A 230,686-nucleotide genomic window follows, 5' to 3' on the forward strand; every position below is an offset into this window, starting at 1 on the left:
GCAAACGAAGTTAACCCCAACTCAAAAGACTTTCCAGTCGGAGTAGTGATCTGGTAACTTTCCGTTAGAACCCCATCAGCTAATTTAAGACTCATTTGGGTTCGTTCGACTTGCCATTCCTCAACCGAAGAATCCTCCTCGCCGATTTTCAAAATAACTCCACGCAAGTTGGGCAGTTTGCAAATCGTTTGATGTTCTTTTGCATACCCATAAGCCCATTCGCCATACTGAATCGGCTCGCTGTCAAAAAAGCCGTTGACAAACGCCCCAGGATTTCCTGGATACAGTTGATTGACCTTCAAAGGATGCCCTGCACGGACGCCGATTTGCCCATTTCCTAAAGCGAACAATGTTTCTAGATACTCCATTTTCTGATGGGACAGCTCATCAGCTGTCAATAGAAAGTCGTTTTTCTTCATCCTTTATCCTCCAAGTCTTTTGGTTTATTCCTCGTTATCTTCACTTAGTTTCTATCCTACACTTCTAGCCAATGATTGCAAGGCTCAGCACTTCGTCCTTTTGCCACAAGCATCTCTTTAGAGCCGAGCAGCGAATGTATGATACCATGAAGCAAACACGAAAGAAGGCGATTTCTTGGATTTATGGCTTACAAATGTACAACTTGAGACGAGTTATTTAAAAGAAGGCGATTGGTCTTATGGAACCAAAACAGAAAATACAGCAATCGGGATCAATGATGGAAAAATAGCGGAAATCGTGCCGATGACCGAATGGCAGGCATCAAGCGAAGCGACGATCATTGATGGGGAAAATCAGTTATTGTTGCCAGGATTGATCGAAAAACATTGTCATTTGGACAAAAGTAAATTAGGTACTCCTTGGCGTCCAGTAACGCCGGCAGCTAGCTTGGTGGAACGATTTGAAACTGAGATTCCCCAATTAGATGCCTTGCCGTTATCGATCAAAGAACGCGGACAAGCGCTGATTGATTTAGAACTACCTCACGGTGCGGTGATGTTCCGCTCACATATCGATATTGAACCAATGACTCAGCTGCGTTATTTTGATGCGATCACTGAATTCGTTGCCGAACAGCCTTTTGGCTCGGAGTTGGTCTTATTTCCCCAACATGGCTTGCTGCGCTCAGATGCTGCTTCCTTAATTGAAGAAGCCTTAGCAACGGGCAAAGCATCTTTTATTGGCGGTGTTGATCCTTATACACTCGATCAAGATTACCAGGCTTCCTTACGGACAACTTTTGAACTTGCTCAAAAAGGACATGTCGGGATTGACCTCCATCTTCATGATCGGCAAGAAGCTGGCAGAGCGACCGTCAAAGAAATGATTCGTTTGACGAAGGAATTCAATATGCAAGGAAAAGTGGCGATCAGTCACGCCTTTGGTCTAAATGACTTTGAAGGCGCAGAACGCAAAGAAGTCTTTCAAGCGTTAGCAGATTTAGAGATCCATATCATTTCAAGTATTCCCATCAGCCCTGGCACGATTCCACCGCTTAAAGAATTGCAAAGCTATGGCGTTGCTATTCATATTGGTTGCGACAACGTCTATGATTCCTGGTCTTCTCTAGGAGATGGTTCTTTACAAGAAAAACTGGCGCGCTATTTAGAGATTTTTTCCGTCAAAAGTCAGGAAGACTTGACGCAAGCATTAGGTTTAGTCACGGATGGCAAAGTGCCATTGGATAAAAACGGTGCGCAGCAATGGCCTAAGGTTGGTGATTCGGCTGATTTCTTACTGACACCAGCTGCTTGTACGGCAGAATTTGTTGCCCGCAAAGGCTTCGTCAGCAAAAGTTTTTATCAAGGAACGGTTGTCTTTTCAGCTGAATAAACTATCTGATAACAACGAAAAGAAAAGCCATTGTCTGAACTCAGCAGACAATGGCTTATTTCTTTCGATCATTAAACGTTTCTCAAAAATTCCATTTTACCCAATCAGCAAATAATTCTGGCCAACGGACAACCGACGCTTCGATCCCGTGTTGATCGCTGTTGGCGGTTTCTGGCGTTCCTAAACTTAACCCGTGACCGCCCCGAGGGAAAATGTGTAGCTCATAAGGTATATTAAATTTGCGCAGCTGTTCGGCAAAAAGGAGGCTGTTTTCCGCCAAGACTAATCCATCTTCTAACGTATGCCAAAGAAACGTTGGTGGTGTCTGTTCATTGACTAAAGTCTCTAAAGACAAGGCGGCTTTTTCTGTTTCGTAAAGATCTGCTAATAATGAACGGAAGGAATCTTGGTGCCCAAGTTCTCCACTAGATAATACTGGGTAGCTCAACAGTAACCCGTTAGGCCGCCATTCTTCATTGGCTCCTTGTAAAGCCTCTGCTAGAAAAGGTTGCTGCCAAGACACACCCAGATTAGCAGCTAAGTGACCACCAGCTGAAAAACCGGCAACAATGATTTTTTCAGGATCGACGTGCCAGACCTCATGATTGGTGCGGACAAGACGAACGGCAGCAGCCAATTCCTTTAAGGCTAACGGATAGACAGCCGGTTTGATACTATAATGCAACACAAAGGCTTGGAAACCAAAGCTCATCATTTTGATGGCAATGGGTTCCGCTTCACGATCCGATAACATTTCATAGCCGCCGCCAGGACAGATGATGACCGCCGGTCGGACACGATCTGGTTCCATTTCAGGAGAATTTTCCATGACATACGTGGTTAAACTGGCTTGGCTTTCTGGTAAAAGTGCGGTTCTTTTTTCATGTATCACGGGTTGCGCCTCATTTCATTGTAATTTTATAGACAATTGGTTGGTCGGTTTCAATTGGTTCAAAAGTTAGTTGCAAGCCTTCATCGGTCACTTGCCAATCAATAGGCTGTTCTTCGTGTCCTAGAATCGTCACGTTTTGGATGATGCCGTGAAATTCTGGTAGATTTTGATCTTTAGACTGGGCCAGTGCTTGGATCCTTGCGTGTCCATTCTCAGGACTTGCCATGCCAATAGCATACAACGAATCCCCCTGAACCGTAAAGCGGAAATCCTGGCTTGTGTATGTCGTCGCCTGTGCCTCTTGAAATTGGCCTGAGACAACGGTCGTGGGTCCTTCCCCAGCTTTGCGCCATGGTTTCGCTTCATAAATGGCTTCACCGTTTACATCCAGCCACGCACCGATTTCTTTTAAGATCGCTTGATCTTTTTCTGGGATCGAACCATCCCCTTTCGGCCCGATATTCAAAAGGAGATTGCCGTTTTTACTGACGACTTCGATCAAATCCTGTAAAATCTCACGCGTTGTTTTGTAATCCAACGTTGTGGTATAGCACCATGAATTACGAGCGATTGCTGTATCTGTTTGCCAGTAAAAAGGTTGTGGTTCGGCAAATTTTCCCCGTTCGATCTCCACAATACCACTACCAAACATCATGGCATCATGTTTGTAACAGATACCAACTTTTTTGCCCCATTCAGCCCCACGATTGTAATAGTAAGCAGCGAAAAGTTGCAAGTGCTCCTTGAAGGCTTCGTGTTGGATCCACCAATCAAAATACAGCAGCTCTGGTTGATAGTTGTCGACGAGTTCACAGGTTCGCAACAGCCAATCATCTAAAAACTCTTTTGAGGGATATGGCTCGCTATACAAATCTTGATTATCAGGTTCTGGCATAGCAGGCCAATAAAAGTCGCCTTTTTCTAACGGTTCCTTGATGTCGCTGTCGAATTCCTTACCGTGTCCCATAAAAAACCAATGTTCGGCGCGATGAGATGAGGTACAAAAATGCAGGTCTTGTTCCTCAGCTGCTTCTTTTAATTCCCCAAGAATATCTTTTTTCGGTCCCATAACTGTTGCATTCCATTCAGACAGCTCGCTTTTATACATCTGAAACCCATCGTGATGTTCTGCAACGGGAAAAAGATAATTGGCACCGGCTTGTTTGATCAAGCGAATCCATTCATTTACATCAAATTTTTCTGCGGTAAACATGGGAATAAAGTCTTTGTAGCCAAAGTTTTTTTGTGGGCCATAGGTTTCAATATGATGATCGTATTCCGGATGGCCTTTGATGTACATATTTCTGGAGTACCACTCGTTGTTAAATGCAGGAACACTGTACAATCCCCAATGAATGAAGACCCCAAATTTTGCTTTGGGGAACCATTCCGGTAGAACAAAAGCGCCCAATGACTGCCAATTTGGGAAAAAGGGGCCTTGATGCGCGACTTGTTTGATTTTTTCGATCGTGATCATGGATCATCCTCCTTGTGAAAAGCAGCGGATCACTGCTATTTTTTTTTCATACAGCTAGTATCGTTATCTAGTTTTACCTAAAAAGAAAGAGAGGCAAAAAACGTCAACTCGTTTTCTGCCAGACTTTCTTCTTATGCAATTTAAACAACAGGTTCGTACAGATTCGCTGTCATTTATTTCATAATCTCTTCTCTTGCTTTATTTTGATTCTCAGCATTTTCATTATCAACAGCCAAGACATCTTCATAACCTAAACCAATTGCGGTTTTCTGCATTTCATCTTTTAACTGTTCAAATTCTTCTTCGTTAGAAGCAAAGACCATTTTCCATGAGAATTCTTTGATCGTTGATCCGATCTGACTTCGTAGCGTAGAAATTTCAGAGCTATCTTCTGGGGTAACAAATGTAGCACCTGGTGCTACCATGATTTGATCATTTTCTTGTAAAAATTCGATAGCACTTGAAGCACCACCCATTTGAGACGACCAGTCTTCTTTCAATGCATTAGAAGTGGCTTCTGCATACGAATCCCATTGATTGAAATTATAAGGATAGCCCGTATTTGGGTTTTCATCGATCAGCAAGACAGAGTTGAAATTCAATGCTGAACCGCCGTCTTTATAACTGCCACCACCAAATTCTTCTGGTACATCTGCATCGCCATCGATCAATGCTTCTTTCCCGAAATCTGTTAATACGGGCGCACCATCTTCGCCGACTTCCCAAGTCAATCCTTCTGGACCGGAACCACCGACGGTTTGAGACGAATTCGCCATAATTCCTTCTGGGGAGTATAGCCAATCGATAAATTCAGAAATCCTTTGGGGATCATCTGCATTTGAACCGATGCCAATGAAAAGATTTCCACCGTTGACTTTAGCACCATCAGAATAATTTTTTTGATCCTTGATCGGTGCTAGCATGAACCCAACACCTTCATCCATATTTTTGGTCGTGTTGTAAGCAGATTGACCTAACCATGGGAACCACGAATACAAAACTTGGCCGCCTTGGAATTTTGAATAAAGAGTGTCATAATTTTGCGTCGTAGATTCAGGATCAACTAGCCCCATTTGATTTGCTTCATAATAAAACTTCAACGCACGCATATATTCTGAATCATCATCCAACAGCCCTTGTATATCACTACCATCAGCTCTCGCTAATGCATAACCTACTGTATTGTAGCCATACATTTGGGCTAATTGAACTGCATTTGACATGGAATCACCATCCCAATCGCTAAATAAAGAGAAGCTGTAGACGCGTTTACCATCTTCGGTTGTCCCTTTGGCTTCTTGCATTTGTTGAAGGATTGGAAGCAGATCTTCCAAGGTATTCATTTCTGGATAGCCGACTTCCTTATAAAGATCCCAGCGCAAGTAAGGCCCTACGTTCAAATCAAGTCCTTCAGAAGAAGTATCAGGAGCAGAAGTGGAAACTTCTGTTGGAAAACCATAAATTCCATCTTGTCCTTCATTCAAAAATTGGACAGCACCATCATACTGCTTTAAATTCTCCATCGATTCATACAATTCGGAGGATTCATACAGTAAGCCGCCTTGTACCAATTCATTGTACTCTTTTCCATTATTGATTATGATCAAATCACCTAAATCACCGGCTGCGGTACGAGTTTGATACAAGGTATCACCGTTACCTGCGACATTAGGCGCAATGATATTTAACTCAATATTGAACTTATCCTTAACTAATTCACCAAACCATCCGCCTTGGATGCCCATATAATTAGCAACGCTATTGTAGACATCGATCGTTAGTGTTTCACTGTTATCACTAGAACTCTCATTCGAAGATTCATTCGATGAACCGCAGGCAGCTAACCCGAGCAAGGCTCCCCCGCATACGAGACCCATTGCTGTTTTTTTCAACCATTTTTTGCTTTTCATTTGTTTTTCCCCTTCCTGTTTTGTTATTATCTACCCTTTGACCGCTCCTAGCATAATTCCTTTTACGAAGTATCGTTGGAAAAGCGGATAAATAAACATAATTGGTAACACTACGATCACTGAAACGGTCATCCGAATCGATGTCGGTGTTTGTGTCGTGGCTGCTGAGGCCACACTAGATAACGCACCGCCAGAATTTTTGACCATTTGGGCTAGTGAATTAGCTTGATTGATATAGGTATACAGCAAATATTGCAGTGAATAAAGGCTCTAATCGGTGATATAGATCAACGTATCTTGGAATGAATTCCACTGGGCGACTGCCGAAAAAATCGCAACAGTTGCTAAGATCGGCATACAGTTCGGCAAAATGACTTTGAAGAAAACTTGCAGAATGTTCGCTCCATCGATTTCAGCTGCTTCCTGTAACGATTTGGGAATCGATTCAATATAGGTTTTCACCAAAATGATATTAAACGGTTGAACGATCGCCGGCAAAATATAGACCCAAAAGTTATTTGTTAAGCCAAGGGTTTTCATGGTGATGAACATTGGGATCAGTCCTGCATTAAAGTACATGCTGATAATGATAAAGCGATACCAAAATTTTCTTTTCCACATTTTTTCTTGCGTGAACATGAAGCCGAGAAAAGCAGAAGCTAGTACTGTACAAGCCGTACCAATGACTGTTCGGGCAACCGATACGATGGCCGCAGCGGTCAATCCGCTTAATTGAAACACTTGCCGATAATTTTCAAAATGAATCCCTTTTGGTACAAACCGAACATCGCCTAATGCACTTAATTCGTTGTTGCTGATTGAATTAATGATTAGATAATAAAAGGGATAAGCGCAAATCAACGTGATCAAAACAAAAAATGTATAGTTTAAAATCGTAAATGCAGCATCGCCTTTGCTGCGCGCTTCTTTTGTTTTCTTTTTGGTTCGTTTTCGATTGAGATTTTCTGATAATTCCATGACTATCCCTCCTTAGATGATCGATGACCCTCTGATTTTCTTTGATGCAATATTAACGATTGCCAAAAGAGCGACGCTGACTAAGCTTTTCAACATACTGATGGCAGTTGCTAATGACAAGCTATTGCCGCCGAGACCGATATTATAGACATAGAGGTCCAGTACCTGGATCGTTTCTTTGTTAAAGGCATTTTGGAATACAAAGTACTGATCCATCCCGTTATTAAGCAAATTAGCAATCGACAACATCAACATGACTAAAAACGTAGGCATCAACGCTGGCAGCGTGATATGACGCATCAATTGGAAGCGGCTGGCGCCATCAATTCGCCCGGCTTCATACAATTCAGGATCGATCCCAGCAATCGCCGCTAAGTACATAATTGCTCCCCAGCCCAAACCTTTCCAGATGTTCCATAAACACATCATCAGCCACGTATGATTGCCGCTGTCTAAGAATTTGATTGGATCTGTGATCAGTCCCCACTCTTCAAGTAGTGTGTTCAATAGGCCCGTCGTAGAAAAGAGACTGAAAGCAATGGTATAAACCAACACCCAGCTAATAAAGTTGGGCAATGTAGTCAACGTCTGCACCAAACTTTTAAACCACTTCCATTTGACTTCATTTAAGAGAATTGCAAAAGCCACAGGGAAAATCGATGTAGCAATACCCAAAAAGCTCATCGCAAAAGTATTTTTCATGACTTGCACGATCTGTGCGACTTGCGTTTCACTTGAAATCAGCATGCGGAACCACTTTAATCCGACAAACTCACTTCCTGATAATCCTAACGCCGGCTTGTAATCAAACAATGAATAAATCCATCCGTGTAAAGGAAAATAAGCAAATAAAAATACTAAGCAAAGAAAAGGCAAGACGCAAAGGAACATGATCTTTCCTTCTCGATTTGCTCTCTTGCTGATAACCGGTTCTTTATTTCTTCCAATCTCCATTTTCATCCCCCTCGCATTGTAAACGCTTTACTTTAATTATCCTATCATCTCATCTTCTATTTGCCATCTGACAAAAATGGACTTTGATACGTACATTTTAGACATTCTAAACAACTGCTTGTCCAGAAACCTTATCAAACCAGCATTTAACATGAAAAAACAATTTTGATAAGGCTTTCAAAATAACTGATTTACATGTAAACTACAAATAACATCAACGAGGAGGAACACTTAATGAAGTTCAAACCAGACAGTACGTTTCATCAAGTAACGACGACACTCATCCATTTCATTTTTTTAAATATTGTTTATCTTTTATTATGTTTGCCCGTCATTACCATTGGCTGGGCCACATCCGCTCTATATGAAGTCTGTCTCAACTATGCTGATGGTGAAAGAGGCGAATTGATACCTGACTATTTCCGAGCCTTAAAAAGCAATTGGAAACCAGCAACTGTCGTATTTTTTGTCTTGCTTCTACCATTGGTAATCTTGATTTTTAGTATTAGCTTCTGGTTTTCCCTCAAGACACTCTTTGGCGGTATCGTTGGCGTAGTTGCTTTGATTTTAGGCAGTTATTTCTTGATCGTGCTCATTTATAGCTTGGCATTGGTCGGTCGATATGACACGTCGATCAAACAAACCATTAAAAATGCGATGCTGCTACCGCTGGTTGAACCACTGCGTTCACTGATGCTGCTATTAATACTAGTGATCACCCGTGCATTATGGTTATTCGTACCGTTTTTTAGAATACTCTTTCTGTTCTTCGGAATTGCTTTTGTTATCTACTGCAGTTGTTTTCTCTTATTAAAGATTTTCACCAGATATCAAGCGTGAGGATGATTGAATGAAACATTCCTTTGTAAAACACCTCAACCAGTTCTCTATTCGTCGGCAGTTGTTTATTATCTATCTGCCGATTATTATTCTTTCGACCGTCACTATCGGTTTGATGTTGGTTTGGGACTCTACCAAACAATTGACTGGCAATTATCAGCATCTTACAGAGCTGAATGCTCAGCGTGTCAAATCTATTTTGTTTGATACAACTAATACCTTGACTAACTCAGCCAGCACGCTTTCTAATGATACGCATTTACGCACGATTTTGACAACTTCTTTCTCAGAAGAACAAGAAGCAGCTGATACGATCAGTGAGTATGAACGTATCGATGAAATACGAAGTTTACAAACTTCGATTGCTGATTTGACCATCTATACTACAAATGAGACCATTCCAGATTACAAGTTCTTTCGCCAAGCGGATGATGCGATCAAAGAAAGCCTCTGGTACCAACGAGCAATGAAACAGCCGGATGCTTTTTTAATGACCTCTGAACAAGAGGGGGAAATGAATCGGCTCACCTTATATAAAAATCTTCCCCTGCCGCTTTCTGAGGAAAGAGCTGTTTTAGCCATTCAAGTGGATTACAATTATTTAAGTAACCGACTTCGTAATTCTTCCTATAAATTAGAATTGCAACTGAACGATGATGTCAACTTTTACAGTGATACGATCAATCAAGTCGGAGAACCAATTCGTTTTTCAAGTGATTCTGAACTAAGTACAGCAGATACCTTCCTCAAGAAAAATGATGATCGTTTTCTGATTGCAAAAAGCACCTTACCCATGAGTAACAAAGAAGACATCATCACGATTTATAGTGCGGATACAAATGCCTATCGCAATCTACGCACTAATCTGATCCGGTGGAGCACGATCGTTTTGGTGATTTTGATCACTACTTTCATCATCGTCTTTCTCTTTGCTCGATTCTTTACCAAACGAATCTCTCAACTGCAGCAGGCGGTCTACTTTGCCTCGATCGAGGATTATGATTTCTTTCAAAATATCAGCGGCGAAGACGAGATTTCACAGATCTCTCTTGATTTCCACAAGATCATTCAACGAATCAAGAAAAAAGAAGAAGAGATCTACCGTTCACGTTTGGCACAGCAAGAGCTGTTGACTCAGCAGCAGCAAATGGAATTTAATATCTTAGCGGGGCAGATCAACCCCCACTTCTTGTTCAATACATTAGAAACGATTCGTATGATGGCGCTGACTTCTGGCAATTCTGACGTCGTTTATGCCATCAAGTTACTGGCAAAATCGATGCGCTATACGCTAGAAGCCCACGGAACCAAGCGAACGAGTTTAGAAGAGTCCTTAGATGCGGTTCACGTGTATGTCAAGATCCAGCGGATGCGCTTTGGCGATCGAGTCAACTTTTCCTATTCAGTCTCCAATGAGATCGACCAAAAAGAAGTCCAAATATTGCCCCTCCTGATTCAACCATTGGTGGAAAATGCCATCTCCCATGGTTTGGAAGGCATCACCTATCCAGGGTTTGTCCGTTTGACGATCACCAAAGACGGCCATGATCTGGTGATCGTGGTACAAGACAACGGCAGCGGGATACCGCCAGAAAAAACTCGAACACTTGCAGCAAAAAATCAAGACGCCCTCCACCCATGCCAAAAAGAACATTGGGCTAGCCAACGTCAATCATCGGGTCAAAATGTTTTATGGACCTGAATACGGCTTGACGATCGAGAGTGTGCTGGGCAGCGGCACACAAGTCACCTTGCGGATCCACGATCTAAGCCAAGATTCATCTTCTCCTCACTAAAACAGCAAAGCCCCCCTTCGATTCCTGTTTCAGAAATCGAAGGGGGGCTTTTGATTGATTAGAAATCCCGCACACGAAGGGTTTGTTGGGATGAAGAGGCGCTGGCATAGCAGCCTACCATGATCCCAGTAAAGACACCACCAACTTCAGTAGTCAGATATTTTGTTTCTCCACTGCCTAAAGGCTGTGCTTGTCCTTGCTCATCAACAACAGAAAAACGATAAGTTTCTTTATCGGCGCTCAGCTGCAAGGTGACTGTATCTGCTGCATAAGGCAGTTTCTTTTCCACTTTCCATAGGGAGCCGATTTGTCGGCGGAAAACTAGCTGCTGACTGGACGCCGTTTTTTCCAGGTATCCCTCATAGTGATGGGTGGCATTTAAGAAAACCGTCAATCCCGCTTGTCCATCCGTTAGTTGCCGACAATCAAAGGTTGCTTGAAATTGTTGATCAAAGGCGGTTTGCCGTTGGAACACAGCCGCAAGTTTGCCTTGATCAGACAGACCCGTCTGATTAGGATGCAGCAAGAAGCCATGCGGCTCTTCTTCAATCAACGTCGGGTCCCATTCGAATAAAGTCACGTAATCAGGCTTGCTGCTCTTCTTTTGTGTTTCCTTTGGTGCCGCTGCTGTGTCTACCTGAATGGTTTCTGGTAGATGACCTTCCTCGCCAAACACCGGCCATGGGTTTGACCAGTCCACTGGCAGCAGGCATGTTTCCCGCCCTAACAAATGCCTCAAAGGATAGCTGATGGGGCGTACTGCTAGACAGACTGCCCACCAGTTGCCTTTAGTATCTTGCACGAGATCCGCATGCCCTGCGGCTTGCAGTGGCAGATTCGTACTGCGATTGGTCATCACTGGATTGTTGGGGCATGCTTCATAGGGTCCCGTCAAGGAACGGCTGCGGGCCATGGTCAGCATATGCCCATAGGACGTTCCGCCTTCGGAGATCAACAGGTAGTAATAGCCGTCTTTTTTATACAAGTGGGGGCCTTCTGGATCAGCCGCTCCGCTGCCCGTCCAAATATTTTGCCGCGGGCCTAGTTCTCCAGAAGCCAAATCGATCGTCCGCAGATAGATCTCCTTATGGGTGCCTAAGTAATAGGTCTGCCCATCGTCATCTACGAAAATCGTCGGGTCGATCCCAGGGGTGTCCAGCCAAATCGGGTCAGACCATTCACCAGCAATGTCATCCGTCCAAATCAGAAAGTTGCCTTCTCCTCCTTCGTTTGCGCCAACGTTAGTACAAACGAGGTAAAAGCGGTCCTTGATGAAACGCAAGGTTGGGGCATACAGACCAAAAGCATTGGGATTTTTCGTCGGTAGCTGCAACTGCTCAGGTCGCGAAAGTCCATGGCCAATCAGCTGCCAGTCTGCCAAGTTTTTACTGTGATAGATTGGTAATCCAGGAAAATATTCAAAGGTACTCATCACCAGATAAAAGTCTTCACCGACACGGCAAATACTGGGATCTGGATGAAATCCAGGTAAAATTGGATTCGTGATGGTTCGCATGGGCATCTAAAACTCCTTTATCGTGGTTTGGTCAGCCGTCAGCTCATGGCTCGTTTTTCCAGCAGTCGTGTGTATCTGCAAGGATGCTTGCTGGATGCCAGTCAGCTTGACGATCAGTTCTTGATCGACTCTTTCGACAATGACCTCGCCAAGCCACTCACCGTGGTGATCATAGATAGCGGCAGCGGTCTTGTCTTGCGGATCAAAAAGATGGATCGTTGGCTGTTGGGCATAGTCATAGACTGCTTTGGTTTGTTCATGGCCTTCGATAATGACTTGATTTGGTCGGACTAACAGTGGCAAGTGGAAATAGTCATAGGTTTCTTGGTACCAGCGTCCGCCCTCGTATGCTTTGCCAGATAAATAGTCGATCCAATGCCCCTTCGTTTTCGGTACGTAAAAGGAGACTGTTCCTTGATCATTAAAAATGGGCGCCACTAAAAGGTTTTCCCCCAGCATGTATTGGCGATCCAAATGATGGGTCATCTCGTCTTCAGGAAACTCTAAGACCATTGCCCGCATCATCGGAATCCCCGTTTGAGCGGTTAGCACCGATTGGGCTTGCAAGTAAGGCATCAAGGACAGTTTTAACTTGGTAAAGGCTTTAGCTACCGCCACGGCTTCGTCGTCATAGACCCATGGCACTTTGTATTCCCAGCTGCCATGGTAACGGCTATGGGAAGACAGCAGACCAAATTGTGTCCAGCGCTTGTAGAGGTCTGGAGTTGAGCCAGCTTCAAACCCTGAGATATCGTGGCTCCAATACCCAAAGCCGCCTAACCCAAAGGACAGACCTGCCCGCAGCGACTCTGCCATCGATGGATAATCTGAGGTACTGTCGCCGCCCCAGTGTACAGGCAAGCGTTGTGAACCAACCGAAGCTGCCCGCGCAAAAACGATGGCTTCTTCTGCTCCCTTGACTTCTTTCAGCAAGTCAAAGACGACCTTATTGTATAGATAGGCGTAATAATTGTGCATTTTTTCTGGATCAGAGCCATCATAGTACACCGCATCGGTGGGAATCCGTTCACCAAAATCCGTTTTGAAGCAATCCACACCCATGTCTAATAAGGCACGCAGCTTGCTGTTGTACCAAGCGATCGCTTCAGGGTTGGTGAAGTCGACGACCGCCAAACCAGCTTGCCATTTGTCCCATTGCCAGACATCTCCATTGGCGCGTTTCAAAAAGTAGCCATTGGCCATCCCTTCATCAAACAAGGGTGATTTTTGCCCAATGTAAGGATTGATCCAGACACAGATTTTCAATCCTTTGGCTTTCAAGCGCTGCAGCATTTTTTCAGGTTCTGGGAAAGTTCGTTCGTCCCACGTGAAGTTGCACCACTCATATTCTTTCATCCATAAGCAGTCAAAATGAAAGACCTCAAGAGGGATATCACGTTCTGCCATACCGTCTACAAAAGACGTCACGGTTTGTTCATCATAATCCGTCAAGAACGAGGTACTTAGCCACAAACCAAAGGACCACGCAGGCGGCAGCGACGGTTTCCCCGTCAAATCAGTGTAGCGCTGAATCACTTGTTTTAACTCATCGCCGGCAATCACAAAGTACTGCAGCGATTGTCCTGGATTGCTGAATTGAACACGCGAAACTTTTTCACTCCCCACTTCGAATTGCACACGATCTGGTGAATTGACAAAGACGCCATACCCTTTATTACTTACATAAAAAGGAATATTTTTATAAGCTTGCTCTGTACCAGTGCCCCCGTCGGCATTCCAGATATCAACACTCTGGCCGTTCTTCACGAAATTTGTAAAGCGTTCCCCTAAACCATAGATCGTTTCTCCCACATCCAGGGTCAACTGTTCGCTGATATGGGTATTTGCTTGCGGATCGATCACTAAGGCTTTGCTGCGAGGCTTGCTTTGGGTAATCAGCTGTTCTTTGTAATAAAACGAAGCTGTCACATTTTCCTCTTTGGTGATTACGACTTGCAAGTCTCCCGAGCGAAAAACATATGATTGCTCGTCTTCTGAAATATCAGGAGTGATCGCTTCTGTCATCAATTCAAAATCGGGGGCTTTGGCTTGGACCCCTTTATAGTTATAGAGGGTGATCCCAATGATATTGCTTCTAGGGGTAGTGACTTCCATCGTTAACAATCCGCCATCCAGCGTTGCCCCATTATGTCCGACATAGCTATAAGGCAGATATAAAACCAATTTGTTTTCTTCTTTACGGGCATCGTAGACATGCACCGCAAATTTCACATCAAATCCTTCACGAAATAACCAACCGCCATCTGAAAATTTCATTTTTTTCCTCCTTGTTGGATCAATGTCAACGCCCCTAACAGACCAGAATCATTATAGTAACGACAAGTCTCGATCGGCACTTGGAAATCTGGCCAATGGGGGTTCTCATTGATTGCTTGTTTGATTATAGCTAATAGATCAGGGTGTTGGCTGATGCCGCCGCCGATCAGTATTTTTTCGGGATTCATCGTGACAGCTAGGTTGTAAATCGCAAGTGCGACATAACGTGCCCACTGTTTCAGGATCTCCTGCGTTTCAGGATCACTCGACCGATGTTGCATGATGGTTTCGCCTAAAATCTCCTCTGATTCAGGAATCGCTTTTGCCCGCCGATAGGCAGCAATCAGTCCTCTCGTTGAAGCTAGATCATGGAGGGTCGCAAAAGAAGATGCTTGAAAATCAGTGATCATCATTCCGAATTCTCCTGCCCGAAACCCATGTCCGTGAATCAACTGGCGCTGATGAACGAGCGCGCCACCAATACCGGTGCCTAGTGTGATCATGACAAAATCTTGTACGTCAGCAGCATTGCCGGTAGAAAGTTCTGCTAAAGCAGCACATTTCGCATCATTTTCGATCCAGATCGGATAGGACTTGTTTAAACGCTGCTGCAGCTCTTGTACAACAGCACAGCCGTGTAAAGGAGCCAACGCCCCCGCCATGATCGCTCGGCCATTGACTGAATCAATGAAACCAGGAAAACTCAGCCCGATCCCTTCGATGACATGCACTTGCTCGACTTCTTTTATTTTGGCAGCTAAGGCAGCAAAAAATTCATCCCGCGTATTACTCGGGGTTTTGATTTTGCCTCGGTCCAGCCATTGATTCTTCTCGGTAAAAACCCCGAATTTGATATAGGTCCCCCCTACATCAAAGCACAGGCGTACATCTGTCATTTCTCCTCCTCCGTTCGAAAAGCGCTTACAGTTTCATTTAAATTATATAAAAGAAAAAAAAGAAAGCCTACCAAGCAATTTAGTCATCGTTACCCTAAAAAATAGATGTCCGTAGAAAATCACGGACATCTTTGTGGTTATTCATTTTTCCGAAACTCATTCGGTGAAACCTGATGGTATTGTTTGAACTTTTTGTAGAAATAATCAACATTGCTGTAGCCCACCAATTCAGCAACTTCGTAGACCATTAGATTGGAATGACGCAAGATTTCCACCGCTTTTTCCATTCGTACTTCATCCAAGAACGCCAAATAATTTTTCCCAGTTTCTTTGCGAAACTTCTTGCCTAGATAGGCACTATTGTAATTGAAACGTTCCCCGATTTTTTTCAAGGTCAAATCTTCTTGATAATGCTTTTTCGTGTATTGGATCAATTCTGCAATGATATCGATTTGGTTCAAACTGCTGGCGACTGTTGCTTGCAAGTCTGCTAGTTTTGCGGTGATCACCTCTTGCAGCATTGGAAACGTCTGGGCGAGAAAAATCTGCTGATGTACTTCGTCTGTCGACCATTCGATTGCTAAGGCTACTTTTTCACTGATTTGATGCTGCAGCCATTCGATGTCACCATTGATTTGCCATTTGATTTCTTCTTCCAATGCCAATGAATGATAAAAGGTTTGATAATAGCGGGATAACGGCTGTTCTAACGGATCGTTTGCCAAAATCGCCTTGACTAATTCTTCACGCAAATCGCTTCGCTCTTCTGCTTCTTGCGTCGTATCCAAAACATGGTGAGAAATGACTTGATTGGGAAATAAGAAAATCAATTTACTCAATGTCTGGATATCGATCATCAATGGCTTCAAGTTATCTTGCGCCGCAAACCAGCGGGAGATCAAGATTTCTTGGTGAGCCATTTTTTTACGGCACCACGCATCGATCGCCTCGTCGGGAAAGCGCTCCTCGTTTAACAAAACCAAATACCGATGATGCCGATGGATCAAGGTGACGACTTGCGCCACTTGCTCCTGCAATTTCTCAACCAGCTTTTGGGCATCTGCCTCCTCGGAAAGACGCAATAGCTTGATGGCTTGTGCGTCTTTGATCCCCGTTTGATCCCCGCCAAACAATTTCTCCATCAACTGACTCTTCTGATTTTTCTGCTGATCGGTCTTGGCTTTTTGATCGATTTTCGTCAAAATACCGATCAGCTCTTCTTCATCAACTGGTTTCAGCAAATAGGTCACAGCGCCCAGTTGCAAAGCTTGCTTGGCATAGTCAAAATCTGAGTAGCCGGATAAAATAATGGCAAAAAACAAAAGCCCTTCCTCCGATGCTGCTTGCACCATCTCAAGACCATTTTTTCCCGGCATACGGATATCAGCGATCACAACGTCTGGCTTCAATTCACGGATCATTGCCAAGCCAGCTTCGCCGTTTTCCGCCGACCCGACGATTTGATACCCCAGACGTTCCCAATCGATGATCAGAGGTAGCCCATTTCGGATCGATGCTTCATCGTCAACGATCAACACTTTACGCATTTTCCAACCTCCATTTTCAGCTACTCCTTCGTTACATCATGTTTCACTTGTCAAACTTGCCCCGTTGGTGCGAATCACCTCTTGATACCAATAAAAACTATCTTTCGGGATGCGCGCCAACTGACGTTCGCTTTGATTGTCGCGATCGACATAAACAAACCCATAGCGTTTTTTGTATCCATTCAACCAACTCAGTAGATCTGTAAAGGACCAAGCACAATAGCCGATCAGCTCAACCCCATCCGTGATGGCCTTTTGCAGTTCCACCAGATGTTCCTGCAAATAGGTGATGCGATATGGGTCATGGATCTGTTTGTCTTCTGTCAATTGATCGATAGCGCCTAACCCATTTTCAGTAATAAAAATCGGCAAGTCATAATTGGCTTGGATGCGGCGCAAGGCTACACGGAAACCAACGGGATCGATCTCCCAGCCCCAATCTGTTTTTTTCAAGTGAGGATTTTCTGCTGTCGCAAACATGGTTTCTTCGGGTGAGAACTCACCAGCTGCCGCTTGCATCAAATACGGATCGACTTTAGAAAATTCTTTCTTTTCAGCTGACTGCTTTTGCAAATTGTTTTGCTGGGCCGTCCCACCGTGATAGTAATTGATTCCTAAGAAATCAGGTTTTGCCTGTTTTAATAGTGCTTGATCTTCTGGAGTGACTTCAGGAGCCAAGCCAACTTTGGCTAATTGCTTGTAGACAAATTTCGGGTATTCGCCTTTGCAATAGACATCTAAAAACCACGCGTTGTTGAAGGCTTCGCCATTTTCTGCTGCTAGCACATCTTCTGGGTCACAGCTAAACGGATACATCGGTCCATAGCCAAAACTTGGGCCGATCTTGCCCTGAGGAACCAGCTCATGGAACAAATTGATCGCCTTAGCATTGGCAAGGTTGATGATATGATTGGCTGCATACATCCGTTTTAAGTCCTTCAAGCCCGGCGGATGTGCCGCCCAACGGTACCCAAGAGAAGTGAAGACATTTTGTTCATTCATGGTGACCCAATAGGTGACTTTCTTTCCTAGGCGTTCAAAAAGGATTCGGCAATAACGTTCAAATGCTTCTGCTGTTTCTCGGCCTTCCCATCCTTGGTATTTGTCTTGCAAAGCCTGGGGAAGGTCCCAATGATACAGCGTCAAAATCGGCTCTACTCCTTGCCGAAGCAATTCGTCCACCAGCTTTTCGTAAAACGCCACACCCGCTTCATTGACCGCGCCTTCGCCATCAGGCAAGATTCGCGACCACGCCACGCTGAAGCGATAGGCTTTCAAGCCCATTTGCTTCATCAAATCAACATCTTCTTTGTACCGATGGTAGTGATCGATCGCCACTTTGCCGTTGGTTTCCTCAAAAGTATTGCCAGGAATTTGGGCATAGGTGTCCCAAATCGACGGACCTTTGCCGTCTTCTGCCCATGCTCCTTCAATTTGATAGGCCGCCGAAGCTGCCCCCCATAAGAAGTTTTCTGGGAAAGGATCTAAGTTTGTGTGAAACATCAAGTTGCCTCCTTCATTTCCTAAACCGAAATAAATCGGTTACATTTTATCGTATCATAATTTGGTTGATTCGTAACAATTGCCAAAAGATATTTTTTAGGTGAAAAAACTGCCGCTCCTCAGAACGACAGTCGTTTCTTATTAAAACAGGTAATCATTCAAACGAGATTTCACATATTCAATGTGGCTGGATTCTAATTCGATTTGATCATGCGCCAATGCGTAATCTGTCAGTGTTTCTAAGTTTTCCTCATCAGCAACGATCTTCGCTCCGATGCCTTCTTGGAAAGAGGCGTATCGTTTTTCCTTCAATTCGTCTAAGAAGCGGTCTTCTTTTAGTTTCGCTGCTGCTTTCAACGCTCTGGCATACGTATCCATGCCAGCGATGTGGGCTAACAACAGATCTTCCATTTCAAATGACGAACGACGGACTTTAGAATCGAAATTGATTCCTCCCGGCGCAATGCCGCCGTTTTCTAAGACTTCGTATAAAGCAAGTGTCGAGTCAAAGACGTTGGTTGGGAATTCATCCGTATCCCATCCTAACAGCATATCTCCTTGGTTGGCATCCAGTGAGCCTAATGCGTTATAGCTACGGGCAACGGCGATTTCATGTTCAAAGGTATGGCCAGCTAATGTTGCATGATTGGCTTCTAGGTTTAATTTGAAATCTCCTTCTAAGCCGTAGTGCTGAATGAAGGCCATCGTTGTCGCTGCATCAAAATCATATTGATGTTTTGATGGTTCTTTTGGTTTCGGCTCTAATAAGAACTGAGGTTTATGACCGATTTTTTCGCCATAAGCGATCGCCATTTTGAATAGACGGGCGATGTTGTCTTGTTCAAATTTCATGTCTGTATTCAACAAGGTTTCATAGCCTTCACGGCCACCCCAGAAGACATAGTTTTCGCCGCCTAATTTTTTCGAGATGTCTAAGCCTTTTTTGACTTGGGCTGCCGCATACGCATAAACTTCCGCATTATTGGTGGAAGCAGCGCCGTTATTGAAACGAGGATGTGAGAACATATTTGCTGTATTCCATAATAGTTTGATTCCCGTTTGTTCCATTTTTTCTTTGATCAAATCGGTGATTTCGTCTAAGTTTTGGAAAAACTCTTCTAACGTTTCTCCTGCAGGCGCCACGTCTACATCATGGAAACAGAAGAACTCTGCCCCTAATTTTTCGCAAATCTCGAAGAAGGCTTCTACTCGATTTTTCGCCGTTTCCATTTCGGTGTCACCGATCCACGTCCGTTTGTTGACAGGTGCGCCAAAAGGATCAGAACCGTCTTGCGTCATCGTATGCCAATAGGCGATTGCAAAACGTAGATGATCTTTCATTTTCTTGCCTAATACAACTTCTTCGGCATCGTAGTGGCGAAATGCAAGCATATTGTCTGTTTTAGGACCTTCGTAGCGGATTTTTTCGATCTCTGGAAAATAAGTCATTGTTGTTGCCTCCATTTTATGTTTTTTAGTGTAATAAACTAACTTACTTGTTTCCAATCATTTAGAACCAAAAACGATTCCTCGCTTTGATCATGTAGATTGCCTGCTGCCATTACGCTACTCGATTTGCGCCAATGCATGGCAGATAGGGGCGGTTTGTTGGTAGACGGTGCGGTAGATCGTATAAATTTCTTGGTATTTGGCGACATTTTCAGGAATCGGTGCAATGGCTTTGCCGTATTTGACAAAGGCGTTAACACAGGCAGCTGCATCTGGATAAATGCCACTGCCGATTGCTGCCAGCATTGCTGCGCCCATACCTGGACCTTGCTCAGTAGACAAAGTCAGCATTTCTGCATTAAAAATATCGGCTTGCATTTGCAGCCATTCGGCATTTTTCGCACCGCCCCCCACAGAAACGATCTGGGTGAATTTCCGCTGTGCCCGTTCTTCCATGATCATTTGGGAATCTTTTAAAGAGAAGGTAATCCCTTCTAAGACCGCACGACTGAAATGCTTTTCGCGATGCCGTGTGTCGATGCCGATAAAACTACCCCTGATTTGGCTGTCGGTATGCGGTGTGCGTTCGCCCACGATATAAGGCGTAAACAGCAGGCCTTCTGCCCCTGGGTTTACCTCACTGATCGCTGAAAGCAATTCCTGAAACGATTGGTTGGGGGCAAACGTATCACGATACCAGCTTAAGGAATTTCCAGCGGCTAACGTGACCCCCATTGAATACAACTTGTCTTTGATCGCATGACGGAAAAGGTGTAGATCTCCTTGATAATCAACCTCTTGCGCTTCTTCAAAGGATAAGAACACACCGCTCGTGCCAATCGACACCATGCCGACACCTTCGGCGATGATCCCTGAACCTAATGCAGCACAGGCATTGTCTGCGCCACCTGCATAGATCGTCACCTCTTGTTCAAAGCCAAAGGCTTCTTGCAGCTCTTTTCGCATTTGCCCTACAGGCGCTGCTGATTCAAAAAGCGGCGGCAGTAAATCCGATGCGATTGCGAATTTTTCTAGAATGGCTTCAGACCAGCACTTCTTTTCGATATCCAGCAGTAACGTACCCGCTGCATCGGAATAATCCATCGAATAGTTACCAGTCAGCCAAAAAGCCAAGTAGTCTTTTGGCAGCATCATGTGACGAACTTGTTGCCAATGTTCAGGCTCGTGTTCTTGGACCCATAAAATTTTTGGTAAGGTGAACCCTTCCAAAGCAACATTCTTGGTGATTGCTTTTATTTCCTCTCCAAAGGATGCCATGATCGCTTGGCATTGTTTGGTGGTCCGAACGTCATTCCATAATATTGCCGGACGAATGACTCGGTTTTCTTCATCCAATAAAACAAGACTATGCATTTGCCCAGAAAAGCTGACGCCGATCAATTCCTTTTGCAGCGTTGGAAGCTGCTGGATCAAGGTTTTGATCACCTTATCTGCCGCCTCTTGCCAGTGCACCGGCTCTTGCTCACTGAACCCCGGTCTAGGGGATGACAATGGATAGTCAGCACTTGCTGTTCCTTGGAGTTCCCCGGTTTGATCAAAAACTAAGCCTTTTAACGCACTTGTTCCTAGATCCAACCCTAAAAAATAAGCCATCTCTTCTCTCCTTCCTCTGTTTGAAGCAGTTAACCATTGACCCTTAAGTGGTTAATTAGCATTCAAAACTAACTAATTGGATAGTAAACGATTCTCGCATTCCTGTCAAGCGCTTTCAACGAATCTTTCATGGTTTTTCCTTCTCAAACTGCTGCTCCTACATTCTGCGTCTTTTCTTTATTCTTCAGCTTGCACAATATTAATTTGCACGGTAAACTAACACTAATCACATCTACGAAGAGGAGAACACATGATTATCAATAAAATGGGCATACGCGAACAAAATGAAGCTGCTGTATTGAAGACGATCATTGACAATGAAAATGTGTCACGAGCGGAAGTGTCAAATTTGACCCATCTCAATAAAGCGTCTGTTTCTCAAATAACCAAAAAACTGATCGACACGGACTTCGTGCGCGAAGTCGGCATTGGTGATTCCACTTCGATCGGTGGTCGCAAACCGATTCAATTGCAATTCAATCACCGTAGCAGCTTAGCTGTTACCTTTGACATCGGCTATAACTATGTTCGAGGGATGCTCTCTTATATCAATGGCGAGATGATCGCCTCTGCCGACCATTCCCATGAATTGATCACCAAAGAAAATGTACTAGCGACGATCGATTCCATGATGAAAGAGTTTTGGCCGCAAATGCCGCAAACCACTCATGGATTAGTAGGAATCTGTTTGGCGATCCACGGCATCGTTCACAATCAGACGGTCACCTTTGCCCCCTACTACGACTTGGAACACTTTGATTTGATCGCCCCTTTGAGCCAAAAATACAATACGGCGGTCTATATAGAAAACGAAGCCAACCTAACGGCTTTAGGCGAGTACTGTTTTTCTTCTGATTCCACGAATTTACTGAGCGTCAGCGTCCATAGTGGGATCGGTGTCGGAATCATCGTTGATGGGCAGCTGCAAACCGGTACTCACGGCATGGCGGGGGAAGTTGGTCATTCTACGCTCTTCCCTCACGGCAACTTGTGCCCTTGCGGCAATCGAGGCTGCTTAGAGCAATATGCGTCGAACAAAGTCTTGTTTGACACCTACAGTCACTATACAAAAACTGCGTTCGTTAATTCGGATACCTTTGCACAAGCCTATCATGCCGGAGAAAAATCAGCAGTCGAATTGGCGCAACAAAATGTTGAGTTTCTTAGTATTGGGCTAAACAATGTCATCACTTTTTCTGATCCCGAAGAAGTCTATATCAACAGCTCGGTCTATCGCAAAATTCCTGATTTATTACTGGCGCTGCAACAAAAATTGACCAGCCAGTTCACCAAAAACACGAAGATCAAAAACAGTCGATTAGGCGATCAGGCCCCGCTGTTTGGCGGCAACGTTTTAGTGGCGAAACATTTCTTGAATATCAACGATTTGCGCTTTGCGGCACTTGATCTCTCCCGTGTGATCCGTTAAATGAATGCTGGACTGAAGACTCAGTCCAGCGTTTTCTTTTGGTAAAAAGGTCTCACTATCCTTTGATTCCGCCAGCCGTCACACCGCCCACGATGTATTTCGATAGAAACAGGTAAATCAGCAATAAAGGAATAATACTTAAGGAGATCCCTAGATACATACTGCCAAATTCAGTACGGTAAACATCCGTTTTCAGCAATTGGACCAGCATCGGCAACGTATACTTTTCCGTATCGTTGATCAAGATCAAGGGCATCAAGAAATTATTCCACGAGGTCACGAACGAGAAAATCGCCATGGTGGCTAAGCCCGGTTTCATCAAGGGCAACATGATGCGATGGAAAATTTTGATTTCGCCGGCTCCGTCCAAACGAGCAGAATCTGCCAAATCAGGATGATAGATCGTTTCTAAGTATTGCTTTAAGAAAAAAACGGTAGCAGGTGATGCGATCGCTGGTAAAATCAATGGCAGAAAATTATTTAAGAGCCCTAAGCGATTCATAAATTGATAAAAACCGATCATGCTGATTTGCTGAGGAATCATGATCAGCCCAAGAATGACAGCAAACAGGACTTTCTTGCCACGAAACTCATAGGCGATCACGCCATAAGCTGTCAATGCCGAAAAATATACATTGAGAACGGTAGCGCCAGCCGCAATCAAGAAACTATTTTTAAACCCATTGAAAACATTGAAGCCTCTGCCCATTAAGACGGACCAGTTGTATTGGAGATTACCGCCTGGCCACAAGGACAGCCCTTGCTGGATCTGTTCTGCTGAACGGGTCGCATTGACTAAGACGACCCAAAAGGGCAGAATACTTAAGATGGTCAGCAACACCAAAAAGACATAGATCAACAATCGTTTTGCCCGATAGCTATTTTCCATTTATTTTCGCCCCACTTTGCTATTTTCTTTGAAAAATTGAAACAATAACGTGCTTAATACGATTGAAAGTACCAGTAATAGCACCGACGCGGTTGCGGCAATGTTGAAATTCCGACTCCCGGTAAAGGCTTGGTTGTAGATAAACATCGTGATCGTTAAGACACTATTGTTGGGATTGCCGTTTGTCAGCAAAAAAGGAATGTCGAACATTTGCAAGCCGCCAATCAAAGACGTCACCAATGTATAAAGCAAGATTGGTTTTAACAAAGGCAGCGTGATCTTGCGGAAAATTTGACCATCATTGGCTCCATCGACCATTGCTGATTCAAAAAGAGCATCATCAATGCTCAAAATGCCCGAAACCAAAACGATCGTGGTCTGACCATACCACATCCAAAATTGGATAAAGGAAACGATCAGCCGAGTGCCCGTTTCACTACGGAAAAAGTCATAGGGCTGGTCCAAAACACCGAAATGCTGCAAGACTAGGTTGATCGGACCTAACGGAAAACTGAACAAAACGAAAAATAAGATTGCTACTGAAGCGGCAGTAATGATGTTGGGTAAGTAAAAAGCGACTTTGAAGAAGCCTTTCCCCCGCAAGCGCAACTTGATATTGGTAAACCATGCCGCCAGCAACAGAGCCAAGCCAATTTGAGGAACAAAGTTTACGCCCCACAAAATAAAGGTATTGCTGATGGATTTTAAAAATAACGGGTTGCGAAAAATCGCAAAATAGTTATCCAGTCCGACAAGATTGGCAGCTGGATTCCACCCTTTTAGATCCGTAAAGCTTAGGTAAATCGTATAGAGAATTGGATAAAGCTGAAAAACCAAGAATGCTAGAAAAAATGGTGCGATAAATAATAGCCCATAGCGATGATACTGTTCAAATCTTCTCTTATTCTGCATCGTAATCCCCCTGATATTTATTTCTTCTACTGCCAACTTCTGCCTGTAAAGACAAGCCATTTGAGCAGCGCATAATACCTAGAAAAGGTTGAAACCGACCCCGTCTTCGGTGCCGGTTTCAACAACACCTAATCTACTTGAACATCTGGATAAGCATTGACGACCGCATCTTTAAAGTTTTGGATTGCCGTTTCCTGATCCACTTCACCTTTTGAATATGGTGTCAAACAACTATCCGTAAAGAGGGTTTCAATCGTCTGGTCATACTCGGTCAGAATTTTCGCGTTGATGTCTTGAACCATATCGGCAAATTCTGCATAGTGGTTTTGACCGCCTAAAAATTCCTCTTCATATTCGCCTTTAATTTCTTCAACGACTCGCTCATTTGATACAAAATCACCGGTATCTTCGGCCCATTGTTTTAAAAATGCTTGATCTGTGGTCAAGTAAGCCACCAATTGCGCAGCTTCTTCTTGCATCTCAGAATTTGCCGTAGCACCGATCCATGTGCCGCCCCAGAACCACGACGACGGTCCTTGGATCATGCGCCAGTCGCCTTCTGTTGAGCTGGAGTTATCGGCAGCTGTCGCATTTGGTTTTAACCAATAGTGCAGTCCCCATGTCGGCAAACTATAACCAAATACATTGTCGCCATTCATTCCAGCAAACCAAGCTTCTGATTGTCCTTCTGTATCTTGTGTCAGGCCTTCTTCTACAAATTTTCGTGATACATCCAACAAGTCATACAAACTGTCGTCGATCACTAATTTGCCGTCTTCAACCCAGCCATGTTCGCGTTGACCATAAAAAGGCTTTGCCAAATCTTGGACACTAGAGATCATATAGGTGGTTCCACCACTTTTTTCTTTGACTGCTTTGGCTTGCTCATAGAACTTGTCGTAGTCTGACAATGCCGCTTGCGCAGCCGCTGGATCATCGATCCCTAGCAGCTCTTCTGCCATCGATGCCCGGTAATAAAAACCGCCAGGAGCAGCTTGCCAAGCCAAGGCATGAAGAACCCCGTCTTTTGAAGTCCCTACGTCTTTGACATATTGATACGTATCTGCCGCGGCTTCATCAAGCCCCAGTGAACCAAGGTCTGCCATCATACCTGATTCCACATATTTTTTGACAAAGGCAGATTCTAAAGCAATCACATCTGGTGCATCTTTGGAACCGAGAATCGGATCGAGCTTGGTCTCGAATTGGTCAGAAGGAATCTCCACGATCCGAATGTCATAGGCCAAGTCGTCATGCGCCGGCAAATAGTAATCATTGATCATCGTTGATAATTCTGAAGTAAAGGTCCAAACCACGAGCTCATCCTTGCCACTACTTCCCGTTGCGCTATTATCTGAGCTGCTGTTTCCAGAACCATTCCCGCAACCACTAAGCATAAAAGCTGCTAAGCCCGCTACTGACGCTGTTTGTAAGACCCGTTTCCAATTTTTCATCTTTCTTCCTCCTCGATTTTTTGATAGTCAAATGAATCAAAATCAGCCGCCAAACGATTGCCGGTCGTATCGATCGCAAACATCCCTACAAAAGCCCCTGTAAAGAATCCACCGTAATGTTCTGCTACATAGTCGTCAGACAATTGCAAGCTGTCAAATAGCTGATCGATGACCTGCCACTCTTTTTGATCAAACGAGTACGCGTATTGATAGTGGGCATAATGAACGATCGTTTTGAAGTAGACTGTTTGTACATCGGCTGGTATCACAACTTCTGGTGCTTTTTGACTCTTCAGTTGGCCCTTCTCGCTTGCCAATACAGTGATGATTCTGCCTTTCGTCTCATCATGAGTGATGTAGATCGCCGACCAGTTTTGTGTATTGTAGTAATTCGTCATGCCTGCCAACTGTAGAAACGAGGTCGGTGAAAATTCGACGGCAGTCGTTGCTTCGAAACGAAAATCGCTCCATCTTCTTGCCACCAGTGCTTGATGGAACAAGGAATTGAACGACTCTCGCCCATACAAGCGCAAGTACCCTGGTCGTGCGGTCAAACTACCGATTTCCTCAGAAAAAGGAATCCGCAAGGTTTGAAACACTGGTGCCAACGACGCCTCTTCAAAATCATCAAAGCCTGATTCTGTTTCCCACGGATGTTCGGGCAGCTGTGGCTGTGGGACTTCCTCTTTTGGAAAGTTTCCGCCTGTGATATACGGCCAATCATTTTCCCAATAAACAGACTGGATCGCTGTTTCTCGTCCGAGCGGGCAATAGCCGCGATTTTCTAAGAGGGGCGTTTCGGGATACTTCAGCGCTCGCCCTGTTAAGTGAACAAAATACCATTCATCGGTCTGCGTTTTCACAAATGAACCATGGCCAGCTTTTTGTAGCAGGATCTCTGGCTGTCCCCAGGAACTGATCAGAGGGTTTTGAGGATGAACTTCATAAGGCCCTTCGATGTGCGTCCCACGAGCGATGGTACTTGCATGTTCAAACTTGGTGCCGCCTTCTGCCGTCAATAAATAATAATAGCCGTTCACTTTATACATAACCGGTGCTTCCGTCAATTTGCGCTCTGTTCCTTTGAAGATAATTTTGGGCTGCCCCACCAATTTCTTGGCTTGCCAATCAAACTCTTGGAGAGCGATCCCGTAAAAGGAATGGTTTGTCGGGCGATAATCCCAAACCATGTTCAGAAAATATTTTTTGCCGTCGTCGTCATGAAATAACGAGGGATCGAAACCAGAAGAATTCATATAAATTGGTTCTGACCAATCCCCATCAATGGTTTCACAGGTGATCAAATAATTGTTCACATCTTTCCAACTATTAGATTGTGTTTTGACATCTGAATAAATCAACCAAAAACGACCATCACTGTAACTTAAGTTTGGCGCCCAAACGCCCCCAGAATCTGGGTTTCCTAGCATATTCAACTGACTGACACGATTGACTGGTGTACTGATCAAGCGCCAGTTCTTCAAATCCTTCGAATGGAAGATGCGCACACCTGGAAACCATTCAAAGGTCGACGTAGCAATGTAATAATCTTCACCTGCACGACAAATACTCGGGTCTGGATGAAAGCCTGTTAGTATCGGATTGGTAATCAAAAAAATTTCCTCCTCTTTCCCTTTTTGGCATTTTGTGATTCAACTGAGTGTCAGTAGGAATGAGCTTCATTCAGTTAGTAAGTTTTCTTTACTAATATACCTAACAAAAAAAAGAAACTTACTGCTGCAGCTCATTTTAAAAATATTCACTAATCATTGTTCTATTTACTTTCTTCAGCTGAACTGTCATAATTATAGAATGAAATCGCTGTCATTCACAGGACGATTTCCACACATCGATAGACAAAAAATGGAGGATAGATCGCGTGACCATTTTAGAAGAATACCATTTCGGCGAATACCTCGGCGTTTCCAGTTACCATCCCTACTCGCTTAATTACATGGAACATTTTCATCGTTCCTTTGAATTGCTTTTTTGTAGTGATGGCGAAGCGGTTGTCAAAATCGAAGAAAGTCCCTATGTCCTTACGACAGGCCAAGTGTTATTAGTCATGCCTTATCAGACTCATGCCATTGAAACCGCTAAGGAATCACAATTGCATATTCTTGTGTTTTCACCTGAGTATATTCCAGATTTTTACGCCAAAACGAAAGATTTCGCTTTGTCAGATCCGGTGATCACCATTGATTCATCTGTTGCCAAGCAGCTCTACTATCCTTTATTTGAAACGGATTCCCTCTATTTACGAAAATCGGCACTGTATCAAGTCCTTTACCTTTTTGAACACCAAACGACTTTATTACCAGCCAAAAATCAAGAGGATATCCTGATCCAGCTACTTGTTTACATCGAATCCCACTTCAAAGAAGAACTGACGCTCGAAAAACTAAGCAGCAGTATCGGCTATAGCAGCGTCTACGTTTCCAGAATGATCACCGATAAATTGAAAAGCACCTTTCCTCGGCTTTTGAATCAAGCAAGAATACGCCATGCCTCTTTTTTGCTGACCCATAGTCTCTTGCCGATTACGGAAGTAGCAGAACAAGCAGGCTTTCAAAATGTGCGAACCTTCAATCGAAATTTCAAAGCATTGACCTCACTGACGCCAAAAGAATACCGTTTAAAACACAATGCTCATTTTTCGTTGCTGAAGGAATAGCGTAAAAAAAGCAGCTTCACTTAGCTGTAAAGTGAGCTGCTACAATCTTACTCGTTTTTCTAGTCAGCCTTTTGCCTCATTCCTAGAAACTAGTGAAAAACGCTCTAACTTCCCCTTCTTCATAGAGAAATGAGCAGGAAAAAACCAATTGCCAAAATGAACCTTTGTTGTTTTACTGATTCCACAAAACTATGCCTGTTTTAAAACACCGTACTTTTTAGCTTCATACCCTTTTGCTTTGTTGATACTTCTTGGAATATCGATCAATCCCAAGAAAAATGATTCACGACGAGCCAGTCTTTGACTTTCATCAGATCAGAAAAAGTTTTCACCTGTGCAGCTACTTCTTGCTCAAGTTTTGGCTGTTTAAGCAAAGGATACTTCCCATTTTTCTTGACTGGCAAAGCACTCAAATCATCCGCAATCAGAAAAGCTGGGATCTCGGCTTGTTTTGCGGCTTTTATGCCAGCTAGAGAATCTTCTAATACCAAGGCTTCTTCAGGCTTTACGCCTAAATGTTGGCAAGCTGTTAGAAAGATTTCTGGATCAGGTTTGCCCTTTCGCACTTGATCCCCAGAAACCACCGTATCAAACCAATCTGGCATCTGTTCCATTTCAAAGTACGCCTTGATTTTTTCTTTCGATGAAGAGGATGCCACGGCTATCAAGCAATCTTGTTTTTTTAATGCTTCCAACAGGTCAAGAAGGCCGGGCTTTTTGAACACCCGTTTTTCTTCAGCTAAAATCACTTCTTTCTGACGATTCATCGCTTCTCGCCACCGATCCGTTGGTACTTGATTGCCATAAAGTTCCTGCATCCCTATACGAATATCTGCTTCCGTTCTGCCAGTCAGGTAATAATAAACTTCTTGGCAAACTTCAAAATCATATTCCTCCGCGGCTCTTAAATAAGCGCGGTAAGCTAGACGACCTGTTTCAAACATCAAACCGTCCATATCAAAAATCACCAGTTTTATCTTTTTCATCCTATAGCCTCCTTTACTTTTCTGCGAATAAAAAAGCAATGGTACCAAAATCCTTTGGCACCCATTGCTTCACCTTGTTTATTTACAGCTGACTGCTCAACTTAGCAATGATTTTACATGCGCCAAATGGCTGTCAGCCTTTTCCCGACCTTCTTTTATTAATGATTCTGAAAGAATGAAGGAGCCGCCAACTGCTAGCACCTGCGGATCAGATAAGTAGTCTTGCATATTTTCGAGGTTGATTCCGCCAGTTGGGACAAATCGAATATCATAAAACGGACCGCTGAGGGCTTTGATCGCCGGCAAGCCCCCGTAGATATCCGCGGGGAAAAATTTCACAACTGATAAGCCATAAGCCGCTGCTCGTTGAATGTCATTTGGGGTAGCTGTTCCTGGAAACACTGGAATGTTTTCGGCAAGACAAAATTCCACCACATCAGGTACAAGAGCAGGGGAAACAATAAAGCGCGCCCCTTTCTCAACTGCTGCTTTCGCTTGTTCTAAAGTGCGCACCGTGCCTGCGCCTACGATCAATTTGCCTGATTGAGAGAGTTTTTCAATCGCTGCTAAAGCAAGGTCACTGCGGAAGGTCACTTCAATAAAGGGTAGTTCATGTTCGATCAACAGTGATTCTACTACTGGCAAATAGGTAAGATCCGTTGCAGTGTAAAGAGGCAATACCCTTGTTTTTGCCAATTGTTCATAGAGTGTCATACACTCTTCCCTCCCTTCGTTTCCTTCGATTGCATTTGTTCTTTCAAGACGGCTTCATGAAGCCCTTGAAGATAACTGATCCCAATCGCGCGATCATACAGACCATAGCCTGGCATCGCCACTTCCCCCCAGATCGTCCGCCCGTGATCTGGACGGATGACGCCATCAAAACCGACCTCAACCAAGGCTTTCATGATGGCATACATATCTAATGATCCTTCGGTGGATAGATGGGCGGATTCTTTAAATTTACGTTCCCCCATAAACAACACATTGCGGAAATGAACAAAGTTGATGCGTCCCTTTAAGGCATGAACGATCTCCACCATGTCGTTTTCTGGATCGGCACCTAACGAACCGGTGCACAACGTCACCCCATTATAAGGCGAATCCACGATAGCCATGATTTTTTTTAAGTCCTCTAAATTTTTGGTGATTCGTGGCAAGCCAAAAATTTCCCAAGGTGGATCGTCGGGATGGATCGCCATTTTCACATCTACTTCTTCACACACAGGAATGATCCGCTTTAAGAAATAGCTTAAGTTATCAAAGAGGATCTCTTGAGTGACCCCCTCATAAGTTGCCATCAAACGCTGGAACTTTTTCAGTCGTTCTTCTTCCCAACCTGGCAATTGAAAGCCTTTTGATTGGCTATGGATCAGCGTATACATCTCACTAGGTTCCATATCATCCACAACGGCTTGATCATAGAGCAAGGAGAAGCTGCCATCCTCGTTTTGATAAAATAGATTTGTTTTGGCCCAGCCGAAGATCGGTTTGAAGCTATAGCAGATCATATGTACATCACAAGCTGCTAAATTCCGAATCGTTTGAATATATTGATCAATGTAGTGATCCCGTTCCTCTGTTCCAGCTTTGATCGCATCGTGGATCGCCACACTCTCAATCCCTAAAAGCGAAAGATGCTCTTTTTCAATTGATGCTTTTAGTGCGTTGATTTCGGAAATCTCCCAGATATCTCCGGGCATTTTATTCAGAAGTGTTCCTACAATGCCGTGCATTCCTGGAATTTGTCGAATATTCGTTAACGGGATCGTATCCCCTTCCCCGTACCATCGAAACCCCCATTGCATTTGCTGTCATCCTTTCGTTTTTAAAAATCATCGTCCTCATCAGTTTCTTCGCTACTATCACCTGCTGAAGAATTGTGCCAAAGCGCTACACTATTTTCTCCTTGCTGGATCACTGCTGCTACCGCCTGTTCAATCGGTGTCGCCAAAAATTGGTGATTGATCGCTTCTAATACCATCGGCAGATTCACTCCGCCGATCACATACGTCTTTTCCTGAAGAGGTTCTTCTAATTGATTGATCGTTACAACCGACTGATTGTAGGGACTCGCACTCAATAGATCAGCAAACACCACTACACCGTCCCCTTGATCTGTTTCGTGGATTGCTTCACGGATTTTGTTTCCCAGAAGTTGAATATCCTCTCCGTGGTTCAAATTAACGACCGCAATATTTTCGACACTGCCCATGATCACCTCTGCAGCATCTTTAAAACCAGTACTCAGCTGTCCGTGAGTTGCCAATACGATTCCTAACAAATGTTGTTCCTCCTTTTTTCGCTTCCTAACCAAATAACGCAAGGACTTTTTGCATATTCCTACTATTCAGCTCTTTTTGCTTTAATTGTTTTCTAGGCAACACATACGTCTGATCCTGCTGCTTTTCTGCACAAAACAGATAGTTGATGCTGCCCATCACTTCACTACTGTGTTCGATCGCCAGCTGCTGCAGTTGCCCTTCATTGAATTGCTTGCCGATAGCTCGAATCGGAGCATCGGCGCCGATAGAATCTAAATAATAAATCTTCGCATTCGGCCCTACTGAATCACGTAACACTTCCAACCCGCGTTCTCCAAAACTTCCTTCATCAAGAAACGCAAAAGCAGTCGCTGTTTGATTGTTTTGACTGATCAGTGACAGCAGCGCTAAGATAGAGGACGTATTGCGGGTCAGATTTTGCTCAAATCCTGCCCCGCGGCTTACGCGATTTAATAGCAGAAAATAAATACCGACTCCTAAAGCAAAAAGCGCTGTTTGCCATGACAACAAGGGAAATCTCCCTGAGGCAAAGTGGATATAAAGCCAGGTACCCAACAACCCAAAAAGAATCATCACTGCTGAAGCAGTCAGAATAAATTGATTTGTTCTGCGCCCTTGCTCCTGCCGATCAAAAAAATGGTAATCGCCGAAATGCTGTGGCGGTGTATCATAATATGTGCAGATGATCCGTTTTGCTTTGGTCAGATCGCCAACATACAAATTGCGTGAGGCGTTTTTTTTCGTGTGATCATACTCGATCACCTGAAGATCTTTGCGAAACGGAATGATATCTGCGATGAGTGCCTTCAAAAATCTTTGTTTGCTTTTATCCGTGGAACGCGATCGGTAGACATACCGATAACGAAAAAGCCAATCACGAAATGTTTCTGTTTGATTCATGGCGGATTCTCCTATTCACAAATTACTGACAAGGAAGGAGGAACTCTATTTTTTATAAGATCCTCCGCCTTCCTCTTCAACAGATGACGAACGCGCTCAATGATTACAAATTGAACTGCTTCAACACATCTTTAAGCGTTGATTTCGGTGCAGAAGGTGTTGCTTGAAAATAGATTGATTCCACACCGTACGCTTCGTTCATTTCTTTGAGTTTTTGCGCATCAGCTTGATTTAAATAAACAGATTTCGTTACCAAGAGATCTTTCTCGGGATCTTTTTGGGCGATACCGCCTATGTTCAATTCTTTCATTGGCACGCCGTGTTTGACTAAGTCGTACATCACACTGACGGTTTTAGCGATCAAAATACAGTTGTAATCTTTGAAGTTGTATTCATCCCAGTAAAATTTGGCTTTTTCTGGTGTAACGACGATCGTTTTTTGCCCTGTGCGGCTACCGGCATTTTTGTATAATTCCCGCATGAACTTATCCTTAGCTACTACCTCATCCACTACAAAAATCGAGTTGACTCCGCTTTTTTGTGACAAGGTCATCATGACCTGCCCATGGATCAATCGTTCATCTACTCGTGCTAAATTTACTACACCCATTTTTTCCACTTCCTTTTCTTATAAAATACCGACACCGGCTAAAATAATCAGAATCAAGGTCAGCCATAGTAATGCTTGCGTGACTTTTAATCCTTTCTTTGTATAGAACCAGTAGACGCCCATTACAACTGCTAACGGCAAGATCCCTGGTACAATCTGATCAAGGATATCTTGGATAATAAATTCTCGTCCAGAAATATCAAACTGCAGCGAAGAACTGACTTTGACATAGTTTCCAGCCAGAACCCCCATCATAAACAAACCGAGAACCGACAGTGTTTCAATTGCGGTTTGGACGCCTGTACTCTGCATCAAACCAGTTGCATTGCGCCCCATCGAAAATGCTTGACGGGCGAAAAACATTCCTAGTGAAACTTGATACAGTGCAAAGCAAATGAATGGGAACAACGCACCTAGTGGACTTCCTTGCTGTGCCCAAGGAACAGCAATCGCAATAAAGATATATTGAACGGTTCCTGAGTCGATGGCATCTCCGATTCCTGCTAAAGCACCCATCAAACCAGCTTTCGTGTTGTACATTAGATCATCTTGCATCAAAATCTCTTTTTTCTCATGCTCTTCCTCGGCCCGCTGTTGTTCCATTGATGACATCAGCCCAGTGATGACTCCGCCCCCCCAACTCAGCTGGGTATTGAAAAACAGCAGTTGGCGTTTGTAGGCAGCTTTCAGTGCCTCATCGTCTTTGTAAAGTTTGCGCAAAATCGGCATCATGGCGTATAAAAGCGAGGGTGATAAATACCGTTCAAATGAATGCGGGATCTCATTGGCGAAATGCCATCTTAGGTATGCTTTTGTGACATCTTTCTTCGTGATTTCTTCTGGTGCGCCTTGCGCTTTTTGAATTGTTTCGGTCATTACTACTCCTCCTTATCGATTAGAACCCGTCATCATAGTCATCGTCATCATCAAAGGATGGTGATGCTGTATTCGTTTCTGGGGCTGGGACCAATTTTCCTTTTTGTGACTGAACAAAAATCAACGCGATCAAAATGCCAAAAATCGCATAGGTGACCATGGTAATTTCCAGCGAACTGAAAACTACACTCATGAAATAGGCCAAGAAGAAAAAGACCATATAATCTTTTCGACCGATCACATAGACGGTAGTTGCAATCCCGATCGCTGCCAATCCGCCGCCGACTACTTCTAAAATATGAATAACGACTGTCCCCTCAAGAGCATTGATGACATCAGCAATCAGTGGAGCGCCTAAATAAAGTGCAATAAATACCAGCGGAACAAATAAAATAAATGAAGCCAGCGTTGGGTATAAAATAATTGAACGCGTCATTGCCTTGGCATTAAGATCTTCTACTGCTTTATCCGTATACTTTCCTAAGAAGGTATTGATAAAGAAACGGAACTGATACAAATAACTCCCTAGCAACCCAACAGGAACGGCAACAGCAATCGCTGCTTCTGGTTGCAGATTTCCTAGCAAAGCTACCGGTACAGCAATCGCCGCAGCAATCGAAGGTTCCGCCGGCATGGATCCGCCAGGAGAAAATACCCCCATGTAAATCATTTGTAAAGCGGCAGTAACGATCATGGCTTGAGCCACATTTCCCATCACCAGTCCGACAACTAATCCCGTCATCAATGGTGAAAAACGTAAAGTCAGTGTGGCGCCTCCGCCGAGCCAACGAGACATGACTGCTGCAACCCATAGCGCAATCAGTAAACTTTGTGTAACACTTAATGTATCCATTTTTCCTCCTCCTAAACTTCTTTCAAATAGTTTTCTAAATCAAGAACAGCTTCTTTCAAGCGTTCTTTGGTGATTAAGACTGGAATCAAGTGTACTTTTTCTTTCGAATCTATGAACTGCACCAACTGATCGATGACTTGTGCATCTTCAGGAAAAATACCCATTTGATGTAAACTCATTGGTAAGTGCAATTCTTGATAAAAGGGGATCAACTGATCGATGACCGTCCATTTTTCTTCAAGGGCTAATTGATAAAACATCCCATAGGCAACCTTTTCCCCGTGAAGAAAACGATGACTTTCAGGCAGATATTTACTGATGGCATCATGCATCGCATGCGCCGCTGCATTGCGGGCATATTTATCGCCTAGCCCGCCTACCATTCCAGCAACTGCAATAACGATCTCCGACAAGTGACAAAAGGCGTCTGTCACTTCCTGCCGCTTCATATCTTCAATCGCTTGTTTCGATTGTGTCAAAATAGCTGTTTCGCATAATTTTGCTGTATAGCCTGCCATTTGCAAGAAGGGCTCATTTTTCAAATGTGGTTGGGCTAAGATTGCTTCCGATTCAATCCACTTTGCCAACGTATCTGCTAAACCGGCGATGAAGTAGGAGACTGGTGCATCGATCACTAACGTCGGATCGGTAATCAAAAAAGCAGCCTGTCTTAAATAGTGTTCCGACTTTCCTTCAGATTCTCCCGACTCTTTATACATGACAGACAAGGGTGTCCATGGTGCACAATTACTGGCCAATGTTGGGATCAGTCCAAAGGGTCGATTGACTACATGTGCTGCATATCCCACTAAGTCGGCTAACTTCCCGCCGCCAACCCCCAGAATAAAATCGATCGCCAGTTCTTCAACAAGATCAGCAATCAGCCCAGCGCCATAATAGCTGCATTCTCCCGTGTAGCGATGATAAAAAATTTCCAAATGCGCATCTTCTAAAAAGAGTAATTTTGGTTTTGCTTTTTCCCATGAAACCGTTCCATGTACGAGCAGCAGTCGTTTTACTTTGTATTCTTTTAATACTTCCGGCACATAGTCGATCGCGCCTTCATGGTAACGATAAACTTGCGGTCCAACCTTTACTTTTAAATCCGTTAGCACGAGTTTCACTCTCCTTTATACAGCCAAAAACCGACTTTCCGCTTGAACAGCACGGTCTGGCAGCAGCCCCTTAACGATTCGTTCAATATCCGTTACACATTTGTTTCCCATCTCTTCTAAGCATTCCATAGTATAAGCCGATGTATGCGGTGTCATAACTACATTTTCAAAAGCTAAATACGGATGATCTTTATGACCAGGCTCTTCCTCTAAGACATCGGTGGCAAGACCAGCAATTTTCCCACTTTTTAATCCGCTTACAATTGCCTCTTCATTCAAAAGGGCGCCACGGGCACTATTGGAGAGATATACTTGATCTTTCATTTTTGAAATTTCTTCAAAGGAAATCATATGATAATTTTCCTCCGTCAAGTTAGCACATAGACAAATAATATCTGATTTTGCTAGCAGCTCGTCTAGCTCGACTTTTTTTCCGCCATAGCTTTGAATATGCAAAGCGGACTTATATGGATCGTATGCCAAAACCTCGCAGCGGAAACCATTTCTCAATATTTCTACTACACAACTTCCAGTATTGCCGACACCGATCACCCCTACCGTCTTGTTAAATAATGCGCGTCCGACAAAGTTCGCTCGTTTTTCCCATTGATCTTCGCGGACCTTTGTATTCGATTCAACTGTACAGCGCAGAAGCGCCAATAGATTGGTCACGTTATTTTCTGCTACTGCATCTCGCTCGACCAAAGCTGGAATGATCGAAACAATCGTTTGGTGGTCCTTCGCTGCTTCTAAATCAATATTGTTATAGCCGATCCCGTGGCGTGTGATCAGTAGCAATTCATCTTTGTACTCAAAAAACTCTTTGGTAAAAAATGGGGTAACACTTGCTATAATGATGTTGTATCCCTTAAGCTTTTCTGCTAATTCTTTCCCATTGATTTCGCTATCGAACGTGAAATGACTGACAGTTCCGATTGCTTTCAACCGCTCGATATGTTGCGGAAAGATTTTTCCAAAGCTGCTGGAATTCACTATAGCGATCTTAAACTGTTCCATATTCTTCCTCCTTACTCTTTTGCAACAATCTAGTGACCACCAAAACCATTCCTTAGCGCAGAGACGACTTTTGCTGAGAAACTGTCTTCTTCTTGGGACAAATTTCTCATAAACAAACTCATAGCGATCGTCGGTACAGCAACATTCATCTCCAAAGCCGTTTCCACAGTCCACCTAGCTTCACCAGAAGCTGCAACAACCCCGCGATATTCCTCCAACTTAGGGCTCTCATTAAATTGGGCCGCTGCGATTTCCATCAGCCAGCTGCGAATAACCGATCCATGATTCCATACCTCTGCGACGGAAGCCAAATCAAAGTCATAGGCACTTTGTTCAATCAATTGAAAGCCTTCACCGATGGCTTGCATCATTCCGTATTCGATACCGTTATGGACCATCTTTAGAAAATGACCGCTTCCTGATTCCCCTGCATAAAGGTAGCCTCCTAAAACAGCCACATCTGCAAACAAAGATTCCACCTCTGAAAAAGCGATTTCATTCCCGCCAATCATCAAACATGCATCTTTTCTAGCTCCGGAAACCCCACCAGAAGTCCCACAATCAAAGTAATGCACCTCTTTTTCTTTAAACCAGGCTGCTCGGCGAATCGAATCTTTGTAATTAGAATTTCCGCCTTCAATCACGATGTCTTTCGCTGATACAAGGGGACATAGTTCTTCAAGAATCCCCTCAGTCACAGTTCCCGCAGGAAGCATCAACCATAAAACCCGTCGGCCGCTAAAAGAATTCGTCAAATCAGCTAGCGTTTGATAGAGTGTAATTCCAGCTTCTTGCGCTGTTTTCTGCGCATGTATCGAAAGATCCAGCCCTTTTACTTGATAACCTTGATCTTTTAAATTGAGGGCCAAGTTCAATCCCATTTTTCCAAGTCCGATAATTCCTATCTCCATGATAGCGCCTCCATTTCATACTTTTATTATACGAAAAAATATTTTTTTGTAAACACAAAAAATAAAAATAATTTTTATTTGCTTTTTTTCTTTAAAAGAGGTAACGTAACAATACAAAGATAATAATGTTCATATAAAGGAGGTAACCGTCTTTGACTGTTTCGATTCGCCTGCAAATAAAAACGCTTTATAAAGACTTAAGTCTCAAAGAACAAGCGATTGCCGACTACATTTTGGAAAATCCTAGTAAAGTCAGCCACAGTTCAATCAGTGATTTATCCAATGAATTAGGCATCGCTGATTCGACCTTTTTTCAATTCACAAAAAAACTCGGTTACAACGGATTTAAAGACTTCAAAATGGCAATGCTGATGCAGGAAAATGATTTTTCTGCCATTTCGATCCATGAAAATATCCAGAAGTCTGATAATGAATTGACTATGGCTCAAAAAGTATTTGATTCCAATATGACCACATTGACTGATACCAAAAATCTTTTGAAAGAAGAAAATTTAAAGCTTGCTGCTGCAATGATCAATCAATCTAAACGACTTTTTTTCTTCGGCGTTGGTGGTTCAGAGATCGTGGCAACCGATGCCTATCACAAATTTTTGCGCTCGCCGATCACTGTTTTTCACAGCAGTGATTATCACATCCAACTGATGGAGGCTTCATTGTTGACGCCAGATGATTGCGGCATTTTTATCTCTCATACTGGAAAATCAAGAGAAACCATTGAACTAGCTCAAGTTGCCAAAAACAATGGTGCCAAAATTATCGTCATTACTAGCCATGCTGCTTCCCCTTTAGCCAAACTCGGCGACGTGGTTTTCATCTCTATTTCCGAAGAAACTGAGTTTCGCTCAGAGGCATTGGCATCCAGAATCGCTCAACTGAGCATCATGGATTCCCTCTATGTCATCTTAATGTTTATTAATCGAGACAAAGCACAACAATCGATTGCCAAAATTCGGCGCTCCATTTCAAAAATCAAAGAACCCTGAGAAGGGAAGAAAAAACTTACATTTTTCTGCGTTTCGCTAATTCTTTTGTGAATCACAGTTGATATGCAAAAAAACTTGTGCTTTTTTCTGTACTCTTCTTTGGTTTCTTATCAACTTTTTCAGTTCTGAATCTCAAATGCGCTGAGCCTGCCAAAAATCTTGTCCCTTACTCTTGCTAATGTTCGCAAAAAAACCACATCACAAAGCTATCCGCTCTGTAATGTGGTTTTTTAAGACTATCTTTTTTTAGGTAAATCAATAACGACTAGACACAATCTCTGCTCCAAAGGGCATCAACGCTAAGCGCGCCATTTTCAATGATTGCGCCGCAAATGGAATGCCGATGATCGTGATGGCTAGAATGACTGCGCTAGCTAAATGGCCTAAAGCCAGTGGTATACCAGAAAAAATCAACCATAAAATATTTAGAATCACGGACACGCCACCGCCACGGTAAACGATGTCTTTCCCAAATGGTGCGAGTGACAACGTCGCAAACTTAAAACATTGCAGACCAATGGGAATGCCGATGATGGTGATACACCATAAACACCCAGCCAAAAACCATGAGATCGCACCGATCAAGCCGCCAAAGACAAACCAAATCACGTTGCCTAAAAAATTCATCTGATTGCCCTCCTTCTTTTTTTAATAAAGACTGTTCCTGTTTTAGCAAAGAAAGCAGAGGACATCGAAAGCACTCAGACGTGCGCTATCGTCTGATGCTCCGCTTCTCTTTTTTCTTAATACAAGCGAAATGTGTTATTTTGTAAAATGCTTATTGCCCAGAATCAACGGTTGATTCGCTGCTATTGTTAGACTCATTTGAGTCATTGCCGAAGACACCGGTGATCGAAGACCAGATGCCGCTAAAGAAGCTCTTGATATTTTCCCAAAGTCCCTTAGAGGTTTCTTCGATTTGCTTGCGGGCTTCTGACAGATCCAATTCTTTGATGAAGTCATCGAAGATATTGTTGTCTCGCATGTCGCTCATCAAAGAGGTCAATTCAGAAATTTGATTTTCCGTAACGATTCCTTCCAGTCCGTTGTCTTTCAAGGCTTTTTCTACTGTCTCTTGAATATCGGCTTGGGTTAATTCCGTACCATCTGCGGTTTGAGCAGCCAAATCGGTTTTCGCTTGTTCTTGCGCTGCATTCAAAGCTTCATCGGAATAGCCTTCTTTGTCTTTATTCTCTTCGGTGATCGTAGACAGCACATCCATTTCATCTTGGGCTACAGCTACTCGATTCTGATTGATGACACCGCCTGATTCTTCAACGATTTTGTATACCCCAGCTAAAGCTCCGGAACCGTCGATCGGTACGGCAGAAGCGACCGTTAGCTTCGCATCAGTGATCCCTGCCGTCAGCGCTGCATTTTGGTACTGGGCTGCAGTGATGCGGGTAATGTTATCTGGTGTCGCGATATCGACAGTGATTCCTGCCCCGCTTTCTAAAGTCTGCATTCTGACCGAGCTATAGACCGCCCAATCTGCAGTAAAGCCGCCATCGGGAATGTATTTCATCAAGTCATTACCGTTTGTCGTATAAATCGGTGTTTCGCCTTGGATGCCTAAGCGCTCAAGTGTGTAGTCTTCTTGTGCTTTCGTCAAGGCATTTCCGATTGCCACGGCATTGACTTGCAAACGATCTGAACTGCTGTCAGAAGTACTTGTTTGACTGTCGGTAGTGGCTGTCGCTGCGGTAGAACTGCTTGTTGCAGTGGAACTGCTGGTCGTTGAATTGGTTTCGTCAGCAAAAACTTGTGGTGCTGCTAATAAAACTTGGCTAGATACCAAGAGAGTCGCTAAAATCATCGCTGGTTTTCGAGTCTGTTTTTTCATCACTATATCCTCCAAGTGTTGATCTCTTTTTCAGGGATTTTTCCCTCTTACTGCTGTTATTGTACTATAGGTTTTCTTGCAAAGCCTACGTCTAGGGTCTGAAATGAAGAAAAACTTAGAACTCTGGTGCTATTTAAAAAAGGCGCAATTTGGTACTATCCTTGGTACAGCAATACTTTAGACGCTTTTCTTTTCATCAACTGTTTTTTTAGCAAAACCAACAGCGTAGGATTTCAAACAGCTGCCAGAGTAAACAAAAACCACCGAATCGTTTTGATTTGGTGGTTTTTGCTGACTTTCTTATCCTAGCAAGATCATTGCGATCGCCGCCAAGGCGTTGTTAAGAAAATGCATGGCGATGGCTGTTTCTAGACGCTTAGTTTTAACATAAATCAACGCCATGATCAATCCCATAGCACCATAAATCAAAAACTCGACCAGATTGGTGACGGAATGGATGATACTAAAAACCGCTACACTTGAAATGATCCCGACTATTGGGTATTTCTCGAATAAAAGGCCAATAAACCCACCACGAAAAACGATCTCTTCCATAATTGGCGCAGCAACAGCGATCAATAAAAAGATCAAAAGCGGATTTTCGCCTGTAAACAGTTCCCCTAACAATGCATCATTGGCGGTCGCCTCTTGATCGGATATATGCTGCAGATAGAGCGTTCCGCCAACTGCAACGACTCGACCTAAAACAAACCCTCCGACGATCCATAGCCAATTTTTCTTCGTTGACCAGCCAAAGTCAAAGGTGGCAAGTCCTAACTTTTTAGCCAAAAACATCAGTAGACCAATGTTTGCCAAAAGCAAGGCAATCAACCCATAGCTGATCATCGCAGGAATCGTCGGTTCTCCTGCTTCCAAATAATAGATTTTTACCACGCTAAATGCGGTCATCCCTACTTGACTAAGTAAGAATAAGCCAATCAAAATAAAGACATTCTTTACTGCTTTCATGCTCTCCTCCATTGTTTGCTCATTGCATTTTTCAGGATCGGGTTACGACAAATCATGACACAGCCCATCATTTGGTTCCCCATGTTTCCAGAAAATGCTTAGCCACTATCGGCTGCTTATAATGATACTTAGTTTCCTCATTATTTACAACTAATAAAAAATAAAAATAGTTATTTTGCTCATTTTATCGAATAAACCACGCTTTTTCATTCCCATTCTTTTCAAAAAAAAATATAAGTAATGTTTGAAAAAAGCGCTCTCTTATGCTACACTGTTCCTACTTTTGTTTGGCTGACGAACCGCTGCCCCAACCATGTTCGTTTGGACCAACTCGTTGCGAGTATTCGATTTCGAATGCTCTTTTTGTCGCGTTTGTCAAAAGAAAGTGAGTGAATCCAAATGATCCAAGTAGAACACCTCAGCAAGACCTTCCAAGTATCCAAGCGAAAAAGCGGCTTTCGCCAAGCAGCCAAAGCCTTTCTTTCTCGTGAAACCACCACCGTCCATGCGTTGCAAAACATCAGCTTTACCATCAATGAAGGCGAAATGGTTGGCTACATCGGGCCTAATGGTGCTGGAAAAAGTACCACCATCAAAATCATGTGCGGGATTTTGACCCCTGATCAAGGCGTTTGTCACATCAATGGTCGTACGCCTTGGCAAGAACGTATCCAACATGTCAAAGACATCGGCGTCGTCTTCGGGCAACGCAGTCAACTCTGGTGGGATGTCCCCGTCAATGACAGCTTTGATTTGATTCGTGATATCTACAAAGTCGACGCTGCTAGTTATCAACGCAACCTAGAAGAATTAGTCACCTTACTAGATTTAGGTGAGATCTTAAAAACCCCTGCTCGTTCCTTAAGTCTCGGTCAGCGTATGCGCTGTGAGATCGCAGCCTCCTTACTCCATGACCCCAAAATCTTATTTCTTGATGAACCCACCATCGGTTTAGATGCTGTGTCAAAAATCGCCGTGCGTCAGTTCATCAAAAAAAGAAACCAAGAAAAAGGTACCACAGTCATCCTGACGACCCACGATATGCAAGATATCGAGGCGCTGACACAACGAATTCTGTTGATCGGCAAAGGGCAAATTTTGCTAGATGGTCGCCTCGATGAACTAAAGCACCGTTTTTCTGATGTCAAAACGCTGGAGGTCGACTATCAAGGGAATGAGCCCCATCTGCCAGAAAATGTCCAACTTCTTCAAAAAAACGTCGGTCGCCTTGTTCTGAAGCTTGATCCCAAAGAAGTGTCGGTCGCTCAGCTGCTCAGTCTGCTCAGCAGTCAAGTCGAGATCACCGATTTGGCCGTTGCCAGTATCACCGCCGAAGAAATGGTCGCCAAGCTGTATCAGGAGTATCAGATATGAGGAAGTATCAGGCATTTTTCCGCATCCGCTTTATCAATACCTTGCAATACCGCTCGGCGGCAATTGCCGGGATGGCTACGCAACTAGCTTGGGGCTTGATGGAAATTCTGGCATTCCACGCCTTTTACCAAGCAGATCCTAGTGCCTTTCCCATGACCTTTCAACAAACCGTCTCCTATGTTTGGCTCCAGCAAGCCTTCTTGTCTTTATTTATGTTGTGGTTCTTTGAGGCAGAAATTTTCAATACCATCACCACAGGGTCGATCGCCTATGAACTTGTGCGGCCGATGGATCTATACAATCGCTGGTTTTACCAATCGGCTGCCAATCGCTTAGCAAAAGCCGTCTTGCGTTGCGGACCGATTTTTGTGATTGCCTTTTTACTGCCAGCACCTTATCGTTTAATTCTGCCAGCAAACATCGTTGCCCTGTTCTTGTTTCTTTTGTCTATGGCGCTGAGTTTAGGTGTAGTGATCGCTATGTCGCAGCTGGTCTACATCTCGACTTTTTATACATTATCCTCCATCGGGGTGCGGATCGTCATCAGCTCCATCGGTGAATTTTTAGCTGGTGGGGTCATTCCTCTGCCTTTCTTTCCGCAGCCTTTTCGCCAATTCGTGGAACTACTGCCTTTTGCTTCCATGCAAAACGTCCCGCTGCGAATTTACAACGGGGATCTGACTGGCTTTGCGCTGGTTTCAGCATTGCTCTTACAAGCCTTTTGGCTCGTACTTTTGATCGTGATCGGAAAAATTTGGCTGCAGCAGGCGCTCAAACGCGTCGTTGTGCAAGGAGGTTAAGGAATATGGTTTATTGGCATTATTTTTGTATTCATCTCAAAAGTCAGATGCAGTATAAAGTTTCCTTTGTGTTAACCGCTTTAGGACAATTTCTAGGCTCCTTTACTGCTTTTTTAGGCATTTGGTTTATGTTTACCCGGTTTCATCAAGTGGATGGCTTCACCTTTGAGGAAGTCCTACTTTCCTTTGCGACGGTTTTGTTTGCCTTTTCGATTGCGGAATGCTTCTTTCGCGGGTTCGATCTTTTTCCGCAAATGATCAGTAATGGCGAGTTCGATCGGGCACTCGTGCGCCCTCGCTCCTTGATTTTTCAAGTCTTAGCTTCCAAAATGGAATTCTTGCGTCTTGGCCGTTTTATTCAAGCCTTGCTGTTGTTTGCTTATGCGATTCCTAATAGTGGAATTGCTTGGCATTTTGGAAATGTCCTGACTCTTTTTCTGATGATCGTCTGCGGCGCCCTCTTTTTCGCCCTATTGTTCTTAGTGTATGCCGCCATTTCCTTCTTTACGATCCAAGGACTTGAATTTATGAATATTTTTACCGATGGTGCCCGCGAGTTCGGCCGCTACCCCTTCAGTATCTACGGAAAACACGTCTTGCGTTTATTGACCTACGTCGTGCCGATGGCTTGGTTTCAGTATTATCCGTTTCTGTATGTCATTGGTCGCGTAACTAATCCTTGGTGGATCTTATCACCCTTGGTTTGTCTACTCTTTGCCTTTCCCGCCTTCTTCTTTTGGCGAGTAGGTTTGAAGAACTATATTTCTACGGGTTCGTAAATAAAAAGGAGCGCCTCTCTTTGAAACTAAGAGAATGCGCTCCTTTTTTTATTCGGTTATTTCAAGTGAAAAACAGCTTCTCCTTGCTGAATATCGCCGTCAGTTCGCAGGCACTTCCCGCCTTGTTCCTCCATGAAGACAACGATCACCATGGTCTCTTTGCCCATTTCCTCAACTGCTGCTACATCCATTTCTGCCAGCAGCTCACCTGTCGTGACTGACTGGTTTTCTTGGACCGCGATCGTGAAGGGCTCCCCTGCTAACGCCACTGTTTCAATTCCCATGTGGATCAAAAGGGAACGGCCATCCACCAACTCAACGGCTAAGGCATGCTGTGTTGGAAAAATCGTTCGAACCGTCCCGGCTGCTGGTGCATAGATTTTTCCGTGATGATGAGAAACGGCAAATCCATTTCCCATCATTTTAGACGAAAATACCTCATCTGGTACTTCTTCGATCGGTAGCAGTCGGCCTGTTGCCGGTGCACAAATTTCTATTTTTCTTTTAAAAAGCATCCGTAATTCCTCCTTAGATTGCCGACAGTGTTCTCTGACAGCTAGAATAGATAAGAAAAGCTACGAAGGGCAATAAACCAAAGATAAAGATGGCAGTATCGAGGGACAGCACCTGAGAAAGAAAGCCGCCAGCTAATGGCGAAAGAAACGATGCCGCACCAATGTACACACTGATTGATATCAGTTGTCCAGAAGAAAAAACAGCTGGCGGTGTAATAGCACTGATAATCATTCGACTGCCGATAGTAAATGCCGGTACAGTGAAAAACTGCAGAAAACTGGCTGCCAAAAGTAAGAATGGGCTACTAGCAAGCCAATAGACAAAAAATTGTAAGGTTAAAAATATACCTGCAATCAAAATCAAGCGCTCATTTTTCCATTTAGCAATCATGCGATTCAGCAAAAGGTACGCTGGAATTTCACAAAAGGATTGGATCGACCATTTCAGACCAACAAATTCACTGCCTCTTTCCATTGTAATCAGCTTGTCGATAACGACCGTATTGTTCGCAACGATCGTCAAGTACAAGAGAAAGAACAGTCCCGTATAAACCAAAAAGCGTCGGTCTTTGCATAACAGAAGAATGTCTGCCAGCGAGACACCGCTGTTTGTTGCTGTTCCTTGCTTTTGCGGTAAGACGTTTTTCTCTGGGATCGTTCGTGAAAATGTATAATTGATAAGCAAAAAGAGGAGCAGCGGCAAACTAAACCAGCGATAATTATTGGAAAATAAAAAGAATGGCACGCAGACACTCATCATACTCCACCCTAAAGAGCCGTTTGCTTTGATTGAAGCAATTCTTTTTGAAGTACTGGACTCCGATAATACCCAGTTATCGAGCACCGTTGCTGTTGTATTGGCTAATCCACCCGCAATAGCCAATACCAGAAGATGGATCAGCCAGTGGTCTTTTCCTAACCAATAAAAACTAATGGAGAAGAAAACCAGAAAGATCATCAGAAGCATCGAAATACGTTTTAATCGCTTGCTCTTGTCCGAATAATAGCCGATCACTAACTGAAAAAGAATTGTCGTGATGCTGTAGGAGGCTAAAAACCAGCCTCTTTCAAGCGCATCATAGCCTTGCTCAGTTAAAAAAGGAACGATTTGTGTCATCAAAATCGCCATCGTTGCATATTGAACAAAATAGATTACTTGAAATTTGTGTTTGATTTCCATACTTTGTTTATGATCAGCTGAAGGAAATTCCTTCAGCCGATCCCTTTCCTTTTTACCTGCTGAACCTATTTAAGTTCTGGCCAATATGGTTCGTTCGCCACAATCATTTCATCTAATATTTCTTTGGCGACTTTCGCACTTGGTACAGTTTTATTCATAGTAAAGGATTGCCACAATTTTTGGTAAGACTCTTGTTCCCAAGCATCAACTGCCAATTTTTCAGATGCGATCTGCTGCTCCATCAATCCCTTTTGGAATGTTGGAATATCACCGATCGACAAGACTTCGTAGCCATCTTTTCCAACTAGACAAGGCAGTTCCACCATTGCATCATGGGCAAAGTTGGCAATTGCGCCGTTGTTTTCAACAATCAGAATCATGCGTTCTTTCGTATTAAAGGTTAGTGCGCAAGCAAGGTCTGTAATAAAGGAAGCATGTTCGTTTGAGGCAAATGTTGTATCAACTGCTGTGTTGTTTGCAACGATTCGTCGGCATTCATCAAACACATACTTCTCTCGTCCGTCAATGATCTCATTGGCACGGGTATACTCTTTGTCCGCATGAGCCACCGTTTCATCAGCCATCAAATAATATTTCAGATAGGTATTCGATAAAAATTCTGGTTCAATTTCGTGCAGATCTTTAGCCGCCCACATCGTTTCCAGCCAACTGCTTTCTTTATGCTGGCCTTTTTGTGTTTGTTCGGTGTAGCCGTACTTTTGAACATGCGCACTGATTTGTGGCATTAAGTCATTGCCGTCATGGTCTTTGATGCTGGTCCACCAGCCAAAATGATTCAAGCCGAAATAGCTCGTCTCAAATTCTTTCCGATCCTTCAACCCAATCACTCGCGCCATGATATCTTCCAAACAAACTGGCATATCACAAATATTGATGATTCTTGAATTTGGTCGGAATCTTCTGGTCGCTTCGGCAACGACTGCTGCTGGGTTGGAATAGTTCAAAAGCCAGGCATCTGGCGAGTATTTTTCCATGTAGTCGACTAGTTCTAAGATCGGTCCAATCGAGCGCAGGCCATAAGCTAAACCACCAGGTCCGCATGTCTCTTGTCCGACAACATTATGCCTAAAAGGAATTTTCTCATCTTGTTCCCGCATAGCATATTTGCCGACACGAAGCTGTGCCATTACGATATCGACATCCGTAAAAGCTTCCTTTGGATCGGTTGAATATTCGAACTGTACTTCTGGCGCTCGCTCAGCAATAATGATCGCACAAGCTTTTGCTACGGTTTCTTGTCGCTTTTCATCGTTGTCATAAAATTTGATTTTTCTAACTGGAAAGCGCTCTTGACTTTCTAATAACATCATAACTAGCGATGGTGTATAGGTACTTCCGCCACCTGCAATTAAAATTGAACTTTTTTTCTTACTCATGGTACTTGTTCCTCCTTGTGATTCTGTTTTATTCGGCCATTAGTTCTTCGAATGATTCTCTAACCGTTGGTACCGTTAATCCTACAATGATTTGAATGCCGCCATTTCCAGGGTTGACCAATCCTGAGGCACCTGCTTCTTGAAACTGCGTACTATCTGCAACTTTGTCGGCATCCTTAACAGTCAAACGCAGCCGTGTCGCACAATTCGTTACATCAATGACATTGTCTTTCCCACCTACCAAGTGCATATAGGCCTGTGCTTGCCGCACATGTTTTGGTAATTTTTCATCTTGCTTTTTGTTGTCATAATCTGCTTTTGTATACAACTGCATTGCTGCAGTATCATCCTCACGTCCAGGCGTTTTTAAGTTGAACTTCTTGATCATAAAGGAGAACACAAAATACCAGATAGCGGTAAAAATCAGCCCGATAATGATTTGGGTAATATAAGTTGAACTGTGAAATTTCCACAAGGGCAGCCAATTTAGACCTAACCAGTTGATCAATCCGCCGCCAAAGTCCCCGACAACCCCGAAAGCATAGGAGATTGTGGCGATCGAAGCATCCAGTAAAGCATGAACAAACCATAATGCTGGTGCAACAAACAAGAAAGTAAACTCGATTGGTTCAGTGATTCCGGTCAAAATAGCCGTCAATGCTGCTGGTGCAATCAATGCGATCACTTTTTTCTTTTTATCAGGCCGAGCCGCTTGGATCATCGCTAAACTCAGACCTGCCGTTCCAAAGACTTTCGACATTCCTGATAGTGAGAAACCGCCAAACGGATAGAGTTCTTTCAGCGAAAATGCAGTAGTTTGGAACTCGCCAATGTGGGAGGCCCAATAAACGGCCATTCCCCCTTCGACAACCGCACTGTCATAGGCAAACGGTGCATAAACAAAGTGATGCAAGCCTGTTGGAATCAGTATTTTTTGCAAGAACTGATAAATAAAGACACCGAAGTTTCCTGATTCAATGAAAAAGCCCTGCATGCTTCTCATTCCCTCTTGGATAACTGGCCAGACAAAACACATGAGTACTGCCAAAGGAACCATGGCAAAAAAGGAAATCATGGTTACAAAGACTGATCCGCTGAAATTCGACAGCATTTCTGGCAATTCTTTTTCATAGAAGCGATTGTGGAGATAGACAACGATTCCCGAAATCAGCAAGCCGCCCATCATGCCGGTATCTAAGGTGATGATTCCTGCAATCGAGGTCAACCCAGAACCAGCAGTTGCCCCTTGAGCTAAATCTACCGCAAATGATTCTGGCCACAAAGTTAAAATTGCATTTACAAAATAATTAAAAGCGATATAAGTAACGAGTGCCTCCATCGTAGCGCGGGCGGCGTATTTTTTAGCTAGACTGATCGGCAGCCCTACTACAAATAAAAGCGGTAATTGGAAGAAGGGCGTCCAGCCTCCTGCTGCGATCACATTCCAAAATTTGAACCAGAGGGTATTTGGTGCTGCGATATCCCCCATAATCGTCTGATTCGAAAATAGCAGAGAAAAGCCGATAACGATCCCAAAAAAGGAAAACAGCATGACCGGTGCCAGCATCGCTCCGCCGAACCTTTGAATTTTTTTCATCATAGTTTTTCGTCCTTCACGTTTTTTAGTTAAGCGCTTTACTGATTCTCATTTTACTATTAAAATGATGCTATGAAACCCTTTTCCGTTGTTTAAAAGTTTCTCACATTTGAAAGGTTTTTTTCACATAAAATGTGAATTGTCACACATTATCAATGGAGAGATAAAATGAGGAGATAGCCTATGCTGCAAGACCGTATCACTACCTACCAATCAAGATTAACCGAGAATGACTTTTTGATCTGGTCCTACATCACCACTCACAAAAAGCACTGCTTGGCAATGTCCATCAATGATTTAGCCAAGGAGTGCATCGTTTCTAGGACGACGATTATGCGCTTTTGTCAAAAAATCGGCTTTGATGGCTTTTCAGAATTCAAATACCATTTAAAGAACGAGGTACAACAAGAAAATGCCCTACTCTCTGAGATTGAAGGCGAAATTCTCGACAATCATATTCAAACGATTGAAAATTTAAAAAAGAAAGATTTTACAGCATTGTGCAAAATGATGGCTCACGCTAAGCGAATCTTTGTCTATGGTTCAGGGGACATTCAAAACCTTGTTTCCAATTATATGAAACTCTTATTTTTGCCTAATGGACTACTTGTCTACGATTTTGGTGCGATCTCAGTCAATGAACAATTTTATCGCATCATCGAGCCAGATGATTTAGTGATTTTGATTACTTTAAATGGTGAGTCACCCACCGTTGTCAAACTAGCAAAGCAACTGAAACAGCGCAACATCAACACGATCGGGATCACGAAGCTGAGAAACTCAACGGTTTCTAAACTCTGTTCTGAAACGATTTTCTTTTTAAATCCAGAGATCCAGTCAACCGAAAATGCGATCGCTCCCTTTGAAACGACCGCCACACTTTTCTTTGTGATCGAGTACTTATTGTTAAAATATGATGCTTGGCAAAAACAAGCCGCAAGCGTCTCAGAGCCATAAAAGTTCTCTTGATTTTCCTTCATTCATTTAACTTACAGTATTTTGAAAGACGCTTGAATAAGCCATTTTCAGCCAATTTCTGCTAGGAAAAGCAGCCAATCTCTGGTAAGATAAATAAAAACGTAAAAGAGGACCAGTTATGGAATATTTAGCGATTTTACTTGTTTTCTTTCTATTGAATGTAGTGATACTTGTACTTGGATTGAAGAAGAAACGAATCATGCTGCTTTTTCTGTCACTCTCTGGTTTATTGTTGGTTTGCTTGATTGCCATATCTTACGTTTTCTTCTATTCAAATACACTTTAAGTCGTCAAAATAATACTCATTTTTTGATTTGCATCCACAAGCATTGACTCCTCGCCAGCGTCTGGCCTATAGAAATTGTCAAATATAAACAAAAAAACCAGAATTCCGGATAGGAGTTCTGGTTTTTTTAAATACAGTACTGATAAAAATCATTCAATAGCCTTGCATAACAAGCGTTGATAATCAGACATTAAAAGACGCATCTATGTGTAGATGAGGCTCACATTTCTTACCATTATTGATCAACAAAGATTTAAGAATGACCAACCCTTCTCTTAACTAGCCGAACTTAGGTCTCATCAAGGGAATTGTTCCTGAAAAAATTTTTACTGCCAAGAATCTTTAGACAAGTGTCTTTCTTCTTAGAATTTGTGGAATTTCGTTCAACTCGCTAATTTGTTCATCCGCCTCTGATTGATCAATATAAAATGACTGTTTTAAAGCTATGGTATATATTTCTGCTGCTTTTGCGGCTTTAATCCCCACCACTGAGTCTTCTATCGCAAAAAAATAAGAACACGCGAGCGCTTGCTTTTGTTTCAGATAAATTTCTGGATGAGGCTTGCTTTTTCTCAGGGATTCCCCACTACTAACGCAATCAAAATATTTTTCAAGATTACACTGAGAAAGCATGTTTTCTATCTCTCGCAATGGTGAGGACGAGGCCAATCCAATCTTTACTCGTTCTTTTTTTAATTCTCTGAGTAAAGGTTCTGCCTCTTTTCGCAAAACTTGCTGGAAATTGATGGGATAATCTTTTTGATACTTTTTGTACAATAAATACAACTTGCTTCGCAACGCTTGATCATTAGGAACTAAAGTTTCCCAGATTCCTTTTTCCGTCTTTCCGACATACTCTTCCATGTTTATGGATCCTGGTGCGATCTTGATCTTTTGAAAGAAATCCATTCTTCTTTTGAAATAAAACTCTTCACTATCAATCAAAACACCATCCATATCAAAAATAATTCCGGTAGTCATCCTATTGCACTCCTATCCCTGAATGATATCATTTAATATTCTTAGTTCTAAATCCGGTATTTGAATAGTATATTCTGCTTCAATATCATAAAAGGCCGCTCGAATTTTTTCTATATCTTCTCTATTTTCTTTTTTATACTGTTCAATGTCGCTTTGATCATCAACACTTTCTTTACGTAAAATCCTCTCGATCATACAGCTGCAGTGTAAATATAAAAGAAAAAGCTGATTATTAGAAAATTCGATTTCCATTAATTCAGCTGTTTCTCGAATTGCTTTTTGGACAGATGCCAATACTTTATCGGGATCTAATATCGTCAAATTTTCAACGATTTTACCAATGGAAAAACGGAAAATTAATGCCTCTTGCAGATTCTCAGATTCAATGGTAATTTCTTTTCCCAACAATCGAAGAAACTCACCAATGGCTTCCCCATTAATCAAACGATCTAATCCAATATACGGTATTCCCGAAATTTTTGGGTCCTCTGTTCCGACAATCATCATTACATCATATAAGTGAAACGGCATCTCATATTTTTTATTTTTACTTAATTTTTTATAATCGTATGGAATAATCATCAGTTCTTTCACAGAATCACCCAAACATTTCGTTAAAATTTCTTGAATCTGGGTTGCACTTCCTATACCGGTGTAACAACAGGTAATAATTGCTTTCTTTTTTCTCGTTGACGGAAACAGCAATTGCTTTTGCAAAACCAGCTGGGGATCAATTTTCTGTTCAATTTCAGCGATGCTTTTGTCTTCTAAAATAGATTGTCCTACTTCTAACAAAAGCGGCGTATTGACATGGTCAAAAACAAGCAAGGGTCCTTTCAAATGATCACTCAGACCTTTTCCAATTTGGTTTAAAGAACCCATATCGACCAAAAGAATCAATCCTGAATCTGTTCGATACTCTTCGAGAAAACGAATAAGCTGTGCCTCTATTTTCTCTAAAGTAATATCTAGTGGCATATCATATGCATGAAAGACATTTTTGTTTAATAAACGATTCGCAACATTTGCCATGCTGCTTGCTGTTGAATACCCATGTGCTAAGACAATACTCTTAATTCCTGTAGTCACATTCGTAATGTTTAAACTATACAAATAAATAGTAATAAAGAAAATATCTTCCGTATAAACCGGCTGATCTAATCGTTCTGACAGTATAGTTAAAATTTTTTTTGCAAACCAATAAGATGTTTCCATTACACTTGATAAAAAATCACTTAGCTGCTCTTGTAGACCATCTCTTTGCAGATCTTCTTCCGCAAGCACCTGATTATCTTTCATGAATAAATAATTTGCTAGTGCAACAACACGATTTCCATCTTGCTCAAATCCATAGCTGTCACGCAGAAAATCAATTGTTTGCCGAATATGATAAATTAAAATAGTATACAAAGACTGTTCTTTTTCATAGTCCTCTTGAAAGATCAAACTATCCATAATTTGAGTGACTTTTTCCACCATTTTGTTGATAAAGATCGACGCATCAGTTTTGTGTGTAATCATATCAAAAAATTCTTGAATCAATTGTTCAAAAAATTTCACTAGCAGATGGTTTTTTCTCTCTAAACGCAACTGTCGCGTTTCTTTAGGGTAATAAAGTCGATCTGTTTTTTTCTTTCTTGGCTTGTCTAATTTTTCCTTATATTTACAGCTATATTCTAATGGCATATCCAACAATCTGACTTGGATCAATGGTTGATTTTTTTGATGAATGTACGCATTTCCACAAGCATATTTAACAATATTTTTGATATTCCCCACATTGCCTTCAAAGTCACTATCTAGCAAAAAATGAATCAGAGCATTAGAAACCGATAATTTTCTATTTAATATTTTACTTTCTGAAATAAAAAATTCATCAATTATCGCTAATCGTTCTAATGAAGGTCGTTGATGAAATCTTGGCAAATTGACAACTACTGGAACTCGCCGGACAAAAGTCGGCAAAAATGTCTTGTAAATATTTTCAGTTGTAGCAAAAATGAGCCGAACTTTAGATTTTCTGCGTATGCTGTTATCACCCATCGGGGAAAATTCGCCAGAATCCATAAAGGTAAACAATTTCTCCTGCCCCTCTTCCGATAAGCGGTGCACTTCATCCAGGAACAAGATCCCTTCATTAGCTTTCTCAATAACGCCATGGTGTTCTTCCGTTGCACCAGTAAATGCGCCTTTTGTATAACCAAACAAAGCTGCCGATAATAATTCGGGATTATTTACATATTGTGCACAGTTATAAGCGATAAATGGCGCATTTTTATCGATTACTTTTTCCTCCACCGCATACTCGAAAATTTTATTTGCCATAAACGTTTTCCCTGAGCCGCTGGCACCAATCAGTAATAAAGGCAGTCCTTGTCCTGGATAAAGAACCGCTGTCTTGATTTGATCAATCACTTCTTTCAAGCTGCCTTTAGCACCGATCACCTGATCAAGCGCTGGGACTTTCTTATACCATAACAAGCTCTCCAATGAATCAATTTCCGTCTGTGAAGTAAAGATATCTAAGCATTCTAGCGCCTTTTTATGTAAGAATAAAACTGGATAATTTTTCACTTTTATATACTTCCCTTGCCGAACCCCTTCATTCAAATAGCTGCTGATCGTACTTCGCTCGAGCTGAAAAAATTGTGAAATATTACTTGCTGAATAATTGATCGCATTCGTTGTTTTCACTTCTAGAGTCAATTGATACAAATAATCATCTAACCGCTTCAAGTTTCCACCTGCTTTCACCATCTATCATATTACCTGTATTCTAGCATAGGTAAAAAACGTCTAATTAAGGGAATAGGTTGGCTTAAAAACTATAAGCCAACCTTGTTATCACTTCTTTATCTATTAATAAGACAATTTCCACATGTATCGTCTTTTCGTTAGTGGATGCTGTCTTGCTGCAGCCAACTCTTCTGCATATACTCTAAACACAGCCGTGATAACGAATGGATTAAAATAATCTACCACTTCTTTCTCAATGTGTGCAGATAATCCATAATCCAAAGCATCTACCACTTCAGTTTTTGTGTCAAAACGTTCAAGGAAAGCCAGCGCTCTTGCATCAATGCTTCTCGTTTTTCCATCATTCATCAATAGGATAAATGGAATATTTTTATCAACAATCTCAAAGGGACCATGGAAGAATTCACCGGAATGAAAAGTTCCTGAATGGATCCATTGCATTTCCATCAATAAACAAATCGATGTAGAATAGGCTGTTTCTAGTGTTGCTCCACTGCTCATCACATAAATAACTTCCTCATCTTTGAATCTTTGAGCAAATTTCTTTGCATCTTTACGAGCAGATTCAGCACTGGTTTGTACCAAGTCATAAATTTTCGCAAAACTTTTTTCCATCTTTTGATAATGGGCATACCCTTCAATTTGGTGTAAAATCTCTACTGCCAACTCTAAACAGTAACCTGTTTTTTCTAATTTTGCTGCATAGTTTTCGCCGAAGCGATGATAAATCACATAGTCGGCATCTTTTGTCAAAGGCGAATCCACACTTTGTGTTAGGCTGATCACCGTTGCCCCTTTTTCTTTAGCAACTGCATTTGCTTCAACAGTTTCTGGTGTGGTACCGCCTAAAGAAGCAGAGATAACGATAGTCGTATCATCAACAGATACTGGCGTTGCATGATTGAACTCATTGGCTGTATAATGACTAATACGTAATGTTTTGGCATTTTGCTCTAAAAAATATTTCGCAGGGTATAGATCTGCCTTGGATGCCCCGCATCCTACAAACACGATCGATTTCACTTCTTTCTTAGCAGCAATTTCTTTAATAATTTCTTTTGAATTCAGCATTTTGAATTCCTCCTTATTTATTTTTTAACCAAAGTTTCTGGTTCATTCCTATTGCAATATACCTAACAAGCTCAGCACAATGCCGCCAGCTAGACAAATTGTCAACATCCAGCCAGTTTTGACTTTCTTTTGCAACAACCAATACATGAGAAATGTCAGACCTAATGGAAGAAGCTGCGGCATGATATTGTCTAACACTTCTTGTAAAACAAACGCATCATTCATCTGAATAGGCGTCGTAATGCCGATCATACTGGCGATCATCGAGCCAATTACCATCAAACCGACGATCGAACATACATACATTACTTTATCCATCAACCCTTCTTGATAAAGTTTGGCTAGATACTTATTTCCCATGGTATAGCCGATTTTCCCACCATAATAAGTAACTAAGAAAGAAGGTACAAATGAAATAATCATTGCTAAAATGGGGCCCAAAATACTGCCTTGTTGAGCTAAATTGATTCCCAAACCAAAAGCTAACACTCGGATAGTTCCTTGAAAGAATGAATCCCCTATGCCTGACAGTGGTCCCATTAGAGATGTTTTCACAGCGGTAATTGATTCAGGATTAAAGTTTTCATGATCTTCGTGATACTGTTCTTCCATGGATGCAGCTAATCCCAATACAAAAGCACTCGTTTTGGGGGTGCAGTTGTAATATCTCATATGCCGTTCATACGCCTCTTTTTTCAAAGCATCGTCTTTCGACTCTTTGTATATCTCATCTAGTATGGGGGCGATTCCATACATGAAGCCCATATTCATTTGACGTTCATAATTCCAAGAGGATTGAATGGCCCAAGATCGCCATAAAAATTGCCGGTATTTCCAAGCGTTCTGATCTTTTTTCTTCATTAAGTTTCCCTCCTTATAATTCATCTAATGGATCAGGTTCTCCATGACTGTTGCCAGTCTCTTTACTATGAATTTGAATCATTACAAAAGCGGTAATACAAGCAAAAGCAGCTACACCAGTCACACTTAAATTAGAATAGGCAGTAATCAAAAAGCCCAGTAATAAAAAGGGAACAAGTTTTTTGGTTAACATTGTTTGCAACAGTAACGCAAAACCAAATGCTGGTAAAATTTTACTTGCGACAGTAAGCCCGTTCGTTAACCATTCCGGGATAGCTTCCACGATTTGTGATACCAAGTTCGTTCCAAAATAGATTGCTAGAAAAATCGGAAGAAAGTACATTAAGCTATAGAGGGCTGTCCCATACAATATGTGAATTCTCCTTGCTTTTTGATATTCACTTCTCTCGATAAATTTATCTGCAACGTGTGTCAAATTTGACAAAATCGTACGCATCAGAATGCCTAACATCTGTCCTAAAACAGAGATTGGAATCGCAATGGTTAAGGCTGTTTCAGCATTGGCATTGGACAAAATAGCAAAAGAAGTCGCAATGATCGATGCCATGTTCATATCCGGCGGTGCTGCTGCACCGATATTGACGATACCCAAGGACATTAACTCCAATGAAGCACCAACCATTAATCCTTTTTCTAAATCCCCCAAAACCAAACCAACCAGTGTACTTACAATAAGCGGCCGTTCAAAATTCATTCTTCCCAGCAGTCTTGAATCTAAAATACAAAAAACACCAATTAAACCTAAAGCAATTGATTGGATGATCATCTTCCTTCCCCCTTTATATCATTGTGTTTAAATCCTCTTTCTTAGAGGTTGGAACCTGTTGTATAAATTGAGCGATTCCCTGCTCTTTTAAACATTTCGCATCAGCAATTTCTTCTTCGTTTAAAAAGACTGCATTGCTGAATTGTTTGGAACCTGTTTTTTTTATAATCCCCCCATAGTTGATTTCTTTTATTTTTGGATATGCTTCACAAAATTTTCTTACCTCCTTTGTGTTCCCAAAAATCAGCATAATATTCTCATTCAAAGTCTCAATTTTGGGTATTTTTTCTAATAGCTCCGCCACAGAAAAAATATGTAATTTTACCCCTGTCGGCTTAGATAGATTTAAAGACATTTTCTTGAAATCATCTTTTGCAGCTTCAGTATTGGCTACAATGATTCGGTTAATATTCAGTGATTTACTCCAAGAAAAAACAACTTGTCCATGCAATAATCGGTGATCAATACGTACTAACTTAATCATAGTTCATCTCCTTCGGCGGTTAATCCTACCAATAATTTCTTACAATCCACGAGAGAGTTTTGGCTCTCTAGGATAATATTACTTAAATCATTTTCATTAATCGGTCCGCAATGCGTTGCTAAAGAAATAACCAGCGGTAAATTCATTCCTGTAATCAGTTGTATCTCTGGGTGTTCTTTTATAAGCGTCATCATGTCATTATTAACACTCCCCCCTAAAATGTCTGTTAATATATACGTATTGTTTGTATCTGTCTCCCTAAGCATTCTGTTTATTTGCTTTAAAACAGGTTCATCCTCGTCTCTAAATGCAGACAAAGCATAAATAGGAATACTATCTCCTATGATCATCGTGGCTGTTTGTTTTAATCCTTGAGATAATTCCCCATGGCTGACAAGAATTATTGTTACCATTTCCATTCCTCCTATCCTTTCACTTTTTATTAGCAAAGAGTATGCCAACTTAAAAAGTATTGGTATCACTTGATTTCTTTAATTTTTCTCAACACTTTTGTATGAATAGTGAAAGTGTTGGATAAAGTGTGGCCGAATCCTTTTAGACTTAACGAATAGGAACAACGATTGAAGATTATAGGATTTTTATTGCTTCTACGAGCGATTTGCTCCTCTGGTAAAATAAAAAAACCTTTTTCTACTAGCAGCTTTTGTGTTCAAAATAGCGCTTTTGCAGATATGTTTGGTTTTCTACAAGAATTATTAGTTCTTTAATGGATCGATCAATAAAACCTTTAATTTTTAAGGGTCTTACTCCTACCTAAATTGAAAAGCTGCTTAACAGCAAAAAAAGAGCCTTCCTTTGATAAGGAAGGCTCTTAATAATGTTGCAACAACATTTATTTTGTTTTTGTCTAAAATTATTCTGCAGCGTTTGTGTCTTTGAGACCGTATTTTTTGTTGAAACGGTCCACACGTCCGTCTGCTTGTGTGAATTTTTGACGTCCAGTGTAGAATGGATGTGAATCAGAAGTTACTTCGACACGGATCAATGGATACGTGTTGCCGTCTTCCCACTCAACAGTTTCTTGAGAATTCTTTGTAGAACCTGATAAGAATTTGAAACCAGTAGTTGAGTCCATGAATACAACTGGATGATAATCTGGATGGATATCTTGTTTCATTTCTTCTTCTCTCCTTTGCCCTGGCTCATTTGCTTCACCAGAGTTGATTTGTCGATTTTACAACATGACTATCTTACCATGTTTGGTTTTTAGATGCAATTATCTTTTTATATTTCTTTTTTGCCGTTTGTCTCCGAAATGGACATCATGAAAAGCCGCTAAAAACTCTTCATTGTTCTTCGTTTTACGCAAGAATTGAATGAATTGTTCTGTGAACTCCAAGGAATCCCCCAACATGTTGTTGCGTAAGCGCCAGGTTTCTTCCAATTGCTCGCTGCTCATCAGCAATTCCTCTTTACGGGTACCAGATTTCTTGATGTCGATCGCAGGGAAGATCCGACGTTCTGCTAAGCTGCGAGAAAGCTGCAGCTCCATATTGCCGGTTCCTTTAAACTCTTCATAGATGACATCATCCATGCGGCTGCCGGTATCCACCAGTGCGGTGGCAAGAATCGTCAAACTGCCGCCTTCTTCAATATTGCGGGCAGCACCAAAGAATTTCTTCGGTTTGTACAAAGCAGCTGGATCGATCCCGCCGCTTAGTGTGCGTCCGCTTGGCGGTACCACTAAGTTGTAGGCTCTTGCCAAACGAGTGATACTATCCATCAAAATCACGACATCACGCTTGTCTTCCACCAAACGCATCGCCCGTTCTAGTACCAATTCAGAAACACGGGTATGATTGCTAGGCTGCAGGTCAAAGGTTGAAGAAACAACATCGCCTTTGACACTGCGTTCCAGATCAGTCACTTCTTCTGGGCGCTCGTCGATCAAAAGAACGATCAACTCCACCTCAGGATAGTTATCAGTGATCCCATTGGCAATTTCTTTCAAGATACTGGTTTTCCCAGCTTTAGGCGGAGCAACGATCAGTCCCCGTTGTCCAAAACCCACTGGCGACAGCATGTCGATCATCCGCGTAGAAAGGCGTCCTGACGTTGTTTCTAATTTTAAATGACGATTCGGATAAAGCGGCGTCAGCGCTGGAAAATGCGGACGCTCTTTGGCATCTTCTGGATCTTTACCATTAACAGACTCAACGTGCATCAATCCATAATAGCGCTCAGATTCCTTGGGCGGGCGCGCCTTACCGGCGACTTTATCACCATTACGCAAACTAAACCGACGAATCTGTGACGAAGAAATATAGATATCTTCTGCACTCGGTCCGTAGTTGATTGGGCGTAAAAAACCGTAGCCTTCTTGACCTACGATATCCAAGATTCCTTCCATATAAAAGAAGCCTTGTTTTTCCGCCTGCGCCCGTATCACAGCCAATGACAATTCTTTTTTATTCATCTGGCTGTAATAAGGAATTCGAAACTCTTTGGCAAAGGTGTAGATCTCTTTTAAGGTTTTGTTTTCCAACTCTGCCATCGTAAGATAATCGCTCATAATTACTCCTCTATCATTTGAATATCAGCTCCAAGAGCCGTTAGTTTTTCGATGATATGATCATAGCCGCGCAAAATATACTCGACATTAAAGACGCTGGTCGTGCCAGTCGCCATCAATCCGGCAATGACAAGACAAGCTCCTGCTCGCAAATCAGAAGCGACAACTTCTGCTCCGTGCAATTGGCTCGGTCCGCTAACAAAAATCATGTTGCCTTCTGTCGTTGCTTGTGCGCCCATCCGTGCTAATTCAGGAATATGGTTGACCCGTTTGGCGTAAATCGTGTCCATGATCTCCGACGTTCCGTTTGCTTTTAGCAATAATGGTGTGATCGGCTGTTGCAGGTCTGTGGCAAATCCTGGATAAGGATAGGTTTTCACAGTCGCTGGTTTCAAGTCTTTTGAGGGATGCACATAGATTTCATCTTCGCTGATATCCATTCGTACGCCAATTTCTTCCAATTTCGCAATGTAGCTTTCTAAATGCTCATAAATCACATTTTTGACAGTAACACCTTCCCCCGCTGCTGCGGCTAAAGAAAGGTAGGTTCCTGCTTCGATCCGGTCTGGAATGATGGAATGACGACAACCGTGCAATTCTTCCACGCCTTCGATACGAATTTCATTGGTACCTGCACCTCTGATTTTCGCTCCCATATTATTTAAAAGGGTCGCAACATCAATGATCTCAGGTTCTCGTGCGGCATTTTCAATGATCGTTTTGCCTTTCGCTTTTACTGCTGCCAGCATCACATTGATGGTTGCTCCGATGGAGACCATATCTAGGAAGATTCGTTCACCAGTCAAGCCTTCTTCTTCGGTACGCAAGTACATGGCACCATGTTCGTTGGTGACTTTTGCGCCAAGTGCTTCGAAGCCTTTAATATGCAAATCGATTGGTCGCGGGCCTAAGAAGCAGCCGCCAGGCAATCCAACGACGCCTTCACCAAACTTCGCCAACAATGCCCCCATGAAATAGTAAGAAGCTCGTAGACTGTTGATTTTTCCGTTAGGCATCGGGATCGAAACGATGTTTGTCGGATCGATCTCTAGCGTATTGTTTTCAAAATGGGTCTTCACACCCATGATTTCGATAATCTCAATTAATGAGTGCACATCTTGGATGTCAGGCACTCCTTCTAAAATGACCGGTGAATCAGCTAAGATCGCTACCGGGATCAATGCGACTGCACTGTTTTTTGCGCCGCTAATGGTGACTTCACCTTTTAAGGGACGATTGCCGTTGATGACAATTTTTTTCATGGAATTCCACCTATACTCTTTTTTAATTTATGTGTATCATTCCAATTTTAGCACAGATCACTCAAAGAAAAAAGATGCAGGATATTTTTGATCCCCGCATCAAGAATATTTTCTTGGAAAACAAAAAAACTCTTAGAATCAGTGATTCTAAGAGTTTTGATCTTTGATTAAGATTAAGCTTTACCAGCTGAACCGAACCAGTCGATGTGTTCTTCTGCATCTTTAACGATTGCAGCAACACCTGGTGCTAATAATTTACGAGGGTCGAATCCTTTACCTTCTTTATCTTTGCCAGCTTCGATGTATTCACGAGTTGCTTTAGCAAATGATAATTGGAATTCAGTATTTACGTTTACTTTAGAAACACCCATTGAGATTGCTTTTTCGATTTGGTCTTGAGGAATACCAGAACCACCGTGTAATACTAATGGTACATCAGAACCTACTGCATCAGCGATTGCTTGTAAGTGGTCAAAAGCAAGGCCTTTCCAGTTTTCAGGGTATTGACCGTGAATGTTACCAATTCCGCAAGCTAGGTAATCAATACCAGTTGCAACCATTTGTTTACATTCTTCGATGTCAGCTAATTCGCCAGAACCGATGATTCCATCTTCTTCTCCGCCGATTGAACCAACTTCACACTCAACAGAAACGCCTTTTGCGTGTGCTTTTTCGACAACTTCTTTAGCCAATTTCAAGTTTTCTTCAAATGGTAAGTGAGAGCCATCAAACATAACAGAAGTGTAACCAACTTCGATACATTCCATTGCTGCATCATAATCACCGTGGTCTAAGTGGATTGCAACGGGAACAGTGATGTTCATTGAATCAACCAAGTTTGTAACGATGTCTTTAGCAACTTTGTATCCGCCCATATATTTGGCAGCACCCATTGAAGTTTGGATTAGAACTGGCGCTTTTTTCGCTTCAGCAGCTTTTAAAATCGCTTGTGTCCATTCTAAGTTGTTTGTGTTGAATCCGCCGACTGCATATCCGCCTTGACGAGCAGCTTTTAAGAATTCAGCTCCTGATACTACTGGCATAAAAAATTCCTCCTAAGTTTTGAAAAACTTTATTTGTTAAGCAATGCTTAACCGACAATGCTATTTTAGCAAAGATTTGCGGTATTTGCTACTAAAAAGAGGAATTTCTCTTTTCAAAAAAAGATTGCACAAATATAAAAATCCAGCATTTTCATCATCTTTTCTGAAAGTCTAGGATTCTGTAAGGTTTTGCTCTTCTGTCTGTGGTCGTTAGATAACAAATCGGCATGTGAAAATTCGAGAAAAATTTCACATATTTTTTCGTTATTTTATCATAATCTTCCAGCAAATCCTTTCTTCTTTCTCTTTTGAGCATAAGAATAGCCTTGTGAAAGCGGCTATATTATTATGTAAAAAAGGAGGGATAAAATGAAAAAAGCGCTTATTGGATTTTTGGCAGTCATCGGAGTTCTTTTCTTGGCAAGCTGTAGCTCGGGGGCTAAAGAAGAAACCAAAACATTCACAATGGATCAAAATGGGGTTTCGATGGAACTGGTCTTCACTTATGAAGGCGATAAAGTAAAAACTCAGACTGCGAACAATGTCATGCCTTATTCAGCGATCGGGGTAACGACTAAAGAAGAAGCACAAACCGTGCTTGATCCGATCGCAGAACAGTATCAGCAAGTCAAAGGGTTGGACTATTCCCTCGACTATACAGATAGTGAAGCGACTGAATCCTTGACCATCAATTATGATGAGTTGGATTATGATTCAGCGAAACAATTGCCTGGGGTTAGTTTCGAAGGAAACACCGAAAATGGGATCAGTATGGAACGTACAGAGGAAATGCTCTTAGATCAAGGGTATAAGCTAAAAGAATAATCCTCTCTAGTCACCAGCAAATCAACATGGGTTTCCCGCTGGCGGATTTCATTCGAACTGCTAGCGAAAAATAATGCATCAGCCAGAAACTTCCGGTCGTTTTGACGGAAGTTTTTTGTGTGCAGAAACAGATGATTTCCACCAGCGCTCACGCAAGTTTCAACCTTTTACGGATTATTGGGATGGCGCAACTCAAAAAAACTCCCCATCTTGAGATGAGGAGTTTCGCACATTCATTCCTTGGTTTGCCGCTAGCGATTATTATGCTTGGCGGTTGTCTAATGAAGCTCCAACAAATGCTTTGATCAAGCGTTGTGGGCGAGTTGGACGAGAAATCAATTCTGGGTGGAATTGGCAACCCACGAAGAATTTGTTTTCTGGGATCTCAACGATCTCAACCAAACGATTGTCTGGTGACACACCTGAGAAAACCATCCCGTTTGCTTCAAAGATTTCACGGTATTTGTTGTTGAATTCATAACGATGACGGTGACGTTCTTGAACAACTTCTTCTCCGTCATAAGCTGCAGCTGTTTTGGTGCCTTTCTTCACTTTACATGGGTACAAGCCTAAGCGCAATGTCCCACCTAAGTTTTCGATGTTTTCTTGGTCAGCCATCAAATCAATGATGTTGTTGGCTGTTTCAGGATCGGTTTCTGCGGAATTGGCATTTTCCAAGCCAACGACATTGCGGGCATATTCCACACAAGCCATTTGCATCCCTAGACAAATCCCTAAGAATGGCACATCATTTTCCCGAGCATATCGGATCGCTTCGATTTTTCCTTCAATCCCGCGATCACCGAATCCACCAGGAACAAGAATACCGTCTACTTCACCTAAGTAAGAATCCACGTTTTCTCGTGTGATTTCTTGGGCTTTGATCCAATCGATCTCGATGTCTGCATCAAAGGCAAAACCAGAATGTTTCAAGGCTTCGACAACTGATAGATAAGCATCTGGCAATTCCACGTATTTTCCGACTAATGCGATACGTACTTTTTTCTTCAAATTCAGTACCTTTTCTTCCAATGCTTGCCATTCAGTCATGTCAGCAGCTGGTGCAGTCAGTTTCAAATGATCACACACGATTTGATCCATGCCTTGCGCTTGCAGTGCCAATGGAATCGAATAAAGGGTCTCAACGTCACGAGATTCGATCACGGCTTCTGGTGCCACGTCACAGAATTGGGCCAATTTGTTTTTCGTTGATTGTCCTACGGGTTGTTCTGTACGAACGACCAAGATATTTGGTTGAATCCCTAAGCCGCGCAGTTCCTTCACACTGTGTTGGGTCGGTTTGGTTTTCATTTCGCCCGCTGCTTTCAAATAAGGAATCAGCGTGGTGTGGATGTACATCACATTGTCTGAACCTACGTCTGCTTTCATTTGACGCAAAGCTTCTAGAAATGGCAATGATTCAATATCCCCTACTGTACCGCCGACTTCTGTAATGATCACATCTGAATCAGTCATTTTGGCTGCCCGCATGATTTTTTCTTTGATCTCATTGGTGATATGCGGGATCACTTGAACAGTCGCGCCTAAGTATTCTCCTTTACGCTCTTTCCGCAAAACTTCTGAATAGATTTTTCCAGTTGTTACATTTGAGTATTTGTTCAAATTGATATCGATAAAGCGTTCATAGTGACCTAAGTCTAAGTCGGTCTCTGCTCCATCATCGGTTACGAATACTTCACCATGTTGGTATGGGCTCATCGTTCCTGGATCGACGTTGATGTACGGATCGAATTTTTGAATCGTTACTTTCAAGCCGCGATTTTTCAACAGACGTCCTAATGATGCTGCTACGATCCCTTTACCAATAGAAGAAACCACACCGCCGGTTACAAAAATATATTTTGTCATAAACTGAAAAACTCCTTTAATCTATTTTACAGGAAAAGCATTTAGAAAATAATAAAAGCTCCCTATCCATAAATGAATAGGGAGCGAAAATTCTAAATCACTTTCTGACTCTTGTAAAGAGTGCCCAAACAGAATGATACATTCTCACCTAGCAAATGTCAAGAAAACTTTATCTGTTTTTTTCAGAAAAAAACGAGGTTTCCAGACAAAGCGCTTTACTTATCGATACAGCTGGTTCCTTCTTTTTCACGACTAAGTTCTATGGTTATTCTTTCTTAAGCAACCTTCATGTTTTCTACACAACTTTTTGCAAATTTTTCATTGCTTCTTACGAAATCGTTGAACTCTCTTTGGCATAATACAAAGTGTAGATGAAGTCTGGCGCTTTACTCGTTTTGGTAAAAATGATCGGAACGTATTTCTGGTTATTTTTGGCAAAGACGAGGTGCAGGTTCGATTCCTGCCTTCTACGCTAGTGATGCGGTTGAAAGGGAGCTCTGAGGATCAATCGCAGCAATCCTTAGACTATTGTTTCACCAACGAAACAAAATCAACGTTCGTCCAAGCATTTGCTGAAGCCTTGCTATAAACCCCGATTTCACAAACACCTGTTGTAATTGGAATGTCTTTGATTGTAATTTTTGTCCATTCACTGGTTTTATCAACCGCAGTATTTAGTTCCGCTCCACCATAATTTTTGATATATAACTGATTGGTATCAAACTCTCCCCCAGACATTACGTAGGCACTCAATGTGTAAGTTCCATCGCTGATGCCACTAATATTTTGATAAGCTGATGCCTCGTAAGCTTGGTCCTTCCAAAAAGTTAATTTGTAGTCTCCAAAAAAAGTCCCTGCTTCCGTTTTGATCGTACCTTCAGCTGTTCCTTGTTGAAACCACGTTTGCCAATCAGAAGGACTGGTCGTTGGTCCATCGCTCTCGAAACTTGCATTTTTAACCAGATTTGTTTGCGTCCCTGCTTGTTTAAACGCACGCAAGCTTGGCAAGGCGTTTCCAGCAAAATCAAACATCGCCTGGTTGTCCCATTCGTTTCCCATAGTGGATTGAACACCGAGATAATTCATACCTGCTTGTGTTGCCCAACTCACGTTTCCGTTGTACCAAAGAGGTTCCCAGTAAAAGAAGCCCGCCCCGCGATCATTCGGCACCGCTTGAATACGATCGGCTAGATCCAGCAAATACTCTGCTTGTCCTGACGGCGTTGGTTCATATCCCCCCGCCGCTGCTTCGGCTTCGCCAAAGGCATTTGGCATAGTATCTGCATTCGCTGTTGTATGCCCATAAGCTGTTTCAACTACGATCACTTCTTTGCCATACCGTTGACTGATCGTATTCATATTGGTTTGAAGTTCATTCATTGAACCGTGCCAATACGGATAATACGATACTCCAATTAAATCAAATGACACACCCCGACTGGTGATTTCATCAAACCACCAAGTAAATGCTCCTGTATCGCCACCATCAGCTAAGTGGAGCATTACTGGAGTTGTTTTAGGTTGAGTGTCTCGAACAGCTTGGACACCAGACTTCAAAAAAGTAGCCAATCGATCAAACTCTCCCCCGTCTTCTCCCCAAGACTTGCCATAAGGCCAGAGCATGCCACTATTCAGTTCATTGCCGATCTGAACCATATCAGGATAAACGTCTAGCTGCTTCATTTCCGACAGAACGTTCTTTGTATAGTCATACAATGCCGTATTCATTTCTTCAAAGGTCAGATCTTGCCACGCTTTAGGAACATTCTGTTTCCCAGGATCAACCCAAAAATCACTGTAATGGAAATCTAGCAACACGTTGAGTCCAAGACTTTTTGCTCGTTTTGCAAGGGCAATCGTCGTTTCCAGATCATTTGTCCCTGCCCCATAACTTTCTCCGTTACTATTATAAGGATCCTGCCACAAACGCAGTCGAACATAGTTGACACCATTATTTTTTAGAATCTCTAAGGCATCTTTTGAAATACCATCTTCATAATATTTTGCACCAGATTTTTCCATATCTGACAAGATTGAAATATCTGCTCCGCGAATAAACTCGCTGGCAGATGCTTCAACTGTTTTTGAAACAGCCCCCAAAGTCCCTATCACAGCTGCAAATAAAGCGACTTTACGCAACCAAGCTCCCTTTTTCATTCATTTGCTCCTCCTTTATTGAAATTGGCTCAGAATAAATTGAACGGCTTTTTCAGGATCTCTCGTTAATCCGATATATTCTGCTCCTTTTGTCGCAACCAGCTTGATTCCTAAGCGATCGGTATCTTCTTTGATATCATCATAGTAAGAATTGACTTGCGGTGCTAAGACCACCATATCAAAATCCTTCAGCATTTCGTAATGAGAACCATAAGCACCCGCCATTGCACTGATCGGTGCTTTCGATTCAGATGCACCTTCTTTTAAAGCATTAGCTAACATCGCACTTGTCCCTGCTCCAGCACAAAGCACCAACACATTGATTTCTTTATTTGTATCGCTGATAATTTGTCTCGCTGCCACAGGTACTTCCTCACGTATAGCAGCAGAAGCACCTTCTTCGGTTGCGATCACTTCCGCTTTTTGTGCTTCTTGCTCTACTAAAACAGCATCGTATGCTTTACAAAATGGTAGATAGATCAGGAAGTCAACGACGATTAGAACCGCTGCTAAAACAAAGGCTAACACCCCCATGCCTGTTCCTAGAACCAAACCGATCGGTGCCGGAGTTGCCCAAGGTAAAACGTACATAAAACTGTTCATGCCTAGCACATCGACAAAAAACTTAAACAAGCAAACGTTTACAACTGGTGTTAACAAAAACGGAATGAAAAAATAAGGATTCAAAATCATGGGTGCTGCAAACAACAATGGTTCATTGACAGCAAAACTTACTGGAATAAAGGAAGCTTTCCCGACTGCCTTCAATTGTTTAGACTTAGCAAAGAGTAAGAAGATAAAAGGAACGACCAATGTGGCCCCAGTTCCTCCCATAGTTCCTACAAAATTTCCTAAACCGACTGTCAGTACTTTTGAAGCTTGCTCACCGGAATTGAACAATTGCAGATTGGTTTCCACATTGGCATAGATAATTGCTGCAATTGCTGGTTCCACGATCGACGGTCCATGAACACCGACAAACCAAAATAGCGCCATCGCTCCCCAGATAATAGCGATTCCTAAATAACCGTCGGCTGCTGTGAATAATGGCTGCAGCACAGTAATGATTGCTTCTGCAAATGAGATTTGGAAAATTTGCCGAATACCTAAATCAATTAAAACGGCCGCAAATACTGAAAAAGAGAAAGGAAAAATATCTCGGAAGGTTTGCGAAATCGTACCAGGAACTTCTTTAGGCATCTTAATGGTAATATCTTTCAGCACACAAAACTTATATAAATTAACTGTTAAAAATGCAGCGACAAAGGACGCCAAAAGCCCCTTTGTCCCCATGTATTCCGTTGAAAATCCGCCTTCGATTGGAGAGACGCTTAACAACAGGAAACTTACCACAGAAGCCAGCATCACAGAAGTCGTGTTGATTACTTTGTTTTTCGGTAAGCGGCGATTCATCGAATCAGCCAAGCAGCGAGCAGTGGTTGCTGAAACAAGTAACCCTACAACCCCCATCGAATAATTATAGACTTTCCACAACCAAGTGGAGACAGCTTCAGGCCATTGGTAACCAAAAATCTCAGGAACCGCAGCAATCAAAATGAATATGCTTGAGAATAAAATAGCCGGCATCGCTGTTAAAAATCCGTCACGAACGGCTCCCAGATAACTATTGCGTGAGATTTTTTCAAAAAACGGTTTCCCTTTTTCGATTTGTTTAATGATTCCATCCATAGCGTTCTTCTCCTATCCTTGATTCTGCTTGTACAGTGCAATAAAGTCTTGAATCAGATCTCTCAGCAACAAAGTGGTCATTAAATGATCCTGTCCATGGATAAAAATGAATCCCATCTCCATCTCTTTTCCCGATGCTTCTTCCGCTAAAATTTTCGTTTGCGAATTGTGTGCAAGGGTTAAATTTTCGTCGACTTCTTTCAGTGCTGAATCAACATGCTCAAAGTTCCCTTGTCTTACTTCTTTCAATAATTTCAATAATGTACTGCGAGCGTCCCCTGAATAAGCAACGATCTCAAAACCAAGCATTTGTAATTCCTCTTTATTCATCTTTTCTTCCTCCATTATTACTTATTAAATAATCGTTTTGGTTTCACTAACTAATTTGTACCAGTATGCTGACTCTTTCGGGTAACGCTTCTGGGTTTCAAAATCAACATAAAACAAGCCATACCTTTTGTTATACCCATTTGTCCATGAGAAAAGATCCATAAGCGACCACAAAAAATATCCCTTCACATTTACCCCAGCTGTTATCGCCTTGCTTAAGGATTCCAAATAGACTCTCAAATAGTCGATTCTCGGCTGATCCATAATGATGCCATCTTCAAACTGGTCTTTATACCCCATGCCGTTTTCAGTGATATAGATTTTGTTGTAATGCGGGTAATCGCTTTTAATTCGCAACAACAAGTCATAAAGCCCTTCTGGATAAATCAGCCAGTCCCAATCTGTTCGAGGAATTCCTTCTTTATAAATGCGTTCTCCGATCCCCTTCACTTTATAAACAGAGGTCCCTTTTTCACCCGTGCCATTATGATGGATCGCGTTTTCTCCATCGTAAGCTTTGACAAAATGGCATTGGTAGTGATTGATCCCTAAATAGTCATTACGCGTGGAGGCTTTTTTCAATTCGACAAAATCTTCTTCAGGAAAATGATAGCTGGCTTGATTTGCTTCACATATCTCATCAAGAGCAGTCAAGGTTTCAGTTGAATAATAGCCTAAATAAGTAGCATCTAATAAGAAGCGGATCGACAATGCATCGTCTAAAAAGGCTGCATGCTTATCTTCTGGAGCATCTGTTGCCGCATATTTCGTCTCCAATGAGTGAACGACACCGATTTCGCCTGGAAGTTCGTTTTCTTTGAAATAGTTCACTACACGTGCATGGGCAACCATCATATTATGAAGACAGGCGATGATTTTTGTAAAATCATATTTGATTCCTGGCGGGAAAACGCCTAACAAATATTGATTGGTCGCAACAGGATAGATTTCATTAAAGGTACTCCACACTTTCACTTCTTTGAATTCATGAAAACAAAAAATGGCATAGGAAACGAATGCTTCTATTGTTTCTCGATTCAAAAAATCTCCCTGGTCAAACAAACGTTTAGGGGTATCAAAATGATGCAATGTCACAAACGGCGTTACGTTTCTTTTCGCACATTCTTCGAACACACGATGATAAAAAGCGATTCCTTCTGGGTTCGGTTCCCCATCACCATCAGGAAAAATTCGACTCCATGCAATGGATAATCTTAGCCCATTCACACCAAATCGTTCACACAATTCAATATCCTTTGCATATTGATGATAAAAATCACTTGCCGGATCGGGACTGAATCTACCCTGTTCCTCTAAAAAATCATCCCAAGCAACAGCGCCTTTGCCGCCTTCCTTAGTGGCTCCTTCAACCTGATAGGCTGCTGTGGCTCCACCAAAAATAAAATCTTCTGGTAATTTAAGCATGTACATCTCTCCTCAAATCTATAATCAGTTTCCACACTTTCTAACTGATTGAATTGTAATCGCATCCAAAACATTTGTCAACAAAAACAAACATAAATAATCACAAAAATCGAAAAAAATGATAAAAACCATTGAAATAAACATGTATCACGCAAATAATTGTTTGTTTTTGTTTGAAACAGATTGACTGTTATCCGATTATATGGTAGATTATCCTTAAATTAGAGGTGAAGACGATGCTGAAAAAAGAAAGATTGTTTACTATCGTAGAAATGGTCAATAAAAAAGGAATCCTTACCGTTAATGAAATCATCAATCAATTAGATGTTTCTGATATGACCGTTCGCAGAGATTTAGATGAATTAGAAAAATCGGGCAAGCTGCTACGTGTCCATGGAGGGGCGCAAAGTCTTTCCTACACTTTAGATCAAGAACTTTCTCACACCGAAAAAGCCACTCTGCAGATTCAAGAAAAAAAAGAAATTGCTGCCGCAGCAGCCTCCTCAATTCAAGAAGGCGAAACAATTTTTTTAGGACCAGGTACAACAATCGAACTTTTGGCGACCCATTTACTGAACAAGAAAATTCGGATTATTACAAACAATTACCCGGTTTTTGATATTCTTGCGCAAGCAGATGGACCAGAAATTTTACTAATTGGTGGTGATTTCCGTAAAAATACCGGCGCATTTGTGGGACCAATCACCAACGACAATTTAAGAAGACTAAAGTTTACAAAAGCATTTATCAGTTCAAATGGCGTTCACAACGAAGCAATTTCTACTTACAGTACAGAAGAAGGAGAAGCGCAGCAGATCGCATTAAATAATTCTCGCAAGAAATATCTGCTCGTTGATAACAAAAAGTTCAATCGCGATGATTTTTATGTGTTTTATAATTTACATGATTTCGATTTACTCATTACGGATCGCCAGATCTCGCGAGAGGTTCAAGAGCACTATGCACAATATGTCGATCTGCAAATTGCTGATTCAACCGAAAATACCACTATAGGAGCGTAACTATGAAAGGGATTATTTTTGATTTCAACGGAACAATGTTTTTGGACTCTCATCTACATGAAGCTGCTTGGCTGCACATGATTCATGATCATACAAAAGATGGTTTATCAGATGAGGATATTTTAAAAAATATCCATGGTCGAACGAATACGGAGATTTTAAAACATTTCATTTCAGAACATTTGACCGCCTCTGAGATCGCCGTATTGTCAGAAGAAAAAGAAAGCTATTATCGTATGCTTTGCTTGCAAAATAAGAACGATCTCCAATTGACAAAGGGGCTTGAAGCGACTCTTGATCAGCTGACTGACCAGCAGATTCCATTAACGATCGCCACCGCTACTGTTAAAGAGAATGTTGCTTTTTATTTTGATACTTTCGATTTAGCTCGCTGGTTTGATTGGGATAAGATCGTCTATGACGATGGCTCTTTTCCTGGAAAACCGCAACCGGATATTTTTCTTAAAGCGGCTGGCAAATTGGGCTTAGCTCCTGCAGATTGTCTTGTTATCGAAGATGCTTATTCAGGTTTGCTTGCTGCCAAGCGTGCTGGGATTGGAACAATTATCGCAATTGATCCATTCGGTAAGAATAAATCAGTATTTGAACAGGCACAGCTAAATAAAGATGGAACCATCAAAGATTTTACTGATTTTTGGACAGAGCACCTGTCAAAAGTTTTCGTTAAATCATAATATTCCATACAAAAAGCGGCTCAACCAAGAAATCTTGATTGAGCCACTTTGTTATTATTTGTTTCCATTTTCTAATTCCGACGGTTGTTATTACCGAATAAAATAATCAAACGTAAGAGCTGCAATAAGGTTGCTACGGCAGCTGCGACATACGTCAACGCTGCGGCAAAGAGCACTCTTCTTGCTTGTGGTACTTCATCTTCTGTTAACAAGCCACCATCTGCCAAAATACGGATCGCCCGTTTTGAGGCATCGAACTCGACTGGCAAGGTCACTAATTGGAAAATAAACGCCAATGAGAAAGCCAACAAGCCTAAGTTGATCAGAAACGATCCTCGTAATAGGACCCCAATCAAAATCAATGGGATCGAGATGCTGGTTCCGATATTAGCGATCGGTGCGATCGGTACGATCGCATGACGCAAACGCAAAGGAAAATAACCTTTGGCATCTTGGACTGCGTGTCCACACTCATGGGCCGCAACACCGATTGCTGCTACCGAAGTTGATTGTGCAGTGGATTGCGATAAACTCAGCATTTTGTTGCCAGAATTGTAATTATCCGTCAAATCACCAGCGATCGCTTGCACACCCACATTATTGATTCCTTGGCTTTGCAAGATGTACTGCGCCGCTTTTGTGCCGGTAATATTATTTTTACTTCTGACTTTGTCATATTTGTTAAAGGTACTTTTGACGTACGCTGACGCTACTAGCGAAATCACCATACCGATAATTACAAGAATGAAAGTCGGGTCATAAAAAAAGCCGAACCCGTATCCGCCCATACCATACACGATAAAATTCCCCCTTTTAATCTTTGACCTTATTTTACCATTAAAGTGGTGAAAAAATTATGAAGATGACTGGAAGATTTTGTTTTTAACCTTTTTTTACAAATTCTGATTTTAGTTTCATTGCGCCGAAGCCATCGATCTTGCAATCAATGTTGTGGTCGCCTTCGACTAATTTGATGTTTTTCACTTTCGTTCCTTGTTTGATGGCGCCAGATGCGCCTTTGACTTTCAAGTCTTTGATGACCGTTACTGTATCGCCATCGACTAAAATATTGCCGTTGGCATCTTTATATACGGGTGCTTCTTCCATCGCTTGTTGCTCTTGCCATTCGTTTCCGCATTCAGGACAAACAAACAGCCCACGGTCTTCATAAGCGTATTCAGATTGGCAATTTGGACAGTTAGGAATTTGAGTCATAGTGTTGCTCCTTTAAAATATAATTTTCGCTGTAAAAAAACAACTCACCATCAGCATACCGAAAAACCATTAGAGGTGCAACCAAAAATCAGTGACCTGTAAGTAAAAAAAATCGCTTCTGTAGAGTAATAACAGAAGCGATAACTCAAGTGTATTCGAAAAGGAACTACAAAGCGTTGGATATTATTTTGAGAAATGATTCGCACAAGCATCGCCGACCCACTGGATGATTTGTACCAGAAGAATCACCACAATCAAAATCGCCGTTTCATAGCGATAATAACCATACTGAATTGCTAAATCGCCAATGCCGCCTGCGCCAATTGTTCCCACCATCGCTGAGTAGCCTAAAAGACTGATCAAAGTTAGCACAAATCCACGAATCAAAGCTGGCAGACTTTCTGGTAAAATCACTTCGCGAACGATCTGTCCCGTCGATGCTCCAGAAGCGACGCTGGCTTCAAGGACGCCATAGTCGATTTCGGCAAATGCGGATTCAGCGATTCGGGCGTAAAAAGGAATCGCGGCAATCGATAAAGCAATCGCACCACCCGCTGGGGTATAAGGATCACCGATCAGCATCGCTGATAACGGAATCAGCGTAATCAATAAGATCAAAAATGGCAGCGAACGGATTGCATTGACGACAAAATCGGCCAGATGATGCAAGAAAATATTTTTATGAAAAAGGTTACTGCCGACTAAAAACAGGACTAATCCAATTAATAAGCCGAAAACTACTCCTATAATTGCTGAGGTCCCCACCATAAAGAATGTTTCCCATAGTGCTTGAGGCAGGTTTGTTTTTAAAATCTCAATCGTTTCAGCCATTCTTCTCACCTATCTTTCTTAGAGAAAAGACGTTCGCAGCTAAGTGTTCTTGGGCTTTTGCTGCTTCTTCGGCAGGTCCCGTCAAATAGATATACAAAATACCGATCACATCTTTTTTGATATACTCAATTTTCCCATGGATGATATTGATCGACACATCGTAGGCTTTCGCTACAGTCGAAATCAGCGGTTCTAACGTATACTCACCTTGGTAGCGCAATTCCAGCAAGTCGCCTTGCGTGAAAGATGCTAGAATCTCTTCAGGAAGCGTCAGATCCAAGTAGCGGCCTACCAGTTTTTTCGTAATAGGCTGTTTAGGCTGACTGAACAAGCCATAGGTCGTTTGTTCTTCAACGATGCGCCCCTTTTCCATCACTGCCACCCGATCAAAAAACTTACGGGCAACATCCAATTCATGAGTGATAAAGACGATGGTGATGCCTGTCTGTTCCTTGATTCGGATCAATAATTTCAAAATTTCTTCAGTCGTTTCAACATCTAACGCACTGGTAGCTTCGTCACACAACAAAATCTCAGGTTCGTTGGCAATCGCTCGTGCAATGCCGATTCGTTGCTTTTCTCCCCCAGACAAATTATTCGGATACTCGTGAATTTTGTGAGGCAGATCCACCATTTCCAACAGTTCCTTGATCCTCGCTTCTTGCTGATCTTTCGGATAATCACCAGCGCGCAAAGCAAAGGCTAAATTTTCCTTGATGGTTCGATTATGGATCAGATTGAAATGCTGAAAGATCATCCCGATTTTTTGTCGTACTTCACGCAAGTGTTTGCCTTTGGCTTGCGTGATGTCTTGACCATCAATCAGAATTTGACCGCTAGAGGGCACCTGCAGTAGATTCAACGTACGAACCAAGGTACTTTTCCCAGCCCCGCTCAATCCGACGATCCCGTATACTTCTCCAGCTTGAACGGAAAAATCAACGGAATCCACTGCTTTTTTGATTTGTTTTTTATGAGTGAATGTCACTGATACTTGTTTTACTTCTATTTTTGCCATAAGATATGCCCTTCTTACTCAGTCCAAAATTTCGGTTGATCAAAGTTGCTGAACGGTGATTCGGCAATCGCTTCTTTAAATGCATCACTTTCTAATACTTCCGTAACTGCCTTAGCAAAATCACTGTCTTCTTCTTCGGTGGACACCACAAAGACATTTTTATATTCTTCTTTCAACGACTCCAACGCCAAAGCATCTGCAGGATCAAGAGAAGCTGCCCAAGCGAAGTTTCCTGGTACTAAAGCTAAATCGACTGTATCTAACGAACGAGCCAATTGGGCTGCGTCTAATTCTTTAAATGTCAGATTCTTCGGATTTTCTTCGATATCATTCACCGTTGCCTTCGTTTCGTCGATATTGTCTGCGATGGTGATCAACTCATTGGCAGCTAACAGTTGCAAGGTCCGAGCTAAATTTGAGGCATCATTGGCAATCGAAACAGTCGCCCCGTCTGCTAACTCATCCAAGCTGGACAGTTGCTTCGAATAGATGCCCATTCCCAATGTTGGCACTTTTTGTAATGCCGTAAGAGATAACTGGTTATCTGCCGAAAATTTTTCTAGATAGGCCGTATGCTGAAACAAATTGGCATCGATTTGGCCATTCGCCAAGGCATTGTTCGGCTGAATATAATCATTAAACACTTTGGTCGTTAGTTGATACCCTTTTTCTTCCAGTAATGGAGAGATCATCTCTGTCACCATATCGCCATATGGTCCTGGTGCCACTCCAACGACTTTTTCTTCCACTGCATCTACACTGTTTTCAGCAGACTGTGTATCCTCTGTGCTGCTAGTATTGCCACAAGCTGCCAATGTAATTAAGACAGCAGCAGCAACTAACCCAACGATTCCCTTTTTCAACTGTTTCATTTTTTAGTTCCCCCTTTTTATAATAAAAAAACGTCCTTTCTCCATCATAGAGAAAGGACGAAACAACCATGTTCGTGGTACCACCTTTAATTCATTGGCACAAGCTGCCAACCTTATCAGTTTATCAACTGCTTTGCTGTAACGGGCAATCCCGCTGCACGCTTGCTTTTGCTCACGTCCAAACGCTCCAAGGCCATCTTCAGTCAAACGGCTGTGCTCTTTCTCACCAATCCGAGCTCTCTGATCCAATCGAAACTGACTTACTCTTCTTATCATCGCGTGTTTTTAAGTTGTGTTTAACTATACGATAGCCTCAAATGAATGTCAATTCTTTTTTTCACGAAAATATCATCTTTTTGCAATAATTTTCACAGTGTTTACAGAGCCAAATTCTCATCTAAAATCAAGCCTTCAGATACCATAACCGCATCGCCGATCAATTCTAATGCGACCTGATCAACATCAACTTCTACCGTTAACTCGCCACCCAACACGTGCAGCAAGACATTCGCTGCCGATTGCTGGTGACGTTTGGTCACGACATACGCAGTGGCACCAGAACCTGTGCCGCACGCATAGGTAAAACCTTCCACCCCTCGTTCATACGTGCGAACGATCAGATCACCCTTGTCATCTTCTTCATAGAAATTGACATTCGCCCCTTTGGGAAAAACCTCCCAATAGCGTATCTCTTTGGCAAGTTCAGCCAGCTGTTCCAACTCAGTTTCTGCCAGACCAGGATAGTGAACCACCGCATGAGGGATTCCTGGATCACCCAATTCCACATAGTCCACGAATGAAACCATTGGATTCGGGTACGCTTGATCAAATGTAGTCACGGTGGGTGGATTCAAGGTTACTTTGTAGTGTTTTGCCGACAAGCGCCATGCGGGGACATCGCCAGCAACTGTTTCGATGGTCATCTGCTCGCCAGCAATTCCCTTCTCAAAGGCATAACGGGCAATACAGCGAGCGCCGTTGCCGCACATTTCTGCTTCGGTCCCATCAGCATTGTAAAACCGCATCCGAAAATCAGCGGTTCCTGTGGGAAAATCCACAGCCATGACTGCATCCGCGCCAACAGAAAATTTCCGATGGCAAACCTGAGCAGCAAATTGCGACAGTTGTTCATGGGAGAATTTCAATGTGCGGTTATCGATTACGATAAAATCATTTCCTGCACCTTGCATTTTTGTATAAGGAATCGTCATGTTGTCACCTGCTTTTCAAAATTTTACTTGCTGGAAGCTCCCTCTTTTAGAAACGAAGGAACCACTTCATTTTGCAGCATTTGCTCGTAGGACTGGCGTTTAACGGCTAATTCCGCTTGGCCGTTTTCCACAAAGACGACTGCAGGAATCTGTAAATTATTGTAGCTGCTGGCCATCGAATAGCCATAAGCTCCTGTTGCGAACGTAGCAAACAGATCCCCAGTTTCAACGGGCGGTAATGCAAGGTCTTTTACTAAGATGTCCGTGCTCTCACAAGCTTTGCCAGAAATGGTGATCTTTTGTGTCGCAGCTTCGGAAGCGCGGTTGGCTAAGATCCCAGTGTAAGTTGCCTGATAAAGACCCGGACGAATATTGTCTGTCATGCCACCGTCAATGCTGGCGTATGTTCTGATTCCCGGCAATGTCTTGATACTGCCGATGGTGTGCAAACTGATACCTGCTTCTGCGACGATACTGCGCCCAGGTTCAATAACGATGGTCGGACGTTCGCTCTGGTGCTGCGCATAAAAGGCGTCGATTTTTTCCATCACAGGATCTAAAAAGTAGCTGTAGGGTTGGCGAATATCTGCATCTGTGTATCGAACGCCAAAGCCGCCGCCAACATTTAGTTCTTTGATCCAATAATCAAAGCGTTCATGAATGGTTTGGACAAGGGCCAAAGCCGCATCAACTGCCGCTAGATGTGAGCGATTGTCCGACAATTGACTGCCGACATGAAAATGCAGGCCATAGAAATCCAATTCAGGTGCTTGAATCACTTCTTCCACTAACGGAAATAAGATTTCTTCATCTAAAGGAATCCCGAATTTCGAATCTTTTTGTCCGGTCGAGATAAATTGATGGGTGCTGACCGAAACCTCGGGTGTGATGCGCAACAAAATTTTAGCAACGACTTGCTTTTCTTGACATAGCGCGCGGATCAAGCCGACTTCTTGAATGCCATCAACGATGATCCGTCCTACGCCATAATCAAGGGCGGCTGCTAATTCTTCAATCGATTTATTATTGCCGTTAAACTCGATGTGTTCTGCTGGAAAATCAGCTTGGATCGCTGTATACAGTTCTCCACCGCTAACCACGTCTAATGAGAGTCCTTCTGACTTGATCACTTGCAGCATTGCTGTGGTGCAGAAAGCTTTAGCGGCATAGGCTGCCCGTGTCTTGCTGTAGCGCGTCAAAAACTGCGCCTGAATCTTTTGGCATTCTTCGCGAATTTCCGAAACGGAATACACGTAAAGGGGGGTTCCGAAGGTTTTTGCCAGCTCAACGGTATCACAACCGTCAATGTATAAGTGATTGTTCTTGATTTCTTTTGCCATCGCTTTACTCCTTGTCTGTTGGCTCGTTCAACGCCTCGATCAAACGAACGTAGCATTCGATGCCTTGCAATAGATTTTTTTCGTCAAAATTCATTTTGCTGCTGTGTAAAGGGTGGACATAGCCTTTTTCTTCATTTCGGGTACCCACAAAGAAAAAGACACCTGGGATCTCCTTTTGGTACATCGAAAAATCCTCTGCCAACATATATGGTGGTGTTTCTCGGTAGCTCTCCCCGACCACTTTTTCCAACACTTCCACCATCTCAGGATCATTGTCCACGACACGATAAAGATGTTCGAATTCGACATCCGCCGTGCAATCATATCCTTTGGCGATTTCTTGTGCGACGGTGGTGATTCTGCGCGTCATCGTTTCATAGACTTCATCTTCAAACGCCCGCATCGTTCCTTTTAAAACGACCTTACCGGGAATGATATTTTCCGCATCTCCCCCATGGATCTTCCCAAAAGTGATGACCCCAGCAGAAAGCGGGCTGATATTGCGTGAAATGATCGAATGCAATCCTTGAATAATCGCAGCCGCGGCTAAAATGGCATCATGTCCTTGATGAGGCTGGGCACCATGGGCACTCGTGCCGTTGATCGTTAGATTGATCTCGCCGTTACGGGCCATCATCGGACCTTTCCGGCTCGCAATGACTCCTTCGGGAAAGTCTGGGAAGACATGCAGCCCCACGATTTTTTCCACGCCAAAATCTCGTAAGATGCCTTCATCGATCATCAATTGAGCGCCACCGGGGCTTTCCTCGGCTGGTTGGAAAATCAAAACGATCGTTCCACGAATCACTTCAGGATGTGTTGCCAAATATTTAGCGAACCCTAGCATCGTTGCCATATGGCCGTCATGACCGCAGGCATGCATTTTCCCTTCATGTTTGGAAACAAAGGAAACACCTGTCTCTTCTTTGATCGGTAGTGCATCGATATCCGTTCGAAAGGCCAGCGTCTTTCCTGGGCGATCGCTGCGAAAGACCGCAATCAAGCCGGTTTCAATCACTGGATAGATTTCTTTGATCCCAAAGGATTGCAACTGACGCAGCAAGTATTCCTTTGTTTTGAACTCAGTTAACCCTAATTCAGGGATTGTATGTAATTCACGACGAAAACGAACCACGTCTTCGGTTAATTCTTTGACTGCTTGCGATACTTGCATGTTAAAACACCTTTCTATTCATTCCTTTTAAAAATATCCATAAAAACCAACGAATATTCAGTTTTTCATTGATATTGTTTAATATTATAGTATATAATTCGAATAATCTATAGTATAAATTGTCGAAATGTTTCGATTTTTATTGAAAAATTTACCCCTCGTTTTGGTACACTTATACGTAGAGTTACGAAAAATAAATTGGTTGAAAGGATGTGTCGTAGTTTGACAATATTCAAAGGTTCTGGCGTTGCGTTGATCACCCCTATGCTTCAAGATGGTTCGGTGGATTTCGATAAGCTGAAGGAGTTAGCGGAGTGGCATGTGCAGCAAGGAACGAATGCAATCATTGCATGCGGTACGACCGGTGAAGCATCCACGTTAGACGATGAAGAACATATCGCAGTGATCGAAGCGGTGGTAAAACAAGTTGCTGGTCGAATCCCCGTCATCGGCGGAACAGGCTCCAACAACACCCAACATGGGATCCATCTTTCAAAAGAAGCACAGCGCGTTGGTGCTGACGCATTATTGGTTGTAACACCCTATTACAACAAAGCGACCAAGAAAAGTTTAGTCGCTCACTATGAAGCAATCTGTCAAAGCGTTGAGCTGCCAGTGATCTTATACTCCGTCAGCTCAAGAACCGGCTTAAATTTAACACCTGAAGCTGTGGCAGAACTGAAAAAAATCCCTAATATCAAAGGCATCAAAGAAGCCAGCGGCGACATTTCGCAAATCGCAGAAATCGCTCGTCTTGCGGATGATGACTTTGCGATCTATTCAGGAAATGACGATCAAGTAACCCCAATTCTAGCTTTAGGTGGCTCTGGCGTGATTTCAACGATCGGCAATATCGCTCCGAAACAAACGGCACAACTCGTTGCTGATTTCTTAAATGGTGATGTAAAAGCCGCCATCAAAGAGCAATTGCGACAAAAACCGTTGATCGATGCGATTTTCAGTGAAGTAAATCCTGTGCCGATCAAAGCAGCGGTCTCCTTGCTAGGCAAATGCGAATTGCATTATCGTTTGCCTTTGGGTGTCCCAGAAGATGCGACCCTCGTTCATTTAGAAGAAGAAATGACCAATTACGGATTGCTGTAAGGAGGAGTTTTTGGTGAAACAGATTTTATTAAGCGGTGCAAACGGTCGTATGGGCAAAGTGTTGCAAAGCCTGATCGCAAAGCACCCTCAGTTAGAAGTGGCCGCCGGATTGGATCGTACCGAGCAATTAGATGGTCCCTTTCCAATCTATGATCGTCCAGAAAAAATCACGCAGCCGATCGATTTGGTGATTGATTTTTCTCATTATAGCAATGTCCCTGCCTTATTGAACTATTGTGTCGAACAGCAGCTGCCTATCGTGGTTGCTACAACTGGTTTGACGGAAGACACGCAGATGATGCTGCCGTTGGCTGCTAAAGTGATCCCAGTTTTCTATTCTGCCAATATGTCGTTGGGGATCAATGTACTGATCAAAGCACTACAAAGTATCACCCCCGCATTAGAAGCTGACTTTGACATTGAGATCATCGAAAAGCATCATAATCAAAAACTCGATGCACCAAGTGGTACAGCTTTGCTGTTGGCAGATAGTATCAATGACAGCTGCGAAACGAAAAAAGAGTATCTCTACGGGCGTGAAGGCAGTGATCTAGTAAATGACCGCAAGCAGATGGGCATCCATGCCGTTCGCGGCGGAACGATTCCTGGAGAACACATTGTCATCTACGCTGGGCAGGATGAAATCATTGAATTGAAACACACAGCGCTCTCCCGCGAAATCTTCGCCAATGGTGCGCTAAAAGCAGCGGAATTTTTAGCCAACCAACCAGCTGGTTTTTATTCCATGCAAAATCTAATCGACAAGTAAAGGTGGTCTCTCATGACAGAATTACAATTTTCCGATCCTTATCAATTAGCAAAATACATCAAAGAAGCAAATAAACAAACACCTGTAAAAGTCTATATCAATGGAGATCTTAGTAACGTCCAAGCAGATGGCATCCAATTGTTTGGTAACGGCACCTTCTATTTCGTGGTTGGTGACAGTCAAAAAGTGGCTGAGTTTTTAACCGCGCACCAAGACAAAATCACCGATCACTATCTGGAAAATGATCGCCGCAACTCAGCGATCCCTTTATTGGACTTGACGAAAGTCGATGCCCGTATCGAACCAGGTGCCTTTATCCGTGACCAAGCCATCATTGAAAAAAATGCCGTTATCATGATGGGGGCAGTGATCAACATTGGTGCCGTGGTTGGTGAAGAAACCATGATCGACATGGGTGCGATTTTAGGCGCCCGAGCAACCGTTGGAAAAAAAGCCCATATTGGCGCTGGTGCTGTCTTGGCTGGCGTTCTTGAGCCACCTTCAGCAAGCCCAGTCATCATTGAAGACAATGTTTTGATCGGTGCAAATGCCGTCGTCCTTGAAGGCGTCCGTGTCGGCGAAGGTGCAGTCGTCGCTGCAGGTTCTGTGGTGACGGAAGATGTCCCTGCTGGAGCAGTCGTTGCTGGCTCACCAGCCAAAGTCATCAAAATGAAAGACGAGAAAACGAAAAGCAAAACCGAATTTTTAGACGATCTACGGGGCTAAGCCGCGCTTTTCTCAAAAATAAACAAAAAAACGCAGTGCGGGTTCAGTGATGAGCCTGCGCTGCGTTTTGTCTAAAAAAGGGCGTGCCGAAAGCTTTTGGCACGCCCTTTTTCTATTGGTAAATGTTCTTGTAAAAGTGTTTATTCTGCTTGAAATTCTTTGATCGCTGCTTGGATCTCTTGATAGATCACGGCAACTTCTTCAAGGTCTTTTGCGTTTGCTCCACTGGCAAGGGGATGTCCGCCGCCATGATGGCGTTTGGCGATCTCATTGATCACTGGACCTTTCGAACGCATCCGCACCCGATAATAGCCTTCTGGTTGTTCGACAAAGATCGCCCAAGCCATCACTTCGTCGATTTTCCCTGGTAAGGAAACGACTGCTGAGGTTTCCGAATCCACTACGCCAAAACGCTGCTGCAATTCTTGTGATAGGATCACTTTGCCAGCACCAATCTCATCGATCTCGATGTTTTCGTAGACATACCCTGAAAGGCGAGCAACACTGCGAGAGACTTGATCCAATTGCCGATTGATCTTCGGTGCATCAAAACCGTAATCCAATAGTTCAGCCGCTAAGCGCAGCGTTGTCGCTGTCGTTGCCGGATATAAAAACCGTCCAGTATCACCAACAATGCCTGCATATAGCAGACGAGCCGCTTCTTGCGTCATCGTCAGCTCGTTTTGAAACATTTGCCAAAACGAAACGATCATCTCACTACAGCTGCTGGCATTCGTATTGACCCAGACCAGCTCTCCGTAAGGCTCATCATTAGGGTGATGATCGATTTTGATCAATTTCGCCCCTTGATCATAGCGTTGGTCACTGACCCGTGGTGCATTGGCCGTATCTGTAACGATCACCAACGCTCCTTTATACAAATCATCAGGGATCGTCTGCATCAGCGCCAAGTAATCCAATCCTTCAACAGGTCCGCCGACTTGATAGATTTCTTTTTTGGGAAAACTAGCTCGTAAAATTTCTGCCAAGCCCACTTGTGATCCTAATGCATCTGGATCAGGGCGCTGGTGCCGATGGATAATGATTCGGTCGAATGCTTTGATTGTTGCAAGTATTTCTTCTTGTACCTTCATGAATGGTCTCAACTTTCTCTCTAAAATTTTTCCATAAGTGCCGTTTTCGATGATTTATGGGCGTTCCATTACTTGGCATACCACGATCGCTTTTGCCACTAAGGAATTTTCGATCGATACTTCGATATCGATTTTCGCCGAACGTCGCCCCAGTTCTAGAATCTTCGGTTGAATGATGATCTCGCTTTCTAATTGGATCAAACGGAAGTAATGCAGATTGACTTGCTCGATCCAACTATTGCGCCGTTGATTCAACTGCATCGTTCGTTTCGCCGTATTAGCGATCACTTCACTCAAGACACCAAAAGAGATCGTTCCGACTTCATTGACCATTTGAGGCGTCACCGCAAAGCTGAAATGCGGCTGCAGCAATTTGTTCCCTTCAAAATCTTGTTCGATGACTTGCATCTGTCCCGAGATTTGGTCTGAAATCGTATCTGAAATTTGTGTTTGTCGTTGGACCATCTGCATCGCTTTCATGATGTCTTGGCGTGTAACGATCCCAATCAAAGAAAGGTCATCTGCTACGACGGGCATCACTTCTAAGCCATCCCAAATCATCTGATGGCTGGCAGAGGCCACACTCATCTCTTTTTTTACGACCCGTGGTTCCCGGGTCATGATTCGTTCGATGATCTGCGTGTCAGGCTTTTCTAGGACATCTTTGGCTGTGATGATCCCAACGACCCGCATATTCTTGTTGACAACTGGATAGCGGGAGTGATTGGTAGACTCCGAAAGCAGTTTGTAATCCTTGACCGTATCGAAGGTGTGCAGATACTTGGTTTTTTCCAATGGCATATAAATGTCACTCACCAGCATGATGTCCTTTTTGATCAGCTGGTCGCTCAAGGCACGGTTGATCATCGTTGCCACGGTAAAGGTGTCATAGGTCGTTTGTAAAATCGGCAGCTCCAATTCGTCTGCTAAGCGACAGATTTCCTCTGAGGTTTCAAAGCCCCCCGTGATCAAGACGGCTGCGCCATCTTCCAGTGCCAACTTGTGGACTTCATTACGGTTTCCGACGATCACTAAGGAACCAGGCGTGATGTAGCGTTCCATTGCCGATTCCTTCATGGCGCCGATAACAAATTTGTTCAAGTCTTTGTCTAAACCGGCTGCGCCGCCCAAAACATCGCCTTCAATGATTTGGACGACTTCGCCGAAAGTTAGTTTTTCAATGTGTTTCTTTAGTTTCCGTTCAATCCGAATGGTTCCCACACGTTGGATCGTTGAAACCAAGCCGATATTTTCCGCATCTTTGATCGCCCGATAGGCTGTTCCTTCACTGACATTCAAGTCTTTTGCGATTCCCCGCACCGAGATGCGATCGCCTACAGGCAGATTCTCGATATGCGCTAAAATCAAGTCGTGTTTTGTCGCCATAATTATCCCCTATTCCTACTACAAATCTTCCTGTTGCTTAAACTTCTAATGTCTCACCGACTGCAAGGATCTGGCCCACACCTGCCGGCAATAAATTCACGAAGGTTTGCGGATCTTGCTTGATCATTGGAAACGTATTGTAATGGATCGGTACTACTTTGCTCGCGTTTAAAAGCGCCGCTGCTGTTGCAGCATCTTGAACGCCCATCGTAAAATTATCCCCGATCGGTAAAAACGCCACATCGATGTCGAAACGTTCACCGATCATCGCCATATCGCTAAAGAGGGCAGTATCGCCAGCGTGGTAGATGGTTTTGCCTTCTGCTTCTAAAATGATCCCCACTGGATTGCCCATATAGATCATCGTTCCGTCTTCTTCAAGACCAGAGCTGTGTTTCGCTTCCACCATTGAGATTTTGCCAAACGGGAACTCAAAAGAGCCTCCCATATTCATGCCATGCGTCTCAGCAACGCCTTTGCGGGCTGCATAGCGGCAAATTTCAACGACACTGATCACTGGTGCTTCATTTCTTTTGGCGATCGGCACCATGTCCCCAATATGATCGCTATGACCATGCGTGATCAAAAGCCAATCGGTTTCCACTGTGTCTGCATCCAAATCAGTCAGAGCATTTCCAGTAATAAAAGGGTCAAACAACAATTTTTGGCCATCCGCTAATTGGATAGCAAGCACCGAGTGTCCGTGATACGTAAGTTTCATACAACATTCCCCTTTCCATCTAAGTAATACAGTCTAATATTTTTCATTATAACAGATAACGCCAGAAATCCAAAAGCACAAATTCTGGCAGCTTTATTACATCCGTCCTTTTTCTGGTTCTTGTCAAGAAAAATAAAAAAACTGTTCTACCCTTTCTGAATAAGGAATAGAACAGTTCGACCTGATGACTTCAAGCGATCATAGCGTTTTCTTACGTCCGCCTTGTTTATAGATGCGCCAGACTGTTAAGAATAACGCCGTGATACAAAGAAGGAACGCCCCAAAGAAGGTGATTTTCATGCCATAGGCAAAAATATCTGCCCGACCTGCGATATAGGTCGTCACATGCTTCCCATAGGCTTGACTCATTGCGGCATAAAGAATCGTCGTTGCTAAGGATATCCCTAAGACCATGCCCAAGTTACGGGCAAAGGAATTTAGACTACCTGCCACCCCAAGATTTTCTTTGGTGACGCTGCTCATCACCATCGTATTGTTGGGGGATTGGAACAACGAATTGCCTAACCCCATGATGGCAGTAGCGACGACATAGTACCAAATCGGCGTATGCTGATTCATAAACATATACATCAGCTGAGTGATGGACAGCAACGCTAAGCCAGCTAAGACCAAGATCTCCGGTCCTACACGGTCCGTCAAATAGCCGCTAAGTGGTGAACCGATGACCATCATCAAAGGAAAGACCATCATCAGCATTCCTGCCACACTCGGCGTTAAGCCTCGGGCACTTTGCAAGTAAAAGGGAATCACGACATTGACAAAAAAGTTTGCAGAAAAGATCAGCAACGCCGTGATCAGGCTCATGGTGAAAATTTTATTACGAAAGATCCCAAAGGTAATCAGCGGTTTGCTCACACGCGCTTCTACTCGCAAAAAGACGATGAATGCCACTAAGGCGATCCCCACCAACAGCAGCGGCAACCACGTTAGAAAGCCACGCTCTTGTCCAAGAAAAATGCCGCCGAAGAAGCTGATAATTGCAATTGAAAACAGCACAAACCCGGTTTTATCGATGGAATCATGACTCATGGTGATATCTTTTGGCAACACCTTTTCTCCAGCAATCATCGTCAGAATACCGACTGGAACATTGATCCAAAAAATAAACGGCCAAGAAAAATGCGCCAAAATCACTCCGCCTAATCCAGGACCGGCGATGGATCCTAACGAAACAAAGGCACCAATCATCCCTAAGGCACGTCCTCGTTCACTCATAGGAAAAACTTCAGTAATGATTCCGGTATTTGTCGCCATCGTCATGCTGGCACCGATCGCTTGCACGACTCGGGCAAATAGCAGAAATGCTAAGGAATGATTAAACCCGCATAACAGCGAACCGATAATAAAAATTAGCATCCCCAAGCGGAATACTTTGATCTTGCCCCAACTATCCCCTACCTTACCGAATAACAAAAGGCAGGCACAAACGATCATCAAGTAGACGGATACGACCCACTCCGCTTGATTCATAGGGACACCCATATCTGCCGAGATCGTGGGCAAAGCGATATTTACGATACTCCCATCCAGTGTTGACATAAAGGTAAACATCGAAACAGCAATGAGAATCCACCACTTTCTCTGTTGTACTACGGGATTTTCTTGATAACTATTCACAAATCGACCATCCTCTCTTTGCTTGTTTTGTTCCTCTAGTCTTAGGGGGACAACTTTGTATTATTGATCGAAATCCATTCGCCGTCAATCCTTATCTGCTCATCACGACCAAAATAAGGGTCATTTTGTAAAAAAAACGCCACCTGTTTTCTTACATAAAAAAAGACAAAAGCTTCGGTGAAAAGAAATCGGCCGTCAAACGGCTATTCTTTCACCTGCTTTTGTCAGTAGGTCAAAACGAATTATTTACGGTTGCGATTTCTTTGGCTTGATTCCATGATGACCGGCAAGATGACTGGACGGCGTTTGGTTTGTTCAAACAAGAAACGACTCAAACGATCACGGATATCTTGTTTCAATTTGCTCCATTCAAACTCTTCATCATGAAGGTGTTTTTCTACGATTTCTTCCACGATCTCGCCACTTTCACGAATCAGATCGCGGCTGGCTTTCACATAGACAAACCCGCGAGAAGTGATTTGTGGTGCAGAAATAATTTTCTTTTCGCGACGATTGATCGTCACTACCGCAACGAAGATTCCGTCTTCAGATAAGACTTTGCGGTCTCGCAGGACGATATTCCCAATGTCACCGACACCGATCCCATCGATCATGACGTTTTCAGCTGGAACCGCACCTGCGGCAAGCATTTCGCCTTTTTTGTACTCTAACACATCTCCACGAGCAGTAATGAAGATATTTTTCATCGGAATCCCGACTTCTTGCGCCAAGTCCACATGGGCGGCTAATTGGCGGTACTCGCCTTGAATAGGGATAAAGTACTTCGGTTTCATCATATTCAACATCAGCTGCAGATCATTCGGGTTGGCATGACCAGAAACACGGAAATTATCCGAGATCTGTTTCACGGTACCGCCAGCGCGATAGATGATATCTTCCGTTTTCGCAACCACAGTTTCCATTGCCGTTGTCGGCGTCGTTGTGATGTAAACAAGATCTCCTTCTTTGATGCGCAGCGTCCGGTGAGAGCCGTTGGCCATTTTTTGCAACGCTTTGATTGGTTCACCCATACGACCTGTTTCTAAAATCAGCAACTGTTCGTCTGAGTATTTTTTCATTTCTTTTTGGGTGATCAGTAAGTCTTCGGCAGGTAATTTTAATTTCCCTAACTTCATGGCCGTTTTGATGATCCGACCAAAATCTTGCCCGGTCAAAACGACTTTGCGATCAGAACGAAACGCCGCATCTAATACTTGTTGCACCCGTTGCAAATTGCTGGCAACACTAGCGACGATGATCCGACCTTCCCAGTAACGGATATTGTCATAAACTTCATCTTGGATCGTCAATTCAGAAGCGATCGGCGTTGGATTTTCGGCATTTGAAGACGTGCTTAGCAATGCTAAGACGCCTTCTTTTCCAATTTCCGCTAAGCGGCCAAAATCGGTTTGATACATAGGGATCGCTGTTTGGTCAAACTTGAAATCTCCTGTATAAACGATATTGCCAGCTTCTGTTTTGACGCTGATCCCAACAGAATCAGGGATGGAGTGGGTCGTACGGAAAAAGCTGATGGTCGCATGACCAAAGTCGATCTCCGAATGTTCATCGATCACATGAAAATCTTTGAAGCGCTTGGTAGCTTCATTTTTATTCACGGTCAATTTTGCTAGTTCGATCGTTAACTCGGTCCCAAAGACCGGTACTTGGATATTCTCCAAGAAATAAGGCAATGCACCAATCGCATCTGCATGCCCATGGGTCAAGAAGACACCCGCCACACGGTCGGCATTTTCTTCTAAATATGTGAAGTCTGGAATCACTGTATCGATCCCTAATAATTCATTTTCTGGATAACGGACACCGCAATCCAGCACAAATATATCCTCGCCAACTTCAGCAATGTACATGTTCTTTCCGTTTTCGCGTACACCGCCAAGAGGAATGATTTTTATCGTTTCCACTTTTATTCACCTCTTAATTTTTTTCTACTGTATTATTTCCCAAGCATAAGCCGTCCCTATTATTATACAACAAAAAAAAGAAAAGCGTGGCATTCACCACACTTTTCTGAAAAACTTATGGTTTACACATGAACTAATCCTTGCTGATGCAGGCTTTCGGCGATTTGAACGGAGTTCCATGCCGCCCCTTTCAGCAAATTATCAGAAACGACCCATAAATGCAAGCCGTTTTCGACATCCAAATCTTTGCGAATCCGACCAACAAAGGTTTCTGTTTTGTCCACACTGGTCAAAGCTTGCGGGTACACTTGTTGACTCGGATCATCTTGCAAGACAGCTCCTGGCGCTTCGCTGATCCACTGTCTGACTTCCTCAACACTAGCATGGTCTTTGGTCTCGATATAAATCGACTCTGAATGACCGCTAAACACAGGGATCCGCACACACGTAGCTGCTACTTTGATCTGCGTATCTTCCATGATCTTCTTCGTTTCATTGATCATTTTCCACTCTTCGTAAGTATAATCCTCTTCGGCGAAAACATCGATTTGCGGCAAGGCATTAAACGCGATCGGGTAGTGCTTCTTGTCGCTGCCTGCTGGTAAAATCTCAGGGTTTAGTTCATCAGCGGCTTTGCCAGCTAATAATTCTTGAGATTCACGAGTCAATTCAGCCAAGGCTTGGGCGCCAGCACCTGAAACTGCTTGATACGTCGAAACCAAGACCCTCGATAAACCGACTTTTTGACGAATCGGTTCTAACGCCACCATCATTTGAATCGTTGAACAATTCGGATTGGCAATGATTCCTTTATGTTGCGCTAATGCATGAGGATTCACCTCAGGAACGACTAGAGGAACATTCGGGTCCATCCGAAAATGACTGGTATTGTCGATCACGACTGCACCGTGTTTGACTGCTTCTGGAGCAAATTGTTTTGAAATGCCGCCACCGGCACTGAACAATGCAATATCGACGCCTGCAAAGGAATCTGTGGTCAGCTCTTGAATAACGAGCGGTTCATTTTTGAACACAAGGGTCTTCCCAGCAGAACGTTTGGATGCCAACAACGTTATTTTTTTGATCGGCAACGTGGTCTTCTCCAACATCTCAATCATTTTTGTTCCTACTGCGCCGGTAGCCCCGACAACTGCTACGTGATACCCTGTACTCATCAAATCACTCCTCGAATAAAAATACATTTTTACTAGTTTATCATATCTTGTAAAAAAGAAAAGACCTTTCGTGGAAAGAAGCACAAAAAGAAGGCAATACTGTCTAAATTTTCAATCTTTTCCCCCTTTACAGAAAAAATCTACCTATATTTAAGGGTTATCATTTGTCACATTCAGGTGTTATAGGATATAATACCGACAGAAGGAATTTTGGGGAAGATTCTTTCCAACGTGCATGGGGAAATTAAAAATACCCAAAACATTGAATGAGGCAAGAATTGCATATGCAATTCTTGCCTCATTTTTATGCTTCATTCGATTCTTCGTTGTTTACTTTCACGATAGCAAAGCCTTTGTTATCAATAATCATCGTTTCATCTTCCAATTGGACAAACTGTTCCATCAGGATCGAATCAGGACGAGAAAGGGTGATTTGGTCATCGCCCGTATTGAAAATACCGATGATCCGCTGTGCCCCTAACTCTCGTTCGAAAATGATCAGTCCATCCTCTTCCGAAACCCAGTTCCAACTCAAGGAACCTTCTGATAAGACTTTCTGGTTGTCTTTGCGAATGCTGATCAATGAGCGAGTGAAATGCAGGAGATCACGATCTTGCTTTTCTTCTTCCCAAATCATACATTTACGGCAATCCGGGTCCATATCGCCGGTCAAACCGATCTCATCACCGTAATACAGGCAAGGAACGCCTTGTTGCAGATACGTAAAGGCCATCACTTGGCGCATCAAGTCTTTGTCTCCTCGAGCCAAAGTTAACAAGCGCGGGGTATCATGAGAATCCAAGATATTGAACTGCACTTGATTGGTTTGCTCCCGATACAACATCAGCTGGTTATTTAATTCCGAGACCATTTTCGTCATAGAGATCTCGTCTTTGACAAAATATTCAATGATTGCATCCGTAAAGGCGTAATTCATTACTGCATGAAACTCGTCGCCTTGTAACCACCGTTGAGAAGAGTGCCAAATTTCCCCAAGGATATAAAAATCATCTTTGGCATCATCACACACTTGGCGGAATTTTTTCCAGAAGTGGTGACTGACTTCATTGGCAACGTCCAAGCGCCAAGCATCGATATCAAACTCTTCGATCCAATAACGAGCGATCTTCAACAAATAATCTTGCACATCGGGATTTTCTGTATTGAGTTTTGGCATATGCGGCGTAAAGGCAAACACATCATAGGTGATGTCATAAGCATCTTCAAAGTTTTCCCCTTCTTTGTAGTTGACAGGAAACTCATTGATGTGGAACCAATCAGCAAAGGGCGAATCTTTGCCGTTTTTGATGACATCTAGCCATTGATGCGAAGTATCCCCCATATGATTGAACACAGCATCTAGCATGACTTTGATACCGCGTTTGTGGCATTCCTCCACTAAGCGTTTAAAGGTGTCGTTATCCCCAAACGCTGGATCGATGGCTAAATAATCGATGGTATCATACTTGTGATTCGAATAGGCCTCAAAAATCGGACAGAAGTAGATTCCATTGATTCCTAGATCAACGAGGTAATCCAAATGATCGATGACCCCTTGCAGATCCCCGCCGAAAAAGTCTTGGCGATCGGGATTTTTTGAACCCCATGGCAATACACCTTCTGGATCATTTGATGGGTCCCCATTTGCAAAGCGTTCAGGGAAGATTTGATACCAAACGGTTTCTTTTGCCCACTCGGGAATTTTGAAACGATCGGCTTCTTGGAAGTAAGGCATCCGAAAATAATTGTTGTTCATTTCTAAATATTGCTGCTCAAAAGGATAGACCCCGTGGTCTCCATAAAAGACATGCAACCCATCGTAACTTTCGATGGAAAAGCCGTAAGACAAACGGCGGAATTCTGCTCCGACCGATACTTGCCAATAATCATGCAAGTCCGTGGAAAGAATTTTTTTCATTTCAATTCTTTGCTGGTACCAAGCTTCTTTATACAGTGTGTAAGGATCACCGCAAAGCAGCTGGACATGGCGGACGTCTTGACGGGCGGTACGCAAACGGATATGCATTTTATCCTTCTCGTACAAATACGCAAATTCACTTTCGGGACGATGATAAATGGCAGTAGTATTCATAGCAGACTCCTTTGACTTGTTTGATATACTCATTGTCGCACAAATCAGAAGTCAAAACAAGAGAAAAACGCAATCGGTTGCTTTATCTAAAAAATCGATAATATAAGTTAATATGAAATTAATCCAGTAATTAAAAAGCAAACGATTGCTTCGCCTTTTTTTAATCAAACGGCGTATTTTGCTCACATTGATTGCCAGTCCGTAAAATGTCATATTTCCGCAAGATCCCCACTGCTTCCGTCAACGACTGACTCAACTGCTGGATATCTTCTGCAGCCATTTGAGCGGTTTTGGCATTCAAGCGGTCTTCCACTTGTTTTTTCTTTTGGACAAACAACTGCTTCCCAGCTTCTTCCAAATAAACATTGACGTTGCGGCGATTGACGTCGTTGGTTTTGCGGACCACAAAGCCAGCCTTTTCTAACCCCGAGATCGAACGACTGATTTGGACTTTTGACGTACCGATTTGCTGGGCCAACTCGGACATCGTGATTCCTTCATTACTAGAGATCACCACGAGTTCCAAGATTTCCATTTTGGTCAATTTTAAATCTTCCAGACCGATTTCTTCAAACAATATGTTTCCCATCAGCGAAAAGATCTCCGCAAATACCGCCATATTGAATGTTCCTAACGCTTTTTCCATACTCTCCCTCTTTTCTGTCTTTAGTTTAGTATAAATTATTTGTTTAAACAATGATAATCGTTGATTTTTGTTAACCATTATGATAGCGTGGTTACATAATGAAAATAATCGTGAAAACGGCAAGAAAAGAGTGACAGCATGTTAGAATTAAAAGATATCAAGAAGTATTATACGGTTGGCGCCAGTACTACAAAAGCCCTCGATGGTGTCTCCGTCGCCTTTCGTAAACAAGAGTTTGTTGCCATTTTAGGGCCAAGCGGCTCTGGGAAAACAACCATGTTGAACGTGATCGGCGGCTTAGATAATTACGATTCTGGTGATATGATCATCAACGGTAAATCAACGAAATCCTTTAAAGATCGTGACTGGGATGCGTATCGGAACAATTCGATCGGCTTTGTCTTCCAAAGCTACAATTTGATCAGTCATTTAGGCATCATCGACAACGTCGAGCTTGGGATGACCTTGAGCGGTGTGTCAAAAGAAGAAAAACGCGCCAAAGCAACCGATGCTTTGACGCGTGTGGGCTTAGCTGAGCATATGCACAAAAAACCAAATCAGCTTTCTGGTGGTCAAATGCAGCGGGTAGCGATCGCTCGTGCCTTAGCAAATGATCCTGATATCCTTCTTTGTGATGAACCAACGGGTGCCTTGGATTCAGAGACCAGTGTCCAAATCATGGAACTGATCCAAGAACTATCAAAAGAAAAATTGGTCATCATGGTTACTCATAATCCTGATTTGGCGCACAAATACGCTGGACGGATCATTGAGTTCAAAGACGGACGAATCATAAAAGATTCAAACCCTCATGTCGAAGGACAAAAGAAAGACCAATTCGAATTAAAGCACACAAAAATGAGTTTCATGACTGCCTTACGTTTGTCGTTTAACAATATCCGCACCAAAAAAGGGCGCACCTTCTTGACAGCCTTTGCTTCTAGTATCGGGATCATCGGAATCGCCATTGTTTTGTCCCTGTCAACGGGATTCCAAAAACAAATCGACAATACCCAGTCAGAAACATTAGCTCGTTTTCCGATCACGATCTCGCAAGTAGCCACTGAACAAGATCCATCGGCCATGGGGACGCGGGATAAATCGGAAGATTTCCCTTCAGATAAAGAGGTCACTGCCAAATTAAGTGATGCGGATCGCGCAACCCATATCAACAAAATCGATCAAGAGTTTCTCGATTACATCAACGACATTGATCCTGAATTAAGCAACAATATCGGCTACACTCGTTCCACTTCCTTGAACCTTTTCCGTAAGATCGACGATACTGTGGAACAAGTCAGCTTCTCCAATGCATCGCCTGACAATGAACAGACCAATGCCATGATGTCTGCCATGAGTGCCTCCACCGGGATTGGGGTTTCGACTTTCCCCGAGCAGTTATCAGAGGATAACGGCAATTTCTTAAAAGACAACTACGACCTTTTAGAAGGCAGCTACCCAAGTGCCAGCACAGATGTCGTTTTGATCGTCGATGAAAACAACGTAACGAATGTCAATGCATTGATCAATCTCGGTTTTGACATTGAAGATGGCGACAAGGTGTCCTTCGACGATATCGTGGGAACAAAAATCACATTGGCGTCTAATGATGCCTTTTACACCGAATTACCAACTGGAAACTTCATTCCAAATCAAGATTTAAATGACGTTTTCGATAACAGTAACAACAAAGAATTAACGATCAGCGGAATCTTACGTATCAAGCAAAACTCTACGATGAACTTGCTGTCAACTGGCATTGCCTACAGTGATGCCCTCGCGCAAGAAGTCATCAAAGAAAACCAAGACTCAGCGATCGTCCAAGCCCAAAAAGACAGCGACACCAACGTGATGACGAATGAACCCGTTGACGAAAGTGCCAAAGATTCATTGATCGCTTATCTTGGCGGCAGTGATTCACCAAACAGCATTATGATCTATCCGAATGATTTCAGTGCCAAAGAAAAAATCCTTGATTACTTGGATGACTTCAACAAAGGCAAAGACAAAGAAGACCAAATCGTTTATTCCGATTTAGCGGGTACGATGACTCAATTGACTGGTGGCTTGATGGATGCCATCACCTACGTCTTGATCGCTTTTGCAGGAATCTCCTTGGTAACTAGCATGATCATGATCGGTATCATCACCTACACCTCTGTGCTAGAACGTACGAAAGAAATTGGGGTCTTAAAAGCATTAGGTGCTCGTAAAAAAGACATCACCCGCGTCTTTGATGCCGAAACCTGTATTTTAGGGATCGCTTCAGGAGCTTTAGGTGTCCTGATTGCTTGGTTAGCCACATTCCCGATCAACGCGATCTTATATAGTATGACTGATCTGGAAAATGTTGCTCAATTAAATCCGGTCCACGGCCTGATCTTGATTGCTGTCAGCACCGTCCTAACGATGATCGGCGGCCACATACCAGCTCGAATGGCAGCGAAAAAAGATGCAGCGATCGCTTTACGCGCCGACTAATTTTATAAGAAAACCCAACAGACAGCAGCCATTCCTTTGGCTGCTGTTTTTTTGTCCTTCCTTCTGACTTCCAAAAGGTTTCTCTTGAAAAATTCATAAATGAGGAATACAATAGATTTGTTTTTAGGTATACCTAAAAAGATAGGACGTGAAACGATGAATGATGAAAAAAAATTGATCCAAGCGGCCAACGGTCCTAGCTTGGAAGAAATAAATAATACAGTTGCCATTCCAAAAAACGGCAGCTTTTGGCGCAATCTCTTAGCGTTTTCTGGTCCTGGGGCATTGGTAGCCGTGGGCTATATGGACCCAGGAAACTGGATCACCTCGATCGGTGGCGGTGCTGAATATGGCTATCTCTTACTTTCTGTGATCTTGATTTCCAGTTTGATTGCTATGCTGCTGCAATACATGGCAGCCAAGCTAGGGATCGTGACCCAGATGGACCTTGCGCAAGCAACTCGTAAACACACCAGCAAAGGCTTAGGCTTTGTCTTGTGGATCGTCACCGAATTGGCTATCATGGCAACGGATATCGCGGAAGTGATCGGAGGAGCGATCGCTCTCAATCTACTATTCGGCTTACCTTTATTAGTTGGGGTCATCTTAACGATTTTCGATGTACTGCTTCTGCTCTTTTTAATGAAATTGGGTTTCCGAAAAATCGAAGCGATCGTCATGACACTGATTTTGGTCATTATGCTGGTCTTTTGTTACGAAGTCATTATTGCTCAACCAAATTTGCCTGCTGTCTTGCAAGGCTTTATTCCCCAAAAGCAAGTCTTGAACCATGGACAGCTGACAATGGCGTTGGGGATCGTTGGTGCGACTGTGATGCCGCATAATCTCTATCTGCATTCTTCGATCTCCCAATCACGAAAAATCGATCGCAGCGATACCCAAGAAGTGGCAACGGCCGTGCGGTTCGCTACTTGGGATTCCAACATCCAGTTATCCGCTGCGTTTTTGGTCAATTGCCTGCTTTTGATCTTAGGAAGTGCCTTGTTCTTTGGTCATAGTGAAGAAGTCGGCACCTTCTCCGCGCTGTTCGATGCATTGCAAGATTCCTCCATTGCTGGTGCTGTCGCCAGTCCAGTTTTGAGCGTTCTGTTTGCCGTGGCGCTCTTGGCATCTGGTCAAAATTCAACGATCACTGGGACACTGACAGGGCAAGTCGTGATGGAAGGATTTATCCATATGAAGATCCCTACTTGGGCGCGACGTCTGATCACCCGTGGCTTATCGGTGATCCCCGTCTTGCTTTGTACGATTTACTTTGGCGGCAACGAACAAGCCTTGGACGATCTGCTGATTTATTCGCAAGTCTTTTTAAGCATCGCCTTACCCGTTTCGATGATTCCGTTGGTTCTTTTTACCAGCTCAAAAAAAATCATGGGGGAACGCTTCAAGAATCCGCTATGGGTCTCTACCTTAGGCTGGATCTGTGCCATTGCACTGACGGTCTTGAATGTCCGCTTGATCATCGAAACACTCGGCAGCTTCTAATAGAAAAAAAGCTTACGAGGTAGCCTCGTAAGCTTTTTTTGGTTAATTCGTTTCTAAATCATGTAAAAACAGACCGCTCAACAGTTTTGGTTCAAACCAAGTTGATTTTGGCGGCATAATTTCTCCCGCATCAGCTACTGCCAAAAGATCGGCCATTTGCGTTGGATACATGGAAAAGGCCAATGTCCATTCTCCGCTATCCACCAAACGTTCCAATTCTTCTGGACCACGAATTCCGCCGACAAAATCAATGCGTTTGTCTGTCCGCACATCTTGGATCGCGAAAATATCAGCCAGCACGTATTGTTGTAAAAGCGACACATCCAGCTGTCCTACCGCATCTTGCGGCACAGCTTCCGGCTTGATGGTCAACTCCCACCACGCATGGTTTAGGTACAGATGAATCGAACCACGTTGCGCTGGTTTCTTCCTTGTAGTTTCTCGAATCGTAAAATGCTGGGCTGCCTGCTCAAAAAAGTTTTCTGGCACTGGTACCCGCAAAACCCGATTGTATTCCCAAATCGCTAATTCATTTTCTGGGAATAAAATCGCTAAAAAGCGGTCGCTTTCTTGACTGCTTTGGCCATCGGCTCGCTTTTGCAAGCCGACTTTGACTGCTGACTCTGTGCGGTGATGCCCATCCGCAATATAAAGGGCATCTACAGCTTGAAACTGCTGGGCAAAAGAGGCGACTAGCGCTGGATCATCGATCAGCCAAACACGATGTTGCACCTCATGATAGCTGACAAAATCATAGATTGGCGCATGCTCTGCTTGCCACGCATCGATCGCTTCTTTGACTGCTGCTGGTTGGCGATAGCTCAAGAAAATCGGACTTGTATTGGCATCACATGCCAGAATATGATTGATCCGATCGATTTCTTTTTCTGGACGGGTAAACTCGTGTTTCTTGATTTTCCCAGCGACATAATCATCGATCGAGGTACAGGCGACAAGCCCAGTTTGGCTTCTACCAGCCATCGTCAATTCATACAAATAATATGCGGGCGCCGTTTCTTGAATCAACCAGCCTTCTTCTTGAAAAGATGCAAGATTTTCCGCCGCTTTTTGATACACCTGTGGATCATAAGGATCGATTCCTGGCAAGTCGATCTCCGAACGGTCGATGTGGAAATAGCTGTAAGGATTGCCTTGCGCAAACGCTGCGGCTTCTTGTGAATTGACCACGTCATACGGTAGCTCGGCCACTTTTTCTGCCAATGAGGCTTCTGGACGAATGGCTTTAAACGGAAATACTTGAACCATTAATACCCAACCTCCTGATTCTTGATGACCCGTACACGAACGATGTTTTCGTTCTCCCGCAGTTTATCTGCTAATTGATTCAATAAGGCTTCATCTTCAGAAGCGACATCGGCTAGGGTGTAAGCAAAGTCTTCCCGTCCACGATTCAGCATATTGTCGATATTGATTCCAGATTCCGCAATGATCGATGAAATCTGACCTAACATATTCGGTACATTGCGATTGATGATCGTCAGACGATAAGGCGAATGAAAAGCCATCTCAACAGTTGGAAAATTCACTGAGCGCTTGATGGTTCCAAATTCCAAGAATTTTTTCAATGTTCGGGCTGCCATTTTGGCACAGTTGACTTCGGCTTCTTCTGTTGATGCACCTAAATGCGGCAAGACGAGGACTTTTTCATTGTGCAGCAATTGTTCATCCGCAAAATCAGTCGTATAGCCCGCTAAACGGTCGGCTTTTAACGCACGTAAAACGGCATCTGTATCGACGATTTCTTTACGAGAAAAGTTGAATAGCTTCGTTGTTGGTTTCATTTTCGCAAGTTCGGCTTCCCCGACGAGATGATGCGTGTTTTCCATTAGCGGCACATGAACCGTAATAAAATCACAGGTTGAAAAGACTTCCGCAATATCATTGGCACGCTTGACCCGACGAGAGATCGTCCAAGCAGTATCCACTGACACGTAAGGATCATAACCGACTACTTCCATCCCTAGACGATAAGCATCGTTGGCGACCATCGCTCCAATAGAACCAAGGCCGATGATTCCTAACTTTTTGCCTTCTAACTCTGTTCCAGCAAATTGACTTTTTTGCGCTTCTGCTTGTTCTTCCACATTATCACCGCTCAAGGTTTGGACCCATTGGGCACCTCGTAAAATCGGACGGACACTTAAGAGCAGACTAGCGATCACTAATTCTTTGACCGCATTGGCATTGGCGCCTGGCGTATTAAAGACGACGATCCCTTTTTCAGTACATGCTTTGACGGGAATGTTGTTGGTCCCAGCCCCTGCACGGGCAATACCTAAGACACTTTCAGGAAAAGCGTAATCGTGCAATTTCTGGCTGCGCAGCAAAATCCCTTGCGGTTGGTCGCTTTCGTTGATGGCATACTTTTCTTTTTCTAAACGCTGTAATCCTTCTGGTGCGATCGCATTGAATGTTTTAATTTGGAACATTTATTTGACCTCCGCTTCAAATGATTTCATAAAGTCGACTAACGCTTGAACGCCAGCTAATGGAAAGGCATTGTACAAGCTTGCTCGCATTCCTCCAACGGAACGATGCCCTTTCAAGTTCTCAAAGCCAGCTTTGACAGCTTCTTCATTGAAGCGCTGATCTAATGCTTTATCCCCTGTCACAAAAGGAATATTCGTTAGTGAGCGGCTGTCAACAGCCACAGGACTACTGTAAAGAGCAGAGGCTTCGATCGTTTCGTATAAAAGCGCCGCTTTTTGGCGGTCTTGTTCTAAAATGACAGGAATGCCGCCTAATTCTTCCAACCATTCAAACACCAATTTAGCAATATAGATAGCATACGTTGGTGGTGTATTGTACAATGAGTCATTTTTAGCCTGTAGACGATAATCCAGCATTGGAGCGAAGACAGCATCATCATTGAGTAAATCTTCTCGGATGATCACTACAGTCAACCCTGCAGGACCAATATTCTTTTGGGCCCCAGCATAAATCACACCGAAGTCTTCTACGCGATAGTCATTGGCTAAAATATTTGAGGACATATCCGCTACGATCGGCACGTTGCCAGCCTGCGGAATCGTTTGAAAGGCCGTCCCTTCAATGGTATTGTTCGTGGTGATATGCAAATAAGCCGCTTCTTGATCGATCGCATCTTCTGAAATTTCTGGAATATAGGTAAAGTTTTGATCCTCACTAGAGGCAACAACTTCCACCGTCACGTTTCCAAGCGCTTTTGCTGCTTCAATAGCTTTCTTCGACCAAGAACCGGTATTTACGTATAAGGCTTTTTTGTTTTGTGCAAGATTTAAAGGGATCATACTGAATTGGAGACTCGCGCCGCCTTGTAAAAACAGTACCTGATAGTTTTCAGGAATTCCCATCAATTTTCGTAAAAGTGCTTCTGCATCTTTAATGATCGCTTCAAACAAGGAGGACCGATGACTCAGCTCCATAACGGACATCCCACTTCCGCGGTAATTCAAAAGTTCGGATTGTGCTTTCTCCAATACGGGACGGGGCAATACGGCAGGACCAGCTGAAAAGTTATAAACTGTCATACAAAAAATCTCTCCTTTATGTTAGATGTGAAAATCATTATAACAGATAGCAGAAAATGAAAAAAGCCTTAAAAGAGAAAATAATTTTGAATTTTCAGAAAAGACTACCAATTTCTTAACGTTCGTCATTTCGGCATTTTTTCAAACAGCCAGCGAGAAATTTCATTGTAAACGATCTCGCGGTTGCGCTCATTCAAAATCTCATGACGTCCCTGCTCAAGCAAATACATCGTCACGTCAGCATTTTGCTTCAGCTGCTGAGCCAATTGGCGGACGCTTTTGCCATAGTGCCCCACAGGATCATCTGCACCTGAAATCAAGAGCAGCGGCAATTCTGGATCAATCCTGCGCAGTTGATCCGGATCACTGGCAGCTTGCGTCAATGTAAAGAGATCCTTGTAAGCCGCTAAGGAAAAATGAAATTGCGTGTAAGGGTCCTTCAAGTAGCGATCCACTTGTTGCGGATCACTGGTCAACCAATCCTTGGCGGTCCGATTGGGACGAAAACGCCGGTTGTGCTGGCCAAAAACCAGCTGTTCCATTACGTGATAAGGCCATTGCTGAGCGGCAAACGGGCGCAACAAGCTCGTAACGAGTTTGCCTCCTTGCATCAGCACGGCTTTTTCCATCGTGGTGCCCATGATGATCGCTCCTGACAATGGATGTGGCTGACTAAACAAATAATTCCGTAACACCAGCGACCCCATACTGTGCCCTAAGATAAAGTATGGTCGGTCTGGGTAGCAAGCAGCTGCGTACTGATGGACCACTCCCACATCTGCCACTAAATAGTTGGCGCCCTCTTTTTCACCAAAATGCCCATAGGCCTGTGTTTCTTTCACGGATTGCCCATGCCCTAAGTGATCATGACCGACCACCGCATAGCCTTGCGCAGTCAAACATTCCGCAAACTCGTGGTAACGTTCAATGTGTTCGATCATTCCGTGAACGATTTGCACGACTGCTTTCGGCTGTTCTTCTGGCAGCCACGTTTTGACAAAAAGCTGATCCTTCCCATTTGATGAAGTCAGCTTTTCTTGATTCATCCTCATAGTTCGCACCTCTTTTGCTTTTTCTTTTCCCTTCGCCAAATAAAACGGTCGTTTTCTTTATTATACATGGAATTTTAGGCTATGGCGGTAGGTGTTGGGAATTTTCAAGGATAAAAAAATCCTGCCACATTGTCTAAAGACAAAGTAGCAGGAGTCAAACGATCATCACCCATGGCTTGGATTTAAAAAACTTCCTCATTATTCTTTATTGGAATTTGACGATTTCTAAACGATCAATACTTAGCGTGTCAACCCCAATCTCAGACGAAAGGGTGATTTCCTGCGATCCTTTCGGTAACTTCATGCGGACTTGTAGCGGTTGATAATATTCGGAAGGATAGACATCCACCACGTGACTTGCTTGTTTCGTTTCAATCTTGACCTGAATTGGGTCATTTAAGGAGAGATAATCAGTGGTTTTGACATAGGCAATCACCAGAAATTCATCTGATTCTTCAATCTGCGGGGTAAAGATAATTTTGTCAGTCGTTGATTCAAAGCCTTGGACGACTTTCTTAGAGAGTGCTGCCTCATCTTCGACAAGCGCTAAATCGCCTTCCAACAAAGCACGGCTAGCAGTTAACCGCAGTCGATTCGGCTCAGCTTTTGGCAACGCTTGAACATGCCACTCATCCAAAGGAGCTTCCAGTAGGACTTTATCCTCTTGATCCCAAACAAACTTTTGCAAGCGGATCGAACGGTCCCAGCCCGAATGATCCCACCGAGCAGCGTGATAAATCAACCAGTCTTCAGAACCATCTTTTGATTTGGCAAATCCATTATGACCAGGTCCATAGACAGTGTTTGTCTGTTGGAAAATCGGCTCTGGTTCCTTTTGCCAATTCGCTCTTTCTAGCGGATCATCAGCTACATCTAGGGTCATAAGACCAAGAGCGTAATCATTGTCCCAGCTTCCACTGGCAGAGTATACCAAATTGACTGTTTCGTCTTTGATAATCACTTGAGGGGCTTCATTGATCAATGGTGTTTGCCGCATTTCCCATTCATATTCTGGTTCTGAGATAAGCCGTTTCTCCCTAATCACTTCCGTAGGGGAGACCATTTCCGCTAAATAAAGATTTTGCGCAACATTTTCATACCCTTCCCAGCCCGACCAAAGGAAATAGCGTTTGTCATTGATCTCTAAAACTGTTCCATCAATCGCAAATTTATCATCCATCCCTTTGATCTCTTCCAATTGCCACTCACCCATGTAAGGATCTTTTTGATGATTGACCAATGCGTACATACGGTGCGTTTCTGAAGGACGATTAGCCGCGAAATACATCACCCAGCGATCATCTAAGTAATGAAGCTCGGGTGCCCAGATACTTTCAAATTCTGCTGGCATTTCCCAGACGACCTTTTTTTCACCAGCAGCAACGTGAGAGAGGTTTTCAGCACGCCAGAGCGTTAAATTATTCCCAGTCGTTTTGGTATAATAAAAGAACGCTTCCGTTTGCAAGATCCAAGGATCTGCCCCATCATTATCGATAATTGAAGTAAAATCGGACACTTCTTCCCCTGGATCAGTTCCAGTGCTACAACCGGTTATCATAAGCGCAGCAATCAAGATACTTACTCCACTGAGCCAAGCTGCTGATTTCCCCATCGGACATCGCCCCTTTCCTTACCAATCATTTTATTCTATCTGTGGTGGATGAAACTGCTCATTGATCTCTTTAATCGCTGCCAAATCAACTTTTGCTTGGCGGTCATAGGTCAGTAATCCATTGATTTCTTGTTCAACATCTGTCAACTGAGTGTAGCAATAGCCCCAGAGTCCGACAGAATCATAAACAGCTGTCATGATTCGCTGATAATCCTTCAAGAAATCTTGTTGATTTTCCACTGAGGTATAGCCCCAACCGAGTTGCCCCGAAACATCGAAGCCAATACCGCCAAACTCGGTCAATAAAATAGGCTGATCCTGATAAGAAAATCCTCCAGCGAAAATCGGCCATGGGGTCGATACTCGATTCACCAATTTTTCTCTCGTGCTGAGACTGTCTTTGAAGTATAGATATTTTTGCCGCTCAGATTCTTGCCCATGCGCATAATTATGAATCGCACAAATATCTGTCTCCGTCATCGCCCAACCATCATTTGAAATAACCAACCGTTGCTGGTCTAGCGAATGGATAAAGTGATACATTGCTTGAGAAAAATGCTGTTGCTGACGATCAAATGATATTTTTGGCACACCCCAGCTCTCATTGATTGGTACCCAAGTAACGATCGAAGGGTGACTATAGTCCCGAGTGATGATCTCTGCCCACTCTTGCATCAAACGCATCACAGAACGATCGGTATAGATTGCCGGCGCCGCACACTCTCCCCAAACAAGAAATCCTAATTTATCTGCCCAGTATAAAAAGCGTGGGTCTTCTGTTTTTTGGTGTTTTCGGCAACCATTAAATCCCATTTCTTTGGCCAATAAGATGTCTTGTTTAAAGTCCTCATCTGTTGGTGCAGTTAACAAGCCGCTCGGCCAATAGCCTTGATCGAGAACCAACTTCTGGTAGTAAGGCTTGTTATTTAAGTAAATCATACCGTTTTCTGTATGTATTTTACGCATACCAAAATAACTTTTTAGCTGATCGATGGCATTCCCTGCTTCTCTAAGCGTCAATTCAACATCAAATAATTGCGGCTTTTCAGGTGTCCAAGACCAGCCTTCGTGGTGAAAATTCGTCCGAAAAATTTCTTGCTGGAAAATATCAACTGCAAAACTCAACTTAGAAGTGATAAAGTCTGCCTTTCCGCTGGTAACTAAAGCATCTTTAAAATAGATTTGATATTCTAAGACTACTTGCGGCTGTAACTGGTTCAGTTCTACATCAATCTTCACGGCACCAGCATCAAAATCACTCGTAAATTTCACCTGTTGCAGATGGGTTTCAGCAACTACTTCAAGCCAGACTGGCTGCCAGATCCCTGTTGAGTTTGTGTACCAGATTCCTGCTGATTCTTCTTCCCAAAATTGTTTCCCCCGTGGAATGCTTTCATCAAAATGCGGGTCAAATGCTCGCACACTTAGTATTTGCTCTTGTCCAGATACTAGAGCATCCGTGATGTCTATAGCAAACGAGGTATGCCCTCCGCAATGATTTTTCACATGATTTCCATTGACAAACACATCTGCTTCATAGTCCACCGCCCCAAAATGCAAAAGGACACGACTTTTTTCAGGGACTTGCACATCGAAGGTCCGATAATACCATACAACGTCGTGCACTTCTCGATGATCAATGCCGCTCAATGCACTTTGATAGACAAAGGGAACATTGATCTTGTACGGATAGTTTGCTTCGTTTGTGTACCACTTTTCTTTTAAACCAAGATTTTGGTCATCAAAGGCAAATTGCCATTCACCATTTAAACTTAACCAATTTTCTCTCTCAAATTGCGGTCTCGGGTATTCTTCTCTACTCATATTTCCTCCAAAAACAAATTATTTTATGCCACTTTGCAACGACATTGACGCCATAAAGCTTTTTTGCGCCACCAAATACAATAAAAAGGTAGGGATCAAAGCCAAGATTGCTCCGGCAGTTCCAATTCCCGGATAGGTCATGTATTGCCCTTGTAGCAATTGCAGCCCCGGTGTAATCGGCAATTTATCAATATCGTTTATCACGATCGATGGCCACAAGAAGTCATTCCATGAGCCAGTAAAACTAAATAACGCAACCACCGTCAATACAGGTTTGATCAACGGTAAAATGATATGATAAAAGATTTGAAACTCGTTGGCCCCATCGATCACAGCCGATTCATCCAATTCTTTAGGAATCCCTAAAATGAACTGCCGAACGAGAAAAATGTTATAAACACCTGCTGCTCCAGGAACGATGACTGCCAGAAATGTATTGGTCCAACCTAACGTATCAACGATTTTAAAATTCGGGATCAAATTGACCACCCCGGGAAACATCATCGTTCCTAACAATAAGGCAAAAATCAAATCTCTCCCCTTAAAGGTGAGTCGTGTATAGCCATAAGCCGCAAACGAGACGATCACCATAACTAACAGCGTATGTGAAGTTGAAATAATCATTGAATTCACAAACCAGCGGAACACAGGAGAAGAATCATTGCCTTGTAACAAGCCCAAAAAGTTAGCCAGCGTCCAATCTTGCGGAATCAAACTGAACCCAACCTTTTGAATCTCTGCCTCCAATTTAAACGAGGTAAAAATTGCCCATATCAAAGGAAAGATCCAAATCACACAGACGATCGCTAGTAAAATAAAGGCAATTCTTTTCCCTAGTTTGTTTTCTCGCATCTTCATCCCTCCTATCTTTCCATTTTTTTGATGACCATAAATTGCACAATCGAAACTGCCATGATTACAAAACCTAGTAGAATGGCCATCGCTGAAGAAATTCCTGCAACCGAGGTACTACTACCAAAGGCATTTTCTTGGATGTACATCATCAACACGCGAGTAGAATTGTTGGGTCCGCCTCCCGTCAGCATTAGTGGCTGACCATAAATATTAAACTGAGCGATGGTCGTCATGACCGTGGTAAAAACAAGCTGGTTGCGAATACTCGGCAAAGAAATACGGAAAAATTTCGTGATACTATTCGCACCATCTAATTCTGCTGCTTCTAACTGCTCTTTGGAGACGCCATTTAATGCAGCAACATAAATAATTAGATTCCCACCTAATGTCCACCAAATCGTCACGATCAAAATAGCGATCCATGCCCATGGTTGCGTGCCTACAAAATTGATGTCGATACCGAATACTTCTTTGATCGGTCCAAAAGATTTGCTCAAAAGGAACCCCCAAATAATCATGACGGCAGAGATTGCAAATAATGTTGGCAGGTAGAGAATCGATTGAAAAAAACGCATCATTTTTGGTTTAGCAGATAATGCAACCGCTAGCAACAAGGGAATTACAATACATAACGGAACGGAGATTGCCGCAAAAAACAGCGTATTTTTCATTCCATTAAAAAATTGCGTATGATACAACGAGTCTTGATCAAACAAAATCGTTTTAAAATTATCAAACCCGACAAAAATCGGCGTACTGAACAGATCCCATTCAGTAAAAGAAACATAGATCCCAATCACTGCAGGAACTAAAAAGAATAAAAGAAAAAGGAGCATATGCGGACCAATAAAAACGATTGGCCAGCCATTTAACCTTTTTTTCATCAATACCCATCCTTCCTTGTATTTCTAGTGCAGCTCTCAACAAGAAACGACTGTGACAGCCCTTTAAGCCTCCCCATCAGAATTCCTACCCTATCAAAAAATGGACTGAATTCTTTTATGGTCGCTCTTCCTTCTGCCACAGCCTCCACGTGAGAAGATTATTTCATCTTTTCTTCTACAACTTTTTGGATCTCACCAAAAGTCGTTTGAATATCTGCTTTTCCTGTGATCATGTCCCATGAACGATTATCATATTCACCAAAGATATACGATAAGCCATCAACTGCGTTAACAGAAATTGCCGCTTGTCCTTTTTCTGTCTTCAATAAGAAGGATTGTGGCATCTCAACATATTCTTCATTGTCTAGCATTGCTAAGGAAGTAGGATTTGCACCTGATTTGACCCACTCTAATTGGTTTGCTTGTAACCAAGTCAGAAAGTCGACCATGCCACTTTTCTTTTCATCGGAACGTTCCTCGTTCGTTTTGAACATCGCAAACTGATCGACGCCTGAACCCTGAATGATATGTTCCGCATTCCATTGAGGAGTAAATGTTTGACCCCAAGTGAAGTCACTGATTTCTTCCATATTACTTAGCATCCATGTTCCTTCTGGAAGAAAAATCAGCTGCTGGTTTGCAAAAAGTTTATTTGCATCTTCACCATCTGGGACCATGTAGCCGGCATCGTATAGATCCTTAAACTCTTGAACGGCATTGTAAGAAAACTCATTATCGATATTGATGTTTCCTTGTGCATCTTGCCATTCCCCACCCATTTGTTGGTAGAGATTCGAATAATTCTGCATGCCCCATGTATAGCCAAAACTATAGATACCATCTGCTTTTGCTTTTTCCCCAGCTTGTCTGATTTCTTCGTACGTCACTACGCCATCATCCAACGCTCCTGGAACATATTTATCCACCAAATCTTGGTTGTAATACATCACCCACGAACCCATGGTTGCCGGAATCCCATATTGACTATCATCCACTACACCAGTGTCCCAAGCAGCTTCTACGTAGTTTTCCCGTGCCAATTCTGTCCCATCGATCATGTCATCCCAAGTTTCAAGCATGTCTTGGTGTTTATACGTAGGCAAAGCTTCTGAGGCGATCAAAGCCAAATCAGGGACACCTTTCCCTGATTTCCCCGCAGTCGTCAACTTTGAAGTAAAGGTGTCACCTTGCATGCTTACTAACTTCACTTTAAAGTCTGGGTCTGTTTCATTGTATTGATCAATCGTTTTTTTGATTTTTTCACCGTCCGGTCCTGTTGTCGAAGACCAAAGCAAAATTTCTGAATTATTACTTGAGCTACCACTTCCGCCACAAGCAGCTAACAACACTGTGCATAATAAGCTTGTCCCTACTAAAACAATTGATTTACTTACTTTCATTTTTTACACTCCTTTTAATTTAACTAAAAAGTAAAATGACATCCAGTTATCAATAAACATAATCGTTAGACTATCGTCGAATAATGTTTACACCGTAAAGTTACTATAAATATAAAGCGCTGTCAACATTATTTTGACAAGGGATATCCAAAAAAATATCATTTTACTATTTTGTAAATTCACAAGGTTGTGTTATAATTAAACCATCTTTTCATTAAACATTTTAGTATAACGAGGTGATCGCTATGGAATTGGATCTAACGAACGCATCTTTACCGATCTACGAAGCACTGGCAAATGAAACTCGCTTAGCGATTTTAAGAGAATTAGGCGATAAGAAGAAAAGCATCAGTGAAATTGGACAAAAATTAGCAATCAGCAATGCTTTGATGACCAAACATATCCGTAAACTCGAAGAAGCTCAGTTGATCAAAACAGAAAAAGGATCGGGGCAAGACTGGAAGAAAAAATATTTATCTCTAAAAACTGATTTCATCAATATCAATTTCCCAGCAAAAGTGTTTCCAGAAATGAATCTAACCTCCCAATCCGTGAAAATTGGCCACTTCACCGATTTTAAAGCTGAGCCTTCTTGTGGAATGGCGACCAAAGACCGCTTGATTGGCGCCTTAGATGATCCAAAATCTTTTCTGGATCAAGAACGTGTTGATGCAAGTATCATCTGGCTAAATAACGGTTTTTTAGAATACAAAATCCCAAATCCTTTGAAAAATGGCGAAAAAATCGAATTACTAGAAATTAGTATGGAGATCGCTTCAGAGTTCCCAATTTCGAATAACTATTGGCCCAGCGATCTTTCCTTTTACTTAAACAATCACTGCATCGGTAGCTATACCGTACCAGGAAACTTTTCGGATGTCAGAGGTTCTCTGACTCCGCAATGGTGGATCGATGAGTTCAGTCAATATGGATTACTTAAGCATTTACGCATCAATCGCTATGATACTTCCCTCGATGGAGAAAAATTAACAGATCACAACCTGAATGAAATCGACTTAGACCACAGTGATTTTTTCACCTTTAAAATTGCTGCACCTGCAACTGCCGAAAATGCTGGTGGTTTGACCATCTTCGGCGATCGATGGGGAAATTATCCTCAAGATTTATTGTTCAATTTTTACGTATCGGAATAACTGTTATCGTTTCATTACACAAAAAAAGCACGTAGCGAAAAGAGATCACTCCCTCAGCTAGTGCTTTTTTCTATTCTCTTACGCTGTGGCAAAAATGCGTTCGATCAACTGCATCACTGCTCGGACTTCTTCGTTTTTAACGATAGGTTCGGCACCGTTGCGTACAACGTTGTAAAAATTCTTGTAGAAAGGTTCAAAATCCGCTTCGGCTTTCGGGAAAGGAATTTCTTTGGCTGCCAATTCCGATGGGGGTGCCATCGTTTTCGTCAAGCCGACGCCTGCTTGGACTGGTTTTGGTGCTGCCACATCTTCGCGACCTGTTGCTTGCACCATTTCCCCATTTAAATCCCAATCGGTGATGGTGGCTGTTCCTTCTGTTCCTTTGATGTACCAGCGAGGCAATTGCGTGTAATTGGAGGTTCCAACTTCCACGATTGCTTTGACCCCATTTTCAAAGGTAATCAAAGCGAAGAACCCATCATCGACTTCTTCCCCCAACACAAAGCTAAGATCCGCTTTAACATCTTTCACTGGACTGTCGATCAGCCATAGCATTTGATCCAGCAAGTGAACGCCCCAGTCTAAAAGCATTCCCCCACCTTGTTTTTTCACATGGCGCCAGTCTCCTGGGATGCCGTTTGCCCCTTGGACCCGTGACTCTAATTGGAACAAATCACCGATCTGTCCATTACGGTACAGTTCGCGTACAAGTAGAAAATCAGGATCCCAACGGCGGTTTTGGTGAACCATAAAGGTATTGCCAGTTTCTTGGGCAACCGCCACGATCTCATCTAGTTCCGCAGTATTCAGCGCAACAGGCTTCTCGCAAACAACATGTTTGCCGGCTTTCAACGCAGCGATCGATAACTCTTTGTGCAAGTCATTAGGTGTGGCGATCAATACTGCTTCGATCGTCTCATCGGCTAAGACTTCATCATAGCTTTTAAAGATCTTATGGCCTTTTTCTTGGGAGATCGCTTGACGTTCTTCATTGATATCGTAAGTTCCTACGATGTGGATTCGTTCGTTTTCATTTGGTAAGATATTGTGGACATGGTACGCACCCATGCCGCCATATCCGATTACTGCAAAATTGATTGCACTCATGTCTGACACTCCTCGGTTTTCTTCTTATGCCCACCACATGGATGAAGCTTCTTCACGGATCATAATCGTCTTCAAGTTACTGATGGCACGAGTCAGTCCTTCATCAATGGACATGATTGGATCTTCATGTTCAATACTCAAGACATAATCATACCCATAAATCCTAAGCGCAGAAATAATATCTGACCAGACTTGTAAGCTGTGGCCGCAACCGACTGAACGGAAGGTCCAAGCTCGGGTTTTGACATTGCTATATGGTTGCATGTCCGTCAAGCCATGCATGTTGATATTGTCTTGGTCCAAATACGTATCTTTGGCATGGAAGTGATGGATTGCATCGGCTTCCCCTAAGATTTTGACCGCTGCCACTGGGTCGATCCCTTGCCACCATAAATGGCTTGGATCCAAGTTACAGCCGATGGCTTTCCCCGCAGCATCCCGCAGTTTCAACATCGTATAAGGGGTATGTGCCAAAAAGCCACCATGAAGTTCGATTCCGATTTTAACACCAGCCGCTTCCGCTTCCGTGTTGATGCCTTTCCAATAAGGAATCAGTTTTTGTTCCCATTGATAATTATAATTGTCATCGTATTCCGTTGGCCATGGCAATACTGGCCAGTTGACTTGTGTATCTGTTGCATTTCCGCCTGAAACGCCTGAAAATCCATTCACAACAGGTACATTCATTAAGCTGGCTAATTTGATGGTTTTGCGCAAAAGTTCATCGGCTTCTTGCGCTTCTGCTTTTAATGGAGAGATTGGGTTGTTGTGACAGCTCAAAGCTGAGATTTCCAATCCTTTATCAGCTAATTTCGCTAAGTATTCTTTTCGCTCTGCTTCACTTGCTAGTAAACGGTCAATGTCTAAGTGGGCATTGCCTGGAGAACCACCGGTACCGATCTCGACGGTTTGCAGCCCTTTTTTCGCTACTTCATCGATCATTTCTTCAAAGCTAAGTTGATTGAATAACGGGGTAAAAACACCTAATTTCATTTTCTTTCCTCCTCAATTGCTTGAAAATGCCCATATGTTGGGTAACGATTTTCTGTTGGTGCACACCAGCGAGCCGCATTTTGGATCACTTTTTGCACTTTGGGATTGTAATAGCTTGGGAATGTCTCATGACCAGGCTGGAAATAGAAAATCTTGCCATTCCCACGGCGGAATGTACAGCCGCTACGGAAAACTTCACCACCAGGGAACCAGCTGACAAAGAGCAATTCATCCGGCGCTGGAATATCAAAGTGCTCGCCATACATTTCCTCTTGCTCTAGTTCGATCCATTCGCCGACTCCTTCAACGATTGGATGGCTTGGATTGACATTCCAGATCCGCGCATGCTGATCGTCTACTCGCCATTTTAAATCGCACGACGTTCCCATCAACGTTTTAAAGATTTTCGAAAAGTGGCCAGAATGCAAGACGATCAGTCCCATTCCTTCCCATACACGCTGCTGCACACGAGCAACGATAGCATCATCGACTTCTTCGTGCGCCATATGGCCCCACCAAACCAACACATCCGTGTCAGCCAATACTTGCTCCGTCAACCCGTGTTCTGGTTCATCAAGGGTCGCCGTTCGCACTTGGAAATCATCCTCTTCTAAAAACTTGGCAATTTGACCATGGATTCCTTCTGGATACATTTTTTGGACGGCCTCATTCGTTTTTTCATGACGAAACTCGTTCCATACCGTAACATGGATCATTGGTAGACCTCCTCTACGATGTTTTTTAATTGCAGATAATCAATCCCGCTGGCTTCTAAAGGAGCGAATTTTTGAAACGCTTCCTGCTCGACGATCAGCCATGGTAGTTCTAATGCTTTAGCTGCTTCTACATATGACTTGATTGGTAAAATCCCATTGCCGATCTCGGTGCTTTCCTGCGGCTGCTCTTGCATATCTTTGATATGAACCAAGCCGACCTTCGTTTCGCGTTCCTTTAGCCAAGGTAAAACAGCCACGTTTGCAAAGGCTAACCAGTAAAGGTCGGCTTCCAAACGCAGTTGCGGATTGTCTTTGATCAGTTCATCGATCATAGATTCTCCAGCAACTTCAGTAAATTCATGGGCATGGTTGTGGTAGTAGCAAGTCAGCCCTTCTGCTTGCAACTTTTGGGTGATCTGGGTCAGCTCCGCAGCAAAGGCTTGCCATTTTTCCAAAGAATCAAAGCTGGCATACGGAATCACGATCCGTTGATTGCCAATCGTTTTTTCAAAAGCGACGGTTTCTTCAAAACGATCTTGCAATGCTTCAAACGGGATATGGGAAGCCGCGACCGCCAAATCCAACTGCTCCAGCATTTCTTTGATCTGAGCAGCACTGTGTCCATGATAACCGGCAAATTCAACACCGTCATAGCCGTTTTGTTTTACTGTTTTCAACGCTTCAAAAAGGTCTGTCTTGCAGTCCTCTTGAATACTCCAAAGCTGTAAAGCGATTTTCGGTTTTGTCATTTACGCTCGCTCCTTTTCTTCCAGCAGTTCTTATAGGTAGACTGGCTCACCGGTTTGTGATGATTTGTAGATCGCTTCTAAAATCTCCGTCACGACCATTGCTTCTTCAGGTTTGACCACTGGTTCGGTATCGTTGATGATCGCATGGATCCACGATTGTGCTTCTAAAATTTCTGGCGTCTCGCCGTTTCCTTCATAAAAATCAACGCCGCCTGTTTCAAGTTCGATATTTTTTTCATACAGCAGGCTGTGGTCTTCTCCGTTGATGGTCAAACCGTTGTTCATATCCGCACCCGCTTTGCTGCCCATCAGTGTCGTTTTGGCTTCTTTCACATCCAAGCTGTTGAGCGCCCAGCTAGCTTCTAAGAAAATCGTTGCCCCATCTTCCATGACCACAAAACCAAAGGCCGAATCTTCTACTGAGAATTTCTCTGGATCCCAAGGGCCCCAAGCATTAGCGGCATTTTTGGTTTGCGACAACTCATGATACGCTTTTCCGACAACAAATTTTGGTTTGTAATTGTTCATCATCCATAAGGTCAGATCCAATGCGTGGGTACCGATATCGATCAACGGACCGCCGCCTTGCGCTTCTTCATCAAGGAAAACACCCCAAGTTGGCACAGCCCGACGACGGATCGCATGAGCTTTCCCAAAATAAATGTTTCCTAATTGTCCTTCGGCGCACACTTCATGAAGATAACGAGAATCTTTTCTAAAACGGTTTTGGTAGCCGATCGTGAGTTTTTTCCCTGTTCGGTTAGCTGCTTCGATCATTGCTTTGGCTTCTGCCGCTGTTTTTGCCATTGGTTTTTCACACATGACATGACAATCCGCTTCTAGTGCGGCAATCGTCAACTCAGCATGTGAGGCGTTTGGTGTACACACATGGATCACATCTAGATCAGCTTGTGCCAACATTTCTTGATAATCGCTGAATACTTGGGCATCTTCGGTCCCAAATGCTGATTTCGCTTCAACTGCACGTTCAACCAGCAGATCACAAAAGGCAACCATTTCTACTTCTTCTACTTGAGACAAGGCAGGCATGTGCTTGCCGTTTGCGATCCCACCGCACCCAATGATTCCAACTTTAACTGTCATATCTTTCCTCCTGAAAACGCTTATTATTTTCTACCCCCTCATTATAGCGAAACATCGAAAGCAGTTCTTCCCAGTTTCCATTGAAAAAATTCCCGAAAATTATCTTATGAAACTTTAACAAAAAGAACCACTCCACAATTTATGCAAAGCGCTTAAAAAACACTATCGAGAAAAAAATAGTGCCAAATTGACAAAAAAACAGTCGACAAGCAAAGGCTCATCGGCTGTTTCTATCAATTTTGATTCAGTTGTTTCTGGTACTGCAACGGTGATTGACCAACGGCTTCCTTAAAGACATGGTGAAATGTTTTGACACTGGCAAAACCTGCTTTTTCAGCGACTTCTGCCATGGGGATCTTTTCATTGGCCAAGATAAATTTGGCTTGATTGATGCGGTATTCCGTCAAAAACTGCATGAAGGTCTTGCCAGTATTGGTTTTAAAGAAACGCGTGAAATAATGGGGACTAAACCCTACATGTCTTGCGGTGTCCTCCATCGTCAAGACTTCTTGGTAATGAGATTCGATGTACTCAAAGACATCATTCAGACGCTGCAAGGTTTCTTTGTATTGTGCGGCCGTTCGTTTTAGCGGATTGACGGCTTGTTTGCGCTTTGGCAAACTTTGATAGCACTCCCCAATCAACTGGTAAAGCAGCCCGAGAGTCAAATAACGCTTCCCAACAACATTTTCCTCTTCCAACTGATACAACTCGATCAAGAGACCTGTTATTTTTTCCGTAAAACTCGTTGGCCAATTTTTGCTGTGGGGCTCCCCTTCTTCAAAGAGTGTCATCAAGGATACTTCATTTTCTCGAAGCAACGGCTCTTCAAAAAGCTTCATATCAAATTGATAGACATAGCGTTCACTCTCAGGCGATGCTAGAAAATAGTGGGGTTGCCCGCTGGAAAAAAGATACAGATCCCCTTCCTCCAACTCAATGATCGTATCGTCAACACCAATATTGACCGTGCCGCGCTTAGCGTAAATGATCTCGATTTCTTTATGGACATGGGGGTAAACGATGGTCAACCCATCATTTAGAAACGTTCGAAAACGAAATTCACTTTCAAATTCAGGAATTTCAAGGTACATACTCATGGCTGACCGACTCCTTCGCTCTATTCTTATTTATTATAAGCGAAAAATTGTCCAAGAGAAAACCTTTTCTCAGCCAATCATAGTTTCTTCTGCTTTTTTGTGGTATCGTATTCAAGAAAAGGAGTCTTGTTTATGAATTATTATGATCAACATCTGCATACATTTTTGTCTTTTGATTCAGATGAACAGTTTGAGAATTATCTTGCTTACCAGCCTGCCTACTTCGTTGCGACAGATCATTTCGATTTGAAGAACCCCTATTCGGGATTCCGTGATGATATTCCTGACTATGAATTACTAGTAAATACCCACCAGAAGCTGCAAGAGACCACAGCGACGAAACTCTTAAAAGGCATTGAGATTGGTGTCGTGCCTGGTCAAGAACAAGAAATCTTGCGCTATCTTGAAAGCCATCCCTATGACTTGAAATTGATCAGTATCCATCAAAACGGTACCTTTGATTATATGGACGATGCCGTGTTGAACAAGGACAAATTTGCAGTCGCCAAACAATACTTTGACCAAATGGCCCACGTGTTGGACTCGTTTTCTGACGGGCACATCGTGACCCACTTTGATTATGGCTTGCGTCGTTTCCAATTTACAGCTGAGGAATTGGCCGCCCATTTTGAAACAGAGTTAACGACGATCTTCAAAAAAATCGTTGCCCGTGACTTAGCGATGGAAATCAACGCGAAGAGCTTTGGCCCCTATCAAAATGCCCACCTTTATCAATATGCAATCCCGCTGTATCAAAGTGTCGGTGGTAAATTGTTCACCCTCGGCTCTGATGCCCATAAAGCCAGTGACTATCGGTTAGATTTTGCAGCGATGAGCGATCTATTGCGTTCCTTTGGTGTCAATCAATTAGCGGTCTTTCAAGGTAGCGAACGGTTTATGGCGGATCTGCCGACAGAATAAGCTTATTCTTTGACTATCATGCAAAAAAATTAAAAATGACCAGCCAAGGAAAGGAGGATTCCAGCTTCATTAGCAGTTATCCTTTCCTAGGTTGGTCATTTTAGTTGTGCGTATTATTTGATGGTTTTCAATTCTTGCACATTCAGGTCACGAAAATCAATAATCGTTTGATCCGCTGGCAGACCTTGCACAGGGAATGCTGGATTCGCAAAACCAATACAGTACATACCCGCAGCTTTGGCAGCTTTACAGCCATTGATCGTATCTTCAATGACGATACATTGCTGAGGGTTCGCGCTCAACAACGACGCTGCTTTCAAGAATACGTCAGGAAAAGGCTTCGAGCGTGCTACCTCTTCACTACTGACGATCTCAGTAAAATAGTTTCGCAACTGCAATTGATCCAGGTTCTCCTCAATCTCTTTTTTAGGAGAAGAGGAAGCAACACCAAGCTGAAAGTTCGCTTCTACTAACTGCCGAATCAATGTTTGCACATGAGGAATCGCTTTGACGCCATCACGTTTGATCAACGCTTTTCTTCTGCGATTCATTTCTTCAATGTACGCTGAAACAGATTTTTGTAACTGTAATTCTTCCTTCATTTTTTCCCACATAAATTCTGCAGTGGTCCCCATGAACTGATAGTGATATGACTCATCTACAAGGTGTCCTTCACTATGAAGCATCGCTGTTTTTGATTCTAAAAACGTATACTCAGAATCTACGATAACCCCATCCATATCAAAAATTACCGTTGTCGTCATTGGCATAACCCCTGAATCGATGGCGACTTAAACGTCTCGACCCAGTCATTGTGAAAGTCCGTTACTGCTTTTTGAATGGAAGGCATGGCTAATCCTTGTCGATAGATGTCTGGATCAGCAGTGAGCGCATGTGCCCCTGCACGAATCGCGCGATTCATTTGCGTAGTGTTCTTAAAGCTTGCGGCAAGGATCTTACTTTGTGCTTGAGTGGTACGAATCGCTTGTGCCAATGATTCAATGACTGTTGGTGCATCAACATTGATATTTTCCATACGGTTATAGTATGGCGCCAAATAATCGACTCCAGCACCAATCGCTAAGAACCCCTGCAATTCGGTATAAATGGCTGTAGCTGTTAAGTTGAATTCACGCTCTTTTAAGCGTTTGATGGCTTCTAACCCATTTTCATTGACAGGGATTTTGATATAGACTTCTTTTCCCAGCTTATTGATAATCGTTTCTGCATCTAGGATCATCTCATCGACGGTTTCCCCAACCACTTGAACATGTAAGGATGCTTCTCCGATTCGTTCTTTCACTGCTTGCAAATGAGTAAAAAAGTCGATGTTCCCCGCAGCTTTCAAAATCGTGGGGTTCGAGGTTACTCCTGCCAGCGGGAGTACCTTTTGATAGTGGGTGATTTCCTCAAGATTTACTGTATCCAAAAAGAATTCCATTGCTTACACTCCTTCAATCTTACGTTTTACTAGACAGTTTCCTTACTTAATGCTGATTTTCGTTCCTTTTTCAATCACAGGGATCGTTTTTGCTTCTACATAAAGTGTGCCTGGTAATTCAGAGGTCGAACTGCCGTCAAATTTAATCGTGATGTGTCCTAATTCTTGTAAATTTCTTGATACCACATCGCCTACCGAGGTAATTTGATAGCTTTGATCATCGATCCATAATTTTTGTTCAGATGTAATCGTGCCATTCATCGGCTGTACTTCAATATTGTAACAATAGTCAGCTAACGCTGCCGGTGCATCTTTGCCAAAAAGAATGATCATATTTTCTTCGCGAAATAATTCCGCCTCCACACCGATTGAAAGAACTGTCGTAGTAAAAACTGCCATTTCTGCTTCCTCCTATACTGATTTAACTATAAAGTCCAAAACTTGCAAGCCATGCTACGAAGACCCGTGGTACACCATTTAAGAAACGAGAATAAAGAACAGAAGGTACCCCAACCTCAACCGTTTCCGCTTCTGCCTCTTCTAATCCTAACCCAACTGGAATAAAATCACAGGCATTTTGAGTATTGATCGCAAATAATGCAGGTAGAGCAAGTTGTGGTGGAATCGTTCCTTTGCCGATCTCGACCCCAATCAGTGTCCCGATCACTTGACTGATCACTGCCCCTGGTCCAAGTAACGGGGAGAGAAATGGCAAGGAACAAATAAAGCCGATGATCATCAATCCCCAAATATTGCCAGCCAATGGCGCCATCACATTCGCAAAGAAATTTCCAACGCCTGACCCTTGAATGATCCCAATCAACAGGGAAACAAATGCCATGAAGGGAATGACGGTATTGATCATCGTCTGAACCCCGTCTCGTGCAGATTGGTTAAAGGTCGCAACGACTTTCCCGGCGCCCATCCCGATCTTGGCAATAAAATTTTGCTGCTCGGCTTTTTGCTCTGTGATTTTTTTCGAAGTATCGTAGGTGAATTCCCGCTTAGGAGCTGTTGCTTCATTGGCGACGGTGGTTGCTTCTTGCTCTTCACTTAATGAAATTTGGTCGACCCCAACCGCCGAAACATAGATCTGTTCATTGATATATTGTGCTAATGGCCCACTTTTCCCCGTTGCGACGACATTGATCGTCGGAATCCCTTTTTTGGGATAAATACCGCAACGTAGTGTACCACCACAGTCAATGATCGCCAATGCAATTTCATCATCGGGAATCGATGTTTTAAAGCCATTGACTGCTTCCATTCCCGTTAATTCAACAATTTTATCAACGATTGCAGGTCGCTCACCACCACCAGTAATGTAAATAAATTTATGTCTTTCTTCTGTCGGCGTGATCACTAAGGGACCGCCATAACCGCCGCTGCCTTTGACTACTCGTATACTTTTGTACGTCATCTTGATTCCTCCTTATTCTGCCGCTAGTTTGACTGTTTTACTCAAAGTGATGCCTTGCTGCTTACACACGTAAGCAGTCGTAAAGTCGGTGACCCAACCGCCAATAAAGTTCATGATCATACCGACCAATAGGTAACGAATCGCCAGCTCCATCGAGTTTAAGCCTAATGTTGTGATTCCTTGGGCAATACCCAACCATACAAAGAGTTCTCCCGGATTGATATGAGGAAATACCCCATTACTGGTGTGACAAAATTGCGCTTGTGAAGCATAATAGCTAGGCTTATAATATTCAGGTAAAAAGCGAGCCATAGTAAACGACATTGGGTTTCCTAACATAAAGGCAGATAGGAAAGGTAAAAGCAAATAGCGAGTGAAAGGATTTTTTGAAGATAAACGTGCCACTTTGGTCACGCGTTCTTCTCCTAAGAAAGCAATCAACGTATTCATGGCGACCATCAGCATTAGCACCACTGGAACGATACCTGTCATCCATGAGATAAAGGTCTCTGCTCCGGTTTGAAAAAGGCTCATAAAACCTTCAGCAAATTTTGTAATATACTCCATTATTTTGCACTCCTTTTTTCTTTCATATATATTTTTTCTTTCCATGTTTGTATTTGTATTTTCATCAGTGTTACAGGCGACACTCCCTGACTTTCGGTATAGTTCCCGGCTTCTGTGCGCAAATAGATTTCTCTGGCATTTTCCATCGCTTGAATCGTCAACTTGTTTTCTTTCTGCACTTTGGGATGGTACTTATCGATATAATGAATATCTTCTCCTAGATAGACCGGCAGCTCTTTAAACTTCGCCAACACGGTTACCCCTTGCATCTTTCTGGCATCAAGAATGATTCCTGCTGGATCGACCGCAAGTAAAACGATCGTTCCTGCTTTTATTTTTCCAGCTCTGCGTCCAATCGCTACCTTGCCTTTTTTGCGCAGTTGCTGATAGTTTTGATTAAAGTGTTTGATCTGTTTCAACCCAAAAAGAATTTGTAACAAATAGGCGCCTAAGGCAAAAATACCAAATAGATAAACAAAACTCATATAATCAACTCCTTCTGATAAAGCCATTCTTTCAATGCCAATAGATTTTCTTGGGCACTGATTTCTTCTCTGAAATCCGCATTGCCAGCAATCGCAAATAATTCATCATAAATGCGCAACAAGTCTTGTTCGTTTTTCCCTGTCAATTCACTTGGAATACCTAACAAAAAAATCAGTTTGATATTACCCTCAGGAGTAACCAATTTCCTTTTGAACACACCTATCGACAGAACGATTTTATCTGTTTGATCATTGATCGCATGGGGAAAGCCAATCTCAGAATCAAAAATCGTGGCATGTTTTTCCTCTCTTTGTCTGATTCGTTCCAAAAAGCACTCATCTACTATATGCTCCTTTGTTAATTCGGCGATCATTGACTCGACATTCTTTTGATAGGTCAAGTCAGGATCTAAGTGGTTAAAGTGTAAGAGGATCGACTGCTTCCCTACTGACTGCAAGCGTTCGGCTTTTTCCCACTCATTGCGCAACCAATGATCGTCAAATAAGTTGGTCAATTTAATGATTGGACTTTTCACTTGCTCTAAATGTTTTAATGGGATCGTCGTAAAAATGGCGAAGTAATCGGTCAGATTTTCCTGATGATAGGCTTCCTCTGATAAATGGGTGATGCGAATATCATTGCCTAAGACTCGTTCCAATTGACGACGTATGATCATCGCCGTACCTCTGCCACTGTGACAAACTACAGCAATTTGCTTTTTGGCTGGTTCGTTTTGTTGGCTTTTCAAAGCAAGTTCAAAATAAAGTGCTAGATAACTGATTTCGACTGTGGGTATGGTTCGACCAACCATTTCTTCAATCTCTTGTAGACCGACTTTGGCTAATTCATAGGCAAAGGGATATTGTCGCTCGATTTCGCCGTAAAACAAATCGCTTAATTTTGCTTGGACCACGATTCGGTTGATCATATACTTTAAGTGTTCTTTCATTTCTAAAAACAAAACTTTCTCATTGATATCCAAAACGAGCGTGCGATGGATTCGCTTTAGCATCGCTTTAAAGTACTGTTCGACTGCTGTCGGGACAACCGTACGCTCAATTAAGGAATTTGCAGATAAATTTAACGGGAACCAGAGAAAGTCCTGTTCTGTTTGACTTAAAGTCACTCGGTATTTGGTCTCTAGATGATAGATCAACTGCTCGATTTGTTCTTCTTCTTTGATGAAATTTGTATAACAATTCGGTATCGTCTCTAAATAATTCCCTTCAATGATCCTTTTCATGGAAATAGAAATCACTTTATACAGTAAACGACCATAATACTGCGGAATCCCTGAGAGAGAAATGATTTTTTGGATCATTGCTCGTGTATCGTTTTCTAAATAATTTTCATAAAAATAATCTTGTACATAATAGATGTAAAGCAAACGCAGATTAAATTCACTTCCTTTAATCTGAATCCCTCTATTTGGCGTTCCAACTACTTCTGTATCAAAAGGCTTGAGTAGCTTTTTTAGCATCCGAAAATCATTATAGACAGTACTCCTACTGATCCCTAGCGCTTCAGACAGATCGTCAATTAAAATAAATGACTTTTCCTCGATCAATTGTTTTAGGATAAATGCTACCCGCTTACTTGCTGAGTTAAAATCGGTTTCTTTTTTCAACTTTCCAGCCAAAATGAGTTCAAATTCTTCAGCATCTTCTACCTCAATCGAATAGCTCTTTTTCCTTTGCACGATTTTCGCAATACCAATTAGTTCTTCATTAAGCAGATCAATACTACTCTTTACTGTTTTTGAACTACTGCTCAACTTTTTCTGTAAATCAATGATTGAAATATCCTTATGGGTTATTAACAAGTCTAAGATTTGATACCATCGATTTACGAATGCCATTTTATCCCCCTATTTCTATCCCCTAGTTTTTCCTCCCGCTACATTTGTTGTCACTCCTGTAATATAACTGGATCGGTCAGACAGGTAATAGCAGACCAAGTCAGCTACTTCTGTCAATTTGCCACTCCGACCTAGAGGAATTGTACTCGTTTTTGTGTATCCTTCTCGCAGTTTTTCAACTGTCGTCCCTCTTGTGTAAGCCAGTGCCTCCTCATAGGCAGACGTTCTCAAGCCCGTTTCTTCCATGATGCCCGGTGCAATACCCACCACTCGAACATTTGATTTTCCTAATTCTTTTGCCCAGGATCTTGTATAGCTATTGAGTGCCGCTTTGGTAGCAGCATATGCACTTTGCCCTTCAGATCCTTCAAGCCCTGATTCTGATGACATATTGATGATGACTCCAGATTTTTTATTGACCAATTCTCGGGCTACTGTTTGCGTCATTAGGAAAACGCCCTTTTGATTGATTGCACTCATCTTGTCAAAAATAGGATCTGATAATTCATATTTCCCATGAGGGTCTTTCTTATCTACTAAAAGACGTGGAATATTGATCCCTGCATTGTTCACTAAACCATCGACAGTTCCAAACCGCTCAATGACTTTTTCTACACCTGACTCCACCTCTTCCCTTACTGAAATATCCGTTTCAACAAACAACAAATTGTCATGTTGTTGCGTAGCTTCTGTAAGGTCAAAATTTGCCACATTCACCCCTTGCTCTAATAAACTTTCAACGATCCTCTTTCCGATTCCTGAAGAACCCCCTGTTACGATCACGGTTTTTCCAGCTATATTTAACCAGTCTTTCATACGTTCCCTCCTACAATTTGATTACGCTTTCAGTATAAGCGTTGACCAATAATAATTAAGACAGGATTTTTTCAAAGATCTGGAAAAAAAGTGTACGAATTTCACTGAATAATCTTCAGATCGTTTGCCTTAAAAAACAATGCAATTTTATTTTGCAACCGAAAGAATCATGTTGAAGCGACTTCTATTCTATCCTATCTTCTCCTTAGATGGAGTCATCCGCTCTTTTTTTAAAGGACGGTTTGTGAATGCGACTTAATTAATTGCTCTCGATGTTTCCACAACAAAGCCACTCCAATAACATGCAGTCAAAGAAAGAAAAACTCCCACCTTTTTCTTCCACAAAAAAAGCTTAGGAAAGATTCCCTAAGCTTTTTGAAACGATTAAATTAGAGTGTATTAAAAAGGCGGCGATTGGTTGGTACGCTCCTTAAGAATGACCCAACTCGTTGACTTTTCCAAATAAAGACTTCGGCGAAAGTCAATCTCAGATATCCGTTTAACCGTCTGGAAGCCAGCACATGTTGACACCTTATTTCCCTAAGTTCAGATATTCCCATTGAAAGAAATCATTCAGTTGTTGCCTGACAAGAAGAAGCTGTTTCCATTAGCACCTCATTCAATGTTTCGATGTTTTTTCTACCGTCTGTTTGCATCCATTGTCTTGCAGCAGCTTCTCCTTTAGTGGCAAATACCTTAACACCATCTGCCCAAGTTGCTCGCCCGCATAATACACCATTGAAGGTTGAACCAGCTGCTTTGGCAAAGCAGAGGGTTTCTTGAAAAAGCTCCGCACTGACGCCCCCGCTAAGAAAAATAAATGGACAAGTAGCCATCTGGCTTTGTTCTTTAAAGAATGCTGCAGCCTCTTTTTGTGTATAGACAACCTCATTCCCGAACCCTTCAACAAACTTCATATTGACAGGAACTTCTACTTTCAAAACAGCTACGTTATAGCGCGACTCTGCAAAAATCTTAATCATTTGATTGACTTTATGTGGTTTGACCGTTGCGTATTCTTTCGATGTGTTATCCGGAATGGTCGCATCATAGGAGACTAGCTCTAAGAAAAAGGGCAGCCCTTCCGCCAGACATTCAGAACCGATTCTTTCTATATAAGCTTTCTTTTGATCGTTGATCGCATCGCTTTCGTCTACATCATAGTAGAGTAAAAACTTACAGGCATCTGCTCCTGCCTCTTTGAGCTTCTTGACTGACCAATAATTTAAGGAGTCTGGGAGTCTCCCTGGCGTCGTTGCGTCATACCCCGTTTTTTCATAAGCCATCAATAGACCGGTTTGCTGAGCACGTTGTTTTGCTGCCGGAAGGCCGTATTCTGGATCCAATAAAATAGCCGATGCATATGGTGTTAGTTCTTCAGAGACGATGGTTTTAAATTGCTCGATCGCTGCGTCCGACACTTCTTTTTTATATTGACTTAGCATTCGCTTTAATGCGCCTCTTTGATCGATCGCCAATGCACTGATGATTCCTTTTGAATTACAAAGTTTTGTTACTGTTATCGGTTGCTTCATTGTCGTAGTCATTTTTTCAATTCCCTTCTAGATACTGATTCATTGCTTGTAGTACAGCTGTTTTAGAAGTAGCTGCTTGGATCGCTTTTTTAAACTCTTCTTTCATCAGCATCCTTGCCACTTGAGACAAAATCGTAAGGTGGGTGGTCCCAGCTTCGTTCTCTGGTATAAACATAGCGATGATCGTATGGATTTTTTGTCCGTCTAAACTGTCCCAATCGATTGCTTCTCTAAGTTTGATTACACTAATAAATGGTCGTCTAATAACACTGCTCTTCGCATGAGGAATGGCAAAGCCATCCATCATGCCTGTAGAGCCTTGTTCTTCTCGAAGGATAAATGCTGCTTCCACTTCTGAAACATTCGTAGCATCGCCTTGCCTCTTACTTTCTTTTGCTAGAAAAGATAGCGCTTCCGCTTTATTCTTTAGGAGGGAATCGACAAAAATATATTCTTCCGTAATCATGCTTTCACGTCCATTCTCTGTTTGGCAACTTTTCTTTTTTGAACCAATCCTAGCAACAACCCACCTGCGATCGATCCTGCCAAAATCGCACTTACCCATAAAAGACCATGAGTAACAACGGGTAATACCAGAAAGCCACCATGGGGTGCAGGCACTTGCACTTTGAAGAGATAGGTCAGTACAGCAGCAATCGAAGAACCAAACATCATGATCGGTAACACTCTCAGCGGGTCTTTTGCCGCAAAAGGTATCGCGCCTTCTGTAATATGTGTTGAGCCTAAGATAAAGTTGACTAATCCAGCATTTTTTTCATTTGCATCAAAATACTTCCCAAAGAATAAAACGGCAAAACCTGTGATCAACGGTGGCGCAATGCACGCTGCGGATACTCCTGCCATGAAACTAGTATTTCCTTGTGCCAATAAAGCAGTACCTGTTACATAAGCTGCTTTATTGATTGGTCCTCCCATATCGAATGCACACATACAGCCAACAATAATGCCTAATACAAAAGGACTAGAGTTTTCGAAACCAGCTAAGAAGGACATCATTGCTTCGTTGATCGTTGCCATCGGTCCTGACACAAAGTCCATAATCAGTCCTGTAATCAAGACTCCTAAAACAGGATAAAGAAAAATTGCTTTCAAACCATCTAATGATTTAGGTAAAAGAACCAATGCCTTCATCAGCCCTAGCACAACATAACCGGCTAAGAAACCTGAAACGATCCCACCTAAGAAGCCAGTTCCGCCATCTGCCGCGATCAAGCCCCCAACAAACCCAACCACTAGTCCTGGTCGTTTCGCGATACTCTCAGCAATAAATGCTGATAGGATCGGGACCATCATACTCATAGCAAAACCACCGATTCCATTGAGTCGTGCAGCAAATTCGTTGTACTGAGCGTTAGTTGGATCCGCCGAATAAATCCCCCAAAGAAATGAAATAGCAATCAAGACTCCCCCACTGACCACAAACGGTAACATATGAGAGACACCATTCATTAAGTTTTTGTAAATCGTATGTCCAATCCCACTGACGGCTACTTCTTCTTTATCAGTCGGAACAGATTGCTTCGACTGTTTGATTTTCCCTGCACCATCTAAGGCATCAGCGATCAATTGATCCGCATTTCGAATTCCTGAGGCTACTGGAACATCAATGATTTTTTTGCCTACAAAACGTTCGGCTTGAACATCTTTATCAGCCGCGATAATGACTGCGTCGGCAGCTTCGATCTCTTCAGCAGTCAACGCATTTTCGATCCCAATCTGTCCATGAGTTTCTACTTTGATCGTAATGCCTCGCTTCTTAGCGGCTTGCTCTAATGCTTCTTGTGCCATATACGTATGCGCGATCCCCGTCGGACATCCCGTCGCAGCTACTATCTGAAATTTTGTCATTTATGGACTTCCTTTCTATGAACATGTATTTGCGCTTCCAATTCAAGGATATCTAAAAAGTCAGTCAATCCCTTTTTAAAAGCAGTTGAACTTCCCGCAGCAATACTTCTTTTCAATGTATGAGAAACCTCCTCCTCGCGAACCATCCCGGCAATAAAGGTCCCTAATAAGCTATCTCCCGCACAGGCTGTATTAACCACTTTGCCTTTTGGGGCATTAGCGATCAGACAAGTTGCTTCATTAAAAAAAATCCCCCCCTCACTTCCTAAAGACAGCAACACATTTTGCGCTCCTTCTGCAATTAACATTTGACCGTATTTCTGATAATCTTCGGGTGCGATCGTGGCGACATCAAACAGTGTCGCTAACTCATCTTCATTTGGTTTGATCAAGTAAGGACGATACTGCAAACACTCCCGAACTTCCTTATAACTACTATCAATAATCAGCTTGACTTCTCGTTCCTGACAGATTTTACTGATCTCAATCAAAACCGTCGGCTGAACACCTTTTGGTAAACTCCCAGAAACACAAAGAAAATCACCTGGAACAAGAGTCTTGATTTTTGCTAACAATCGCTCCACATTTTCTGGACTGATCGCTGGCCCTTGATTGACCAATTTATATTCTTTGTTTTCTTCGTTGACTTGTGTAAAGACATTTATTCTGGTCATTCCATTAACCGCTACAAAATCGGTCTTGATGTGCTTTTCGCTTAAAAAATCTTCAATATATTTTCCTGTAAAGCCACCGCTAAATCCTAAAGCAGTGCTGGGAATGCCTAGCATCTTCAAAATAAGAGAAACGTTCACCCCTTTGCCATTGGCTTGGATCTCATCATCTAGTGTACGATTGACAACTTGAGGCAAAAGCTGTTCTGTTTCGATAAATAAGTCAATCGCTAAATTCATCGTGCATGTGTAAATCGTTCCCATAATTGTTCCTCCTTGCTGTACCTTAAGTATGCACTGTTTCTGAATGTACATGTTTTCTAAAACGATCCATTCTGTTGAAAACATTTTCAATCTTGTTTGATTCCATTTGATTTTCAGATACAATCACACTAAAATAGCGATAAGAGGTGGCAAGATGGACAACAAATTAAGTGAAGCAGAACTATTTTTATGGAATTACATTACGCAAAACCTTTCAGAAATTCCGAGCCTTTCGATTATCAAACTAAGTGAACTGGCAAATGTTTCAACGACAACGATCGTCCGAACCATGAAGAAAAAGGGCTATGAGGGCTACACCTCTTTTAAACATCATTTAAAAGAGCAATCGAATATGACCTTGAATTTTTCAAACGTGGAAATGGTGGATGAAGAGATCCGTCGCTCCATTATTAAAAATGAACAAGAAGTCATTCGTACCTTAAATATGCTGGATACGGGCACTATTGAAGATGCGATCCAAAAAATATACAACGCGAAACGAATCGTTATTTTTGCACGGGGCTTTTCAGAATTGATTGGGGAAGAAATGAAAACAAAATTTCAGCTGGTGGATAAATATTGTGAGTTGTACACTGATCCCAATATTATCACTACGATCAGTAAGCGTTTACGCAAAGAAGATACCGTGATTTTTGTTTCGTTAAATGGGGAGACCGAAGAATTAGTCATTGCGGCTCAAAATTGTTACGATAAAGAAATCGGATCGCTTTTGATCACCGCCTCAAAAGAAAGCCGCTTGCTGGAATTAGTCGAGCTTTCTTTGATTGGCTTCAAATCAGAAATTTCCTTTTTCCCTGATTATGAAGTCCGCTCACGACTGCCCTTATCGGTCATTGCTCGAATCTTGCTGGATTCTTATGCGATACGCATCAAGAAAAAATAAGCAGACTCACTCGAAATCAATAAAAAAAGTCTTTTCGCCCTCATAGTGTTTCTTCTATGAGTGAGCGAAAAGACTTTTTTGCTGAATGATTTGGATGCAGTCTCTTGATATCGCTACTGACTGCTAGCGATTTTACGAGTTATTACCTTCGCAGAAGTGTTATTCTGCTGCTAAAATATCTTCCTTAGCATGGATCATTTGAGTCAAAAAGTCGCAATAAGGCGTTGGCACTTGGTACTTGCGGCCTTTTCGCGAGATTGCGCCATTGATATAATCGATCTCGGTTTTGCGATGATTATTGATCAAATCTTGATACATGGATGGATAGTGCATTCCGATGCCTTCTGGATCATAGGTTTCTTCAATATGGTGGACTACTTCGGATACATCCAGTTCAACAGATTCACGGGCAGCAACTGCCGCAAATTCTTCCACGATCGTTTGGACCATCGCACGCGCCGTTGAGGTTTGTCCGAATTGGGCAATATTCACATTTAAAATCGAACACAAGCCATTTAGGGTGCCGTTGACACAGGCTTTGCGATAGATGGAGTAACGGATGTTCTCAGAATAAGACGCATTCAACCCAGCATCAGCCAAGACTGCCGCCAATTGACGGGCATCTTCTTCTTTCCCCGGTTCGATGTTTTGCAGTTCTACAGAACCAGCCCCAAACAAGCGAACATTACCAGGACCAATCAAGTCCGCCGTCCAAATGGTATTTCCTAAAAAGATTTTATCCGTGCTGACATATTTTTCAATCGTGTCCTCATGACCGATCCCGTTTAATAAGCATAAGACTTTCGTTTGCTCTCCGATCATCGGTTTGATCGTTTGCATCATTTGATCCAGTTGCATCGCTTTAGTAAAGACCAGGATCAAGTCTGCTTGTACAGTCGTTGGGATCTCATTTTGCGAATAGATCGAAAAAGGGACTGCGATCTCTTCACCGTTTAAGTTCGCTCGTAATCCGTGTTCACGGATCGCTTCGATATGCGCAGGCCAGCCGTCGATTAACGTGACGTCATTTCCGCCTCTTTTTAGCATAATAGCAAAACGGCTGCCCATAGCACCTGCACCAGCAATAACAATTTTCATCTGAATTCCTCTTTCCTCTTCCACAATTAGGTATAGTTTACTCTAAAATCGTGAAATATGCGAGAGCCTTGCGTTTTTTCTCGATAGGAAAGAAAAAAGAACAATTGGAATAGTTAGATTTTTCAGATAATTAAAAAACAATCGTTTCCAATTCTGTCCATTCAAAAAAGCCGCACGGAAGGTGGAAAAACTGACCAAGCTAAGCCAGTTTTCGGACTCACGTGCGACTCTTTTAATCCTTCATTTCCTGTGAAACAGTTGTCAGTCTAGGCAGTGACTGTTTCATTTTTTGTTGCAAAGTTTTTTAACCGTTCAGCTTTTTCTGTTTCTGTGATCCCATGTTGCTCCACGTAACGGTTGTGTTCGTGGATGGCACAATCATAGCTGCAGGCACCTAAATGGGCAGCCTGATTTTCCTCAGAAGTTAAGAATTGGCGATTGCATTCTGGGTTGGCACAGTTTACATAGCGCTCGCAAGGTGTCCCATCAAACCAGTCGCGGCCGATGACTTTTTTATCTACATGATTGATTTCCACACTGATGCGTTCATCAAAGACGTACATTTTCCCATCCCAAAGCTCGCCTTGAACTTCTGGGTCATTCCCATAAGCAAAGATACCGCCATGGAGTTGGGCCACATCATCAAAGCCTTCGCGCAGCAACCAGCCTGAGAATTTTTCACAACGGATACCACCAGTACAATAAGTAACGACTTTTTTATCCATAAATTTTTCTTTATTATCGATGATCCATTGCGGCAACTCACGGAAGCTGCGGATATCGGGACGAACGGCTCCCCGGAAATGGCCTAAGTCATATTCATAATCGTTACGGGCATCGATCACCACGGTATCTTCATCTAACAACGCTTCTTTGAACGCTTTAGGATCTAAATATTTTCCAGTCATTTCTAATGGATCGATGTCGTCTTCAAGGTTCAATGAAACCAATTCTTTGCGCGGACGAACGAATAGCTTTTTAAACGCATGTTCTTCTACTTCGTCAATCTTATAAAAAATCCCTTTAAAACGGGGATCAGCTTCCATTTTTTCCATATAGCGATCCGTTGCTTCAACCGTTCCAGAAAGTGTGCCATTGATCCCTTCGTTGGCTACTAAAATACGGCCCTTGATGCCAATTTCTTTTCCAAATGCTAAATGCTCCTTGGCGAAGCTTTCCGGATCTTCAATTGTTGTGTATTTATAAAATAATAAAACGCGGTATGTCAAACCAATTCCTCCTTTTTTTGCACCCTACAGTATAGGTTATCACGTGACAAAAAACGAGTTTTATGCTTGTACCTTTTCACACAATCTTTTTCCTTGCGCAAACAGTGTCATGGATTGGTTTTATTGAGCTCTGCCACGAAAAAAGCTGTGACTTGATCCATCGTTTCTCCACGAACCAGATGGCGTTCTTCTCGCGAGATAAACTGCAAATTTGCTTCTGGATTTTCTGCCACAAAGGCTTCCACATCACCATAAGGAATTTTCTCGTCTTGGGTACCATGCCAAAACAAAAGAGGACGCTGTCCTAATTTCTCTGGTTGAGAAGACAGGTCGTAAGCATCCATCCAGCTTAAAAGCTGACCATAATCCTCGGGTACAAAGAACCCAGCAGCGCCAGCGTGCATTTGGATGCGGTCACGGTATTTCAACATGGAAGGAGAACCCATGATACAAGCTGCCGCTGTAATTTCTGGATGCTGGCACAATAAACCGCACGTGGTCATCCCTCCCATGGAGACTCCGCCAACTGCGATCTGACCGTTGACCAAACCAAGGTTTTCAAAAAAATCGACTAAGTAAGAAAACTCAAATAGATTGGTTTGGATACTTTGCCAAAAAGTTAAAGAAGGAATCTCCGATAGCTGGGTCTTGCGCTCCCCATGATTGGCTGCATCTGGCAAGACCACCCGAAAACCTTCTCTAGCTAACTTTCTGCCTTGTGTCAACACTAATTCTTTACTCGTCTGCCAGCCATGATAGTAAATAATCAATGGCAGCGGCTCATAAATCATTTCTTCTGGTACGACTTCTAAGACCGGAATATTCCCGATTTTTCTTTTTCGAACAGCTAATTTCATTCTTTTCCACCTCAGCTTAAGTATACAAAAAGTCGCCAAAAGCGCCACTGATACGCTGCAAAAAAAGATCATACCCGAAGAGTATGATCTTTTTTTTATTTATGAATGTAAGACCGCTTCTCGAGCCAATGCCAAACAACCGAGGGTTCCAGCGTTGTCTTCCAATGCTGGGGTCACGATATATTTGCTTAACTCAGGTGTTTCGACATAGCCATTGACCAATTTTGCAAATGCGTCGTGGACGTTTTGCAGCATATGGCGTTGTTTCATCACACCACCGCCAAAAATGATCACATCTGGAGAAAACATCAAGGTTGTATTGTAGGCACATTGAGCAATATAGGAGGCTTCAATTTCCCAATAAGGATCATCTTCTGCAACCTCTTGCCCTTTTTTCCCTAAGCGTTTTTCGATGGCGGGTCCAGCGGCCATCCCTTCTAAACAGTTGCCATGAAATGGACAGCTGCCAGCAAAGTCATCTTCTGGATGAGGGACGACCAGCATATGCCCCATTTCTGGATGACTAAACCCTTCGATAAAGCGCCCTTCTTGTAAGGCACCGCCACCAACACCTGTACCGATCGTGTAGTAAACGACACTGCTCAATCCTTTGCCACTGCCGAAGACATACTCACCATAGGCAGCCGCATTGACATCTGTTGTCCAAGAAATCGGGATCGGAAATTCTTTTTTCATGGTACCGATGAAATCAAAATTTTGCCATGCCAATTTCGGGGTCGAGGTAATGTACCCATAAGTGGCAGAATCGCGATGGATATCGATGGGCCCAAATGAGCCAATCCCAATCCCTGCTAAATCTGCTTGGTATTGTTTGAAGAAATCAATGACTAAAGGCATTGTTTCCTCAGGTGTCGTTGTCGGAAAGCTCACTCTTTCCTTGATCGTCATTTCTTCATCGCCAATGGCACACACAAATTTTGTGCCGCCTGCTTCAATCGAACCGTATAACATGCACATCGCTCCTTTTTTTCTAACTACTTGCTGAACTTGACGCTGCGGCATCATCTGCTTTGACGCGATCGATGGCTACCACTAATGCAATGATCAGGTCATCTAGATCTTCTTCATAGATCACAACTTCATAGGTATCCCCCCAAGAGATCCATTTTTTGTGGATCTCTGCGATCCGTTTGCCGTTGCGGTTGACCACAAAATCCATATCCCACCAATTGCCGTCCACATCGATGCCTTCTGCACTGATGGAATAGCGGGCTTAAAAAAATGTGAAATGTTTTTCTAAAACGATCGCTTCTTGGCCGTGGACTTCCACAAAAAATTTCGGTAATAAACTGAACACTTTTTTGGTGATCTCCGCAATCGGTCGCTGCTGCTCATTGAAGATCGTAAAACTTTTCGGGATCTTAAAAAAACTGCCTTCGACATAATAGCGAGGGTTTTGTAAATCATCAGTGACGGTAAATTTTTCACCGATGCTGAAAACCTTCTGTTTGATGTAAAGTTTCTTCAAATGCTACACTCCTTTCTCTTTGACATCGCCCGTATTGATCACCGGCTGCGTGCCTTTATCGGTAATGATCGACACCAATAAATTATTGATCAGTTGGACTTTGCGGTCATCTGTGAAATTGATGTCCTGTCCGTCTTCGATTTGTTCTAACGCCATTTGTGTCATGGAGACGGCCCCTTCAACAATGATTTGCCGTGCTGATAAAATTGCTTTAGCTTGTTGGCGCTGCAGCATCGCACTAGCGATCTCAGTCGCATACGCCAAATGGTTTAAGCGAGTCTCCAAGACTTCGACCCCAGCAACAGCCAATCGTTCTTGCAATTCTTTTGCCAGCTCCTCCGAGACTTCACTTGTATTGCCTCGCAACGTCAGATCATCGTCATTGAACGTGTCATAGGGGTATTGCGTCGCAATATGACGAATCGCTGTTTCACTTTGGATCTCAATGAAATCTTGGTAATAATCGACATCAAACAATGCTTTTGCCGTATCTACGACTTTAAAAACCACCACCGCCGAGATCTCGATCGGGTTTCCATCTGAATCATTGACCTTCAACAGCGAACTGTTAAAGTTGCGGACTTTCAATGAAACATTGATTTTTTGGGTTAATGGGGTTGTCACGAACAAGCCGTTGTCTTTAATGGTTCCTAAGTACTGCCCAAAAAAGAGGATCGCTTTGGCTTGGTTGGGCTGTACGATCGTTAACGAACTAAGGAAAAGAAACGAAACGATCCATAAAAGAATGCTGAGAACGATTTCGAGAACGCTCTCATTTACGAACCCATGATAAAACAAATAACCGCCGCCAACTAATAACCCGATCAGCACAACCAGTGCTAAATACCCATTCACATGAAATGTCTGTTTTTCTGTCATTTTTATTCCTTCCCTTCTTGCTCTTATCTTACCTTGGTTAAAGCCGCTGTGCAAATGTTCTTGCGCATATCAGGGACGATTCCCAATCAAGCTATTTTGTTTTCTGCAACTTTCCCGTTACAATTAAGGTAGGACAAAATTTTTCTCAAAAAAGGGGTAATTCTTATGGCACAAAAAATTGACTTAGAAACGAGTAAATGGTCGTTGGAATCGATCATTAAAACGGTCGGCACCGATCTATCCTCTGTTGTAGAGGTACAAAACAAAGATGGCATTGACGTTGTAGTGATCTCGAAAGACGAGTGGCAACATCTTTTGGAATTACTCGATGCACGTCATGCAGAAGGCTATCGGTTGGAACAAGAGCTTCCTGAAGAAATTTTAGTTGACGTTGCCGATACCGACAACCAATACACCGAAGAAGGCGAGTTAGAAATGGAGCTGCCTGAGCGTGTGCATCCAGCACCTGATTTTGAACTGGATTCAGAAGAAATCGTTGAAAGTGATGACGTACTAGATTAAACAAAAAAGCAAAACGGCCACAGGCACGTTTTGCTTTTTTTATAGCTCTTTTTCCTGCTTTTTGGTAATGACCGCTTGCAATCGTTCGATAGCAGGTTGCAATTCTTGCTGTGCTTCTTCTTCGGGTTCTAACTCTGCACACCGTTGCAGTCGCTCTAACCACATCTCTGGTTCTTTGACGCCCAACTGTCCAATGGCCCAATAAGCCGTTCCTCGAATCACTGGCCGCACGTCTTCTGTCGCACAGCGCCAAATCGCTGGCAAGGCACTGCGGTCTCCCACATTGGCTAAGGCGATGATGGCATTACGCTGCAGCGGTTTTTTCCCCCGCCAAGAGCCAGATAGATGGCCAAATTGTTCTTTGAAGGCTTTGTTTGATAAAGATAACATCGGTTGCAGTTTTGGATAAACGGTATCGACTTCAGGCTCCATCTCTTGATGAAAATGGAAGTCCTTCCCCCGATTATAAGGGCAGACCAACTGACAAATATCGCAACCGTAAATCACGTTATGCATCTTTTTGCGGTACTCTTCTGGCATCATGCCCTTCGTCTGGGTTTGATAGGACAAACAACGCTGGGCATTCATCCGACCATCGCCCAATAACGCTTTAGTGGGGCAAGCCGTCACACAACGCATGCAATCCCCACAACCAAACGGGACTTCTTCATCTGGTTCAAGAGAGATATTGGTGACGATCTCCCCGAGATAAACAAACGAACCAAATTCTTCTGTGATCAGCAAGCCATTACGACCGATAAAGCCAAGACCCGCCCGCTGCGCTGCCGCCACATCCACCAATTCCCCTGTATCGACTTGCGGTGCGAAACGCCATTCGACTTGTTCTTCCATCGTTTGCGCTTGTTCTTTGATAAAGGCGATCAAGCGATCCAACCGTTCTCGCAAAATATCATGGTAATCGATGCCCCACGAGGCACGGGCAAACATGCCACGTTTTTCATCCCGCGGGACTTTCTCTTTGATTTTTGTCGGATAAGCTAAAGCGATCGCAATGATCGTTTGCGGATTTTCAAATGTCCGTTCAGGATAGATACGCTCTTCGATCACGGGATGCTCAAAACCAGAGGTATGGCCTTTGGCTTTTTGTTCCCGCAAGGAAGGCTCCAATGCCAAAAACGGCTCCGCTGAAGCAAACCCGATCTTGTCGATGCCAAGCCGCTTGCTTTCTGCAATAATTTTTTCTTTTAAAGACATGCTCGCTACCCTCTTTTGTCCGCTAAGCATCTGCTTCTCGGCTTTTTCTCTTCCCCTATTATACGTAAGCACCAGAAAAAAGTCGATGGTGCGGTTTGTTCCCCCAGTTTTTTTCTTTCTTTAAAAGAACACGTGTTGATTGTTTAAGATTTTAATTAATTTTATCATTATTTTCCTCGCAACGATTGCATTGAATTTTTCGAATGCTAGACTAGATAAAGGAATCAGAAAGAAATGAACAAATGAAATGGAGATGCTTATGACTCAATTACCCACCGGCTTGACTGCAGCAGAAGTCGCCAAGAAAACCCAAGAGGGGCTGCACAATGATTATGAAACAAAAACCAGTAAATCAACTGCTGCGATCATCAAGGACAATTTACTGACGTTATTCAATTTTCTCAACCTATTGATTGGCGTTTTTTTATTTGCCGTAGGCGCCTATTCCAACATGTTCTACTTCGCGATTATTTTTGTGAATATCACCATTGGGATCAGCCAAGAATTGCACGCACGTAATTTAGTAAAAAAACTCTCACTTGTTTCACCGCAAACGGTACGAGTGATTCGAGATGGTCAAACCCATGAGATTTCAGCCAAAGAATTGGTCTTAGAAGACTCAGTCATTCTTGGTGCTGGGGACCAAATCCCCGCTGATATGACGGTGCTTTCTGGACTAGTCGAAGTCAATGAAGCGATGCTGACTGGTGAAGCCGATCTGGTTGTCAAAGAAGCAGGTGCTTCCTTACTCTCAGGAAGTTTCATCGTCAGCGGTGAAGTGACAGGAAAAGTCATTCATGTCGGTGCAGAAAACTACGCAGCGAAACTAAGCAATGAGGCGAAGGTCCACAAACCGATCCGCTCTGAGCTGCTTGCTTCGATCCGTAGTGTATCCAAATTCACTAGCTATGTGATCGTTCCTTTAGGGGTGATTTTGTTCTTCCAAGCCTTTATGATGCGAGATGCTGGGATCAAGGAATCCGTCGTCGTTTCTGCCGCTGCCTTATTAGGAATGTTACCAAAAGGACTTGTCCTGCTGATCAGTATCGCCTTGACGACAGGTGTCATTAAATTGGCCAAAAAACGGATTTTGGTCCAAGACATGTATGCCGTTGAAACCTTGGCGCATGTCGATACCCTTTGTCTGGATAAGACGGGGACGTTGACGGAAGGCCATATGGTTCTCGAATCGATCGTTCCTCTCCAAGCTGGCAGCGACCCTAACATGCTCTTAGGGAATTATTTGGCAGCCAGCACAGATAACAATTTGACGATGCAAGCATTGCGTCAAGGCTGCCCTGAGCTAACGGATCATCAGCCGATCGAAGTCGCTGCCTTTTCTTCACAGCGCAAATGGGGTGCTGTAGCTTTTGAACATCTAGGAAATGTCTATCTTGGCGCACCTGAAAAAGTCGCTGGCTCTGCTGCCTTGCCGCAAGTCAAAGAAGCGCAAGAAGCAGGTCTGCGGGTGTTGATTTTAGCCGTAGAGACCGATCCAAAAGCGCCAGCATCCTTTGACCCAACCAATGCACAAGCGGTGGCTATCTTGATTTTATCTGATATCATCCGCCAAAACGCTGAAGAAACCTTGGCTTACTTAGCCGATCAAGGCATCGATCTAAAGGTGATCTCTGGCGATAATCCAATAGCTGTCGCTGCGATCGCCCATCGTGCAGGTCTTGCGAATGCCGATCAAGCCATCGATCTTTCTACCTTAACGACCGAAGCAGAAGTCCGAGAAGCTGCGACACGCTATACGGTCTTTGGTCGTGTGACTCCTGAACAAAAGAAACTACTCGTTCAAGAATTAAAAGCCAATCAACGGACCGTTGCCATGACGGGTGATGGCGTCAACGATGTGTTGGCACTACGGGAAGCCGACGTCAGCATTGCAATGGCTGCTGGCGACAGTGCGGCTCGTCAAATCGCTAACTTTGTCTTATTGGATTCTGACTTTACTACGTTGCCAGATGTTTTATTTGAAGGACGCCGCGTCGTCAATAACGTGACCAAAGCGTCGGGAATCTTCTTTATCAAGACGATTTACAGCTTCTTGCTCTCTTTGGTTTGTATCCTGACATCCAGCGCCTTTCCGTTCTTGCCGATCCAAATCACATTGATCGACTTAGCAATTGAAGGTTATCCATCTTTCTTCCTTTCCTTTGAAGAAAACAAAGCACCGATCAAAGGTCGTTACTTGCCGACAGTCTTGCTCAATGCGTTGCCAAATGCCTTGTTGGTGTTAGTCAATTACTTTGCGATCCGCTTTTTACAAACCGACTACGGTTGGTCGCAATTTGATACGACGACCTTGTTGTACTATTTGTTGATCGGGATCAGCTGTATCGCTGTGATTCGCGCTTGCTTGCCATTAAATCCATTGCGATTGTTCTTAGCGATTACCACTACCGTGGGGATCTATGTCGCAGCAATGCTTTTCCACGGATTGCTGGAAGTCGGTTTCTTGACCGCCGTAACATTGCCTTACTTCCTTGGCATGATGGCATTGAACATCTGCCTGTACGTGGGGCTTTCTTTCCTAACGAAGCGCTTTTCAGCCAAAATGCTTGTTAAACAATCCTAACCAATTCTGCCGCATCGTCTTTCTTTATCCAGAAAGACGATGCTGTTTTTTTGTCCTCTCCATAGGTGCAACCATACAAGAAGAAAGAAATTTGGTATACTGAACCTGTAGGCGGTTTCAACAAGGACGGTGTTTCTTTGGAAAAGGCAACCCCCTTGTCAAACAGCCAAATTTAATCAGAAAGTGTTGGTGAAATTGGATGAAAAAAAGTATTTTACTCGTTTCTCACAGTCAGCAACTCACCGAAGGATTAAAACAGATGATCGAAGAAATGGCTGATGGCGAGTCAGTCACGATCTATTCTTTAGGCGGGACAGCAGAAGGAGAGCTGGGTTCTGACGCCACGAAAATCGTGGATGCCGTCAACGAATCCGCAGACGCTGAACTGATCTTAGTCTTTGCCGATCTAGGCAGTGCCGTTTTGAATGCCGAACTTGCATACGACATGCTGGAACCTCAGCAACAAGAACGCTATCACCTGATCGACGCGCCGCTGGTGGAAGGTGCATTTGCTGCAGCGATCACCGCTGGTTTCAGTGATGATTTGGCGCAAATCGTTGCAGAAGCAAAAAAAGCAGCCGAGAAAGGATGGCATGAAGCATGAAAAAAATCATTAATGATCCCTCAATGATCGTAGAAGAAATGTTGGCCGGTATCGTAGGCAGTTATCCTGAACTGGTCCATCAAGTCGCCGACTCACGGGTGATCGCTAAAAATAATCAAAAAGAACAAGTCGGTCTTGTTTCTGGCGGTGGGAGTGGACATGAGCCGGCCCATGCTGGCTTTGTCGGTGATGGGATGCTTAGCGCCGCCGTTTTAGGCGATGTCTTCACCTCCCCGACCCCCGACCAGATTTTGACGGCTATCCAAGATTCTGATCAAGGACAAGGCGTCTTGCTGATCGTCAAAAACTATACTGGCGATATCTTGAACTTTGAGATGGCCAAAGATATGGCAGAAATGGAAGAGATCACGACGGAGATCGTGGTCGTGGATGATGATATCGCTGTTGAAAATAGCACCTATACTGCTGGCAAACGAGGAGTTGCCGGTACGGTCTTAGTCCACAAGATTTTAGGCGCAGCTGCTCGTAATGGTGCCAGCTTAAGCGAATTAAAAACATTGGGCGATGCCTTGGTTGCATCGATCAAAACCATTGGGGTCGCATTAAAAGCGGCAACAGTTCCTGAAGTTGGGAAACCAGGTTTTGACTTAGCCGATGATGAGATCGAGTATGGCGTGGGCATCCACGGCGAACCTGGTTACCGTCGAGAAAAACTGAAACCCTCACGTGAACTAGCACAAGAGTTGGTGGAAAAAATCTTAGCGGATTATGAAAAGACCCCAGAAAAAGTCGGTGTCTTGATCAACGGTATGGGTGGTACGCCGCAAATGGAGTTGTTCGTTTTTGCCAATGATGTCGCGAAATTACTCGCAGAAAAAGACATCCCTGTCTCCTTCCATAAAGTCGGCAATTTCATGACTTCCATCGATATGCAGGGACTTTCACTGACCATGATCGATTTCAGCGAAACGGATCACACCGATGCGTTAAATGAAGACGTCACAACAATAGCCTGGTAAAGGAGCGAATAGAGATGCAATTGACAACAGAAACGGTGCAAGCATGGTTAGATACCTTCACGAAAGAAATCGAAGCAAACAAGGCCTATTTAAGCGATTTAGATACACCGATCGGCGACGGGGACCATGGCAACAATATGGCACGCGGCGTAGCTGCTTATCAAGAAGCCTATGCCAAACAACAGCCAACGACGATCAGTGATACCTTTAAAGTCTTCTCAATGGCAATGATCTCAAAAGTCGGCGGCGCTTCGGGTCCCCTTTATGGTTCGGCGTTTATGAATATGACCAAAGCAACGAAGGAACTAGAAACAATCGACTCCTTTGAACAATTAGGTACGATCGTTGAAGAAGGCTTGACCGGCATCAAAATGCGGGGAAAAGCTGAGTTTGAAGACAAAACGATGGTCGATGTCTGGCAACCTGTCGCAGAAGCCTTGAAAAAAGGGGATTTGACCAAGGACACGATCGAAGCAGCGAAAGAACATACCAAAGAACTTGTTGCTAAAAAAGGCCGTGCCTCTTATGTTGGTGAACGTGCCATCGGTCATATCGATCCCGGATCAGCTTCTAGTGCGATTTTGTTTGACTCACTGTTAACGGTGATAGAAAAAGATTAAAAAACGATGCTCTTTCAAAGCACCGTTTAAGACAAAAGACAAACCTTATGATTGCGTAAGGTTTGTCTTTTTCTTGCTTATTCCTCTTGTAAAATCGTTTGGGCAACTAGCTTCACGTATTGATCCATGCCATCTGGATTTGGATGGACCCGATCTTCATAGAACCATGACTCTTGGTCATTACTCAAATCATACCAATCGATCAAGGTCATATTGTCGTATTTTTCCGCCATGCGCTCCAACATCCGATTGACTTCATTTTGCCAACGCTGTGTCGGCACCCGCACATTGATCCAGTAGACTTTGCGATCACCGATCTCATTCATAAAGCTATCAAATTGGGCTTCTGTAAAGGAACCATTCGTTCCAAGCCCCACAAGGACGGTATCCCGCAAAAGATTTTTTTCTTTCAAGTCTTTGATCAATTCAGGGCTCGCATACAGCTGGCGCCCAACATCCCCATCAACTACCGCTTGGGTAAAGACTTCTTTCAAGTCAGCCGTTGCATCCAGCATCACAGAATCACCAAAAGCCGTGATTTCAAGAGATTCCGCTTTTTTCACTTGGGCTGCTGTTAGATCATATTTTTCCATGATATTTTTTTCATCTTCACTCGTGTTCGCCTCATCGTCTGCTTCATTGCCTTCAGCATTCGCATTCTTTTGCGATTGCTCAGCCGCTTTTTTATTGGCCGCAATGTTGTCTTTCAACTGCTGCTGTTGGGCATCGACATAATTCGTCGGTGCAGTCACGACGCCAAACAAAGCAACGAGGGTAATGAGTAAGCTGGGCACTAACCACGGTTTTTTCCAACTAAAAATTGGTTTACTGAACCAACCGCGGACCGTTCTGAATGTATCTTTGTACTGGAATTTACGCATTGGGTTTTCGATAAACCGATAGGACAATTCACTGATAAACAAGATCAAGAATAGTTCCACTAACGTGTGCATCAGCACGTTCTCACCGATATTTCCCACTTTTGCTTCGTAAAATATCATCACTGGAAATTGATACAAATAGATCCCATAACTGCGCTTGCCGATATAACTGAAAATCGGATTACTCAATACCCGATTCAAACTGGCTCCGGGATGAGCGGTGACTGCCACAAGAATCGTGCATAGGATACTGATCAAGAACATGCCGCCATAATAGACAAAGGTCAAATGATCATCTAAGAAAAAGAACGCTGCGATCAGACCAGCCAAGGAAGCAAAACCAGAGATATTTAAGACCCGTTTGGCTTTTTGCGGTATCTCTTTCTTCAAGTGGGTACTTGGCCAAATGAATGCTAAGGCACTCCCCATCCAGATCGAAAAGAGTCGCGTATCTGTTCCATAATAGACCCGTGTCGGATCGGCGCCTGGTGTGTAAAGGACCGCTAACAGAACTGCCGATAAAATCGTGACTGCGGCAGTAAATTTAAAGGCGCGATGCCTCTGCTTGCCGATTTTCATCAACAAAATAAACACTAAAGGCCAAATCAGATAGTTCTGTCCCTCCACAGCCAGTGACCACAGATGGGTAAAGGGGGATTCATTGCCGAACCGATCAAAATAGGATAACCCATGATTGATCTGCCACCAGTTGTTGTAATACAGCAGCGAGCTAACAAAAACCCCGCGCAAATTATTCAGCAGGTTTCGCTGGAACAAAGTGATATACGCTGCTGAGATAAGCAGCATCACCACCATTCCTGGATAGAGCCGTTTCATCCGCCGAACATAAAAATCTTTGACTTTGATTTTGCCGTTTTGATCCCACTCTTGCCTCAGCAAGTCAGTGATTAAATAACCTGATACGACAAAGAATACTGGAACTCCTAAATACCCGCCTCGCATATGAGTAGGTAGTAAATGATATAAAATAACGCCGATGACTGCCAAGGTTCGAATGCCGTCAAACCCGGTAATATAGCGGCTTGTGCTTAAACGTTTATTCATTTTTCAACCACTTTTCTCTAATTGATCCAATTGTTTCATAAAAAAACAATTTCAGCATGAACGCTATTGATTCCATACTCTCATAATTTACCAGAAATCCCCCATATAAAGCTAGCAACATCTGCTATATTTCAAAAAAATTAATTTTTGGCGAAAAAAAAGTACTTCTATAAAGAAATACTTTTTTCAACTCCTTTTTCACAGTTCTTCTTCATAAAAGCGACCCAAAATCTGGACATTTTCTGCAATACTGACAAAGGCTTTTGGATCAGCTTCTTTCATGGCACTGCGCAGCATCGGCAGTTCAAAGCGTGTCACTACCGTCAGCAAAACCGTTTGTTTGTCATGCTTGTACGCCCCTTCGGCTTCATTGATGATGGTAATCCCTCGCCGCATATGTTTTTGGATCGTTTGAATGACTTCTTCTGGGTTGCGGGTGATGATCGTCACCTGCATTTTCTTTTGCTTCGTAAAGACCGCATCCGTCACTTTTCCACTGACAAAAATCGCGATCGCACTATACAACGCATATTGCCAGCCAAACAAGATCCCTGCGGCGAACAAAATAACAATGTTAAAGAAAATCGATATTGAGCCGATCGTCTTCCCTGTCCGTTTGCGGATGGCAATGCTGACAAAATCCAGCCCTCCAGAAGAAAGACCATTCTTCAAGGCATAGCCGATCCCCACTCCATTGATGGCACCACCGAAAATCGCACAGATCATCGGGTCCGTCGTAACGGTTTCTTCGGGTAAAATTTGCACGAATAAGGAGGTGAGTAAAACAGTAATTCCAGTAAAAATCGTAAACTTGTGGCCGATCTTAAACCAACCCAGGAAAAATAATGGCACATTCAACAATAAAAGCGCAAGGGATAAGGGGATATAAAACCCGAGCCCTTCTCTTGAGATCGTGGTGATGATCTGAGCGACACCGGTAATGCCGCTGGAATAAATATTACCTGGTTGATAGAAGAAATTGACCGCAATCGATGCCAGCAGCGCATAGACGATCGAAAACGAAAGTTTGTTGGCGTATTCTGGATGAGGGAGCCATTTAAACAGAGGAGTCATTGCATTTCATAGCCTCACTTTTTTGATTTGCCTTTATTATACTTCAGCTCATAAAAAAAGAAACGAGCAATGAAAGAAATGGGTGAATTCTCATGAACTTTTTTCATTCATTCACCAATTTCTATTTCATCACTCATTTCATCATGGTTTAACGCTTATTCGTTTTCTTCAACCGTTGTTACATCGATGTTCAAGTCAAACAATTGCATTGGCGAAACGGTACTTGGCGCTTGAGACATTGGATCAGCTGCTTTCCCATTTTTAGGGAAAGCAATGACTTCGCGAATGTTTTCTTCACCAGCCAAGAGCATGACTAACCGGTCTAACCCAAGGGCGATGCCGCCATGTGGTGGGAACCCATAATCCAAAGCATCCAATAAGAAGCCAAATTGATTTTGCATCTCGCGACGTGAGAAGCCTAGCGCTTCAAACATATGCTCTTGCACTTCCCGTGTATGGATACGCAATGATCCGCCACCTAGCTCGTAACCGTTTAGCACGATATCGTAGGCTTGCGCATAGACTTTTGAAGGGTCTGTCGTTAACAACGGCAGATCGCTTTCTTTTGGCAATGTGAATGGATGGTGAGCAGAAACGTAGCGGCCTGCTTCTTCATCGTATTCAAATTGCGGCCAATCAGTGACCCATAGGAAGTTGAATTTGCTCTCGTCGATCAAGCCTAATTCTTTTCCTAATTTATTACGGATCGCCCCCAATGTTGCTGAAACGATCGCAAAAGAATCGGCACCAAACATCAGAATATCGCCAACTTCCGCATTAGCTGCTGCAATGATCGCGTCGGTCGCTTCCGTCAAGAATTTAGCGATCGGTCCTTTCAATCCATCTTCTTCAACTTTGACCCATGCCAATCCTTTGGCACCAAATTGGCCAGCGTAATGACCTAGATTGTCCATGTCTTTTCTGGAGTATTTGTCTGCAGCCCCTTTGGCGTTCAAGACTTTCACAACGCCGCCTTTTTCAAGAGCCATTTGGAAGACTTTAAAATCAACGTCTTTCACAACTTCTGATAAGTCGATAAGCTCCATGTCAAACCGTGTATCTGGTTTGTCACTGCCGTAGCGTCCCATTGCCTCATCATAGGTCATCCGTGGGAATGGCAAGGTAACTTCGATGCCTTTGACTTCTCGCATCACTTTTGCCAACAGCTCTTCCGTATAGGTTTGGATTTCTTCTGCCGTCAAGAAAGAGGTTTCGATATCGACTTGGGTAAATTCTGGTTGACGGTCGCCCCGCAAATCTTCGTCACGGAAGCAACGTACGATTTGATAGTAGCGATCGAAGCCAGCACCCATCAATAACTGTTTAAAAATTTGTGGTGATTGCGGCAACGCATAGAAATGACCTGGATAGATCCGTGAAGGAACCAAATAATCCCGCGCACCCTCTGGTGTTGATTTTCCTAGATAAGGTGTTTCGATATCCAAGAAGTCGTTCGTATCTAAGAAATTGCGGATCGCTTGCGTCGTTTTCGCCCGCATCACGATGTTGTTCGTCATTTTTGGACGACGCAAGTCTAAATAACGGTATTTCATGCGAATCTCATCGCCAACGGTTTGATCATCTTCAATCAAGAAGGCTGGTGTTTTTGCAGTGTTTAAAATCGTGATTTCGCTGATCATCACTTCATAGGCACCTGTCACCATTTTCGGATTGATGGCTTCTGGTGCACGATTGATGACTTGACCTGTTACTTCTAACACATATTCACTGCGGCATTTGTCCGCGATTTCCCAGGCTTCTTTCGAAACCTCAGGATTGAAGACGATTTGCACGATCCCTTCTCGGTCGCGCAAGTCAATAAAGATCACGCCCCCTAAGTCACGGCGCTTTTGCACCCAGCCTTTTAGAGTCACTGTCTGGTTTAAATGGGTCTCATTTACTAACCCGCAATATACTGTACGTTTTGTCATTCTTTTTCTCCTCACTCAAACATTTTGGTTGTCATTTCATCGTAGATCTCATCGAAGCGGGCATAAAGATCCGCTAACGGAAATTGTTTTTCTTCACGGCTTGCCATGGATTTGATATTGATCACTTGTTCTGCTAATTCTGTTTCGCCTAGAGTCAGAACCAACCGTGCCCCTTGCTTATCAGCAGATTTGAACTGGGCTTTGGCTTTACGATCCATGAAATCACGATCGGCAGAAAAACCGAAATTACGAATCGCTTGCACGACTTTCAGCGCTTCTAAATTGGTTTCTTGTCCCAAACCAACCACATACGCATCTAACTCATTCAAAGCAGGAATCACAACTTCTTCAGCTTCCATAGTGATCAATAAACGTTCGATCCCCAAAGCAAAACCAAAACCAGGTGTTTCTGGTCCGCCTAGCTCTTCCACTAAATGATTGTAACGACCGCCGGCACAGATGGTGGCTTGCGCCCCCATTTTTGGTGCCTCACTCATGATCTCAAAAATCGTGTGAGTATAATAATCCAGACCGCGCACCATATTTGAATCGATCTCATAAGGGATCTCCAACGCATCCAGCATACTCGTTACGGTTTCAAAATGTGCCTTGGCATCTGGTGTTAAGTAGTCTAGGATCGATGGTGCATCCGCCACGAATTTTTGGTCACGCTTATCTTTACTGTCAAGGACCCGCAAAGGATTTTCATGCAAGCGGCGTTTTGAATCCTCACTAAGCTCCGCTTCATGGGGCGCTAGATAATCGATCAACGCTTGCCGATAGTTTTGGCGTGTTTCTTTGTCGCCTAATGAATTGATGACCAAGCGCAATTGACTCAGTCCTAATTGACGATAAAAATCCATTGCCATCGCCATTGTCTCAACATCGGTCGCTGGATTTGCTGAACCGAAAACTTCGACACCGATTTGGTGGAATTGACGCAAACGGCCTTTTTGCGGACGTTCATAACGGAACATTGGTCCCATGTAAAACACTTTATAAGGCTTCGTATGTTCTGGTCCGAATAGTTTGTTTTCGACATAAGAACGAGCGATCGGTGCGGTGCCTTCTGGACGCAACGTCACATGACGCTCTCCTTTATCGTAGAAATCATACATTTCTTTTGAAACGATATCCGTTGTGTCCCCGACACTGCGGGCGATCACTTCAAAGTGCTCAAAAATCGGTGTCCGAATTTCGTTGAATTGATAATCGCGAAACACTAAGCGTGCTGTTTCTTCCACAAATTGCCATTTTTCGGATTCTCCTGGCAAAATATCGTTGGTTCCTTTTGGACGTTGGTAACTCATCGTATGCATCCTCCTATTTGTTTCATGGTTGCCCATGTTCTTTGCTTTCATTGCTTGTTTGCTTATTCACCTATTGCTTGTTGCTCATTGATGTGGGTGGGTTGTTCTCGTGTTTGACTTTTGGGTTATTGCGCTCTTTGCCGTTAGTTGCTGGTCATCATTTCGTTGGCTTCGACTGCAATTGAACGAAGCAAAAAATGCCAAGTACAGCTTTCATGTCTCACTTCTTACGCCAGTCATAGTGATTCCTAGTTCGGTTACTACGCTCCCTACGTCGCCTAGTACTGTTCATCATCTATTCTGTCTTGCTCCGCAAGCCAATCCCAGTGATTCCTAGTTTGGTTATTACGCTCCCTACGGTCGCCTAGTACTCTTCATCATCTATTCTGTCTTGCTCCGCAAGCCAATCATAGTGATTCCTAGTTCGGTTACTACGCTCCCTACACTCGCCTAGTACTGTTCATCATCTGCTCTGTTCCGCTTTGCGGACCAGTCGCAGTGATTCACAGCAAAAAACTCGCCCTTGTTTTTTTATACAAGGGCGAGTTTTGATTACACGCGGTACCACCTAAATTCGAGAAATGTTCTTCTCCTTCGCTCGATTAACGCTCGGTCACGGAACAGCTTTTCTTCTGTTCATCTCCAGATTGTCTTTCCTTTACACGTCCTAAACTGCTTTCAGCCGGGGCAGTTTTCTCTTTTAAGGAGTAGAATAAAGTACTCGATCCTTCACTGATTTTTGATATTATCTATAAACTACAAGAAAGCTATGAAAAAGTCAAGGTGTTTCACTGTCTTTTTCACTCCGCTGATCTCTAGTAGCATTTTCTCTAGTGGCCAACGCAAAGAAGCTCTCCTTCTGTTTGCTTTTCTTCCTTTTTGCGTTATGCTGAATAACGAAGGTTTTGTTTCTATGAAAGGAGCTGTTTTTATGTCTTTATATTCAGGCTATATCCGTCAACCACACTACTATGAGACCGATCAAATGGCGATCATCCATCACGCCAATTATATCCGCTGGTTTGAAGAAGCCCGCGTGGAATTACTCGCGTTTTTGGATTTACCATATCATACCATCGAAGAAGCGGGCTTGATCGTTCCCGTGCTGGAAGTCAGTGCGCAATACAAAACGATGATTCGCTACGAAGATGAGGTGCGAATCGATGTTTTGGTCGACAAATATACTGGCACGCGTTTGGATTTTCGCTATGAGATCTACAAAACTAGTGATGGTCAGTTGGCAACGACGGGGACTTCAAAGCATTGTTTTTTAGCAAAAGAGACCAATCGCATCGTGCATCTGAAGCGTAGTTTTCCTGAAATCCATCAACGATTTGCTGATTATGCTGCCCTGTCAGGGGAATAATCAATTCTGATCACTCATTTAAGTCAAAATCCTTGCTTTTTGAAACGGCTTTCGTATAATCAAAAGTAATTTCAGGGAAGGATGATGGCGATGTACGTGATTAAAGTTTTGCATGGTTACATTGGCAAAGATGGTCGTCGCACTCGTGAAAAAATTCCAGACAAGTTATGGGTCTTTGAAGATCGGAAGCAGTCCGAAGCATTTGCAGATAAAATTGGTGGTCGCGTCAAACCGTTAACTGAAGTCAAACAGCATACGTAAAGAAATAAGCCGTTATCGTCTTTTGCGCATAGACGATAGCGGCTTATCTTTTTTACTGCAAAACAGGATTAGTCATCCAATTCGGTTTCTAGTACTTCACCTGTTTGGGCATTGATTTTCACATCTGTTTGTTTGTTGCCATCTTCTACCTTGACTTCCCAATAGGTTACATTCATTTCTTTGTCTAATGACCAATCTGTTGCTTGACCACCGCCAGCTTCTTTCACGGCGATATCAGAAATTTCTTCCAATGAAAGCAAGTTGGTTAGGTCCAATTGATCGGCATCTTTTTTGACACCGTTTTGTTCATCGGCATCCAATTTTTCCGTTCTTTCTTCAGAAGTTTCTTTGGTTTCTGCATCGATCTTTAATTCAAACTCATTCGTGTCATCCACGCCTTCTACTTGGTAGAAGTAATTGCCAAAAGAAGTATCCAAATCAATCGAAGTGATCGCTGCATCTGGGTATTTGTCTTGGAATATTTGGATCGCTTCTTCTACGGTCACCGTAGGTAAGCCGCCATTGGCGATCGCTGCACTGCTTGAAGAGCTGTCTGTTGCTTGTGACGACGTTGTTTCACTCGATGAGGCAACTGTTGTGCTTGAGCTGCTGTTTTGCACAGGTTCTGAATTTCCCGTGTTGTTTTGTGTACATCCTGCCAATAATCCTAATGCGGCAATTCCGAATAAAATAGTTGTTTTTTTCATGTTTCATTCCTCCAATTGTTTGTGTATTCCTTTTTTCTATATATTTAGAATAACAAGTTCCTCATGAAAAAGAATCAAAAATGCTTGAAGAAAATCTAAAAAAATCTTCATCTTTCTCTTTCATTTGGAAAGGCAAGTTTAAAGATACTGCCTTGCGGTTGATTGTCTGTCACGGTAATTTTGGCATGATACTTGTCTGCCAGCTGTTTTACCAATGAAAGCCCGATGCCTGAACCAGCAATCTGACTGGAACGAGAATCTTCTACTCGATAGAACCGTTCGAAAATCAAGGTTTTCTTATCATCGGGAATCCCAATGCCAAAATCGGCGACGGTCAAAGACATCTGTGTCTGCTCTTGCGTCAAGGTCACATGAATCGGCTGATCGGCAGGTGAATACTTCGCGGCATTTTCTAACAGGTTTTGGATGATTTGCTGGAAGTCACGTTTATGCCCACGTTTCATACATTGGTTCTCCACAAAATATTCAATCGATTGCGGAACGATCGTCGCTTGTTTTTCACACTCTTCTCGGACGATCTGGGAAATATCAACGAGGGTCATTTCATCTTGGGATTGATTTTTTTCTAGGTCCAACAATTGATTGCTCAATGTTTCCAAACGCTTCGACTCTTTGTCGATAAACGCCATTGAGGAAGGAATGACTTCGGGATGTTTGGTTCCACGCCGCTGGATCAATTGGACATGTCCGCGAATCGCAGCTAAAGGTGTTCGCAGCTCATGGGAAGCATCGGCAACGAACCGTTTTTCCCGTTCGATCGTCTCTCGCTGTTCTTTCAATAATTTATTAAAGGCCAATGCCACTGAACGAATCTCGATGGGCTCTTCAGAAACCGTCAGTTCTCCTGTTCGACTTTGTTCAATCGCAGCAATTTCTTGCGCCATACCCGTAAGCTTCTGACTCCATTTCCCGACACTCCAATAAATCAGCAGACTGCCCACGACAACAGCGATCAGATTCAAGAAACTGCTGATCATAAAGAGTCCATAGGCTAATTCCACACTATCCTCCCCATTGATAGCGATCGTCACCTGATCCCCATCGACTTCTTGGGTTTTCGTGTAATAGATGCCCTCCTCTGTAAAAACGATGTCTTCGAGAAAAGGAATCACTCGCCCTTGATTGATATCGGCAAAAATCTCTTCCGCATCTTCTGATGAAACGACACTGCCATCGGCTAAGATCACTTGCAGGGCGTCTTCTTCATCTGCCGAGACATAGGCATTGACGAGAAAGTCCCAGGCATCCCCTGATGCCTCACCTTTTTCGATGGCTTCAAGGATGTTGCTGGCACGATTTTCGATATGTTCAAACAAATAACCTACGGATAATAAAATAAACAGCAGATTGAAGAGAATCAGCAGACCAAAGAGAATCAAGGAAAAGCGGCTCGTCAATTGAAATTGGGCTGTTTTTCTACGTTGGTTGGCTGGCTTATTCTTCATGATCGGTCCTCAAGACATAGCCTAATCCACGAACGGTTGCGATCATTTTGCCTTTGCCGCAAACATCCAGCTTGTTCCGCAGTGTGCGGATATAGACATCTACAACATTCGTTTGGCCGTCGTATTCATAGCCCCAAATCTCATTCAATAGGTCATCTCTCGTTTTGACGACCTCGGGTTCTTTCATCAATTCATATAAAATCCCAAACTCTTTGGGCGTCAACTCAATGGTTTCACCGGCAACCTGAACCAAGTGCTTGGCGATGTCCATCATCAGCTCCCCCGCCACTAATTGGTTTTGCTGGTTCTTTTGTTGTTTGGCTTCTCGTTGCAACCGCCGCTCGATCACCCGAATTCTGGCAAACAGTTCTTCGATTTCAAAAGGTTTCGTTAAATAATCATCTAATCCGACATCCAGCCCCGTCACCACATCGGCGGTTTGATTTCTGGCGGTCATCATCAAAATCGGGATGTCGCTTTCTTTGCGTATCCGCCGCGCCACTGTGATGCCGTCATAGATTGGCAGCATCCAATCCAATAAAATCAGATCAAAGGCATTTGCTTGCTGATTGAACAAGGTCAATGCCTCTTGCCCATCTTTGGCCCAGACCGTGTCATATCCCTCAAAAGTCAATTCGGTCTGAATAAAACTGGCTAAACTTTCTTCGTCTTCTACTAGCAAGATCTTCAAGGCCATATGCGCTCCTCCTCCTGTTTTGCTTCTATCATAACGGATTTTTTCAAAACTTCCTAACTGATTGAAAGAAAAAAATCATGAAGATTTTTTCATGTTCAACCAAAAAAGACGGCATGAACCCAGGTCCACTCCGTCTTTCATTTATTCCATATTTTTTGCTAGCTGATACGTGCCAACGAGTTCCCCTTGTTGGAGTTGAAGCACGTAAGGACATGTTTCAGCTAAAAACTCACGATCATGACTGATCACCGCTAACAGATCAACTTCTTTAGCGACTGTTCGCAACAGTTTTACGACTTCTTCCATTTGCTGCAAATCTAACCCACTCGTTGGTTCATCGAAAAACAACAAGCGTTTACCAGAAAGCAGGGCACTGCCGATGGCAACTCGTTGTTTTTCCCCACCTGACAAGGTTTGCGGATGTCGGGCAAGGAGTGGTGTTAAGTGCAACAATGAAACAATTTCTTCAAAACGCGCTGGGTTTTGGGCTTTGATCAGCAGCTCTTTTTCCACTGTTTCAAAAAACAGCTGCAAGTTAACATCCTGCATCACAAGAAAGCTTTCCTGCAGCAGCTGCTTTTGGGTCCGCTTTTGTCCATTGATGGTAAATACTGCTTCTGGGCATTTTTTTAATCCTGACAGGACTTGCACCAACGTACTTTTGCCAGCACCATTTGGTCCAACGATCCCCACCGCTTGCTTCGTCGGCAATTGTAGTTCAGGCAAGTTGAGCGCCCAATTTCTGCTGTTTGCTGAGCGTTTCGATTGCTTGATCTGCAGATGCGTTGCCCTTAATCCAGTCTTTTCTGGCAAAGATTCTCGGCAGTGCTGAGTTTCCAATGCCGCCTCGCCTACTTTTCGCAATCCCAACTCGTGAATTGCCTCCTCGGGCAGTGACAAAAGCTGAGCTGCTGGATAAGACGCCCGCAATCGTCCTGCTTCTAATAGACAGAAGCGATCTGCCAGTGGCGCCAAATACGCCAAGCGGTGTTCGGCGATCACAATGGTTTTCCCTTGTTGTTTTAAAGAAGCCAATCCTTGAGTCAACTTTTGGATCGCTTCTTGATCCAAATTACTGGAAGGCTCATCCAATAAGAACACATCATGGGGCAACATCGTGGCTGCAGCGAGAGCAATCAGCTGCTTCTCCCCACCAGATAGGTCAAAGACACTAGCATCAAGCAACGGGGTCAGGGAAAACTGCTGTGCTACTTCGGTGATTCGCTGCCGAATATTTTCTGGTGCGACGCCCGCATTTTCCATCGAAAAAGCTAACTCCGAATAGACATCCGTGGTGAAAAATTGCGTCTTGGGGTTTTGAAAGACGACGCCAATCGTCTGGGCATAATGGGAGAAATCGGCAACTGGCAAGTCTGTTTCTCCGACACGGATCTTTCCTTGCACTTCGGCGGGATACAGCTCAGGGATCAAGCCATTCAAAACATTGAGCAAGGTCGATTTTCCGCTGCCGCTAGCGCCGCACAAAACGATGACTTCCCCAGCTGCGACCGTCAAAGAGAGCTCAGATAATACGGTTCGATTTTCTCGTTTCACTGACACTTGTTCTAATGTGATCATCCAAGCCACATCCTTTTCACGATAAAGCCGCATAATGCTAAAAAGACCAAGCCATCCCACCAGCGCAGCTTCAGTTCGTGGACGGTGGTATGGGGAGTTTCTGATGCTAGCCCGCGAACCAGCGCCGTAGCCGACAGTTCGGTTGCGGTCTTTTCAGCCGACATCAGTAATGGGATCAAAAAATACTCCGCACTTTGCAGCGGATGAAGCAAGATAGAACCTGCCGACAGCGAGATGCCGCGAAAGCGCATCGCTTGGCGAATACTTTTGAAATCTTGTACCAATGTGGGAAAAAAACGAAATAAGACTGCCAAAGGAACTAACAATACGTTGGGCACGTGCATTTTTTGCAGCGCAGCCATCCACTCACTGTTTTTCGTCCCGCTAATGGCAAAAGCCGCCGCCATGATCGTTGGTAATAAGCGGCGATAACCGACGGAAAAGAAATCCAGCAACACGATCAATGCGTGGTTGCCTTGGCGAAACAAGAAACTATCTGCCATTGTCAGCAAAACAAACACGCCATAGAGCAGCAAGCCTTTTTTCCAAAAGCCGCTGACTATAAATAGTAGCAGTAAGAAAGTGACAAAGGCAAACTCATCGATCCAGCTGATGGTCACCATCATAGTAAAACTAGCAAAGAGAATCACCGCTAATTTGCTGCGGGGATCAAACCTTGTTTTCGACACATTCCTCACCCTTTATGCGATTGGATCGTTGGTTGAAAATGTTTTTCCATCAAGCGACTGCCGATACCTAAACCAGCCACCGCACCAATCAAAACCGCCAGTGCACAAAGTCCTAACATCAAATTGGAGGTATGAGCAAACACGCCGGCAATGTAGGTTTCATCTTTTCCACGAGCCACTAATGAATCGATGTAGGCATTTTTCATAAACCACAGGGGTAAGATCGGACCCATCAAGCCAAAACTAAAGACGATATAACTCGCCAGTACGCGAACGTTCTCTTTGAGCTTTGTTTTGTATTGGATCAAATCAGCTGCTAAGGCACAAATCATATTGGGCAAAAAGGCCAATGGAAAATGTCCTGAAATCAAAAAAAAGAGCCCTACCACGGTACCCATAATGGTGATTGCGCCAAATTTCGGTACTTTATTCAATAAAATCAGATAGATAATGCCAGAAAACAAAGCGGTGACTGCTGGAATAAATAAATTATGAAAACCTGGGATCACAAAACGCAAAATCAATAGACAGACGCTCATTAAAAGAAAATAGATCGCTGTATAGATCCCTACTGCAATTAAATCTTGAACCTTTAGTTTTTTCACTGCGTATTCGCTCCTTCTTGCAAGCAATCAATGAAAAAATCGTTGCTGCTTGCTTGTACAAACTTATTTTTACAAAGCCTCAGTATAGCACAAAGCAGACGTTTTTATGGGGAGATATGCTTACCAACAGTCGATTTTCTTCTAAAACAGAACCAACAAATAGAGGTGTCTTCTGAATGGCTCCATTTCAACACACAGGTACCTTTAAAGAATCACTAATGGAAAAATGAATCTTTCACACGCTTAGTTGTTTTCTCCTCTTCCCATCTTTGCGAAATTAATGAATAATAGACAAGGACAAACACTTAAAATCAGCAAAGACTCGCCATCTTTTTTCTTTTTTTTAGAAACCAGCAGGTATGTCTAAAAAAAAACAATAACCAAGTTGACCGTCGCTTGTTAACGGAAGAAAATCAACGCTGTACCGCTATGTAAACACCCCAAACCCAACTGTAAAAACATTTTGACACTTGATTTCAAGGTATTGTCAAAGACATTTGATCGTTAGAATGCAGACATTGGCCTAAACTAATGGTAGAAGGAGCGGATAAAATGAACTTAAGCAAACAAATAAAAAAACATCGGGAACGATTAAGTCTCTCTCAGGAAGGGCTGGCAGAAAAACTCTATGTCTCCCGACAAACGATCTCCAATTGGGAGAATGAAAAAAGCTATCCTGATGTTCACAATTTATTATTGCTCAGTGTTCTATTTGATGTTTCTTTAGATGAATTAGTCAAAGGGGATGTTGAACAAATGAAAGAAACGATTGAGAAAACAGAAATGGATCGTTACACAAAAATGATGCTGCTTTTTATACTATTGACCGCACTCTCTGTTGGGCCTGCTCTTTATTTACCCGGATACTGGTGGATTGTCCCGCCTCTATGTTTTTGGCTCGTCTCCATGTATGCCGCATTAAAGATCGAAAAAATCAAGAAAACCCAAAATATCAAAACGTATAAAGAGATCGTTGCCTTCATGGAAAATCAAGACCTCGATGCCATTAGGATAAAGCGCGACGTCAAAAAAGATTTCCTTTCAACAGCAGTCATCGTCGTGGTCTTTACCTTGATCGTCGGTATCATCGCATGCCTTAGTACACTGCCGCATTTACTGATGCGCTGATCAAAACACAGGTTGAAGCTGCTTTTATGATGAAGCCGCTTCAACCTGTGTTTTTTTCAATTCAATGATCTCATCCGCATAAATCAAATTTTGCGGGCGATGGGTGATCATAATGACTAGTTTATTTTTCAATTGGTCTTTGATCGCTGCAAAAAGCTTTTCTTCTGTTGTTTCGTCTAAAGCAGATGTGGCTTCATCAAGGACAATGACTTCTGCGTTTGTGAAAAACAATCGGGCAAAAGCGATCCGCTGTTTTTCCCCACCAGAAAGGTTGGCTCCTTTTTCTCCAATTTCAGCAGACAGTCCTCCCTTGAGTGCCTGATAGAATGCGCCTAATTGACATTTTTCTAATACCGCTATGATTTCCTCGTCTGCGATTTCCTTATCAAAAATAATATTCTCTTTCAGCGTTCCTTGGAAGATTGGGGCATCTTGCGATAGATAAAAGATATGCTCATAGAAATCATTTAAGTTGTAAGCAGCTAAATTTTTGTGATTGATCAGGATCGCACCGGTCGTCGGCTGATACAAGCCTAAAATCGTTTTGACCAGCGTTGATTTTCCTGCGCCGCTTTCTCCTACTAACCCATAAATCGCTCCCCGCTTCAGCTCCAGTGTGCTATTGGTTAAGATTTGCTTTTCTTGAAGTGTGACGGATAGATCCTTAACTGTGATGCAGTTGATGGTCTCAGACAATGCATCGCCTTGTGTTAATGCTTTGTCCTCTGGCAGATAGAAAAATTCGTTTAACCGTGCAAAGGCAACTTTATCTAAGTTGTATTGAACAAAAATCACGTTAAATATTGCAACAGGCGTGTAGATTCGATCCACATAAATAATCAGTGCTGCTAAACCGCCCAAACTGACCGTAATCTGATTTGTAAATGCCAGTACCACAATTGCGACTTTGATCAATGCGACTAAAACTGCAAAAAAACCAAAGAAAAACTCATGGATCATCGTCATTTTTGTCAAACGTTCTGTTGTGTCAGCAGACATGTTTTTATATTGTGCGATCTCTTTTTCAAACCGTTTATTGATCCGAAACGTGACCATTTCCGTTAGTCCGCGAATAAAGGTGCTATTCATGGTTTCTTCTGAAACTAGCGCACGTTCTTTAAGAGAGCGTAAAACTTTCAAAAGCAGATTGGTCACGATAAACACCACTAGATAGCCTATAAGGATCGCTGGAATCAATCTTTTATCGATCATAGCAATAAAAGCTAAGTTAAACAGTGTTTCGGGAAGCAATTCTTTAAACAAGCGTCCGTAAAAATTCAAATGGATATTTCTGCCTGCCGTTGCTCCCGCTTCGGTTTTCTGTAAGAGTGCTCCAGAGCCGATCTGTAAGTATTCGGAATAGGCAATCTTGCTGATTTTTACTAAAGCTTGTTCTTTGAGATAGAAATACATGCTGTTGTACAATGTTGTTTTTGGTTTCTGCTCGAGATAGGACAAAAGTGGTACCAGTACTAGCGTTAACCCATAGATAAAAACAACTGGCCAATCAAGTGTCTTGCCAAATGAATCGAGTAGTTTTTGAAAATAAAAAACATTCGCGGCACTCAAAAATGAGACCGCAATTCCAATCCCAACATATACCGTCAATCCTTTTTTAAAATGCCGCCATAAATCAATTGCCATCGTATGCTCCTTTTGCTGCAGTGTTCGTGGAAAAATCGTAAGGTAAATAAAACAAACGCTTTCAAAAGTATAATCTATTTTTCGCTTAATGGAAAGAAACATATGAAAGATAGTGAGAAACCATTCTTCGGTCATCGAGAAAAAACAAAAAAACCCCGCTCAAAGAGCGGGGCTAACGTTGTTGCCAACGATTGATTATTTGTTTAAAGCGTCTTTTGCTTGGTCAGCTAGAAAATAGCTTGAATATGATTTAATACACTTGAATCATGCTGATAAACCAAGCTTTTAGGATGCAATCATTCAGAATAATTTAACTGAATTTAAAATTATTCTGGGTCAAATCTGGGTCAAAAAACATATAGCGTGGGGCGCTTTAAGGGGATGTATTACTAAATAATTTGAGTAATTAATAAGATTTGATAGGCTCTTTCGAGAGCTTTTTTATTTTAAAAAATACCTCGATTAGGGTATTTAACTATTGATATTACCCTAATAAGGGTATATAATAAGATCATAAATAAGAGAGAGGAATGAATCAACATGAGAGCAATCATTAAATTCAACAAAAATACAGATGTGAAAGAAATCGAAAATGTTATCGAGGCTGCTGTTAAGAAATATGTTGTGAAAAACGATCGCTATTCTACTACTGCGAACAGTGCTTTTGAAATCGAAAAAAACGGTAACGAATATAAAGTCGTAGGCAAAAGAATCAATAGTCATTACATCGATTTGCAATTATGTTATGACGAGTTAGCAGATGACGATATTTACGAGCTAACAATCGATACTTACAATATTTTTGAATTCGAAGGTTATGTTGAACGCACTGAATTTTCTGATTTAGTAACTGTTGAAGAAGATAAAGCTCTTGTTGTCGATGACAAAGAATTCACTGAAACAAAACAAAGTATCAAATATGCAGAGCGTTTATATCTTGAAGATGATGCTGCGTCATGGGAAACAGCGCATACAATCATCGATAAAGAACAAAACAAATTAAATGAATTGAAAGAAGCGAATAAGAAAATGATTATCAATACTGAACATGTAGAAGAAATGTTAAAAACTATGACAGCGAGAGAAATTTCGAAAAAAACTGGTGTTTCTGAACGTACAATACAAAAATATAAGTCTGGCGAATTGAGTTGGCTTGGGAAAAATTCTCTTGCACTTGCTGAAGTTGCTGAACAAACAGCACAAATGCAATACTATGTAAATGTCAATGACAATAGAGTTATTGAAGCAACAGAATATATTGATGTGATTATTAGAGAAGCGGTAGAAGTTTGGGAAGAACTTGACGAAGAAGAAAAACAAGACTACGATTTTAAATTCACTAAATTTTATGAAGAATATAGCGAAATTGATAAAGACTTTGTCATGTCAGACAAAAAAGGAAATGTGCTTGATGATGAAAATCAAGCATGGAATGACTACACTATTTCATATCAAGCGGAAAAACTTGCAAAATACGCGAACTAAGAAGGAGAAAATAAATGAATTATCGCTTTCTACAGCTCTATCAAAGAGCTATAGAAAGCGATAATGTGAATGATTTTGTCAAACAAGCCGGTCTAAATTTGATAGATGTTGACAACGTTGAATTGTTATTAACACATATTTACAATCTTGCTAAAAATGAATGAATAGAACTGATAATACACAAAAATACCCACTCCGAAGAGTGGGACCCTTAAAGGGACTTTATGAAAAAATTAAATTGGATAAACAGATTATAAAACATGAAATAAACTTTTTCAATATCGATCTTATCAAAAATCAGCGCTTTCAGTAAAATCAACAAGTAGTCTTTAGGCGATGAAAAATTATTGATTATTTTTTTTACCGATGATATTCTTAATACAATAGAAAGGGGAGAAATAATATGGCCAATACATCTATCAAATGTACAGAAATGGTTTTTACTGACTCTAAAAGCTATAACCGATTTATGGATAGTATTTTTGGCAAAGATAAACAATTTACAAATGAAAATGCAAAAAAAACAGCAAAAAGAGTGAATGCTATTAAAACACTCAATATCGATGGAAAATCTTACAAAATCTAAGAGGTTACTAAAATCATATGTTTATTGATAATGAAGTACAAATTAAGAAGATTTCAAACATTGATGACGAAGAAAAAGCCTTAGTACAGGCTTTTTCTTGTGGAAAACCTCATATTGATGATTACTTGAAAAATGATGCTCTAGAAGATTTACTATTTGGCATTACAAAAACTTTTCTATTTTTTATGGAAATTAAAGGTAACAAACAATTAGTGGGGTATTTCACCTTAACAACTGATAGAGTTCTGGTTACTAATAAGTCAAACATACATAAAAATTTAAAAAAATGGGATAATCCTGTAAAACGACAGTCTATACCAGGGATTCAAATTCATCATTTTGCTGTAAAAAAAGAACTACAAAAACAGAATTATGGTATCAATTTAATGTTTTATATTTTTTCGTTTATAAAATATACAATTTTGCCTCATGTTGGCTCATGCTTAATCACAGTTCAAAGTGAAAAAGATGTCCAGAATTTCTATAAAAAAATAGGATTTGAAAAAACTGGTGAAACTAGAGATTGTAACATTAGTATGGCCTACACAACTAATCAGCTTTTTATCGAAGATTAAAAGATATTCCCTTGAATATCTTTTTTTATTATGTACAAGCCCGCCGAAGCGGGCTTTTTGTTTTACCAAGATAGTTTATTATAGTTAAGCGCTCGTTGCAATGCCTTGACCATATTAGATACAATCTAATTATCAACAGTAAAATATTTTTATACTACCGCTGCATATCTCCGATTACCTGACGCACCAATCCAACTTAGCCAAACATAGCCACCAGCAACCACCTTTGAATCATAATTAACTGTCTCACCTTTAGAATACGATCCTACAATAGCTGATGATGTCGATGCTGCAGCTCGAATATTTGTATTTTCTGTAAACTTGTAAGCACCTCTATTGGGCAGATTAGAACCTTTCAAATTACTCTTACTAGCATTAGAAGATGAAATAGATTCTAAATCTTGTCCCAAAACCCAGCTATTAATTTTATCTAATAAAAATGCATACTGTGAACGTGATTTATTGACAGTTTTTACCTGTTTTACTTTGTACGATGACCCTTTCACAAAATCTGCAATTTTTTCTCCGGTAAAATAGTGTGTCGCACTTTTCTTTACTTTCACAGTAGATCCAACCGCATATTTAGTTTTAACTGTAATCCCAGTATTATTTGCTGATACAGATAGTTTTGAATTAGAAATATTTGTCTGATATCCAAATACTTGTAATGCTGCATTTACTCCTTGTTCCATTTTCGCCATCAATGCTTGCATGTCTTTTTTGTTATCGATAAAGCCCCATTCAATCAAAAGAACTTTCTTTCCCGATCCCGAATTACGTGCAATTCCTAACCATGTACCATCTTTCGCCCCTCGGTCAACCAAACCTAAAGCTTTAGCAATTGCAGCTGATAATTTTGCTGCAGTAGGTTTACTATCTAGCGACCCGTACAATACTTCTACTCCTGTTGCTGATCCATTAAAGGCATTCAAATGATTAGAGATATGCCAACCATCCGCACACTTATTAATATTATTCGCAACATTATTTACGATCGCATTTGCAGTTGTTCCTGTATTGTCAGTGACATCTTTAACGCCTGTTTTCTTTACCATCATAGCTGTGATCGTGCGAGCGACATCTGCTTCTTTATAACCACATCCAATCGCTCCCGGATCTGTCCAAGAGCTTCCATTTTTTCGGCCACCATGTCCAGCATGTACTGATTGAATACTCATTTTTCATTCTCCTTTACATTGTTAATTACAACTGAAAATTCTATTGCCGCTAATTCATTTGCTAATGCTTCAGCTTCTTTCAATAGTTTTAAGTACTTCTCTACTTTTTCTGTTGCTTCTTCAATCCCAATCACATTAGCAGTTACATTAATTGTATTTTTCATGTTTCATCATCCTTTCTTATAAAAAAGAGCAGCCGATTGGCTACTCCTTCTTCTCAGTGAACTCTTGCCCGTCACCATAATCAGACGTTTGTTCCTTTTCGTATTGACCACTTGCAATATTCAGAAAGACACCTGCTAGCGTCGCAACAGCCGTGATCGTTCCAACAATGATTTCTGTTGAGAATCCATATAAACCGCCTAAAGTTACGATAAATGCCGTGATTCCTGGCACCCCAACAGTCAACACTTTTTTGGCTAAATTGTATTGCTTGTTTGTTAACTTCATGTTATTCACCTCTTCCTTTAAACAAAGTCTTCAATTTTTCTTCATGTCGTGCTAGTTCTAGTTCGTGTTCGTCTAATCGTTTGTCATGTTTTTTGATTTCGTCGTACATCAATTTCCGATCTTGTTCAAAGCTGTTTAGTTTTTCACCAAAGCCTTCTAATTGATATAAAATATCCGTTAAAGTTTTATTGATACCGTGAATACCTTTGACAAAAGATACGACGCCACTGCCAATCAATGCGATTAAAAACCACCACTCTTTAACAAATGTAAAAAAATCTACAATCCACATGTTGCTCACCTGCTTTTTGACCAAATAACGTAGAATTACATTTCATTTTTCTCTGTAGACTCTGTCAACAATTCATCTTCAACTTTCCAAACCTCATCTTGAAATGCATCTATATCTTTTCGGCATTCTTCCTTGTTCTGACGATAAACTGCTTGATTTTCAATTGATTGATTAATATTCGTATTTCCAGCCGTATCTGTTGTTACATTCGCTGACAAATACACAATTCGTTGCCCATTTATTACCGATCCGCCTGTAATACTGATTGATTTATTAATATTTAGTGTCATAATAGATTCCTCCAATATTTTTTATTTAAAAAAGGACACTGATTACTCAGCATCCTTTTTTTCAAACTCATCTAATAACCGATCGTAAATCTCGGCATCCTTTCCCGAAAGTATTCCTTCATAACTCCCTAAGATTCGTGGGAGCTCGTCGATATTTTTTGCATACATACCGCCTTCAATCACAATCTCTTCTTCCATTAAAACCCCACGTTCTTTGTTAAAAGCTATCACATCCTGCTTGTTTTGTTCATTTTCAGGTTTAATTTGTCCCTCTTGATCTAACAATCCAAATTTACTTAACAATTTTTTCTCTTCATCAATCAACTCAACAAATGCATTTCTAAGTAAATTAACTAATTTTGTTCGATGTCGGCTATCTCTTGCAGAAAGCTCCATCTTTTCAAGAAATTCAATTGCTAAATGTAATTCTTTATTTTTCACTGTGATCTCCATGATTTCTCTCCTATAAAGTAATATTCTTCCAATTTTGTACAGTGCCATCAGAATTGATTCTTGTAGGAATACTTACAGTTCCTAATCCTTTTAAAGCTCCAGTTACCGTTATAATGTTATTCAGAGAATAGACAGTATTATTCCTTACTAAGTAAAGCTCCGTACTTCCAAAAAACACTCCAACATCTCCACTTTCATTCAGGAGAGCTGGATATTTAGTATTATTATACGTAGTCACGCAAAATTTTACGGACTGATAAGCTCCTGGGGTGCCAATTTCTAGTGTGCCACCTTTACCTTCTATTTTTTCCATCCATGCCGTAACGTCAATGCTTAATCCTGAACTATCTGTAAATTTCCCTTTTGGATCTAACGTCAACATCGCTGTATAGGAAGAACTACTTGCCGTTTCTTTATATCCCCATGTCATAAAATCTCCGGTATCCTCTAAATTCATTGCAATTCCTCGAACATCTGCATTTCCGACTTTACTTGTTGATCCTAAATATCCTATTTTTCTTGTGCCATACCAAAACTCCTGTCCCTGATCTGTGATAGCACTAGTTTTTGTCCCACTTTTCGAAAATGTAATAGACGTTGAAGATAATTGTAAAGAGCTCAAAGAACTGTTCAATCCAACCATGATAGCATTTGCCGCAAGTTTATCCGCAGTAATACTATTTGCTTGAATTCTATCTGAACTTAAATATCCTGTCGTAATATTTGCTGCATTCATATTAATAATTGATACATTACTCGCATTTAACGTACCTGTAGTAACTTTGTTAGCAGATATGCTGCCGATTTTTGCGTTTGTAATTGCTGCATCTGCAATTTTAGCAGTTGATACAGAAAGATCTGCAATTTGTGCAGTTTTGATTACTCCGTTATCAATTGTCGTCTGACCTGTAATACGAATCTTATTACCTGCAATCAAGATATCTTCTGTTGAGATATTGATTTGATTAACCACATCATTTTTCTCTACTCGCAGATTGATAGAATCAGATAACTGTGTGATCTGTGTCTGTTGAGCCTGAGTAATATCTATAATCTCATATCGAGCAAGATACCATTTTAGTGGATTATCTACTGTAGGAGTTTCCCCATTAGTAACATACAAGTGTCCAAATGTACTAAAGGTTCCACCTGTACCACATTCGACTAAATACATATATTCCGTCCAGGTTCCTCTTCCGATACGGTCTGTCAGCCAGGTGACTTTACCTTGGGTTCCCAACGAATTATAACTATGAGCAAAAGACCGACTAGAAGGTAAATTAGCAATAAATCTTACAACAAATTTGGCATTAATCCTTGCGTTCGCAAGCCTTACCACCCCGCCAAAACCAGGTGAAGCCGTCCCTGTCACTGTAATCATCATTCGATAATCAGATGTAGTCGGTTGTGTTCCTCCGCTAGAAGCAGGAACACTTTGTCTTTCTACCACAACGTTACCATTTCCACTATTATTATATGTCGTTATTCCATTATTTCCTTTTCGAAATTCTGGATCATCTGTGATCACTAGCCCCCCTGCTAAACGTGTTTTTACATCCGTTAAGTCTAGTTTACCGCCCAGTGTCGACACATCACTTACCGTAGTTGTAACTTGATTATTTAAGATCGTAAACTGGGCTTGACTTACCTTGTCAGCAACTGTGGCTTGGATAGTTTCTACCGTCTGAGTTAAGTTAGACATCGCCGAAACCGTCGCTAAATCTTCAGGTGCTGGTACCCAATCATTTACAACTGTTCCTTCTGCAATCATCGCATGCCATACGACAAATTTCTGAACATCCGATGCATTAATCCGATGTAAAACAAATTGCATGGCCGCTGTTCCAGCTGTGTGCGCTGACGGCTCGAACACTAATCGAGTTGTTGTCCCAGCAGGTACGTTGATATATTTGCTTAGATTGTTACTAATACGAACGGTGGTCGTTCCTTCATTCTTGATATATATACTATGAATATACTTAACACCAGCTGCGACAAGACGATTTGCACGAAGAGTTCCGGCAGTAGTTCCTCCAGTCCCTCCAGATACTTCGTGACGAACTGCGTTAGTAGCCTTCCACTCGTCAACTGCTACACCTGTTGTATAGGTAATGCTAGAACCTAGGTAAGAGTCAAACTTAGGAGACTCGGAGTTTGGAAGATAGTTTCTTGCACCTACCGATAGATTATCGAGATCGGTTCTTACACTGCTAACCGTACTGCTTAGCCCAGAGTAACTAGATTGTAGACTACCGATTTGAGTAGCGTGTCCATCAGTTTTTGTATTAAGCGCAGTTATTTGACCCGCCTGAGTAGTTAATGTCGATTCAACAGAAGTGACTTTTCCGCTAACTGTCTCCACATCTGTTTTATTAGCTTTAAGTTCAATTTGCCCTGCAATCGTTGTGATTTGACCTTCTGCAGTTGAAACTCTTCCAGTCAAAGTATTAACTGTACTTGAATCAGCTTTTTGAGTGATTGCATTGGTATTCTGAGTGATCTCAGTCGTATGATTTTCTACAGTTCCTTCGAGGATGTTAAATGTATCTTGACTTACTTTTCTTGAAAGTTCACCGTTGATTTCACTCAATTCAACTTTTACTTCACTATCAATTTTTTTAGGCTCTTTAATCCAAATATAATCAGCTGGATTTGTTGATTTTTCGTTGCTAAACCCAACATAAGTTGGATAAGCATTCGCAAAGTCATCAACGGGCCTTGGTGTCCAAATACTTGTATATGATCCATACGCAATCTTAGCATGCCATACAACAAAATTAGCCTCATCTGTTGTGTTTTGTCTATTAAATACAAATTGACGAACTGCGCCGGTAGAATGTGAATAATTCTTAATAACCCATGTTAAACGCTTAGCCTCACCCGGTGCTACAAGAACTGCTGACGTTATATTTCCTGATACTAAAATATTAGTCGTACCTGTATTTTTAACATAGATAGATAAATCGTAGTCATGAGTTTCTCCAACTATCGCATTTGGCATTCCAGAATGAAGTGTACCCAAAATCGTAGCAGTACCTCCGGTAACTTTATAGCCTACGGCATTAGTAGCGCCCCATTCTGGTACAGATACATTATCTGTCTTGATTACAGCTGTACCTGAATACGACTTAAAAGGTGCCGGTGATTCAGAATTAGCAAATCCATTTTCGTTCGGATACTGCGTTGTAAAGCGATCTGTCCCATCTTCCGACCAAGCCCATGCTGGATACATACCTAATTCTTCATATTTATCGATAGCTTCCTGCGCATCATTTTGAGCACTAACTGCTGCGTTCAATGCATTTTGCGCATTGGTTATAGCCAACTGAGCATTTTGTACAGCCGTACTCACATTCGCTATTGCGGATGCCGCATCTGTTTTCGCTTGATTTGCTGCTATATTTGATTGATCAGCTTTTGAACTTGCTTCATTTGCTTTATTTACTGCAATGTTTGCATTGCTTAAAGCGGTTGATGCATCTATTCCTGCTTGATCAGCTGCAGCTTGTGCTTGTTCTCCTGCTTGTTTGGCTTGATCTACTGCTTCTTGTACTTCATCAGGATTAATAAACGGTACCCAATCAAACCCATTCCAATAATTCATAATAGTTTGTTCACCATCTACCTGATACCAAATATCCCCTTTATTTGCGGCAGTTGGTCTATCTGTTCCTTGGAACACTTTATTTTTACCGTCTGCAGATATCCAAGCTAGATTTGCAGTACTTACTGCATCTTTTATCCCCTCTTGAACTTCTTTTCTGTATTTATTTTCTCGACTAATACTCTTTTGGATAATATTCTCAGAGCCACATGATACATCGTGATCAATAATATTCCCTTCAGTATCATAACTAGTGGTATATGACATAATTCGAATTTTTTGTTCAAATCCAAGATCTTTATTAATTGCCATGATATAATCGCCTTCGTGAGGCTGATCATACTCATAGCCAGCTTGAGTCAAATCCTCCATATCAATAGAAACAGCTAAAGTATAAGATTCTTCAACTTCGCTCTTTAATCTCTCAATAAAGTTATTTGCTATACTATAACGTTCATCAATAATTGGATCGCCCTCAAGTACCCCGTATATATCCGCCAGAGGACTTAAATATTCGACCTCTAATCTTCCTTGTGATTCATCTTCCGGATCTATAAAAGCTCCATATCCCTTTAGATATGTGATGAATTCGCTCGAATCTTTCTCAATTCTTAACTGATTCAGATTGAATCCTTTCTTAACAATCGTTGAAAGATTTGTTCCTACTTTTTCCAAGATCCGTACAATTTTTCCACTTACAGAAAATTCTACTCCTGTTGAAGAAATAAAGTCTTTGAATAGATCTAAGCGATTTTTCATACCGAAATTTTCTTTTTCGAAAGCTGGTACAGTAACTTCTAATCTATAATCGTAGTCACTATCTTCAAAAATAAAGTCGAGGTATGATTTTGCGGTATTAGATCCGCTTAATTCACCGTATACGCAAGATTTTTTCATATCGAAAAAAAATTCATGGACAGCATCAAACTCAATAATAATACGATTACCTTCATCAATAGGATTAACATATATCAAACAATATGTATCATCTTCAAATTGAATGCGCCAACCTCGGCCAATCCCTTCTAAAACCTCATTATTTGTGTAGATAGTACCAGATAAAGATTTTTCTCCATTTACACCTTTCGTTTTTTGACACTCTGCAATTGCTACATGTTGCTTTCCAGTCTCATCAATAAAATGAATCACCTTATCACCCCCTTTTTCACTTATAAAGTTCAACAAAATTAAGCAGTTGGATAACTCCCTCAAAATTTGTTGTTACATCAATTTTTTTACTTGTAGACGGGTACAGGATAAAGTGTTCATAATTCGTTTTATCATTAACATTCAATGAATTTAGTGTCGTTTCCACTCCTTTAATCAATAAGATGTCATCGATTTCTATAGGAGTTGTTGTGTGATAAATAAACGTCCTATTTCCAACTGTCACATTGATTTCTTCATCTTGAACCGCAGTTGCTATTAACTTCATCACCCAGGGCCATTCTAATTGACTGCATTTTGCTGTACCTGCATAATCAATTTGCGTTGAAATAGTAATTGTCTTAGGAACTGTCTCCCCGTAAGGGAGTTCTGCTGTTCTCCCCTCAAATGAAAATTTCATTCTTAAGCCTGCAGCCGATAATCCAACAAATGTATATGAAATTTCATTTTCTACAATAATTTTATAGCGATACTTATACGCTTGGTGGGGAATAGTAAGTAAATTTAAATCGCTTGTTTTTTGACCGGGTAATTCAAAATCATACAATCCGGTAGTAGGCAATAATTTGGTGATATAAAAAGGCTCATCATTGCTGATAAGCCCGTTGATTTGATCCTTCTTTTCTTCCAGTTCATATGCATTTTGAACAACAAAAACACCAGAAACAACTATACGTTTTTCTTTATGAACCGCCCCGGAAAAAATATAGCCGCTTCGATTTGTTACCTCTCTTTTATTTACAGTTATAGAAGGGGAACTGTCCTGAAAATCAGTGACAAGCAAACCGATGGAGGAAAGTTTCGTTTCATCTCCATCTTTTGTGATTATAGCATCCATGAATTTCCTCCTTAGTTAAAATAAGCATCCTTATTTTGATCTCTTGCTTCTTTACGTTTAACTGTCGTGTAAATCTTATCTCCAACAATTTCATTGTGGACATAGATTTCATCTTTTTTGAGTTCTGATTCTGCGATATCTCGATCCATTTCATCAGTCAAGGTACTGATATTTTTATTAGTGAAAGTAGTATCACCAACCATAACTGCTTCTGCTTGGTACTGTTGCGCTTTGATTATAGAGCTGAATTCATTAGCTTGCTTGGCTACAAAACCAAACATAGATTGCATCCCTACTCCTAATCCTTTACCGACCATCTCACCGATCCATGTAGTAACTCGTGAAGGCGAATGAACATCTAATGCTTGTTGAAGCGTCCTACGTACATTGTAAGCAATGTTATTCGCTACGCTATAAATATATCCTGATGAACTCGAGAGGCCGCTTGCAAGCCCTGCACCTGCGTAGTAACCGATACTATTCATCTGATATCTAAGACTTGAAAAAGTTGATACAATTCTCGAAGATGTATTGACTGCTATAGGTATAAGCCTATTAATCCCACTGGTAAATGTTGATACCATTTGAGAGACACCACTGCTTATTGATCGAGTTACTTGACTCATTGACTGTGCACTTGCTTTACTTACGCTAGAAAACCCTTTATTGACAACGTTCGAAACATTTTGCATTGCTTTACTAGCTGTTTGCTCCATATTTTGTAACGATTGCCCGACACTTCTAGCCATTGAAGTAATTTCTTTAGATGATCCTTGATTTATATTTGAAGCACTTGCGTTAACATTCGATTGCATAGCACTAGCTGCATCTGTGGCATTTTGGGTCGCACTGTTCATCGCACTAGAAACATCAAAATCAAATCCATCCATGATGTCTGCTGCAGACATGGCCATATCGGAATAACTACCCGTTACATTGTTTTTAGCCGTATCTGCACCGCTAGACAAATCAAAAGAAATAGAACTACTAATTTCGGATGTCTTTTGTTCTAAGCTATCCATCGATAACTTAGCTTCAGAACTCATAACGTCAAAATCAGACGCTACAGAATCCGTAGTATTTTTTGTGTCCGTAGCTAATTCATTGCCTTTTTCTTTCGATTTACCAGTAATTGTATCCCATAAACTACTAAATCCATTCTTTATGCCATCCCAAGCGCCTTGCAAAACATTAGGAATTGCCTTTATTACACCAGACGCTAGTGATTTTATTATTTCCCAACCTGCAGCTAAGATACTTGGTAACATTTGAATGATTGTTGTGATCAAAGAAAAAATAATCTGGATGCCGCTTGAAATAATATTAGGTAGATTATCAACAATTCCAGTAACCAAAGCTTGGATAATTTGCACTGCTGCTTGCAAAATCATCGGAAGATTTTGAACGATAAAGTTACATAAGGAATTAATTATCTGTACCGCTCCATTAAGCAACAACGGAATACTGTCCATCAATCCATTGATCAAAGTTAAAATAGCGTTCAAGGCTACCGGAAGTATTTGAGGCAATAATTGAGTGAGCCCATTAATCAAACTCAATAGAATTTGAATACCAGTCTGGATAATTTGTGGCAGATTAGAAACAATATTCCCCACAAATGCTTGCAGAATCTGTTGTACTGAACTAACAATTTGTGGAATATTTTCTATTACGCCATTGACTAAGCTAAGCAACAATTGCATCCCCATCACAATTAGCTGTGGCAATGCACTAGCCAATGAAACTAAAATAGTCGTAATGATTGTCAATGCCGAGCTAATTAACGATGGCAGGTTTTGACCTACACCACCTACTAATGATCCGATAATGTCGACACCGGCTTGAATAATTACAGGGAACATTGTTGCAAAAGAATTAGCTAACTTAGCAATCAGACTTGCACCACTAGTTATCAATTGTGGAATCTGTGATGTAATCCCAGAAACGAGTTTTGAAATAATTTCAGGTCCTTTGGTAGTCACTGTTTTTAGCAATTGATCAATCTGTGACCCAAATTGATTATTTACTAATCCAAGTCCAGCAACAACAAGTCCTAAGATTGCTGCTGGTCCAACAGCTGCTAAGGCAACTTGCATAATTGTTGCCATGGCGGAAGTCATACCTCCGAGAGCTTGTAGACCAACATTAGAAATTTGCTTAAAACTGGATCCTACTGATCCAATACTAGAAGATAGTCTAGGAAATTTATTTTGAAGATCAATTACTTTTGAACCGATTTTTAAAAATCCAGAATCGGCAGCATCAAACGCTTTACCTAAATCAAGAAATCCTAACTTGAACCCCCCTAGTTTACTTCGAGCTGTTTCAAATCCTTTAGCAAAGTTTGTTATATTGAATTTGCTTCCAATAGCACCAAGAGAAGAACCAAGACTTTTACTAGCGCTACCCAGATTAATAAAACCAGTATTAAGCTTACTCAGTACCGGTAAAGCGCCACTTAAAGTCAACGCTCCTCCCAAAATTCCCGCAATTGGTAAAATACCAGCAATTGCACTTTTCATGCTGTTTAATGCATTACTTGATAGTTCTGTTCCGTTGACAAAATGATCCAAAATCGGAGTTAACTGGCTAAAGAAATTAGCAAATTCCTCAATTCCTTTAGACTGTCCAAGCTTATCCACAACTTTATCAACAGCTTGTACTATTGTTGTTAATAACGGTAGTACTGCTGTTCCTAATTTGATTTGGAGCGTCTCAAACGATCCGCTAAGACCTTCGAGTGCACCTTTCAAGTTATTTAGCTTTTCTTTTGCGACATCGGCAGCTGTAACTTTACTAATGGCCTCCTGCATATTCTCAGCGCCTTGTGCGCCTTCATTCATCGCAATAGTAGCCGCTCGGACTGCATCCGTCCCAAACATCGTTTTCAGCGCAGCTTGCTGCTGTTGTTGAGTAAGACCGGACAATTTATCTTTCAGCAATTGAGAAATATCTGCAAAAGATTTTATTTTCCCGTTTGCATCAAAAAACTGATTTGCCCCGTCTTCGGTAATTAGGCCTAGCTCTTGCATTTTTGCTGTTGCTTTGTCTGTTTGAGGCTGTAGATTTTGGAGCATCGTTTTCAACGAGGTTCCCGCATCTGATCCTTTAAGACCATTTTGCGCAAATACTGCTAAGGCATTAGTCGTATCGTTAAAGCTTAATCCTACTCCCGAAGCAACCGCTGAAACCATTGAAAGTCCATACTTTAACTCCCCGACATCTGTTGCAGACGCATTTGCTGCACCAGCTAATTGATTCGCCGCATCAACCACGGTTAAATTATCATTTCTAAATGCATTAAGTGCTGTTGATGCTATTTCTGCCGCACTCTTAAGATCTAATTCACCTGCTGTCGCCAAATTTAATGCGCCAGTCAACCCACCGTTTAAAATATCCTTAGTCGAAATACCTGCTTTTGACATTTCGGCTATCGCATCAGCTGCTTCACTCGCTGAAAATGCGGTTTCAGCTCCGGCTTTGATTGCTGCATCATTAAACTGTTTCATCGTTGCTGCACTCGAACCTGTGACAGCTTTAATATTGCTCATTTTCTGCTCAAAATCAGCTGCTTTGGATACGGTACTCGAAATACCTTTTTTTACCGCATTTAATGCTGCATACGCAGCACTTACTCCGACAACCTGCTTAATAAGCTTGGCTGTTGTAGAAGTCGCTTTGTCAGTGTTAGAAATAATCCCATTAAGCGCATTTGCTGCTTTTGTTCCTGCTTTATTAAATCCGTTTGAGAGTGAATTCATTATTTTTGTTGCAGTAGATCCTGCCGAGCTCGTTAATTTGTTTAATCCCGTTATTGCTTTACTAACCATCGATGAACTTTTGGAAACAATCATGCTGAACGCTTGACTAAAGTATGGAGGAATCTTATTACTAGCAAGTTGTGCAGAACTCGCTACATTGAGAAACCCTTTATTAGTCAAGCTCCCTAGTTTATCTGCAGTAAATCCGATTGATTGGAATGCTATCGAAAAAGGATTCGGTACTTTTGCAGCTATGTAATTTGCTGTATCTGCTATAGATTGAAAGCCACCACTTACCCTTTGTCCTAATCCGTTTGATGATGTACCGACATAATTTAGCATCTTTGAAAATCCAGAGGATACCTCTGAATATCCCTCTTGTGTAACCATTGCGATCTTTTTGAATGACTTATCAAACGATTCAGGGAGCTTTTCGCCAATTTTAGCAATGATACGTTGAATACCGCCGCCAGCTTTTTCAAACAATGCAGTCGTCTTTGGTACAACTTTAGAAACACTCTTAAGCATTGGCTTAGCCAACTCACTCATGGTTTTCCCAACGCTCGAAACGGTACTATTTGTACTATTGTTTAGTTGGGCCATTGTTGTATTCGTTACGCTAAGCACTTCTTGCATAGCTTTTTTATAATCGCTCGTATCAGCTCCAATCAAAGCTTTAATGGATCCAGTGATACTTCCTGACATATACTTCACCTCCTATTTTTGAAATGTTTTAAAGCATTTAGCGCCTTACCTAGACGGTTGTTTCTTTTTTCGACTTGATATGTGTTCCGTTCAAAAGCTGATCTTATCTTGTTTTCAGCTTTATTTTTATTGATAACTTTCTGCAACTGCGGTTTTTTTGCATTGAGGATATAGCGCAAATTGAATCCAAAAATCGCATTTTGTTCCTGCTTATCCAGTTCACGCAAACTTAATCCTTCTAAAATTGCTTCCAGCTCCCACAAATAACAACTCATGATCAAGTCAATATCCGTTAAACCGTATCTCGCACAAGATACTATGAGATCTCTTTCTTGATTTTTTCCACCAATTTTTTGATCTCGCTTGCTTGCAATTTGCTTTCCTCTGTTTTCCGTGTTGACAGAATCTCGAGAACTTTCTCCATATTCTCTGTGTATTTCCTGATCTTGCTCACGAAAAAACCTGAGTTTAACATCTCTTCTTTGAGATCATCGAAGATTTGATTGTATGCCTGCTCTTCGCTCAAGCCATTTTCAACAAGATTATCCGTGTAATTTTGTACCGCATCTAAAATATCATTTTCTGTAAATCCTTTATCGACAAGCTGTAAAAGATTGATCAATGCATCATCTTCTTTTTCTAGAACTTGTACAAAAAGAACACCCGCACCATCATTTTGTCTATTCCCATCTTTATCCTTAGAACCCAGCTTCTTATTCGCTCTAAAATTTAGCGCATAATTGAATTTAATTTGAACTAATTTATTTTTTACTGTAATATCAAATGACATTTTTATCCCTCCATAAATAAAAAGGGCTAACACACTGGTTAACCCTTACTCTATTTTCTATTACGATGATGGTGCACCAGCAACAAACGTTTGAGATACACGTTGACTTGATCCTGTTGCGTTTACCGCTTCAATACCTAGCGAATATTTAACGCCATCTTCCAAAGATGAGTATGAACCCGTCGTCTCTGTAACAGTTGTCATTGTAGCTGCTGACCATTGCTCTGTAGCTTTCTTGATATAACATTTATATCCTGTTACACCTTCTTGCGTTGCTGTTGATGCAGGAGTAATGACAAAATCACATCCTCCAGCTTTCGGCGTAACCACAAAGCTAATCTTAGTAGGTACACCAGCTTTTAACACAGTGAACGCACTAATATCTACTTTTTCTGATTCTCGTCCATCTTGGACTCTAACAGCTTGATAATCTCCTTCTGCAACAACTGTTTCCGGATCTAATCCAGTAATTGCCAATGGCGATTCTCCTTCTGCCACTTTAGAATTATCTTCTGTCTTATAAATCGCAAATGTATCTGCCATTAGTATTCATCCTTTCTTTTTATGTTAATTCAATTTCCGCACCATCGGCTGTCGGTGTTACTGATCCTAAAACAGGTACAGGAACTTCTTCTAATACAGTAAATCCAGTTACATCTACTTTCGCGGATTCTCGACCATCTCTAATACGTGAAACCTTGTAATCGCCTTGTGCAACTACCGTACCTGGTGCTAACCCTGTCAAGGTTAAAGGTGATTCTCCTTCTGTCACCTTTGAGTTGTCCGATGATTTATATAATGCAAATGTATCTGCTGCCATTTTTATTCCTCTCTCTCTTTATTTTTAAGACAAATTAATGATTGCCCCATCAGCCGTCGGTGTTACGTCATCAACTGATGGGGGATCTACTCCCCCGGGTCTTCTTCCTCCGTTGAAATATTATTATAGTCACCTGTTGTTTCACCCGGATTTTGATAATCATACAATGATTCGATTGCTTGGATATCATCGTCGGTTAATGGGAATTTTCCATCCTTAAGCGAGCCGATAATGTTAAGCGTGTAAGAAACTTCAACAAGTTCGTCGCCGTCTGATATCTCTACTTCGTCAGGCATACCATAACCGAATTCCGCTGGATATAATTTATAATCTTCATCTTCTACTGTTTCAGCAACCGATTCATCGATGATTACTCTCCACACTTTTACGGACTGACCATTCTTTTTAGCGTCTCTAACGACGCTTACGCTATCGTCAGTCGGATCAAAATATTGAGTTAAATCAATAGAATGTTCGTCCGTAGATTTAGTGATTATTCGTCCCATTTTCGTCTGTTCATCTGTATTTTCACCGCCATAGGTCACAGTCCCTTCTGTTTGGAACCCCGGCAATAGAGCTTTAGAACCGACAGGCACTTCAACCGATTGTAAAAAATACCATACTTTTTTACCTGACAGCGCGCTACCAGTTGTTTTTTGCACGCCGTTATTCACTATTTCTGCCATCTATATCACTCCTATTTAATTAATTTGTTGATAGTAAAAATTACGTGATACACTTCACGTCCAATCGAATTATCAATCAAAATTTGATGTGTAATTCTTGTATTTAGTGCTGCTTTCGTAGCGTGTATTGCTTCTTCTATCCCCGTTCTGCTTGAAACAGGATAAAACAAGTCAATTTGTAAGCTTGTATCAACAATAGCTTTACCAAATTTAGCGCTAAGAGAATCATCACCTGTGTGTGTACCAATTACATAAAAAGGCTCCCTAACACTTTCGTCAGGGAGTTTAAACATCACTGGAATATCCGTAGTATTTAACTTATCAGCGACTTCCTTGAGATATCGTGTCATCAGAGAGCACATACCCTCACCCTCTCACAAGTTTTGTTAATCGTTTTTGTAGCAACGGCCAATCTGCATAAACCGAAGGAAAAAGGAAAGGTTGCGCGAACATATAGCGTGTTCCGTATTCTACAAAAATAGAATATTCTACTGGTGAAATCACTTCTGCTTGCATCAAACCAACAACACTGGCATAGATATTATTGGATAACCACCCTGTATCCCACGGAGCAAGTTTCTTTGCTCGTCTTTCAACCCGTAAAGCAGACAATTTAATTTCTTTGTCTATTGCTTGATCTAAAGCAGGACCTTTTCTGCTAACTTCACGCATAAATTTTTTCAAACCTTGAATCTTTACACTTCTACTCATGTAAGGATCACCACGGTAGAATTTCGATGCCATTTTGTTAGATAAACAGAACGTTCAACACCTTTGTACTCAATTCTAGAGAAATCTTTTTGAATCCCTTGAATATACAATTTAAAAGCAGATTGATTATATTTCCCAAAAATTCCAATTTGTTCATTGTTTGATAATCCACACTCACCACAAGGGACGATTTTTTCACATTCTTTTATCGTGTCGTCGTCGAGGTAACCCGGTATTTTTTTTTCAAAGATTAGTTTAACCCGATTACTGTAATTCATCAGATAAACCTCGCTATACTTTTTCTTTTCGTAATATTTTGCTTTGTGTATTCGTCAAATAAATCAAAATACTCACTAAGATAGGATTTTTCCCACGTATACGATCGACCCTCTTCGCTATCAGAAGACGTTCCCTCGCTATTAATACGATTAAATCGTTTGATAGCCACGTCCCGATGAATATACGATAAATCATCTGGAATATCAGCAAATTTTTTCGCTCCATTTTTTATCGCATATTGATTTAAAGTGGATAAAATACGTTCTCTGCTTTCGATGATGATTAAATTCAATAAACGATCTTGGATATAGTCTTCCTCTTCTATTCCTAAGAATACTTTTATTTCATCCAGCATATCTAATCACCCGTTACGATAAAGTAATGATTGCGCCATCAGCTGTCGGTGTTACATCCTCAACCGATGGCGGTGTTACTCCCCCGGCGTAGTCTCCAAAATGTATACTGCATCAGATTGTTCAAACGACGGTAAAGCTAACATAGACACTTTCGTTTCTACATTAACAGGGTCTGGTTTTTTAGTTGTCGTGATTGCTACTCCGGTATCAACCAATGAAACTTTGGCTACATTTTGATCAGCCATAAGATCGGATTCTTCTGGCGTTGTACCAAACCATGTTTTTCCTAACGTTTGTGCAGGCAATAGTACAAATACATCATCAGGAATAAATTTCTTAGTGCCTGATGCATCTGTGTACACCTTATCGTAAACAACAATTTCTAAATTCAATTCTTCCGCAATGTAATCCAACAGTGCTTGTTTAGATAATTTTGCAGCTTGTGCATTTGCATTATTACCCAAAATAGTCGCTTTAATCGTTGTATTTTGTCGCAAATAGCGGAATGTCTTATTGTTAAGAATTGCTCGAGCAGGTTCTACACCATCAGCTTTTAACGCAGCAATCGCAGTTTCGATATCTTCGATTGGATCTGCATCATCAGTATCACTCCAAGCAACAGTAGCTTCGCCTTTATGACTATCCGGGATATCATAATCGATAAAGTATTCCTGTCCACCCTCGGCAATTGTGATTGTTCCTGTTGTCAGCATTTGCATCCGCATAATTTCTCTTCGGACAGCCGCACCTCGCAATAGATCAGTAGTATCGTCAAAAATACGATTGAGGATAATGTCTCGATATTGTGTATTGTTCGTTTGACTAATAAGGTTAAGTTGTTGTCGTAATTCTTCGTCAATGTACTTAGATTCTTTGAAGAAGATCATCTCTCCGATCATTTCTTCAAATCCTTCACGTCCTCGAGGAATCACATCAGCATCTAGCGCAGAAGGGCGCAAAGCGATAGGTGATCCTGTTTTTCCTTTCAACCAAGATAGCTTAGTCCCTAGTTGTTTATCATCAGGAAATAACTCTTCACCAAGAAATGGTTGTTGTTCATTGATTTTTTCTGCCCAATATGTGGCAATATTAGGCGCTTGAACTAAATCAAAAACGTTAAATGCCGCAAAATATTGCAAATTCATTTTCATTAGTGTTTCTTTACGTATATTCACTTTCATGCTATTACCTCCTATTAGTTGTTTCGTTTTACAAAATAGATTTTTCCATCAAGCGCTGTTTTTGCTTGAGTCACGATTGTCAAACCTGTTTCTAATCGCAGTTCATTAACAGTCCCAAAGTACAACAAAGTACCATTTGCTTTTTCTGCTTCTGCCTCAAAAACGACATCGTGCAATAATACACCTTTTGCATTCGCTCCTGTTCCAGCATCATTAGTAACTGTTACGACAGCTTGCTCATCCGCAAAAGGATCATTGCTACCGCCGACTGGTGTACCAGCAGGAATATATTTTTTGCCTTGTGCATTTGTAGCCGTAACACCTGTTACGCCAACAACTACCGATAGAGATTTATAATTATTTACATCCGCTAAGATTTGACGTTTAGAACCAAATACTCGTTTTTCCATCTATCTGTTCCTCCTAATTTTTAAAATATGTGTGTTTGTGCTGTTTTGTTGCTGTTCTTTGTGCTAGTTGTTTGCCAAATTCACCTTGAACAGAACTATTTGTTGTCCCATCCAATGGGATACGACCGCCAAGACGTTTTTCAAAATCCGCTTTGATCGCTTCACGTTCCGCATCAATCGATGCCAAATACGTTTTAACATTGTCTGCTGTGGTTTCAGCATCTTCCGTTACAATCAACTTAAGCATTTCTTTTGTAGGATTAGCGCCTTTATCAGATAACATTTCACTTGCTTGTTCTGACATCTTAAGTAAAACATCTTTACGTTTATACTCCGCTAATTCATCTTCCAACTTCTGTTTTTCGTAATCAGCTTTCTCTTTTTCGTCCATTGTGGCAAGCTTATCAGCTTCATCTTTTTCTTTGCGCCATCTTTTTTCAGCAGCTTTAACAGCTTTCGTTGTTTCAGCAGCAATCATTTTCGCTACTTCGTCACGAGAAAATGTTTTGCCTGTTTCTTCATCCTTTTGCTTATTATCTGGTGGAGTAGTTTGTTCCGCCGGCGATGTACCATTGCCACCATCTGGATTTTCAGCAAAGTATTGTAGGTTCATAGGCATTAATAAACGTTTTTTCTTCATGATTATTCCTCCACGGTTACGCCGCTACCCGATAATTTAACTGGTTACGCCAGTCAGTCGAAACAGCTCAATTTATATAGCCCCGAGCAGTAGAGGGCATAATAAAAAGCCTAGCTACTAACTAGACCTTCATTTCATATTATTCATAACCCAATTCTGAATCATCAGGAACAATCCCCGTCCTACAGTTCACATGATAAGGCGGAGCTGTTATGCCTGGTTTATATTCGGACAATAAATACGACTTATCTTCACTGTCTATTTTCAAACAAATATCAGTCGTTCTATTATCAACATGGACATTATTCTTATATCTTGTCAATCCGAACTCTTCAAAACGTTTAGCCGCGGAAAGATTGATAACATTAGTTCCATCTGTTCTAATAATCGCTTCTGCTCTACTTTTAGCTACGCTGTATTTTTTACGTAATTCACGAGCTATATCCGATGAACCAGATCCGCGTATAAAGCCTTGGGTAAGTACTTTTTTTAAATCCTTTGCAAGATCATCTGTATTCCCCCATATACTGGCAGAGTAATTTTTACCGTTGAAAGGTGTTTTTACAATCTGTTCTAGCGCAGGTTTATTAAGTGTACTTTGCGAATTACCACCTGCTATTTTACGGTAAGCGTATTGTGCTACCTCTTTTAGATACCGATCGAATGATTTATGCAAGGTGCCACTCATAACGCCTAATTGCCATTCAAAATTGAGGTGTAATGCTTCAAGTCTAGTAACTCTTCCAGCTCTATATTGTTCATTCAATCGTTTCAAAAGCTCAGGATCTTTTTCTGCTTGTTTTAAATACTTCTCAGCATTCGCTCGATAGTCTGACAAATCTTCACGCATTAGCCGTTTTTTTGCCTCCTGTACAGAGATTTTATTTTCCTTGGCATATTGTGCGTAAAATTCATAAATCTCTTTCTGCACGCTCTGACGACCTTCTGTGTAAATAGTTTGTAATTCATCGAAAAAATCAAGATCGGTTTGATCTACATAAGCCATAATTTCATCCATGCGACTTGACCAATAATTAGCTGACTTTTCAAGCTTCGGCATCTAATTCATCCTTTTGTTCTATAGTTGCTTTATTTTCTTCGACTTGTTTGTTCTCTTTTTCAGTATCTGTTTGTTCGATTACTTCTTTTTCAGGACGTCTAGCTGATGTTTGTTCATCTTGCTTCTTCAATCGCTTAAGTTCTTCTTCGAACGGAATACCTGTCAATCGCTCAGCCATTTCACATAATGTTTGATCCGATACAATACCGACCATTCCAGAAATAACATTCATGATTTCTTCGTCAGACTGCGGTACATTGGGAGTAAATTGTATTTTTATCTCGTTTACTTTGTTGTATAGCTGCTCTTGTTGCTTTTCATCAGAAACAAAAAAGGCTTTGACTGTACCAATCAAGCCTTGTGGTTTATTCAATTCATCTTTAATGCTCCAAGAGTGGGTAAGTAACCGTAGCCGGCGCATAATAGCTTTTTTGACCATGCGTTCCTTGTTCTTTCGGTCATTATCTGACCCCCAACCTTTGAAACGGAATCCAATGCCCGACTGGTTAGACCCGATGTTCTCGTCAGTAAAATCAATAAGAGATGTAAAGCGCAAGATGTCAGCAACTGTCCGACTGTCATTAGCTTCCATTCCTGCAACGTCATACTCTTTCTTTAGGTAATACGCATCAGGTTCAGCTCCGGCTATATTACCGTCATATATCTTTTTGTCGCCTAAAACAAGCATTCTAGCTTGTATCATATCTTTGAACAATTCCGTCTTGCTATTGTCGCCTTCTTCATCATCTGCAGTATCAGGATTGCCTTTAATCACCAAATATGCTTCCGATGAATCTTGTTGGAAGTTAGCCATCTCAGAACGCGAAAGGTCGTATGCATCAATCGAATCGAGTACACGTTCGAAATCGCCTAAACGTTCCTCGTTGTTTATCCATTCATTGATTTGGACCGAATCGAAATAACTTTCAACAATACCATTCTCTTCGATTTCAGCTTTCTCTAAATCATCATTTTCTGCTATTAAGTAATAGTTTAATCCGCTATTAGTATATAGTTCTATTCGTGTCCACGTTTTATCTAAAAACTCTTCTTTGTAGTAGTGGACACCGCAAATCGAATTACGATCTTTTGTGTTGTCGTATATGATAAATGTTTGTTCTGCATCAAATTTGGCTAATGCCTCTTTTCCATATTCGTCACGACCGATCCACTCATACGCTCGCCCTAGGCCAAACATATCACGCCCCATCAGTTGATTGTGGTAGTCTTCGTTTGATTGACTAGCAAATGTATTGATTTTTTCTGCTATTAACTTGTCTCCACCGTATCTCAACGGATTACCGAGCAAAACCCCAAGCTTAAACGAAACGATAAAATTTGCAAAATCACTTGCAATACGGTTATCCGATCTACCCTCTGTTTTATCCTGACGATATTTAATATTGTTATAACCTAACATGTAGCGTTTCAACTCTTTAAGCCTTGGCACCTGTTTGTCTTGATGGTGCCTGATAAATTTAACAATCATTTCCCAAATGTCTTCATGTTCGAAATCGATTACCTGTTCAACTTCTTCTGTTCGTTGATTTAACATTTCTCGTTTCGGCAATCTATCGACCGGCACTTTATACACTAAGTTCGCTTCATCATCAAACCGTTTACCACTTAATAACTGTATATTACGTTCCATTGGATCACCCCTACAATCCTAGTTTTTTGAATGTGTTAATCGTCTTTTTGACGTTGACTGGTTCTGGTTTCTTTCTCATATCATCGTTAAATGCGTATCGAGTAGCATCAATCGTATGGTTATCCTTGTCTTCTAAACGAGGCTTAGGATTTCCGTCACGATCCGTTTGGTAATCGATATTTTCAAATTCCCTAGCGATATTAGGTGTTCGTAGCGGGTCTATGTAGATAGCATCTAAATCGTCTAGCCACTTTTCCCCATACTCAACGCTGTCCGGTCCTTTGGTAACTTGTCTTATTCTTGATATATCGTGTTCGTTCTTCATCTCAGCGTTTGATTTCGGCTCAACTTCTGCAATGATATCTTGATAATCGTATTTCTTGCTCTTGATCCACTGTGCAGCACGTCTATTGCTACATTTAACTTCATACAATTCATCAATAGCATAGATACTGTTTCGTTTCTTGTCATAATGCCAGCGAACAAATGCAAGAGGATCAGTGGCATAGCCATAATCAAGCCCTTGCCGGACATTATCAAAATTGGCAACCATTTCATCTGTGATGCTTCCCGCCACAACTTTCAGATTATCAAATGGCACAACTCCAGAACCGATTGCTTTGCCTAGATATTCCCATTCATAACGTCTTTGGTTTCTGTCTCTCGTTGCCTCTGCTTCTTCGATGAAAGCTTTTGCTATATACGGATTATCTAGATACGTAGAATGATGGATAAATGTATTAGCCGGCTGAAAGCTCGTTTCATATTTTTTATTGACCCAACTCTGTTTTCGTTTGGGCGGATTATAGCTGTAAAAAAACTTATAAAAAAGACCATCATCCAGTTCGCCACGTAATAACGAGTTAGTGATAGTTGTAACATCTTCTTCTTTTTTAAATTCTGCTAATTCTTCTATCCACGCTATCGCAAATGGGAATCGACTGTCTTTCAAAGACTTAATTCGTTCTGGATTTTGTGCGCCACGAAAAGCAATATAATTCCCTCTAGGTGCATAAGTAATCTTCATTGGGCTTTTATTGATTCGAAAGTAATTTGATACATTCTGTTCTTCGATTGCCCATTTCAATTGCTCGAAAACCGAAAGTTCAATTGTATTATCTACGAAACGAATAGCAACAGCATTAATCGGGTAGCGCATGATCAATTGAATCAAGATGTGAGCGATATCCGATGATTTTCCAGAACCACGCCCCCCTTTTTCAACAACATGCAAAATATCAGGATTAATCGCAGCTTTCCATGTTTCGTGAAAAGCTTTCGGAAGAAATTCAGATAAATGCTTAACCATCATCTGTATCACCTATATCATCAACAAAAGTCGGCGGCTGTATGGCTGTCACTTCTTGTTTATTTACTGGAGCAAATCCGCCTCTATCTAAAATATCTTTGGCTGCATTAAATCGAACCATTTCAGATTTTGCATTCAGTAAATTTAACATTGTTTTCAATGCTTTCCCTGATGACTTACTCATAATTACCTTCACATAATTGTCATAAGCGCTCGTAAAATCCTCGTCCTTCATCCAATTGTATAACGTTTGTTCACTTATTTTTAGTTCTTGAGCAATTTCTTGTCGCTTCAAAGAACCTTCAAATAGTAATTGTATAGCCATTTCATGCTTCTTAGTCAATTTCAAAAAATCGCCTCCAAACTAAAAAAAACTAAAACAAAAAGACCACTCATCGAGTGATCCTGAATTGATTTTCTATTTTCACATGATATAATAGACATAGAAAAAGGACGTGCTGCAAACACGCCCCATGTAGAACCGTTAAAAAGACGGTGACCATCAATAGTGTTTTAACCATCTACTGACCTGTCAAAGTGTTAGATGGTTATTTTTTTTGGTTTTTATTATCTGTGATCAGCAATACCAATGTCGCAAAAGCAATCATCAGTGATAATGCTTCAAATACAGACATGCCTACTCCCTTCTAGGGATAAAGCTATGAACCATAGGCATCACCCCTTTTTCAAGAGATTAGCCACCATCTTTTCACTTTTCTACAAAATGTATTATATCTAACTTTTCTTCCTTAGACTAGAAAAAATATGCCAAACTGCCTAGCCAATCTGGCACGTATATAACAATACTAGGTTGTTCGCCACTTCCTGTTTCCGCAGTGTGGCTTATGTAACAAGTTTTCGCTGACTGGCAGTCGGGATGACTATAAACCCTAATTACGAGATTGTTTATCCGACAAAAGCCTTGGGATAACTCAAGGGCTGATTGCCACGTGCTTTTGCTCAATCTCAATGTCACTGGAGTGGTGCTGCCCCACTCGGTAATACGGACTGGGAACTCTCTGCTCCGTTAATTACACTCTATATCTCGTGATTACTCACGCCCAGATTGTGCGGATCTTCCGCCACAGCGACAAGTTTAAAAACTCAAAACTTAACAGATTGTGGGCTTTTCTTCCTGCTTCATACACACTCACTGCATTCAGTCACATACTCAAAGAGGCTGAACCATCGGGAGCTACCCAATAGCTTCTCTTTGCTTTTCATGTATGGTCTAGCACGGTGGCTAACAACGTTCACCTAAACATTCAGCTTTTAAAGTATTTATTACATAAACCCATCTGTTATTATAATAATGTCCCTGAAACTGACTTAGGCTACTTGTACCAAGTTCTCTTGTTAAACCTGCATTTCTGCAGTTCTCGTCAAAGGGAGTCTTTCGAGTTTTCTAAGGTCTGCCAAGCTTCTCACACTTCACCTAACTTAGATTCTTCTCCACAGGAGCGTCTATTGTATCCCCCAAGAGTCTTGTACCTTACAATCCATGTGCACTCCACATAGCACTTAACTGATATTAGCTTTTACTAATAGTTCCTCACATGTCACCATACAACATACCTACAATCAAAGACACTATCGCACCTTTGATCATATTCAGATTTATGCCATGCTATCCTAGCACGCTGTTCAAACGTTCTACACTAGGTTCACAATCTATTAAGTTTTCAATCTTCAAATAATATAAAGACGGCAAATGAAGATAAGGAGTGAACTCAACTCCTTTGTAAATATTGCCGTCTTCTGTCCTGTCTTCTGCCAAAGAAGAATAAGCGATAAGGAGATTGCCTCCTTTCGGTTGATGGAATATTGTGAGTAGTCCAATCACCGACCACCTACTCTTTCGACACTATCATAATAACACGGGTGAACGGATAATTTGCGCCAAATCTACGCCAAAAAGGCCAAATTTGCGCCATTTACGCCAAAATTTTCAGCGGTAAGCGACTATACCGAATACATCAGCGAATTCCAATAGAGCTTCCGACTTCATTCGATTTAACGTTCTTGTAGCTACGCCTAAATTATCTGCAATTTCGTCGTTTGTCATGATGTCTCTTACGCAATATGTATAATACAGTACCTGTCTGCTCATCAGTCCTAATCGACTCAATGCATATTCTATCGCTTGAATTTTCTCTTTTGTTTCGATGTGCTGAATCATTGCCTCTTCTGTTTTGTTCCCGTTCTTAGGCGCTTTAGGCATATCATTGATGAATGGCGAACGTATATCAATCGGACTTCTACCTGCCTTACGTTCTAGAGTACGATACTGTCTTAGAATAGATCTCGCATTTTCTTTCGTTTGTTTGATGTCTGCCTCTTTTATCATTTCCAACCACCTCGAAATATGATATACTTAATAAGTTGAGACATTCTTTTATTGATTTTCTTTTTATGTACGAGGCAGCCATCGAACGGCTGCCTTTTTTTATGCTATTTCCCAAAGATCCATTTGAGGATAATAACCTTCTTCTTTCAACAAATTATAAATAAACAATCTTCCTTTTTGGGTCCACTTGGTACTCATCACAATTTTATTCGTTCCATCAGTCTGGACAATTTCGCTTGTATGAGATTTTGTGTACCCGCAATTCATATGCTTCTTATACAGCAGCCATTGACCGCTAACTTTTCTTTGTACACCTAATTGATGCAACAGCTTGTTGAATTGTACAGCAGACATTCCATAGTCCGCTGCAATCTGTGAAATAGTCACTGCATCTTTTGATGCTAGAATCGTGTCAAGATAAGTGATTTTCGGTTCATATTCAGCTATTTGCTGTTCGAGCATCATTTTTTCTTCTTCCAAATCAGCTGCTAAACGCAAAGCATCCGCAAATGAACGAGGAACATTTGTATAACTACCTGTTTTTCTGATTGTTGGTAACACTTCACTTGTAACCCATCGTTTGAACTTTCTTGCATTTGGAAGTTTTGATTTAAGAATTAGGCTGTATAGCCCTGATTCATTGATGATTGTCATATTACGATTTTGACCTGATGCACTAATTCGGTGCGTCAGCTTATCCTCTTCATCAACATGATTTCTGATAGCATTATCAGCTCTTTCATATCCTAAAACCTCTGCCACATCTTTCCCTACAAAATACGGCTCATCATTTACTAAAAACGTTCTTACTTGATTATCTTCAAAACTAAAAATTTGTGGTGTTCCCATCTGCTTTCTTCTCCTTCTTCAAATATTTATCGTTCACAGTCCCGTTCATTTTGGCTTTCTCTAACAACTTACGCTTCTTCTTTTTGATTTTTGATTTCGTCTTCCCCATCATAACGCTCCTTTTTATCTAATCCCTTACAATAATCACGCTTACGGCAAAGATTACCGTAAACGCAACAACTCCTAACACTGCACCTGTCATAATCATCCTCCCGCTTCCATCGCATCCCTGACTAACGGATCATTGATAATTATCTTGTACTTCATCTGGTCATGTTGCAGTTGCTGTTCTAGCTTCACGATCTGCTTTTGCTGGTCAATTATTGTATAGGATAGCCAACTCAAGCCTGCGATCGTTAGCAGTATTGATACAATAGCTAATACTGTATAATGATTAACTTTCATTGGCTGGCTCCAATAGTCCTGGGTTCTCGTAGATGTTACCTAAAATAGTTATATCGCTAGAGGTTAAATTAAAATTGTGCAAGAATATTTCTTCTAAATCTTCCGCATCAGGTAAACTCATGGAAACAGAAATCCCATCAATTTCACTAGGTATAGGCTTGGGAGTGTCGAAGTCGTACTTGGCATCTTTGATTATCCATGCTGTTCCTGTTTCGTCTTTATCAACCACACCGATCATATGATTTTCTTGGTAATAGCCCATGGGCCACTCTTCCCAAAAGATATCAATGATGTCACCTCTATAAACGTCCTTTTCTTCATCGTCTTCGTGTGAATCTGACATATATCCTTTCAAGCCAGTGGATTGCATAAGTACTGCTTGTTTACCAACCTCAAAATTGTCGCACCAGCCATCAACTGTTACGTGAGGTCCTTCAATTCCCAAGAAACTGTGCCCTCTTGTGTCAAACGCTAAAACATTCTTCATCTCTTTTTCATATTTCAACCAAGCCCTATATTTTGGTACCATCTTATCCCTCCTGTTCAATCAAACAAATAGCGGGCCCGCAAGCAACCTCATTGTTAAATCTGTAAATATTTTTCCTTACAGAATCTAGATCTTCTTTGACTTCTTCATTCATTTTGTATGAAAAATTTGCCCAATCATTAAAGGAATCAAGCCAGCCTTGTTCCTCGTTGTCAGTAGTAATGATGTATTTCATCTTATCCCTCCTGTTCGCTATCGCTGACGATTGCGGAATTCGTTGCTTGTCCAACAGCTCATCACAGAAAATCATTCCACCCAAGACCTAAGCTATGCATATAGCAAAATTCGTCACACACAAGGTGCCTTTTATGGTATTCATTCTTAAAACTCAATCTACTTCCACATTCTGAACAATAAAGTACTACTTTTTTATCTGGATAACCGTTTTCGATTAGCCAGTTTTTAAATTGTTTGTTTTTTTGGCGCCTGTTCATCAATCTTCCACCTGTTCCAATGTCCAATTCGCAAATATTTTTAGGACTTGTGCTTGTTCGTCCCTTGTCAATTTTAGCGTAGCGACAATAACTTCAGATCGTGGCGTTTGAGAGAATAAGCAAGCCGTTACTCCAAACGGGTCTGCGTTACCTGTATATCTATTTTTCAACCAATCCAAAACGACCTGCTGATTCTCGTTGAGTTGCGGTTGATCGTGATCTTCAACAATTTCAACAATATCGTCCCAATTTACCCAGTAATCAAAATTCGAGTAATTGAGTACAGCGCTGCTTCCTTGAATACGTTCTTCTTTCAATCTTTTTATTAATTCACTCATAATCATTCCTCGCTTCCTGCGGTTGACATTTTTTCACAAAAAAGGCAAAGTGTTAACATTGCACGTAGTGATAGAGTATTTTTTTGCTTTCGGTTGTGAAATTTCATCGATTATTGTATGAAAGTTGTAAAAAATAGAAATTCCTCTATTTCGTCGGATAGCTGACTGATTCACCATCTACGTTATAGTCATATAATCTCGATATCTATTACATTCTGTTCTCATTTTTTCTTACCCTTTCAAGTTTGCTGGCTATTACTCAGATAATTCGAGCGGAATGAGAATCTTGTTTTCAATCGCTCGTATTGCATTTTTGGTCAAAATTCTTTGCCATCGTTTATTTTTAGGAGACCACCGCATAGCCGCTGATTTCAATAAGCTTCGAAGCTCGTCAGATGGCTTTCCGTTGGTTACGATATAAATTCGGTTATCTTCTAAATCGATGCCATAACCAGCAATTTCTTCGTGTTCAAGTTCGGTATAAAATGCTTGCCAGCCTTCTTCTTGTGCTTTAGCTTTTCGTTTAGCTTCTACATTTTCTCTTTGTTCGATCAAAACTGGATCAAACATTTTTCTTGTATTATCTAAAAATCTTTCATGCTTCCCATCGTTGCCGTATAGTTCCCTTTCCAACTCATGAATGCGATCAAGTTCACGCTTTTTCTTTCTAGCGGGATAGTTAGCACCGCCTGAAATCATTACAGATGGAATTGTCGTTGCTTTCAAAATGTTAGTTCGCAACTCAACTACCAATTTGTTGTATTTAACAAGCCTTTCATCCAAAGATTTTTCATTTTCTGGTGTGACGAATGATCTAAAGTCATTTACAAAGGATTCGATATAACTTTCAATCTCCTTGTTAAAGTCTCTTCCTCGGTAAAAAGAAGTCAATTCTTCGTAACGTTCCCCCACTTCTTTTGGGATTTGATAAACAAGCTCAATTCGTCCATTGAGTACGTTTTCGAATGTTAGCATCTAATGCCCTCCTTCAGTTGGTTATTTTGATGGATAGCTGACTTACACATCATACTCACCAAGAATTTGTTCACCAGTTGCCCCAATCAATCCCCAAGCTTTCGCTTGAATTTCGTAACGGTATTTGTTGTCATACAAATACGCTAGTCTATTTTGAGCTGCCTTTGTCAGCTCTGGAATGTCCAATCCCAGCTCTTTCGCCTTAATTAGCTCACTAGAAATTTCGTTAATCTCGTCTTTATGCGATTGGATAATGTCCATAATGTTTTCTTTGGTAAGCACTGCTATGCCCTCCTTCAGTTGGTTATTTTGATGGATAGCGGAATTACTTTACTATCCATCCTAATTCGTTCAATCTATGCTGATTTTTGATTTTCTTTACATCTTTAAGTGGAAGTTCGGTTACACTAACGCCTTTCAGCTTAGTAATAACATCAATAAAACTATATTTTATTTCTAGCACTTCTGTAGCTAAGTAGATTGCGTTATTCCCCATGTCGCAAACGTCACCCACTTTTACAATCTGACGTTTTTCATGTGAGGAAAGATTATTTACATTCGCCGTTTTAAAAGTACTTGTTATTCCGGTTTCTTTTGGATTTCTGTTGTTCTCATCAAAAGTTCCTACTTTTTGAGCGACTACAATAGCTTCGATCAAGTCATGCTGCCAACCTGACTTTCCACCTAGGTTTACATATCTTGCTTTAATTCGATTTTTGGCGATTGCACGCACTAGCCATGATTCGCCTTCATAATCAAATATATCGTTAAGCTTCAAAGAGTTATTAAAGCCGATTTTTTCTAACTTCATTACTCCTAGCATTGTTACTCCCTTTCCATAATCTCTGTCGTTAGCGGACTACCCATCTTCTTTCAGCAGTACCGAACCATAGCCAATCTGTGTTGATGTTTAGATAGTTGTATACCAGATAAGCTAAATCTAATGTTTCAGCCCCTTCAGCATGACAATATTCTAAGAATTCTCCCATAGCTGGACATAAAAATCTTGGAGCTATCATAGCCCAACAGTTAATGGTGCAAAGAAATTCGTTGAGCTTCTGAACGTTTTCTTCTGTTTTAGGAATTAGAACATACTCTAATTCTTCTCCGCTAGCGGAACATTCCAAAACCTCAAACTGATTAAGAAATGGAATAACTTGGACTTCAAGCCTGAACATTTCATCTTTTTGCTTTTGTATTTGGTTTGCATCAATCATTCTCTGTCCTCCTAGTTGGTAATATCTTCCGATTCTGGAATTATTTCAGGTCACTGGACTTAACAAAAACACCATTGACCATCTTGCCAGTTCGCCCTTTGATTTCGTCATAAGCGCAATTCAAACACTCGTACAAATCCATATCATTTTGCATTGCCAAGATGATCAAGGTCACTACTACATCACCGATACCATCACGCAACGCATCTTGGTTATTTCTTGCTAATGCAGCTGCGACCTCGCCGGTTTCCTCAAAAACCTTCAACATCTGTTTACTAGAATCTGCTTTATTCAATCCTTTGTCTTTTGCCCATTGCTCAACTTGTTCGATTAATTCGTCCATTGTTATTTCTCCTTCAAAAATCAAGTTCATCGTCATCATCTTCGTTATTTTTACCAGTTAAGAGAGCATACGTAGTGTATGCTGCTCCTAACAAAAATAGTAAGAGGATAATCTTAGCTATAAAAAATCCCATGCTATTTCCCTTTCTCATCAGTTACAACAGTATCCGCACCATTTACAGTGACCCATCCATGCTCTTTTCTAGCTTGTGCTTCCTCATAACGGATTAAATTATCTGTGATTGATTCCGCAATTTTACGGTTTGCTTCCGCCTCCGCTTCCGCAGCTTTTGTTTTTTTATACGCTTCACTGTCTGCTTTTGTCTTGGCAGTTTCAGCTTCTAATTTAGCTTTTTCATTTTCCTGTCCTGCTTGAATGATTGCATCAATTGATTTTTGTGTTTCTTTGTCAACATCAGGTACGCCAAGGGTTACATCCTCCACTTCAAAACCTTTGGATTCAACTGATTTAGCAAAATTCGTTAATACTTCGGCTTCCACTTTGGAAGAATCACCCGAAAGAACATCAAGCAGACTATATTTCGCATAAACTTCACGAGCTACTTTTTGAAGTTTAGATTTTAGCCACCCACTCTCAATATCTTCAGAAGTGATATTCCCAAATTCTTTATACATTTTTGCCGCTTTACTCGAATCTACTTTGTAATCATATTTGATATTGATTGATGTCTTTTTCCCATCGCTGGTTGATACAGATACGTTTTTCGCTTGTATCGTTTGAAGTCTGATTGGATACTGAATTACCTGATCGATGCCTACAAACTTCACACCTTGCGTCAATGCTTCGTCCTTAATTCCACCATTCATCGAATAACGTACACCTACATATCCGTTATCAATCTTTTCAAAAAATTTGAATCCACCGACAACACCAATTCCTAAAACAACTAATCCTGATACGCCTAATTTAATTAATTTATTTTCGCTCATTTCACTGTCTCCTCTTCATTTTCTATTCCAAATCGTAATTTAATAAACTCAATTGCAGCTTTGTATTCTTTTGCATAGCGATTATTGCCATGTGTCCTTTCAACTGCTTTTTCAAAATCTCCTAGTGTGCCTATAAAACAGCCTCTATTGACAATGAGCCCACCGCTTTTACTTCTAGAAACAGTTAGCGTGCCTTTTTCCGATCCAACCGGAGTCATCCATAAAACATCCGTACGAGTTCGAACCTGTGCATCGCCGTAGACCTGTGCATCGCCGTAGACCCATGCATCGCCGTAGACCCGTGCATCGCCACTGACCCATGCATTGCCGTAGATCCATGCATTGCCGTAGACCCGTGCATCGCCACTGACCCATGCATTGCCACTGACCCGTGCATCGCCGTAGATCCATGCATTGCCGTAGACCCGTGCATCGCCACTGACCCATGCATCGCCACTGACCCATGCATCGCCTACTTGAGATAGATTGCTCTCTTTTTCTACATAACCGCCTTTTTCCCCAACTTCTACATGTCCGAAACTTTTTAACGCTTTTATGCGATACAATGTTTTTCCAAACAATTCGATCTTTTCATCTGTAAGTTCATACTTCATGATTAAAACACTCCTATTTTTCGATTTAAGACACTTTAACTTTTTTTGATATATTTATATTATTTTCATTTTAAAACGCCGCTATCGCTCTTATATTAGCTGAAAATAACGTTTATTCACTTGGCGCTTTCTCAAATAAAATTGCGTAGTCATCAATATCCAAAGCATCCGCAATTTCTTGTACTTTTTTCAGCGTTACATTCGCTTCTGCTTGTCTAGCTTCCCAGTTCGCAAGAGGGTATTTATTGCACTTCTCGATTTCAAGCACTTTTTCTCAATCTCTTTTTTCACACCTGTAAAAATAACCTCGTCATTGTAAAGTACCTCAATCAAGCGTTTATCTGGATCTGATACAAGATATAATTCCTCTCGTAGTTGCGCCCATTCTTCCTGCACAGCGTGATTAAAATCAAAATCGGGTCTTTCCGCCAATTCCACAATTCGTTGAAGCTTATATCTCTTGCGCTGACGGTCTTTGTCGGCTAGTTGTTTGTTTCGTTTTGAGCCAGTCATGCAGCTTTTGTGCCTCCTCCCACAATTCATCGGTTGTTGCGTCTAAAAATCGTTTCCCGAAATAATAGACAGGTACTTTCTTCTCGGAAAGCAGCCAGTGCCGATACAGAAGCATGAACGTTCTAAACTTGCGCTCCGCTCCTTTGCCTGTTGTATCGTCTGTTTGGGCAACATAGCGAACCACTGATTTATAGCTTGGGCGCATCAGTTCTTGTTGAGATTCTGGCAATAGCTCATAGATTTGCCTTACCAATCGACTAAAGTTCCTCTTCGTCTTCTGTGGCATCTAAAAACCTCCTCATCTCCTCATCTGTGATTTCAGGCTGTTGGCTCGTGTAGTCTGTTGGTTCTTTTGCCCAGTCTGGTAACATTTCTTCTCGGACTGGCGGAATTTTCTTCATGGCGTTGTTTTGATTCCCATGGCGCACATCATCCGCCTTCACATCAGCCATGGTCTTGATATTTTTCCTTGCCCATGTTTGCAAGATACCCTTGGCATAGCCGTATGATTTTTGCTTGAATGCTGCCCGTTTCATTGCCTCACAGACCATTTCCTCGCCTAAATCTTGCACCCAAGACTTGATATCATCCGCCACCAAGCCATTCAGCACACCAAACACCTCTTGGTAAAGCTGATACGGGTTCGGACCAACCGCAGCCGCCGCAGTATCCTCGCGCGCGCCATGCGCACTCTGTGCTGATGCTGTTGCTGATGATGGTGATGGTTCTGTGTTGGTTATGTGTTGTGTTGGTTGCGATATCGTATCCATACCATATCCATACCCTATCGATACGGTATGTTCTTTCGCTTTTTCTGTTTTGATAGGATATCCATACTCTTGACACTTCCTGATGACTGTTTCCGCAAATTCAAGTGTCTTTATCTCCTTTAGCTCTTTATCGATGACAGCCGCAACTTTAGGAGATCTGGCGCTGTTGTATTTGAGCCAGTTGACGATCATCAACTCTTCCGACTTTTCATTAAAGACAATCCGGCCTTCGCTGACGAGGAAGTCAATATTTCTTTTTATCTCATCCTCTGACATATCCAATTCGAATTTGGCATATCTTAGGTTAAATTCATACACACCACACTGCGTGGTGTAATCGTTCGTTAGTAAATACATAAAAAATAGTTTTTGTTCTCTATTCCATTCACCCACTCGTTTATCTTTCCAAAACGTGGTATGGAGTTGTCTATATATAGCCATTCTCTAGTAACTCCTCCTTTTAAGAGAGGGGAAATCCCCCTCGCAAGTATTAGAATGGCAAATCATCATCTGTAATTGTTGTTCCATTGAAACCACCATTCGCAAAGCTTCTGGTATCAGCTAATGGATCGATGCCGGGTAATGTTTCTTGAGCAAAATTATTGCGAGTTACTTTATTTGCCGCCTGATTAATCTCATTTTGCCGATTCTGATTCAATTGCTTTCCGTTTGGTCGTTCTGATCCATTAGGTTTACTTCCTTCTTGGTCAAATTTGCTATACCCTTTAACAGATAAATTCCAGCGATCGTTATATTCACTATGTTTCCAATCCACAGTGATATTCAATGTTTTCCCTTTTAATCCATTAACAAGCTGTTGGATACTATCGATCCTTGTTCCATCAGGAATGCCTACCGCAGCCAAAATTGTGTTAAATCGTTTAATAGACAATTCAACGTCACTGTTATCCCAGACGATATTGTCATAAAGGATTTTTCCGCCTTTATATTTACCATCCATCACTTCATAGTTGAATACAGCCATATCATTCTGCGTTTCTTTTGTTTTCCTATATTCCGAATCATGAAGGATCGTTACATTGTAACTCCCGGCTTCTCTCACTGATTTTCCTAATGTATTTTGTGAATCAACTACAAATAATGTCATATTAAATCCCTTCTTCCTGATTAGTTTTGGTTAACTCATTTGCTTCGATCAGTTTTCGATCGTCTATACGATTTTTCGCATGATTGCCATTTTCAGGGTCAAGATCGATCAAGCGCTTCCCACCCTCGATATAGATACGACCCACTAAATCAAACATAGAGGTAAACGCATTGAATGTCTTTTCATTCATGTCAGGACTGAAACGCCCTTTACCATCTAACCCGCTAGCCCCATTGTCCACTTGATGGGCTGTTGCATAGATCGTTTTATTGCTTTCTTTTAGCAACATTCCTAACTGCCTGAACCATAGTTGTAATTTTTGGTAATTCTGGCGCCCATCTCTTGATGCACCATCAATATTTTCTAATACTAGATTTTGTAATGCAGTGATATTGTCTAAAATGATGACATCATATTCAGTGTTGCTTATCACTTTTCGAATCGCTTTTTCTACTAAACTTTGAATGATAGGAGCATCTTGTTCTTCAATTACAGCTACAGAAGTATCTTTGTCTGTCCGAATAGGATTGGTCGATTTATCAAAGGTAATCATCCATTTATTTCCGTTGAATTGCTTCGTTAATGATGTTTTTCCTGTGCCCCCATCACCGTAAACAAAATACATATTCGCTTGTTCAGGGATGGTACCATTGGGATAGAACTTCATCCTTACACCTCCTTCACGATGACTTTTTCGACTTGTGGAATCACTTTGATTGATTCAATCACTTCACCATCAGGACTGATGACACGGCCATTTTCTAACACTTGAACTGCTTTTTTGAGTTCTGCTTTATTAATTGATTCTTTAATCGTAATAAATTCAGTGAGCCCCAATTCTTTTAGTGTGTTCAATGTATCTCCTTGATATTCCCATGAATCCGGTTGTTTGCGTGTACTCACCGTTCCGTGCGGTGTTTTGATTTTCGCTTTTGGATCACTTTTCCGAAGTTCGTGCAAGTAATCTGCCAATTTACTTTCAAAAAATGCGATACTTTCCTGATTACTGTGTGTTTCTTTATCTTCCCATTCAGAAATACGTTCACGTTCTTTTTCCGCTAGTTGATGAATTTCATCATTCTTTTTCTTCAATACAGCGATTTTCCGCAATGCCCAGTCCGCACTTTCTAAACTATCAATCGTCCAAGGAGAGGCTTCTTCAGAAAAAGTAGTACTTTCCAGTTCTCTTAATTCATAAGTATCTAGAGCATTCAACACGGTTCTCCCTCCTCTTTTAGAGTCGGCTGTCCCCAACCTGGCGTTGTCAAATACTGATCTAATAAGTTCTCAAATGAATCAATCACTTAAACTCACCTCGCAAAATTTTTGAGAGAATATCAGCCGCGTGCTTAAAATGCGATCGTTTAGCTTCTTTTAACGCGCTAATCCCAACTTTACGTATGATTTCAGCTTCAATTGGTGATGATTCATTAATTCCTTTCTCTTGTACTGCTAATAAAAAGCCTATTTCTACTAAATTACCTATTACGGTGTTTCTTGCTTCAGTGCAGTCGCCGATAGTACAAAGTAGCGCCATGTTTTCTTTCTTGCATTCTTCTGCTAGTTCTTGAATTAAATCTTGAATTTTTTCGTTCATTTTGTTATAATCCTCCTTGTCATAATAATTGCTGTGTGCCTACACTAGTGAGAGATGGTGTAGGCTCTTTTTTTATTTTTATTTCTTCATTCCCTTGAGCCAATTCAAAGTCAAACCGTTCTTGTAATCCTCCGTCACTGATACCGCTCAATGGCACATTAATATTTTTTGACATTTTGATTTTCTCCTCTCCGTCGTGATATAATTTCACTAGAAAAACTTCATTTTTTTGAGCTCACACTAGCGGAAACTGGTGTTAGCTCTTTTTTGTTTCCATTTTGTTTACCATCTCCTCACATCAACAAAAGCAAAATAACTAACAAAATAATGTTAAGTCCTATGCTCAAATATCCAATTGCCTGTAACTGTCGTGCTTTATATAACGGGTTATTGTGTAATGTTGCTAACCATTTTTTGTTCACAAAATCATTCCCTTACTCATAGCGCCCCACGCTAAGTAATTATTTTTTATGTTTTTCTAAAAATTCATCTGCATCTTTTTGATCGATTTTTTCGTATCCATCAATGATTATTACTGGCAATTTATTTTTTTTAATCAACACATATTTCAGTGTGTTATAACTTGTGTTCATGTATTTTGCGGCTTGTTTGTAATTCATATATCTAGGCATCGATAACTTCTCTTCCAACGCCTTTATTTGTGCCTCAGCTTCTTTTTTTCCTTCTTCTGCCGCTGCTTTTCGTATGATGTCATGTAATTCAGAACTTAGATCTATTTCATCGATTTTTAGTACAGCCATGGCGTCACCTCCATCAGTTTGTCTTCTTTTTCACCTCTTGATAAAATTAGTATGAAAGTGAGGTGAAACAAATATGGCTAATAAGATAAATTTTTCAAAAGAATCTCACTGAGATTGCTTATCAGAAGTTCGAAGAATTTGAACTTCACTGATTTTTTTACCGTCAAATTCAATATCAATAAGATCGTTCTTATATTGCTCCTTGCTACTCCCGATAGCTTGGAGCAATTTTGCTATTTCCTCTGGCGTTACTTTAATGTTGATTTCCATCTCTCTCACCTCCTACGCTGGTTGTTTTACAATTCACCTCTTGATAAAATCATTTTGAAGGTGAGGTGAAAATTATGGGTCTAACCAACGAGCAACGCGCTCATGATATTGCAATGGGTTACTTTAACGCCTTTATATCTAGAGTGAATCAAGACGAATTTGGAGAATATCTTTCCAGAACGATAGAAACACCCATGGACGAGAAAAATCCATTCCAGTGGATTTATCTTTCTACTTATAAATCTGTTCTGAATGCATTGAATCTTGAACACGATTAAAAACTTCTTCTCCAATAAATTGAGGAGTAGTTCTGGCTACTTCTCTATTTTTAATGGTTTGCATCTCAATCACTTTTTCTATATGGCTCTGATAAACCTTTATTACTTCTTGCAGCGTCCTATTTTCTTCTTCGAGTTTTTTAACTTTCAATTCCAAATATCCCGTGCTTGTCATCTTTTCTTCGTTCATGTCGCACCTCCTACGCTGGTTGTTTGCCAACCAAAAAGTTCAAACACTCTGAACTTTTACTTTAAAAAAATATGCACCTATATCTTTTTCGTTGATATCTAACAATTCAATTGCTTTTTGAAGTTCTGTGCTCTTCCATGAAACTCGATTGTTTAATTTAAGAGAAAGACTTCTTTCTGACAATCCAAGAGCGATTGCAAAATTATATTGGGTTCCATACTTCTCAACAATTCTCCCTAATAATTTAGAATAATCAAAACTCATGACTAACTCACCTCCTAACACGAGTTCAACAAATTTGAACTTTGTGGTTTTATTATATATTTGCTGACTAATAGTGTCAATAAAAAAGTTAAAAACATTTGAACTTTTTTGTTGAACTTATATTCAAGTGATGTATAATAAACATAGAAAGGAGGGATAAAATGAGGCAAACTACTCAACAAAGAATCAATCAACTAATGTCAGAAAGGAATCTAAAACAAGTCGATATTTTGAATATGTCTTTACCTTTACAAAAAGAGACTGGAATAAAAATGTCAAAGAGTCATTTATCACAATATGTAAATGGAAAGTCTTCCCCCGATCAACACAAATTGTACCTATTGTCTAAAACGTTACAAGTTAATGAGGCATGGTTGCTTGGTTACGATGTTCCCAAAAATGATAACTCAGAACATAATACCTCGCCTCCAACACAACTCATCCCACTCGATGAAAAACTCGGAGCAAAGATTACCGAATTAGCGAAAGAAAAAGACATTTCGGATGATGCGATGGCTAAATTCATTGGGATAGGCATGGATGATATTGAAGAGTATAAGGCAGGGAAAAAGCCGTTTTCTGTCAATATGGTATTTAACTTTGCGATGGCTTTGGGTGTCACGTTTGACGATCTATTTCCGGAGGATATTGAGTATGACAAAATCCCAGCAATCACAAAAGTTGATAACGAGCATAACTGTATAATGACTGCCGACGGATCGAAATATCAGCTAACAGATGATGAAATGCAACGAGTAAATAATCTGCTGCTATTTAAAAATAGACAATAAAAAAAGCCCGTGCTGCAAACACGGACCCTTTCCTCATTTCTGAGATTCCACAAAAATATTATATCAGAAATGGGGAAAATAAATATGGGTTTTTTTCAACGTATAAAAGAGTTAACTCACCTAAAAGATGCCATATATGCTGAACAACAAAAATTATATCAATTACAAGCTAATTATTCATATCAATTGGAAATATTAGAAAAAAATAAAGCAAGTAAAGAAAAAGAACTAGAACTACTTGATTCTCAATTAGCAGACAGAAACAAAACTATGCAAAATATCAGAGATATCCTCGAAGCTGAGAATACTATGAAAAGAAATACAATAATACTAGCTGCTGAAGAAGATGCACTAAAAATAAAAGAAGAAGCTTCTGCAAACTTAGAAGCACTTCTTAAATCAATAGACAAATACAATTACGAACTTGAAGATTTAAAAAATGAACACTCAAGCCTACAAAAAGAAATATCAAGATACAAAAATCAAGCTCGAAAATTCAAATCAGAATTAGTTGGCATTAAAGAATTTCATAATGAATATGCTAATTCTATCTCGTGCAATGCAGATTCTTTATCTAGAATAATAGCAGAAGTAGATAACTTTTTAGCTGAAGATGGTTTATTAGATACTATTATTAAACTACCTCTTCATTCTGACAATTCCAAAGAACTACGAAAACTATCGACTGCTACAAAAAAAGAAATAGATACTGTCCTAACAAACTATGCATCACGTTATACCACAAAAAGTAATCAAACTATTTACAAATTAATGATCATCGGTATGCAGGCAGAAATGCAACTCCTTCTTTATCAACTATCATATCAAAAAATAGATGAAACAAAAGAAAATGTGGAACAAATTTTGACAAAATATTTGATTATTGCCAGTGAAGGAAACAAGGCTATTCTACCTACTATCACAAGATTTATTTCTGAGATAAAACCTTTGTATTTAGAGTTAGTTGAGATCGAGTATAGATATTATGTAAAACGTCAACAAGAAAAAGAAGAACAACAAGCTATCAGAGAACAGATGAAACAAGAAGCAGAAGAACGTAAAGCCCTTGAAGCAGAGCGCAAAAAGCTCGAAAAAGAAGAATCAAAATATGTCACTGAGATAGAGCGAAACAGAGAGTTATTGGAATCAGAAACAGACACGAAAAAAATTGCTCAATTAGAAGAAAGACTAGCTGAATTACAAAACCAACTTGAAAAAGTTGAAGAGAAAAAAGAAGAAGTTACAAGTTTGGCTATGGGAAAAGCTGGATATGTATATGTCATTTCTAATTTGGGTTCATTTGGCGAAAATATATTTAAAATTGGGATGACGCGTCGCTTAGAGCCTCAACAACGTGTAGATGAATTGGGAAGTGCATCCGTTCCATTTAAATTTGATGTTCACGCTATGATTTTTAGCGATGATGCAGTAGGCTTAGAAAATACACTGCACAAGAAACTTGCAGCTTCCCGAGTCAATAAAGTGAACTTTAGAAAAGAATTTTTCAAGTCAAATGTTGAGAGCCTAGAAAACTTAGTTGCAGAAATTGATCCAACTGCCGAATTTACAAAAACTATGATCGCAGAAGAGTATCAGCAAACAATAGCGATTGAAAAGAACCAAGAAATATTAGCCGGATAAAAAAACGATTAATCTTGTCGATAGACAATCATTAGCACCGCCTAACCTAACGATGGTTAAGGTGCTGTACATACCTCTTACAAGCGCCCCACGCTAGGTACTGGGAGGGAAAAATATAATGGCAATAAAGCCAAATCCAATTAAAAAGTATACAAAAAAAGACGGTTCAACTGCATACATGTTCAAGAAATATTTAGGAATTGATCCCGTTACTGGTAAACAAAGAGAAACTACGAGAAGGGGCTTTTCATCATTAAAAGAAGCTAAACTTGCTTATTCTAGACTAGATATTGAAATAGCGGAAAATGGTATCAAAGAACGTTCAAAAAATCGAACGTATAAAGAAGTGTTCGATGATTGGTTTAACCTAGTATATAAAACAAAAGTTAAAGAAAGTACTTTTTGGAACACAAAAATCATCTTTGATAAACATATTCTTCCAGCATTCGGTTCATATAAAATTAAAGCTATTACTGTTACTGCTTGTCAAAAACAAGCAAATGCTTGGTGCAAAGAACATCCGAATCGTTTTGAACGTTATATCAATTATACTGGGATGATTTTTAAGTATGCTGAATCAATAGGAGAAATACTATCTAATCCGATAGAGAAAATCATCTTGCCTTCTCCTACTGAAGATTTAGAAGATGCTAAATCGGAAGTGATTAATTTTTATGGTCGAAATGAGTTATTAGAGCTTCTTAATGAGCTTAAAAGCAACTATCCATTTAAACGATTTGTTTTCTTTTCTCTGCTTGCTTATACTGGTTTGCGCAAAGGGGAAGCACTCGCTCTTACTTGGAGAGATATTGATTTTAAGCATCATACACTTACAGTAAATAAAACACTTGCAGTCGGAAAAAACGGTTCTGTTTTGATCCAAAAGCCCAAAACCAAAGCAAGTAATAGAACAATAAGCTTAGATGCTGATACTGTTAGCCTCTTAAAAGAGTGGCGAATCACTCAAATGAAAAATATTGAAGCGTTAGGCTTAATTTCTAACATCGAGCAGCTAATATTTGCAAAAGACGAGGATAACGGCTTGATGAATCCAAGAACACCACAAACATGGCTCGATACCCTTTATCGTAAAAATAAATCTATGCATCAGATAACACCTCACGGATTTCGTCATACTCATGCATCGCTATTATTTGAAGCAGGCGCAAGTATGAAACAAGTGCAAGCACGTCTGGGTCATAGCAATATAAAAACAACGATGAACGTATACACTCATGTAACCAAAGAAGGGAAAGAAGAAACAGCGGATATTTTCGGTGAATTTATGAGGAATGGAAAAAGTCTGGGTCAATCTCTGGGTCAAAAGAAAAACCCCACTGCCTAATGTGGGGTTAAACATTGATATATCAACATTTTTAGTCTTATTTGTTTAAAGCGTCTTTTGCTTGGTCAGCTAATGCAGTAAATGCTGCTGCATCGTTTACAGCCAAGTCAGCTAACATTTTGCGGTTGATGTCGATTTCAGCTAATTTCAAGCCGTGCATCAATTTTGAGTAGCTTAAGCCATTCATACGAGCCGCTGCGTTGATACGAGCGATCCACAATTTGCGGAAGTCGCGTTTCTTTTGACGACGATCGCGGTATGCGTAGTTGTATGAATTCATTACTTGTTCTTTTGCTGTTTTAAATAGAGTGTGTTTAGAACCGTAGTAACCTTTTGCTAATTTAAGCACTTTTTTACGACGTTTACGAGTTACTGTTCCACCTTTAACACGTGCCATGTATAATTCCTCCTAATATGAAAATCGATAATTGTTTGTATACGTGAAGCTTGGGTTACGCACTTATTTCATGCGTGCTAGTTGTTGACGGATACGTTTGTAATCGCCAGCTGAAACCATTGAAGCTTTACGCAATTGACGACGTTGTTTTTTTGTTTTGCCGTGGAAACGGTGACTGGTAAAGGCACGGAAGCGTTTCAATCCGCCGCCGCCAGTGCGTTTTACGCGTTTTGCTAATCCGCGGTGTGTTTTTTGTTTTGGCATAACTAATTTCCTCCTCAAAATCTTTCGTTATCTGACTTTAAACTGAAACTCAGTGAGTCATTATTTATCGTTTTTTGGTGCTAATACTAAGAACATACTGCGGCCATCCATTTTTGGCTTTTGCTCAACAGTTGCCAAATCAGCAGTTTCTTCCGCCAAACGATCTAACACTTTCTGACCAATTTCTTTATGGGTAATGGCACGGCCTTTGAAACGGATCGAAGCTTTCACTTTGTCCCCTTTTTCAAGGAATTTACGTGCATTACGCAATTTTGTGTTGAAATCATTGACGTCGATCGTTGGACTTAAACGAACCTCTTTAATGTTGATTACTTTTTGTTTCTTACGAGCTTCACGGTCTTTTTTCTGTTGCTCAAAGCGGAATTTCCCGTAATCCATAATTCTTGCTACTGGCGGCTTAGCATTTGGTGCCACCAATACCACATCAAGGTTTGCTCGTTCTGCAATTTGCAATGCTTCAGCTTTACTCTTTACACCAAGTTGTTCGCCGTTTTGATCAATCAAACGCAATTCACGTGCACGAATGCCGTCGTTTACCATCATATCCTTTGCTATGGTCATTCACCTCCGAGTTTTTTGAGAGAAAGAAAAGCTTGTCGATTCGAAATCAGACAATAAAAAAACGAGTTCTTCACGAACCCGCACGTACTCCACACAAATAAATGGTAGGAATCCTATTCTGCCCAGCGATATCTTCACTCAGGCGAGAAGCGGGTGCTTCTGCTTTTATTTCTCAACTTTTATAGTATACTGTTTTTTTCTCTTATTGTCAACAGTTTTCATGATTGTTTCAAAAAAAAGCCGGAGCATACGCTCCGACTTTCGTGTTTCTTATTCTGCTTTCAATGCAGCCATCGTGATGTAGTTGTATGGTTGGTTGAAGTGAGGCAAGAAGAAGATATCTAATAGCTTCATCTTGTCGATCGTTACGCCTTCTTCGATCGCTAGTGAGAACATGTGGATGCCCATTGCGATTTCAGATGTACGTGACGCCATTTGTGCACCAACGATGCGGCGTGTTTCTTCTTCATAGACGATGCGGATCTTAACTGTCGCATTTTCTTTCATGAAGCCTGGTTTTTGGGTATCTTCGTAATCAGAGTATTTCACTTTCATGCCATTACGTTCGGCAGCTTCGACTGACAAGCCAGTTGAAACCATGTTGTAGCCGAAGATCGAAATCCCGTTTGATCCTTGAACACCTGTTGATTCTAGAGACGTTCCGCCGATATTATGGGCAGCGACGATCCCTGAACGTACGGCATTCGTTGCTAATGCGATATACGTTGTTTGTTGCAAAGCATTTGAATACACCGTTGCACAGTCACCGACTGCGTAAACATCTGCATCGCTTGTCCGTTGATGGCGGTCCACTAAGTACGCACCGTTAGCAAACAATTCCAAATGATCTTTGCCTAGCTCGTTGTTTGGTAAGAAACCGATCGCGTTGATCACGAGATCAACTGGGTATTCGCCGTTGTCTGTTACAACTGCTTCTACTTTCTCTGTTCCTTTGTATTCACGTGCTAATTCACCGAAATGCAATTCAATGCCATTGTCAGCTAAGTTTTTGTCCATATCTTCTGTAAACCATTTGTCATAGTAGTTTGGCAATGCCCGTGTCGCTGCATCAAAAAGCAACACATTTTTGCCACGGCGTTTTGCTGCTTCAGCAATTTCAACACCGATGTAACCAGCACCGATAACGGCAACGTTTTTCACGTCTTCTGATGCTAACTCTTTATCAACCGTTTGTCCGTCTTGGAATTTTTTCAAGAAATGGATGTTTTTCAAGTCACGTCCAGGTACTTTTGGTGAAATCGGTACCGAACCAGTTGCGATGACAACTTTATCATAAGATTCAACGATCGTTTCACCGTCATTGGTTACAGCGTGCACTTCTTTTTTCTCAAAATCGATATGGTCAACCACTGTTTCCATATGGATTTTTGCACCTTTTGCTTCAAAATCTTCACGTTTTGTATAGAACAAGCCTTCGTATGAATCGATTTGACGTCCAACCCATAAAGCAGTCCCACAACCTAGGTAGCTTAAGTTTGTATTACGGTCGATCATTACGACCTCTTGGTCTTTGTAGTTATCTAATAGTGTATTGGCAGCAGCAATCCCCGCGTGGTTTGCACCAATAATAACTGTTTTTGTCATGGAAAATTTCCTCCTTTTGTTTACATTGTCATTATAGCTTGCTTGTGAATTTGAAAACTATCAACTTTTTCGCGATTTTAAAAATTTATGACAGTTTTTCGTTGATATACGTCACTTTCAGCGAATCAAGTTTCTATATCAAAATTATTTTCGTCTTGCAAGCAAAAAGATTGTGAAAAATTATGTATTTAAACCTAAAGATTTCCCTTGTTATAAAAGCATTCTGCAAACCGATTGAATAAATTTCACAATATTTTACTGCTTTTTCGTACCTATTGCGGCAGCGATTCGCCGTGTTATACTGAAGAGAAAAACAGATAGGATGGGATCTTGATGAAGAAAAAAATCGTATTGCCACTACCGCCCTTATTGTCGGCATTAGAGCCACAGGATTTTTATTTAGAAGAAGAACTGCTTTTCGAAGGTGCTTTCTTCGAAGGCGGTGACTATAGCTATGATGCTTGCAAAAATCTCATCTTGAAGCAATGTCATTTCAAGAAAGTGACGATGCAAAAAACACGCTTGAGTCAATGGGAATGCCAAAACGTTCTTTTTGAGAATTGCGATTTTTCTAATCTGGAATGTTTTGGCGCCAGCTTTCATCGGGTTCACTTTAAACAGTGCAAATTGACTGGCACCAATTTTGCGGAAAGCTATTTCCGTGACTGCACCTTTGAAGATTGCGTGGCAAACTTTGCTTCTTTTAGCAACACCAATTTACGGACGATGCTGTTTCGTCAGTGCCAACTAAACGACAGTGAGTTTTATGAAATGGATTGGAAACACTTGACGCTACAAGAAAACCAGTTGAACAATAGCAACTGGTTTCACACAAAATTAGCAACTTTAGATTTTCGGACCAATCAATTTCAAAAGATCGCGTTGTCCTTTGAACAATTGCGGGGGCTAACGGTCGATCAAGAACAAGCCTTGGTCATCGCCGCCGGTCTAGGTTTGGTGATCGATTAACGAATTCTGCGCCATAAAGCAATCAACATTTAGATGGATAACACTAAACTGATCAATAAGGCAATCCCCCAACCGAAAATACTATTGGTAAAAGGCAGTGGAACATTCATGCCAAAGAAACTGGTGACGATGGAAGGCACAGTCAACAAGAGGGACCAAACGGTCAAAAACTTCATGGTATCATTCAAGTTATTGTTTAACAGATTATTGTAGGTTCCAGATAGTTGCTCTAAAATTTGAAAAGCCAGTAACGTCATTTCCACTGCCTGTTTGGCTTCGATCAGGGCATCATCCAGCTGTTCCCGCTCGTCATCATCCATCAAGCGATAAATGGATAACGCTTTGATCTGCTCCAAGAGGACCGCATTTTGTTTCGTGGCAGACACTAAAAAGACTAAACCGACTTCCAAATCGGACATTTGCAGCAGGTTTTTATTGGTGGTTTTTTCCCGTAGTCGCTGATTCAAGCGAATCCGTTCACTATTGACTTCTTCGACTAGCGGAAAAAACGTGCCTGAAATCAAGAATAAGCTTTGAAACAAAAAGTGCAGCGGTGTTTGCTGCGGCTTTTGCAGGATCAAGCGCTCCATCATCGGAATCACATAGCGGGTATCATGGGAGGCAAAAGTAAAGATCTGCTTCTTTTTTAAAATAAACGTCATTGGGCTGGTCTCAAAGTGATTGTCTCGCTTTTCTTGCTGAGGTACGTTGAAAACCAGCAGCAATGCTTCTTCTTCGGCATCGTATTCGACTCGTGCGCGTTCGTTTTTATCTAGAGAATACGTAAGCATCTCATCCGACAGATGATATTGTTTTTGTAGTGCCATCACGCTTTTTGCGTCTTGCTGGTCGACTTGAATCCATTCATAGTTTCCATCATAAAAGACATGTTTGTTTTCCACAGTCCATCCTCCACTCTTGCTTTCTTCTATTATAAAAGAAAACAGCCAGAAGCCCAATCAAAGGACTTTTCTGGCTGTATCGGCTATTGCTATTTGCGGGCGTCTTTCAAAGCATCTTCCACCATTGTTAAAACGGCCTGTGCCGCTTGCGGGTCTTCGACAAAATTGAATTGATCGCCATCGATCTGGATCTTTGGACTCTCATTGTATTCTTCGTACCATTGATCGTAGCGTTTGTTCAACTCTTTGTAGTAGTCGTATAACGAAGGATCAAAGGTCAACTGCTCATATTCCCGCCCACGTTTTTCAATACGCTCGAGCATCGTTTCAAAAGAAACGCGAATATGCACCAAAAGATCTGGATGCTTTTTGTGGGCTGCATACGGCAGCTCTTCCAACATATTGGCTAACAATTCATCATAGACTTTGACCTCGGTATCGGTTGCTCGCCCAAGGTCCGCATTTAAATGGAACAACAGTGAATCCTCATAAATGGAACGGTCCAAGACGTTATTGTCGTCTTTCATAGCTTGCTTGATACTTTCAAATCGTTTATTTAAGAAATAGATTTGCAGTAAAAACGCATATTTATTTGGATCTGCATAAAATAATGGTAACACTTCATTGTCATCGATCGATTCATAAAAGGCTTGGCTGCCAAAATGATTGGCGATCAATGCGGTCAAACTTGATTTACCGGCACCAATCGTTCCTGCTAATACGATCACGCTCATATCCCCCAACTCACTCATCACTAAATATTGTATGTTGCACTTGCGATATCAACTATACAATACTATATCTTGTGCCGTCAACTGAAACTTTTGAAGCACAGATCAAGAAGTTTTTCAATAAAAGTTTAAAGATTTTTGCTTTTTTTTGAAATCTCATACGGAATGCTTAACGAAAGAGCCTTCTTCTAGTAAAATAGGAAAGGATCTTTAATTAAATTGTGTTTTTGTCAGGAGATAGTTACAATTGACTGACAAACGATAAATGAATCATGTGGGGTAAGCTCCCTAGAGAAATGAGGAAAATAATGTCAATTGGTACTGGCATAGCTACAGGAAAAATCATCTTAATGGGTGAACATTCAGTTGTTTACGGTGAACCAGCAATTGCTTTCCCTTTTGCGGGAGCAAAAGTACAAGTCGAGATCACAGCAAATGAAACAAACACCTTGATTTCAAGTTACTATCACGGTCTGCTTGAAGAAGTCCCCAGCCACTTAAAAAATGTCAAAGACTTGCTGCATCGTCTGCAACAAGATTTCCACACGGGTCCTTTTGCAACCTCCATCGTCAGCACCATCCCTTCTGAACGGGGAATGGGTTCTAGCGCGGCGGTCGCTGTTGCACTGACTCGCGCTTTTTTTGATTGGATCAAAAAAGATGTTACAAAAGAAGAATTGATGACCTATGTCAACTTTTCTGAAAAAATCGCTCACGGCAATCCTAGCGGGATCGATGCTGCAGCAGCTAGCGGGACGGATGCCATTTACTTTATCAAAGGACATCCCATCACTTCGTTTCCCCTCACGATCGACGGTTATTTGCTCGTCGCTGATACTGGTATCAAAGGGCAAACGAGAGAAGCTGTCAAAAGTGTCGCCCATCTTTTTGAAACCAGCAAGCAGCTGGCCAGTCAAGCGATCCAGCGTTTAGGGATTGAAACCAAAAGAGCCAAAGAGGCCATCATAGCCAATCAATTAGAAGTATTAGGTGAAAGCATGAACAACGCCCATCAGGCCCTGCAGCAGCTAGGGGTCAGCAATCAGCAACTGGATCAGTTGGTTTCCTCAGCATTGGCACACGGGGCTTATGGGGCGAAGCTGACCGGCGGGGGCCGAGGCGGCTGTATGATCGCACTAACCAAAACGAAGGAACAGGCTGAGAATATCAGCCGTATTTTATTGTCCGATGGCGCTCGTGCGGCATGGATACAAGGATTAGGAGTTTATGAACATGTATAAGGGAAAGGCTCGTGCCTACACGAATATCGCATTGATCAAGTATTGGGGAAAACAAGACGAAACCTTCATTTTACCGATGAACAATAGTTTGTCCCTGACCCTCGATGCTTTTTACACAGAAACAACGGTGGCTTTTTCACCCGATTATACGCAGGATCGCTTTACATTGGATGGCGTGGTGCAAACAGACGCTGCCACAAAAAAAGTTGCGGACTTTTTGGATCTGGTACGAAAAAAAGCGGACTGCCCGTGGTATGCCACGGTGGAAAGTCAAAACTTCGTCCCAACCGCTGCTGGACTTGCCTCTTCTGCCAGCGGATTAGCGGCCTTGGCGGGTGCCTGTAGTGAAGCACTGGACTTAAACTTGTCGGAGCAAGAATTATCACGTTTGGCCCGTCGCGGTTCTGGTTCGGCGTGTCGGAGTATTTACGGCGGCTTTGCTGAATGGCATCAAGGCACCGATGAGACTTCTTTTGCCACCCAAGTGCCGTCGAATGGCTGGGAAGAAGAATTGAGTATGATCTTTATTTTGATCAACGCACAAGCCAAAGAAGTCTCCAGTCGTGAGGGGATGCGCCGAACCGTTGAAACCTCGAGCTTTTATCCGGGCTGGCTTTCTGCCACTGCGAGCGATCTCGTGAAAATGAAACAAGCGATTGCCGAAAAAGACTTTACTGCTTTAGGTGAAACGACCGAGGCCAACGCCTTGAAAATGCATGGAACGACCTTAGCCGCCGAACCACCTTTTACTTATTGGTCTTCTGAATCTTTACGAGCTATGGAATGTGTCCGAATGCTGCGAAAAAAAGGATTGGCTTGCTATTTCACGATGGATGCTGGTCCCAATGTCAAAGTTTTATGCCAAAAACAAGAAGAACAAACGATTTTACGTGAATTAAGTGCTCACTTTGCCTCAGAACAATTAGTAACTGCTCATGCGGGCAAAGGATTAGCCTTTTTACCGGTGGAAGAATCTTCCGCCATCAACTAAGAAGCCATTAAGAAGCCATCGATTAGGAGTGTCGAAATGATTGAACTATCCGTTCCCGGAAAACTATTTATTGCTGGTGAATATGCGGTTGTCGAACCTGGTCATCCTGCAATCATCGTTGCCGTTGACCAATTTATTACGGTCACTGTGGAAGAGGCCCGTAAAAACGGCAGCATCCAGTCTGCCCAATACAGCGACCTGCCGATTCGCTGGACGCGGCGCAAAGGTGAATTAGTCTTAGACCATCGGGATAACCCTTTCCACTATATTTTGGCAGCCATTCGTCTGACGGAAAAATATGCCCAAGAAAAAGGCATTCCCCTTTCCTTTTACGATTTAAAAGTGACCAGTGAACTGGATAACTCGAATGGTCGCAAATATGGCCTCGGTTCCAGCGGTGCCGTGACTGTTGCCACGGTCAAAGCATTGAATCTGTACTATCAAATGGACATGGATCGGTTGACCCAATTCAAAATTGCGGCTCTTGCCCATCTCGCTGTTCAAGGCAATGGGTCGTGCGGTGATATTGCAGCCTCTTGTTATGGCGGCTGGATCGCTTTTTCAACCTTCGATCACGACTGGGTCTTAGCCAAACAAAAAGACCATACCTTAACAGAATTGATCGCTTTCGATTGGCCAGGATTATCGATCCGTCCCTTGACGGTTCCGAAATCTCTTCGACTGCTGATTGGCTGGACAGGCTCTCCTGCCTCCACCTCTGATTTAGTGGATCAAGTCTATCAATCCAAAGAAGAAAAAGAAAACGCCTATGCCGCCTTTTTAGTAGCCAGCAAAGACTGCGTCAATCGATTGATCGACGGTTTCTTAAATGAAGACAGTCGCACGATCAAAAAAATGATCACGGAAAATCGAAAGCTCCTGCGGGAGTTGTCCGCACTGACTGGTGTGCCGATTGAAACTCCAGCACTTAAAAAGCTTTGTGATCTAGCAGAAAATTATTGTGGTGCAGCCAAATCTTCCGGTGCCGGCGGCGGCGATTGCGGTATCGTGATCGTTGACCAAAAAACCGGTATTTTACCATTGATGAGTGCGTGGGAAAAAGCCGAGATCACCCCCTTGCCGCTGCATGTTTACCATTACCGGGAGGACCTATCATGAATCGAAAAGATGAACATGTTTCCTTAGCAAAAGCGTTCCATAAAGAACACAGCAACGATTTTGATGCAGTTCGCTTGGTTCACCAGTCGTTTCCACAAATTGACGTGGCTGATGTGTCAATTGCGACGACTGTCTTTGACCGCTCATTTTCCAGCCCTTTTTTCATCAATGCCATGACCGGCGGCAGTGAAAAAACCTTAAAAATCAATCAAGAGTTAGCAGAGATCGCACAAGCCTGTGATTTGATGATGGCAACCGGCTCCGTTTCGGCTGCCTTAAAAGACCCAAGTGTCGCCGATTCTTTCCGTATCGTCCGTAAAGCCAATCCTGACGGCTTCTTATTAGCCAATATTGGCGCGGGCAGTCCCATTGAAAATGCACAACGGGCAGTGGAGCTCTTTGGAGCCGATGCCTTGCAGATCCATCTGAATGCACCGCAAGAATTAGTGATGCCAGAAGGCGATCGTCAATTTAGCCAATGGCTGTCCTTATTGGAAAAAACGATGGCTTCTGTTGCCGTTCCGGTTGTCGTAAAAGAGGTCGGCTTTGGGATGTCCCGTGAAACGATCCAGCAGTTACTGGCGATCGGCGTACAAACGATTGATGTTGCTGGCAGCGGCGGCACAAGTTTTACTCAAATCGAAAATGCTCGTCGAAAAAAACGTGAATTGGCGTATTTAGACACCTTTGGTCAATCCACAGTGATTTCCTTGCTGGAAGCAAATGAGATCCAACAGCCCTTTACCCGCATCGCTTCAGGCGGAGTTCGGGATGCTTACGATATCTTCAAAGCACTTTGCCTTGGTGCAAATAGCGTAGGACTATCCGCCACGATCATCGTGCTGCTTTTGTCAAAAGGCAAAGAAGAAACCATCGCCACCTTACAATCATGGAAGGAACAGCTGCAGCTGCTCTACACAATGGCAGGACAGACAAGCACCAAAGACCTTACCAAGGTTCAGCTGATTTTTTCTGGTGCTGTCAAAGAGTGGTGTGAAGCACGTCAGATTCCCTTAGCAACGTATAGTTTGCGTTAAGCGATCCAATCGCTGACTACCACATCGAATAAGCAAAAGCAGTACAATTCGTTTTTTATTGTGCTGCTTTTTTTGTGCGCTTTTCTTTATAATAGAGAATTATCCATTTAACATTTGGATATCGATGTTATTTAATCGCTACTTGATAATCACTTTCATTATCAGGTACGTTGTTTTTTTACCATCTTGTTTTCGAATGTGCTATGCTCAAGTTGAGGGAGGAACAATCGATTATTTCTTGAGAAAAGGATCGGTTTTTCATTCCTAGACTACATTCAAAAGGAGGCGTTTCTTATGAGTAAATCAGAATCGTCGGCTGTTTTTTCAACGATCGCTTGTTTGCTATTGATGGCAACTGGCTTTCTTATGGCATCTTTTTCCATTCCTTATAGCTTTGTCCCTTATCTGTTAGCGATTCTTGCTGGTGGTTGGAAACAAACCTGGGAAGGCACGCAAGAATTGGTGCACGACAAACGGTTGAACGTCGATCTATTGATGGCATTAGCCGCCATTGGTGCCTGTATCATTGGTCATTGGTTTGAAGGGGCGATGTTGACCTTTATCTTTTGTTTGAGCGGTGCCCTTGAGGAATATACGACCAACAAAAGTACGCGAGAAATCAGTTCATTAATGGCACTGCAACCAACGACTGCCTTAAAAATGATTGAAAGTGGCGAGCTCGTCGAAGTACCAGTGGAAGCCCTTCAGTTAAAAGATACGATTATGGTGGCAAAAGGCAGTGCGATCCCAATCGATGGTATCGTGATCCAAGGAAGCAGCAGCGTTGATGAGGCGGCCATCAGTGGCGAATCCATTCCTGTCGAGAAACGTTTAGGCAGTGAAGTCTTTGGCGGAACCATCAACCTCGGACAGCCATTGTACATTGAAGTTACTCAAACGAGTGAAAACACTCGCTTTGCAAAAATCATTCAATTGGTGGAAGAAGCACAGCAAATGCCAAGTCAAACGGCGACCCTGATAGAGAAAATCGAACGGATCTATGTGCCGATCGTCTTGATCGCCGTCCCGCTAATGATCGTTTTGTGTACGTTTTTCACGAATTGGGGGTTCCAAGAAAGCTTTTATCGCGGCATGGTCTTACTGGTGGTGGCATCTCCTTGTGCTTTAGTCGCCTCTGCTACTCCTGCGACCTTAGCAGCCATTTCTCACGCTGCTCGTTTGGGCGTTTTATGCAAAGGCGGACAAGCCTTGGATGCCTTTGCCAATGTTAAAGCGATCGCTTTTGACAAAACCGGAACGCTGACTCGTGGCAAACCTGCTGTCACTGATGTCCATCTGTTGCTGGATGAACCCTTTATTCCCCAACTGATCGTCGGGATGGAAAAACAATCAAATCACCCATTGGCTGAAGCGATCTTGGCGTATTTTCACGATGAAAAGCCATTGGAATTAGCCGTGGAAGAACAAGCGGGGGTCGGTCTAGCCGCCACTTACCAAGCTGCCCATTGGACGATTGGAAAAGAAGTCGATCTAACATCTGTTGCTGCCAGTGAGCAAACTCGCATCCACGAATTGAAAGCAACTGGAAAAACCTTGATTTATATCAATCGTGACCGTGTGTTAGCAGGGTATTTAGCGCTATTGGATCAGCCCCGTCCTGAAGCTCGCGAGAGTCTTGCCTACTTCAATGAGCAGGGGATTCACACGACGATGCTGACGGGTGATCATTTAGGTACTGCTAAAGTGATCGCAGCAGAAATCGGCTTGTCTGACTACGAAAGTGATTGCCTGCCTGATGAGAAAACCACTCGGATCAAAGAAATGAAAGAAACCTACAAAATCAATGCGATGGTCGGTGATGGGATCAATGATGCCCCCGCCTTAGCGACCGCAAGTGTGGGGATCGCGATGGGCGAAGGAACTGACGTCGCAATGGATGTGGCGGACATCGTCTTGATGAAAAATGATTTGCTGCGCTTGGTCGACAGTCACCGTTTGGCTAAAAAATTACAGCGGATCATCAAACAAAACATCGTCTTTTCTATCAGCGTCATCTTGTTGCTGATTGCTTCAAACTTCCTTGAATTTCTCACGCTGCCTCTAGGGGTCGTGGGTCATGAAGGAAGCACGATCTTAGTTATCTTAAACGGGTTGCGTATGCTTTTGCCATTACACAAAGAAACACCCCAGCAAGCCAAACCAACTCGCAAAGATTGTGATGATTGCGTCTTGTATCAACAGTCTTTGCATACGTGATCACTACTTGCATTAGAAAAACGCCCGTTGTTGGCACTTCACTAGAAGTCCATCAACGGGCGTTTTGCTGTTTTTTCCTATTTATGCGTGATTGGCAAGTTGTTCCGTGTAGAGTTTGCCATCGTACATCTTAAAGAATGGATAATAGCAGAGAATGGAAACCCCTAAATTGATCAAAGCGATCAGGATGGCTCGGAAATCACCGCCGGTTCCTAAAAACGCCCCAATTCCGACTGGCGAGATCCAGGGAATGCCAGTAATGACTTTATCGACAAAGCCAAATGAGCTAGCAAAGTAAGCAATCGTGACGTTGATCAAAGGGGTTACGATAAAGGGGATGATCAAATACGGATTGTAGACGATCGGTGCCCCGAAGATCACTGGTTCATTGATATTAAAAAGTCCTGGTAAGATCGCTGCTTTTCCTAAGACTTTGAGCTGTTGTGATTTTGCCACAAACAGCATCAATAAAACCAATCCAAGCGTACTTCCTGCGCCGCCCATAAAAATATACATGTTCACGAAATCCCCAGCAAAAATATTATTGGCACCATCGATATTTTCCGTTAGAGCCACCAACAGGATGGGATTGATGAAACTATTTTTAATAACAGCCGTCCCATGAACCCCCACTGCCCATAAGAGATGGATAAGGAGCATAATCACGATGATTCCTAACCAAGAACCCGTCAACTCTTTCACGAATTCAAAGGGTTTGGACAGCAATCCGTGAAGATCCGTGTGGAAAACCGCCAGTCCCCCGTTGATCGCCACCATCAAAAAGGCGATCAAAATCGCTGGGATCAATGACGCAAATGCTTTGCTGACTCCATCAGGAACTCCTTCAGGCATCTGGATGGTGATCTTTCTTCTTACACAAAAACGATAGACCGACGTAGCAAGCACTGCGGTGATGATCCCAATAAAGATGCCTACCCCGCTAAAGCGTGTGATCCAACCGCCTATGGCGATTCCATTGTAAACAATGGCAGTTTCGCTTTCTGACTGCAGCAATTGAGCTGCCCCGTCGGTAATGTCGACTTGAATGATCGTCATTAAAAAGGCAAACAAACTTAATAACGCCCCTACAAAACTGCTCATAGTCAAATGATCTTCTTTATGATAAATCTCAGTTAAATAATACCCTGTTGCTAAACAATAAAAAACAGCAATCGAGCCGACAGACATCGTGGTCACGACACTATAGAGCGGTGAAAATCGTAAAATCGTTTGTTCGAAAAAGCCAGCCAGTGGTGGAATGATCTGCGGTAAATTATTGATGATCAAAAAGATCGATCCGACGATCGTAAAAGGGACCGTAATGATCCCTGCTTGCATGATTGCGCGAATAAAGCGTAAATTCGCCAACTTATTCAAAGGCGGCATCAAACGCGTTTCTAAAAAGGTAAAAACACTTGTCATCGTTACTCCTCCAACGAAGGGATCGCCCCTTCTTCAATCAGCTTTTGATACCAATAAAAGCTGTCTTTTCTCACTCGTTTTTGTTCTTTTTCCTGTGCATCATTGCGATCCACGTAAATGAAGCCATACCGTTTTCGAATCCCCTCGTGTACACTGATCAAATCAATGGCAGACCACGGACTGTATCCGATCAGATCCACCCCAGCATTGATCGCGGCTAAGCATTGGCTGATATGCTGCGACAAATAATCGATACGGTACGGATCATGAACCGTGCCATCTGCTTCTAGATGATCTTCTGCCCCTAAGCCGTTTTCGGTAATGATGATCGGCAAGTGGTAACGATCATAAAGAGTCTGCAACGTCGTTTTCAGCCCCAAGGGATCGATGGTCCAATTGAAGGCATTTTTCTTCAAGAACGTATTGGTGAACCCTTTGTAAAAACCACGCTCCATAATGTCTTCACTTTGCTGATCGCTGATACCGTTTTTCATATCCCCGGCTTCCGTCGGCTGCTCCACTGTCACTGTGGTGTAGAAGTTCATCGCGACAAAGTCAGGCAGAGCCCGTTTCATCAACGCCTCATCCTCCGGACCAAAGTCAATCGTGAGCCCATTTTGGTTCAAATAATCTTGAAAGACCGTGTTGTAACGACCGAAGCAGGAAAAATCAAGGTAAGCCCAGTTCCGGACACTGTTGAAATACAACGCTGCTTGGTTGTCTTCTGGTCGACTAGTCGCCGCATAAACCAACGAAATATTCGGCACCGGTCCGATTTTGCCATTTGGAACGATTTCATGACACGCTTCGAAGGCATATTTTTCAGCGATCATCAGGTGATGAAATTGCTGGTATTTTTCTGATAATGGAATCTTTTTCCCTAATATTTTTTGATCCACCAGCAGCATGATATTTGGTTCATTGATCGTCAGCCAGTGCGTCACTCGATCCCCATAGGCTGTAAACAGCGTTTTGGCATATGCGGCAAATGCATCAACAGTGCTGCGTTTTGTCCAGCCGCCTTCGTCTTCCAATGCTTGCGGCAAGTCAAAGTGGTTCAACGTCACAAAGGGCTGAATTCCGTGTTTTAGCAATTCATCAATGACATCGCTGTAATGATCCAAGCCTTTTTGATTAATAGTACCGCGCCCTTCTGGAAAAATTCGCGACCAAGCGATCGAAAAGCGGAAAATTTTGATCCCCATTTCTGCTAACAAGGCGATATCCTCTTTGTACTTGTGGTAATGGTCGACAGCCACTGTAAAATCAGCAATCTCATGGTTGTCTCTTGGACGAGTATCTTGGACACTCAGCCCCTTACCGTCGGTTTGATACGCCCCTTCGGTTTGGTGCGCGGAAATCGATGCTCCCCACAAAAAATCGGTTGGAAATGTTTGTTTCATATCGTACTCCTTATCCTAAATAAGATGCGTTTGACATCTTAGAATTATTGCTTGCATGGCAAAGACAATATTCTGAATTATCTCTTATTTTTCGCGGTAACGCAAAAAATAACTCCTGTCAAGTAAGACCCTCTTGAAGAGCAGTTACTTAGACACAAAAAAAGCAAAGTCCAGTTTCCTAGACTTTGCTTATGATTTAGAAGTAGCAGCTTATTTTTTCTCTGCTTTGTCTTCGTTCAATAGTGCTTTTCTTGAAAGGTTCACACGACCTTGTTTGTCGATTTCTGTAACCTTCACTAAGATTTCGTCGCCTTCTTTGACAACGTCTTCCACTTTGTTGACCCGTTCGTTCGCAAGTTGTGAAATATGAACTAAGCCGTCTTTGCCTTTGATCAAGTTGACAAACGCACCAAATTTTTCAATACGGACAACTTTCCCAAGGTACACTTCGCCAACTTTTACTTCTTTCGTCAATTCTTCAATGATCTTGATGGCTTTTTGGATCATTTCTGCATCAGCAGAAGCAATCGAAACTTTTCCGTCTTGATCGATATCGATTTTCACGCCAGTTTCATCAATGATGCCATTGATGGTGTCGCCGCCTTTACCGATTACATCTTTGATCTTCGCAGGATCGATTTGGATCATTTCGATCTTCGGTGCGTATTGGCTTAACTCTTCACGAGGAGCAGCCAATGTTGATGTCAATTCATTTAAGATTTCCATCCGCGCTTTTTTCGCTTGATCTAATGCTTCTGTCAAGATTTGTTCAGTGATTCCTTGGATCTTGATATCCATTTGTAACGCAGTGATCCCATCTTTGGTTCCAGCAACTTTAAAGTCCATATCGCCAAGGTGATCTTCTAAGCCTTGGATATCAGTTAAGATCGTGTAGTTTTCACCATCAGATACAAGTCCCATTGCGATACCTGCAACTGGTGCTTTGATTGGCACCCCTGCATCCATCAACGCTAAGGTTCCTGCACAAATACTTGCTTGAGAAGAAGAACCATTTGATTCTAATACTTCTGCAACTAGACGGATTGTGTAAGGGAAGTCTGTTTCATCAGGAATCACTTGTGCTAAAGCACGTTCGCCTAATGCACCATGACCGATTTCACGACGTCCTGGTGAGCCAGCACGACCAGTCGAACCAACAGAAAATTGAGGGAAGTTGTAATGGTGGATGAATCGTTTTGATTCTTCAACCCCTAATCCATCAATGATTTGGTGTTCACCTAAAGGTGCTAACGTACAAGCAGACAATGCTTGAGTTTGTCCCCGAGTAAATAGACCAGAACCATGAACACGTGGCAATAAGCCAACTTCTGATGCCAATGGACGGATTTCGTCTAATTGACGGCCATCCGGACGAATCTTGTCGATGGTGATCAATTCGCGAACCACATCTTTTTCAAGATCTTCTGCGATTTGTTTCACTTCTTTCAAGAATTGTGCTTCCTCTTCATGTCCAGCAAATTTTTCTGCATATACTTCTTTCACTGTGTCTTTGACTTTATCGATCTCGTCTTCACGAGCCAATTTTTCTTCCGTCATAACAGCAGTTTTCATTGTTTGGTAGTAGCCGTCGAAAATTTCTTTTTTCAAGTCAGCATCTACTTGTAACAATTTGACTTCCATTTTTGGTTTGCCCACAGCTGCGACAACTTCTTCTTGGAAGGCAACCAATTCTTTGATAGCATCAAAACCGAATAATAACGCACCTAACATGTCTTCTTCAGAAACTTCTTTCGCTCCTGATTCAACCATGTTGATGGCTTTTTTCGTTCCAGCTACTGTCAATTCGATATCGGTTTGTTCTGCTTGTTCTACTGTTGGATTCAAGACGTATTCGCCATTGACCCGACCGACATCGACACCAGCGATCGGTCCGTCAAACGGGATATCTGAAATAGATAACGCTAAAGAAGAACCTAACATTGCTGCCATTGCAGGCGTACAATCTTGTTCAACACTCATTACGATGTTTGTAACTTGTACTTCGTTACGGAAGCCTTCCGCAAACATTGGACGGATCGGACGGTCGATCAAGCGGGCAGTCAAGGTTGCTTCCGTACTTGGACGTCCTTCGCGTTTGATAAAGCCACCAGGTACTTTCCCTACGGCATACATTTTTTCTTCGTAATTGATCGTTAATGGGAAAAAGTCGGTATCTTTTGCTTCCTTAGATGCAACCGCTGCACTTAGGACAACCGTATCGCCATAACGAACCAATACAGCTCCGTTTGCTTGCTTGGCTAATTGGCCAACTTCTACTTCTAATGGGCGGCCGCCCCAAGTTGTTTTAAATACTTGTTTTTCTGTCATGTTCTGCTCCTTTTCATCGGATCCCAGCAAGTCACTACTAAACAAATGAAAAAATCGGAATGTCGTTCCGCTGCTTTCATTTGGTTAGTAGGATGCTGCTTACAAGGACCCAAAATTCTTTTTGGCTGCGCTTTTTGATTCACCAGTCAAAAGGCCGCTATTTCGGTGTTTCACTTTTTAGATGGCTCAAGCTTACCTGTCAGACTGCATCAGCTGTTTTAGCCGACAATGCAGTCGCAGTGATTCCGCTGCTTGGTTACTACGCTCGCTGCTCTCGCCTAGTAGGTTTCATCATCTGCTCTGTGCGGCTTGCGCCGCTCAGTCGCAGTGATTCCGCTGCTTGGTCACTACGCTCGCTGCTCTCGCCTAGTACTATTCATCATCTGCTCTGTGCGGCTTGCGCCGCCCAGTCGCAGTGATTCATAGCAAAAAAGTGAGATTCGGGTTGAACCTCACTTTTCTTTGTTTGATTAACGACGTAATCCTAAAGCTTGGATTAATTCGCGGTAACGTTGTACGTCTTTTTGACGTAGGTAAGCTAATAAGTTACGACGATGTCCAACTTTTTTCATCAACCCACGGTATGAATGGTGGTCTTTTTTGTGCATACGTGCATGTTCGTTCAAATGGTTGATTTCTTCTGTTAAAACAGCGATTTGAACTTCTGGAGAACCAGTATCTCCTTCATGACGTGCAAATTTGTTGATGATTTCGTTTTTGCGTTCTTTTGAAATTGCCATGTTTTTCACCTCTTTTTCTTTTTCCCCTGCGACTGAGTAAAACGTTGGTGATTCGTTAAACCAAGTAACAGGTACTGTGCTTTTCACACGTAATTACTTTACTTGATTCTAAGTAAAAAAGCAAGTTTATCTACCTATTCTTTTCGTTTCTTTTGAAAGCTCCTCCAAAACTTATGTTATACTTAGGATACTACTCTATCTAAAGGAAGTGTAAGGATGAGCGTTCTTTCCCGAATCGAGAGCATGAAAAATGAATTATCGCTTTCTGAGAAGAAACTCTTCGCATTCATGGAGGCCAATCCTGAAAAAGTGCCGTCGATGACTGCGAGTCAATTAGCAGAAGCCACTGGGATCAGTGCACCAACCGTTGTACGTTTTGCGAAAAAAACCGGCTTTGCTAGTTTGACAGATTTAAAAATACAATTATCTGCCGAATCCGGCTTGCGCCACAATGCCAATGAGCATTTAGGTTATGCCGATGTTGAATTAAACGAGCCCTTTCATGCCATCACCTCAAAATTGAGCCACAATGCCCAGGTGACCATGAATGAGACGGCCCAATTATTAGAAGAACAGCTGATGTTGGCTGCCGCTGAACTGATCGCGACTCGTGAACGCATTTTTGTCTGCGGAATCGGTGCTTCCTCATTGATCGCACAAGATATCCAACAAAAATGGACTCGTTTAGGCAAGATCGTCGTGTTTGAAAATGACTACAATCTCTTGTTGCCGCAACTTGTCAAAAACGAGAAAAAAAGTCTGGTCTGGGTCATTTCCAACAGTGGACACACGCCTGAGATGGTTCACTTAGCCGAAATCGCTAAAAATCTTGGCGTTCCGATCCTGTCACTCACCCGCTTTGGTAGCAATCCGTTGACGAAGTTGGCGGATGTTCCCCTGCAAGTGTCCCGTTCCAAAGAAGCCAACCAGCGGAGTGCCGCTACCAATTCAATCATCGCCCACCTATTAGCGGTCGATGTCCTTTTCTATGTCTTTTTAAGTAAAAATGAAAAGCTGGCACGCAATATCTACGCGTCACGCCAAGCCATCGCTGATTTTCGTGAGAAGTATTTGTAAAATGTTAGGGAGCTATAGCCTCCTACTCTTTATTAAAGCGATGACTCTACCCATTGATGAAACGTTTTTTACCAATCAAAGACAAGAGGCTGAATGTCATCAGCCTCTATTTTTTATGCTAAGCAATGATCCCCGTTGTAGAATGAACTGGACGTTGCATTCATTCTTACTCTGTCTCGCTAGATAAAATCCGCTCCTGTTTTCTCCTTGCTCGCGACTACTTTCCTCATTGCCCCTCCTCCAAATACGAGACTACCCACGAATCAAATAGTTTTTGATACGCAGCTTTTGGGCGGTCTTTTTCTTGATACACCTTTTGTGCGATGGCCGCTTGGAGCCAAAAAATCGCTTGGATCACTTCACGACTAGTCTGAGCCTCAGGTACATCCGCCCAGACGGATAAAGCGATCGCCTGTGTTTGGGCAAGCTGTTCCTGTGCAACTTGTTGTCCATTGGCAAACGTCGTCAACTGGAATTCATTGCTGATTTTTTCGTAGGTTGGATAAGTATAGCCTGCCGCTTCTCCTAAGACATAATAGAAAAAATTATCATTGTGATTGATCATTGTATAGCCTTTTTCAAAAAAGACATCTGCCGGCGCCATATTCTGGTTCCACCGGGTCCAATAGGAGATTTGGCAATTCTCCGTCAATGTTGTCTGCTCTTGGCGATTCAAGCGGTAAAATCCATCATTCCAGACCCGCACAACAAAGCCGAGACTTTCAACAAAGGCCGCCAGCTCATTGACATAATCAATAAAGACTTCGATTCCACTTGCTTTTTCCCCATAGCGCTCGCGGGCTGCTTCGATCATTTGCGGAAAGTTTTCTAAATGATCAAAATCAATAAACTCATCGGCACCAATATGAAAATAGGTGCTGTCTTCAAACAGTTGCGCATATTCCCGATAAACTTCCTGAATAAAAGCTACCGCTTCTGAATCCAAAATGTTCAGTGCTCGATCATCACGCGTACCATCGGCTGTCGGTAATTGCCACTCGGGTTTTTGAGCCAACACTTGCCGCAAATGACCGGGAGAATCAAAGTCCGGAATGATGGCAATGCGATGTTCGTGGGCATATGCGATCAATTCACGGATCTCTTGTTTGGTCAAATACTCCTCCGAAACGATTTCTGGAAATTGCTCTGATTCAATGCGAAATCCTTCATTTTCGGAAAAGTGTAGCTGTAGATGGGTAAACTGGAAACAAGCCATACTACGAACGACAGCTTTTAAATCCATCAAGGAGTAAAATTTGCGACCAATATCGATCATTAAGCAACGTTCGGGGATAGCCGCCGTATAAGAACCTTCCCGCAACTGATCAGTAAAGAAATCTCGCCAGTATTTCGTTGTAGCAGGATAGACCTTCTCAGGAGTTGAGACAATAATCCGTTGCTTTTCAAAACGGAAATCTGCATCAAGTGATGGCCTGAGAACGATTTGGGGTTGGTGGTCTGGCATTTGCCAGCCCATTGTTGCAAAAATAGCGGTTGCTTTTTTATAATCTACGAATTCATTGTGTGCTTCATTCATCTTCGTTTCTCCCAGTACAATTAATAATTTGTTCCCTTTTATGAAGGTTCCTTTCTATCATAACACCTGATTATAAGAACGTTTTCATTTTGAGAGATTTCTTAATAAGTACTAATCAGAAAAGCCGGTCCTGTGTATGTTGGTTAATTGCCTATTCAAACGATCATCCCAGTAAAGCCAACAATTCTCATGTAGTTGTCGATCGATTCGTTATAACTTTTCTGGAAGGATGTGAATGGGAAAAAGAGCCAGCTTCCCAATGATGATTCTCTCCCCTACACTACTACAAAAGAAAAATCAGCTGAGCTGCAATTGGCCTTTACTATTGAAACAGTCCCTGCTCCAAATAATCCACCAACGGACCCAAGTACTTTTTATCTGTCCAATCACAATCTTGTCCGTTGGCTTCCATGAGCGCCTTCATCTGCGGATCATAGGTGTTAGGCGCTTTCTTAGCCGCAGCTTTTCTTAACATTTTCACTAAGTTTCGATCAAAGAAATTCATTTTGCTTTCCTGCCATTGTCCTCTGCCGTAAAAAAGGGGGATGTCTTTTAGCGGACCCGTGAGATTCTGTTCTCTGAGTTTTTTCACAACATCTTCTTCAGGAGCAGAGGCTCCCGCACAAAAGATAAGTATCTCTTTGTCTTTTAGCTGGTTGGTATTCTTTTTTAAAAAGGACAGTCCAGCAATACCCGAAGCATAGATTCCCCCACAGAAGATAATTGTGTCATAATCCATTACTTCAGCTATTTTCGCTTTTGGGGTTTCTAGGCTGGAAAAACCTGTTGCATCTTGAAGCCAGTGGACATACTTTTTGACAGCGCCGTATTTCGATTGATAAACAATCATGCCGTTTTTCATGGGGGAACTCCTCTCTGCAGTTAGGACTGCACCTTATGGTTTTGTGCCAGCTATTGCTTGTTCTAAAAACGTTTCGTACGCTTTTTCCTGTTGTGCATAGATTTCATCTAGTGGAATACCGGGTGTCGTTACTGAGAAAATCGTACCGATTCCGATCGTGTAAATGAGCATATGCATGTGTAGCTGTTTGGCGGTTTCTATACTGATAGTCAAATCGACGGCAATCCTTTGGGCTACTTGAGGATTCGTCTCCAACTGATACAGATCTTCTAATGACGAAACATTCGCTCTTTTTTGTAAGACAAAAATACTCAAAATATGGGGTTCTTCTTTCGCCAATTGCAAATACGCGTGTCCGGTACTGCGAAACAGATCCTGGGGGTCGCTATGGGCTTCTAGATACGCTTGTAAAAATTGCCGTGCTTTCTGCTCTACTTCTGTTCGCAGGCCCTCCATATTGGTGCAGTAACTATAAATGGGCTGGACTGAACAGCCTAACTTCTCGGCAATGTTCTTGACGATCACTTGCTCCATACCGCCTTTTCGTGCAATCTCAAAGGCGGCATCAACCACCATTTCCTTTGTTATTCGTTGTTTCGGCATTCATTGCCCTCCTTAAGCACAAGTTTCGTTATATAAACTCTTTATATAAATCGATTATATTCTTTAGTTCCTTCGAAGTCAATTGGATCCAAGCCACTATCCCTCGCTCTTTCTATTGAATAAAGAGCTGTCGCTTTCTCACAAATCATCGTTCATAGGGTGTAAATCTTCCGTTACTTTCCAATGATTGCTGGCTCTTTTATCCGCATAAAAAAGGTACAGCCCACAGAAAAAGGCTGTACCGTAGATAATACGTATGGGCTCTTTTACACTCGAAGCTGCTACACTTCTGGGGTGTCCTCTGGTGGCGCTTCGGGGATCGGTTCTTCCTCTTCATACAAGGAGGAAACCCGCGTATACCATTCAAACACATGGGTAATGACCACTTTAGCTGCCGCATACACAGGAATCCCTAAAATGACCCCAACAAGGCCAAACAGTTTTCCTGAAGTCAAGAGGACTAACAGGATCGTGACAGGATGAATCGACAACTCGTTTCCTAGAACTAATGGCGAAATCAAGCGGCCTTCAATGGTCTGCTCAATGACAAAGACGATCAGCACTTGGATCAGTAACACGGGTCCACCGACGATTCCTAAAAAGACCGCAGGGATCATGGCCAAAAAAGATCCTAAATAAGGGATCAAATTTAGAAATCCCGCTGCGATCCCCAGTGTGATGGCATAATCTAAGCCAATGATACTAAACCCGATCATAAACATCACTGCGACCGCAAACGCCACCGTCAATTGTCCCCGAATATAGGAGGATACTTGATCGTTCATCTCTTTTAAGACGACCAGTGATGGCTGGCGCATTTTGGTTGGCAGAAATTTAACAAAATAAGGGGCTAGTTTACGGCCATCTTTCAGTAGGTAGAACAAAATAAATGGCATGGTAATGACCGCTAAAACGATCGTTGCAACGGCGCCGAAGAAACTGCCTAGATTTTGAATCGTGCTGCGGGAAAGGTTTTGGACGATATCCGTCAAAGAAGAAATCAGCTTCTCATTGGAGGCTTCGATCTGCTCTTGGACTTGTGAGAAGATTGGATCAGAGAGGATCTCATTCACCTTATTCTCGATGATCGTCAAGTAGCCTGGCAAATTATCCGCAAAGCTCATGGATTGCTCTTGGATCTTAGGGATGATCACCACCACACCCCAGACGATCAGACCAACCACTAAAATAAAGAGACCAAAAATACTGTAGATTCGTTTGATTCCCTTGCGTTCTAAGTAGTCGACGGTGGGGTTCATCAAGTAATACAAGATCCCCGCCAAAATGATTGGCAATCCGACGATGGCTAAAAATTGCCAGACGGGTTCAAACAAATACGACACTTTCGTAAAGAGCAGCAAAATCAAGAGAATCAATAAAATGACCAGCAAGCTGGTCACTGCTTGATTGTTTAAAAACCATTTCCAAAACCAGGAATGCGGCTTTTTCTGCGTTTCTTTCATGACATTCTTTGCCTCCTAGTCGTACGTCACCTGCATGCCGACTTCTAGTTTCGGCAGAACAGTTGGCGTTAAATAAATCGCACTTGAAAGCTGATCTTCAGCCGGCACTTCGTCAAAGACAAAGGTCACATGCTGGATCGTTTGCAGGATTTGGTTTACGACCGTCCCTACATATTGGACTTGATAGGTCTGATCACCAAAAGTGATCTGGTCCCCTTTTGTGACGACTAACGCTTGCGAATCAGGAATCGTTTGAATGACTGAATATTCTCGCAGTGTGTCGGTCGCTTCTTCCCCAAAAAAGATGATCATTCTTTCTTGCGAATCGATCGCTTGTGGACCGATTTCTTTGATCGTCCCTTTTTTCATATGACAAACTCCCCTTTCTATCTTCTTGTTTATTATAACATAAAGAGTTTTTCTACCCGCCCAAAACCGCATTCTATGGTAGAATTAAATAGGAATGAAACTATTAGGAGGTTTTTTTATGTTGCAAACGATTTATTTAGGTACGTACACTCGTCGCGAAAGTAAAGGGATCTATTCGATCGCTTTAGATACGGAAAAAGGAACACTGACCGATTTGACCTTATGCGCGGAAGAAAAAAGTCCGACTTATCTTGCCCGCAGTAAAAAAGAAGCAGTTTACAGCGTCACAGAAGTAGATGGCAACGGCGGCGCAGCTGCTTATACCCCAGACTTTACCTTGCTGAATACCGCAACGGAAGAAGGCGCACCACTTTGCTATGTAGCAGTTGATGAAACCCGTCAGCTTTTATATGGTGCCAACTACCATAAAGGTGAAGTGAATGTTTATAAAATTCTAGAGGATGGCAGCATCGAAGCAACGGACAGCATCTACCATGATGAACCCGTCGGCTCTCATGAAAACCAAGACAAACCTCATGTCCACTATACTGACTTAACACCAGACCAACGTTTAGCAGTTTGTGACCTTGGAACAGACCGGGTATATACTTATGATATTTCAGAAGATGGCAAACTGACAGAAGTTTCCGTTTACGTGGCAGAAGACGGAACTGGTCCACGTCATTTGGTCTTCCATCCAAATAACCAATACGCTTACTTAGTGGGCGAATTAGACAGCTCATTGACTGTTTTACGCTACAATGAAGCAGATGGCAGTTTTGAGAAAATCCAAAAGGTGCCAACGATCCCTGCGGACTTTACGGATTTCAACAGTGGCGCTGCGGTACGTATCTCGAACGATGGCCGTTTTGTTTACAGCTCAAATCGCGGCCATAATTCAATCGCTGTTTTTGAAGTAACCGATGAAGGCGCTGGCCTGACTTTTGTTCAATCAATCTCGACTGAAGGCGACTTCCCTCGCGATTTCGATTTGGACCCGACAAACGATTATCTCGTTTGTGCCAACCAAAATTCTGATAACCTAACGTTATACAAACGCGATGAAGCCACTGGCAAATTGACTGTCTTAGAAAAAGACATCTACGCACCAGAATGTGTCTGCGTCTTATTCAAAAAATAAAGTTTTGGAGGATTCCCCCATGTTTGATAAAACACCAAAGGAACTTGTGCTCAAAGATTTTTCTAATATCTACAATAAATGTCAATCAACCTTTGAACTAGTGACGAGCCGCAAATACAATGAATCATTGGTCCTATTAACGACTGCAGAAACGTATGCGATCGCTGAAAAAGCCTATATTCGCTGCGATACTGCCAAAGAGCTGCAAACAGCGGAAGTCATTGCTTTCTTTGATGCTTTTGAGATCTATTATTTTGAATTAAAACAAGTCCTTTTTCATGATGACGATGATTTTGTTTCTTTAAAAAATCGTTTAGAAAAAATGAAAGACACTTACGAAGCATTGACAGCCTCATTTCATTTGTTATGATGAAATCAAATCAAATGTGAAAAAGGTGACGTTATGAACCAAGAACAAGTGTTGGATCGTTTACGAGAAGAATTGGCCATGCCGTTTTTCGAAGCAAAACTAGAAGACAAAGAGTATTCCGAAGAAGACTATCAACAAGTCAAAGCGGATTTGGTAAAATACTTTGATGACTATGTACGCAATGTAGAAAATTAAGAAACAGCCTGCGATGATTCCTTCATCGCAGGCTGTTTTACTGTTATAACGTCACTAGAAAGTTTTGATTCGTCGTAGCTTCGATTTGAGGATGCTGTTTTAAATAGTCAGCAATCAGTTCCGTCATATCGACTTGAATCTCACGAACGATTTTTTCGGCAGAAAACATGGCGTAGTTGCCACCACCTACTGCACGGTATTGGTTAATGACGATCTCTAATTCTTGATCCATCGCAATGGCTTTTTCTTCAAAGTCCAAGCGGGTGATTCGCTGACCGACGGGTTGACTAAGATCGATCGTATACTCGATGCCTTCATACATATCGTAGTTATAATATTGCGGTTTTGGCTCAATAAAAGCAGGATTGAAGACGATCTGACCGTCAACAACGGCTAAATAATCCGCCGTTTGTTCTAAAGCGGCTTTTAATTCGGCACCTGTTATTTTGACTACAGCTAACGTATTTGGGTAAATATAATTAGTGATCACATCTCGCATCGTGATGGTTGCGCCAAAGCCTTTGCCTTCATTGTTGAAAAGAGCAGTACCAGAAATTTTGGCGCCGCTGGCAGCCATCTGAACATGATTGATGAATTCAATATAAGGATGCTCTTTCAAGCGTGCCCCCATCGGATCGGTGATTCGCATATCCCCACTGACTTTGCCTAACGGCTGATCTAGCCAGGTTTGTAATTCTTCTTCGATGGGTGCTAACAAAGCCAACGTCTCTTGATCTGGGACAGCATCTGCAACAGGGATCAACGCAGCCGTACTGTTTGTGACATGAACCCCTGTCTGATTTTTTTCAACCGTCAATTCGATGGCGCCGATAAAGCTTCCACGATAACCGGGCTGTACAACGGGGACACCATTGATTTTTGTGGCGATCTCACGGTGCTGGTGTCCTGTGAAGAACGCATCGATTCCTGAGACTTCCTGCAATAATTGATAGCCCTCATTTTCACCAGTCAATAATTCGGTCGGTTCTCCAGTGACTAAATCACGCTCGAAGCCGCCATGGTAGCTGACGACAACGATATCGGCTTGTTCTCTTAAGTAAGGCACATAGTTTTTCGCTGTCTCAACGATGCTGACAAACTGCATCCCGCGAATCGTCGCAGGCTGTTCCCAATGAGGAATATATGGCGTCACCATTCCTAAGATCGCGATCTTTACCCCTTCTTTTTCAATGATGGTATAAGCTTGGCCAAAGAATGGTTCTCCCGCTTCATTTAAAATATTCGCTGCGAGTACTGGTGTTTGGTAGCTGGCGATCGCTTCTTGCAAATAAGGCAGACCGTAGTTGAACTCATGATTGCCTAAGACATGGACATCAACGTCCAGGTGGTTGACGACAGCGGTCAATGCGGCAACGGAGTGCTGGCTTTTGGCGATGTAATAGCTTAAGGGCGAGCCTTGGATAAAGTCGCCATTTTCGATCGTTACGACCGGTCCGGTGGCTGCTTGACGTAGCTCTTTCATTTTGGTAGCAACTTTTGCCACGCCGAATCCTTGTTCCGTGTCATCGGCAAAATTGGTTGGATAGACATAGCCATGCATATCGCTCGTTTCTAAAAACGTGATTTTCATTCAAAAGACTCCTTTTCCCATCAATAGACCAAAAGGGCATGCGCATAAGTCAAAAACCCTCGAAAGCCAGCATTTTCTGCTTCCTTGTGTCTTCAAACCTTATGGCACAAACCCTTTTGTCTTTCATTCTCAGGTGTTTCCCTGATTATACCCTATTTTGACGAAGAAATTCAGAATTATTGGTTCCAAGCATCTTCTAATTGTGGTTTCGCGTTTTCAATCAATTGATCGACATCTTGATCTGTATTAGACAAAATGTTTTCCATGATTGAACGCATTTCATTGTAAGCAGGATCAGCATTTTCAATCACTGGGATCGAGAACAATTCTTTGGTTGCATCTTCTAATTTGGCAGCGACTTTTGTTCCAGGATTGTTTTTGTATTCATCGCTTTCCAAAACAGATTCAACAACTGGCATGTAGCCGGTATCGATCGCCCATGTTTTTTGCGCTTCTGGCGAAGTTAGGTATTTCATGTATTCAAAAGCAGCGGTGCGTTGCTCTGGTGTTGCGCTGTTGAACATATACAAGTCAGTTCCTTGTTGCAAGTTGATTGGTTCTGGACGAGCTGCTACGTCATATTCAAATTTGCCTTCGGTATCTTTTTTAACAAAGCCTTCCCCTGCGATTGAGCCGACATACATTGCGACTTGCTCATTGGCAAATGGTCCAGACAAGTATTGATCAGAACCAGCGATTCGGAAGTAGCCGTCTTTGACACCATCTAGGTAGTAGTTGATGACTTCTTTTGATTCATCGCTGTCTAATTGCAAGTCTTTGTCAAAATCAACGCCTTGATTTTTCATTGCGATGGCATAGTAGTTGTTTAATGAGTCAAAACCAGCACCTACGACTTCACCGTTTGATTTTTCATAGATTTCTTGAGAAGCTTCTTTTAATTCTTCAAGGTTTGTTGGTACGTCAATACCATACTCGTCTAACATGTCTGCATTGTAAAACAGCATTTCTGTAGATTTGTTGAAAGGAATCCCGTATTGCACGCCGTCGATTTGTGCACCATCTAAAAGGGCACTGCGGATCTCTTCTTGGTCACCCCAACCGATAGTATCATCGTTGATGTATTCGCCAAGGTCAACTAGCATGTCATCTTGGGCAGCATTCCATAACCAACCAGGATATGCTTGGGTGATAGTTGGCAGATCTTTTGGTGAAGGCAAGGTTGAATTTACCTTTGCTTGCAGATCAGAGTAGCTTGATTGATTTTGCAATTCGATCTTGATGTTTGGATTTTCGTCCATGAATTGCTCGGTCAATTTCGTCAATGATTCTTCTTGCGCACCATTCATTGCATGCCAAAAGGTGACAGTCGTATCTTCGCTTAGTTCTGTAACGATTTCATCACTTTCGGTAGAACCAGATGAATCGTTGTTGTTTCCACAAGCCCCTAATACCAATGTCGCGGCTGCAGCTGCTGCAAATGCAAGTTTCTTTGTTTTCATTTTTTCCTCTCCTCTATCACGCTAAAATAATTTTTTCACCGCGTTGCGGCAATATTCTTTCACCATACGGATTCACCAGATTCTCTGGTTTCAGCGTATGGATTGGAACCAATCGTTGGGGCTCGATCCATGCAATGATCTGATCTAAATCAGCTGGTTTCGCATGTCCCGAGTTTGGCAAACGGACAAATTCGATCTCCAGTGCTGCCAATTGATCCAAAAAGACTTGATAAGCTGGATCAAAATCGCCTAACGGCTGCGCATCACTGTGAATATACAAACCACCCGTCTGCAAGTTTTCAAAATGCGCGACTGCTTGCCAAAGGTACTGGCTCGTGTCGGCACATAATGCCTGATAAGAAATCGCGAAGGCTGGATCGAGAGTCGCTGGTACTTGATCATCGATCGTATAGAACGGTACATCTTTATTGAAAATTTCTTTCAACAAAGCAGCTTGCGTCGCCTCTAAAACAACCGTCCGCGGCGCGGCTTCAACAAGCGCCATAAAGCGCTCGACATTGGCTGGATAGCCATTGAAAGTAATTTGTCGTTGGGGACTTTCTTTGACCAAACGCACGAAGGTCTCGATCAATTCTGTTTCACTTTCCACTGTGATCGCTTTGGGGTCCGGTTCTCTTTCTGGAAAGCTGATGCTGACCCCTTCCATCATCAATAAATCCGTGTGTTTGGCTAACTGACAGAATTCTTTGGTACGCTCTGGATGATAGCCATGCAAACGCAAATCACCGGTATAAGCGATAAAATGATCTGGCGTGCGAATCAACAAAGCTGCCGCACCGTACGCATCATGATCGACTGGAATGATCTCGACTTCGATTTCCCCGACCCGAATCACATCATGGGGTTCTAAGCCAATCAATTCACGGACAAAGCTTTTTTCTTCATGAGGAACGGGCAGCAAGAAGTCCCCTTTTTGATTCAACACTTCGAGGATCGCTTTGGTTTCCTTCAAGGTGTACATAGGAATATTTGGGTCTAAAAAGTTGATCATCTTGGAATGATCCAGATGGGCGTGGGAAAGAAAAACTGCTGTTTCTTGGTATTCTTTCGTTTCGCTTCCTTGGTACGTGTAATCTAAGCGTGGATCGTAGACATTTTTCAGTTC

The 230,686-nt window shown here is 42.0% G+C and carries 228 protein-coding genes, 2 pseudogenes and 3 other annotated features (2 of these 233 running past the window's edge); of the genes and pseudogenes, 46 read left to right on the forward strand and 184 right to left on the reverse strand.

Annotation, left to right across the window (positions count from 1 at the left end; all coding sequences use genetic code 11):
* Nucleotides 1–419: the start of a glycoside hydrolase family 65 protein gene (locus IGI96_RS03705; protein ID WP_086337926.1), read on the reverse strand. It extends 1,693 nt beyond the left edge of the window; only the first 419 of its 2,112 coding nucleotides appear in the window; the start codon lies at nucleotides 417–419; the stop codon falls past the left edge of the window.
* Between the two features lie 175 nt (nucleotides 420–594).
* On the opposite strand from IGI96_RS03705, the gene IGI96_RS03710 reads away from it, so the two are divergent.
* Nucleotides 595–1,812, forward strand: coding sequence for an amidohydrolase family protein (locus tag IGI96_RS03710; protein WP_086337925.1), 1,218 nt, complete (start codon nucleotides 595–597; stop codon nucleotides 1,810–1,812).
* Between the two features lie 82 nt (nucleotides 1,813–1,894).
* Here IGI96_RS03710 and IGI96_RS03715 read toward each other — a convergent pair whose 3' ends face one another.
* From IGI96_RS03715 to IGI96_RS03740, 6 genes are all read right to left on the reverse strand, one after another.
* Nucleotides 1,895–2,704, reverse strand: a complete 810-nt coding sequence (locus tag IGI96_RS03715) for an alpha/beta hydrolase (RefSeq protein ID WP_086337924.1) — start codon at nucleotides 2,702–2,704, stop codon at nucleotides 1,895–1,897.
* A 10-nt stretch (nucleotides 2,705–2,714) separates the two neighbouring features.
* Entirely contained in the window at nucleotides 2,715–4,181 is a 1,467-nt protein-coding gene (locus IGI96_RS03720; protein WP_086337923.1) for an alpha-L-fucosidase, read from the reverse strand.
* A gap of 173 nt (nucleotides 4,182–4,354) precedes the next feature.
* Nucleotides 4,355–6,091 carry an ABC transporter substrate-binding protein gene (locus tag IGI96_RS03725; RefSeq protein ID WP_086337922.1) on the reverse strand — a complete coding sequence of 579 codons (1,737 nt, stop codon included), beginning with the start codon at nucleotides 6,089–6,091 and terminating at the stop codon, nucleotides 4,355–4,357.
* A 30-nt stretch (nucleotides 6,092–6,121) separates the two neighbouring features.
* On the reverse strand, nucleotides 6,122–6,340 hold the full coding sequence (locus IGI96_RS03730) for a hypothetical protein (protein ID WP_438784829.1): 219 nt from the start codon (nucleotides 6,338–6,340) through the stop codon (nucleotides 6,122–6,124).
* A gap of 21 nt (nucleotides 6,341–6,361) precedes the next feature.
* Nucleotides 6,362–7,069 (reverse strand): carbohydrate ABC transporter permease, encoded by a 708-nt coding sequence (locus tag IGI96_RS03735; protein WP_438784830.1) that lies wholly within the window; start codon nucleotides 7,067–7,069, stop codon nucleotides 6,362–6,364.
* A 12-nt stretch (nucleotides 7,070–7,081) separates the two neighbouring features.
* The gene (locus IGI96_RS03740; RefSeq protein ID WP_015510289.1) at nucleotides 7,082–8,023 is read right to left on the reverse strand and encodes an ABC transporter permease; all 942 of its coding nucleotides are present in this window, start codon (nucleotides 8,021–8,023) and stop codon (nucleotides 7,082–7,084) included.
* Between the two features lie 234 nt (nucleotides 8,024–8,257).
* On the opposite strand from IGI96_RS03740, the gene IGI96_RS03745 reads away from it, so the two are divergent.
* Both IGI96_RS03745 and IGI96_RS03750 read left to right on the forward strand, forming a co-directional pair.
* On the forward strand, nucleotides 8,258–8,863 hold the full coding sequence (locus tag IGI96_RS03745) for a DUF624 domain-containing protein (RefSeq protein WP_086337920.1): 606 nt from the start codon (nucleotides 8,258–8,260) through the stop codon (nucleotides 8,861–8,863).
* A gap of 10 nt (nucleotides 8,864–8,873) precedes the next feature.
* A pseudogene (locus tag IGI96_RS03750) lies at nucleotides 8,874–10,659 on the forward strand (sensor histidine kinase).
* Nucleotides 10,660–10,717: 58 nt separating this feature from the next.
* Here IGI96_RS03750 and IGI96_RS03755 read toward each other — a convergent pair.
* The 7 genes from IGI96_RS03755 to xylB form a co-directional block, all read right to left on the reverse strand.
* Nucleotides 10,718–12,181 carry a glycoside hydrolase family 43 protein gene (locus IGI96_RS03755; protein WP_086337918.1) on the reverse strand — a complete coding sequence of 488 codons (1,464 nt, stop codon included), beginning with the start codon at nucleotides 12,179–12,181 and terminating at the stop codon, nucleotides 10,718–10,720.
* Nucleotides 12,182–14,452: an alpha-xylosidase gene (gene yicI / locus IGI96_RS03760; protein WP_086337917.1), complete on the reverse strand. Its 2,271-nt coding sequence runs from the start codon at nucleotides 14,450–14,452 to the stop codon at nucleotides 12,182–12,184.
* A complete protein-coding gene (locus tag IGI96_RS03765) occupies nucleotides 14,449–15,348 on the reverse strand; it encodes an ROK family protein (protein WP_086337916.1) in 900 nt (299 codons plus the stop codon). Before IGI96_RS03765 ends, yicI begins: the two co-directional genes overlap by 4 nt.
* A gap of 137 nt (nucleotides 15,349–15,485) precedes the next feature.
* Nucleotides 15,486–16,895 carry a response regulator gene (locus IGI96_RS03770; protein WP_086337915.1) on the reverse strand — a complete coding sequence of 470 codons (1,410 nt, stop codon included), beginning with the start codon at nucleotides 16,893–16,895 and terminating at the stop codon, nucleotides 15,486–15,488.
* Between the two features lie 36 nt (nucleotides 16,896–16,931).
* On the reverse strand, nucleotides 16,932–18,398 hold the full coding sequence (locus IGI96_RS03775) for a glycoside hydrolase family 1 protein (RefSeq protein ID WP_086337914.1): 1,467 nt from the start codon (nucleotides 18,396–18,398) through the stop codon (nucleotides 16,932–16,934).
* A gap of 141 nt (nucleotides 18,399–18,539) precedes the next feature.
* A complete protein-coding gene (gene xylA, locus IGI96_RS03780) occupies nucleotides 18,540–19,847 on the reverse strand; it encodes a xylose isomerase (protein ID WP_086337913.1) in 1,308 nt (435 codons plus the stop codon).
* Between the two features lie 117 nt (nucleotides 19,848–19,964).
* Nucleotides 19,965–21,461 (reverse strand): xylulokinase, encoded by a 1,497-nt coding sequence (gene xylB / locus IGI96_RS03785; protein ID WP_086337912.1) that lies wholly within the window; start codon nucleotides 21,459–21,461, stop codon nucleotides 19,965–19,967.
* Nucleotides 21,462–21,711: 250 nt separating this feature from the next.
* On the opposite strand from xylB, the gene IGI96_RS03790 reads away from it, so the two are divergent.
* Entirely contained in the window at nucleotides 21,712–22,890 is a 1,179-nt protein-coding gene (locus IGI96_RS03790) for an ROK family transcriptional regulator (protein WP_015510297.1), read from the forward strand.
* Between the two features lie 55 nt (nucleotides 22,891–22,945).
* On the opposite strand, the gene IGI96_RS03795 is transcribed toward IGI96_RS03790, so the two are convergent.
* From IGI96_RS03795 to IGI96_RS03810, 4 genes are all read right to left on the reverse strand, one after another.
* Nucleotides 22,946–23,779: a carbohydrate ABC transporter permease gene (locus IGI96_RS03795; RefSeq protein ID WP_005228444.1), complete on the reverse strand. Its 834-nt coding sequence runs from the start codon at nucleotides 23,777–23,779 to the stop codon at nucleotides 22,946–22,948.
* Nucleotides 23,780–24,691, reverse strand: a complete 912-nt coding sequence (locus tag IGI96_RS03800) for a carbohydrate ABC transporter permease (protein WP_086337911.1) — start codon at nucleotides 24,689–24,691, stop codon at nucleotides 23,780–23,782.
* Nucleotides 24,692–24,819: 128 nt separating this feature from the next.
* Nucleotides 24,820–26,145 (reverse strand): ABC transporter substrate-binding protein, encoded by a 1,326-nt coding sequence (locus IGI96_RS03805; protein WP_005228442.1) that lies wholly within the window; start codon nucleotides 26,143–26,145, stop codon nucleotides 24,820–24,822.
* Complete coding sequence (locus tag IGI96_RS03810; RefSeq protein ID WP_074933200.1) at nucleotides 26,142–27,758, reverse strand: glycoside hydrolase family 43 protein; 1,617 nt, start codon at nucleotides 27,756–27,758, stop codon at nucleotides 26,142–26,144. Before IGI96_RS03810 ends, IGI96_RS03805 begins: the two co-directional genes overlap by 4 nt.
* A gap of 266 nt (nucleotides 27,759–28,024) precedes the next feature.
* Between IGI96_RS03810 and IGI96_RS03815 the strand changes: the two genes are divergently transcribed.
* Entirely contained in the window at nucleotides 28,025–28,819 is a 795-nt protein-coding gene (locus IGI96_RS03815) for a helix-turn-helix transcriptional regulator (RefSeq protein ID WP_086337910.1), read from the forward strand.
* Between the two features lie 263 nt (nucleotides 28,820–29,082).
* Here the strand turns inward: IGI96_RS03815 and IGI96_RS03820 are convergent, their stop codons facing one another.
* From IGI96_RS03820 to gnd, 11 genes are all read right to left on the reverse strand, one after another.
* Complete coding sequence (locus IGI96_RS03820) at nucleotides 29,083–29,805, reverse strand: HAD family hydrolase (protein WP_086337909.1); 723 nt, start codon at nucleotides 29,803–29,805, stop codon at nucleotides 29,083–29,085.
* Nucleotides 29,806–29,901: 96 nt separating this feature from the next.
* Nucleotides 29,902–30,519 (reverse strand): bifunctional 4-hydroxy-2-oxoglutarate aldolase/2-dehydro-3-deoxy-phosphogluconate aldolase, encoded by a 618-nt coding sequence (locus IGI96_RS03825; RefSeq protein ID WP_086337908.1) that lies wholly within the window; start codon nucleotides 30,517–30,519, stop codon nucleotides 29,902–29,904.
* A complete protein-coding gene (gene uxuA / locus IGI96_RS03830; protein ID WP_086337907.1) occupies nucleotides 30,516–31,613 on the reverse strand; it encodes a mannonate dehydratase in 1,098 nt (365 codons plus the stop codon). The genes IGI96_RS03825 and uxuA overlap by 4 nt, the downstream gene beginning before the upstream one ends.
* 20 nt (nucleotides 31,614–31,633) lie before the next feature.
* A complete protein-coding gene (locus IGI96_RS03835; RefSeq protein WP_086337906.1) occupies nucleotides 31,634–32,089 on the reverse strand; it encodes a PTS sugar transporter subunit IIA in 456 nt (151 codons plus the stop codon).
* A gap of 25 nt (nucleotides 32,090–32,114) precedes the next feature.
* Nucleotides 32,115–32,990 (reverse strand): hypothetical protein, encoded by an 876-nt coding sequence (locus IGI96_RS03840; RefSeq protein ID WP_086337905.1) that lies wholly within the window; start codon nucleotides 32,988–32,990, stop codon nucleotides 32,115–32,117.
* A gap of 103 nt (nucleotides 32,991–33,093) precedes the next feature.
* The gene (locus IGI96_RS03845) at nucleotides 33,094–33,600 is read right to left on the reverse strand and encodes a PTS system mannose/fructose/N-acetylgalactosamine-transporter subunit IIB (protein WP_005228434.1); all 507 of its coding nucleotides are present in this window, start codon (nucleotides 33,598–33,600) and stop codon (nucleotides 33,094–33,096) included.
* A gap of 18 nt (nucleotides 33,601–33,618) precedes the next feature.
* Nucleotides 33,619–34,476 carry a PTS system mannose/fructose/sorbose family transporter subunit IID gene (locus IGI96_RS03850; RefSeq protein ID WP_074535421.1) on the reverse strand — a complete coding sequence of 286 codons (858 nt, stop codon included), beginning with the start codon at nucleotides 34,474–34,476 and terminating at the stop codon, nucleotides 33,619–33,621.
* A 19-nt stretch (nucleotides 34,477–34,495) separates the two neighbouring features.
* Nucleotides 34,496–35,329 (reverse strand): PTS mannose/fructose/sorbose/N-acetylgalactosamine transporter subunit IIC, encoded by an 834-nt coding sequence (locus tag IGI96_RS03855; RefSeq protein WP_005228432.1) that lies wholly within the window; start codon nucleotides 35,327–35,329, stop codon nucleotides 34,496–34,498.
* Nucleotides 35,330–35,340: 11 nt separating this feature from the next.
* Nucleotides 35,341–36,444, reverse strand: a complete 1,104-nt coding sequence (locus IGI96_RS03860) for an iron-containing alcohol dehydrogenase family protein (protein ID WP_005228431.1) — start codon at nucleotides 36,442–36,444, stop codon at nucleotides 35,341–35,343.
* Between the two features lie 15 nt (nucleotides 36,445–36,459).
* Entirely contained in the window at nucleotides 36,460–37,461 is a 1,002-nt protein-coding gene (locus IGI96_RS03865) for a D-isomer specific 2-hydroxyacid dehydrogenase family protein (protein WP_010749950.1), read from the reverse strand.
* A gap of 29 nt (nucleotides 37,462–37,490) precedes the next feature.
* Nucleotides 37,491–38,372 carry a phosphogluconate dehydrogenase (NAD(+)-dependent, decarboxylating) gene (gnd, locus tag IGI96_RS03870; RefSeq protein ID WP_086337904.1) on the reverse strand — a complete coding sequence of 294 codons (882 nt, stop codon included), beginning with the start codon at nucleotides 38,370–38,372 and terminating at the stop codon, nucleotides 37,491–37,493.
* Nucleotides 38,373–38,524: 152 nt separating this feature from the next.
* On the opposite strand from gnd, the gene IGI96_RS03875 reads away from it, so the two are divergent.
* The gene (locus IGI96_RS03875) at nucleotides 38,525–39,376 is read left to right on the forward strand and encodes a MurR/RpiR family transcriptional regulator (RefSeq protein WP_438784831.1); all 852 of its coding nucleotides are present in this window, start codon (nucleotides 38,525–38,527) and stop codon (nucleotides 39,374–39,376) included.
* 255 nt (nucleotides 39,377–39,631) lie between these two features.
* Here the strand turns inward: IGI96_RS03875 and IGI96_RS03880 are convergent, their stop codons facing one another.
* From IGI96_RS03880 to IGI96_RS03890, 3 genes are all read right to left on the reverse strand, one after another.
* Nucleotides 39,632–40,003, reverse strand: a complete 372-nt coding sequence (locus IGI96_RS03880) for a YccF domain-containing protein (protein WP_010749951.1) — start codon at nucleotides 40,001–40,003, stop codon at nucleotides 39,632–39,634.
* A 151-nt stretch (nucleotides 40,004–40,154) separates the two neighbouring features.
* On the reverse strand, nucleotides 40,155–41,219 hold the full coding sequence (locus tag IGI96_RS03885; RefSeq protein WP_086337903.1) for a DUF1002 domain-containing protein: 1,065 nt from the start codon (nucleotides 41,217–41,219) through the stop codon (nucleotides 40,155–40,157).
* Nucleotides 41,220–41,519: 300 nt separating this feature from the next.
* Nucleotides 41,520–42,188 (reverse strand): CPBP family intramembrane glutamic endopeptidase, encoded by a 669-nt coding sequence (locus IGI96_RS03890; protein WP_060791459.1) that lies wholly within the window; start codon nucleotides 42,186–42,188, stop codon nucleotides 41,520–41,522.
* A gap of 399 nt (nucleotides 42,189–42,587) precedes the next feature.
* Here IGI96_RS03890 and IGI96_RS03895 point away from each other — a divergent pair, with 399 nt between their 5' ends.
* The 3 genes from IGI96_RS03895 to IGI96_RS03905 are packed head-to-tail and all read left to right on the forward strand — an operon-like array spanning nucleotide 42,588 to nucleotide 45,141.
* Entirely contained in the window at nucleotides 42,588–43,562 is a 975-nt protein-coding gene (locus tag IGI96_RS03895; protein ID WP_438784832.1) for an ABC transporter ATP-binding protein, read from the forward strand.
* Nucleotides 43,559–44,362 (forward strand): ABC transporter permease, encoded by an 804-nt coding sequence (locus IGI96_RS03900; RefSeq protein WP_086337901.1) that lies wholly within the window; start codon nucleotides 43,559–43,561, stop codon nucleotides 44,360–44,362. Before IGI96_RS03895 ends, IGI96_RS03900 begins: the two co-directional genes overlap by 4 nt.
* Nucleotides 44,363–44,367: 5 nt before the next feature.
* Complete coding sequence (locus tag IGI96_RS03905; protein ID WP_438784833.1) at nucleotides 44,368–45,141, forward strand: ABC transporter permease; 774 nt, start codon at nucleotides 44,368–44,370, stop codon at nucleotides 45,139–45,141.
* Between the two features lie 56 nt (nucleotides 45,142–45,197).
* Here the strand turns inward: IGI96_RS03905 and IGI96_RS03910 are convergent, their stop codons facing one another.
* The 4 genes from IGI96_RS03910 to IGI96_RS03925 form a co-directional block, all read right to left on the reverse strand.
* Nucleotides 45,198–45,656, reverse strand: a complete 459-nt coding sequence (locus IGI96_RS03910; RefSeq protein WP_016608416.1) for a PTS sugar transporter subunit IIA — start codon at nucleotides 45,654–45,656, stop codon at nucleotides 45,198–45,200.
* A 13-nt stretch (nucleotides 45,657–45,669) separates the two neighbouring features.
* Nucleotides 45,670–46,836, reverse strand: coding sequence for an MFS transporter (locus tag IGI96_RS03915; RefSeq protein WP_086337900.1), 1,167 nt, complete (start codon nucleotides 46,834–46,836; stop codon nucleotides 45,670–45,672).
* 65 nt (nucleotides 46,837–46,901) lie between these two features.
* Nucleotides 46,902–48,233 carry a 6-phospho-alpha-glucosidase gene (locus IGI96_RS03920; RefSeq protein WP_010749959.1) on the reverse strand — a complete coding sequence of 444 codons (1,332 nt, stop codon included), beginning with the start codon at nucleotides 48,231–48,233 and terminating at the stop codon, nucleotides 46,902–46,904.
* A gap of 28 nt (nucleotides 48,234–48,261) precedes the next feature.
* On the reverse strand, nucleotides 48,262–49,833 hold the full coding sequence (locus tag IGI96_RS03925; RefSeq protein WP_016608417.1) for an alpha-glucoside-specific PTS transporter subunit IIBC: 1,572 nt from the start codon (nucleotides 49,831–49,833) through the stop codon (nucleotides 48,262–48,264).
* Nucleotides 49,834–50,013: 180 nt separating this feature from the next.
* Between IGI96_RS03925 and IGI96_RS03930 the strand changes: the two genes are divergently transcribed.
* Complete coding sequence (locus IGI96_RS03930) at nucleotides 50,014–50,787, forward strand: MurR/RpiR family transcriptional regulator (protein ID WP_010749961.1); 774 nt, start codon at nucleotides 50,014–50,016, stop codon at nucleotides 50,785–50,787.
* A gap of 27 nt (nucleotides 50,788–50,814) precedes the next feature.
* On the opposite strand, the gene IGI96_RS03935 is transcribed toward IGI96_RS03930, so the two are convergent.
* From IGI96_RS03935 to IGI96_RS03990, 12 genes are all read right to left on the reverse strand, one after another.
* Entirely contained in the window at nucleotides 50,815–51,060 is a 246-nt protein-coding gene (locus IGI96_RS03935; RefSeq protein WP_016608418.1) for a hypothetical protein, read from the reverse strand.
* A 376-nt stretch (nucleotides 51,061–51,436) separates the two neighbouring features.
* Entirely contained in the window at nucleotides 51,437–52,075 is a 639-nt protein-coding gene (locus tag IGI96_RS03940) for an HAD family hydrolase (RefSeq protein WP_086337899.1), read from the reverse strand.
* 12 nt (nucleotides 52,076–52,087) lie between these two features.
* Complete coding sequence (locus tag IGI96_RS03945; protein ID WP_086337898.1) at nucleotides 52,088–54,832, reverse strand: sigma 54-interacting transcriptional regulator; 2,745 nt, start codon at nucleotides 54,830–54,832, stop codon at nucleotides 52,088–52,090.
* A 102-nt stretch (nucleotides 54,833–54,934) separates the two neighbouring features.
* Nucleotides 54,935–55,903: an SIS domain-containing protein gene (locus IGI96_RS03950; RefSeq protein ID WP_086337897.1), complete on the reverse strand. Its 969-nt coding sequence runs from the start codon at nucleotides 55,901–55,903 to the stop codon at nucleotides 54,935–54,937.
* A 48-nt stretch (nucleotides 55,904–55,951) separates the two neighbouring features.
* The gene (locus IGI96_RS03955; RefSeq protein WP_438784835.1) at nucleotides 55,952–56,764 is read right to left on the reverse strand and encodes a PTS system mannose/fructose/sorbose family transporter subunit IID; all 813 of its coding nucleotides are present in this window, start codon (nucleotides 56,762–56,764) and stop codon (nucleotides 55,952–55,954) included.
* 13 nt (nucleotides 56,765–56,777) lie between these two features.
* Nucleotides 56,778–57,551 (reverse strand): PTS mannose/fructose/sorbose/N-acetylgalactosamine transporter subunit IIC, encoded by a 774-nt coding sequence (locus IGI96_RS03960; RefSeq protein WP_086291724.1) that lies wholly within the window; start codon nucleotides 57,549–57,551, stop codon nucleotides 56,778–56,780.
* Nucleotides 57,552–57,564: 13 nt separating this feature from the next.
* Nucleotides 57,565–58,035 carry a PTS sugar transporter subunit IIB gene (locus IGI96_RS03965; RefSeq protein ID WP_086291723.1) on the reverse strand — a complete coding sequence of 157 codons (471 nt, stop codon included), beginning with the start codon at nucleotides 58,033–58,035 and terminating at the stop codon, nucleotides 57,565–57,567.
* Entirely contained in the window at nucleotides 58,032–58,448 is a 417-nt protein-coding gene (locus IGI96_RS03970) for a PTS sugar transporter subunit IIA (RefSeq protein WP_086337896.1), read from the reverse strand. Before IGI96_RS03970 ends, IGI96_RS03965 begins: the two co-directional genes overlap by 4 nt.
* Before the next feature lie 461 nt (nucleotides 58,449–58,909).
* Nucleotides 58,910–59,173 carry a type B 50S ribosomal protein L31 gene (locus IGI96_RS03975; RefSeq protein WP_005233979.1) on the reverse strand — a complete coding sequence of 88 codons (264 nt, stop codon included), beginning with the start codon at nucleotides 59,171–59,173 and terminating at the stop codon, nucleotides 58,910–58,912.
* A 99-nt stretch (nucleotides 59,174–59,272) separates the two neighbouring features.
* The gene (gene rho, locus IGI96_RS03980; RefSeq protein ID WP_005228301.1) at nucleotides 59,273–60,568 is read right to left on the reverse strand and encodes a transcription termination factor Rho; all 1,296 of its coding nucleotides are present in this window, start codon (nucleotides 60,566–60,568) and stop codon (nucleotides 59,273–59,275) included.
* A gap of 2 nt (nucleotides 60,569–60,570) precedes the next feature.
* Complete coding sequence (locus tag IGI96_RS03985; RefSeq protein WP_438784836.1) at nucleotides 60,571–61,830, reverse strand: UDP-N-acetylglucosamine 1-carboxyvinyltransferase; 1,260 nt, start codon at nucleotides 61,828–61,830, stop codon at nucleotides 60,571–60,573.
* Nucleotides 61,831–62,003: 173 nt separating this feature from the next.
* Entirely contained in the window at nucleotides 62,004–62,873 is an 870-nt protein-coding gene (locus tag IGI96_RS03990) for a class II fructose-bisphosphate aldolase (RefSeq protein WP_005228297.1), read from the reverse strand.
* A 369-nt stretch (nucleotides 62,874–63,242) separates the two neighbouring features.
* Between IGI96_RS03990 and IGI96_RS03995 the strand changes: the two genes are divergently transcribed.
* Entirely contained in the window at nucleotides 63,243–63,698 is a 456-nt protein-coding gene (locus IGI96_RS03995; RefSeq protein WP_005233973.1) for a YehR family lipoprotein, read from the forward strand.
* A gap of 261 nt (nucleotides 63,699–63,959) precedes the next feature.
* On the opposite strand, the gene IGI96_RS04000 is transcribed toward IGI96_RS03995, so the two are convergent.
* From IGI96_RS04000 to lacG, 5 genes are all read right to left on the reverse strand, one after another.
* Nucleotides 63,960–65,567: a CTP synthase gene (locus IGI96_RS04000; RefSeq protein WP_005228290.1), complete on the reverse strand. Its 1,608-nt coding sequence runs from the start codon at nucleotides 65,565–65,567 to the stop codon at nucleotides 63,960–63,962.
* A gap of 525 nt (nucleotides 65,568–66,092) precedes the next feature.
* Complete coding sequence (locus IGI96_RS04005) at nucleotides 66,093–67,724, reverse strand: glycoside hydrolase family 53 protein (protein ID WP_060791467.1); 1,632 nt, start codon at nucleotides 67,722–67,724, stop codon at nucleotides 66,093–66,095.
* Between the two features lie 15 nt (nucleotides 67,725–67,739).
* The gene (locus IGI96_RS04010) at nucleotides 67,740–69,413 is read right to left on the reverse strand and encodes a PTS lactose transporter subunit IIBC (RefSeq protein ID WP_010749966.1); all 1,674 of its coding nucleotides are present in this window, start codon (nucleotides 69,411–69,413) and stop codon (nucleotides 67,740–67,742) included.
* 12 nt (nucleotides 69,414–69,425) lie between these two features.
* A complete protein-coding gene (locus IGI96_RS04015) occupies nucleotides 69,426–69,743 on the reverse strand; it encodes a PTS lactose/cellobiose transporter subunit IIA (protein ID WP_086337893.1) in 318 nt (105 codons plus the stop codon).
* 24 nt (nucleotides 69,744–69,767) lie between these two features.
* Nucleotides 69,768–71,168 (reverse strand): 6-phospho-beta-galactosidase, encoded by a 1,401-nt coding sequence (gene lacG / locus IGI96_RS04020; protein ID WP_010749968.1) that lies wholly within the window; start codon nucleotides 71,166–71,168, stop codon nucleotides 69,768–69,770.
* A gap of 236 nt (nucleotides 71,169–71,404) precedes the next feature.
* Between lacG and IGI96_RS04025 the strand changes: the two genes are divergently transcribed.
* Together IGI96_RS04025 and IGI96_RS04030 are read left to right on the forward strand one after the other, a co-directional pair.
* Entirely contained in the window at nucleotides 71,405–72,190 is a 786-nt protein-coding gene (locus tag IGI96_RS04025; RefSeq protein ID WP_010749969.1) for a DeoR/GlpR family DNA-binding transcription regulator, read from the forward strand.
* 2 nt (nucleotides 72,191–72,192) lie between these two features.
* Entirely contained in the window at nucleotides 72,193–72,885 is a 693-nt protein-coding gene (locus IGI96_RS04030) for an HAD family hydrolase (RefSeq protein WP_010749970.1), read from the forward strand.
* 71 nt (nucleotides 72,886–72,956) lie between these two features.
* Here the strand turns inward: IGI96_RS04030 and IGI96_RS04035 are convergent, their stop codons facing one another.
* From IGI96_RS04035 to IGI96_RS04070, 8 genes are all read right to left on the reverse strand, one after another.
* Nucleotides 72,957–73,673: a zinc metallopeptidase gene (locus IGI96_RS04035; protein ID WP_438785125.1), complete on the reverse strand. Its 717-nt coding sequence runs from the start codon at nucleotides 73,671–73,673 to the stop codon at nucleotides 72,957–72,959.
* Nucleotides 73,674–73,767: 94 nt separating this feature from the next.
* A complete protein-coding gene (locus IGI96_RS04040) occupies nucleotides 73,768–74,100 on the reverse strand; it encodes a zinc ribbon domain-containing protein YjdM (protein WP_010749972.1) in 333 nt (110 codons plus the stop codon).
* A gap of 183 nt (nucleotides 74,101–74,283) precedes the next feature.
* Nucleotides 74,284–74,931, reverse strand: coding sequence for a methionine ABC transporter permease (locus IGI96_RS04045; RefSeq protein WP_438784837.1), 648 nt, complete (start codon nucleotides 74,929–74,931; stop codon nucleotides 74,284–74,286).
* On the reverse strand, nucleotides 74,924–75,949 hold the full coding sequence (locus tag IGI96_RS04050; protein WP_010749974.1) for a methionine ABC transporter ATP-binding protein: 1,026 nt from the start codon (nucleotides 75,947–75,949) through the stop codon (nucleotides 74,924–74,926). The genes IGI96_RS04045 and IGI96_RS04050 overlap by 8 nt, the downstream gene beginning before the upstream one ends.
* 14 nt (nucleotides 75,950–75,963) lie before the next feature.
* A complete protein-coding gene (locus tag IGI96_RS04055) occupies nucleotides 75,964–76,821 on the reverse strand; it encodes a MetQ/NlpA family ABC transporter substrate-binding protein (protein ID WP_010749975.1) in 858 nt (285 codons plus the stop codon).
* Between the two features lie 50 nt (nucleotides 76,822–76,871).
* Nucleotides 76,872–77,106 (reverse strand) — a binding site (T-box leader).
* A 92-nt stretch (nucleotides 77,107–77,198) separates the two neighbouring features.
* On the reverse strand, nucleotides 77,199–78,032 hold the full coding sequence (gene dapF, locus IGI96_RS04060) for a diaminopimelate epimerase (protein ID WP_086337891.1): 834 nt from the start codon (nucleotides 78,030–78,032) through the stop codon (nucleotides 77,199–77,201).
* 23 nt (nucleotides 78,033–78,055) lie between these two features.
* Complete coding sequence (lysA, locus tag IGI96_RS04065; protein WP_010749977.1) at nucleotides 78,056–79,372, reverse strand: diaminopimelate decarboxylase; 1,317 nt, start codon at nucleotides 79,370–79,372, stop codon at nucleotides 78,056–78,058.
* A 4-nt stretch (nucleotides 79,373–79,376) separates the two neighbouring features.
* Complete coding sequence (locus tag IGI96_RS04070) at nucleotides 79,377–80,546, reverse strand: M20 metallopeptidase family protein (protein WP_005228259.1); 1,170 nt, start codon at nucleotides 80,544–80,546, stop codon at nucleotides 79,377–79,379.
* Nucleotides 80,547–80,768: 222 nt separating this feature from the next.
* Between IGI96_RS04070 and dapA the strand changes: the two genes are divergently transcribed.
* The 3 genes from dapA to dapD are packed head-to-tail and all read left to right on the forward strand — an operon-like array spanning nucleotide 80,769 to nucleotide 83,145.
* A complete protein-coding gene (dapA, locus tag IGI96_RS04075; RefSeq protein WP_008380503.1) occupies nucleotides 80,769–81,650 on the forward strand; it encodes a 4-hydroxy-tetrahydrodipicolinate synthase in 882 nt (293 codons plus the stop codon).
* A gap of 13 nt (nucleotides 81,651–81,663) precedes the next feature.
* Entirely contained in the window at nucleotides 81,664–82,419 is a 756-nt protein-coding gene (gene dapB / locus IGI96_RS04080) for a 4-hydroxy-tetrahydrodipicolinate reductase (protein ID WP_015510324.1), read from the forward strand.
* A gap of 12 nt (nucleotides 82,420–82,431) precedes the next feature.
* Nucleotides 82,432–83,145: a 2,3,4,5-tetrahydropyridine-2,6-dicarboxylate N-acetyltransferase gene (gene dapD, locus IGI96_RS04085; protein WP_005228253.1), complete on the forward strand. Its 714-nt coding sequence runs from the start codon at nucleotides 82,432–82,434 to the stop codon at nucleotides 83,143–83,145.
* 140 nt (nucleotides 83,146–83,285) lie between these two features.
* Here the strand turns inward: dapD and IGI96_RS04090 are convergent, their stop codons facing one another.
* The 8 genes from IGI96_RS04090 to IGI96_RS04125 all read right to left on the reverse strand — a co-directional run bounded on the left by IGI96_RS04090 (nucleotide 83,286) and on the right by IGI96_RS04125 (nucleotide 93,822).
* Nucleotides 83,286–84,239 carry a DHH family phosphoesterase gene (locus tag IGI96_RS04090; RefSeq protein ID WP_086337890.1) on the reverse strand — a complete coding sequence of 318 codons (954 nt, stop codon included), beginning with the start codon at nucleotides 84,237–84,239 and terminating at the stop codon, nucleotides 83,286–83,288.
* A 54-nt stretch (nucleotides 84,240–84,293) separates the two neighbouring features.
* Entirely contained in the window at nucleotides 84,294–85,625 is a 1,332-nt protein-coding gene (locus IGI96_RS04095) for a DRTGG domain-containing protein (protein ID WP_438784838.1), read from the reverse strand.
* Between the two features lie 37 nt (nucleotides 85,626–85,662).
* Entirely contained in the window at nucleotides 85,663–86,346 is a 684-nt protein-coding gene (locus IGI96_RS04100; protein ID WP_005228247.1) for a metal-dependent hydrolase, read from the reverse strand.
* 198 nt (nucleotides 86,347–86,544) lie between these two features.
* Nucleotides 86,545–87,984: an MFS transporter gene (locus IGI96_RS04105; RefSeq protein WP_015510327.1), complete on the reverse strand. Its 1,440-nt coding sequence runs from the start codon at nucleotides 87,982–87,984 to the stop codon at nucleotides 86,545–86,547.
* A 242-nt stretch (nucleotides 87,985–88,226) separates the two neighbouring features.
* The gene (locus IGI96_RS04110; RefSeq protein WP_010749981.1) at nucleotides 88,227–89,909 is read right to left on the reverse strand and encodes a ribonuclease J; all 1,683 of its coding nucleotides are present in this window, start codon (nucleotides 89,907–89,909) and stop codon (nucleotides 88,227–88,229) included.
* A gap of 122 nt (nucleotides 89,910–90,031) precedes the next feature.
* Nucleotides 90,032–91,084 (reverse strand): aspartate-semialdehyde dehydrogenase, encoded by a 1,053-nt coding sequence (locus IGI96_RS04115; RefSeq protein ID WP_010749982.1) that lies wholly within the window; start codon nucleotides 91,082–91,084, stop codon nucleotides 90,032–90,034.
* Between the two features lie 304 nt (nucleotides 91,085–91,388).
* Nucleotides 91,389–93,176, reverse strand: coding sequence for a glycoside hydrolase family 13 protein (locus tag IGI96_RS04120; RefSeq protein ID WP_005228237.1), 1,788 nt, complete (start codon nucleotides 93,174–93,176; stop codon nucleotides 91,389–91,391).
* Between the two features lie 160 nt (nucleotides 93,177–93,336).
* Entirely contained in the window at nucleotides 93,337–93,822 is a 486-nt protein-coding gene (locus IGI96_RS04125; RefSeq protein ID WP_086337889.1) for a MarR family winged helix-turn-helix transcriptional regulator, read from the reverse strand.
* A gap of 138 nt (nucleotides 93,823–93,960) precedes the next feature.
* Here IGI96_RS04125 and IGI96_RS04130 point away from each other — a divergent pair, with 138 nt between their 5' ends.
* Together IGI96_RS04130 and IGI96_RS04135 are read left to right on the forward strand one after the other, a co-directional pair.
* Complete coding sequence (locus tag IGI96_RS04130; RefSeq protein WP_086337888.1) at nucleotides 93,961–96,303, forward strand: ABC transporter ATP-binding protein/permease; 2,343 nt, start codon at nucleotides 93,961–93,963, stop codon at nucleotides 96,301–96,303.
* Nucleotides 96,304–96,459: 156 nt separating this feature from the next.
* Complete coding sequence (locus tag IGI96_RS04135; RefSeq protein ID WP_086337887.1) at nucleotides 96,460–97,809, forward strand: Nramp family divalent metal transporter; 1,350 nt, start codon at nucleotides 96,460–96,462, stop codon at nucleotides 97,807–97,809.
* A 42-nt stretch (nucleotides 97,810–97,851) separates the two neighbouring features.
* On the opposite strand, the gene IGI96_RS04140 is transcribed toward IGI96_RS04135, so the two are convergent.
* The 9 genes from IGI96_RS04140 to IGI96_RS04180 all read right to left on the reverse strand — a co-directional run bounded on the left by IGI96_RS04140 (nucleotide 97,852) and on the right by IGI96_RS04180 (nucleotide 108,966).
* Nucleotides 97,852–99,075, reverse strand: a complete 1,224-nt coding sequence (locus IGI96_RS04140) for a DUF1015 domain-containing protein (RefSeq protein WP_010749987.1) — start codon at nucleotides 99,073–99,075, stop codon at nucleotides 97,852–97,854.
* The gene (locus IGI96_RS04145; RefSeq protein WP_016609459.1) at nucleotides 99,075–100,259 is read right to left on the reverse strand and encodes a phosphoglycerate dehydrogenase; all 1,185 of its coding nucleotides are present in this window, start codon (nucleotides 100,257–100,259) and stop codon (nucleotides 99,075–99,077) included. Before IGI96_RS04145 ends, IGI96_RS04140 begins: the two co-directional genes overlap by 1 nt.
* Nucleotides 100,260–101,339 (reverse strand): 3-phosphoserine/phosphohydroxythreonine transaminase, encoded by a 1,080-nt coding sequence (serC, locus tag IGI96_RS04150; protein WP_086337886.1) that lies wholly within the window; start codon nucleotides 101,337–101,339, stop codon nucleotides 100,260–100,262. It lies immediately after the preceding gene.
* A gap of 125 nt (nucleotides 101,340–101,464) precedes the next feature.
* Complete coding sequence (locus IGI96_RS04155; protein WP_086337885.1) at nucleotides 101,465–102,391, reverse strand: alpha/beta fold hydrolase; 927 nt, start codon at nucleotides 102,389–102,391, stop codon at nucleotides 101,465–101,467.
* 205 nt (nucleotides 102,392–102,596) lie between these two features.
* Nucleotides 102,597–104,003 (reverse strand): glycoside hydrolase family 43 protein, encoded by a 1,407-nt coding sequence (locus tag IGI96_RS04160; protein WP_086337884.1) that lies wholly within the window; start codon nucleotides 104,001–104,003, stop codon nucleotides 102,597–102,599.
* 30 nt (nucleotides 104,004–104,033) lie between these two features.
* Entirely contained in the window at nucleotides 104,034–105,827 is a 1,794-nt protein-coding gene (locus IGI96_RS04165; RefSeq protein ID WP_086337883.1) for a glycoside hydrolase family 2 protein, read from the reverse strand.
* A gap of 18 nt (nucleotides 105,828–105,845) precedes the next feature.
* On the reverse strand, nucleotides 105,846–106,679 hold the full coding sequence (locus IGI96_RS04170; protein WP_086337882.1) for a carbohydrate ABC transporter permease: 834 nt from the start codon (nucleotides 106,677–106,679) through the stop codon (nucleotides 105,846–105,848).
* Between the two features lie 11 nt (nucleotides 106,680–106,690).
* On the reverse strand, nucleotides 106,691–107,566 hold the full coding sequence (locus tag IGI96_RS04175) for a carbohydrate ABC transporter permease (protein WP_016609464.1): 876 nt from the start codon (nucleotides 107,564–107,566) through the stop codon (nucleotides 106,691–106,693).
* Nucleotides 107,567–107,724: 158 nt separating this feature from the next.
* The gene (locus IGI96_RS04180; protein WP_086337881.1) at nucleotides 107,725–108,966 is read right to left on the reverse strand and encodes an extracellular solute-binding protein; all 1,242 of its coding nucleotides are present in this window, start codon (nucleotides 108,964–108,966) and stop codon (nucleotides 107,725–107,727) included.
* Between the two features lie 245 nt (nucleotides 108,967–109,211).
* On the opposite strand from IGI96_RS04180, the gene IGI96_RS04185 reads away from it, so the two are divergent.
* Nucleotides 109,212–110,120, forward strand: a complete 909-nt coding sequence (locus tag IGI96_RS04185; protein ID WP_008380365.1) for an ArsR/SmtB family transcription factor — start codon at nucleotides 109,212–109,214, stop codon at nucleotides 110,118–110,120.
* Between the two features lie 78 nt (nucleotides 110,121–110,198).
* Here the strand turns inward: IGI96_RS04185 and IGI96_RS04190 are convergent, their stop codons facing one another.
* The 6 genes from IGI96_RS04190 to IGI96_RS04215 form a co-directional block, all read right to left on the reverse strand.
* Entirely contained in the window at nucleotides 110,199–111,227 is a 1,029-nt protein-coding gene (locus IGI96_RS04190; protein WP_010749991.1) for a Gfo/Idh/MocA family protein, read from the reverse strand.
* A gap of 24 nt (nucleotides 111,228–111,251) precedes the next feature.
* A complete protein-coding gene (locus tag IGI96_RS04195) occupies nucleotides 111,252–112,220 on the reverse strand; it encodes a sugar phosphate isomerase/epimerase family protein (RefSeq protein WP_005228209.1) in 969 nt (322 codons plus the stop codon).
* Nucleotides 112,217–112,936 (reverse strand): ThuA domain-containing protein, encoded by a 720-nt coding sequence (locus IGI96_RS04200; protein ID WP_086337880.1) that lies wholly within the window; start codon nucleotides 112,934–112,936, stop codon nucleotides 112,217–112,219. The genes IGI96_RS04195 and IGI96_RS04200 overlap by 4 nt, the downstream gene beginning before the upstream one ends.
* Entirely contained in the window at nucleotides 112,933–113,685 is a 753-nt protein-coding gene (locus tag IGI96_RS04205) for a sugar phosphate isomerase/epimerase family protein (RefSeq protein WP_086337879.1), read from the reverse strand. The genes IGI96_RS04200 and IGI96_RS04205 overlap by 4 nt, the downstream gene beginning before the upstream one ends.
* A gap of 30 nt (nucleotides 113,686–113,715) precedes the next feature.
* On the reverse strand, nucleotides 113,716–114,789 hold the full coding sequence (locus IGI96_RS04210) for a Gfo/Idh/MocA family protein (protein WP_005228203.1): 1,074 nt from the start codon (nucleotides 114,787–114,789) through the stop codon (nucleotides 113,716–113,718).
* Nucleotides 114,790–115,022: 233 nt separating this feature from the next.
* Complete coding sequence (locus IGI96_RS04215; RefSeq protein ID WP_060791484.1) at nucleotides 115,023–115,889, reverse strand: AraC family transcriptional regulator; 867 nt, start codon at nucleotides 115,887–115,889, stop codon at nucleotides 115,023–115,025.
* A gap of 132 nt (nucleotides 115,890–116,021) precedes the next feature.
* Between IGI96_RS04215 and IGI96_RS04220 the strand changes: the two genes are divergently transcribed.
* A complete protein-coding gene (locus tag IGI96_RS04220; protein ID WP_015510339.1) occupies nucleotides 116,022–116,810 on the forward strand; it encodes a PHP domain-containing protein in 789 nt (262 codons plus the stop codon).
* 113 nt (nucleotides 116,811–116,923) lie between these two features.
* On the opposite strand, the gene IGI96_RS04225 is transcribed toward IGI96_RS04220, so the two are convergent.
* From IGI96_RS04225 to pfkB, 12 genes are all read right to left on the reverse strand, one after another.
* Entirely contained in the window at nucleotides 116,924–117,574 is a 651-nt protein-coding gene (locus IGI96_RS04225) for an HAD family hydrolase (RefSeq protein ID WP_086337878.1), read from the reverse strand.
* On the reverse strand, nucleotides 117,571–118,251 hold the full coding sequence (locus tag IGI96_RS04230) for a fructose-6-phosphate aldolase (RefSeq protein WP_086337877.1): 681 nt from the start codon (nucleotides 118,249–118,251) through the stop codon (nucleotides 117,571–117,573). Before IGI96_RS04230 ends, IGI96_RS04225 begins: the two co-directional genes overlap by 4 nt.
* Before the next feature lie 42 nt (nucleotides 118,252–118,293).
* On the reverse strand, nucleotides 118,294–118,650 hold the full coding sequence (locus tag IGI96_RS04235) for a PTS glucitol/sorbitol transporter subunit IIA (protein WP_015510342.1): 357 nt from the start codon (nucleotides 118,648–118,650) through the stop codon (nucleotides 118,294–118,296).
* 22 nt (nucleotides 118,651–118,672) lie between these two features.
* Nucleotides 118,673–119,671 (reverse strand): PTS glucitol/sorbitol transporter subunit IIB, encoded by a 999-nt coding sequence (srlE, locus tag IGI96_RS04240; protein WP_074934133.1) that lies wholly within the window; start codon nucleotides 119,669–119,671, stop codon nucleotides 118,673–118,675.
* 12 nt (nucleotides 119,672–119,683) lie between these two features.
* A complete protein-coding gene (gene srlA, locus IGI96_RS04245) occupies nucleotides 119,684–120,238 on the reverse strand; it encodes a PTS glucitol/sorbitol transporter subunit IIC (protein WP_074934132.1) in 555 nt (184 codons plus the stop codon).
* Nucleotides 120,238–120,723: a transcriptional regulator GutM gene (locus IGI96_RS04250; RefSeq protein ID WP_015510345.1), complete on the reverse strand. Its 486-nt coding sequence runs from the start codon at nucleotides 120,721–120,723 to the stop codon at nucleotides 120,238–120,240. The genes srlA and IGI96_RS04250 overlap by 1 nt, the downstream gene beginning before the upstream one ends.
* On the reverse strand, nucleotides 120,720–122,582 hold the full coding sequence (locus IGI96_RS04255; protein WP_208769653.1) for a BglG family transcription antiterminator: 1,863 nt from the start codon (nucleotides 122,580–122,582) through the stop codon (nucleotides 120,720–120,722). The genes IGI96_RS04250 and IGI96_RS04255 overlap by 4 nt, the downstream gene beginning before the upstream one ends.
* Before the next feature lie 15 nt (nucleotides 122,583–122,597).
* Complete coding sequence (locus IGI96_RS04260) at nucleotides 122,598–123,398, reverse strand: SDR family oxidoreductase (RefSeq protein WP_086337875.1); 801 nt, start codon at nucleotides 123,396–123,398, stop codon at nucleotides 122,598–122,600.
* Between the two features lie 569 nt (nucleotides 123,399–123,967).
* On the reverse strand, nucleotides 123,968–124,945 hold the full coding sequence (gene lacD, locus IGI96_RS04265) for a tagatose-bisphosphate aldolase (protein WP_086337874.1): 978 nt from the start codon (nucleotides 124,943–124,945) through the stop codon (nucleotides 123,968–123,970).
* A gap of 4 nt (nucleotides 124,946–124,949) precedes the next feature.
* A complete protein-coding gene (locus tag IGI96_RS04270) occupies nucleotides 124,950–125,399 on the reverse strand; it encodes a PTS sugar transporter subunit IIA (RefSeq protein ID WP_015510356.1) in 450 nt (149 codons plus the stop codon).
* On the reverse strand, nucleotides 125,396–126,802 hold the full coding sequence (locus IGI96_RS04275; protein ID WP_086337873.1) for a PTS fructose transporter subunit IIC: 1,407 nt from the start codon (nucleotides 126,800–126,802) through the stop codon (nucleotides 125,396–125,398). The genes IGI96_RS04270 and IGI96_RS04275 overlap by 4 nt, the downstream gene beginning before the upstream one ends.
* A complete protein-coding gene (pfkB, locus tag IGI96_RS04280; protein WP_086337872.1) occupies nucleotides 126,799–127,737 on the reverse strand; it encodes a 1-phosphofructokinase in 939 nt (312 codons plus the stop codon). Before pfkB ends, IGI96_RS04275 begins: the two co-directional genes overlap by 4 nt.
* A gap of 154 nt (nucleotides 127,738–127,891) precedes the next feature.
* Between pfkB and IGI96_RS04285 the strand changes: the two genes are divergently transcribed.
* The gene (locus tag IGI96_RS04285) at nucleotides 127,892–128,641 is read left to right on the forward strand and encodes a MurR/RpiR family transcriptional regulator (protein WP_008380325.1); all 750 of its coding nucleotides are present in this window, start codon (nucleotides 127,892–127,894) and stop codon (nucleotides 128,639–128,641) included.
* A 159-nt stretch (nucleotides 128,642–128,800) separates the two neighbouring features.
* On the opposite strand, the gene IGI96_RS04290 is transcribed toward IGI96_RS04285, so the two are convergent.
* The 6 genes and pseudogenes from IGI96_RS04290 to IGI96_RS04315 form a co-directional block, all read right to left on the reverse strand.
* The gene (locus tag IGI96_RS04290) at nucleotides 128,801–129,739 is read right to left on the reverse strand and encodes a 2-dehydropantoate 2-reductase (RefSeq protein WP_086337871.1); all 939 of its coding nucleotides are present in this window, start codon (nucleotides 129,737–129,739) and stop codon (nucleotides 128,801–128,803) included.
* A gap of 266 nt (nucleotides 129,740–130,005) precedes the next feature.
* Nucleotides 130,006–130,968 carry an oxygen-dependent tRNA uridine(34) hydroxylase TrhO gene (gene trhO, locus IGI96_RS04295; protein WP_016621858.1) on the reverse strand — a complete coding sequence of 321 codons (963 nt, stop codon included), beginning with the start codon at nucleotides 130,966–130,968 and terminating at the stop codon, nucleotides 130,006–130,008.
* A gap of 107 nt (nucleotides 130,969–131,075) precedes the next feature.
* Complete coding sequence (locus IGI96_RS04300) at nucleotides 131,076–131,825, reverse strand: alpha/beta fold hydrolase (RefSeq protein WP_015510359.1); 750 nt, start codon at nucleotides 131,823–131,825, stop codon at nucleotides 131,076–131,078.
* Between the two features lie 99 nt (nucleotides 131,826–131,924).
* Nucleotides 131,925–132,797, reverse strand: coding sequence for a fructokinase ScrK (scrK, locus tag IGI96_RS04305; protein ID WP_086337870.1), 873 nt, complete (start codon nucleotides 132,795–132,797; stop codon nucleotides 131,925–131,927).
* Nucleotides 132,798–132,816: 19 nt separating this feature from the next.
* Nucleotides 132,817–133,314, reverse strand: a pseudogene (locus tag IGI96_RS04310) (LURP-one-related/scramblase family protein).
* 3 nt (nucleotides 133,315–133,317) lie between these two features.
* Entirely contained in the window at nucleotides 133,318–134,193 is an 876-nt protein-coding gene (locus tag IGI96_RS04315) for an SPFH domain-containing protein (protein ID WP_060791488.1), read from the reverse strand.
* Nucleotides 134,194–134,358: 165 nt separating this feature from the next.
* Between IGI96_RS04315 and IGI96_RS04320 the strand changes: the two genes are divergently transcribed.
* Nucleotides 134,359–134,715, forward strand: coding sequence for a hypothetical protein (locus IGI96_RS04320; protein WP_005228172.1), 357 nt, complete (start codon nucleotides 134,359–134,361; stop codon nucleotides 134,713–134,715).
* A 39-nt stretch (nucleotides 134,716–134,754) separates the two neighbouring features.
* Here IGI96_RS04320 and queG read toward each other — a convergent pair whose 3' ends face one another.
* Nucleotides 134,755–135,930 (reverse strand): tRNA epoxyqueuosine(34) reductase QueG, encoded by a 1,176-nt coding sequence (gene queG, locus IGI96_RS04325; protein ID WP_005228165.1) that lies wholly within the window; start codon nucleotides 135,928–135,930, stop codon nucleotides 134,755–134,757.
* 259 nt (nucleotides 135,931–136,189) lie between these two features.
* On the opposite strand from queG, the gene IGI96_RS04330 reads away from it, so the two are divergent.
* The 4 genes from IGI96_RS04330 to dhaL all read left to right on the forward strand — a co-directional run bounded on the left by IGI96_RS04330 (nucleotide 136,190) and on the right by dhaL (nucleotide 140,718).
* Nucleotides 136,190–138,514: an HAD-IC family P-type ATPase gene (locus tag IGI96_RS04330; RefSeq protein WP_438784839.1), complete on the forward strand. Its 2,325-nt coding sequence runs from the start codon at nucleotides 136,190–136,192 to the stop codon at nucleotides 138,512–138,514.
* Between the two features lie 199 nt (nucleotides 138,515–138,713).
* Nucleotides 138,714–139,118, forward strand: coding sequence for a dihydroxyacetone kinase phosphoryl donor subunit DhaM (gene dhaM / locus IGI96_RS04335; protein ID WP_005228160.1), 405 nt, complete (start codon nucleotides 138,714–138,716; stop codon nucleotides 139,116–139,118).
* Nucleotides 139,115–140,098, forward strand: coding sequence for a dihydroxyacetone kinase subunit DhaK (gene dhaK / locus IGI96_RS04340; protein WP_005228158.1), 984 nt, complete (start codon nucleotides 139,115–139,117; stop codon nucleotides 140,096–140,098). The genes dhaM and dhaK overlap by 4 nt, the downstream gene beginning before the upstream one ends.
* A gap of 14 nt (nucleotides 140,099–140,112) precedes the next feature.
* A complete protein-coding gene (gene dhaL / locus IGI96_RS04345) occupies nucleotides 140,113–140,718 on the forward strand; it encodes a dihydroxyacetone kinase subunit DhaL (RefSeq protein WP_005228156.1) in 606 nt (201 codons plus the stop codon).
* A 77-nt stretch (nucleotides 140,719–140,795) separates the two neighbouring features.
* Here the strand turns inward: dhaL and IGI96_RS04350 are convergent, their stop codons facing one another.
* The 4 genes from IGI96_RS04350 to hisS form a co-directional block, all read right to left on the reverse strand.
* Nucleotides 140,796–142,664 (reverse strand): acyltransferase family protein, encoded by a 1,869-nt coding sequence (locus IGI96_RS04350; RefSeq protein WP_074934116.1) that lies wholly within the window; start codon nucleotides 142,662–142,664, stop codon nucleotides 140,796–140,798.
* 198 nt (nucleotides 142,665–142,862) lie between these two features.
* Complete coding sequence (locus IGI96_RS04355) at nucleotides 142,863–143,738, reverse strand: YitT family protein (RefSeq protein WP_010750004.1); 876 nt, start codon at nucleotides 143,736–143,738, stop codon at nucleotides 142,863–142,865.
* A gap of 155 nt (nucleotides 143,739–143,893) precedes the next feature.
* Entirely contained in the window at nucleotides 143,894–145,669 is a 1,776-nt protein-coding gene (aspS, locus tag IGI96_RS04360) for an aspartate--tRNA ligase (RefSeq protein WP_086337869.1), read from the reverse strand.
* Between the two features lie 11 nt (nucleotides 145,670–145,680).
* On the reverse strand, nucleotides 145,681–146,979 hold the full coding sequence (gene hisS / locus IGI96_RS04365; RefSeq protein ID WP_060791494.1) for a histidine--tRNA ligase: 1,299 nt from the start codon (nucleotides 146,977–146,979) through the stop codon (nucleotides 145,681–145,683).
* Nucleotides 146,980–147,513: 534 nt separating this feature from the next.
* Nucleotides 147,514–147,721 (reverse strand) — a binding site (T-box leader).
* A 189-nt stretch (nucleotides 147,722–147,910) separates the two neighbouring features.
* Here hisS and IGI96_RS04370 point away from each other — a divergent pair.
* Nucleotides 147,911–148,345, forward strand: a complete 435-nt coding sequence (locus tag IGI96_RS04370; protein WP_086337868.1) for an acyl-CoA thioesterase — start codon at nucleotides 147,911–147,913, stop codon at nucleotides 148,343–148,345.
* Nucleotides 148,346–148,435: 90 nt separating this feature from the next.
* Nucleotides 148,436–148,606, forward strand: coding sequence for a hypothetical protein (locus IGI96_RS04375; RefSeq protein ID WP_008379536.1), 171 nt, complete (start codon nucleotides 148,436–148,438; stop codon nucleotides 148,604–148,606).
* A gap of 68 nt (nucleotides 148,607–148,674) precedes the next feature.
* Here IGI96_RS04375 and IGI96_RS04380 read toward each other — a convergent pair whose 3' ends face one another.
* The 6 genes from IGI96_RS04380 to IGI96_RS04405 form a co-directional block, all read right to left on the reverse strand.
* A complete protein-coding gene (locus tag IGI96_RS04380; protein ID WP_086337867.1) occupies nucleotides 148,675–149,313 on the reverse strand; it encodes a PepSY domain-containing protein in 639 nt (212 codons plus the stop codon).
* Between the two features lie 107 nt (nucleotides 149,314–149,420).
* Nucleotides 149,421–150,779: a sensor histidine kinase gene (locus tag IGI96_RS04385; RefSeq protein WP_086337866.1), complete on the reverse strand. Its 1,359-nt coding sequence runs from the start codon at nucleotides 150,777–150,779 to the stop codon at nucleotides 149,421–149,423.
* On the reverse strand, nucleotides 150,769–151,476 hold the full coding sequence (locus IGI96_RS04390; protein WP_008379528.1) for a response regulator transcription factor: 708 nt from the start codon (nucleotides 151,474–151,476) through the stop codon (nucleotides 150,769–150,771). Before IGI96_RS04390 ends, IGI96_RS04385 begins: the two co-directional genes overlap by 11 nt.
* Before the next feature lie 141 nt (nucleotides 151,477–151,617).
* Entirely contained in the window at nucleotides 151,618–153,054 is a 1,437-nt protein-coding gene (locus IGI96_RS04395) for an ABC transporter ATP-binding protein (RefSeq protein ID WP_086337865.1), read from the reverse strand.
* Entirely contained in the window at nucleotides 153,051–153,752 is a 702-nt protein-coding gene (locus tag IGI96_RS04400) for an energy-coupling factor transporter transmembrane component T (protein WP_086337864.1), read from the reverse strand. Before IGI96_RS04400 ends, IGI96_RS04395 begins: the two co-directional genes overlap by 4 nt.
* Nucleotides 153,749–154,348 carry an MptD family putative ECF transporter S component gene (locus IGI96_RS04405; RefSeq protein ID WP_016609843.1) on the reverse strand — a complete coding sequence of 200 codons (600 nt, stop codon included), beginning with the start codon at nucleotides 154,346–154,348 and terminating at the stop codon, nucleotides 153,749–153,751. Before IGI96_RS04405 ends, IGI96_RS04400 begins: the two co-directional genes overlap by 4 nt.
* Before the next feature lie 552 nt (nucleotides 154,349–154,900).
* On the opposite strand from IGI96_RS04405, the gene IGI96_RS04410 reads away from it, so the two are divergent.
* Nucleotides 154,901–155,476 carry a helix-turn-helix transcriptional regulator gene (locus IGI96_RS04410; RefSeq protein ID WP_086337863.1) on the forward strand — a complete coding sequence of 192 codons (576 nt, stop codon included), beginning with the start codon at nucleotides 154,901–154,903 and terminating at the stop codon, nucleotides 155,474–155,476.
* Between the two features lie 24 nt (nucleotides 155,477–155,500).
* Here the strand turns inward: IGI96_RS04410 and IGI96_RS04415 are convergent, their stop codons facing one another.
* Complete coding sequence (locus IGI96_RS04415) at nucleotides 155,501–157,120, reverse strand: ABC transporter ATP-binding protein (protein WP_086337862.1); 1,620 nt, start codon at nucleotides 157,118–157,120, stop codon at nucleotides 155,501–155,503.
* A gap of 540 nt (nucleotides 157,121–157,660) precedes the next feature.
* On the opposite strand from IGI96_RS04415, the gene IGI96_RS04420 reads away from it, so the two are divergent.
* From IGI96_RS04420 to IGI96_RS04435, 4 genes are all read left to right on the forward strand, one after another.
* The gene (locus IGI96_RS04420) at nucleotides 157,661–158,605 is read left to right on the forward strand and encodes a hypothetical protein (protein ID WP_438784841.1); all 945 of its coding nucleotides are present in this window, start codon (nucleotides 157,661–157,663) and stop codon (nucleotides 158,603–158,605) included.
* A 14-nt stretch (nucleotides 158,606–158,619) separates the two neighbouring features.
* Nucleotides 158,620–158,769: a hypothetical protein gene (locus tag IGI96_RS04425; protein ID WP_438784842.1), complete on the forward strand. Its 150-nt coding sequence runs from the start codon at nucleotides 158,620–158,622 to the stop codon at nucleotides 158,767–158,769.
* A 239-nt stretch (nucleotides 158,770–159,008) separates the two neighbouring features.
* Nucleotides 159,009–159,191 (forward strand): hypothetical protein, encoded by a 183-nt coding sequence (locus IGI96_RS04430; protein ID WP_137264353.1) that lies wholly within the window; start codon nucleotides 159,009–159,011, stop codon nucleotides 159,189–159,191.
* Between the two features lie 17 nt (nucleotides 159,192–159,208).
* A complete protein-coding gene (locus tag IGI96_RS04435; protein WP_252712662.1) occupies nucleotides 159,209–159,766 on the forward strand; it encodes a GNAT family N-acetyltransferase in 558 nt (185 codons plus the stop codon).
* A 149-nt stretch (nucleotides 159,767–159,915) separates the two neighbouring features.
* On the opposite strand, the gene IGI96_RS04440 is transcribed toward IGI96_RS04435, so the two are convergent.
* The 52 genes from IGI96_RS04440 to IGI96_RS04695 all read right to left on the reverse strand — a co-directional run bounded on the left by IGI96_RS04440 (nucleotide 159,916) and on the right by IGI96_RS04695 (nucleotide 197,167).
* A complete protein-coding gene (locus IGI96_RS04440) occupies nucleotides 159,916–160,944 on the reverse strand; it encodes an N-acetylmuramoyl-L-alanine amidase (RefSeq protein WP_438784843.1) in 1,029 nt (342 codons plus the stop codon).
* Nucleotides 160,941–161,108: a hypothetical protein gene (locus tag IGI96_RS04445; RefSeq protein ID WP_438784844.1), complete on the reverse strand. Its 168-nt coding sequence runs from the start codon at nucleotides 161,106–161,108 to the stop codon at nucleotides 160,941–160,943. The genes IGI96_RS04440 and IGI96_RS04445 overlap by 4 nt, the downstream gene beginning before the upstream one ends.
* A gap of 40 nt (nucleotides 161,109–161,148) precedes the next feature.
* Nucleotides 161,149–161,394 carry a phage holin gene (locus IGI96_RS04450; RefSeq protein WP_438784845.1) on the reverse strand — a complete coding sequence of 82 codons (246 nt, stop codon included), beginning with the start codon at nucleotides 161,392–161,394 and terminating at the stop codon, nucleotides 161,149–161,151.
* A 1-nt stretch (nucleotide 161,395) separates the two neighbouring features.
* Complete coding sequence (locus IGI96_RS04455; protein WP_438784847.1) at nucleotides 161,396–161,686, reverse strand: hypothetical protein; 291 nt, start codon at nucleotides 161,684–161,686, stop codon at nucleotides 161,396–161,398.
* Nucleotides 161,687–161,721: 35 nt separating this feature from the next.
* Complete coding sequence (locus tag IGI96_RS04460) at nucleotides 161,722–161,976, reverse strand: hypothetical protein (protein WP_438784848.1); 255 nt, start codon at nucleotides 161,974–161,976, stop codon at nucleotides 161,722–161,724.
* Nucleotides 161,977–162,018: 42 nt separating this feature from the next.
* A complete protein-coding gene (locus IGI96_RS04465) occupies nucleotides 162,019–162,429 on the reverse strand; it encodes a DUF1617 family protein (protein WP_438784849.1) in 411 nt (136 codons plus the stop codon).
* Nucleotides 162,430–162,439: 10 nt separating this feature from the next.
* On the reverse strand, nucleotides 162,440–167,182 hold the full coding sequence (locus tag IGI96_RS04470; RefSeq protein ID WP_438784850.1) for a phage tail protein: 4,743 nt from the start codon (nucleotides 167,180–167,182) through the stop codon (nucleotides 162,440–162,442).
* Between the two features lie 16 nt (nucleotides 167,183–167,198).
* Complete coding sequence (locus IGI96_RS04475) at nucleotides 167,199–168,038, reverse strand: phage tail domain-containing protein (RefSeq protein ID WP_438784851.1); 840 nt, start codon at nucleotides 168,036–168,038, stop codon at nucleotides 167,199–167,201.
* An 11-nt stretch (nucleotides 168,039–168,049) separates the two neighbouring features.
* A complete protein-coding gene (locus IGI96_RS04480; protein ID WP_438784852.1) occupies nucleotides 168,050–172,504 on the reverse strand; it encodes a phage tail tape measure protein in 4,455 nt (1,484 codons plus the stop codon).
* Nucleotides 172,505–172,509: 5 nt separating this feature from the next.
* Entirely contained in the window at nucleotides 172,510–172,731 is a 222-nt protein-coding gene (locus IGI96_RS04485) for a hypothetical protein (RefSeq protein WP_438784853.1), read from the reverse strand.
* 89 nt (nucleotides 172,732–172,820) lie between these two features.
* On the reverse strand, nucleotides 172,821–173,294 hold the full coding sequence (locus IGI96_RS04490; RefSeq protein WP_438784854.1) for a tail assembly chaperone: 474 nt from the start codon (nucleotides 173,292–173,294) through the stop codon (nucleotides 172,821–172,823).
* Nucleotides 173,295–173,354: 60 nt separating this feature from the next.
* Nucleotides 173,355–173,837 carry an Ig-like domain-containing protein gene (locus IGI96_RS04495; protein ID WP_438784855.1) on the reverse strand — a complete coding sequence of 161 codons (483 nt, stop codon included), beginning with the start codon at nucleotides 173,835–173,837 and terminating at the stop codon, nucleotides 173,355–173,357.
* Nucleotides 173,838–173,856: 19 nt separating this feature from the next.
* Entirely contained in the window at nucleotides 173,857–174,114 is a 258-nt protein-coding gene (locus IGI96_RS04500; RefSeq protein WP_438784856.1) for a hypothetical protein, read from the reverse strand.
* Between the two features lie 86 nt (nucleotides 174,115–174,200).
* On the reverse strand, nucleotides 174,201–174,800 hold the full coding sequence (locus IGI96_RS04505) for a phage major tail protein, TP901-1 family (protein WP_438784857.1): 600 nt from the start codon (nucleotides 174,798–174,800) through the stop codon (nucleotides 174,201–174,203).
* A gap of 11 nt (nucleotides 174,801–174,811) precedes the next feature.
* Nucleotides 174,812–175,150: a hypothetical protein gene (locus IGI96_RS04510; protein ID WP_438784858.1), complete on the reverse strand. Its 339-nt coding sequence runs from the start codon at nucleotides 175,148–175,150 to the stop codon at nucleotides 174,812–174,814.
* 16 nt (nucleotides 175,151–175,166) lie between these two features.
* The gene (locus tag IGI96_RS04515) at nucleotides 175,167–175,511 is read right to left on the reverse strand and encodes an HK97 gp10 family phage protein (RefSeq protein ID WP_438784859.1); all 345 of its coding nucleotides are present in this window, start codon (nucleotides 175,509–175,511) and stop codon (nucleotides 175,167–175,169) included.
* Nucleotides 175,508–175,789, reverse strand: coding sequence for a hypothetical protein (locus IGI96_RS04520; protein WP_438784860.1), 282 nt, complete (start codon nucleotides 175,787–175,789; stop codon nucleotides 175,508–175,510). The genes IGI96_RS04515 and IGI96_RS04520 overlap by 4 nt, the downstream gene beginning before the upstream one ends.
* Complete coding sequence (locus tag IGI96_RS04525; RefSeq protein ID WP_438784861.1) at nucleotides 175,789–176,145, reverse strand: phage head-tail connector protein; 357 nt, start codon at nucleotides 176,143–176,145, stop codon at nucleotides 175,789–175,791. Before IGI96_RS04525 ends, IGI96_RS04520 begins: the two co-directional genes overlap by 1 nt.
* A 75-nt stretch (nucleotides 176,146–176,220) precedes the next feature.
* Nucleotides 176,221–177,327, reverse strand: a complete 1,107-nt coding sequence (locus IGI96_RS04530) for a major capsid protein (RefSeq protein WP_438784862.1) — start codon at nucleotides 177,325–177,327, stop codon at nucleotides 176,221–176,223.
* 14 nt (nucleotides 177,328–177,341) lie between these two features.
* Nucleotides 177,342–177,737: a hypothetical protein gene (locus IGI96_RS04535; RefSeq protein ID WP_438784863.1), complete on the reverse strand. Its 396-nt coding sequence runs from the start codon at nucleotides 177,735–177,737 to the stop codon at nucleotides 177,342–177,344.
* A gap of 13 nt (nucleotides 177,738–177,750) precedes the next feature.
* Entirely contained in the window at nucleotides 177,751–178,377 is a 627-nt protein-coding gene (locus IGI96_RS04540; protein ID WP_438784865.1) for a DUF4355 domain-containing protein, read from the reverse strand.
* Between the two features lie 139 nt (nucleotides 178,378–178,516).
* Nucleotides 178,517–179,437 (reverse strand): minor capsid protein, encoded by a 921-nt coding sequence (locus tag IGI96_RS04545; protein WP_438784866.1) that lies wholly within the window; start codon nucleotides 179,435–179,437, stop codon nucleotides 178,517–178,519.
* Nucleotides 179,424–181,088 (reverse strand): phage portal protein, encoded by a 1,665-nt coding sequence (locus tag IGI96_RS04550; RefSeq protein ID WP_438784867.1) that lies wholly within the window; start codon nucleotides 181,086–181,088, stop codon nucleotides 179,424–179,426. The genes IGI96_RS04545 and IGI96_RS04550 overlap by 14 nt, the downstream gene beginning before the upstream one ends.
* 10 nt (nucleotides 181,089–181,098) lie before the next feature.
* Nucleotides 181,099–182,397, reverse strand: coding sequence for a PBSX family phage terminase large subunit (locus tag IGI96_RS04555; RefSeq protein ID WP_438784868.1), 1,299 nt, complete (start codon nucleotides 182,395–182,397; stop codon nucleotides 181,099–181,101).
* The gene (locus IGI96_RS04560; protein ID WP_438784869.1) at nucleotides 182,390–182,746 is read right to left on the reverse strand and encodes a phBC6A51 family helix-turn-helix protein; all 357 of its coding nucleotides are present in this window, start codon (nucleotides 182,744–182,746) and stop codon (nucleotides 182,390–182,392) included. Before IGI96_RS04560 ends, IGI96_RS04555 begins: the two co-directional genes overlap by 8 nt.
* Nucleotides 182,747–182,945: 199 nt before the next feature.
* Nucleotides 182,946–183,032: a putative holin-like toxin gene (locus IGI96_RS04565; protein WP_438785127.1), complete on the reverse strand. Its 87-nt coding sequence runs from the start codon at nucleotides 183,030–183,032 to the stop codon at nucleotides 182,946–182,948.
* 1,313 nt (nucleotides 183,033–184,345) lie between these two features.
* Nucleotides 184,346–184,750: an ArpU family phage packaging/lysis transcriptional regulator gene (locus IGI96_RS04570; protein WP_438784870.1), complete on the reverse strand. Its 405-nt coding sequence runs from the start codon at nucleotides 184,748–184,750 to the stop codon at nucleotides 184,346–184,348.
* Between the two features lie 93 nt (nucleotides 184,751–184,843).
* Nucleotides 184,844–185,593 (reverse strand): phage antirepressor, encoded by a 750-nt coding sequence (locus IGI96_RS04575; protein WP_438784871.1) that lies wholly within the window; start codon nucleotides 185,591–185,593, stop codon nucleotides 184,844–184,846.
* A complete protein-coding gene (locus IGI96_RS04580; RefSeq protein ID WP_438784872.1) occupies nucleotides 185,571–185,702 on the reverse strand; it encodes a hypothetical protein in 132 nt (43 codons plus the stop codon). Before IGI96_RS04580 ends, IGI96_RS04575 begins: the two co-directional genes overlap by 23 nt.
* Nucleotides 185,703–185,797: 95 nt before the next feature.
* Nucleotides 185,798–185,998, reverse strand: coding sequence for a hypothetical protein (locus IGI96_RS04585; protein ID WP_438784873.1), 201 nt, complete (start codon nucleotides 185,996–185,998; stop codon nucleotides 185,798–185,800).
* Nucleotides 185,988–186,527, reverse strand: a complete 540-nt coding sequence (locus IGI96_RS04590; RefSeq protein ID WP_438784874.1) for a YopX family protein — start codon at nucleotides 186,525–186,527, stop codon at nucleotides 185,988–185,990. Before IGI96_RS04590 ends, IGI96_RS04585 begins: the two co-directional genes overlap by 11 nt.
* A 1-nt stretch (nucleotide 186,528) precedes the next feature.
* The gene (locus IGI96_RS04595) at nucleotides 186,529–186,720 is read right to left on the reverse strand and encodes a hypothetical protein (RefSeq protein WP_438784875.1); all 192 of its coding nucleotides are present in this window, start codon (nucleotides 186,718–186,720) and stop codon (nucleotides 186,529–186,531) included.
* A gap of 258 nt (nucleotides 186,721–186,978) precedes the next feature.
* Entirely contained in the window at nucleotides 186,979–187,317 is a 339-nt protein-coding gene (locus IGI96_RS04600) for a hypothetical protein (protein WP_438784876.1), read from the reverse strand.
* A 255-nt stretch (nucleotides 187,318–187,572) separates the two neighbouring features.
* Nucleotides 187,573–188,292: a hypothetical protein gene (locus IGI96_RS04605; RefSeq protein WP_438784877.1), complete on the reverse strand. Its 720-nt coding sequence runs from the start codon at nucleotides 188,290–188,292 to the stop codon at nucleotides 187,573–187,575.
* 42 nt (nucleotides 188,293–188,334) lie between these two features.
* Nucleotides 188,335–188,574, reverse strand: a complete 240-nt coding sequence (locus IGI96_RS04610; RefSeq protein ID WP_438784878.1) for a hypothetical protein — start codon at nucleotides 188,572–188,574, stop codon at nucleotides 188,335–188,337.
* Nucleotides 188,575–188,617: 43 nt separating this feature from the next.
* Nucleotides 188,618–189,103, reverse strand: coding sequence for a hypothetical protein (locus IGI96_RS04615; protein ID WP_438784879.1), 486 nt, complete (start codon nucleotides 189,101–189,103; stop codon nucleotides 188,618–188,620).
* A 40-nt stretch (nucleotides 189,104–189,143) separates the two neighbouring features.
* On the reverse strand, nucleotides 189,144–189,509 hold the full coding sequence (locus tag IGI96_RS04620; protein ID WP_438784880.1) for a hypothetical protein: 366 nt from the start codon (nucleotides 189,507–189,509) through the stop codon (nucleotides 189,144–189,146).
* 40 nt (nucleotides 189,510–189,549) lie between these two features.
* Nucleotides 189,550–189,852 carry a MazG-like family protein gene (locus IGI96_RS04625; RefSeq protein WP_438784881.1) on the reverse strand — a complete coding sequence of 101 codons (303 nt, stop codon included), beginning with the start codon at nucleotides 189,850–189,852 and terminating at the stop codon, nucleotides 189,550–189,552.
* 134 nt (nucleotides 189,853–189,986) lie between these two features.
* Nucleotides 189,987–190,802 carry an SPFH domain-containing protein gene (locus IGI96_RS04630; RefSeq protein WP_438784882.1) on the reverse strand — a complete coding sequence of 272 codons (816 nt, stop codon included), beginning with the start codon at nucleotides 190,800–190,802 and terminating at the stop codon, nucleotides 189,987–189,989.
* Nucleotides 190,799–191,416 (reverse strand): polymer-forming cytoskeletal protein, encoded by a 618-nt coding sequence (locus IGI96_RS04635; RefSeq protein ID WP_438784883.1) that lies wholly within the window; start codon nucleotides 191,414–191,416, stop codon nucleotides 190,799–190,801. The genes IGI96_RS04630 and IGI96_RS04635 overlap by 4 nt, the downstream gene beginning before the upstream one ends.
* Before the next feature lie 112 nt (nucleotides 191,417–191,528).
* Nucleotides 191,529–191,684: a hypothetical protein gene (locus IGI96_RS04640; protein ID WP_438784884.1), complete on the reverse strand. Its 156-nt coding sequence runs from the start codon at nucleotides 191,682–191,684 to the stop codon at nucleotides 191,529–191,531.
* A gap of 183 nt (nucleotides 191,685–191,867) precedes the next feature.
* Nucleotides 191,868–192,215, reverse strand: a complete 348-nt coding sequence (locus tag IGI96_RS04645; RefSeq protein ID WP_438784885.1) for a hypothetical protein — start codon at nucleotides 192,213–192,215, stop codon at nucleotides 191,868–191,870.
* Entirely contained in the window at nucleotides 192,187–193,140 is a 954-nt protein-coding gene (locus IGI96_RS04650) for a DnaD domain-containing protein (RefSeq protein WP_438784886.1), read from the reverse strand. The genes IGI96_RS04645 and IGI96_RS04650 overlap by 29 nt, the downstream gene beginning before the upstream one ends.
* A gap of 49 nt (nucleotides 193,141–193,189) precedes the next feature.
* Nucleotides 193,190–193,807 (reverse strand): DUF669 domain-containing protein, encoded by a 618-nt coding sequence (locus IGI96_RS04655; protein WP_438784887.1) that lies wholly within the window; start codon nucleotides 193,805–193,807, stop codon nucleotides 193,190–193,192.
* A 1-nt stretch (nucleotide 193,808) separates the two neighbouring features.
* Nucleotides 193,809–194,474 (reverse strand): AAA family ATPase, encoded by a 666-nt coding sequence (locus tag IGI96_RS04660; RefSeq protein WP_077452208.1) that lies wholly within the window; start codon nucleotides 194,472–194,474, stop codon nucleotides 193,809–193,811.
* A gap of 2 nt (nucleotides 194,475–194,476) precedes the next feature.
* Complete coding sequence (locus tag IGI96_RS04665; RefSeq protein WP_438784888.1) at nucleotides 194,477–195,025, reverse strand: host-nuclease inhibitor Gam family protein; 549 nt, start codon at nucleotides 195,023–195,025, stop codon at nucleotides 194,477–194,479.
* An 82-nt stretch (nucleotides 195,026–195,107) separates the two neighbouring features.
* Nucleotides 195,108–195,404, reverse strand: coding sequence for a hypothetical protein (locus IGI96_RS04670; protein ID WP_438784889.1), 297 nt, complete (start codon nucleotides 195,402–195,404; stop codon nucleotides 195,108–195,110).
* A 19-nt stretch (nucleotides 195,405–195,423) separates the two neighbouring features.
* The gene (locus IGI96_RS04675; RefSeq protein ID WP_438784890.1) at nucleotides 195,424–195,579 is read right to left on the reverse strand and encodes a hypothetical protein; all 156 of its coding nucleotides are present in this window, start codon (nucleotides 195,577–195,579) and stop codon (nucleotides 195,424–195,426) included.
* Between the two features lie 286 nt (nucleotides 195,580–195,865).
* Entirely contained in the window at nucleotides 195,866–196,165 is a 300-nt protein-coding gene (locus tag IGI96_RS04680) for a DNA-binding protein (RefSeq protein ID WP_438784891.1), read from the reverse strand.
* 105 nt (nucleotides 196,166–196,270) lie between these two features.
* A complete protein-coding gene (locus IGI96_RS04685) occupies nucleotides 196,271–196,435 on the reverse strand; it encodes a hypothetical protein (protein WP_438784892.1) in 165 nt (54 codons plus the stop codon).
* 231 nt (nucleotides 196,436–196,666) lie between these two features.
* Entirely contained in the window at nucleotides 196,667–196,903 is a 237-nt protein-coding gene (locus tag IGI96_RS04690) for a hypothetical protein (protein ID WP_438784893.1), read from the reverse strand.
* A 39-nt stretch (nucleotides 196,904–196,942) separates the two neighbouring features.
* A complete protein-coding gene (locus tag IGI96_RS04695) occupies nucleotides 196,943–197,167 on the reverse strand; it encodes a DUF739 family protein (RefSeq protein ID WP_438784895.1) in 225 nt (74 codons plus the stop codon).
* 161 nt (nucleotides 197,168–197,328) lie between these two features.
* On the opposite strand from IGI96_RS04695, the gene IGI96_RS04700 reads away from it, so the two are divergent.
* The 3 genes from IGI96_RS04700 to IGI96_RS04710 all read left to right on the forward strand — a co-directional run bounded on the left by IGI96_RS04700 (nucleotide 197,329) and on the right by IGI96_RS04710 (nucleotide 200,944).
* Nucleotides 197,329–197,958 carry a helix-turn-helix domain-containing protein gene (locus IGI96_RS04700; RefSeq protein WP_438784896.1) on the forward strand — a complete coding sequence of 210 codons (630 nt, stop codon included), beginning with the start codon at nucleotides 197,329–197,331 and terminating at the stop codon, nucleotides 197,956–197,958.
* An 84-nt stretch (nucleotides 197,959–198,042) separates the two neighbouring features.
* A complete protein-coding gene (locus tag IGI96_RS04705; RefSeq protein ID WP_438784897.1) occupies nucleotides 198,043–199,599 on the forward strand; it encodes a GIY-YIG nuclease family protein in 1,557 nt (518 codons plus the stop codon).
* Nucleotides 199,600–199,717: 118 nt separating this feature from the next.
* The gene (locus IGI96_RS04710) at nucleotides 199,718–200,944 is read left to right on the forward strand and encodes a tyrosine-type recombinase/integrase (protein ID WP_438784898.1); all 1,227 of its coding nucleotides are present in this window, start codon (nucleotides 199,718–199,720) and stop codon (nucleotides 200,942–200,944) included.
* 37 nt (nucleotides 200,945–200,981) lie between these two features.
* On the opposite strand, the gene rplT is transcribed toward IGI96_RS04710, so the two are convergent.
* The 4 genes from rplT to nox all read right to left on the reverse strand — a co-directional run bounded on the left by rplT (nucleotide 200,982) and on the right by nox (nucleotide 203,792).
* Nucleotides 200,982–201,341 carry a 50S ribosomal protein L20 gene (rplT, locus tag IGI96_RS04715; RefSeq protein ID WP_010749133.1) on the reverse strand — a complete coding sequence of 120 codons (360 nt, stop codon included), beginning with the start codon at nucleotides 201,339–201,341 and terminating at the stop codon, nucleotides 200,982–200,984.
* Nucleotides 201,342–201,404: 63 nt separating this feature from the next.
* A complete protein-coding gene (gene rpmI / locus IGI96_RS04720; RefSeq protein WP_003128650.1) occupies nucleotides 201,405–201,605 on the reverse strand; it encodes a 50S ribosomal protein L35 in 201 nt (66 codons plus the stop codon).
* 60 nt (nucleotides 201,606–201,665) lie between these two features.
* Nucleotides 201,666–202,187 carry a translation initiation factor IF-3 gene (infC, locus tag IGI96_RS04725; protein WP_005228103.1) on the reverse strand — a complete coding sequence of 174 codons (522 nt, stop codon included), beginning with the start codon at nucleotides 202,185–202,187 and terminating at the stop codon, nucleotides 201,666–201,668.
* A gap of 47 nt (nucleotides 202,188–202,234) precedes the next feature.
* Nucleotides 202,235–202,358 (reverse strand) — a sequence feature (ribosomal protein L20 leader region).
* A 99-nt stretch (nucleotides 202,359–202,457) separates the two neighbouring features.
* Nucleotides 202,458–203,792, reverse strand: a complete 1,335-nt coding sequence (gene nox / locus IGI96_RS04730; RefSeq protein WP_005228102.1) for a H2O-forming NADH oxidase — start codon at nucleotides 203,790–203,792, stop codon at nucleotides 202,458–202,460.
* 333 nt (nucleotides 203,793–204,125) lie between these two features.
* Between nox and IGI96_RS04735 the strand changes: the two genes are divergently transcribed.
* The gene (locus tag IGI96_RS04735; RefSeq protein WP_010749132.1) at nucleotides 204,126–204,761 is read left to right on the forward strand and encodes a pentapeptide repeat-containing protein; all 636 of its coding nucleotides are present in this window, start codon (nucleotides 204,126–204,128) and stop codon (nucleotides 204,759–204,761) included.
* 29 nt (nucleotides 204,762–204,790) lie between these two features.
* Here the strand turns inward: IGI96_RS04735 and IGI96_RS04740 are convergent, their stop codons facing one another.
* A complete protein-coding gene (locus IGI96_RS04740; RefSeq protein ID WP_438784899.1) occupies nucleotides 204,791–205,663 on the reverse strand; it encodes a magnesium transporter CorA family protein in 873 nt (290 codons plus the stop codon).
* Between the two features lie 89 nt (nucleotides 205,664–205,752).
* Nucleotides 205,753–206,397, reverse strand: coding sequence for a deoxynucleoside kinase (locus tag IGI96_RS04745; RefSeq protein ID WP_010749130.1), 645 nt, complete (start codon nucleotides 206,395–206,397; stop codon nucleotides 205,753–205,755).
* A gap of 305 nt (nucleotides 206,398–206,702) precedes the next feature.
* Here IGI96_RS04745 and mvk point away from each other — a divergent pair, with 305 nt between their 5' ends.
* The 5 genes from mvk (at nucleotide 206,703) to IGI96_RS04770 (ending at nucleotide 212,999) form a co-directional block, all read left to right on the forward strand.
* Nucleotides 206,703–207,635 (forward strand): mevalonate kinase, encoded by a 933-nt coding sequence (gene mvk, locus IGI96_RS04750; protein ID WP_176323942.1) that lies wholly within the window; start codon nucleotides 206,703–206,705, stop codon nucleotides 207,633–207,635.
* On the forward strand, nucleotides 207,628–208,626 hold the full coding sequence (gene mvaD / locus IGI96_RS04755) for a diphosphomevalonate decarboxylase (RefSeq protein ID WP_086337860.1): 999 nt from the start codon (nucleotides 207,628–207,630) through the stop codon (nucleotides 208,624–208,626). Before mvk ends, mvaD begins: the two co-directional genes overlap by 8 nt.
* 36 nt (nucleotides 208,627–208,662) lie before the next feature.
* The gene (locus IGI96_RS04760; RefSeq protein WP_438784900.1) at nucleotides 208,663–209,745 is read left to right on the forward strand and encodes a phosphomevalonate kinase; all 1,083 of its coding nucleotides are present in this window, start codon (nucleotides 208,663–208,665) and stop codon (nucleotides 209,743–209,745) included.
* The gene (gene fni, locus IGI96_RS04765; protein WP_086337859.1) at nucleotides 209,742–210,782 is read left to right on the forward strand and encodes a type 2 isopentenyl-diphosphate Delta-isomerase; all 1,041 of its coding nucleotides are present in this window, start codon (nucleotides 209,742–209,744) and stop codon (nucleotides 210,780–210,782) included. Before IGI96_RS04760 ends, fni begins: the two co-directional genes overlap by 4 nt.
* A 294-nt stretch (nucleotides 210,783–211,076) precedes the next feature.
* The gene (locus IGI96_RS04770) at nucleotides 211,077–212,999 is read left to right on the forward strand and encodes a heavy metal translocating P-type ATPase (RefSeq protein ID WP_086337858.1); all 1,923 of its coding nucleotides are present in this window, start codon (nucleotides 211,077–211,079) and stop codon (nucleotides 212,997–212,999) included.
* An 81-nt stretch (nucleotides 213,000–213,080) separates the two neighbouring features.
* On the opposite strand, the gene celB is transcribed toward IGI96_RS04770, so the two are convergent.
* The 4 genes from celB to rpsO all read right to left on the reverse strand — a co-directional run bounded on the left by celB (nucleotide 213,081) and on the right by rpsO (nucleotide 218,892).
* Complete coding sequence (celB, locus tag IGI96_RS04775; protein ID WP_086337857.1) at nucleotides 213,081–214,421, reverse strand: PTS cellobiose transporter subunit IIC; 1,341 nt, start codon at nucleotides 214,419–214,421, stop codon at nucleotides 213,081–213,083.
* Between the two features lie 2 nt (nucleotides 214,422–214,423).
* Nucleotides 214,424–215,824: a glycoside hydrolase family 1 protein gene (locus IGI96_RS04780; protein ID WP_086337856.1), complete on the reverse strand. Its 1,401-nt coding sequence runs from the start codon at nucleotides 215,822–215,824 to the stop codon at nucleotides 214,424–214,426.
* A gap of 210 nt (nucleotides 215,825–216,034) precedes the next feature.
* Nucleotides 216,035–218,152 (reverse strand): polyribonucleotide nucleotidyltransferase, encoded by a 2,118-nt coding sequence (pnp, locus tag IGI96_RS04785; RefSeq protein ID WP_005231801.1) that lies wholly within the window; start codon nucleotides 218,150–218,152, stop codon nucleotides 216,035–216,037.
* 470 nt (nucleotides 218,153–218,622) lie between these two features.
* Nucleotides 218,623–218,892 carry a 30S ribosomal protein S15 gene (rpsO, locus tag IGI96_RS04790; RefSeq protein WP_005228072.1) on the reverse strand — a complete coding sequence of 90 codons (270 nt, stop codon included), beginning with the start codon at nucleotides 218,890–218,892 and terminating at the stop codon, nucleotides 218,623–218,625.
* A gap of 216 nt (nucleotides 218,893–219,108) precedes the next feature.
* Between rpsO and IGI96_RS04795 the strand changes: the two genes are divergently transcribed.
* Complete coding sequence (locus IGI96_RS04795) at nucleotides 219,109–219,969, forward strand: MurR/RpiR family transcriptional regulator (protein WP_005228070.1); 861 nt, start codon at nucleotides 219,109–219,111, stop codon at nucleotides 219,967–219,969.
* Nucleotides 219,970–220,195: 226 nt separating this feature from the next.
* Here the strand turns inward: IGI96_RS04795 and IGI96_RS04800 are convergent, their stop codons facing one another.
* The 5 genes from IGI96_RS04800 to IGI96_RS04820 form a co-directional block, all read right to left on the reverse strand.
* Entirely contained in the window at nucleotides 220,196–221,506 is a 1,311-nt protein-coding gene (locus IGI96_RS04800; protein ID WP_086337855.1) for a family 20 glycosylhydrolase, read from the reverse strand.
* A gap of 322 nt (nucleotides 221,507–221,828) precedes the next feature.
* Complete coding sequence (locus IGI96_RS04805) at nucleotides 221,829–222,368, reverse strand: flavodoxin domain-containing protein (RefSeq protein ID WP_086337854.1); 540 nt, start codon at nucleotides 222,366–222,368, stop codon at nucleotides 221,829–221,831.
* 33 nt (nucleotides 222,369–222,401) lie between these two features.
* Nucleotides 222,402–222,971: a TetR/AcrR family transcriptional regulator gene (locus IGI96_RS04810; RefSeq protein ID WP_086337853.1), complete on the reverse strand. Its 570-nt coding sequence runs from the start codon at nucleotides 222,969–222,971 to the stop codon at nucleotides 222,402–222,404.
* A 281-nt stretch (nucleotides 222,972–223,252) separates the two neighbouring features.
* Nucleotides 223,253–224,434: an AI-2E family transporter gene (locus tag IGI96_RS04815; protein WP_005228027.1), complete on the reverse strand. Its 1,182-nt coding sequence runs from the start codon at nucleotides 224,432–224,434 to the stop codon at nucleotides 223,253–223,255.
* Nucleotides 224,435–224,449: 15 nt separating this feature from the next.
* A complete protein-coding gene (locus tag IGI96_RS04820) occupies nucleotides 224,450–224,803 on the reverse strand; it encodes a PTS glucitol/sorbitol transporter subunit IIA (protein WP_005228025.1) in 354 nt (117 codons plus the stop codon).
* Between the two features lie 118 nt (nucleotides 224,804–224,921).
* Between IGI96_RS04820 and IGI96_RS04825 the strand changes: the two genes are divergently transcribed.
* From IGI96_RS04825 to IGI96_RS04835, 3 genes are read left to right on the forward strand one after another with little or no spacing between them, the layout of a single operon-like run.
* Complete coding sequence (locus IGI96_RS04825; RefSeq protein ID WP_060791538.1) at nucleotides 224,922–225,944, forward strand: lactonase family protein; 1,023 nt, start codon at nucleotides 224,922–224,924, stop codon at nucleotides 225,942–225,944.
* Nucleotides 225,945–225,963: 19 nt separating this feature from the next.
* Nucleotides 225,964–226,314, forward strand: coding sequence for a hypothetical protein (locus IGI96_RS04830; RefSeq protein WP_005233740.1), 351 nt, complete (start codon nucleotides 225,964–225,966; stop codon nucleotides 226,312–226,314).
* Nucleotides 226,315–226,347: 33 nt separating this feature from the next.
* Nucleotides 226,348–226,509 carry a hypothetical protein gene (locus IGI96_RS04835; protein ID WP_005228019.1) on the forward strand — a complete coding sequence of 54 codons (162 nt, stop codon included), beginning with the start codon at nucleotides 226,348–226,350 and terminating at the stop codon, nucleotides 226,507–226,509.
* A gap of 43 nt (nucleotides 226,510–226,552) precedes the next feature.
* On the opposite strand, the gene IGI96_RS04840 is transcribed toward IGI96_RS04835, so the two are convergent.
* The 3 genes from IGI96_RS04840 to IGI96_RS04850 all read right to left on the reverse strand — a co-directional run.
* A complete protein-coding gene (locus IGI96_RS04840) occupies nucleotides 226,553–228,100 on the reverse strand; it encodes a bifunctional metallophosphatase/5'-nucleotidase (protein ID WP_086337852.1) in 1,548 nt (515 codons plus the stop codon).
* A gap of 176 nt (nucleotides 228,101–228,276) precedes the next feature.
* On the reverse strand, nucleotides 228,277–229,560 hold the full coding sequence (locus IGI96_RS04845; protein WP_086337851.1) for an ABC transporter substrate-binding protein: 1,284 nt from the start codon (nucleotides 229,558–229,560) through the stop codon (nucleotides 228,277–228,279).
* A gap of 16 nt (nucleotides 229,561–229,576) precedes the next feature.
* Nucleotides 229,577–230,686, reverse strand: the 3' portion of a protein-coding gene (locus IGI96_RS04850) for an MBL fold metallo-hydrolase (protein WP_086337850.1). The gene runs 183 nt beyond the window's last position; only the last 1,110 of its 1,293 coding nucleotides appear in the window; its start codon lies beyond the right edge, outside the window — the gene reads right to left on this strand; the stop codon is at nucleotides 229,577–229,579.

The organism is Enterococcus sp. DIV0421, from assembly GCF_051713745.1.
Taxonomy (GTDB): Bacteria; Bacillota; Bacilli; order Lactobacillales; family Enterococcaceae; genus Enterococcus_D; species Enterococcus_D casseliflavus.

Coding starts and splice junctions, on each gene's coding strand:
- IGI96_RS04255 (WP_208769653.1), bottom strand. CDS start 122,582: ATGGCATTCGTAAATCGATGGTATCAAATCTTAGACTTGTTAATAACC.
- IGI96_RS04035 (WP_438785125.1), bottom strand. CDS start 73,673: ATGGGCGGATACGGGTTCGGCTTTTTTTATGACCCGACTTTCATTCTT.
- IGI96_RS04130 (WP_086337888.1), top strand. CDS start 93,961: ATGTTAGAATTAAAAGATATCAAGAAGTATTATACGGTTGGCGCCAGT.
- IGI96_RS03840 (WP_086337905.1), bottom strand. CDS start 32,990: ATGAATCAAACAGAAACATTTCGTGATTGGCTTTTTCGTTATCGGTAT.
- IGI96_RS04535 (WP_438784863.1), bottom strand. CDS start 177,737: ATGGAAAAACGAGTATTTGGTTCTAAACGTCAAATCTTAGCGGATGTA.
- IGI96_RS03850 (WP_074535421.1), bottom strand. CDS start 34,476: ATGACCGAAACAATTCAAAAAGCGCAAGGCGCACCAGAAGAAATCACG.
- IGI96_RS04025 (WP_010749969.1), top strand. CDS start 71,405: ATGCTGAAAAAAGAAAGATTGTTTACTATCGTAGAAATGGTCAATAAA.
- IGI96_RS04600 (WP_438784876.1), bottom strand. CDS start 187,317: ATGAGTGAATTAATAAAAAGATTGAAAGAAGAACGTATTCAAGGAAGC.
- IGI96_RS04260 (WP_086337875.1), bottom strand. CDS start 123,398: ATGAAAGACTGGTTAAATATAGCTGGAAAAACCGTGATCGTAACAGGG.
- IGI96_RS03720 (WP_086337923.1), bottom strand. CDS start 4,181: ATGATCACGATCGAAAAAATCAAACAAGTCGCGCATCAAGGCCCCTTT.
- IGI96_RS03755 (WP_086337918.1), bottom strand. CDS start 12,181: ATGCCCATGCGAACCATCACGAATCCAATTTTACCTGGATTTCATCCA.
- IGI96_RS04185 (WP_008380365.1), top strand. CDS start 109,212: ATGGAATTGGATCTAACGAACGCATCTTTACCGATCTACGAAGCACTG.
- IGI96_RS04155 (WP_086337885.1), bottom strand. CDS start 102,391: ATGAGGATGAATCAAGAAAAGCTGACTTCATCAAATGGGAAGGATCAG.
- IGI96_RS04000 (WP_005228290.1), bottom strand. CDS start 65,567: ATGACAAAATATATTTTTGTAACCGGCGGTGTGGTTTCTTCTATTGGT.
- IGI96_RS03725 (WP_086337922.1), bottom strand. CDS start 6,091: ATGAAAAGCAAAAAATGGTTGAAAAAAACAGCAATGGGTCTCGTATGC.
- IGI96_RS04500 (WP_438784856.1), bottom strand. CDS start 174,114: ATGGCAGCAGATACATTTGCATTATATAAATCATCGGACAACTCAAAG.
- IGI96_RS04385 (WP_086337866.1), bottom strand. CDS start 150,779: ATGAAGAATAAGCCAGCCAACCAACGTAGAAAAACAGCCCAATTTCAA.
- IGI96_RS03950 (WP_086337897.1), bottom strand. CDS start 55,903: ATGCTGAATTCAAAAGAAATTATTAAAGAAATTGCTGCTAAGAAAGAA.
- IGI96_RS03965 (WP_086291723.1), bottom strand. CDS start 58,035: ATGATTAAGTTAGTACGTATTGATCACCGATTATTGCATGGACAAGTT.
- IGI96_RS04800 (WP_086337855.1), bottom strand. CDS start 221,506: ATGAATGAAGCACACAATGAATTCGTAGATTATAAAAAAGCAACCGCT.
- IGI96_RS04250 (WP_015510345.1), bottom strand. CDS start 120,723: ATGAGTTTTGTTTATCTATTTGGTATTTTTGCCTTAGGCGCCTATTTG.
- IGI96_RS04430 (WP_137264353.1), top strand. CDS start 159,009: ATGGCCAATACATCTATCAAATGTACAGAAATGGTTTTTACTGACTCT.
- IGI96_RS04380 (WP_086337867.1), bottom strand. CDS start 149,313: ATGAAAAAAACAACTATTTTATTCGGAATTGCCGCATTAGGATTATTG.
- IGI96_RS03905 (WP_438784833.1), top strand. CDS start 44,368: ATGGTTTATTGGCATTATTTTTGTATTCATCTCAAAAGTCAGATGCAG.
- IGI96_RS04440 (WP_438784843.1), bottom strand. CDS start 160,944: ATGAGTATTCAATCAGTACATGCTGGACATGGTGGCCGAAAAAATGGA.
- IGI96_RS03820 (WP_086337909.1), bottom strand. CDS start 29,805: ATGAAAAAGATAAAACTGGTGATTTTTGATATGGACGGTTTGATGTTT.
- IGI96_RS04590 (WP_438784874.1), bottom strand. CDS start 186,527: ATGGTACCAAAATATAGGGCTTGGTTGAAATATGAAAAAGAGATGAAG.
- IGI96_RS04315 (WP_060791488.1), bottom strand. CDS start 134,193: ATGACAGAAAAACAGACATTTCATGTGAATGGGTATTTAGCACTGGTT.
- IGI96_RS04820 (WP_005228025.1), bottom strand. CDS start 224,803: ATGAAAAAAGGGACGATCAAAGAAATCGGTCCACAAGCGATCGATTCG.
- IGI96_RS04210 (WP_005228203.1), bottom strand. CDS start 114,789: ATGACAGTTAAAGTTGGAATCATTGGGTGCGGTGGGATCGCAAACGGC.
- IGI96_RS04125 (WP_086337889.1), bottom strand. CDS start 93,822: ATGGAAAAAGCGTTAGGAACATTCAATATGGCGGTATTTGCGGAGATC.
- IGI96_RS04370 (WP_086337868.1), top strand. CDS start 147,911: ATGTCTTTATATTCAGGCTATATCCGTCAACCACACTACTATGAGACC.
- IGI96_RS04680 (WP_438784891.1), bottom strand. CDS start 196,165: ATGGCTGTACTAAAAATCGATGAAATAGATCTAAGTTCTGAATTACAT.
- IGI96_RS04115 (WP_010749982.1), bottom strand. CDS start 91,084: ATGAGTACAGGGTATCACGTAGCAGTTGTCGGGGCTACCGGCGCAGTA.
- IGI96_RS04475 (WP_438784851.1), bottom strand. CDS start 168,038: ATGGATGCTATAATCACAAAAGATGGAGATGAAACGAAACTTTCCTCC.
- IGI96_RS04660 (WP_077452208.1), bottom strand. CDS start 194,474: ATGAAGTTCTATCCCAATGGTACCATCCCTGAACAAGCGAATATGTAT.
- rho (WP_005228301.1), bottom strand. CDS start 60,568: ATGAGCGATTATCTTACGATGGCAGAGTTGGAAAACAAAACCTTAAAA.
- IGI96_RS04490 (WP_438784854.1), bottom strand. CDS start 173,294: ATGTCATTTGATATTACAGTAAAAAATAAATTAGTTCAAATTAAATTC.
- IGI96_RS04480 (WP_438784852.1), bottom strand. CDS start 172,504: ATGTCAGGAAGTATCACTGGATCCATTAAAGCTTTGATTGGAGCTGAT.
- infC (WP_005228103.1), bottom strand. CDS start 202,187: ATGACCATAGCAAAGGATATGATGGTAAACGACGGCATTCGTGCACGT.
- rplT (WP_010749133.1), bottom strand. CDS start 201,341: ATGGCACGTGTTAAAGGTGGAACAGTAACTCGTAAACGTCGTAAAAAA.
- IGI96_RS04285 (WP_008380325.1), top strand. CDS start 127,892: ATGGACAACAAATTAAGTGAAGCAGAACTATTTTTATGGAATTACATT.
- IGI96_RS03900 (WP_086337901.1), top strand. CDS start 43,559: ATGAGGAAGTATCAGGCATTTTTCCGCATCCGCTTTATCAATACCTTG.
- pfkB (WP_086337872.1), bottom strand. CDS start 127,737: ATGGGAACGATTTACACATGCACGATGAATTTAGCGATTGACTTATTT.
- celB (WP_086337857.1), bottom strand. CDS start 214,421: ATGACAAGTGTTTTTACCTTTTTAGAAACGCGTTTGATGCCGCCTTTG.
- IGI96_RS03800 (WP_086337911.1), bottom strand. CDS start 24,691: ATGCAGAATAAGAGAAGATTTGAACAGTATCATCGCTATGGGCTATTA.
- IGI96_RS04455 (WP_438784847.1), bottom strand. CDS start 161,686: ATGTGGATTGTAGATTTTTTTACATTTGTTAAAGAGTGGTGGTTTTTA.
- lacG (WP_010749968.1), bottom strand. CDS start 71,168: ATGCTTAAATTACCAGAAGATTTTATTTTTGGTGGAGCCACAGCAGCC.
- IGI96_RS04175 (WP_016609464.1), bottom strand. CDS start 107,566: ATGAAAAAAAGGTTAAATGGCTGGCCAATCGTTTTTATTGGTCCGCAT.
- IGI96_RS03865 (WP_010749950.1), bottom strand. CDS start 37,461: ATGGAACAGTTTAAGATCGCTATAGTGAATTCCAGCAGCTTTGGAAAA.
- IGI96_RS03855 (WP_005228432.1), bottom strand. CDS start 35,329: ATGGATACATTAAGTGTTACACAAAGTTTACTGATTGCGCTATGGGTT.
- fni (WP_086337859.1), top strand. CDS start 209,742: ATGAATCGAAAAGATGAACATGTTTCCTTAGCAAAAGCGTTCCATAAA.
- IGI96_RS04205 (WP_086337879.1), bottom strand. CDS start 113,685: ATGACAAAACCGAAAATCGCTTTACAGCTTTGGAGTATTCAAGAGGAC.
- IGI96_RS03930 (WP_010749961.1), top strand. CDS start 50,014: ATGCTGCAAGACCGTATCACTACCTACCAATCAAGATTAACCGAGAAT.
- IGI96_RS03845 (WP_005228434.1), bottom strand. CDS start 33,600: ATGGGTGTAGTAAATTTAGCACGAGTAGATGAACGATTGATCCATGGG.
- IGI96_RS04050 (WP_010749974.1), bottom strand. CDS start 75,949: ATGGCAAAAATAGAAGTAAAACAAGTATCAGTGACATTCACTCATAAA.
- xylA (WP_086337913.1), bottom strand. CDS start 19,847: ATGACTTATTTTCCAGAGATCGAAAAAATCCGCTACGAAGGTCCTAAA.
- IGI96_RS04835 (WP_005228019.1), top strand. CDS start 226,348: ATGAACCAAGAACAAGTGTTGGATCGTTTACGAGAAGAATTGGCCATG.
- gnd (WP_086337904.1), bottom strand. CDS start 38,372: ATGGAGATAGGAATTATCGGACTTGGAAAAATGGGATTGAACTTGGCC.
- IGI96_RS03945 (WP_086337898.1), bottom strand. CDS start 54,832: ATGGTGAAAGCAGGTGGAAACTTGAAGCGGTTAGATGATTATTTGTAT.
- IGI96_RS04300 (WP_015510359.1), bottom strand. CDS start 131,825: ATGAAATTAGCTGTTCGAAAAAGAAAAATCGGGAATATTCCGGTCTTA.
- IGI96_RS04435 (WP_252712662.1), top strand. CDS start 159,209: ATGTTTATTGATAATGAAGTACAAATTAAGAAGATTTCAAACATTGAT.
- IGI96_RS04030 (WP_010749970.1), top strand. CDS start 72,193: ATGAAAGGGATTATTTTTGATTTCAACGGAACAATGTTTTTGGACTCT.
- IGI96_RS04690 (WP_438784893.1), bottom strand. CDS start 196,903: ATGAACGAAGAAAAGATGACAAGCACGGGATATTTGGAATTGAAAGTT.
- IGI96_RS03940 (WP_086337899.1), bottom strand. CDS start 52,075: ATGACTACCGGAATTATTTTTGATATGGATGGTGTTTTGATTGATAGT.
- IGI96_RS04670 (WP_438784889.1), bottom strand. CDS start 195,404: ATGAACGAAAAAATTCAAGATTTAATTCAAGAACTAGCAGAAGAATGC.
- IGI96_RS03880 (WP_010749951.1), bottom strand. CDS start 40,003: ATGAATTTTTTAGGCAACGTGATTTGGTTTGTCTTTGGCGGCTTGATC.
- IGI96_RS04190 (WP_010749991.1), bottom strand. CDS start 111,227: ATGAGTGCAATCAATTTTGCAGTAATCGGATATGGCGGCATGGGTGCG.
- IGI96_RS04215 (WP_060791484.1), bottom strand. CDS start 115,889: ATGAGTATGTACCTTGAAATTCCTGAATTTGAAAGTGAATTTCGTTTT.
- IGI96_RS04010 (WP_010749966.1), bottom strand. CDS start 69,413: ATGGATGGAATCATTAAACAAATCGAAAAAGGGAAACCGTTTTTTGAA.
- IGI96_RS04450 (WP_438784845.1), bottom strand. CDS start 161,394: ATGAAGTTAACAAACAAGCAATACAATTTAGCCAAAAAAGTGTTGACT.
- IGI96_RS04630 (WP_438784882.1), bottom strand. CDS start 190,802: ATGAGCGAAAATAAATTAATTAAATTAGGCGTATCAGGATTAGTTGTT.
- IGI96_RS03935 (WP_016608418.1), bottom strand. CDS start 51,060: ATGGCAATCAAGCAAACCAACAATAAACCAGAGAGTGACAGAAAAAGC.
- IGI96_RS04620 (WP_438784880.1), bottom strand. CDS start 189,509: ATGATTGATGCAAACCAAATACAAAAGCAAAAAGATGAAATGTTCAGG.
- IGI96_RS03985 (WP_438784836.1), bottom strand. CDS start 61,830: ATGAAAAAAATTGTCATCAACGGCAATCGTCCCTTAAAAGGTGAAGTC.
- IGI96_RS04225 (WP_086337878.1), bottom strand. CDS start 117,574: ATGACGACAACGGTAATTTTTGATATGGATGGGGTTATCGTAGATTCT.
- IGI96_RS04650 (WP_438784886.1), bottom strand. CDS start 193,140: ATGGCTATATATAGACAACTCCATACCACGTTTTGGAAAGATAAACGA.
- IGI96_RS04695 (WP_438784895.1), bottom strand. CDS start 197,167: ATGAGTTTTGATTATTCTAAATTATTAGGGAGAATTGTTGAGAAGTAT.
- scrK (WP_086337870.1), bottom strand. CDS start 132,797: ATGTTATACGGTTCGATTGAAGCAGGCGGCACAAAATTTGTGTGTGCC.
- hisS (WP_060791494.1), bottom strand. CDS start 146,979: ATGAGTTACCAACGTCCAAAAGGAACCAACGATATTTTGCCAGGAGAA.
- dhaL (WP_005228156.1), top strand. CDS start 140,113: ATGCAATTGACAACAGAAACGGTGCAAGCATGGTTAGATACCTTCACG.
- uxuA (WP_086337907.1), bottom strand. CDS start 31,613: ATGCAATGGGGGTTTCGATGGTACGGGGAAGGGGATACGATCCCGTTA.
- IGI96_RS04465 (WP_438784849.1), bottom strand. CDS start 162,429: ATGGAGATCACAGTGAAAAATAAAGAATTACATTTAGCAATTGAATTT.
- IGI96_RS04055 (WP_010749975.1), bottom strand. CDS start 76,821: ATGAAACAGTTGAAAAAGGGAATCGTTGGGTTAGTTGCTGCTGCTGTC.
- IGI96_RS04140 (WP_010749987.1), bottom strand. CDS start 99,075: ATGGTTCAAGTATTTCCGTTTAAAGCCATTCGTCCAGAAGCCTCATTG.
- IGI96_RS04395 (WP_086337865.1), bottom strand. CDS start 153,054: ATGATCACATTAGAACAAGTGTCAGTGAAACGAGAAAATCGAACCGTA.
- IGI96_RS04645 (WP_438784885.1), bottom strand. CDS start 192,215: ATGCCACAGAAGACGAAGAGGAACTTTAGTCGATTGGTAAGGCAAATC.
- IGI96_RS04195 (WP_005228209.1), bottom strand. CDS start 112,220: ATGAAATTAGGTGTTTTTACCCCGTTATTCAATCAACTTAGCTTTGAA.
- IGI96_RS03770 (WP_086337915.1), bottom strand. CDS start 16,895: ATGCGTAAAGTGTTGATCGTTGACGATGAAGCATCGATCCGAAATGGG.
- IGI96_RS04410 (WP_086337863.1), top strand. CDS start 154,901: ATGAACTTAAGCAAACAAATAAAAAAACATCGGGAACGATTAAGTCTC.
- IGI96_RS03910 (WP_016608416.1), bottom strand. CDS start 45,656: ATGCTTTTTAAAAGAAAAATAGAAATTTGTGCACCGGCAACAGGCCGA.
- IGI96_RS04320 (WP_005228172.1), top strand. CDS start 134,359: ATGGCACAAAAAATTGACTTAGAAACGAGTAAATGGTCGTTGGAATCG.
- IGI96_RS04090 (WP_086337890.1), bottom strand. CDS start 84,239: ATGAAGGTACAAGAAGAAATACTTGCAACAATCAAAGCATTCGACCGA.
- IGI96_RS04235 (WP_015510342.1), bottom strand. CDS start 118,650: ATGGCAGTTTTTACTACGACAGTTCTTTCAATCGGTGTGGAGGCGGAA.
- IGI96_RS04230 (WP_086337877.1), bottom strand. CDS start 118,251: ATGGAATTCTTTTTGGATACAGTAAATCTTGAGGAAATCACCCACTAT.
- IGI96_RS04530 (WP_438784862.1), bottom strand. CDS start 177,327: ATGAAAGTGAATATACGTAAAGAAACACTAATGAAAATGAATTTGCAA.
- IGI96_RS04815 (WP_005228027.1), bottom strand. CDS start 224,434: ATGAAAGAAACGCAGAAAAAGCCGCATTCCTGGTTTTGGAAATGGTTT.
- IGI96_RS03970 (WP_086337896.1), bottom strand. CDS start 58,448: ATGGTAACAATAATTCTTGTCAGCCATGGGGAATTATCTCAAGGATTA.
- dhaK (WP_005228158.1), top strand. CDS start 139,115: ATGAAAAAAATCATTAATGATCCCTCAATGATCGTAGAAGAAATGTTG.
- IGI96_RS04805 (WP_086337854.1), bottom strand. CDS start 222,368: ATGAAAAACGGCATGATTGTTTATCAATCGAAATACGGCGCTGTCAAA.
- IGI96_RS04575 (WP_438784871.1), bottom strand. CDS start 185,593: ATGGGAACACCACAAATTTTTAGTTTTGAAGATAATCAAGTAAGAACG.
- IGI96_RS04120 (WP_005228237.1), bottom strand. CDS start 93,176: ATGAATACTACTGCCATTTATCATCGTCCCGAAAGTGAATTTGCGTAT.
- IGI96_RS04145 (WP_016609459.1), bottom strand. CDS start 100,259: ATGTTCCAAATTAAAACATTCAATGCGATCGCACCAGAAGGATTACAG.
- IGI96_RS04525 (WP_438784861.1), bottom strand. CDS start 176,145: ATGCTGGATGAAATAAAAGTATTCTTAGGAATAGAAGAGGAAGACTAT.
- IGI96_RS04445 (WP_438784844.1), bottom strand. CDS start 161,108: ATGAAAAATACAATTAATGTAACTGCTAATGTGATTGGGATTGAAGAA.
- IGI96_RS04420 (WP_438784841.1), top strand. CDS start 157,661: ATGAGAGCAATCATTAAATTCAACAAAAATACAGATGTGAAAGAAATC.
- IGI96_RS04615 (WP_438784879.1), bottom strand. CDS start 189,103: ATGAAGTTAGAAAAAATCGGCTTTAATAACTCTTTGAAGCTTAACGAT.
- IGI96_RS04780 (WP_086337856.1), bottom strand. CDS start 215,824: ATGAAACAAACATTTCCAACCGATTTTTTGTGGGGAGCATCGATTTCC.
- rpsO (WP_005228072.1), bottom strand. CDS start 218,892: ATGGCAATTTCAAAAGAACGCAAAAACGAAATCATCAACAAATTTGCA.
- IGI96_RS03775 (WP_086337914.1), bottom strand. CDS start 18,398: ATGTTTCACACAAACTTAGATCCTTTCCCAGAAAACTTCTTATGGGGG.
- IGI96_RS04770 (WP_086337858.1), top strand. CDS start 211,077: ATGAGTAAATCAGAATCGTCGGCTGTTTTTTCAACGATCGCTTGTTTG.
- IGI96_RS03745 (WP_086337920.1), top strand. CDS start 8,258: ATGAAGTTCAAACCAGACAGTACGTTTCATCAAGTAACGACGACACTC.
- IGI96_RS04735 (WP_010749132.1), top strand. CDS start 204,126: ATGAAGAAAAAAATCGTATTGCCACTACCGCCCTTATTGTCGGCATTA.
- IGI96_RS04375 (WP_008379536.1), top strand. CDS start 148,436: ATGTACGTGATTAAAGTTTTGCATGGTTACATTGGCAAAGATGGTCGT.
- IGI96_RS04510 (WP_438784858.1), bottom strand. CDS start 175,150: ATGACACGATATCTCAAGGAAGTCGCTGATAAGTTAAATACTACGGAT.
- IGI96_RS04045 (WP_438784837.1), bottom strand. CDS start 74,931: ATGGCTGAAACGATTGAGATTTTAAAAACAAACCTGCCTCAAGCACTA.
- nox (WP_005228102.1), bottom strand. CDS start 203,792: ATGACAAAAACAGTTATTATTGGTGCAAACCACGCGGGGATTGCTGCT.
- IGI96_RS04015 (WP_086337893.1), bottom strand. CDS start 69,743: ATGAATAAAGAGGAATTACAAATGCTTGGTTTTGAGATCGTTGCTTAT.
- IGI96_RS04415 (WP_086337862.1), bottom strand. CDS start 157,120: ATGGCAATTGATTTATGGCGGCATTTTAAAAAAGGATTGACGGTATAT.
- IGI96_RS04170 (WP_086337882.1), bottom strand. CDS start 106,679: ATGCGAGAAAACAAACTAGGGAAAAGAATTGCCTTTATTTTACTAGCG.
- queG (WP_005228165.1), bottom strand. CDS start 135,930: ATGTCTTTAAAAGAAAAAATTATTGCAGAAAGCAAGCGGCTTGGCATC.
- IGI96_RS04220 (WP_015510339.1), top strand. CDS start 116,022: ATGAATTATTATGATCAACATCTGCATACATTTTTGTCTTTTGATTCA.
- IGI96_RS04710 (WP_438784898.1), top strand. CDS start 199,718: ATGGCAATAAAGCCAAATCCAATTAAAAAGTATACAAAAAAAGACGGT.
- IGI96_RS03895 (WP_438784832.1), top strand. CDS start 42,588: ATGATCCAAGTAGAACACCTCAGCAAGACCTTCCAAGTATCCAAGCGA.
- IGI96_RS04635 (WP_438784883.1), bottom strand. CDS start 191,416: ATGAAGTATGAACTTACAGATGAAAAGATCGAATTGTTTGGAAAAACA.
- IGI96_RS04165 (WP_086337883.1), bottom strand. CDS start 105,827: ATGAGTAGAGAAGAATACCCGAGACCGCAATTTGAGAGAGAAAATTGG.
- IGI96_RS04355 (WP_010750004.1), bottom strand. CDS start 143,738: ATGACTCCTCTGTTTAAATGGCTCCCTCATCCAGAATACGCCAACAAA.
- IGI96_RS04160 (WP_086337884.1), bottom strand. CDS start 104,003: ATGGGGAAATCAGCAGCTTGGCTCAGTGGAGTAAGTATCTTGATTGCT.
- IGI96_RS04655 (WP_438784887.1), bottom strand. CDS start 193,807: ATGACATTATTTGTAGTTGATTCACAAAATACATTAGGAAAATCAGTG.
- IGI96_RS04040 (WP_010749972.1), bottom strand. CDS start 74,100: ATGACTCAAATTCCTAACTGTCCAAATTGCCAATCTGAATACGCTTAT.
- IGI96_RS04845 (WP_086337851.1), bottom strand. CDS start 229,560: ATGAAAACAAAGAAACTTGCATTTGCAGCAGCTGCAGCCGCGACATTG.
- IGI96_RS04540 (WP_438784865.1), bottom strand. CDS start 178,377: ATGAAGAAAAAACGTTTATTAATGCCTATGAACCTACAATACTTTGCT.
- IGI96_RS04495 (WP_438784855.1), bottom strand. CDS start 173,837: ATGGCAGATACATTTGCGATTTATAAGACAGAAGATAATTCTAAAGTG.
- IGI96_RS04675 (WP_438784890.1), bottom strand. CDS start 195,579: ATGTCAAAAAATATTAATGTGCCATTGAGCGGTATCAGTGACGGAGGA.
- IGI96_RS04580 (WP_438784872.1), bottom strand. CDS start 185,702: ATGGGGAAGACGAAATCAAAAATCAAAAAGAAGAAGCGTAAGTTGTTA.
- IGI96_RS04760 (WP_438784900.1), top strand. CDS start 208,663: ATGATTGAACTATCCGTTCCCGGAAAACTATTTATTGCTGGTGAATAT.
- IGI96_RS04595 (WP_438784875.1), bottom strand. CDS start 186,720: ATGAAATACATCATTACTACTGACAACGAGGAACAAGGCTGGCTTGAT.
- mvk (WP_176323942.1), top strand. CDS start 206,703: ATGTCAATTGGTACTGGCATAGCTACAGGAAAAATCATCTTAATGGGT.
- IGI96_RS03885 (WP_086337903.1), bottom strand. CDS start 41,219: ATGAAAAAACAGACTCGAAAACCAGCGATGATTTTAGCGACTCTCTTG.
- IGI96_RS04390 (WP_008379528.1), bottom strand. CDS start 151,476: ATGGCCTTGAAGATCTTGCTAGTAGAAGACGAAGAAAGTTTAGCCAGT.
- IGI96_RS04350 (WP_074934116.1), bottom strand. CDS start 142,664: ATGAATAAACGTTTAAGCACAAGCCGCTATATTACCGGGTTTGACGGC.
- IGI96_RS03740 (WP_015510289.1), bottom strand. CDS start 8,023: ATGGAGATTGGAAGAAATAAAGAACCGGTTATCAGCAAGAGAGCAAAT.
- IGI96_RS03765 (WP_086337916.1), bottom strand. CDS start 15,348: ATGACAGATGTACGCCTGTGCTTTGATGTAGGGGGGACCTATATCAAA.
- IGI96_RS03960 (WP_086291724.1), bottom strand. CDS start 57,551: ATGATCATCCAATCAATTGCTTTAGGTTTAATTGGTGTTTTTTGTATT.
- IGI96_RS04515 (WP_438784859.1), bottom strand. CDS start 175,511: ATGAGTAGAAGTGTAAAGATTCAAGGTTTGAAAAAATTTATGCGTGAA.
- IGI96_RS03925 (WP_016608417.1), bottom strand. CDS start 49,833: ATGATGAAAAAAATTCAAAGGTTCGGCGGAGCGATGCTGGCACCGGTC.
- IGI96_RS04275 (WP_086337873.1), bottom strand. CDS start 126,802: ATGACAAAATTTCAGATAGTAGCTGCGACGGGATGTCCGACGGGGATC.
- IGI96_RS03915 (WP_086337900.1), bottom strand. CDS start 46,836: ATGGAAATCAAACACAAATTTCAAGTAATCTATTTTGTTCAATATGCA.
- IGI96_RS04550 (WP_438784867.1), bottom strand. CDS start 181,088: ATGGAACGTAATATACAGTTATTAAGTGGTAAACGGTTTGATGATGAA.
- yicI (WP_086337917.1), bottom strand. CDS start 14,452: ATGAAATTTTCAGATGGCGGTTGGTTATTTCGTGAAGGATTTGATGTG.
- IGI96_RS03890 (WP_060791459.1), bottom strand. CDS start 42,188: ATGAAAGCAGTAAAGAATGTCTTTATTTTGATTGGCTTATTCTTACTT.
- serC (WP_086337886.1), bottom strand. CDS start 101,339: ATGACAGTTTATAACTTTTCAGCTGGTCCTGCCGTATTGCCCCGTCCC.
- IGI96_RS04460 (WP_438784848.1), bottom strand. CDS start 161,976: ATGACACTAAATATTAATAAATCAATCAGTATTACAGGCGGATCGGTA.
- IGI96_RS04705 (WP_438784897.1), top strand. CDS start 198,043: ATGGGTTTTTTTCAACGTATAAAAGAGTTAACTCACCTAAAAGATGCC.
- IGI96_RS04100 (WP_005228247.1), bottom strand. CDS start 86,346: ATGAAACTTACGTATCACGGACACTCGGTGCTTGCTATCCAATTAGCG.
- IGI96_RS04565 (WP_438785127.1), bottom strand. CDS start 183,032: ATGTCTGTATTTGAAGCATTATCACTGATGATTGCTTTTGCGACATTG.
- IGI96_RS04585 (WP_438784873.1), bottom strand. CDS start 185,998: ATGAAAGTTAATCATTATACAGTATTAGCTATTGTATCAATACTGCTA.
- IGI96_RS04825 (WP_060791538.1), top strand. CDS start 224,922: ATGTTGCAAACGATTTATTTAGGTACGTACACTCGTCGCGAAAGTAAA.
- IGI96_RS04745 (WP_010749130.1), bottom strand. CDS start 206,397: ATGAGCGTGATCGTATTAGCAGGAACGATTGGTGCCGGTAAATCAAGT.
- IGI96_RS04555 (WP_438784868.1), bottom strand. CDS start 182,397: ATGGTTAAGCATTTATCTGAATTTCTTCCGAAAGCTTTTCACGAAACA.
- rpmI (WP_003128650.1), bottom strand. CDS start 201,605: ATGCCAAAACAAAAAACACACCGCGGATTAGCAAAACGCGTAAAACGC.
- mvaD (WP_086337860.1), top strand. CDS start 207,628: ATGTATAAGGGAAAGGCTCGTGCCTACACGAATATCGCATTGATCAAG.
- IGI96_RS04095 (WP_438784838.1), bottom strand. CDS start 85,625: ATGGCGACAAAACACGACTTGATTTTAGCGCATATCGAGAATCTGCCT.
- IGI96_RS04810 (WP_086337853.1), bottom strand. CDS start 222,971: ATGCCGAAACAACGAATAACAAAGGAAATGGTGGTTGATGCCGCCTTT.
- IGI96_RS03990 (WP_005228297.1), bottom strand. CDS start 62,873: ATGCCAGTAGTATCAGGAGCTGAATTCTTAAAAGCTGCTCGTCAAGGC.
- lysA (WP_010749977.1), bottom strand. CDS start 79,372: ATGGCAAAAGAAATCAAGAACAATCACTTATACATTGACGGTTGTGAT.
- IGI96_RS04625 (WP_438784881.1), bottom strand. CDS start 189,852: ATGGACGAATTAATCGAACAAGTTGAGCAATGGGCAAAAGACAAAGGA.
- IGI96_RS03805 (WP_005228442.1), bottom strand. CDS start 26,145: ATGAAAAATTGGAAACGGGTCTTACAAACAGCGTCAGTAGCGGGCTTA.
- IGI96_RS03920 (WP_010749959.1), bottom strand. CDS start 48,233: ATGAGTAAGAAAAAAAGTTCAATTTTAATTGCAGGTGGCGGAAGTACC.
- IGI96_RS04330 (WP_438784839.1), top strand. CDS start 136,190: ATGACTCAATTACCCACCGGCTTGACTGCAGCAGAAGTCGCCAAGAAA.
- pnp (WP_005231801.1), bottom strand. CDS start 218,152: ATGACAGAAAAACAAGTATTTAAAACAACTTGGGGCGGCCGCCCATTA.
- IGI96_RS04270 (WP_015510356.1), bottom strand. CDS start 125,399: ATGATTACGGAAGAATATATTTTTGTCGATTCCCTCCTAAAGAATAAA.
- IGI96_RS03975 (WP_005233979.1), bottom strand. CDS start 59,173: ATGAAACAAGATATCCATCCAGATTATCATCCAGTTGTATTCATGGAC.
- IGI96_RS04070 (WP_005228259.1), bottom strand. CDS start 80,546: ATGCAAGTATCGCAAGCAGTCAAAGAATTAACCGAAGACGTGGTTCGT.
- IGI96_RS04290 (WP_086337871.1), bottom strand. CDS start 129,739: ATGAAAATTGTTATTGCTGGTGCAGGTGCTATGGGCAGCCGTTTTGCT.
- IGI96_RS04685 (WP_438784892.1), bottom strand. CDS start 196,435: ATGGAAATCAACATTAAAGTAACGCCAGAGGAAATAGCAAAATTGCTC.
- dapF (WP_086337891.1), bottom strand. CDS start 78,032: ATGACGATTCCTTATACAAAAATGCAAGGTGCAGGAAATGATTTTATC.
- lacD (WP_086337874.1), bottom strand. CDS start 124,945: ATGACTACGACAATGAAGCAACCGATAACAGTAACAAAACTTTGTAAT.
- IGI96_RS04830 (WP_005233740.1), top strand. CDS start 225,964: ATGTTTGATAAAACACCAAAGGAACTTGTGCTCAAAGATTTTTCTAAT.
- IGI96_RS03825 (WP_086337908.1), bottom strand. CDS start 30,519: ATGACACTCTATGAACAATTGGCAAAAACAAGGGTATTGCCTCTTTAC.
- IGI96_RS03795 (WP_005228444.1), bottom strand. CDS start 23,779: ATGGAAAATAGCTATCGGGCAAAACGATTGTTGATCTATGTCTTTTTG.
- IGI96_RS04200 (WP_086337880.1), bottom strand. CDS start 112,936: ATGATCCATGTTACGGTATGGAACGAGTTTCGTCATGAAAAAACGAAT.
- IGI96_RS03735 (WP_438784830.1), bottom strand. CDS start 7,069: ATGGAATTATCAGAAAATCTCAATCGAAAACGAACCAAAAAGAAAACA.
- IGI96_RS03955 (WP_438784835.1), bottom strand. CDS start 56,764: ATGAAGAAAAAAGATCAGAACGCTTGGAAATACCGGCAATTTTTATGG.
- IGI96_RS04520 (WP_438784860.1), bottom strand. CDS start 175,789: ATGAATTACAGTAATCGGGTTAAACTAATCTTTGAAAAAAAAATACCG.
- IGI96_RS03790 (WP_015510297.1), top strand. CDS start 21,712: ATGATTATCAATAAAATGGGCATACGCGAACAAAATGAAGCTGCTGTA.
- IGI96_RS04005 (WP_060791467.1), bottom strand. CDS start 67,724: ATGAAAAAGGGAGCTTGGTTGCGTAAAGTCGCTTTATTTGCAGCTGTG.
- IGI96_RS04795 (WP_005228070.1), top strand. CDS start 219,109: ATGAGCGTTCTTTCCCGAATCGAGAGCATGAAAAATGAATTATCGCTT.
- IGI96_RS04700 (WP_438784896.1), top strand. CDS start 197,329: ATGAGGCAAACTACTCAACAAAGAATCAATCAACTAATGTCAGAAAGG.
- IGI96_RS03995 (WP_005233973.1), top strand. CDS start 63,243: ATGAAAAAAGCGCTTATTGGATTTTTGGCAGTCATCGGAGTTCTTTTC.
- IGI96_RS04505 (WP_438784857.1), bottom strand. CDS start 174,800: ATGGCAGAAATAGTGAATAACGGCGTGCAAAAAACAACTGGTAGCGCG.
- IGI96_RS04425 (WP_438784842.1), top strand. CDS start 158,620: ATGAATTATCGCTTTCTACAGCTCTATCAAAGAGCTATAGAAAGCGAT.
- IGI96_RS04840 (WP_086337852.1), bottom strand. CDS start 228,100: ATGAAAATCACGTTTTTAGAAACGAGCGATATGCATGGCTATGTCTAT.
- IGI96_RS04180 (WP_086337881.1), bottom strand. CDS start 108,966: ATGAAAGTAAGTAAATCAATTGTTTTAGTAGGGACAAGCTTATTATGC.
- srlE (WP_074934133.1), bottom strand. CDS start 119,671: ATGACGTACAAAAGTATACGAGTAGTCAAAGGCAGCGGCGGTTATGGC.
- IGI96_RS04135 (WP_086337887.1), top strand. CDS start 96,460: ATGAATGATGAAAAAAAATTGATCCAAGCGGCCAACGGTCCTAGCTTG.
- dapD (WP_005228253.1), top strand. CDS start 82,432: ATGACAGAATTACAATTTTCCGATCCTTATCAATTAGCAAAATACATC.
- dhaM (WP_005228160.1), top strand. CDS start 138,714: ATGAAAAAAAGTATTTTACTCGTTTCTCACAGTCAGCAACTCACCGAA.
- IGI96_RS04605 (WP_438784877.1), bottom strand. CDS start 188,292: ATGCTAACATTCGAAAACGTACTCAATGGACGAATTGAGCTTGTTTAT.
- aspS (WP_086337869.1), bottom strand. CDS start 145,669: ATGACAAAACGTACAGTATATTGCGGGTTAGTAAATGAGACCCATTTA.
- xylB (WP_086337912.1), bottom strand. CDS start 21,461: ATGGCTTATTTTTTAGGGTTGGATCTAGGAACAAGTGCGTTAAAAGGC.
- IGI96_RS04545 (WP_438784866.1), bottom strand. CDS start 179,437: ATGCCGAAGCTTGAAAAGTCAGCTAATTATTGGTCAAGTCGCATGGAT.
- srlA (WP_074934132.1), bottom strand. CDS start 120,238: ATGGAGTATATTACAAAATTTGCTGAAGGTTTTATGAGCCTTTTTCAA.